The sequence below is a fragment of the Micromonospora sp. WMMC250 genome, assembly GCF_027460215.1.
Taxonomy (GTDB): Bacteria; Actinomycetota; Actinomycetes; order Mycobacteriales; family Micromonosporaceae; genus Micromonospora; species Micromonospora taraxaci.
Genome location: NZ_JAPZBJ010000002.1, coordinates 4806937 through 5035925, shown reverse-complemented (window position 1 = coordinate 5035925; position 228989 = coordinate 4806937). Strand labels below are relative to the sequence as shown.

The 228989-nt window shown below is 70.9% G+C and carries 209 protein-coding genes, 4 tRNA genes, 2 pseudogenes and 1 riboswitch (2 of these 216 only partly in view); of the genes and pseudogenes, 124 read left to right on the top strand and 91 right to left on the bottom strand.

The features are described 5' to 3' along the window. Positions 1–298: the 5' portion of a DUF5318 domain-containing protein gene (locus tag O3438_RS22665; RefSeq protein ID WP_269681799.1), read on the bottom strand. Its footprint begins 149 nt before the window's first position; 298 of the gene's 447 nt are visible here — the first part of the coding sequence; it begins with the start codon at positions 296–298; its stop codon lies off the left edge, out of view. Positions 299–473: 175 nt separating this feature from the next. On the opposite strand from O3438_RS22665, the gene O3438_RS22660 reads away from it, so the two are divergent. Both O3438_RS22660 and O3438_RS22655 read left to right on the top strand, forming a co-directional pair. Further along, on the top strand, positions 474–1112 hold the full coding sequence (locus tag O3438_RS22660; protein ID WP_030331823.1) for a PadR family transcriptional regulator: 639 nt from the start codon (positions 474–476) through the stop codon (positions 1110–1112). Between the two features lie 23 nt (positions 1113–1135). Further along, positions 1136–2215 (top strand): inositol-3-phosphate synthase, encoded by a 1080-nt coding sequence (locus O3438_RS22655; protein WP_269681798.1) that lies wholly within the window; start codon positions 1136–1138, stop codon positions 2213–2215. A 93-nt stretch (positions 2216–2308) separates the two neighbouring features. Here the strand turns inward: O3438_RS22655 and O3438_RS22650 are convergent, their stop codons facing one another. Further along, positions 2309–3259: a hypothetical protein gene (locus O3438_RS22650; protein WP_269681797.1), complete on the bottom strand. Its 951-nt coding sequence runs from the start codon at positions 3257–3259 to the stop codon at positions 2309–2311. 141 nt (positions 3260–3400) lie between these two features. Beyond that, positions 3401–3499 (bottom strand): annotated as a pseudogene (locus O3438_RS22645) (MGMT family protein); the annotation flags it as partial. 60 nt (positions 3500–3559) lie between these two features. Between O3438_RS22645 and O3438_RS22640 the strand changes: the two are divergent. After that, the gene (locus O3438_RS22640) at positions 3560–4189 is read left to right on the top strand and encodes a hypothetical protein (protein WP_269681796.1); all 630 of its coding nucleotides are present in this window, start codon (positions 3560–3562) and stop codon (positions 4187–4189) included. Here O3438_RS22640 and O3438_RS22635 read toward each other — a convergent pair. Continuing rightward, positions 4172–4651 carry a methylated-DNA--[protein]-cysteine S-methyltransferase gene (locus O3438_RS22635; RefSeq protein ID WP_269681795.1) on the bottom strand — a complete coding sequence of 160 codons (480 nt, stop codon included), beginning with the start codon at positions 4649–4651 and terminating at the stop codon, positions 4172–4174. The genes O3438_RS22640 and O3438_RS22635 overlap by 18 nt on opposite strands. A gap of 88 nt (positions 4652–4739) precedes the next feature. Between O3438_RS22635 and O3438_RS22630 the strand changes: the two genes are divergently transcribed. Both O3438_RS22630 and O3438_RS22625 read left to right on the top strand, forming a co-directional pair. Further along, the gene (locus tag O3438_RS22630) at positions 4740–5252 is read left to right on the top strand and encodes a hypothetical protein (RefSeq protein ID WP_423469208.1); all 513 of its coding nucleotides are present in this window, start codon (positions 4740–4742) and stop codon (positions 5250–5252) included. A gap of 28 nt (positions 5253–5280) precedes the next feature. Continuing rightward, entirely contained in the window at positions 5281–6813 is a 1533-nt protein-coding gene (locus O3438_RS22625; RefSeq protein WP_269681793.1) for a flotillin family protein, read from the top strand. 148 nt (positions 6814–6961) lie between these two features. On the opposite strand, the gene O3438_RS22620 is transcribed toward O3438_RS22625, so the two are convergent. Further along, the gene (locus tag O3438_RS22620) at positions 6962–8422 is read right to left on the bottom strand and encodes a CCA tRNA nucleotidyltransferase (protein ID WP_269681792.1); all 1461 of its coding nucleotides are present in this window, start codon (positions 8420–8422) and stop codon (positions 6962–6964) included. 126 nt (positions 8423–8548) lie between these two features. Between O3438_RS22620 and murJ the strand changes: the two genes are divergently transcribed. The 7 genes from murJ to O3438_RS22585 all read left to right on the top strand — a co-directional run bounded on the left by murJ (position 8549) and on the right by O3438_RS22585 (position 16881). Further along, positions 8549–10303, top strand: coding sequence for a murein biosynthesis integral membrane protein MurJ (murJ, locus tag O3438_RS22615; protein WP_269681791.1), 1755 nt, complete (start codon positions 8549–8551; stop codon positions 10301–10303). Between the two features lie 445 nt (positions 10304–10748). Beyond that, entirely contained in the window at positions 10749–12359 is a 1611-nt protein-coding gene (locus O3438_RS22610) for a protein kinase family protein (RefSeq protein ID WP_269681790.1), read from the top strand. A gap of 43 nt (positions 12360–12402) precedes the next feature. Continuing rightward, entirely contained in the window at positions 12403–13119 is a 717-nt protein-coding gene (gene sigM, locus O3438_RS22605; protein WP_269681789.1) for an RNA polymerase sigma factor SigM, read from the top strand. Then, a complete protein-coding gene (locus tag O3438_RS22600; RefSeq protein WP_269681788.1) occupies positions 13116–14072 on the top strand; it encodes a hypothetical protein in 957 nt (318 codons plus the stop codon). Before sigM ends, O3438_RS22600 begins: the two co-directional genes overlap by 4 nt. A 183-nt stretch (positions 14073–14255) precedes the next feature. Next, the gene (trxB, locus tag O3438_RS22595; protein ID WP_269681787.1) at positions 14256–15206 is read left to right on the top strand and encodes a thioredoxin-disulfide reductase; all 951 of its coding nucleotides are present in this window, start codon (positions 14256–14258) and stop codon (positions 15204–15206) included. 30 nt (positions 15207–15236) lie between these two features. Next, positions 15237–15560, top strand: a complete 324-nt coding sequence (gene trxA / locus O3438_RS22590) for a thioredoxin (RefSeq protein WP_088987049.1) — start codon at positions 15237–15239, stop codon at positions 15558–15560. Between the two features lie 157 nt (positions 15561–15717). Beyond that, positions 15718–16881 carry an N-acetylmuramoyl-L-alanine amidase gene (locus tag O3438_RS22585; RefSeq protein WP_269681786.1) on the top strand — a complete coding sequence of 388 codons (1164 nt, stop codon included), beginning with the start codon at positions 15718–15720 and terminating at the stop codon, positions 16879–16881. 26 nt (positions 16882–16907) lie between these two features. On the opposite strand, the gene O3438_RS22580 is transcribed toward O3438_RS22585, so the two are convergent. Next, positions 16908–17573 (bottom strand): GNAT family N-acetyltransferase, encoded by a 666-nt coding sequence (locus O3438_RS22580; RefSeq protein WP_088987047.1) that lies wholly within the window; start codon positions 17571–17573, stop codon positions 16908–16910. A 296-nt stretch (positions 17574–17869) separates the two neighbouring features. Between O3438_RS22580 and O3438_RS22575 the strand changes: the two genes are divergently transcribed. Together O3438_RS22575 and O3438_RS22570 are read left to right on the top strand one after the other, a co-directional pair. Beyond that, a complete protein-coding gene (locus O3438_RS22575; protein ID WP_269681785.1) occupies positions 17870–19183 on the top strand; it encodes an aminotransferase-like domain-containing protein in 1314 nt (437 codons plus the stop codon). A gap of 7 nt (positions 19184–19190) precedes the next feature. Next, the gene (locus O3438_RS22570; protein WP_269681784.1) at positions 19191–20195 is read left to right on the top strand and encodes a D-alanine--D-alanine ligase family protein; all 1005 of its coding nucleotides are present in this window, start codon (positions 19191–19193) and stop codon (positions 20193–20195) included. A gap of 309 nt (positions 20196–20504) precedes the next feature. On the opposite strand, the gene O3438_RS22565 is transcribed toward O3438_RS22570, so the two are convergent. The 9 genes from O3438_RS22565 to rpmH all read right to left on the bottom strand — a co-directional run bounded on the left by O3438_RS22565 (position 20505) and on the right by rpmH (position 29202). Then, positions 20505–21488, bottom strand: a complete 984-nt coding sequence (locus O3438_RS22565; protein ID WP_332367498.1) for a hypothetical protein — start codon at positions 21486–21488, stop codon at positions 20505–20507. 1550 nt (positions 21489–23038) lie between these two features. Next, positions 23039–24055 carry a ParB/RepB/Spo0J family partition protein gene (locus O3438_RS22560; protein WP_269681783.1) on the bottom strand — a complete coding sequence of 339 codons (1017 nt, stop codon included), beginning with the start codon at positions 24053–24055 and terminating at the stop codon, positions 23039–23041. 27 nt (positions 24056–24082) lie between these two features. Beyond that, on the bottom strand, positions 24083–25396 hold the full coding sequence (locus O3438_RS22555) for a ParA family protein (protein WP_269681782.1): 1314 nt from the start codon (positions 25394–25396) through the stop codon (positions 24083–24085). A gap of 255 nt (positions 25397–25651) precedes the next feature. After that, entirely contained in the window at positions 25652–26386 is a 735-nt protein-coding gene (gene rsmG / locus O3438_RS22550; RefSeq protein WP_269683722.1) for a 16S rRNA (guanine(527)-N(7))-methyltransferase RsmG, read from the bottom strand. 115 nt (positions 26387–26501) lie between these two features. Further along, positions 26502–27122: a Jag family protein gene (locus tag O3438_RS22545; RefSeq protein ID WP_269681781.1), complete on the bottom strand. Its 621-nt coding sequence runs from the start codon at positions 27120–27122 to the stop codon at positions 26502–26504. Positions 27123–27334: 212 nt separating this feature from the next. Further along, positions 27335–28324, bottom strand: coding sequence for a membrane protein insertase YidC (gene yidC / locus O3438_RS22540; RefSeq protein WP_269681780.1), 990 nt, complete (start codon positions 28322–28324; stop codon positions 27335–27337). Then, the gene (gene yidD / locus O3438_RS22535) at positions 28321–28617 is read right to left on the bottom strand and encodes a membrane protein insertion efficiency factor YidD (protein ID WP_269681779.1); all 297 of its coding nucleotides are present in this window, start codon (positions 28615–28617) and stop codon (positions 28321–28323) included. The genes yidC and yidD overlap by 4 nt, the downstream gene beginning before the upstream one ends. After that, the gene (gene rnpA / locus O3438_RS22530) at positions 28614–29030 is read right to left on the bottom strand and encodes a ribonuclease P protein component (protein WP_269681778.1); all 417 of its coding nucleotides are present in this window, start codon (positions 29028–29030) and stop codon (positions 28614–28616) included. Before rnpA ends, yidD begins: the two co-directional genes overlap by 4 nt. A gap of 34 nt (positions 29031–29064) precedes the next feature. After that, on the bottom strand, positions 29065–29202 hold the full coding sequence (gene rpmH / locus O3438_RS22525; protein ID WP_007453904.1) for a 50S ribosomal protein L34: 138 nt from the start codon (positions 29200–29202) through the stop codon (positions 29065–29067). A 624-nt stretch (positions 29203–29826) separates the two neighbouring features. Here rpmH and dnaA point away from each other — a divergent pair. The 5 genes from dnaA to O3438_RS22500 all read left to right on the top strand — a co-directional run bounded on the left by dnaA (position 29827) and on the right by O3438_RS22500 (position 36219). Continuing rightward, on the top strand, positions 29827–31653 hold the full coding sequence (gene dnaA, locus O3438_RS22520; RefSeq protein ID WP_269681777.1) for a chromosomal replication initiator protein DnaA: 1827 nt from the start codon (positions 29827–29829) through the stop codon (positions 31651–31653). Positions 31654–32429: 776 nt separating this feature from the next. Further along, the gene (gene dnaN, locus O3438_RS22515) at positions 32430–33563 is read left to right on the top strand and encodes a DNA polymerase III subunit beta (protein WP_088987037.1); all 1134 of its coding nucleotides are present in this window, start codon (positions 32430–32432) and stop codon (positions 33561–33563) included. A 38-nt stretch (positions 33564–33601) separates the two neighbouring features. Beyond that, positions 33602–34474, top strand: a complete 873-nt coding sequence (gene gnd, locus O3438_RS22510; protein WP_269681776.1) for a phosphogluconate dehydrogenase (NAD(+)-dependent, decarboxylating) — start codon at positions 33602–33604, stop codon at positions 34472–34474. 16 nt (positions 34475–34490) lie between these two features. Beyond that, a complete protein-coding gene (recF, locus tag O3438_RS22505) occupies positions 34491–35624 on the top strand; it encodes a DNA replication/repair protein RecF (protein WP_269681775.1) in 1134 nt (377 codons plus the stop codon). Continuing rightward, a complete protein-coding gene (locus O3438_RS22500; RefSeq protein ID WP_269681774.1) occupies positions 35614–36219 on the top strand; it encodes a DUF721 domain-containing protein in 606 nt (201 codons plus the stop codon). The genes recF and O3438_RS22500 overlap by 11 nt, the downstream gene beginning before the upstream one ends. A gap of 7 nt (positions 36220–36226) precedes the next feature. Here the strand turns inward: O3438_RS22500 and O3438_RS22495 are convergent, their stop codons facing one another. After that, entirely contained in the window at positions 36227–36454 is a 228-nt protein-coding gene (locus O3438_RS22495) for a hypothetical protein (RefSeq protein WP_269681773.1), read from the bottom strand. Positions 36455–36555: 101 nt separating this feature from the next. On the opposite strand from O3438_RS22495, the gene O3438_RS22490 reads away from it, so the two are divergent. Next, positions 36556–37053, top strand: coding sequence for a MarR family winged helix-turn-helix transcriptional regulator (locus tag O3438_RS22490; RefSeq protein ID WP_269681772.1), 498 nt, complete (start codon positions 36556–36558; stop codon positions 37051–37053). Here O3438_RS22490 and O3438_RS22485 read toward each other — a convergent pair. Continuing rightward, positions 37038–37592 (bottom strand): hypothetical protein, encoded by a 555-nt coding sequence (locus O3438_RS22485; RefSeq protein WP_269681771.1) that lies wholly within the window; start codon positions 37590–37592, stop codon positions 37038–37040. The genes O3438_RS22490 and O3438_RS22485 overlap by 16 nt on opposite strands. A gap of 516 nt (positions 37593–38108) precedes the next feature. Between O3438_RS22485 and gyrB the strand changes: the two genes are divergently transcribed. From gyrB to O3438_RS22455, 6 genes are all read left to right on the top strand, one after another. Then, positions 38109–40055 carry a DNA topoisomerase (ATP-hydrolyzing) subunit B gene (gene gyrB / locus O3438_RS22480; RefSeq protein WP_088987030.1) on the top strand — a complete coding sequence of 649 codons (1947 nt, stop codon included), beginning with the start codon at positions 38109–38111 and terminating at the stop codon, positions 40053–40055. Positions 40056–40185: 130 nt separating this feature from the next. Beyond that, entirely contained in the window at positions 40186–42708 is a 2523-nt protein-coding gene (gyrA, locus tag O3438_RS22475) for a DNA gyrase subunit A (RefSeq protein WP_269681770.1), read from the top strand. A 4-nt stretch (positions 42709–42712) separates the two neighbouring features. After that, positions 42713–43618, top strand: coding sequence for a DUF3566 domain-containing protein (locus O3438_RS22470; protein WP_269681769.1), 906 nt, complete (start codon positions 42713–42715; stop codon positions 43616–43618). A 151-nt stretch (positions 43619–43769) separates the two neighbouring features. Then, positions 43770–43843, top strand: a tRNA-Ile gene (locus tag O3438_RS22465). A gap of 44 nt (positions 43844–43887) precedes the next feature. Beyond that, on the top strand, positions 43888–44016 hold the full coding sequence (locus tag O3438_RS22460; RefSeq protein ID WP_231924476.1) for a DLW-39 family protein: 129 nt from the start codon (positions 43888–43890) through the stop codon (positions 44014–44016). A gap of 37 nt (positions 44017–44053) precedes the next feature. Beyond that, positions 44054–44129, top strand: a tRNA-Ala gene (locus O3438_RS22455). 559 nt (positions 44130–44688) lie between these two features. Here the strand turns inward: O3438_RS22455 and O3438_RS22450 are convergent. Genes O3438_RS22450 through O3438_RS22440 form a run of 3 tightly spaced genes read right to left on the bottom strand, consistent with a single transcriptional unit; the run spans position 44689 to position 47388 of the window. Then, positions 44689–45405, bottom strand: a complete 717-nt coding sequence (locus O3438_RS22450; protein ID WP_269681768.1) for an LPXTG cell wall anchor domain-containing protein — start codon at positions 45403–45405, stop codon at positions 44689–44691. Between the two features lie 24 nt (positions 45406–45429). Beyond that, a complete protein-coding gene (locus O3438_RS22445) occupies positions 45430–46635 on the bottom strand; it encodes an MFS transporter (protein ID WP_269681767.1) in 1206 nt (401 codons plus the stop codon). A gap of 24 nt (positions 46636–46659) precedes the next feature. Beyond that, positions 46660–47388: a VOC family protein gene (locus O3438_RS22440; RefSeq protein WP_269681766.1), complete on the bottom strand. Its 729-nt coding sequence runs from the start codon at positions 47386–47388 to the stop codon at positions 46660–46662. A 202-nt stretch (positions 47389–47590) separates the two neighbouring features. On the opposite strand from O3438_RS22440, the gene O3438_RS22435 reads away from it, so the two are divergent. Beyond that, the gene (locus tag O3438_RS22435) at positions 47591–47899 is read left to right on the top strand and encodes a hypothetical protein (protein WP_269681765.1); all 309 of its coding nucleotides are present in this window, start codon (positions 47591–47593) and stop codon (positions 47897–47899) included. Positions 47900–47920: 21 nt separating this feature from the next. On the opposite strand, the gene O3438_RS22430 is transcribed toward O3438_RS22435, so the two are convergent. From O3438_RS22430 to O3438_RS22420, 3 genes are all read right to left on the bottom strand, one after another. Next, positions 47921–48379 (bottom strand): hypothetical protein, encoded by a 459-nt coding sequence (locus O3438_RS22430; RefSeq protein ID WP_269681764.1) that lies wholly within the window; start codon positions 48377–48379, stop codon positions 47921–47923. A 35-nt stretch (positions 48380–48414) separates the two neighbouring features. Then, positions 48415–49212 (bottom strand): MBL fold metallo-hydrolase, encoded by a 798-nt coding sequence (locus O3438_RS22425; protein ID WP_269681763.1) that lies wholly within the window; start codon positions 49210–49212, stop codon positions 48415–48417. A 61-nt stretch (positions 49213–49273) separates the two neighbouring features. Beyond that, positions 49274–53698 (bottom strand): cation-translocating P-type ATPase, encoded by a 4425-nt coding sequence (locus tag O3438_RS22420; protein WP_269681762.1) that lies wholly within the window; start codon positions 53696–53698, stop codon positions 49274–49276. A 152-nt stretch (positions 53699–53850) separates the two neighbouring features. On the opposite strand from O3438_RS22420, the gene O3438_RS22415 reads away from it, so the two are divergent. The 6 genes from O3438_RS22415 to O3438_RS22390 all read left to right on the top strand — a co-directional run bounded on the left by O3438_RS22415 (position 53851) and on the right by O3438_RS22390 (position 58038). After that, entirely contained in the window at positions 53851–54111 is a 261-nt protein-coding gene (locus tag O3438_RS22415; RefSeq protein ID WP_269681761.1) for a hypothetical protein, read from the top strand. A 58-nt stretch (positions 54112–54169) separates the two neighbouring features. Next, complete coding sequence (locus tag O3438_RS22410) at positions 54170–55561, top strand: MFS transporter (protein WP_269681760.1); 1392 nt, start codon at positions 54170–54172, stop codon at positions 55559–55561. Between the two features lie 51 nt (positions 55562–55612). Further along, a complete protein-coding gene (locus O3438_RS22405; protein WP_269681759.1) occupies positions 55613–56266 on the top strand; it encodes a GAP family protein in 654 nt (217 codons plus the stop codon). A 113-nt stretch (positions 56267–56379) separates the two neighbouring features. Beyond that, positions 56380–57162 carry an SDR family oxidoreductase gene (locus tag O3438_RS22400; protein ID WP_269681758.1) on the top strand — a complete coding sequence of 261 codons (783 nt, stop codon included), beginning with the start codon at positions 56380–56382 and terminating at the stop codon, positions 57160–57162. 37 nt (positions 57163–57199) lie between these two features. Further along, positions 57200–57394, top strand: a complete 195-nt coding sequence (locus tag O3438_RS22395; protein ID WP_088987020.1) for a hypothetical protein — start codon at positions 57200–57202, stop codon at positions 57392–57394. Between the two features lie 95 nt (positions 57395–57489). Next, positions 57490–58038: a YbaK/EbsC family protein gene (locus O3438_RS22390; protein WP_269681757.1), complete on the top strand. Its 549-nt coding sequence runs from the start codon at positions 57490–57492 to the stop codon at positions 58036–58038. A 68-nt stretch (positions 58039–58106) separates the two neighbouring features. Here O3438_RS22390 and O3438_RS22385 read toward each other — a convergent pair whose 3' ends face one another. From O3438_RS22385 to O3438_RS22370, 4 genes are all read right to left on the bottom strand, one after another. Continuing rightward, the gene (locus tag O3438_RS22385; RefSeq protein WP_269681756.1) at positions 58107–58742 is read right to left on the bottom strand and encodes a DsbA family oxidoreductase; all 636 of its coding nucleotides are present in this window, start codon (positions 58740–58742) and stop codon (positions 58107–58109) included. Positions 58743–58762: 20 nt separating this feature from the next. Continuing rightward, positions 58763–59191 (bottom strand): SufE family protein, encoded by a 429-nt coding sequence (locus O3438_RS22380; protein ID WP_269681755.1) that lies wholly within the window; start codon positions 59189–59191, stop codon positions 58763–58765. Positions 59192–59257: 66 nt separating this feature from the next. Beyond that, positions 59258–59683 (bottom strand): CBS domain-containing protein, encoded by a 426-nt coding sequence (locus tag O3438_RS22375; RefSeq protein ID WP_197699410.1) that lies wholly within the window; start codon positions 59681–59683, stop codon positions 59258–59260. A 56-nt stretch (positions 59684–59739) separates the two neighbouring features. Beyond that, the gene (locus tag O3438_RS22370; RefSeq protein ID WP_269681754.1) at positions 59740–61509 is read right to left on the bottom strand and encodes a proline--tRNA ligase; all 1770 of its coding nucleotides are present in this window, start codon (positions 61507–61509) and stop codon (positions 59740–59742) included. 230 nt (positions 61510–61739) lie between these two features. Between O3438_RS22370 and O3438_RS22365 the strand changes: the two genes are divergently transcribed. The 3 genes from O3438_RS22365 to O3438_RS22355 all read left to right on the top strand — a co-directional run bounded on the left by O3438_RS22365 (position 61740) and on the right by O3438_RS22355 (position 65265). Continuing rightward, complete coding sequence (locus O3438_RS22365) at positions 61740–62507, top strand: SGNH/GDSL hydrolase family protein (protein WP_269683721.1); 768 nt, start codon at positions 61740–61742, stop codon at positions 62505–62507. A gap of 165 nt (positions 62508–62672) precedes the next feature. Beyond that, positions 62673–64211: a hypothetical protein gene (locus tag O3438_RS22360; RefSeq protein ID WP_269681753.1), complete on the top strand. Its 1539-nt coding sequence runs from the start codon at positions 62673–62675 to the stop codon at positions 64209–64211. Between the two features lie 151 nt (positions 64212–64362). Next, positions 64363–65265 carry a sulfurtransferase gene (locus tag O3438_RS22355; protein ID WP_269681752.1) on the top strand — a complete coding sequence of 301 codons (903 nt, stop codon included), beginning with the start codon at positions 64363–64365 and terminating at the stop codon, positions 65263–65265. Positions 65266–65419: 154 nt separating this feature from the next. On the opposite strand, the gene O3438_RS22350 is transcribed toward O3438_RS22355, so the two are convergent. The 3 genes from O3438_RS22350 to O3438_RS22340 all read right to left on the bottom strand — a co-directional run bounded on the left by O3438_RS22350 (position 65420) and on the right by O3438_RS22340 (position 67796). Then, complete coding sequence (locus O3438_RS22350; RefSeq protein ID WP_269681751.1) at positions 65420–66601, bottom strand: hypothetical protein; 1182 nt, start codon at positions 66599–66601, stop codon at positions 65420–65422. Then, entirely contained in the window at positions 66598–67146 is a 549-nt protein-coding gene (locus O3438_RS22345) for a SigE family RNA polymerase sigma factor (RefSeq protein WP_269681750.1), read from the bottom strand. Before O3438_RS22345 ends, O3438_RS22350 begins: the two co-directional genes overlap by 4 nt. 68 nt (positions 67147–67214) lie before the next feature. Beyond that, positions 67215–67796 carry a TetR/AcrR family transcriptional regulator gene (locus O3438_RS22340; protein WP_269681749.1) on the bottom strand — a complete coding sequence of 194 codons (582 nt, stop codon included), beginning with the start codon at positions 67794–67796 and terminating at the stop codon, positions 67215–67217. A 107-nt stretch (positions 67797–67903) separates the two neighbouring features. Between O3438_RS22340 and O3438_RS22335 the strand changes: the two genes are divergently transcribed. Together O3438_RS22335 and O3438_RS22330 are read left to right on the top strand one after the other, a co-directional pair. Continuing rightward, positions 67904–69061: an FAD-dependent oxidoreductase gene (locus tag O3438_RS22335; protein ID WP_269681748.1), complete on the top strand. Its 1158-nt coding sequence runs from the start codon at positions 67904–67906 to the stop codon at positions 69059–69061. 85 nt (positions 69062–69146) lie between these two features. After that, a protein-coding gene (locus tag O3438_RS22330) for an IS5 family transposase (RefSeq protein WP_442929568.1) occupies positions 69147–70039 on the top strand; the annotation gives its coding sequence in 2 pieces (ribosomal slippage) (positions 69147–69491 and positions 69494–70039; 891 coding nt in all). Here the strand turns inward: O3438_RS22330 and O3438_RS22325 are convergent. After that, a complete protein-coding gene (locus O3438_RS22325; RefSeq protein ID WP_269681747.1) occupies positions 70036–71247 on the bottom strand; it encodes an MFS transporter in 1212 nt (403 codons plus the stop codon). The two genes, O3438_RS22330 and O3438_RS22325, sit on opposite strands and share 4 nt — an antisense overlap. A gap of 121 nt (positions 71248–71368) precedes the next feature. Here O3438_RS22325 and O3438_RS22320 point away from each other — a divergent pair, with 121 nt between their 5' ends. The 5 genes from O3438_RS22320 to O3438_RS22300 all read left to right on the top strand — a co-directional run bounded on the left by O3438_RS22320 (position 71369) and on the right by O3438_RS22300 (position 79376). Next, positions 71369–73162: an HSP90 family protein gene (locus tag O3438_RS22320; RefSeq protein WP_269681746.1), complete on the top strand. Its 1794-nt coding sequence runs from the start codon at positions 71369–71371 to the stop codon at positions 73160–73162. Next, a complete protein-coding gene (locus O3438_RS22315; protein ID WP_269681745.1) occupies positions 73159–76047 on the top strand; it encodes a hypothetical protein in 2889 nt (962 codons plus the stop codon). The genes O3438_RS22320 and O3438_RS22315 overlap by 4 nt, the downstream gene beginning before the upstream one ends. Before the next feature lie 83 nt (positions 76048–76130). Next, positions 76131–76730: a TetR/AcrR family transcriptional regulator gene (locus tag O3438_RS22310; protein ID WP_269681744.1), complete on the top strand. Its 600-nt coding sequence runs from the start codon at positions 76131–76133 to the stop codon at positions 76728–76730. 73 nt (positions 76731–76803) lie between these two features. Continuing rightward, positions 76804–78171, top strand: a complete 1368-nt coding sequence (locus O3438_RS22305) for an acetyl-CoA carboxylase biotin carboxylase subunit (RefSeq protein WP_269681743.1) — start codon at positions 76804–76806, stop codon at positions 78169–78171. Positions 78172–78464: 293 nt separating this feature from the next. Beyond that, on the top strand, positions 78465–79376 hold the full coding sequence (locus O3438_RS22300) for a hydroxymethylglutaryl-CoA lyase (protein ID WP_269683720.1): 912 nt from the start codon (positions 78465–78467) through the stop codon (positions 79374–79376). A 55-nt stretch (positions 79377–79431) separates the two neighbouring features. Here the strand turns inward: O3438_RS22300 and O3438_RS22295 are convergent, their stop codons facing one another. Further along, the gene (locus tag O3438_RS22295; protein WP_269681742.1) at positions 79432–80007 is read right to left on the bottom strand and encodes a snapalysin family zinc-dependent metalloprotease; all 576 of its coding nucleotides are present in this window, start codon (positions 80005–80007) and stop codon (positions 79432–79434) included. Between the two features lie 168 nt (positions 80008–80175). Between O3438_RS22295 and O3438_RS22290 the strand changes: the two genes are divergently transcribed. From O3438_RS22290 to O3438_RS22280, 3 genes are all read left to right on the top strand, one after another. Continuing rightward, the gene (locus O3438_RS22290) at positions 80176–81708 is read left to right on the top strand and encodes an acyl-CoA carboxylase subunit beta (protein ID WP_269681741.1); all 1533 of its coding nucleotides are present in this window, start codon (positions 80176–80178) and stop codon (positions 81706–81708) included. A gap of 72 nt (positions 81709–81780) precedes the next feature. Then, positions 81781–82929 carry an acyl-CoA dehydrogenase family protein gene (locus O3438_RS22285; RefSeq protein ID WP_269681740.1) on the top strand — a complete coding sequence of 383 codons (1149 nt, stop codon included), beginning with the start codon at positions 81781–81783 and terminating at the stop codon, positions 82927–82929. Positions 82930–83053: 124 nt separating this feature from the next. Then, positions 83054–85702 (top strand): ATP-binding protein, encoded by a 2649-nt coding sequence (locus tag O3438_RS22280; protein WP_269681739.1) that lies wholly within the window; start codon positions 83054–83056, stop codon positions 85700–85702. Positions 85703–85949: 247 nt separating this feature from the next. On the opposite strand, the gene O3438_RS22275 is transcribed toward O3438_RS22280, so the two are convergent. Continuing rightward, on the bottom strand, positions 85950–86456 hold the full coding sequence (locus tag O3438_RS22275; protein WP_269681738.1) for a MarR family winged helix-turn-helix transcriptional regulator: 507 nt from the start codon (positions 86454–86456) through the stop codon (positions 85950–85952). Between the two features lie 99 nt (positions 86457–86555). On the opposite strand from O3438_RS22275, the gene O3438_RS22270 reads away from it, so the two are divergent. After that, on the top strand, positions 86556–87137 hold the full coding sequence (locus tag O3438_RS22270) for a YceI family protein (protein WP_269681737.1): 582 nt from the start codon (positions 86556–86558) through the stop codon (positions 87135–87137). A gap of 294 nt (positions 87138–87431) precedes the next feature. Then, entirely contained in the window at positions 87432–88910 is a 1479-nt protein-coding gene (locus tag O3438_RS22265) for a glutamate--cysteine ligase (RefSeq protein WP_269681736.1), read from the top strand. A 26-nt stretch (positions 88911–88936) separates the two neighbouring features. Here O3438_RS22265 and O3438_RS22260 read toward each other — a convergent pair whose 3' ends face one another. Next, entirely contained in the window at positions 88937–90274 is a 1338-nt protein-coding gene (locus tag O3438_RS22260) for a hypothetical protein (protein WP_269681735.1), read from the bottom strand. Positions 90275–90396: 122 nt separating this feature from the next. Between O3438_RS22260 and O3438_RS22255 the strand changes: the two genes are divergently transcribed. Beyond that, entirely contained in the window at positions 90397–91095 is a 699-nt protein-coding gene (locus O3438_RS22255; RefSeq protein ID WP_269681734.1) for a PASTA domain-containing protein, read from the top strand. 133 nt (positions 91096–91228) lie between these two features. Next, positions 91229–92077: a PASTA domain-containing protein gene (locus O3438_RS22250; protein ID WP_269681733.1), complete on the top strand. Its 849-nt coding sequence runs from the start codon at positions 91229–91231 to the stop codon at positions 92075–92077. A 7-nt stretch (positions 92078–92084) separates the two neighbouring features. Here the strand turns inward: O3438_RS22250 and O3438_RS22245 are convergent, their stop codons facing one another. Both O3438_RS22245 and O3438_RS22240 read right to left on the bottom strand, forming a co-directional pair. After that, positions 92085–92537, bottom strand: a complete 453-nt coding sequence (locus tag O3438_RS22245; RefSeq protein WP_269681732.1) for a hypothetical protein — start codon at positions 92535–92537, stop codon at positions 92085–92087. A gap of 98 nt (positions 92538–92635) precedes the next feature. After that, positions 92636–92920, bottom strand: coding sequence for a hypothetical protein (locus O3438_RS22240; RefSeq protein ID WP_088986988.1), 285 nt, complete (start codon positions 92918–92920; stop codon positions 92636–92638). A gap of 626 nt (positions 92921–93546) precedes the next feature. Here O3438_RS22240 and O3438_RS22235 point away from each other — a divergent pair. The 3 genes from O3438_RS22235 (at position 93547) to O3438_RS22225 (ending at position 95218) form a co-directional block, all read left to right on the top strand. Further along, the gene (locus O3438_RS22235; protein ID WP_088986987.1) at positions 93547–94428 is read left to right on the top strand and encodes a helix-turn-helix domain-containing protein; all 882 of its coding nucleotides are present in this window, start codon (positions 93547–93549) and stop codon (positions 94426–94428) included. Then, positions 94398–94619 (top strand): DUF397 domain-containing protein, encoded by a 222-nt coding sequence (locus O3438_RS22230; protein ID WP_088986986.1) that lies wholly within the window; start codon positions 94398–94400, stop codon positions 94617–94619. The genes O3438_RS22235 and O3438_RS22230 overlap by 31 nt, the downstream gene beginning before the upstream one ends. Positions 94620–94819: 200 nt before the next feature. Next, on the top strand, positions 94820–95218 hold the full coding sequence (locus tag O3438_RS22225; RefSeq protein ID WP_269681731.1) for a hypothetical protein: 399 nt from the start codon (positions 94820–94822) through the stop codon (positions 95216–95218). Here O3438_RS22225 and O3438_RS22220 read toward each other — a convergent pair. Further along, entirely contained in the window at positions 95186–95785 is a 600-nt protein-coding gene (locus tag O3438_RS22220; protein ID WP_269681730.1) for a hypothetical protein, read from the bottom strand. The two genes, O3438_RS22225 and O3438_RS22220, sit on opposite strands and share 33 nt — an antisense overlap. 215 nt (positions 95786–96000) lie before the next feature. Here O3438_RS22220 and O3438_RS22215 point away from each other — a divergent pair, with 215 nt between their 5' ends. Beyond that, positions 96001–97557 carry a S8 family peptidase gene (locus O3438_RS22215; protein ID WP_269681729.1) on the top strand — a complete coding sequence of 519 codons (1557 nt, stop codon included), beginning with the start codon at positions 96001–96003 and terminating at the stop codon, positions 97555–97557. 61 nt (positions 97558–97618) lie between these two features. On the opposite strand, the gene O3438_RS22210 is transcribed toward O3438_RS22215, so the two are convergent. From O3438_RS22210 to O3438_RS22200, 3 genes are all read right to left on the bottom strand, one after another. Further along, positions 97619–98428 carry a WecB/TagA/CpsF family glycosyltransferase gene (locus O3438_RS22210; RefSeq protein WP_269681728.1) on the bottom strand — a complete coding sequence of 270 codons (810 nt, stop codon included), beginning with the start codon at positions 98426–98428 and terminating at the stop codon, positions 97619–97621. After that, positions 98425–99540: an NAD-dependent epimerase/dehydratase family protein gene (locus O3438_RS22205; protein WP_269681727.1), complete on the bottom strand. Its 1116-nt coding sequence runs from the start codon at positions 99538–99540 to the stop codon at positions 98425–98427. Before O3438_RS22205 ends, O3438_RS22210 begins: the two co-directional genes overlap by 4 nt. A 64-nt stretch (positions 99541–99604) precedes the next feature. Then, positions 99605–99690, bottom strand: a tRNA-Leu gene (locus tag O3438_RS22200). Positions 99691–99897: 207 nt separating this feature from the next. On the opposite strand from O3438_RS22200, the gene O3438_RS22195 reads away from it, so the two are divergent. The 8 genes from O3438_RS22195 to O3438_RS22160 are packed head-to-tail and all read left to right on the top strand — an operon-like array spanning position 99898 to position 109606. Then, the gene (locus O3438_RS22195) at positions 99898–100686 is read left to right on the top strand and encodes an FhaA domain-containing protein (protein ID WP_269681726.1); all 789 of its coding nucleotides are present in this window, start codon (positions 99898–99900) and stop codon (positions 100684–100686) included. A gap of 6 nt (positions 100687–100692) precedes the next feature. Further along, on the top strand, positions 100693–101178 hold the full coding sequence (locus O3438_RS22190; protein ID WP_269681725.1) for an FHA domain-containing protein FhaB/FipA: 486 nt from the start codon (positions 100693–100695) through the stop codon (positions 101176–101178). Beyond that, positions 101175–102644: a PP2C family protein-serine/threonine phosphatase gene (locus O3438_RS22185; RefSeq protein WP_269681724.1), complete on the top strand. Its 1470-nt coding sequence runs from the start codon at positions 101175–101177 to the stop codon at positions 102642–102644. Before O3438_RS22190 ends, O3438_RS22185 begins: the two co-directional genes overlap by 4 nt. 30 nt (positions 102645–102674) lie before the next feature. Continuing rightward, a complete protein-coding gene (locus O3438_RS22180; protein ID WP_269681723.1) occupies positions 102675–104165 on the top strand; it encodes an FtsW/RodA/SpoVE family cell cycle protein in 1491 nt (496 codons plus the stop codon). Next, entirely contained in the window at positions 104162–105667 is a 1506-nt protein-coding gene (locus tag O3438_RS22175; protein WP_269681722.1) for a peptidoglycan D,D-transpeptidase FtsI family protein, read from the top strand. Before O3438_RS22180 ends, O3438_RS22175 begins: the two co-directional genes overlap by 4 nt. Then, positions 105667–107076 (top strand): serine/threonine-protein kinase, encoded by a 1410-nt coding sequence (locus tag O3438_RS22170; protein WP_269681721.1) that lies wholly within the window; start codon positions 105667–105669, stop codon positions 107074–107076. The genes O3438_RS22175 and O3438_RS22170 overlap by 1 nt, the downstream gene beginning before the upstream one ends. Continuing rightward, positions 107073–108890 carry a Stk1 family PASTA domain-containing Ser/Thr kinase gene (gene pknB / locus O3438_RS22165; RefSeq protein ID WP_269681720.1) on the top strand — a complete coding sequence of 606 codons (1818 nt, stop codon included), beginning with the start codon at positions 107073–107075 and terminating at the stop codon, positions 108888–108890. The genes O3438_RS22170 and pknB overlap by 4 nt, the downstream gene beginning before the upstream one ends. A 23-nt stretch (positions 108891–108913) precedes the next feature. Continuing rightward, positions 108914–109606, top strand: a complete 693-nt coding sequence (locus tag O3438_RS22160) for a SanA/YdcF family protein (protein ID WP_269681719.1) — start codon at positions 108914–108916, stop codon at positions 109604–109606. A gap of 393 nt (positions 109607–109999) precedes the next feature. Here O3438_RS22160 and O3438_RS22155 read toward each other — a convergent pair whose 3' ends face one another. The 4 genes from O3438_RS22155 to O3438_RS22140 form a co-directional block, all read right to left on the bottom strand. After that, positions 110000–110650, bottom strand: a complete 651-nt coding sequence (locus O3438_RS22155) for an aminodeoxychorismate/anthranilate synthase component II (protein ID WP_269681718.1) — start codon at positions 110648–110650, stop codon at positions 110000–110002. Between the two features lie 2 nt (positions 110651–110652). Then, the gene (locus O3438_RS22150) at positions 110653–110934 is read right to left on the bottom strand and encodes a hypothetical protein (RefSeq protein WP_269681717.1); all 282 of its coding nucleotides are present in this window, start codon (positions 110932–110934) and stop codon (positions 110653–110655) included. A 3-nt stretch (positions 110935–110937) separates the two neighbouring features. Next, positions 110938–112182 (bottom strand): class E sortase, encoded by a 1245-nt coding sequence (locus tag O3438_RS22145; RefSeq protein ID WP_442929637.1) that lies wholly within the window; start codon positions 112180–112182, stop codon positions 110938–110940. A gap of 575 nt (positions 112183–112757) precedes the next feature. Next, positions 112758–113558: a DUF881 domain-containing protein gene (locus tag O3438_RS22140; protein WP_269681715.1), complete on the bottom strand. Its 801-nt coding sequence runs from the start codon at positions 113556–113558 to the stop codon at positions 112758–112760. A 223-nt stretch (positions 113559–113781) separates the two neighbouring features. Here O3438_RS22140 and O3438_RS22135 point away from each other — a divergent pair, with 223 nt between their 5' ends. From O3438_RS22135 to O3438_RS22115, 5 genes are all read left to right on the top strand, one after another. Beyond that, positions 113782–114045 carry a cell division protein CrgA gene (locus tag O3438_RS22135; protein ID WP_184180220.1) on the top strand — a complete coding sequence of 88 codons (264 nt, stop codon included), beginning with the start codon at positions 113782–113784 and terminating at the stop codon, positions 114043–114045. 213 nt (positions 114046–114258) lie between these two features. Continuing rightward, entirely contained in the window at positions 114259–116457 is a 2199-nt protein-coding gene (locus O3438_RS22130) for a (Fe-S)-binding protein (protein WP_269683719.1), read from the top strand. A 114-nt stretch (positions 116458–116571) separates the two neighbouring features. Beyond that, positions 116572–117891, top strand: coding sequence for a hemolysin family protein (locus O3438_RS22125; protein WP_269681714.1), 1320 nt, complete (start codon positions 116572–116574; stop codon positions 117889–117891). Further along, on the top strand, positions 117884–118885 hold the full coding sequence (locus O3438_RS22120; protein ID WP_269681713.1) for a hemolysin family protein: 1002 nt from the start codon (positions 117884–117886) through the stop codon (positions 118883–118885). Before O3438_RS22125 ends, O3438_RS22120 begins: the two co-directional genes overlap by 8 nt. A gap of 167 nt (positions 118886–119052) precedes the next feature. Further along, positions 119053–120066 (top strand): C40 family peptidase, encoded by a 1014-nt coding sequence (locus O3438_RS22115; RefSeq protein ID WP_269681712.1) that lies wholly within the window; start codon positions 119053–119055, stop codon positions 120064–120066. A gap of 55 nt (positions 120067–120121) precedes the next feature. Here O3438_RS22115 and O3438_RS22110 read toward each other — a convergent pair whose 3' ends face one another. Then, a complete protein-coding gene (locus O3438_RS22110) occupies positions 120122–122101 on the bottom strand; it encodes an N-acetylmuramoyl-L-alanine amidase (RefSeq protein ID WP_269681711.1) in 1980 nt (659 codons plus the stop codon). Positions 122102–122337: 236 nt separating this feature from the next. Then, positions 122338–122473, top strand: a riboswitch (cyclic di-AMP (ydaO/yuaA leader). 13 nt (positions 122474–122486) lie between these two features. Here O3438_RS22110 and O3438_RS22105 point away from each other — a divergent pair. Then, positions 122487–123527 carry a C40 family peptidase gene (locus tag O3438_RS22105; RefSeq protein ID WP_269681710.1) on the top strand — a complete coding sequence of 347 codons (1041 nt, stop codon included), beginning with the start codon at positions 122487–122489 and terminating at the stop codon, positions 123525–123527. A 59-nt stretch (positions 123528–123586) separates the two neighbouring features. Here the strand turns inward: O3438_RS22105 and dcd are convergent, their stop codons facing one another. Continuing rightward, complete coding sequence (dcd, locus tag O3438_RS22100) at positions 123587–124165, bottom strand: dCTP deaminase (protein WP_030332009.1); 579 nt, start codon at positions 124163–124165, stop codon at positions 123587–123589. Positions 124166–124264: 99 nt separating this feature from the next. On the opposite strand from dcd, the gene O3438_RS22095 reads away from it, so the two are divergent. Continuing rightward, entirely contained in the window at positions 124265–124822 is a 558-nt protein-coding gene (locus O3438_RS22095; protein WP_269681709.1) for a pyridoxamine 5'-phosphate oxidase family protein, read from the top strand. 69 nt (positions 124823–124891) lie between these two features. Here O3438_RS22095 and O3438_RS22090 read toward each other — a convergent pair whose 3' ends face one another. Continuing rightward, positions 124892–125872 (bottom strand): zinc metalloprotease, encoded by a 981-nt coding sequence (locus tag O3438_RS22090; RefSeq protein ID WP_269681708.1) that lies wholly within the window; start codon positions 125870–125872, stop codon positions 124892–124894. 204 nt (positions 125873–126076) lie between these two features. On the opposite strand from O3438_RS22090, the gene O3438_RS22085 reads away from it, so the two are divergent. Then, a tRNA-Gly gene (locus O3438_RS22085) sits at positions 126077–126150 on the top strand. A 197-nt stretch (positions 126151–126347) separates the two neighbouring features. On the opposite strand, the gene O3438_RS22080 is transcribed toward O3438_RS22085, so the two are convergent. Further along, complete coding sequence (locus O3438_RS22080; protein WP_269681707.1) at positions 126348–127016, bottom strand: hypothetical protein; 669 nt, start codon at positions 127014–127016, stop codon at positions 126348–126350. Further along, positions 127013–127633, bottom strand: a complete 621-nt coding sequence (locus O3438_RS22075) for a hypothetical protein (protein ID WP_269681706.1) — start codon at positions 127631–127633, stop codon at positions 127013–127015. The genes O3438_RS22080 and O3438_RS22075 overlap by 4 nt, the downstream gene beginning before the upstream one ends. A 234-nt stretch (positions 127634–127867) precedes the next feature. On the opposite strand from O3438_RS22075, the gene O3438_RS22070 reads away from it, so the two are divergent. Then, positions 127868–131002, top strand: coding sequence for a BTAD domain-containing putative transcriptional regulator (locus O3438_RS22070; RefSeq protein WP_269683718.1), 3135 nt, complete (start codon positions 127868–127870; stop codon positions 131000–131002). Here O3438_RS22070 and O3438_RS22065 read toward each other — a convergent pair. Next, entirely contained in the window at positions 130986–131735 is a 750-nt protein-coding gene (locus O3438_RS22065) for an ABC transporter permease (protein ID WP_269681705.1), read from the bottom strand. The two genes, O3438_RS22070 and O3438_RS22065, sit on opposite strands and share 17 nt — an antisense overlap. Next, positions 131732–132676, bottom strand: coding sequence for an ATP-binding cassette domain-containing protein (locus O3438_RS22060; RefSeq protein WP_269681704.1), 945 nt, complete (start codon positions 132674–132676; stop codon positions 131732–131734). Before O3438_RS22060 ends, O3438_RS22065 begins: the two co-directional genes overlap by 4 nt. A gap of 156 nt (positions 132677–132832) precedes the next feature. Here O3438_RS22060 and O3438_RS22055 point away from each other — a divergent pair, with 156 nt between their 5' ends. Then, on the top strand, positions 132833–133201 hold the full coding sequence (locus O3438_RS22055) for a VOC family protein (RefSeq protein WP_269681703.1): 369 nt from the start codon (positions 132833–132835) through the stop codon (positions 133199–133201). A 76-nt stretch (positions 133202–133277) separates the two neighbouring features. Here O3438_RS22055 and O3438_RS22050 read toward each other — a convergent pair whose 3' ends face one another. The 3 genes from O3438_RS22050 to O3438_RS22040 form a co-directional block, all read right to left on the bottom strand. Then, on the bottom strand, positions 133278–133952 hold the full coding sequence (locus O3438_RS22050; RefSeq protein ID WP_269681702.1) for a dihydrofolate reductase family protein: 675 nt from the start codon (positions 133950–133952) through the stop codon (positions 133278–133280). Continuing rightward, on the bottom strand, positions 133949–134650 hold the full coding sequence (locus O3438_RS22045) for a dihydrofolate reductase family protein (protein WP_269681701.1): 702 nt from the start codon (positions 134648–134650) through the stop codon (positions 133949–133951). Before O3438_RS22045 ends, O3438_RS22050 begins: the two co-directional genes overlap by 4 nt. 76 nt (positions 134651–134726) lie before the next feature. Further along, positions 134727–135146, bottom strand: coding sequence for a hypothetical protein (locus tag O3438_RS22040; RefSeq protein WP_269681700.1), 420 nt, complete (start codon positions 135144–135146; stop codon positions 134727–134729). 94 nt (positions 135147–135240) lie between these two features. On the opposite strand from O3438_RS22040, the gene O3438_RS22035 reads away from it, so the two are divergent. Further along, positions 135241–136122 (top strand): LLM class flavin-dependent oxidoreductase, encoded by an 882-nt coding sequence (locus O3438_RS22035; RefSeq protein WP_269681699.1) that lies wholly within the window; start codon positions 135241–135243, stop codon positions 136120–136122. Positions 136123–136130: 8 nt separating this feature from the next. On the opposite strand, the gene O3438_RS22030 is transcribed toward O3438_RS22035, so the two are convergent. The 3 genes from O3438_RS22030 to O3438_RS22020 form a co-directional block, all read right to left on the bottom strand. Continuing rightward, on the bottom strand, positions 136131–136562 hold the full coding sequence (locus tag O3438_RS22030; RefSeq protein WP_269681698.1) for an ASCH domain-containing protein: 432 nt from the start codon (positions 136560–136562) through the stop codon (positions 136131–136133). A gap of 66 nt (positions 136563–136628) precedes the next feature. Then, on the bottom strand, positions 136629–137669 hold the full coding sequence (locus tag O3438_RS22025; RefSeq protein ID WP_269681697.1) for a questin oxidase family protein: 1041 nt from the start codon (positions 137667–137669) through the stop codon (positions 136629–136631). A gap of 33 nt (positions 137670–137702) precedes the next feature. Further along, a complete protein-coding gene (locus O3438_RS22020; RefSeq protein ID WP_269681696.1) occupies positions 137703–138254 on the bottom strand; it encodes a phosphoribosyltransferase family protein in 552 nt (183 codons plus the stop codon). Between the two features lie 187 nt (positions 138255–138441). On the opposite strand from O3438_RS22020, the gene O3438_RS22015 reads away from it, so the two are divergent. From O3438_RS22015 to O3438_RS22000, 4 genes are all read left to right on the top strand, one after another. After that, positions 138442–139074, top strand: coding sequence for a septal ring lytic transglycosylase RlpA family protein (locus O3438_RS22015; RefSeq protein ID WP_269681695.1), 633 nt, complete (start codon positions 138442–138444; stop codon positions 139072–139074). Positions 139075–139178: 104 nt separating this feature from the next. Next, a complete protein-coding gene (locus tag O3438_RS22010; protein ID WP_269683717.1) occupies positions 139179–140303 on the top strand; it encodes a PP2C family protein-serine/threonine phosphatase in 1125 nt (374 codons plus the stop codon). A 129-nt stretch (positions 140304–140432) separates the two neighbouring features. Further along, positions 140433–142289, top strand: a complete 1857-nt coding sequence (locus tag O3438_RS22005) for an acyl-CoA dehydrogenase (RefSeq protein ID WP_269681694.1) — start codon at positions 140433–140435, stop codon at positions 142287–142289. Positions 142290–142564: 275 nt separating this feature from the next. Then, on the top strand, positions 142565–142834 hold the full coding sequence (locus O3438_RS22000) for a DUF6458 family protein (protein WP_030332052.1): 270 nt from the start codon (positions 142565–142567) through the stop codon (positions 142832–142834). A gap of 52 nt (positions 142835–142886) precedes the next feature. Here O3438_RS22000 and O3438_RS21995 read toward each other — a convergent pair whose 3' ends face one another. Next, positions 142887–143426, bottom strand: coding sequence for a SixA phosphatase family protein (locus tag O3438_RS21995; RefSeq protein ID WP_269681693.1), 540 nt, complete (start codon positions 143424–143426; stop codon positions 142887–142889). Between the two features lie 112 nt (positions 143427–143538). Here O3438_RS21995 and O3438_RS21990 point away from each other — a divergent pair, with 112 nt between their 5' ends. Next, entirely contained in the window at positions 143539–143826 is a 288-nt protein-coding gene (locus tag O3438_RS21990; RefSeq protein ID WP_088986955.1) for a DUF6458 family protein, read from the top strand. 244 nt (positions 143827–144070) lie between these two features. Here O3438_RS21990 and trhA read toward each other — a convergent pair whose 3' ends face one another. Next, a complete protein-coding gene (gene trhA / locus O3438_RS21985; RefSeq protein WP_269681692.1) occupies positions 144071–144748 on the bottom strand; it encodes a PAQR family membrane homeostasis protein TrhA in 678 nt (225 codons plus the stop codon). 107 nt (positions 144749–144855) lie between these two features. Between trhA and O3438_RS21980 the strand changes: the two genes are divergently transcribed. From O3438_RS21980 to O3438_RS21970, 3 genes are read left to right on the top strand one after another with little or no spacing between them, the layout of a single operon-like run. Continuing rightward, complete coding sequence (locus O3438_RS21980; protein ID WP_269681691.1) at positions 144856–145530, top strand: 5-oxoprolinase subunit B family protein; 675 nt, start codon at positions 144856–144858, stop codon at positions 145528–145530. Beyond that, positions 145527–146390 (top strand): biotin-dependent carboxyltransferase family protein, encoded by an 864-nt coding sequence (locus O3438_RS21975; protein WP_269681690.1) that lies wholly within the window; start codon positions 145527–145529, stop codon positions 146388–146390. Before O3438_RS21980 ends, O3438_RS21975 begins: the two co-directional genes overlap by 4 nt. Further along, positions 146374–147123: a LamB/YcsF family protein gene (locus O3438_RS21970; RefSeq protein WP_269681689.1), complete on the top strand. Its 750-nt coding sequence runs from the start codon at positions 146374–146376 to the stop codon at positions 147121–147123. Before O3438_RS21975 ends, O3438_RS21970 begins: the two co-directional genes overlap by 17 nt. A gap of 33 nt (positions 147124–147156) precedes the next feature. Here O3438_RS21970 and O3438_RS21965 read toward each other — a convergent pair whose 3' ends face one another. The 6 genes from O3438_RS21965 to pdhA form a co-directional block, all read right to left on the bottom strand. After that, on the bottom strand, positions 147157–148995 hold the full coding sequence (locus O3438_RS21965) for an NHL domain-containing thioredoxin family protein (protein WP_269681688.1): 1839 nt from the start codon (positions 148993–148995) through the stop codon (positions 147157–147159). Positions 148996–149203: 208 nt separating this feature from the next. Next, positions 149204–151981 (bottom strand): LppU/SCO3897 family protein, encoded by a 2778-nt coding sequence (locus tag O3438_RS21960; protein WP_269681687.1) that lies wholly within the window; start codon positions 151979–151981, stop codon positions 149204–149206. A 343-nt stretch (positions 151982–152324) separates the two neighbouring features. Then, complete coding sequence (locus O3438_RS21955; RefSeq protein WP_167393602.1) at positions 152325–152462, bottom strand: hypothetical protein; 138 nt, start codon at positions 152460–152462, stop codon at positions 152325–152327. Between the two features lie 218 nt (positions 152463–152680). Beyond that, positions 152681–154177: a dihydrolipoamide acetyltransferase family protein gene (locus O3438_RS21950; RefSeq protein WP_269683716.1), complete on the bottom strand. Its 1497-nt coding sequence runs from the start codon at positions 154175–154177 to the stop codon at positions 152681–152683. A 5-nt stretch (positions 154178–154182) separates the two neighbouring features. Next, positions 154183–155172, bottom strand: coding sequence for an alpha-ketoacid dehydrogenase subunit beta (locus O3438_RS21945; protein WP_269681686.1), 990 nt, complete (start codon positions 155170–155172; stop codon positions 154183–154185). Further along, positions 155172–156347 carry a pyruvate dehydrogenase (acetyl-transferring) E1 component subunit alpha gene (pdhA, locus tag O3438_RS21940; RefSeq protein WP_269681685.1) on the bottom strand — a complete coding sequence of 392 codons (1176 nt, stop codon included), beginning with the start codon at positions 156345–156347 and terminating at the stop codon, positions 155172–155174. Before pdhA ends, O3438_RS21945 begins: the two co-directional genes overlap by 1 nt. Positions 156348–156864: 517 nt before the next feature. Here pdhA and O3438_RS21935 point away from each other — a divergent pair. Beyond that, positions 156865–157788 carry a hypothetical protein gene (locus O3438_RS21935; protein WP_269681684.1) on the top strand — a complete coding sequence of 308 codons (924 nt, stop codon included), beginning with the start codon at positions 156865–156867 and terminating at the stop codon, positions 157786–157788. A 148-nt stretch (positions 157789–157936) separates the two neighbouring features. Further along, the gene (locus O3438_RS21930) at positions 157937–158560 is read left to right on the top strand and encodes a phosphatase PAP2 family protein (protein ID WP_269681683.1); all 624 of its coding nucleotides are present in this window, start codon (positions 157937–157939) and stop codon (positions 158558–158560) included. Between the two features lie 103 nt (positions 158561–158663). On the opposite strand, the gene O3438_RS21925 is transcribed toward O3438_RS21930, so the two are convergent. Genes O3438_RS21925 through O3438_RS21915 form a run of 3 tightly spaced genes read right to left on the bottom strand, consistent with a single transcriptional unit; the run spans position 158664 to position 163468 of the window. Next, the gene (locus O3438_RS21925) at positions 158664–159887 is read right to left on the bottom strand and encodes a hypothetical protein (RefSeq protein WP_269681682.1); all 1224 of its coding nucleotides are present in this window, start codon (positions 159885–159887) and stop codon (positions 158664–158666) included. A 57-nt stretch (positions 159888–159944) separates the two neighbouring features. Further along, on the bottom strand, positions 159945–161630 hold the full coding sequence (locus O3438_RS21920) for a GTPase (RefSeq protein ID WP_269681681.1): 1686 nt from the start codon (positions 161628–161630) through the stop codon (positions 159945–159947). Further along, positions 161627–163468 (bottom strand): ABC transporter, encoded by a 1842-nt coding sequence (locus tag O3438_RS21915; RefSeq protein WP_269681680.1) that lies wholly within the window; start codon positions 163466–163468, stop codon positions 161627–161629. Before O3438_RS21915 ends, O3438_RS21920 begins: the two co-directional genes overlap by 4 nt. 221 nt (positions 163469–163689) lie before the next feature. Between O3438_RS21915 and dnaK the strand changes: the two genes are divergently transcribed. The 5 genes from dnaK (at position 163690) to O3438_RS21890 (ending at position 168423) form a co-directional block, all read left to right on the top strand. After that, complete coding sequence (gene dnaK, locus O3438_RS21910) at positions 163690–165558, top strand: molecular chaperone DnaK (protein ID WP_088986941.1); 1869 nt, start codon at positions 163690–163692, stop codon at positions 165556–165558. A 48-nt stretch (positions 165559–165606) separates the two neighbouring features. Continuing rightward, complete coding sequence (gene grpE, locus O3438_RS21905; RefSeq protein WP_269681679.1) at positions 165607–166365, top strand: nucleotide exchange factor GrpE; 759 nt, start codon at positions 165607–165609, stop codon at positions 166363–166365. 85 nt (positions 166366–166450) lie between these two features. Then, a complete protein-coding gene (gene dnaJ / locus O3438_RS21900) occupies positions 166451–167632 on the top strand; it encodes a molecular chaperone DnaJ (RefSeq protein ID WP_269681678.1) in 1182 nt (393 codons plus the stop codon). 30 nt (positions 167633–167662) lie between these two features. Then, a complete protein-coding gene (locus tag O3438_RS21895; protein ID WP_088991285.1) occupies positions 167663–168103 on the top strand; it encodes a heat shock protein transcriptional repressor HspR in 441 nt (146 codons plus the stop codon). 137 nt (positions 168104–168240) lie between these two features. Beyond that, on the top strand, positions 168241–168423 hold the full coding sequence (locus tag O3438_RS21890) for a hypothetical protein (RefSeq protein ID WP_269681677.1): 183 nt from the start codon (positions 168241–168243) through the stop codon (positions 168421–168423). A 111-nt stretch (positions 168424–168534) separates the two neighbouring features. Here O3438_RS21890 and O3438_RS21885 read toward each other — a convergent pair whose 3' ends face one another. Then, a complete protein-coding gene (locus O3438_RS21885; protein ID WP_269681676.1) occupies positions 168535–168966 on the bottom strand; it encodes a hypothetical protein in 432 nt (143 codons plus the stop codon). 265 nt (positions 168967–169231) lie between these two features. Between O3438_RS21885 and O3438_RS21880 the strand changes: the two genes are divergently transcribed. Then, entirely contained in the window at positions 169232–169603 is a 372-nt protein-coding gene (locus O3438_RS21880) for a GNAT family N-acetyltransferase (protein WP_269681675.1), read from the top strand. A gap of 9 nt (positions 169604–169612) precedes the next feature. Here O3438_RS21880 and O3438_RS21875 read toward each other — a convergent pair whose 3' ends face one another. The 3 genes from O3438_RS21875 to O3438_RS21865 form a co-directional block, all read right to left on the bottom strand. After that, a complete protein-coding gene (locus O3438_RS21875) occupies positions 169613–170818 on the bottom strand; it encodes a cation:proton antiporter (protein ID WP_269681674.1) in 1206 nt (401 codons plus the stop codon). A 5-nt stretch (positions 170819–170823) separates the two neighbouring features. Next, positions 170824–171324 carry a cation:proton antiporter regulatory subunit gene (locus tag O3438_RS21870; RefSeq protein WP_088986935.1) on the bottom strand — a complete coding sequence of 167 codons (501 nt, stop codon included), beginning with the start codon at positions 171322–171324 and terminating at the stop codon, positions 170824–170826. Between the two features lie 163 nt (positions 171325–171487). Beyond that, a complete protein-coding gene (locus tag O3438_RS21865) occupies positions 171488–172624 on the bottom strand; it encodes an epoxide hydrolase family protein (protein ID WP_269681673.1) in 1137 nt (378 codons plus the stop codon). An 85-nt stretch (positions 172625–172709) separates the two neighbouring features. Between O3438_RS21865 and O3438_RS21860 the strand changes: the two genes are divergently transcribed. The 10 genes from O3438_RS21860 to O3438_RS21815 all read left to right on the top strand — a co-directional run bounded on the left by O3438_RS21860 (position 172710) and on the right by O3438_RS21815 (position 181754). Next, a complete protein-coding gene (locus O3438_RS21860; RefSeq protein WP_269681672.1) occupies positions 172710–173354 on the top strand; it encodes a TetR/AcrR family transcriptional regulator in 645 nt (214 codons plus the stop codon). Between the two features lie 86 nt (positions 173355–173440). Continuing rightward, positions 173441–176032 carry an ATP-dependent chaperone ClpB gene (gene clpB / locus O3438_RS21855; protein WP_269681671.1) on the top strand — a complete coding sequence of 864 codons (2592 nt, stop codon included), beginning with the start codon at positions 173441–173443 and terminating at the stop codon, positions 176030–176032. Between the two features lie 111 nt (positions 176033–176143). Beyond that, entirely contained in the window at positions 176144–176524 is a 381-nt protein-coding gene (locus O3438_RS21850; RefSeq protein ID WP_269681670.1) for a hypothetical protein, read from the top strand. A 69-nt stretch (positions 176525–176593) separates the two neighbouring features. Next, positions 176594–177445 (top strand): hypothetical protein, encoded by an 852-nt coding sequence (locus O3438_RS21845; RefSeq protein ID WP_269681669.1) that lies wholly within the window; start codon positions 176594–176596, stop codon positions 177443–177445. Between the two features lie 170 nt (positions 177446–177615). After that, positions 177616–178200 (top strand): DUF4178 domain-containing protein, encoded by a 585-nt coding sequence (locus O3438_RS21840; RefSeq protein ID WP_269681668.1) that lies wholly within the window; start codon positions 177616–177618, stop codon positions 178198–178200. 90 nt (positions 178201–178290) lie between these two features. Continuing rightward, complete coding sequence (locus tag O3438_RS21835) at positions 178291–179055, top strand: hypothetical protein (protein WP_269681667.1); 765 nt, start codon at positions 178291–178293, stop codon at positions 179053–179055. A 72-nt stretch (positions 179056–179127) separates the two neighbouring features. After that, positions 179128–179793 (top strand): hypothetical protein, encoded by a 666-nt coding sequence (locus tag O3438_RS21830; RefSeq protein WP_269681666.1) that lies wholly within the window; start codon positions 179128–179130, stop codon positions 179791–179793. A 10-nt stretch (positions 179794–179803) separates the two neighbouring features. Continuing rightward, the gene (locus tag O3438_RS21825; protein ID WP_269681665.1) at positions 179804–180613 is read left to right on the top strand and encodes an SDR family NAD(P)-dependent oxidoreductase; all 810 of its coding nucleotides are present in this window, start codon (positions 179804–179806) and stop codon (positions 180611–180613) included. Positions 180614–180782: 169 nt separating this feature from the next. After that, positions 180783–181319, top strand: coding sequence for an orotate phosphoribosyltransferase (pyrE, locus tag O3438_RS21820; protein WP_269681664.1), 537 nt, complete (start codon positions 180783–180785; stop codon positions 181317–181319). Positions 181320–181376: 57 nt separating this feature from the next. Continuing rightward, entirely contained in the window at positions 181377–181754 is a 378-nt protein-coding gene (locus tag O3438_RS21815; RefSeq protein ID WP_030332125.1) for an ArsR/SmtB family transcription factor, read from the top strand. Positions 181755–181924: 170 nt separating this feature from the next. On the opposite strand, the gene O3438_RS21810 is transcribed toward O3438_RS21815, so the two are convergent. Beyond that, on the bottom strand, positions 181925–182749 hold the full coding sequence (locus O3438_RS21810) for a DedA family protein (RefSeq protein ID WP_269681663.1): 825 nt from the start codon (positions 182747–182749) through the stop codon (positions 181925–181927). A gap of 143 nt (positions 182750–182892) precedes the next feature. Between O3438_RS21810 and O3438_RS21805 the strand changes: the two genes are divergently transcribed. Continuing rightward, positions 182893–183372 carry a SigE family RNA polymerase sigma factor gene (locus O3438_RS21805; RefSeq protein ID WP_269681662.1) on the top strand — a complete coding sequence of 160 codons (480 nt, stop codon included), beginning with the start codon at positions 182893–182895 and terminating at the stop codon, positions 183370–183372. A 2-nt stretch (positions 183373–183374) separates the two neighbouring features. Further along, positions 183375–184439, top strand: coding sequence for an LCP family protein (locus tag O3438_RS21800; RefSeq protein ID WP_269681661.1), 1065 nt, complete (start codon positions 183375–183377; stop codon positions 184437–184439). 4 nt (positions 184440–184443) lie between these two features. On the opposite strand, the gene O3438_RS21795 is transcribed toward O3438_RS21800, so the two are convergent. Further along, positions 184444–184656: a hypothetical protein gene (locus O3438_RS21795; protein WP_269681660.1), complete on the bottom strand. Its 213-nt coding sequence runs from the start codon at positions 184654–184656 to the stop codon at positions 184444–184446. A 122-nt stretch (positions 184657–184778) separates the two neighbouring features. Between O3438_RS21795 and O3438_RS21790 the strand changes: the two genes are divergently transcribed. Both O3438_RS21790 and fbaA read left to right on the top strand, forming a co-directional pair. After that, the gene (locus O3438_RS21790) at positions 184779–185162 is read left to right on the top strand and encodes a phage holin family protein (RefSeq protein WP_269681659.1); all 384 of its coding nucleotides are present in this window, start codon (positions 184779–184781) and stop codon (positions 185160–185162) included. Between the two features lie 137 nt (positions 185163–185299). Further along, positions 185300–186325, top strand: a complete 1026-nt coding sequence (fbaA, locus tag O3438_RS21785; RefSeq protein WP_145778202.1) for a class II fructose-bisphosphate aldolase — start codon at positions 185300–185302, stop codon at positions 186323–186325. A 51-nt stretch (positions 186326–186376) separates the two neighbouring features. Here fbaA and O3438_RS21780 read toward each other — a convergent pair whose 3' ends face one another. Further along, positions 186377–187570, bottom strand: coding sequence for an LOG family protein (locus O3438_RS21780; protein ID WP_269681658.1), 1194 nt, complete (start codon positions 187568–187570; stop codon positions 186377–186379). A 249-nt stretch (positions 187571–187819) separates the two neighbouring features. Between O3438_RS21780 and O3438_RS21775 the strand changes: the two genes are divergently transcribed. Then, complete coding sequence (locus tag O3438_RS21775; protein ID WP_088986916.1) at positions 187820–188248, top strand: DUF3151 domain-containing protein; 429 nt, start codon at positions 187820–187822, stop codon at positions 188246–188248. A gap of 45 nt (positions 188249–188293) precedes the next feature. Here the strand turns inward: O3438_RS21775 and O3438_RS21770 are convergent, their stop codons facing one another. Then, entirely contained in the window at positions 188294–189919 is a 1626-nt protein-coding gene (locus O3438_RS21770) for a chromosome partitioning protein (protein WP_442929733.1), read from the bottom strand. A gap of 637 nt (positions 189920–190556) precedes the next feature. Then, on the bottom strand, positions 190557–191624 hold the full coding sequence (locus tag O3438_RS21765) for a hypothetical protein (protein WP_269681656.1): 1068 nt from the start codon (positions 191622–191624) through the stop codon (positions 190557–190559). Positions 191625–191748: 124 nt separating this feature from the next. Between O3438_RS21765 and O3438_RS21760 the strand changes: the two genes are divergently transcribed. The 4 genes and pseudogenes from O3438_RS21760 to purD all read left to right on the top strand — a co-directional run bounded on the left by O3438_RS21760 (position 191749) and on the right by purD (position 195514). After that, a complete protein-coding gene (locus O3438_RS21760) occupies positions 191749–193038 on the top strand; it encodes an adenylosuccinate synthase (protein ID WP_269681655.1) in 1290 nt (429 codons plus the stop codon). 220 nt (positions 193039–193258) lie between these two features. Then, positions 193259–193303, top strand: a pseudogene (locus O3438_RS34200) (hypothetical protein); the annotation flags it as partial. Positions 193304–193852: 549 nt separating this feature from the next. Beyond that, positions 193853–194140 (top strand): DUF559 domain-containing protein, encoded by a 288-nt coding sequence (locus O3438_RS21750; RefSeq protein ID WP_269681653.1) that lies wholly within the window; start codon positions 193853–193855, stop codon positions 194138–194140. A gap of 108 nt (positions 194141–194248) precedes the next feature. Further along, positions 194249–195514 carry a phosphoribosylamine--glycine ligase gene (gene purD, locus O3438_RS21745; protein WP_269681652.1) on the top strand — a complete coding sequence of 422 codons (1266 nt, stop codon included), beginning with the start codon at positions 194249–194251 and terminating at the stop codon, positions 195512–195514. On the opposite strand, the gene O3438_RS21740 is transcribed toward purD, so the two are convergent. From O3438_RS21740 to O3438_RS21730, 3 genes are all read right to left on the bottom strand, one after another. Continuing rightward, a complete protein-coding gene (locus tag O3438_RS21740; protein ID WP_269681651.1) occupies positions 195505–197067 on the bottom strand; it encodes an AMP-binding protein in 1563 nt (520 codons plus the stop codon). The two genes, purD and O3438_RS21740, sit on opposite strands and share 10 nt — an antisense overlap. A gap of 158 nt (positions 197068–197225) precedes the next feature. After that, positions 197226–198440 carry an acyl-CoA dehydrogenase family protein gene (locus O3438_RS21735; protein ID WP_269681650.1) on the bottom strand — a complete coding sequence of 405 codons (1215 nt, stop codon included), beginning with the start codon at positions 198438–198440 and terminating at the stop codon, positions 197226–197228. Between the two features lies 1 nt (position 198441). Next, complete coding sequence (locus tag O3438_RS21730) at positions 198442–198894, bottom strand: SCP2 sterol-binding domain-containing protein (RefSeq protein ID WP_269681649.1); 453 nt, start codon at positions 198892–198894, stop codon at positions 198442–198444. A 68-nt stretch (positions 198895–198962) separates the two neighbouring features. Here O3438_RS21730 and O3438_RS21725 point away from each other — a divergent pair, with 68 nt between their 5' ends. Continuing rightward, on the top strand, positions 198963–199601 hold the full coding sequence (locus tag O3438_RS21725; protein ID WP_269681648.1) for a TetR/AcrR family transcriptional regulator: 639 nt from the start codon (positions 198963–198965) through the stop codon (positions 199599–199601). Between the two features lie 10 nt (positions 199602–199611). On the opposite strand, the gene O3438_RS21720 is transcribed toward O3438_RS21725, so the two are convergent. Continuing rightward, positions 199612–200259 carry a DedA family protein gene (locus O3438_RS21720; RefSeq protein WP_269683715.1) on the bottom strand — a complete coding sequence of 216 codons (648 nt, stop codon included), beginning with the start codon at positions 200257–200259 and terminating at the stop codon, positions 199612–199614. A 167-nt stretch (positions 200260–200426) separates the two neighbouring features. Here O3438_RS21720 and O3438_RS21715 point away from each other — a divergent pair, with 167 nt between their 5' ends. After that, on the top strand, positions 200427–201578 hold the full coding sequence (locus O3438_RS21715; protein WP_269681647.1) for a sensor histidine kinase: 1152 nt from the start codon (positions 200427–200429) through the stop codon (positions 201576–201578). Continuing rightward, positions 201575–202216: a response regulator gene (locus tag O3438_RS21710; RefSeq protein WP_269681646.1), complete on the top strand. Its 642-nt coding sequence runs from the start codon at positions 201575–201577 to the stop codon at positions 202214–202216. Before O3438_RS21715 ends, O3438_RS21710 begins: the two co-directional genes overlap by 4 nt. 46 nt (positions 202217–202262) lie before the next feature. Here O3438_RS21710 and O3438_RS21705 read toward each other — a convergent pair whose 3' ends face one another. From O3438_RS21705 to O3438_RS21675, 7 genes are all read right to left on the bottom strand, one after another. Continuing rightward, positions 202263–202883, bottom strand: a complete 621-nt coding sequence (locus tag O3438_RS21705) for a DedA family protein (protein WP_269681645.1) — start codon at positions 202881–202883, stop codon at positions 202263–202265. A 55-nt stretch (positions 202884–202938) separates the two neighbouring features. Next, the gene (locus O3438_RS21700) at positions 202939–204201 is read right to left on the bottom strand and encodes an adenylosuccinate synthetase (RefSeq protein WP_269681644.1); all 1263 of its coding nucleotides are present in this window, start codon (positions 204199–204201) and stop codon (positions 202939–202941) included. After that, complete coding sequence (locus tag O3438_RS21695; protein WP_269681643.1) at positions 204198–205157, bottom strand: hypothetical protein; 960 nt, start codon at positions 205155–205157, stop codon at positions 204198–204200. Before O3438_RS21695 ends, O3438_RS21700 begins: the two co-directional genes overlap by 4 nt. Before the next feature lie 9 nt (positions 205158–205166). After that, entirely contained in the window at positions 205167–206138 is a 972-nt protein-coding gene (locus O3438_RS21690) for a serine/threonine protein kinase (RefSeq protein WP_269681642.1), read from the bottom strand. Next, positions 206135–206887: an NUDIX hydrolase gene (locus O3438_RS21685; RefSeq protein WP_269681641.1), complete on the bottom strand. Its 753-nt coding sequence runs from the start codon at positions 206885–206887 to the stop codon at positions 206135–206137. The genes O3438_RS21690 and O3438_RS21685 overlap by 4 nt, the downstream gene beginning before the upstream one ends. A 101-nt stretch (positions 206888–206988) precedes the next feature. Beyond that, positions 206989–207891 (bottom strand): MaoC/PaaZ C-terminal domain-containing protein, encoded by a 903-nt coding sequence (locus O3438_RS21680; RefSeq protein ID WP_269683714.1) that lies wholly within the window; start codon positions 207889–207891, stop codon positions 206989–206991. Positions 207892–208031: 140 nt separating this feature from the next. Then, positions 208032–209387, bottom strand: coding sequence for a 3-oxoacyl-ACP reductase (locus O3438_RS21675; RefSeq protein ID WP_269681640.1), 1356 nt, complete (start codon positions 209385–209387; stop codon positions 208032–208034). Positions 209388–209442: 55 nt separating this feature from the next. Between O3438_RS21675 and O3438_RS21670 the strand changes: the two genes are divergently transcribed. The 4 genes from O3438_RS21670 to purB all read left to right on the top strand — a co-directional run bounded on the left by O3438_RS21670 (position 209443) and on the right by purB (position 215780). Next, positions 209443–210735, top strand: coding sequence for an acetyl-CoA C-acetyltransferase (locus O3438_RS21670; protein ID WP_269681639.1), 1293 nt, complete (start codon positions 209443–209445; stop codon positions 210733–210735). A 155-nt stretch (positions 210736–210890) separates the two neighbouring features. Beyond that, the gene (locus O3438_RS21665) at positions 210891–211904 is read left to right on the top strand and encodes a glycosyltransferase family 2 protein (protein ID WP_269681638.1); all 1014 of its coding nucleotides are present in this window, start codon (positions 210891–210893) and stop codon (positions 211902–211904) included. Further along, positions 211876–214293 carry a hypothetical protein gene (locus tag O3438_RS21660; RefSeq protein WP_269681637.1) on the top strand — a complete coding sequence of 806 codons (2418 nt, stop codon included), beginning with the start codon at positions 211876–211878 and terminating at the stop codon, positions 214291–214293. Before O3438_RS21665 ends, O3438_RS21660 begins: the two co-directional genes overlap by 29 nt. A gap of 62 nt (positions 214294–214355) precedes the next feature. Then, a complete protein-coding gene (purB, locus tag O3438_RS21655; RefSeq protein WP_145778179.1) occupies positions 214356–215780 on the top strand; it encodes an adenylosuccinate lyase in 1425 nt (474 codons plus the stop codon). A 91-nt stretch (positions 215781–215871) separates the two neighbouring features. On the opposite strand, the gene O3438_RS21650 is transcribed toward purB, so the two are convergent. Then, positions 215872–216435 (bottom strand): YbjQ family protein, encoded by a 564-nt coding sequence (locus O3438_RS21650; RefSeq protein ID WP_269681636.1) that lies wholly within the window; start codon positions 216433–216435, stop codon positions 215872–215874. Positions 216436–216459: 24 nt separating this feature from the next. Then, positions 216460–217143, bottom strand: coding sequence for a S1 family peptidase (locus tag O3438_RS21645; protein WP_269681635.1), 684 nt, complete (start codon positions 217141–217143; stop codon positions 216460–216462). Positions 217144–217499: 356 nt separating this feature from the next. Here O3438_RS21645 and purS point away from each other — a divergent pair, with 356 nt between their 5' ends. From purS to O3438_RS21625, 4 genes are all read left to right on the top strand, one after another. Beyond that, a complete protein-coding gene (gene purS, locus O3438_RS21640) occupies positions 217500–217763 on the top strand; it encodes a phosphoribosylformylglycinamidine synthase subunit PurS (RefSeq protein WP_030491392.1) in 264 nt (87 codons plus the stop codon). After that, on the top strand, positions 217760–218443 hold the full coding sequence (gene purQ / locus O3438_RS21635) for a phosphoribosylformylglycinamidine synthase subunit PurQ (protein ID WP_269681634.1): 684 nt from the start codon (positions 217760–217762) through the stop codon (positions 218441–218443). Before purS ends, purQ begins: the two co-directional genes overlap by 4 nt. Positions 218444–218531: 88 nt before the next feature. Further along, positions 218532–221210 (top strand): phosphoribosylformylglycinamidine synthase subunit PurL, encoded by a 2679-nt coding sequence (gene purL / locus O3438_RS21630; RefSeq protein WP_269681633.1) that lies wholly within the window; start codon positions 218532–218534, stop codon positions 221208–221210. Between the two features lie 4 nt (positions 221211–221214). Next, positions 221215–221970 carry a 2-phosphosulfolactate phosphatase gene (locus O3438_RS21625; RefSeq protein ID WP_269683713.1) on the top strand — a complete coding sequence of 252 codons (756 nt, stop codon included), beginning with the start codon at positions 221215–221217 and terminating at the stop codon, positions 221968–221970. Between the two features lie 258 nt (positions 221971–222228). Here the strand turns inward: O3438_RS21625 and O3438_RS21620 are convergent, their stop codons facing one another. Beyond that, the gene (locus O3438_RS21620; RefSeq protein WP_269681632.1) at positions 222229–224250 is read right to left on the bottom strand and encodes a carboxypeptidase regulatory-like domain-containing protein; all 2022 of its coding nucleotides are present in this window, start codon (positions 224248–224250) and stop codon (positions 222229–222231) included. 161 nt (positions 224251–224411) lie between these two features. On the opposite strand from O3438_RS21620, the gene O3438_RS21615 reads away from it, so the two are divergent. From O3438_RS21615 to amcA, 5 genes are all read left to right on the top strand, one after another. Continuing rightward, on the top strand, positions 224412–224774 hold the full coding sequence (locus tag O3438_RS21615) for a sterol carrier family protein (RefSeq protein WP_269681631.1): 363 nt from the start codon (positions 224412–224414) through the stop codon (positions 224772–224774). A gap of 158 nt (positions 224775–224932) precedes the next feature. Beyond that, complete coding sequence (purF, locus tag O3438_RS21610) at positions 224933–226471, top strand: amidophosphoribosyltransferase (RefSeq protein WP_269681630.1); 1539 nt, start codon at positions 224933–224935, stop codon at positions 226469–226471. 57 nt (positions 226472–226528) lie between these two features. Beyond that, on the top strand, positions 226529–227683 hold the full coding sequence (purM, locus tag O3438_RS21605) for a phosphoribosylformylglycinamidine cyclo-ligase (RefSeq protein ID WP_088986889.1): 1155 nt from the start codon (positions 226529–226531) through the stop codon (positions 227681–227683). A gap of 131 nt (positions 227684–227814) precedes the next feature. Beyond that, positions 227815–228906 carry a cyclophane-forming radical SAM peptide maturase AmcB gene (amcB, locus tag O3438_RS21600; RefSeq protein WP_332367497.1) on the top strand — a complete coding sequence of 364 codons (1092 nt, stop codon included), beginning with the start codon at positions 227815–227817 and terminating at the stop codon, positions 228904–228906. Next, a protein-coding gene (amcA, locus tag O3438_RS21595) for a multiple cyclophane-containing RiPP AmcA (protein WP_269681628.1) crosses the window boundary here: on the top strand, positions 228887–228989 show its 5' portion. Its footprint extends 125 nt past the window's final position; only the first 103 of its 228 coding nucleotides appear in the window; the start codon lies at positions 228887–228889; the stop codon falls past the right edge of the window. Before amcB ends, amcA begins: the two co-directional genes overlap by 20 nt.

Sequence of the window (228989 nt, the reverse complement as noted above, 5' to 3'; positions counted from 1 at the left end):
CCACGAAGACCTGGAACTCACGCAGCGTCATCGCCAGCACGGGCAACTCCGTGAGTGTCCGGGCCTGCCCGGCGGACTGCTTGAGTTCGTCGCCGTAAATGTAGTGGACGAGAGTCAGATTCTCGCTCCGGCAGATCGGGCAGCGCCGGTCGGTCGGCTCACCGTGGAAGCGGGCGGCGTTCTTCAGGTACGGCGATGCGTCGCAGACGTCGTACGTGCCGACCCGGCCGGCCAGGAGCTCACGCAGCACTGCTCGCTTCTGGAGCGAGTAGTCGACGACCTGGCGCTGCGTACGCATGCGGAGAAGGGTACGCGGTCCGGCCCGACCAGGCGACCATGCTCACAATCCGTGACGACGACACCTCGGAGAGGGGGTTTGCCCTGGCCGGTGCGACCCGCTAACGTGCGATGTATCGGTCCGATACATCGCGGCGGTTACCACTTCCCGCCGGAGGGTAAAGAGAGGGTGGCCAGTGCTTGAGTTCGCCATCCTCGGCCTCCTGCAGGAGTCTCCGATGCACGGCTACGAGCTGCGCAAGGAGTTGACCGCCAAACTCGGCGCGATCCGGGCGGCGATCAGCTACGGCTCGCTCTATCCCACGCTACGCAGGTTGCAGGCGGCGGGATGGATCACCGAAGCTGCCGAGACGCCCGCCACTGCCGAGGAGGTTCCCGCGCTGACCAGCCGACGAGGTCGGGTGGTCTACAAAATCACCGCGGAGGGCAAGGAACGCTTCGCCCAGCTGATCGCACAGGCCGGGCCCGAGACGTACGACGACACGGGCTTCGGGGTGCACTTCGCGTTCTTCGCCCGGACCGACCAGGCGACCCGCCTGCGCATTCTGGAGGGTCGCCGCCGCAAGATCGAGGAGCGTCGCGAAGGGCTTCGCGACGTGCTGGGCCGGGCGGCCGAGCGCCTCGACGCTTACACCTTGGAACTGCAGCGCCACGGTCTTGATGCCTGTGAGCGCGAGGTCCGCTGGCTGGAGGAGCTCATCGCCAACGAGCGCTCCGGCCGAGCCCCGACGGTCCCGAACATCGGGACAGCCGGCGGCCGACGAGAAGACAACAGCCCGCCTCCGCCTGGAGAGACCAGGAATGAGCGGCCGTGACAGAAAAGAAGGAGGCAGACGCTATGGGCTCCGTCCGCGTCGCCATCGTCGGTGTGGGTAACTGCGCCTCGTCCCTGGTTCAGGGCGTCGAGTACTACCGGAACGCCAACCCGAACGACCGCGTCCCGGGTCTCATGCACGTCGCCTTCGGCGACTACCACGTCAACGCCGTGGAGTTCGTCGCGGCGTTCGACGTGGACGCCAAGAAGGTGGGCATGGACCTCGCGGAGGCGATCGTCGCCAGCGAGAACAACACCATCAAGCTCTGTGACGTGCCGCCGACCGGCGTCAGCGTGCAGCGCGGCCCGACCTTCGACGGTCTAGGCCAGTACTACCGCGAGATCGTCGAGGAGTCCGACGCCACCCCCGTCGACGTGGCGCAGGCGCTGCGCGACGCGCAGGTCGACGTCGTCGTCTGCTACCTCCCGGTCGGCTCCGAGCAGGCCGCGAAGTTCTACGCCCAGGCCGCGATCGACGCCGGTTGCGCGTTCGTCAACGCCCTGCCGGTCTTCATCGCCTCCGACCCCGAGTGGGCCAAGAAGTTCGAGGACGCGGGTCTGCCGATCGTCGGCGACGACATCAAGAGCCAGGTCGGCGCGACCATCGTGCACCGCGCTCTCGCGAAGCTCTTCGAGGACCGGGGCGTCGAGCTGCTGCGCACGTACCAGCTCAACTTCGGCGGCAACATGGACTTCATGAACATGCTGGAGCGCAAGCGACTGGTCTCGAAGAAGATCTCGAAGACCCAGTCGGTCACCTCGCAGATCCCGCACGAGATGAGCAAGAGCGACGTGCACATCGGCCCGTCGGACCACGTGCCGTGGCTGGACGACCGCAAGTGGGCGTACATCCGCCTCGAGGGTCGCTCGTTCGGTGACACCCCGCTGAACGCCGAGCTCAAGCTCGAGGTGTGGGACTCCCCGAACTCGGCCGGCGTCATCATCGACGCGGTCCGCGCCGCCAAGATCGCGCTGGACCGGAAGATCGGCGGCCCGATCCTGTCGGCCTCGTCGTACTTCATGAAGTCCCCGCCGGTGCAGTACGCCGACCACGACGCCCACCAGGCTGTCGAGGAGTTCATCGCCGGTGAGGTCGCGCGCTGACGCGCTGAAACAGCAAGCACCGGTGAGGGCCGGGTCCGTTCGGACCCGGCCCTCACCACGTTCACAAACCTCGCCGTTGGTACGGCGACCGCCCTACTTCCAGCTCGGCGTACCCGCCTGGGCCTTCGCGGCACGCTTCGCCCTGCGCTCCTCGGCCGACTCGGCGCCTCGCGCCGTCGCGCTCGCGGCGAAGGGCAGGATGCCCGGGTTGACTGCACCGACACCGACCACGAACGCCACCACGTCGATGATGATGTGGGTGGTCCGCGCGGCGTAGATGGAGATGACGTCGGTCGCCTCGTCGTTGAGGTAGCCGACACCCGACATGAACGAGTTCGCCACCACCTGGTTGGTCAGGTAGTTGATGTTCGAGAAGTTCGCCGGACGCGGGGTGCCGTACGGGAAGATCTGCACGAAGCCCGAGGCGACCGCCGTGGTGACGGTGAGGTTGCCGAAGAGGGCGTCCCCGAAGTAGACGAAGTCGCTCAGGTCGACGTGGATCGTCTGACCGTCCCGCAGGCGACCCGAACTGTCCAGGGTCGTCGACGACTTGTTCAGGATCCGGGCGCGCGAAGCGGCCGAACGAGTGTCGATGACCCGCTGCGGCGAGACCGGCACGATCTGATTCGAGTTGCCGCTGGTGTGCACGTACTCCAGGTACTTGCCGCCGCCGTACGCCGCGACCACCTGAAGGTTGCCGTACGTGTCCATGCCGACCGAGCCGCCGGGCGAGTCGGGGTGCAGCAGATCGCCGCTCGGCGTCAGCTGCAGCGCCGGCCGGGCCAGCACCGTACCGTCGGAGTCGGTGGTCTCGTTCGTGCTCGTCAGCTGCAGAGTGGCACCAGTCCCGTTGCCGACCAACGCCGTGGTGTTGGGGCCGGCAAGGTTGCCGGTACCAAGGATCAGCGGGTCACCGGGCGCGGCCTGGGCCGGCGCGGCGGCGGTGGCGCCGACCACGGCGGTGCCGGCCACACCGGCGGCTACGGTGCCCGCCCGGCGCAGCAGCCGGCGACGGTTGACGGTCTTGTCTTCGTTTTCGCTCATCGGTCCCCCATGAGTCGGCAAAATGACGCCCGATCATGACGGTCGGGGCGGAGTGTCCACATCGCCCGATCGGTCAATACCCATGCCCCACTTCGATCTGACGCGTCCGGCCGGGTCGGTCAGGACCATGCCGTTGCAGGGTCACCCGGCTTCCAAATCCAGCAGGTACACCGTGCGCGGCAGACCGCCCCCGAAGCCGACGAGCCGCCCACCGGCACCGACGATGCGGTGACACGGCACGTGATCCTCACCACCGCCTACGGGACCGCGGGCGGCAGCGAGGCTCCTGATAATCCAGTCATGGCCTCCCGGACCGGCACCTCGGCGACGATCGCGCACCTCGGCCGGCCTCCTCGGCCCCGCATCGTCGCGCTGGCCTGCCTGCTGTTGGCACTGGCCGCCGTCGCACAACTCGCCGCGCTGCCACTCATCTACTGGCACCAGAGCTTCTTCCACGAGGCTGCCAGGTCCTTCGAGCCGGCGAGCGGGGTCGCCTTCGCCGGCTTGGGCAGCACCGCAGACCTGGCGGCCGACCTGTTGACCGCACTGCTGTCACTGGCACTCCTCGCGCTGGCCGCCGCCAACGTGGTGGGGGTGAACGGCGCACGGATCGCCTCCTGGGCCACGGCGCCCTTTCTCGCCTGCTGCGCCACCATCGGTGTGGTCCGGTCTCCCCGGCCGCTCTACTCCGTGTATTCCACCGAGGACATCGACCGGATCACCGTGCTGGCGCGGGACGCCATGCCGGGCTGGCTGGAGCCCCTGCTGCTCACCCTGGGTGTGGGCGCGCCGGTGGCCATCGTCGTCGCGCTGGTCCTGCTGGCCCTGCCTCCGGCCAACGCCTTCTTCCGGCGGCGGCCCCCGGCCGACCCGCCGTGGCTGGCCCACTCGGGTGGTGACGTGCCGAGGAACTCAGTGCCAGGCGCGTAGCAGGGCGACTCCGGCCTCCAGCTCCAGCAGCTTGACCTTGCGGGGCAGACCCCCGCCGAAGCCGACAAGCTTGCCGCCCGCGCCGACGATCCGGTGACACGGCACGATCACCGGCACCGGGTTTCGGTTGCAGGCCACGCCCACCGCCCGGGCCGCCCCGGGATCGCCGACCAGGCGCGCCACCTCGCCGTAGGTGAGCGTCTCCCCGTACGGAATCCGCGTCATCTCCTGCCACACGGCCCGCTCGAAGTCGGAGCCGCGCGGCATCGAGACCGGGATGGTGAACGCGGTCAACGCACCGGCGAAGTACGCCCGCAGTTCGGCCACCGCCCGCTGGGACAGCGGGTCGCCGGGCTCGTCGACCGCCGCGTCGACCCGGCCGAAGGCGGCGCCGCAGACGTTCGTGCCGTCCGTGGCGACGGAGAACTCCCCGATCGGTGAGTCGAGCACGGTCCAGCGCATCAACCCATTCTCCCCGACGCGGCTGCCAGTGTCGGGCCGAGCGCCACTCGGCCGTTCGGCGTTGCGTGGCGTCGATACCGTCAAGGTCGTGGCAACGGGGACGCTCATCTTTCTGATCATCGGTGGGGCGGGCATCGGGGTGCTCGCGCTCGCCCTGCTCGGCACCGAGCTGCTCCAGTTCGGGCACGCCGACGTGGACGGCCCGATCTCGGTCGAGACGGTCGCCGGCTTCGCCGGAGCATTCGGTTTCGGCGCGGCCATCGTCAACGAACTGCTCGGTGCGCGTACACCGGGAATGGTCGTCGGCGCGGTGGTCGGCGGCGTCCTCGCGGCCGTCCCCACCGGTTGGTTGGCCTCCCGACTGAGCCGGGCGGCGCGCAACATGCGCACGGACCCCACCCCCACCCGTGACGACCTGGTCGGCGCGCTCGGCCTGGTCGTCACCCCGGTGCCGATCGACGGGTACGGCGAGGTCCGGATCCGCCTCGCCGGCCAACCGGTCAAGCTCAGTGCCCGTGCGGACCAGCCGATACCGATCGGCGCCCAGGTGTTCGTCGTTCAGGCGCTGAGCGAGACAAGCGTGCAGGTCGAGACCTACTGATTTCCCCCTCGTAGACGGGACTCCTTATATGGCCCTGTTAATCGCCATCGGTGGCGCGGTCCTCCTCGTGCTCATCCTGGTGCTCTTCGTGCTCTCCCGAATCAAGGTGGCCGGGCCGAACGAGGCGTTCATCGTCACCGGTCGCAAGGGCCGCACCACGCAGACCGCCGACGGCGGGCGGTCGACCGACACCTCCGGGCAGAAGGTCGTGCTGGGCGCGTCGGTGTTCGTGCTGCCGGTGGTGCAGAAGCTCCAGTCGCTGGATCTGTCCAGCCGACGGATCGACGTCGGCATCCGGGGTGCGGTGAGCAAGCAGGGCATCCGCGCCGACCTGCACGGCGTGGCGATCGTCAAGGTCGGCGGGACCGAGGACGCGATCCGGGCTGCCGCCCAGCGGTTCCTGCACCAACAGGACGAGATCGACAACTTCACCCGCGAGGTGCTCGCCGGCGCACTGCGCTCGATCGTCGGTCGGCTCACCGTCGAGGAGGTCATCCGGGACCGGGCGGCGTTCGCCAGCGCCGTGGCCGAGGAGGCCGAGCACTCGATGACCAACCAGGGCCTCGTGCTGGACACCTTCCAACTCCAGGACATCCTCGCCGAGGGCTCCTACCTGCAGGACCTGGGTCGGCCGGAGGCCGCCCGGGTGCTCAAGGACGCGGCGATCGCCGAGGCGCGGGCCCGGCAGCAGGCCGAGCAGGAGCGCCTGCTCGCCGAGGAGGCCATCGCCGAGGCGAACCGGAACCTGGCCCTCAAACAGGCCGGCATCCAGGCCGAGATCGACGCGGCGAAGGCGAAGTCCGCCGCCGCCGGCCCGCTCGCGCAGGCGGAACGGGACCAGGCGATCCTCTCCGAGCAGCAGAAGGTCGCCGAGCGCAACGCCGAACTCAAGCAGCGCCAACTGGACACCGAGGTGCGCAAGCCGGCCGACGCGGCCCGGTACAAGGTGGAGCAGGAGGCGGAGGCGTCGCGCAACGCGGCGGTGCTGCACGCGGACGCCCAGCGACAGTCGGTCATCGCCGCCGCGCAGGCCTCCGCCGAACAGGCACGGCTCACCGGTGAGGGTGAGCGGGCCCGGCGTGCCGCGCTCGCCGAGGCGAACGCGATCGAGGGCGCCAAGGAGGGTGAGGCCGAGCAGCGTCGGCGTTCCGCCATCGCCGAGGCGGTCGAGCGGGAGGGCCAGGCCGAGGCGGCGGCCATCCTGGCCAGGGGTGAGGCCGAGGCGGACGCGATGGCGCGCAAGGCCGAGGCGTTCGCCGCGTACGGGGAGGCGGCGGTTCTGGACCTGCTGGTCAAGGTGCTACCGCAGGTGGTGGAGGCGGCCAGCGCCCCGATCGGTGCGATCGACAAGATGACTGTCATCTCCACCGACGGTGCGTCGTCGCTGACGAAGTCGGTGGCCGGCAACGTGGCCCAGGGGCTCCAGCTCGGCAGTGACCTGACCGGAATCGATTTGGCCGGTCTGCTGGCCCGTCTCGGCTCGGCGTCGACGCCAGCCGGCAACGGCGCCTCGACCGGCAAGGGCGTGGCCGTGGACGGGACCGCCGTCGAGACCCGCTGACGCCGCACGACGACGGGCGCCGCTCCCGGGTGGGGGGCGGCGCCCATCAGATCCACTCGGGTTACTGGAAACCGGGGTGTCCTGCGATCGGGACACCCCGGTTTCCGTCAACCCGAGTCGATCAAAGCCAGACGGCGGCCTGATGGGGCTAGTCGACCAGGCCCTCGGCGCGGGCCCAGCGCAGCAACTCCACCTCGGCGGCGTCGCGGTCCAACGGGCCGTGTTCGAGGCGCAGTTCCTTGAGGTGCTTCCAGGCCCGGCCCACCACTGGCCCCGGCGGTACGCCGAGCAACTCCATGATCGCGTTGCCGTCCAGGTCGGGGCGGACGCGGGCCAGGTCCTCCTCGGCCGCGATCCGGGCGATCCGGTCCTCCAGCGCGTCGTAGTCCGCGGCGAGCTGCGCTGCTTTGCGCCGGTTACGGGTCGTGCAGTCCGAGCGGGTCAGCTTGTGCAGGCGGGGCAGCAGGTCACCGGCGTCGGCCACGTAGCGGCGCACCGCCGAGTCGGTCCACTCACCCCGCCCGTACCCGTAGAAGCGCAGGTGCAGCGCGACCAGCGCGGTCACCTTCGCGGTGATCTCCTTCGGGTACCGCATGGCCTTCATCCGCGCCTTGGTCAGTCGTGCGCCGACGACCTCGTGGTGGTGGAAGCTGACCCGACCGTCGGGAGCCGCGGCCTTCGTCGCCGGCTTGCCCACGTCGTGCATGAGGGCGGCCATCCGCAGGACGAAGTCGCACCCCTCGTCCTCGTGGGAGACGGCGTTCGAGACGACCGTCAGGGTGTGCTCGTAGACGTCCTTGTGCTGCGCGTGCTCGTCGATCTCCAGCTTCAACCCGGTCAGCTCCGGCAGGAACCGCTCGGCCAGCCCGGTGTCGACGAGCAGCCGCAGACCGGTGATCGGGTCGGCGCCGCAGAGCAGCTTGGTGAACTCGTCACGGATCCGCTCGGCGGTGATCCGGTCCAGGTCGGCAGCCATCTCGGTCATCGCCCGGTGCACGTCCGGGTGCACGGCGAAGCGCAGTTGGGCGGCGAACCGGGCGGCCCGCAGCATCCGCAACGGGTCGTCGCCGAACGACTCACCGGGGGTGCTCGGGGTACGGATCACCTTGGCCGAGAGATCGTCCAGGCCACCGTGCGGATCGGTGAACCGGTGTTCCGGCAGGCTGACGGCCATCGCGTTGATGGTGAAGTCGCGCCGCTTCAGGTCCTCGTCGAGGCTGGTGCCGTAGACCACCACCGGGTTGCGGCTGACCTGGTCGTACGACTCCGCGCGGAAGGTGGTGACCTCCAGCCGGAGACCGTCGCGCTGCGCGCCGATGGTGCCGAACTCCCGACCGGTCTCCCAGATCGACTCGGCCCAGCCCTTGAGGATGCGCAGCGTCTCGTCCGGGTGCGCGTCGGTGCAGAAGTCGAGGTCGTCCCCGAGGCGGCCGAGCAGCGCGTCACGTACCGAACCACCCACCAGGTGCAACTCGTGACCGGCGCGGACGAAGCGGCGGCCCAACTCGTCGGCGACCGGGGAAACCCGGAGCAGTTCGGCGACGGCGTTGCGCTGCGCGGCGGTGAGTTCGCGGCGGTCGGCGGCGTGTGGAGCGGAGGCTTCGGACATGGGATCGCCAGCTTATCGGGCCGGGGTGTGATCCGATCCGCCGGGCGCGGGTAACGGGTGGGGGTTGACTATGGTCTGTGGCGTGCGGGTTGGTGTCCGACCCGACGTACCCCTGGGAGGCTGGAGATGAGCGGCGGGCTCTACCGCAGCGCCAACGCCGCGGAGGATGGCGGGCCCGGCGCTGGCGTACGTCCGGGAGACGGCGCAACGTTCATCTCCGCCGAGCCGCTGAACCAGCCGGCCCTGGAGTCGACCGCGCCGCCGCAGGAGCAGGTGGCCGAGGCGAGCGCCGCGGCCAACAGCGCGGTGATGGCGATCGGCAGCCTGGTCAGCCGGGGTACGGGCTTCCTGCGGACCCTGGTGCTGACCGCCGCGCTCGGTGGCGCGCTGGTCGGTGACGCGTACACCACCGCGCAGATCCTGCCCGGAATGGTCTACGAGTTCCTGCTCGGCGGAATCCTCACCAGCGTGCTGATCCCGGTGCTGGTCCGTCGGCGCAAGGTCGACACCGACGGCGGCCAGGCGTACGCCCAGCGGCTGTTGACCCTGGCGGTGCTGACCCTGGCGGGAGCAGCCCTGCTGGCCGTGCTGGCGGCGGGCTGGCTGACCAAGCTCTACACCAGCGACAACCGCGGATCGGACTACCAGGACCTGGTCACCAGCCTGTCGTACCTGATGTTGCCGATGATCTTCTTCACCGGCCTCAGCGCGCTGATCAGCGCGGTACTCAACACCCGGGGTCACTTCGCCGCCCCGATGTGGGCGCCGATCCTCAACAACATCGTGGTGATCGCCACCGCCGGCCTCTACATCGCGATCTTCGGTGCGGAGATCGTGAAGCCGAACGAGATGACCACCGGCCGGATCCTCCTGATCAGCGGTGGCACCCTGCTCGGTGTCGCGATCCAGGCCGCCGGCCTGCTGCCGGCGCTGCGCAAGGTCGGCTTCCGGTGGAAGCTCCGCTTCGACTTCCGCGCGCTCGGCCTGCGTGAGCTGGGCCGGCTCGGCGGCTGGATGTTCTGCTACGTGGCGGTCAGCCAGGTCGGCCTGATCGTGCTGTTCAACCTGCTCAACCGGGCGGGCGACGGGGACGCCGGCGCCCTGATCTACAACAACGTCTTCCTGCTGCTGATGATGGCGCACGGCATTATCGCCGTCTCGATCATCACCGCGTTGATGCCCCGGATGAGCGCCGCCGCCGCGGACGGCCGCTACGCCGACGTCGCCGCCGACCTGTCCCGGGGCACCCGGACGGTCTCCGCGGTGCTCGCTCCGATCGCCGTCTGCTACGCCGTGCTCGCCACCCCGCTGGCGGTGGTGCTGTTCCGCTACGGTGCCTTCAGCGACGAGAACGCCGCCGACACCTCGCTGGTGCTGCTGCTGGCCGCGCTCGCCCTGGTGCCGTTCGCGATCAGCCAGCTCTTCACCTTCGCCTTCTACGCCCTGCCGGACACCCGCACCCCGGCCCTGATCAACATTCCGGTCGTGGCGCTGCGGATCGGCGTGCAGATCGTGCTGTTCGCCGCGTTCGCTGCCCACTTCGCAGCGGCCGGAATGATGATCGGTAACGCCGTCTCGTATCTGGCGGCGGCGATCGGCTCCGCCTGGCTGCTCCGTCCGCGGGTCGGCCGGATCGGGCTGGGCCACATCATGCGCACCCTGGGCCGGGTCCTCGTCGCCGCGCTCGGCGCCGCGCTGGTCGGCCTTCTCGTGATCAACCTGCTGCCCGGTGGTGAAACGCCGAGCTGGGGCCAGGCCGTCATCCAACTGGTGATCGGCGGCGCGGTGATCGGTGGGACCTACCTGGGTCTGGCGATGGTGCTGCGGATCAGTGAGATCACCGAGGTGGTCGGGATGGTTCGCCGTCGCCTCGGTCGCTGATCGTCAGCAACAGATCACAACAAGTTGGCACAGATACAGATCGTCACTGCGGATCACCAGGCTGGGGATGCACCTGTGGATAACTCCGCGTTTCGCCGGTCAACCACCGTATCGGGCTGTGGATAACCAACCGTACGGCTGAGCGTGACCGGCCGATCGGTGGGAACATCTCGGTTGTTGGGAGCATCGCACCAGGCCAGCCCCGCCGTCGGTCACTTGCGGTGAAGCCGTAGATTAGCTAGTACATGTGCCAGCAACGTGGCTGACAACGGTCGTAACCGGACGACTTCTCCGACTGCCGGGAACCCGCCAGGTACGGCGGGAAGATGACATGTCGGGGAGACGGGCAACCCGGGTAAGGTCGCTCTCGACGGGTACGGCAGGGGCCGACGCTGCGCGTCGAAACCGGTCGGCCGGTTCCTTCAACGGCAGAGCGGGAAGCCACATGCCCAGCAGTGCGGGTCCATCGATCGACACGATCACCGAGGGAGGACGGGTGACCCAGGTCGGCGAGGGTCAGGAGGCGGACGAAAGCGCTCCTCCGGTCATGACCTTCGGTGCTCCCACGGCCGGTGAAGTCCTCGCCGAGCGGTACGAACTGGTTGAGCACATCAACAACGACAGCGCGGGTCGGCTGGTCTGGCGCGGGGTCGACGTCATCCTGCGTCGTCCTGTCGCGGTGGTGCTGCGCTACCCGGGCGGCGACTCCGCCACCGAGATGCTTCAGGCCGCCGTCGCGGCCAGCCGGGTCATCCACCCCAACCTGGTCGGCGTCTACGACGCGATCGACGAGGCCGACCGGGCTTACGTGGTCCGCGAGTGGGTGGACGGGCAGTCCCTGCGGGACCTGACGGCCGACGGCCCGCTGGATCCGGCCCGCGCCACCGCGATCGGCAACGCCGTCGCGAGCGCGCTCGCCGCGGTGCACGCCACCGGCATGGTGCACGGCAACGTCCACCCCGGCACCGTCATGATCAGTGACGAGGGCCGCGTCGTCCTGGCGGACGCCCGCACCGACGGCGACGACAGCCAGGAGAACGACATCCGGGCGGTCGGCGGCGTCCTCTACTTCGCCCTGACCGGCTACTGGCCGCACACGGAGGCACCGTTGCGCGGTGCCACCGCCGGCCACGGCCGTGCCGCCATCCCCGACGCCGTTCGAGACGCCGCGGGTGTCCTCGCCGCACCCCGCCAGGTCCGGGCCGGTGTGCCCGCGTACCTGGACGACCTGACCATGGATCTGCTCGACGCCCAGATCGCCCCGCCGTCCTCCGACGTGCTCGCCGCCGAGCTGGCTCGTCTGGACGTGCCGGCCGAGGAGGAGCACTACCTCGACAACAGCGGGCCGTTGCGGTTCGCCGCCGAGACCGGGGAGGAGCCGTCGCCTCTGGCTGCGGCCGGGGGGCGCAAGGTGGCCCTGGGCATCGCCGGTCTGCTGGTGGTCGCCCTGGTCGGCCTCCTGATCGGGATCAGCACCCTGGGCGACGACGGCGACAAGGGCTCGCAGGCCAACCAGCCTCCCGCCCCCACGTCCAGCGCACCGGCCGGCGACGCCACCCCGGCCGCCAACGAGGTGCGCAAGCTGGCGGTGAAGAACGTTCGGATCATCGACCCGGACAGCAAGAACCGCAGCGAGGTCGGCGGGGCCGAGAAGGTCATCGACGGTGACGAGGACAAGGGCTGGGAGACCGAGACGTACCAGGGCCGGCCCAACTTCGGCAACCTGAAGAAGGGCATGGGGGTCTGGCTCGACCTCGGCGAGCCGCACAGCGTCAAGTCGGTGCAGGCGGTGCTCTCGGCGCCTGGCGCGTCCGCCCAGCTCATGTCCGGCACGACCAACCCGCCGTCGAACTCGAACGGCGACAAGCAGCTGGTCGCCAACTACACGGACCTCATCGGGCAGCCCTTCGAGGACCACGACGGCGCCACCATGGCGTTCAACGGGTTCGACGCCGACAAGAAATACCAGTACCTGCTGTTCTGGATCACCGAACTGCCCCCGTCCGAGGGCGGCTTCAAGCTGGGCGTGCAGGAGATCACGGTCCAGGGGTCGTGAGCCGGACGGCTTCCTCCTGGCGCTGCTTCCACAGGACGTGGTGATGGACGGGCACGCCGCAGCTACCGATCTGGAGCTGCTGCGTGCCCACGTCGATGGTGATCCGCACGCCTTCGCCGAGCTGTTCCGGCGGCACCGCGACCGGCTGTGGGCCGTCGCCCTACGTACCCTCGGGGACCGCGAGGAGGCAGCCGACGCTCTCCAGGACGCGCTGCTGTCCGCGCACCGGGCCGCGGCGCGGTTCCGGGGCGACTCCGCGGTCACGACCTGGCTGCACCGCATCGTGGTGAACGCCTGCCTGGACCGGATCCGTCGCCGGCAGGCGCACCCGACAGTGCCGCTGCCCGACGGCAACCGCGCCGAGGACGGGTCGGGCGTCGGCGGGCCCGAGCCGGCCGCCCCGGCACCGGACCACGACACCGCGCTGGTGGTCCGTGAGGCGCTCGCCGCGCTGCCCCTCGAACAACGCGCCGCACTGGTGCTGGTGGACGTCCAGGGTTACCCGGTCGCCGAGGTCGCCCGCATCCTCGACGTCGCCGAGGGGACGGTGAAGAGCCGCTGTGCCCGGGGGCGGGCCCGTCTGGCGGTGCTGCTCGGGCATCTCCGCCCGGCCGTGGCCGCCGCGCCCTCGCCCCGACCGGACCCCACGGGCCTGACCGGTGGCGTGCCGGCCGTCACTCCGGGGAACCCTGGCCCGGCGGAGGGCGTCGGATCGAGGTCGAGCCGGTACCGGCCGGACGCCAAGCAGGAGGACACGTGACGACCGAGGGGTTCCGGGAGGTCGACGGCGACCTTCTCGCTGACTACCTCGGCGGGGCGTTGGACGGCACCCCGCAGCAGGAGGAGGTCGCCCGGCTGGTGTCCACGGACCCGGCCTGGGTCGAGGCGTACGCACAGCTGGCGCCCGCGTTGACGGAGGTCCACGCGAGCCTGGCCCGCTGGGCCGAGCCGTCACCGGAGATGCCGCAGGCGATCGTCGACCGCATCTCCGCCGCGCTGGCAGCCGCGGAGCCGACGTCCGGGCACCGGGTCGACACCGCCACGCCACCTGTACCGGCCCAGGGCGGGGCTGGTCGCCGGCCCGCCATCCGCACCACCCGGGCGTCCGCCGGCCCCGGTCGACGCTGGAGAGAGGCGGTCCGCCACGGCAGGCCGGTGGCCGCCGTCCTGGTCGCCATCGCGGCGGTCACGCTGGGCCTCAACCAACTGGCAAGGAGCAGCTCGCAGGACACGAGTGGCACCGCCCTCGACCGGCCGGCCAGCGCGCCCGAGGGCGTCGCGGGGGCCGACCCGGCCCGCACCACCGGGCCGCCACTACGCAGCGGTACGGACTACTCCCCGCAGATCCTCGGCAACGAGCAGGGCACCATGCAGGGCGCGCCGAGCCCCAGCCGGGCGACCGGGAACACGCCCGGCACCCAGCCGGAGGTGGACGCCGGTGGAAGTCGGCGTCCCATGGGTGACGGGCTGGACCAACTGGCCCGCCTTACCGGCGAAGCAGCGCTGAAGACCTGCCTGACCACCGTGACGACGGAGCACGGGAACGGCCCGCTGGTGGTCGACGTGCTGGACTACGCCCGGTTCCAGGGCGAGCCGGCACTGGTCATCCGTTTCACCGACGCGACCGGGGCCCGCTGGGCCTGGGTGAGTGGCCCGGAGTGCGGGGTGCCCGGGTCCGGCTCGGACAGCCGGTATTCGTCGCGGGTAGGGTGAATCCACGGTCGATGGCGCGATGACCGCCCACGTGACCTGACCCACCGGATGCCCGGCTCGGGAATCCCCGGTTCGTACGATGACGTTCTGGAAGTCAGCTGTCGGCCCCACCCAGGCGTCGGCAACTCGGATCGGCATCGGTGCTCACGCCGACGCCGAACACACACAACTCGGGAGACGGCAGTGGACGAGGTCCGCAACCTGATCATCATCGGCTCCGGGCCGGCTGGCTACACGGCGGCGGTCTACGCCTCGCGCGCCAACCTGAAGCCGCTGATCATTGAGGGCGTGCAGTCCGGTGGTGCGCTGATGACCACGACCGAGGTCGAAAACTTCCCCGGCTTCGCCGACGGCATCCTCGGCCCCGAGCTGATGGACAACATGCGCAAGCAGGCCGAGCGGTTCGGCGCCGAGTTCCTCACCGACGACGTGACCCGGGTCGAGCTGGTGGACACCGGCGACGTCGGCTCCGGCGCGGTGAGCACCGTCTGGGTCGGCGAGACCGCCTACCGGGCCAAGTCCATCATCCTCTCCACCGGTTCGGCCTGGCGTCCGCTGGGCGTGCCCGGTGAGCAGGAATACCTGGGTCACGGTGTCTCCGCATGCGCCACCTGTGACGGCTTCTTCTTCCGCAACCAGCACATCGTGGTCGTCGGTGGCGGTGACTCGGCGATGGAGGAGGCCACGTTCCTCACCCGCTTCGCCGAGTCGGTCACCATCATCCACCGCCGCGACTCGTTCCGGGCCAGCAAGATCATGGCCGATCGGGCGCTGAGCAACGAGAAGATCAAGGTCGAGTGGAACAGCACCGTCGAGGAGATCCTCGGCGACGACGGCAAGGTCACCGGCGTACGGGTCCGCAACGTGCACACCGGCGACACCAAGGTGATGGACGTGACCGGCGTCTTCGTTGCCATCGGTCACGACCCGCGCAGTGAGCTGTTCCGCGACCAGGTCGAGCTGGACGACGAGGGTTACGTCAAGGTCCACGCCCCCAGCACCCGCACCAACGTGCCCGGCGTCTTCGCCGCCGGCGACGTGGTCGACCACACCTACCGTCAGGCGATCACCGCGGCCGGCACCGGCTGTGCCGCCGCGCTCGACGCCGAACGGTTCATCGCGACGCTCGGCTGAACAAGGAACACATCCCGGAGGAGGGGCATAGTGGGAAATACCAAGGCGGTCACGGACAAGAGTTTCGTCGCCGACGTGCTGCAGGCCGACAAGCCGGTTCTGGTGGACTTCTGGGCCGAGTGGTGCGGCCCCTGCCGCAAGGTGTCGCCGCTGCTCGAGGAGATCGCGGGCGAGATGGGTGACCAGGTCACCATCGTCAAGCTCAACATCGACGAGAACCCGGAGACCGCACGGGCCTACCGCGTGATGTCGGTTCCGACGCTCACCGTCTTCAAGAACGGTCAGCCGGTGCAGTCGATCGCCGGCGCCAAGCCGAAGGGCGAGCTGGTCCGGCTCATCCAGTCGGCTCTCTGACCAGCAGGACACCGACCGAACCCCGTACCCGCTCGCCGGGTGCGGGGTTCGTCGTTCCCCCGGCTGTTTTCCCTGGCCCGCCACCTCGCCGCCCCGGAGCGCATAGCCTCAAGCCGAGGCCGCCCGGCCAGCCAGCGTCGTGCAGAGGGGGTCGTGCGTGCGTCCGATCCGACCCGGTGACCGAGGACCCGCGGTCACGGAGATCCGTACCATCCTTCTCAGCCTCGAACTCCTCCCCGCCGCCGGGACGCACGCTGACGAGTTCGACCTCGACACCGAGCGGGCGGTCCGCGCGTTCCAGCAGTCCCGCGGGCTCAGCGTGGACGGTCGGGTCGGTGCGGAGACCTGGCGTGCCCTGGACGCCGCCCGCTGGCGGCTCGGTGCCCGCACCCTCTACCACGCCGTCCCCGAGCCGCTCACCGGCGAGGACGTCCGGTCGCTCCAGGAGCGGCTTCTGGAAATGGGGTACGACGTGGGCCGGGCCGACTCCATCTACGGCATCCGGACGGCCCGCGCGGTAGCGCAGTTCCAGCGCGAGGTCGGGCTCACCCCCGACGGATCCTGCGGCCCGCACACGATGAACGCGCTGCGCCGGATCGGCCGCAAGGTCGTCGGTGGTCGCCCGCAGTGGCTCCGCGAGTCCGACGCCATCCGGCAGTCCGGGCCGGCGCTGGTCGGCAAGACGGTGGTGATCGACCCCGGGCACGGCGGCACCGACCCCGGGATGGTGGTACCCGACGGGTCGCTGCGCTGGACGGAGGCGGACCTCGTGCACGACCTGGCCAGCCGGCTGGAGGGGCGCCTCGCCGCGTCCGGGGTACGGGTACAGCTCACGAGAGGGCCGTCGCCCGACAGGTGCCTGCCGGACACGGACCGGGCCCTGCTGGCCAACTCGCTCGGCGCCGACGTGTTCATCTCGCTGCACCTGGACGGCCACGCCAACCCGGACGCGGAGGGTGTCGCCACCTACCACTACGGCACCGACAACGGGGTGACCTCGGCGACCGGTGAACGCCTCGCCGGGCTCGTGCAGCGGGAGATCGTCGCGCGTACCGGGCTGCGGGACTGCCGTACCCACGCCAAGACCTGGGAACTGCTGCGACTGACCCGGATGCCCGCCGTGCGGGTCGAGGTCGGGTACCTCACCTCACCCACGGACCGCGCCCAACTGGTCGACCCCCGGTTCCGGGACCGTGTGGTGGAGGCGATCGTGGCCGCGGTGCAGCGGATGTACTACCCGATCGAACGGGACGTCCCGACCGGTTCGCTCGACGTCAGCGAACTGCGGGCCGTCGTGGCCGCCGGCACTGTGGTCGACTGATCGTCGGTCACCCGTGGCGTCGACCGTCAGCCGTTGGTGGAACGGGTCGCCGGGGCGGGACGAACCGGCCGGAGCAGAGTTTCGGGGCTCATCGACCCGAGCAGCTTCTCCAACGCGTACTCGACATCCGACTTCCAGCTCAGCGCGGTGCGCAACTCGAGACGCAGCCGGGGGAAACGCGGATGCGGACGGACGGTCTTGAACCCCACCGAGAGGAAGAAGTCGACAGGCGCCACGCAGCCACCCGACGGATCGTCGGCGTCGCCGAACTTCGCGTCACCGAACGCCTCGATGGCCTTGATCCCCCGCTTGGTGAGATCCCGGGCGACGCCCTGCACCAGCATCCGACCAAGGCCGCCACCGGCGAACGCGGCGACCACGTTGGCGGTCATCAGCAGTGCCGCGTCAGCCGAGACCGGTGAGGTGGGGAACGCCATCGAGCGGGGCACGTAGGCGGGCGGGGCGTACATGACGAAGCCCGCCGGCATGCCGTCGACGTACGCGAGCTTGCCGCAGGAACCCCACTCCAACAGCGTCTGGGAGACCCACGCCTCCTTCTCCAGGCCCGGATCACCCGCAGCGCAGGCCCGGTCCGCGGAGACCGGATCGAGCTCCCAGTAGACGCACTGCCGGCACGGACTGGGAAGGTCCTCAAGCGTGTCGAGGGTCAGGCTGACCAGACGTCGCGACATATGGCGCATCCCCACAATAGGCTCGGTGGTAAGACCGGCATGGAACGACAGCGCCGCCTTCCTGCCCCCGACGAGCGATCGTACGCCGCCGATCGGCGATGCGGGAGGGGACGCGCAGATGCCCACCGCACCGGGGGACGTCGAGCGGACGGTCCGCCATGTGGTCGATCCGTCTCGGCACCCAGGCAGCGGGGCTCTGGCGGACTAGGATCGACAATCGGCGCCCCGCCGCCATGGTCAGCGGCGTGTGGGGTACCCGGGGCGGCAGCCACCCGAGCAGCGATCGAGGTGAGGTCATGACCGGCACGACACTCGACGACTACACCGACCGGTACGCCCGGCGGGTACGCGGAATGACCGCCTCGGAGATCCGAGCACTGTTCGCGGTCGCCAGCCGCCCGGAGGTCGTCTCGCTCGCCGGTGGTGCCCCGTACATCGCCGCTCTGCCGCTGGACGCGGTCGGTGAGATGCTCGGCCGGCTCGGCTCCGAACACGGTGTGAGCACCCTCCAGTACGGCATCGGTCAGGGCACCCTCGAGCTGCGCGAACGGATCTGCGAGGTGATGTCGCTCTCCGGGATCGACGCGGCGTGCGGTGCCTCCCCGGAGGACGTCGTGGTCACCGTGGGCGGGCAGCAGGCCCTGGACCTGGTCGCCCGGCTCTTCCTCGACCCGGGTGACGTGGTGCTCGCCGAAGGTCCGACGTACGTCGGTGCGCTCGGAGTGTTCCAGGCCGCCCAGGCGCAGGTCGTGCACGTACCGATGGACGAGGACGGTCTCGTCCCCGAGGCGCTGGAGGCGGCCATCGCCGACCTCGCGCGCGCCGGCCGCCGGGTGAAGTTCCTCTACACCATCCCCACCTACCAGAACCCGGCCGGCGTGACCCTCAGCGAGGAGCGCCGCGAACGGGTGCTCGACATCTGCGAACGCGCCGGTCTGCTCGTCGTCGAGGACGACCCGTACGGTCAGCTGGGTTTCGAGGGTGAGGCCCCGGCGCCGTTGCGGGCCCGCCGCCGGGACGGCGTGTTCTACCTCAGCACCTTCTCCAAGACCTTCGCCCCCGGGCTGCGGGTCGGTTGGATCCTCGCGCCGCACGCGGTCCGCGACAAGCTGGTCATCGCCAGCGAGGCGCAGATCCTCTGCCCGAGCGGTTACGCCCAGGCCGCTGTGGCCACCTACCTCGGCACCATGCCGTGGCGGCAACAACTCAAGGTCTACCGCGAGGTCTACCGGGAACGCCGGGACGCCCTGCTCGACGCGATGACCGACCTGATGCCCGAGGGCACCAGCTGGACCACCCCGGCCGGTGGTCTCTTCGTCTGGGCCACCCTGCCCGACGGGCTCGACTCCAAGGCCATGATGCCGCGCGCGATCGCCGCCCGGGTCGCCTACGTGCCCGGCACCGGTTTCTACGCCGACGGCACCGGCACCGGCGCGATGCGCCTCAACTTCAGCTTCCCGCCGCCGGAGCGGATCCGCGAGGGTGTCCGCCGGCTGGCCGGGGTCATGGAGCAGGAGATCGCGATGCGCCGGGTCTTCGGTGCCGTGGGTGGTGCCGCCGGCCGACGCGGCCGGGCCGGCTCCGACGTGCCAGGGCCCGACTTGGCATGATGCCGGCATGGGTACGACCGCCGTTGAGCGCATCCTCGTGACCGATTCCGCAACCTCGCCCGACCTGCGCGTGGTGGTGCTCGCGGGAGGGCTCTCCTATGAGCGGGACGTGTCACTACGCTCCGGCCGCCGGGTGCTCGACGCGCTACGCGCCGTCGGGGTGGAAGCCGAGATGCGGGACGCCGACGTCGCGCTGCTGCCAGCGCTCGCCGCGGACCCCCCGGACGCCGTGGTGATCGCACTGCACGGTGCCACCGGCGAGGACGGCTCGCTGCGGGGAGTCCTGGACCTCTGCGACATCCCGTACGTCGGCTGTGACGCCCGAGCCTCCCGACTCGCCTGGGACAAGCCCTCCGCCAAGGCGGTGCTCCGCGAAGCCGGCATCCCCACCCCGGACTGGGTGGCACTCCCACACGATCGCTTCTCCGAACTCGGCGCGGTCGCCGTACTGGACCGGATCGTCGACCGGCTGGGCCTCCCTCTCATGGTGAAGCCGGCGCAGGGCGGGTCCGGGCTCGGAGGCGCGGTGGTCAGGGACGCCGCGGCGCTACCCGCCGCGATGGTCGGCTGCTTCGCGTACGACTCCACAGCCCTGGTGGAGCGGTACGTAGCCGGCATGGACGTCGCGGTCTCCGTGGTCGACCTCGGTGACGGTCCGCAGGCGCTGCCGCCGGTGGAGATCGTGCCGCGCAACGGTGTCTACGACTACGCGGCCCGCTACACGGCCGGCCGCACCACCTGGCACGCTCCAGCACGTCTCGACCCGGAGGTGGCCGCCACGGTCTCCGACGTGGCTCTCGCCGCACACACCGCACTCGGCCTGCGGGACCTCTCCCGCGTCGACGTGATCGTCGACGCGTCCGGCCAGCCACACGTGCTGGAGGTCAACGTCTCTCCGGGCATGACCGAGACCTCACTGCTGCCGCTCGCCGTGCAGGCGGCAGGGCTGGACTTCGGGCGCCTCCTCGGCACGCTGGTGAGTCGCGCAGCGGCACGCCTCGCCGCGTCCTGATCTGCTCAGCAACGTCCTACGGTCCTGATCTGCCGACAAAGCGCCGTGTCCTGATCTGCTCGGCGGGTGTCGCGCCCGGATCTGCTTGGGACGCGCCGCGTCCACAACGCGTGTGCCGACCTGATGGTCGGCGCACGCGAATGCCGTCACCGGCCCTGTGGTCACTCGTGCCCGGCGGGGGCGGGTTCATCGTTCGGTTCGTCGAGACGTCGCGGTGCCGGCCCTCGCGGCGTCCTTGATGCTGCGGTGTTCGCTGTCCGGGGTGGCCGTTGGGCGAGGACTCGTCCTCTGCGTGCGGGGATGGCCGAGTTACTGGCGGCCGTTGGTGGCATCGTCGCTGGCGTCGTCATCCGGGTCGTTGAGCACAGACCGTGCGTTGACGGGTGCCGTCACAGTGCCGGCGATCCCGGGCGTCGGCGTGCCTGAGGCCTGGTTGCTCGACGTTGCGGGGCCGGGCGTCGGCGTGCCGGCGGGGGTTCCACCTGACGCCTCGTCGGCTGATGCCGGCTCATCATCGGATCCACCCGTCGAATCGCTGGGGGGTGCAGTGGAGCCGGCCTCGGCATCCTCGTCGAGCGATACCTCGTCAAATGCGGACGCGGTGTCGCCCTGGGCCACGTCGGCGTCGGTTGCCGGCTCGGGAATCTCCTCTGCTGCCTCGATCACAGAGACAGCAGCTGCCTCGGCGGCAGCGGCATCCGCAGCGGCCGACTGTGCCAGAAGGCTGGACGGCGCCTGCCACTGGATGCGGGGCGGCTCGGCGAGCGGGCGGCCGCCGAATTCGGCGAGCCAGGCGGCGACGAGCGCCAGGTTCTCCCGCCACTGGGCCTCGGAGATCGGCGGCAGGATCGAATCCCAGAGGGACAGGAAGGTGCCCCGCAGTTGAAGGCGACCGTACGGGCGGGCGAGGAACCACATGTGCAGGTGGGCCGAGCCGTCTCCCCACCGGTTGACGTGCACCCGGGCCACGCCGTCGAGGGACCGGATGGCCCGCTCCAGACGTACGGTCATCACGCCCAGCTCGGCAGCCAACAGGTTCGGCAGGTCACCGAGGTCGAGGTGAGTCCGCGATTCCAGGATGAGAACCATGGGCAGTCCGGTCGGCCGGTCCATGGCGCGTACCCGCCACCGCTCCCCGACCCAGATGTAAGCATCGTCGGGCGCGTTGCAGGCGGTGCATTCCCGGAGACCCTCGCCCTTCCGGGGCGGCTCGACCGGGACCGGATCATCGAGTTGCTTCACGTGGAGGTCGCCCTCGAAGGGGAACGACGGCCACTGGGTGAAGTCCGGCACTGAGGGAGGGGTGTCGTGCACGACGCTGACCCTAACCGAGTCTGGCACCGCTGTCCCTACCTGAATGATCGATCTCGACACAGCGAATCGGTACCCGTTGTCGACCCGCCACACCGGGTCACGGACCTCTGGTCGAGCGGTATCCACAGCCTGCCGAGATCCTGAACACGGGCCGTCATCCACAGGCATGCACCCGCTCCCACGCGCTGTTTCACGTGAAACCGAGGGTGCCTGTGGAAAACCGGTGTGGATAACTTTTCCGCCCGTCGGTCGTTGTCCGCAGACCGCCGGAGAGGGCCGCTGCGACTGTTCGCCGACACCCCCTTTTCGGTGCTGTGCTGGGCGTCCCTCGACTTCGCGGTGATCCCAGCGCGCGTACGGCCACCCTTCAATCGATCATCGGCCGAACGCCCGCCTCAGGTCCGTGGAGGTCTCGCGGGCGCAGTCCGCAGGCACGTTATCCACAGGCTTGGGATAGCTGTGCGCACGCCCGACTCACCGACGCGCTCGGTGCCGGCGGCCACTGGTCTACACACCTCCGCTCAGGGCGGCTCGTGCACGGCGACACGCGTCCCATCGGCGTTCCGGTCAGAAGCCGGCGAGGCCCCGCCTTCGGTGGCCCGGCTCGCCGATTCGGCCGTGATCGACTCGGGTTCGGCGAAGTCGCGGTATCCCACTGCCTCCGATACCCCGACTTCGGTGATCTCGAGTCGATCACGGCAGCTCCGCGACCGATAGCTACCTGCCACCGCACGATCCAAGGCAGGCGCCGACGGCGCCCCGGGCGCGGACCCAGCGGGCGCGGACCCAGCGGGCGCGGACCCAGCGGACGCGGACCCAGCGGACGCGGACCCAGCGGACGCGGACCCAGCGGGGCTTGAATCGCGGCCGAAGCGGGCGCGCAAAGCCGCAGTCGACCGACATGGCACGCGGCCGGGTCGCTCAGCAGCGCTGAGAGGCTCACCGAACAGCCCAGTCGGCCGCAACCACCCCCACGGGCATCCGGAACCGCAGCGGGCCGCTCAGCGGTGCGCAGGACGCCCCAAGAGCATCCGCCGGGATCGCACCGCTTGGCAGCCCTCGACAGCCGGAGCCAGCCGCCGATGCCCAGGCTGAGGCGGCGTCCGGGGTCGAAGTCCCCGCACCATCGCCGTTTCACGTGAAACAGCTCATTCGTCGGACCTGACCTGACCGCGTCGACGCTCCGGACTGCTCACGATCGACTCGTCCGTCGAGCACCCCATCAGTGGGGAGCAAGCACAGCCGGCAAACAGCGAGCCACAACCAACGCGCAGCGCTCTCCACCCGAGCGGTGGTGGCTGATCCGGCTCAGCCCTGCTCGCTGTCGGCTTCGGCTCATCCGACAACCCGCGCCCTCCCGACCGAGCACTCACGAGCGCTCGTCAGGGGCCCAGAGGAGATTGAGCAGGGGCACACCCTCCGCCAGCCGCCAGCCCAAAACCACCGGGCCCGTTTCACGTGAAACGGCGAGGGGATACAGAACGGCCGCGCACCCCGGTGGGTAGCGCGGCCGTTGGCGGGAGGAGAGGTCAGCCCTCGCCCTCCTCCTGCTGCACTCCGATGATTCCGACGATCCGCTCCAGGTCGTCCACCGTCGCGAACTCGATCGTGATCTTGCCCTTGCTCCTACCGATGTCCACCTTCACCCGGGTGTCGAAGCGGTCGGAGAGCCGATCGGCGAGATCGTTCAAGGCCGGCGCGTGTGCCTTCGGTCGGCGCTTCGCGGCCTGATTCTTGGCAGACCCGTCGTTGAGCGTCAGCGCCACGATCTCCTCGGTCGCCCGGACCGACAGGCCCTCGGCCACGATGCGCAACGCCAACTGTTCCTGCGCCTCGGCCTCGTCCAGGCTCAGCAGTGCACGGGCGTGCCCGGCCGACAGAATCCCCGCTGCCACTCGGCGCTGCACCTGAGCCGGCAGGTTCAGCAGCCGAATCGTGTTCGAGATCTGCGGACGACTCCGGCCGATCCGGCGGGCCAGCTCCTCGTGGGTGGCTCCGAATTCCTCCAGCAGTTGCTGGTAGGCAGCGGCCTCTTCGAGGGGGTTGAGGTTGGCCCGGTGGATGTTCTCGAGCAATGCGTCGCGGAGCATGGCGTCGTCACGGGTGTCCCGGACGATCGCCGGGATGTTCTCCCGCCCCACCGCCTGGGCGGCACGCCATCGCCGCTCACCCATGACGAGTTCGTACTTCTCGTCGTCGAGCTGGCGGACGACGATGGGCTGGAGGAAGCCAACCTCCTGGATCGAGGTCTTGAGCTCTTCCAGTGCCTCCTCGTCGAAGACCTGACGGGGCTGCTTCGGGTTGGGCAGGATCGCGTCGACCGGAATCTCGGCGAAGCGTGCTCCCGGCACCGGGCTGAGAGCGGGCTCCGGTTCGTGGACCGGTGCCCTGACGGACACCGCAGGAGCGGCGGCTGTGGCAGCTACCGCCTCCTGGTCGTTGTCCGGTTCAACAGCCGTCGCGGTGCCGGCGGCATCCGGCGCCGGTCCGGTCGGGATCAGCGCCCCAAGGCCCCTACCCAGACCGCCCCGAGGACGGTTCTTCATGCCACGCCTCCCAGCGACTCGTCCGCACTACGCATTCCGGCCCACCGGCTCCTTGACGCCCCGCTCGGCGATCTCCTGGGCGGCCTCGAAGTAGCTCGTTGCTCCCCGCGAACCGGGATCGTAGGTCATCACCGACTGGCCGTAGCTCGGCGCCTCGGAGACCCGGACGTTGCGGGGGATGACCGCCTGGAGGACCTTGTCACCAAAGTGGTTCCGGACATCCTGCTCGACGGCGTCGGCCAACCGCGTACGGCGGTCGTACATGGTCAGCAGGATCGTGGAGACGTCCAGCTTCGGGTTGAGGTGCTGGCGCACCAGGTTGATGTTGTTGATCAACTGGTTGAGCCCTTCCAGTGCGTAGTACTCGCACTGGATCGGAATCAGCACCTCCTGCGCGGCCACCAGGGCGTTGACCGTGAGCAGGCCAAGCGAGGGCGGGCAGTCGATGAAGACGTAGTCGAACTGGCCGGGGTAGGCGGCGATGGCGCGGTCCAGCCGCGACTCACGCGCCACGACCGAGACCAGCTCGATCTCCGCACCGGCCAGGTCGATGGTCGCGGGTACGCACCACAGGTTCGGGATGCCCTCCACCGCCTGCGCCACCTCCACCAGGGGCACGCTGTTGATCAGGCAGTCGTAGACGTCCGGGATGCCGGTGTGGTGAGGGACGTTGAGCCCGGTCGAGGCGTTGCCCTGCGGATCAAGGTCCACCACGAGCACCCGGTTGCCGTGCAGGGCGAGCGCCACCGCAAGGTTGACGGTGGTGGTGGTCTTACCCACGCCGCCCTTCTGGTTGGCGACGCACATGACCCGGGTCCGGTCCGGTCGAGGCATGGTCACCTCGCCACTGGGATTCAGGATCTGCACGGCGCGCATCGCCTCCATAGCCAACGGTGGGTCATCCTCTTCGCGCGTCGGGGTTTCACGTGAAACGTACGTGGGGTCGGCGGCCACGGCGGCCAACGACTCGGTCGAAGCGACCGGCGCTTCGGTGACCATCGACGTGGTGTCCGGAGCAGCCGCTGCGGTGGGCTGGTGCGGAACCGCCGACTCGAACCGAACCGCCGCCGCGGTGTTGCGACGCCCCGAACTCGACCGGACCTCGGCGGCGTTGACCGGTCGACTCAGACCCTCAGAGGTCCGGCGAACGCTCGCGGGATCCGGCGTGGTCGAGCTTTCCGGCCGTTCCGGCCCCGGACGGTGGTCACGTGAAGCCGGCGAACCGTCTTCTCCTGGCCCGGTCACGCCGGGCGACCAGTTCGGGTAGTCGGTTTCACGTGAAACGGGATCGTTGGTAGCCCCGGTCACGTGTGGATCGTCGTACCTGCCGTCGTCATGCACCTGTCATCCCTGCCCGCTTCGGATGGTCGGTCCGCGCCCCGGTCAACTTGGCCACACCACGCCCGCAACCCGGAGCGTGCGGCCCTCGGGAGCGGTCGGAAACCCACGACGTCCACCGACCGCTCCACACTATCGACGCGCGGTCAGCCTACGGCGGACGGGCGCGGCCGGTCCACGTCGGGTTCTCATCTCCTCGTCCATCCGTACCGGTACAACGAGGCAACCCACCGGCCGGAAGCCCGATGGCGCGAAGTGTCAGCGTCGGCGGGAGCGACTGCCCCTGTCACGTTTGCTCGCCACCGGACGAGGACCGACCATCCGCTCGCGCACGATCTCCACGACGGTGGTGGGTGGGTCGATCACGTCGACGCCGCAGAGGTGCACGGTCGGCTCGCCACCACCCAGCCGCGTCACCACCTCGGCGTGCTGTTCGATCTCCGCGGTGGCGGACGACCCCTTCAGTGCCAGCAGACGGCCGCCCCGCACGGCGAGGGGAAGACTCCAGGTCGCCAGCCGATCGAGGGGGGCGACGGCGCGGGCGGTCACCACGTCCCCGCTGATCGGGTCCCGGCCGCTCGACCCGGTGGCCGCTTCGTCGGCCCGACCCCGGAACACGCGCACCGACTTCGCCAGGCCGAGTTGCTCGACGACCTCGATCAGGAAGGACGTGCGTCGGGCGAGCGGCTCGATCAGGGTGACGGTGAGGTCGGGCCGTGCGATGGCGAGCACCAGCCCCGGCAGACCCGCGCCCGACCCGACGTCGAGCACTGTCGCGCCGGACGGGATGCGCTCGGCGACCGCGGCGCAGTTAAGCAGGTGACGATCCCAGATGCGGGGCGCCTCTCGAGGGCCGATCAGACCACGGACGACCCCGTCGGTGGCCAGCAGTTCGGCGTACGCGGCAGCCAGGTCGAGACGGTCACCGAAGAGGGTCAGCGCGGCCGGTGCCAACTGGGGCGGCAGGGCCGCGTCGTCCGGTGAAGGCGCAATGCCGGATCCAGCAGAGCCGGCGTCCGGAGTGGACGGTCGGACAGGCGACGGCCCGGGCGGCGTACCGCCCGGGCCGGACACGGCGTCGGCCGTGTTGTCGTCGTGGGTCACTCGGTCAGTCCGCCGGCCGTACGACGATGCGCCGGTTCGGCTCCACACCCTCGGACTCGCTGGCCACACCGGACATGGCGTTGACCACGTCGTGTACGCACTTACGCTCGAACGCGGACATCGCCTCCAGGCGCACCGGCTCGCCGTACTCCTTGACCTTCTCGACGGCGTTCTTGGCGACGGCGGCGAGTTCCTTGCGGCGGTTCGCCCGGTAACCGCCGACGTCGAGCAGCAGACGGCTCGGGGTGCCGGTCTGCCGGAAGACGGCAAGGCGGGTCAACTCCTGGAGGGCCTCAAGGGTGGCCCCGCGCTGACCGACCAGGTTCTGCAGACGCTCGCCGACCACCTCGACCATGGGCCGGCCCGCGGCGACCAGCTCGTCGATGTCGCCGTCGTAGTCGAGGATGTCGAGCAACCCTTCGACGTAGTCGGCCGCGATCTCGCTCTGCCGGAACAGGTCGCCCTCGCCGACGGCCTTCTTCGACCGGGCGCCGGACGCGGCGGTGTCGGTGTCGTCGTCCGCCTCGGTGTCGTCGTCCTCGGTGTCGTCGCCGTCCACCGCGAGCGTCGCGGTCTCCTCCTCGTCCACTGGCTGCTCGGTGCGGGGGATGCTGGTCTCGGTCACGGTCTCATCTCCGTACTCGCTCGGCCGGACCGTCGGGTCCGACTGGTTTCCCGGGGCCGGCGGGAGGTCGCCGGTGCCCGCGGGCACGTCTGTACGGGCAGTGTCGCCCGTGGCCGCGCGGCGCGCGGTCGGTTCCGTCCGGCGCCGGCCATGCGGCGGCTGCACGGTGCGGAACGGGCCGCCGTCGGATCACCGGCGGCGGCCCTCGCAGGTCAGCCCTGCCGCTTGGCGGGGCGACCCTTCTTCGGGTTGTTCATCGGCTTGGCACCCGGCTTCGGCCCGGCAACCTTGGGAGCGGCGGCCTTGACCGGCGCGGGCGGGGCCGTCTTGCCCCGACCGAACAGGCCACCGGACTTGGCGGGCTGCACCGGGTTGCGGCTGGCGGCGGGGGCGGTGGCCTTCTTGGCGGTCACCGGCGGCGGGAACTTCCGCAGCACCCACTGCTGCTGGCCGAGAGTGAAGAGGTTGTTGGTGACCCAGTAGATGATCACACCGATCGGGAAGATCGCGCCGGAGATCAGCAGCGAGGCGGGGATGCCGTAGAGCATCAGTCGCTGGATCATCCGCTGCTGCGGGTCCTCGGCCCAGCCGGTCTTGAGGATCATCTGACGGCTGGTCAGGTAGGTGGTCGCGATCATGACCAGGACCAGGACACCGGCGATGATCTTGACGGTGGTGCCGTTGGCGCCGAGGCTGGCCAGCTCGTCGGCCGTGGAGCCGAACTTGCCGGCGATGGGGGCGGTGAAGAGCTTCGCCTGCGAGGCGCTCTGGAACTGGTCGGCGGTCCAGCCGTACAGCGTCTTGTTCTGCTTGTCCGGGTCGAGGCGGCGCAGCACGTGGAAGAGGCCGAGGAAGACCGGGATCTGAAGGAACATCGGAAGGCAACCCATCAGCGGGTTGGCCTTCTCCTTCTTGTACAGCTCCATCATTTCTTTCTGGAGCGTCTCCCGGTCACCCTTGTGCTTCTCCTGAAGCTCCTTGACCTTGGGCTGGAGCGCCTGCATGGCCCGCTGCGACTTGATCTGCTTGACGAAGACGGGGAACAGGATCACCCGGACGGTGACCACCAGGAAGATGATCGCCAGGATCCAGGCGAAGTTGGTGCCGATCACCGCGCCGACGGGCACCCCGATGGCGTCCCAGGCAGAGTGCCAGGTCAGCAGGATCCACGAAATCGCGTAGTAGATCCAGTCGAGACTCAATTCGGGGCTCCAGTCACATCAGCACGGCGGCGGCCGCCCGGCTCCGGTACCGGGTCATGTCCACCAGGGTGAAAGGGGTGGCAGCGCAACAGCCGCCGGACCGCCAGCAGGGTTCCCCGGAGCGCGCCGTGCCGCACGACCGCCTCCTGGGCGTACGCACTGCACGACGGGTAGAACCGACAGCGGGCCGGCAGAGCCGGACTTATCCACCGACGGTACGCGATGATGGGCGCGATCAGCACCTTGGCACCGGTTGTCGACGGGCGTGCGCCGGTCTGCCCGGTGTCGCTCATCGAGGCCGCCGCTCGCGGGGTGACCTGGCGACCGCGAGGGCGGCGTCCAGGTCGGTGGCGAGCCGAGGGTACGAAGCCTGCGCCGCCGCGGGGAGCGCCCGGACGACCAGGGTGCTGCCGGACGGCAGGTCGACCAGCCGTTCCCGGACCAGCGCGCGCAGTCGACGCCGGACCCGGTTACGGGTCACCGCGTTGCCGACGGCCTTGGACACGACGAAGCCGGCACGGGACGGCACGGAGAACTGCTCCGCACTGTTGTCCCGCACCGGCTCCGACGAGGTAGGTGTGCTGGGGTCGGCGATCACCGGCACGGTCAGGTGGACCACGACGGCACCACGCCCGGCGCGCCGGCCACCACGAACCGCTGCGGCGAAGTCAGTGCTGCGCCGCAGTCGCTGTGCGGCGGCCAGCACGACTGCCCACGTCCCCCGGACCGGCCCGGTCGGCTCAGGCCGACAGGGTGGTGCGACCCTTGGCGCGACGGCTCGAGAGGATGGCACGGCCGGCACGGGTGCGCATGCGCAGCCGGAAGCCGTGGGTCTTCGCGCGCCGGCGGTTGTTCGGCTGGTAGGTGCGCTTGCTCACGTCAGGCTCTCCGTTTTCGTACGCGCCCCGTACGACGGAATCGCCGGGGTCGTGTGGTGGTCCAGGCCACCTCGACGGTGGCCCACGATCGGTGCTGTCCGGCGGAGCGGGACCTCGGCGATGCGGGGATGCGACCGTGGACAGCAAGCACCCATCACCCTAGCAGAGGGCGAGAAAGCAGCCGTTCCAGCCTACGCAGGGGGGCAATGACCGTCAAACACCTCGGGCGGGGGTCAACGGGACGCGCCCGAGGCCGAAGGGTGGTTTTCGCTGATGCCGAGAAGGCCCCCGCCGCGTCGCCGGTTGATGGCGCAGGGACAACGCTGTTACCGTGCCCGATTGCGGTGAGCGTCGGAAGCTCCGGTCGTCGCACAGGCAAGACCGGACCAGGTAGTGAATCGTTCGGCACGGTGAACCCGCTTCAGCGCCCGTTCAGGCAGGGGCAGGTCCCACCCGCGTCCGGCGGAGGCCACAATCGGTCGGTACACAGGCTGTGGATAACTTGTGGATGACCACCGGTCGACCGTCAGGTGGGTGTTGTTCCACCCGCGAACGCGGCGGGCCCGGGACGGCCGGCTGGCAGACAGCGGCGGCCGGGAGCAGAGGCGAGGGGGTGGCACGACGGTGGCCGGTACAACCGACCTTGCCGCAGTGTGGTTAGCGGCGACCGACGAGCTCGCCGACGAGATCATCTCCGCTCAGCAGCGTGCCTACCTCCGACTGACCCGGCTGCGGGCGATAGTCGAGGACACCGCTCTGCTCTCCGTCCCGGACGCCTTCACCCGCGACGTGATCGAGTCTCGGCTCCGTCCGGCGATCACCGAGGCACTCACCCGCCGGCTGGGTCGGCCGATCCAGGTGGCGGTCACCGTCCGGGTTGCCGAGGACGCCACCGGCCGACCTGCCGGCACCGTCTACCGCAGTGCTCCGGAGACCGGGCCGTTCGACTCCGAGGGTCCGGCTGCCGACCCCTTCGACGACCAGGGCGCTCGGCCGTCCGCCGACCCGCTGATCCCCGAGCAGGCCCACGCGAATCGCGCGCCCGAGCCGACCGCGCCACCCGCACCTGCGGGTCCGCCCCTCGCGCCGGCCGTCGACGCGCACCGCCCGGGGCTGATCCCCGCCAGCAGGGACGGGCAGGAGGCGTTGTTCAGCACCGCCTTCGCGGAGCCGATGCGTACTCCCCGGCCCGGGCCCGACCGGCGTGGCTACGACGAGCAGGCCGCCCGGCTGGACCCCCCGGGTCCGGACACCCGGCCCTACGAGCCCCGCTACCGGGAAGAGTCGGCGTCTCCGCGCGACCAGCACGTGATCCGCGCGCTTCCCCGGGACACCGGCACGGACAGCGGCCCGGGCCGTAGCGGGGTCGACCACCGCACGGGTGGTCGCGACGACCGCCGGCTGCCCGGTGCCGACACCGGTGGTAACCGGCTCAACCCGAAGTACATGTTCGAGACGTTCGTCATCGGATCGTCCAACCGCTTCGCGCACGCGGCGAGCGTGGCGGTGGCGGAGTCACCGGCGAAGGCGTACAACCCGCTCTTCATCTACGGGCACTCCGGTCTGGGCAAGACGCACCTGCTGCACGCCATCGGGCACTACGCCACGACCCTCGGCAACGCCCGCTCGGTCCGGTACGTCTCGACCGAGGAATTCACCAACGACTTCATCAACTCGCTCCGGGACGACAAGACCAGCGCGTTCCAGCGGCGCTACCGCGACGTCGACATCCTGCTGATCGACGACATCCAGTTCCTGGAGAACCGCGAGCGCACCCAGGAGGAGTTCTTCCACACCTTCAACACCCTGCACAACGCCAACAAGCAGATCGTGATCACCTCCGACCGGTCACCGCGCCAGCTCGCCACCCTGGAGGACCGGATGCGAACCCGGTTCGAGTGGGGGCTGCTGGCCGACATCCAGCCGCCGGACCTGGAGACCCGGATCGCGATCCTGCAGAAGAAGGCGGCGCAGGAGCGGATGTACGCCCCGCCGGACGTGTTGGAGTTCATCGCCTCCCGGGTGTCGAACTCGATCCGCGAACTGGAGGGGGCGCTGATCCGGGTGACGGCGTTCGCCAGCCTGACCCGGTCGACCGTCGAGCTGTCCCTGGCCGAGGAGGTGCTCCGGGACTTCATGCCCGACGGCGCCGGGCCGGAGATCAACGCCGATCAGATCATGGCGTCGACGGCTGACTACTTCGGTGTGAGCCTGGAGGACCTCCGGGGCCAGTCCAGGTCCCGCGTGCTCGTCAACGCGCGGCAGGTGGCCATGTACCTGTGTCGGGAGTTGACCGAGCTGTCGCTGCCCCGGATCGGTCAGGCATTCGGCGGTCGGGACCACACCACTGTGATGCACGCCGACCGGAAGATCCGTCAGCAGATGGCGGAGCGCCGCTCTCTCTACAACCAGATCGCCGAGCTGACCAACCGGATCAAGCAGAACAGCTGAGGCGTACGCCAGCCGTCGTGACGGCGCACAGCCCGGGACACGCCCGGCCGGAGACCCGGCCGGGCGTACTTTTTTCGGTTCCCGGGTGGACTCTCGACATGGTGTAGGCCACAGGATCGAGGCCGTGACCGCCTCGCCTTCCAGTCGTTGTCCACAGCTCGTTGTCCACCGCCGGTGGATAACTACGGTCCGTCCGTCAACGGTTACCCACAGGCTGTGGAGAAACCCTGTGTACGAGGCTGTGGACGCCTGGGGACAACCGGCACGTTATCCACCGATGGCCGTCGACCTGTGTACGAGCTGTTGAAGGTTCTGGGGATGACGGCAATGGTGATCTTCATCGTCGTCCACAGGCTTGGGGAGAAAGTCGGTGGATTACCGGTGGACAACCGGTGGACGACGGTGGACAACCGGTGGACGAGAGCGGGCTGTGGACAGGCAAGCACGTTGTACCCCCGGTTCTCCACAGCTAAATCACCGGTGGATAACCTGTCTGAGCTGCGCAGACCTGGCTTTTCCACAGTTTGCACAGGTGCGATGAAGACGATGAGTTATCTCTTCTAAGAGAACAAAAACCAATCATCACCGTTGGGCTTTCTGTGGATCGGGCCGAACGCTGCCGGATCAACCGGTCAGCATCGACACGATCCGTGGGGTCGGGCGCACAGCCGATACCCCCGCGCCCTAAGGTGCGATGGGTACCCGCACGGTCGGGCGGGACGGTAGGCAGCGGTCGGCATGAGAGAGTTGTCGCTGACGTCGACGCGGAGGCATTGATGAAGTTCCGAGTGGAGCGCGACGCGCTCGCCGAGGCCGTGGCGTGGACCGCGAAGAGCCTGCCCAACCGGCCGTCCGTACCGGTGCTCGCCGGGGTGATGCTCCGGGTCACCGACGGCAACCTGCGGGTTTCCGGCTTCGACTACGAGGTCTCCAGCCAGGTGACCGTCGAGGTGCAGGGGGACGCCGACGGCGCCGCCCTCGTCTCCGGCCGCCTGCTCGCCGAGATCACCAAGGCGTTGCCGGCCAAGCCGGTGGACATCGCCGCGGTCGGCGCGCACCTCGAGTTGGTCTGCGGCAGCGCCCGGTTCACCCTTCCCACCATGCCGGTGGAGGACTACCCGGCACTGCCCGAGATGCCGCAGAGCGCCGGCACTGTCGACGCCGCCGCGTTCGCCACGGCGGTCTCCCAGGTGGCCATCGCGGCCGGCCGGGACGAGACCCTTCCGATGATGACCGGCGTGCGCGTCGAGCTCTCCGGCAGCACGCTCTCGATGCTCGCCACCGACCGCTACCGGTTGGCCCTGCGTGAGATCCAGTGGCGGCCGGACGACCCCGACGTGAGCATCAACGCCCTGGTGCCGGCCCGCACCCTGAACGACACCGCCAAGGCCCTCGGCCCGCTGGGTGGCGAGGTCACTCTCGCCCTGGCCCAGGGCGCTGCGGGCGAGGGCATGGTCGGCCTGGCCGGTGGCACCCGACGCACCACCAGCCGCCTGCTCGACGGCGCCAACTACCCGCCGGTCCGGTCGCTCTTCCCGGCCACCCACAACGCCGAGGCCCGGGTGCCGGTCAGCACCCTGATCGAGGTCGTCAAGCGGGTCGCGCTGGTTGCCGAGCGCACCACCCCGGTGCTGCTGAGCTTCAGCGCCGACGGCCTGGTGGTGGAGGCCGGTGGTTCCGAGGAGGCCCGCGCCAGCGAGGCGATGGAGGCCACCTTCACCGGTGACGCGCTGACCATCGGGTTCAACCCGCAGTACCTCATCGACGGCCTGGCAAACCTGGGCTCCCAGACGGCCGTCCTGTCGTTCGTCGACGCCTTCAAGCCCGCCGTGATCTCCCCCGCCGGCGAGGATGGCGACGTCATTCCCGGGTACCGGTACCTCATCATGCCGATCCGCGTCTCTCGCTGATCGCGCCCAGCACCAAAGATCCACGGAGGTACACACACATGCAGCTCGGCCTTGTAGGTCTCGGCCGTATGGGCGGCAACATGCGGGAGAGGTTGCGCGCCGCTGGTCACGAAGTCGTCGGCTTCGACCATAACGCGCAGATCAGTGACGTCGCATCCCTCGCGGGCCTGGCAGAGAAGCTCGAGTCGCCGCGCGCGGTCTGGGTCATGGTGCCCGCCGGCGTTACCGACGCGACCATCGACGAGCTGGCCGCTGTGCTCGGCGAGGGCGACATCATCATCGACGGCGGCAACTCGCGGTTCAGCGACGACGCGCCCCGGGCCGAACGGCTCAACGAGCGCGGCATCGGCTACATCGACGTCGGCGTGTCCGGTGGCGTCTGGGGTCGGCAGAACGGCTACGGGCTGATGGTCGGCGGCTCCCAGGAGCACGTGGACCGGCTGATGCCGATCTTCGACGCTCTCAAGCCGGAGGGCGAGTTCGGCTTCGTGCACGCCGGGCCGGTCGGCGCCGGGCACTACTCGAAGATGGTGCACAACGGCATCGAGTACGGCCTGATGCACGCCTACGCCGAGGGCTACGAGCTGATGGCGGCCTCCGAGTTGGTGACCAACGTGCCGGGCGTCATCAAGTCCTGGCGAGAGGGCACCGTCGTCCGCTCCTGGCTGCTCGACCTGCTGGACCGGGCGCTCGACGAGGACCCGGAGCTGGCCGACCTGAGCGGCTACACCGAGGACACCGGCGAGGGTCGGTGGACCGTCGACGAGGCGGTCCGGCTGGCCGTACCGCTGAATGTGATCACCGCTTCGCTGTTCGCCCGGTTCGCCTCGCGACAGGACGACTCGCCCGCCATGAAGGCCGTCTCCGCGCTGCGTCAGCAGTTCGGCGGCCACGCCGTCCACAAGCGCTGAGCGGTATCGACACCCGGTGTACGTCCAACGGTTGGAACTGGTCGACTTCCGCTCGTACGAGCGGGTGGCCGTCGATCTCCAACCGGGGGCGAACGTCCTGATCGGCGCCAACGGCGTCGGCAAGACGAATCTCGTCGAGGCGTTGGGCTACGTGGCGACCCTGGACTCGCACCGGGTCGCCACCGACGCCCCACTCGTGCGGATGGGTGCCACGTCGGCGGTGATCCGTTGCGCGGTGGCGCACGACGGGCGGGAACTCCTGGTCGAGTTGGAGATCGTGCCCGGCAAGGCCAACCGTGCCAGGCTCGGCCGGTCACCGGCGCGGCGGGCCCGGGACGTGCTCGGCGCCCTGCGACTCGTGCTCTTCGCCCCGGAGGACCTTGAGCTGGTCCGGGGCGACCCGGCCGAGCGCCGCCGCTACCTGGACGACCTGCTGGTCAGCCGCCAACCCCGGTACGCGGGCGTACGGGCCGACTACGAGCGGGTGGTCAAGCAGCGCAACGCCTTGCTGCGTACCGCGTACCTGGCGCGCAAGACCGGCGGGTCGCGAGGCGGCGACCTGGGGACTCTCGCCGTCTGGGACGCCCACCTGGCCCAGCACGGCGCGGAGTTGCTCGCTGGCCGCCTGGAGCTCGTCGCCGCGCTCACCCCGCACGTCGCGAAGGCGTACGACGCGGTGGCCGCCGGCCGGGGCGCCGCCGGCATCACCTACCGCCCCTCGATCGACCTGGCCGAGCCGACCACCGACCGGGCGGTGTTGGCGGAGGCACTCGCCGCGGCCCTGGTCGCGTCCCGCTCCGCCGAGATCGAACGGGGCACCACCCTGGTCGGCCCGCACCGCGACGAGCTGGCGCTGGCCCTCGGGCCACTACCCGCCAAGGGGTACGCCAGCCACGGCGAGTCGTGGTCGTTCGCGCTCGCCTTGCGGCTGGCCGGCTACGACCTCCTGCGGGCCGACGGCATCGAGCCAGTGCTGGTGCTCGACGACGTCTTCGCCGAGTTGGACACTGGCCGCCGGGAACGGCTGGCGGAGCTGGTCGGCGGGGCGAGTCAGCTGCTCGTCACCTGCGCGGTGGACGACGACGTGCCGGCGGCCCTGCGGGGCAGCCGCTACCGGGTCGGCGAAGGGACGGTACGCCGTGTCGAATGAGTCAGACGCCAAGCGGCCCGAGGCGGGCACGGGTGCGCGTACCCCCGGGGCGGAGTCGACCGGCGGTGAGCCGGCGGCGGCCGCCAGTGGGCCGGAGTTGGCTCGGGCGGTGCTCGACGCGGCGTTGTCCAAGCGGCAGGCGGCGGCCCGCGCGCGGCGTACCCCTGGGGGTGCGGGCGGCGACGCTGCCGGCGGCTCGGGGCGGCGGTTGCGGGGCTACTCCGGCCCGGGCCCCGACCCCCGCGACCCGCAGCCGCTCGGCGCGGTGCTGAACCGGTTGGTGAAGGCGCGTGGCTGGCAGCAGCCGGCGGCCGAGGCGACCGTGTTCGGTGCCTGGGAGCGGGTTGTCGGTGCGGAGGTCGCGCAGAACAGCCGCCCGGTCAAGCTGGAGAACGGTGAGCTGACAGTGGAGGCGCGGTCGACGGCGTGGGCCACCCAACTGCGGCTGCTGGCCGGTTCGCTGCTCAAGCAGATCGCCAGCGAGGTCGGTCACAACGTGGTGCGCAAGCTGCACATCCACGGACCGGCCGCGCCGTCGTGGTCGAAGGGGCCGCGTCGGGTACGCGGGCGAGGCCCCCGCGACACGTACGGCTGACCGGGCATCAGCCCCGTCGGTTGGCCTCGCGCGCGGCCCGCTTGAGTTCGCGTTGCTCCCGGGTGTAGCGCTTGCGTTCGGCCAGGTCCCGTTTCCACGCCTCGCGGGCCTCGGCGGAGCCGCCCTGCACCGCGCCCTTCACACCGTCAGCAGGGCCAGCGAGATGGCGGAAGGCCCAGCTCAGGAGTCGGCCGCCCTCGCCCGGAGCCCTGGTGACCGCGCCGTCGTCGCTCATCTGCCGCCCTCTCCCACGCTGGCCCCGTTGATGATTGGCGCACCAACAGTTGGTGTACCAATGATTGGTACGATAGCCATCATGCGTGGGGAGGGCAACCGATGAGCGAGAGACCGCAGGGCGTCGACCCGTTGGCGCTGGAACAGCAGGTCTGCTTCGCCGTCTCGGTGGCCGCGCGGAGTGTGGTGGCGGTTTACCGGCCGCTGCTGGAACCGATGGGGCTGACCCATCCGCAGTACCTGGTCATGTTGGCGCTCTGGCAGCACGCGCCGTTGTCCGGCCGCGACCTCAGCCGCCTGTTGCAGCTCGATCCGGGCACCCTGTCACCCCTGCTCAAGCGGCTCGAAGCGGCCGGTTACCTGCGCCGGGAACGCGACCCCAGTGACGAGCGCAGCCTCGCCGTCACCCTGACCGCCAGCGGTGCCGCGCTCCGCAGTCAGGCCGAGCTGATCCCGGCCGCGATCGTGCAGCGCCTCGGGCTGCCCGTCGAGGACCTGCAACACCTGCACGGGGTGCTCACCCAGCTGATCGCGGCGGCCAATCGACCGGCCGGCGGCGTAGCGGCTGAGCAGACCGGCGCGGGTCAGGCGTCGGCGTAGACGGCGAAGCCGCGTTCCGCGCAGCGCCGGTAGAACGCCGCCAGCACGCCCAGCTCGGCACAGGTGAAGTTCCACTGCGGCGGGTCGCCGCGCTCGTCGCGCAGCGCGTCCAGCCGGCTCTCCAGCCATCGCAACTGCTGCTCCGCCAGCCTGCCGTCGCCGAGCAGGGAACGCAGCACGGTGCTCACCGACTCGAAGGTCACCGCCTCGCCGTACGCGCGGTGCCCCGCGACGAACCTCTCGATCCCGCTGGCGATCCAGGAACAACCGTCCGGGTCGATCACCGGGTCCTCGTCCTCGGCGGCGGCGTCTGTGGCGTACAACACACCTTCCAGGCCGAGGAGCAGATCCACCAACTCGGTGTACGCGGTCGCCCGGATGGTGCCGGTCTTCGCGATCAGCTCGGCCAGGGCAGCCGTCGGCGCGGAGATTCGCGGCAGGTCGACGATCTCGCCGAAGTCGACGAACTCGGCCGGCGCCACCGGATCGTAGAAGCGGCCGGTCCGCGGCCAGTGCACCGCGACGTTGTCCAGCCCCATCTGTCACCTCTTAAAGAGCACGTGTCGGGTCGATCGGGTCGATCGTCCCGGTTCCAGGCCGTAAAGATCAAGGCTGGTTCCGGGGCGCCGCAAACGTACGGCACGGACGCCCCGGCCGCGACCCCCGACCCGCCCGGGCGCGGGTCAACCCGTTCGGCGGCGGCGCGTGCGATCCAAGCCTGGCGTGTGGGGGGAGTCGTGGGCGATGGGGTTCTGCCGGCTATGGACTTCTCAGCCGCCTCTCTGAGGGTGCCGAGTGGTGGTTCTGTCCCCCGGGCACAGTAGGATTGACAGCGAGACGAAGACTCGGTGCGGGGGACGGGGCCGGTGGCCCAGGTTCATTCTCCACGTCGGGTCGAGCCGATCGCGATCCGCGGGCAACCGCGGCGACCGGCGCGTTCGACCCGCTGTCCGGAGGTCTCCGGCACCGGTCCGCGCGCCGACGTCGCGTCCTGTCCGCCGAACCCGCGCCCGCTGCGCCCCACCGGCGCAGCTGACGCGAGAAAGTGGCCGAGGGTGGCAGCGCAGGAAAAGCAGGAGTACGGCGCAGAGTCGATCACCGTTCTCGAAGGGCTGGAGGCGGTCCGCAAGCGGCCCGGTATGTACATCGGGTCCACCGGCGAGCGCGGTCTGCACCACCTCGTCTGGGAGGTTGTGGACAACGCTGTCGACGAGGCGCTCGCCGGATACTGCGACACCATCGACGTGGTGCTGCTCGCCGACGGCGGTGTCCGGGTCACCGACAACGGCCGTGGTTTCCCGGTCGACCTCCACCCGAAGCTCAAGAAGCCGGGTGTCGAGGTCGCGCTCACCGTGCTGCACGCGGGTGGCAAGTTCGACGGCAAGGCGTACGCGGTCTCCGGCGGTCTGCACGGTGTCGGCGTCTCCGTGGTGAACGCACTCTCCACCCGAATGGCTGTGGAGATCCACAAGTCCGGGTTCGTCTGGCGGCAGCAGTACACCAACTCCAAGCCCAGCCCGCTGGAGAAGGGCGAGACCACCGACCGCAGCGGCTCGGCGGTGTCCTTCTGGCCCGACCCCGACGTGTTCGAGACCGTCGACTTCGACTTCCAGACCATCTACCGGCGACTCCAGGAGATGGCCTTCCTCAACCGCGCCCTGCGCATCCACCTGCTCGACGAGCGGGTCGCCGAGGAGGAGGACGGCCGGCAGCGCGAGGTCACCTTCTACTACGAGGGCGGCATCTCCGACTTCGTGCGGCACCTCAACGCCTCGAAGAACCCGATCCACAAGACAGTGGTCGAGTTCGGCGCCGAGGAAGAGGGCATGTCCGTCGAGATCGCCATGCAGTGGAACGAGTCGTACGGCGAGTCGGTCTACACGTTCGCCAACACGATCAACACGCATGAGGGCGGCACCCACGAGGAGGGCTTCCGGTCCGCGCTGACCAGCGTGGTCAACCGGTACGGCACCGACAAGAAGCTGCTCAAGGGCGACGAGAAGCTCTCCGGCGAGGACATCCGTGAAGGGCTCGCGGCGATCATCTCGGTCAAGTTGGCCAACCCGCAGTTCGAGGGCCAGACGAAGACCAAGCTCGGCAACACCCCGGTGAAGAGCTTCGTGCAGCGGGTCTGCAACGAGTGGTTGGTCGACTGGTTCGACCGCAACCCGGCCGAAGCCAAGATGATCATTACGAAGGCCTCGCAGGCGGCCCGTGCCCGGATCGCCGCACAGCAGGCGCGCAAGCTGGCCCGACGCAAGTCGCTGCTGGAGTCCGGCTCGATGCCGGGCAAGCTGGCCGACTGCCAGTCGACCGACCCCCGCGAGTCCGAGGTGTTCATCGTCGAGGGCGACTCGGCCGGTGGCTCGGCCAAGCAGGGCCGCGACCCGCGGACCCAGGCGATCCTGCCGATCCGCGGCAAGATCCTCAACGTGGAGAAGGCCCGGATCGACCGGGTGCTGAAGAACAACGAGGTCCAGGCGCTGATCACCGCGTTGGGCACCGGCATCCACGACGACTTCGACATCGAGAAGCTGCGGTACCACAAGATCGTGCTGATGGCCGACGCGGACGTCGACGGCCAGCACATCCAGACCCTGCTGCTCACCCTGCTGTTCCGCTTCATGCGTCCGCTTGTCGAGCTGGGGCACGTCTACCTGGCCGCACCGCCGCTCTACAAGATCAAGTGGAACAAGAAGGGCGACGACGCGCAGTACGCGTACTCCGACCGTGAGCGGGACGGGCTGATCGCGCTGCGCCAGCAGAAGAAGGCCAACGCCAAGCCGGACGACATCCAGCGCTTCAAGGGCCTCGGCGAGATGAACTATCCCGAGCTGTGGGAAACCACGATGAACCCGGCGACGCGTACCCTGCGTCAGGTCACTCTCGACGACGCGGCGACCGCCGACGAGTTGTTCAGTGTGCTGATGGGTGAGGACGTCGAGGCGCGCCGGTCGTTCATCCAGCGCAACGCCAAGGACGTTCGGTTCCTGGACATCTGACGGGCCACGCCGGATCGGCCGGGCGTTGCCCGGCCGATCCGGCGGTCCACAGAGTTATCCACAGCTTGGCCGGTATCCACAGCGGTTATCCACAGCACAAAAACGACTCTGAGTCTGATAAGGGTATACAGTGACCGATTCTCCCGAGTCCACACCGAACGAGCCTGAGGTCCCCGCCGAGGCCACCGCCGCGGTGGTCGCGCACGACCGGATCGAACCGGTCGGGCTCGAGGTGGAGATGCAGCGCTCCTACCTCGACTACGCGATGAGCGTCATCGTCGGGCGCGCGCTGCCGGACGTCCGGGACGGCCTCAAGCCGGTCCACCGCAAGATCCTCTACGCCATGTTCGACTCCGGCTACCGCCCGGACCGCGGCTACGTGAAGTGCTCCCGCGTCGTCGGCGACGTAATGGGCCAGTTCCACCCACACGGCGACTCGGCGATCTACGACGCGCTGGTCCGGATGGCGCAGACCTGGTCGCTGCGCTACCCGCTGGTTGACGGCAACGGCAACTTCGGCTCGCCGGGTAACGACCCGGCCGCGGCCATGCGATACACCGAGTGCAAGCTCGACCCGCTCGCCATGGAGATGCTGCGGGACATCGACGAGGACACCGTCGACCTCCAGGACAACTACGACGGCCGGGCCAAGGAGCCCACGATCCTGCCGTCGCGGATCCCCAACCTGCTGGTGAACGGTTCCGAGGGCATCGCGGTCGGCATGGCCACCAAGATCCCGCCGCACAACCTCCGCGAGATCGGCGCGGCCGTGCAGTGGTGCCTGGAGCACCCGGAGGAGGACGAGGAGACCACCCTCGAGGCGCTGCTCGGCATCGTCAAGGGCCCGGACTTCCCCACCCACGGTCTGATCGTCGGCACCACCGCCATCCAGGACGCCTACCGCACGGGTCGTGGCTCGATCCGGATGCGCGCCGTGGTGGAGGTCGAGGAGGACAAGCGGGGTCGGCCCTGCCTGGTCGTCAGCGAGCTGCCCTACCAGGTCAACCCGGACAACCTCGCCGAGCGGATCGCCGAGCTGATCAAGGAGGGCAAGCTCGCCGGCATCGCCGACATCCGCGACGAGTCCTCCGGTCGTACCGGTATGCGCATCGTGCTGGTGCTCAAGCGCGACGCGGTCGCGAAGGTCGTGCTGAACAACCTCTACAAGCACACCCAGCTTCAGGAGACGTTCGGCGCCAACATGCTGGCGCTGGTCGACGGGGTGCCGCGCACGCTCAACCTGGCCCAGTTCATCCGCTACTACGTCGAGCACCAGATCGACGTGATCCGCCGGCGGACTGCGTTCCGGCTCCGCAAGGCCGAGGAGCGGGCACACATCCTGCGGGGTCTGTCCAAGGCGCTGGACGCCCTGGACGAGGTGATCGCGCTCATCCGGCGATCGCCGACGGTCGAGGACGCGCGGCAGGGCCTGATCCGGCTGCTGGACATCGACGAGATCCAGGCGACGGCGATCCTGGACATGCAGCTGCGTCGTCTCGCGGCGTTGGAGCGGCAGCGGATCCTCGACGACCTCGCCAAGCTCGAGATCGAGATCGCCGACCTGAAGGACATCCTCGCCAAGCCGGAGCGGCAGCGGAAGATCGTCTCGGAGGAGCTGGGCGAGATCGTCGCCAAGTGGGGCGACGATCGGCGTACGCAGATCATCCCGTTCGACGGCGAGGTCTCGATGGAGGACCTCATCGCCCGCGAGGACGTGGTGGTGACGATCACCCGCACGGGGTACGCCAAGCGGACCAAGGTCGATCTCTACCGCTCCCAGCGGCGCGGCGGCAAGGGCGTCAGTGGCGCTACGCTGCGGCAGGACGACATCGTCAGCCACTTCTTCGTATGCTCGACCCACGACTGGATCCTGTTCTTCACGAACAAGGGGCGTGTGTACCGGGCCAAGGCGTACGAGTTGCCGGAGGCCAGTAGGGTAGCCAAGGGCCAACACGTGGCCAACCTGCTCGCCTTCCAACCAGACGAGCAGATAGCGCAGATCATTGAGATCCCGAACTACCAGGTAGCCCCCTATCTGGTACTGGCCACGAAGAACGGCCTGGTGAAGAAGACGCGGCTCGAGGAGTTCGACTCCAACCGTTCCGGCGGCATCATCGCGATCAACCTGCGCGATGAGGACGAGCTGGTCGGTGCTGCGTTGGTTGCGCCGGAGAACGACCTGTTGCTGGTCTCCAAGAAGGCACAGGCGATCCGGTTCAACGCGTCGGACGAGGCGTTGCGGCCGATGGGCCGGGCCACCTCGGGCGTGATCGGCATGCGCTTCACGGACGACGACGTCCTGCTCGCCATGGAGGTCGTCCGGGAGGGCCTGGACGTTCTGGTGGCCACGAACGGGGGATATGCGAAGCGCACCCCGATCGAGGAATACCCGGTGCAGGGCCGGGGAGGTAAGGGCGTGTTGACTGCGAAGATCACCGAACGGCGCGGTGGTCTGGTCGGCGCGGTGGTGATCGATCCGGACGACGAGCTGTTCGCGATCACCAGCAATGGTGGTGTCATTCGGACTCCGGTGAAGCCTGTACGCCGTACGCGTGACCGGAACACAATGGGGGTCAAGCTGATGGACCTCCCGGACGGCGTGACTATCGTGGCGATTGCTCGCAATGCCGACGAGCCTGACGAACAGGACTAGTTGAATGACGGAGACACAGGCGAAGTCGGGGAACACGGGGACCTCGGCCAACCCGGTCGACGAGGAGGCCGCCAAGGGCGGCACACCAGCGACCGGCCGCGCGGCCGTGGGCCGGGCGACGGTCCCTGCCGACGCGCCTGCCCCGAAATTCACCAGGGCTCCGGGCATGACACCCCCGCCGGAGCCGCCCGCTGAGGACGCTGGGTCGGCCGACAAGACCGAGGCCTCCGGCACCGACGCGCCGAAGTCGTCCACCGCCGCTACCCCCTCGGGTTCGGCGACGGCGTCTTCGGCCCGTCCGGCGACCACCCAGCCGATCAACGTGCGGCCCGGTCCGACGGCGTCGACCGGGTCGACCGGCACCCAGCCGCGGATCACACCGGGCATGACGCAGCCCGAGACCGCTCGTACCGCCGCCGGCCGTCCGGCCAGCGGTGGCGGTCTGCCGCCGGGCATCGGCAACGCGTCCGCCGTCGGGGCGGCCCGTGTCGGTGACGCGGTACGCGCTGCGCGTACCTCGGTCAGCTCGGCCGCCTCCCGCGGACCGCGCCGGGCCCGACTGAACCTGAAGCGGATCGACCCCTGGTCCGTGATGAAGTTCGCGTTCGCCGTCTCGGTGGTGCTCTTCATCGTCGTGGTGGTCGCCACGTCGGTGCTCTACCTGGCGTTGGACGCGATGGGCGTGTTCCAGAGCGTCAACGAGAGCCTGAGCGACCTGGTGAACGCCGGTGGTGGGCAGAGCACCAGCGGCTTCCAGATCACCGCCAAGGGCGTGATCCTCAGCTCGGCGCTGATCGGCCTGGTCAACGTGGTGTTGTTCACCGCGCTGGCCACGCTGGGAGCGTTCGTCTACAACGTCTGCGCCGACCTGGTCGGCGGGATCGAGCTGACCCTCGCCGAGCGGGACTGAGCGACCGGGACGCCGGGGCACCGCGTAATGCGGTCGCTCCGGCGTCTCGTACTCAGGTAGGTTTTGGCAGGCGACGACGGCCCGGCTCGCAGGTTCGGACCCCGATTTGGGGCCGGCAGAGCGGATGGGTTAATCTTGCTCGTCGCAACGCGGGGCTATAGCTCAGTCGGTTAGAGCGCAGAGCTGATAACTCTGAGGTCGATGGTTCGATTCCATCTAGCCCCACCGCATTGTCGTCCGACGGTAGTCGAGCACGAGGGGTCGCCCCAATGTTCAAGAAGCTGCTGATTGTGGCTGGCGTCGTCGGCGTGGCCGCCGTCGTGTTCAACAAGATCAAGGCCTCGAACGACGAGCGTGCTCTGTGGCACGAGGCGACCACCGCGCCCGACCTGCGCTGACGTCCGGCCGGGCGACGAACATTCGACGCCCACGCACGGGGCCCTAGCTCAACTGGCAGAGCACTGCCTTTGCAAGGCAGGGGTTAGGGGTTCGAGTCCCCTGGGCTCCACCAGCACTTTCTCTGGTTGATCTCGGTCCAGCCTGACGCGCTCGCGTCGGTGGGTACGTGGCCGTAGGTGATCGGCCCGGCCGACGACGGTCGTTACCCGACGCACCTTGAGTTGTGGCTTCACGATCCCGCCATGCAGCTCTGCTACGCGGGCGACTCCGCGTCGATCGAGATTCCCTACCGATACACGGCGACTGCAGCCAGCGCGCGCATGCGGCCGTCGCCACCGCGTACGCCCTCGCCCGCATCGTGGAGGCCGAGACAGGAATGCGCGGCCTCCACGATGCGGTGAGCCAAGCATCCAGGAGTTCGACCTGCCGAAGGCGGTGGCCCGGCACCGGGGCGTCGGGCAACACGTTCGCGATCTGGTGGCGGGGCGGGGTTCAGGCAGCAGGTCAGCGGGCCGTCATGGGCCGGCCACGGGCTAATAGTTGGGGTATGCAGCTGGTCACGAGAGGCATCCGAGCTGCGGCCTGTCTGGCTGTCACCAGTTGCCGTCGGATGGGACACGCAAAGACGCGCCCGGCTCGATGAAGCATCGAGCCGGGCGCGTCGAGTGGAGCTATGCGACGAAACGGGACCGGCGCCGGCGTCCGATCAGGAAGCCGATGCCGCCGAGGAGCACAAGCGCACCGCCAACGCTGATCACGGTCGCCGTGTTGGCACCGGTCAGGGGCAGTCCACCACCCTCGCCGCCGCCGGCGGCCAGGCTCGTGGAGGGAGCAGGCGTCGGTGCGTCGGTCGTCGTGGGGCTCGGCGTGGCGCTCGGCGTGGCGCTCGGCGTCGGGGTGGGCTGCGACGCGCAGTCCAGCTCACGCGCGGTGTACACGCCGTCGTTCAGGTAAGCCAGGAGCACATCGAGGGAACCGTCGTCGAGCGTCACCTGGGCGGCCTGCTTGACGTTGACGCCGGCGCCCGTCATCGACTGGTTCACCTTGATGCGCAGATCCACCATCCAGACGTTCGGCACGTCCTTCTTGAGGAAAGCCCGGAGTTCCTCCGGGGTGCCCTTCAGCTTCTTGTCGATGGCACCCTGCAGAACGGTCAACTTGTCGACGTTGGCCGCGTGCAGGAGTTGGGCGGTCAACACCCGGATCTCCCGATCGGTCGGGGTGTCCAGGTCTACTGCGACGAGCTTGCGGACGTCCTGGTACACCTTGCGCTCGACCGTCTGGCAGGCCGCGTCCAACCCGGGCGATTCGAACTGGGCGGCCGCCGGTGCCGCCGGAACCAGAAAGGCCAGCGCTATCAGGGCGCCAGCCGGGATCTTCCAACGCATGTAGATGTTCCTCCCCGTTATGGATCAAAGCATGGGGATGTTACCCGGAGGTGGGATCAAGAGTGGGCCCCGTCGTCCCAGCGCCCACACCGCCAGCGCCACACAGCAGAGCCCTGCCCCCGCGATCGTGACCGCTGTCCAACCCCCGGCCGACCAGAGGATGCTCGCGGCTGCGGATCCGACGGCGGCGCCCATGAAGTTGCCGACGGCCAGCGTCGTGTTGAGCCGACTGCGAGCCACCTGGGAGAGGGTGAACAGCCGTGCTCGGTTGAGAAGGGCCTGCGTCTGGAGAGCGACGTCGAGCATGACGATCGCGACGACGACGAGTACGGCGGATCGACCGGCGAACGCCGCGAGGACGAAGGCGCCGAGGGCCACAACCCAGGCCACCCCGGTGGCTGGGAGCGACAGACCACTGTCGTGCAGACGGCCGCCGTGCAGGCCGGACAGGACTCCAGCGAGGCCGGCCAGCCCGAAGAGCCCGATGACCGCCACCGGGTAGCGAAACGGCGGGCCGCTGAGCAGGAACGTCAGCGCCGTCCAGAACAGCGAGAACGTGGCGAATCCGGTTGCGGCCAGGGCCAGCGTCCACCGGGCGGCCCGTTCGCCCAGGACCACCGCGCCGACCGAGGCGATGAGTTGGGGGTACGGCAGGCGCGTCCGCGGTGCCAGCGGTGGGATAGCGCGGTGCAGCAGGACCGCGAAGAGGAGGGCGACGACGGCGGCGAGGGCGTACACCACACGCCACCCGGCGGTGTCGGCGACCAGGCCGCTGATCGTGCGGGAGGCCAGGATGCCGGTGAGGGTGCCGGACCCGACGACGCCGACGATCCGGCCGCGGTGAGCTTCCCCAGCCAGGTCCCCGGCGAGCGGTGTGAGGATCTGTCCGGAGATCGTCGTCACGCCGAGCACGCCGAGTGCGAGGAGGAGGACCTCGATCGTCGGTGCCAACGCGCACACCAGCAGTGCGGCTGCCGAGGCCAGCAGCATCACCGGGACGAATCGGCGGCGGTCGAGGACATCGCCGAGCGGCACGAGGAGCAGCACGCCGGCGGCGTACCCGACCTGTGTCACGGTGACGAGCCAGCCTGCGGTCGCGGTCGCGGCGTGCAGGTCGGCGGCGATGAAGCCGAGGAGCGGCTGCGCCCAGTACAGGTTGCCGACGGATGCTCCCGCCGCTGCCGCGAGCAGGAAGGTCAACCGACGGCTCATCTTCGTCGGCGGCGCCATCCGAGGTGCGGACGAGGGCTCAGGTCAGGCGGGGGTGAGAAGGCAGAACTCGTTGCCTTCCGGGTCGGCGAGGACCGTCCACGGAACGTCCAGGTCGATCACGGTGGCGCCGAGAGCGGTCAGCCTGGCGGTCGAGGCGTCCAGGTCGTCCCCGGGGTACGGCCGGACGTCGAGGTGGACCCGGTTCCATCCGGTCTTCACATCAGGTGTCCGGATGAATTCCAGGTACGGCCCGACGCCCTTGGCGGAGCGCAGCACCGCCTTGCTGTCGGTCGCCTCGTGCAGGACCCAGTCCGTGGCCTGTCCCCAGAACCGGGCCATGGCACGCGGATCCGTGCAGTCGACCACGACAGCGGCGATCGGCCCGGTGTCCCGGTAGATCGGTCGGGGTTCCAACACGCAGAACTCGTTGCCCTCCGGGTCGGCCAGGACCGTCCACGGGACGTCGCCCTGGCCCACGTCGGCAGGTGTTGCGCCGAGGTCCGTCAGGCGCGCGATCACCTGCGCCTGGTGGGCTGCCGAGGTGGTGGCGAGGTCGACGTGCACCCGGTTCTTCACGGTCTTGGGTTCCGTGGAGACGACGAGGTCGATGACGACGGCGACGGCATCCGGGTAGACGAAGCCCTCGGGTTCGAGGTTGGTCACGCCGGGCTCCTCGCTGGAGACTCCCCAACCGAGTGCCTTCGCCCAGAAGTCGCCCAGCGCGGAGTCGTCCCGCGCCTTCATGTTGATCTGCACCAGCCTCGTTGCCATGCCGACGATGCTAGAGCCTGTTTCGCATCCACCGTACCGACTGACGCCCTGCTGGGGTGCTTACGTTTACGTGGACCGGAGGCGGGGATCCGGCCGAGCGCGCCGACCTGGCCGAGAGGGCGATGAGAGGGGAAGTGCCCCTCCCCAGGCCGCTGCGGTAAAGACCTGTCGGATCGTGCGCCGCGCTTGTCATGATCCGCGGATGGATGAGCAGCGAACCGCCGTCACCATGCACATCTACTGCCGGGTCGAGGTGCTCGTCACCGACCCCGCGGCGGTCACCGGTCAGGCGGTCGCCGACCTGCGGGCGGCCGACATCGACTGGTCCGCGGAGGAGGACGATCTCGAGACGGCCGTCGAGGATCTGCGGTCTGACGTCGTCACAGCGTTGGCGGGTGTGGTGGACATCAGCCGGCTGAGTGACGGTGTCCCGGGGGTGGAGTTCCGTGGTGGTCTGTGCTGGGCCGAGCAGGGTCCGGCCCGCGATCCCTTCCCTGTCGAAGGGCGGTGACGGCACCAGGGCTCGTCGCGGTCAGGAGCGGGAGCGCCACCAGCGGGTCAACCGTTGGAGGCGGGCACCGGCCCAGAGCCAGAAGAGCGAGGCTGTCAGTCCGGTGGCGCCCATCGAGACGATCACGCCGCGGGGCATCTCCGTGTTGACCGGCTCCGGCATGCATCTGTCCGGGGCGTAGTCGACTGTCAGTTGCTGGTGCAGGTTCGGGAGGCGACCGTTGGGAAACGAGCGCGCATAGATGCCGCAGGTGGTCGGCCCGTCGACCGTGTCGACACGTACCAGCACGTAGGGGCCGTGGGCGTTCTGCGCCGGTTCCGCCGCGACCACTGTCGCCGGCATCAGTACGCCTGCCGGTGAGGGCGGCCTGCGGTCATCGGTGATGCCTATCAGGATCAGCAGGCTGCACGGCAGCAGCAGTGCCAGCGGGAGGGACGGCCAAACGCTCGGACGAGTTCCGTTGGCGAGGAACGACGGCATGGCGTCAGGTTAGCCAGCGAGATCGACAGCGCTCGTCATGGTGGGGTGAGCGGGGCGGTCTCACCGCGGGCGACGACGCGTACCTGCTTGACCCAGCCACGGCGGCGGGCCTCCTCGACGAAGTGCGCCAGCGGTGAGCGGAACACCGGGTAGTCGTCGTAGTGGATCGGCACGGTCAGCGTCGGTCGGATCAGTTCCACCAGGTCGGCGCCCTGCTGGGCATCCATGGTGAGCAGGATCCCGGCGACCTTCGTGCCGCCGAGGTGGATCAGCATGGCGTCGATGTCCGGGTACCGTTCCGGGATGCTGGTGAGCAGCGGCCGGTTGAGCGTGTCTCCGGTGACGTAGAGCCGGAACTCGCGCCTCCCGGAACGCTCCACGTCGATCATCGTGCCCATCACGTCGGGCATCAGCCGGTCCAGGGCCCCCGGGCCGTGCTTGCCGGGCATCGAGGTCAGGCGCAGTGTCGTACCGTCACGGTGCAGTTCGCGGGACGACCAGGTCGGCAGACCCTGGGCGGCCTCGAAGCCCCAGCGGCGCAATTTTCGTTCCGCTGCCGGGGTGGTGACGATGGGCAGCTCGCGGTCGAGTTCCCGGCGGGCCACCCGGTCGAAGTGGTCCCCGTGCAGGTGCGAGAGCACCACCGCGTCCAGTTGCGGAAGCTGGGCGATCCGCAGCGCCGGGTCGGTGCGTCGGCGTGACCACAGACCCTTACCCAGGTATGCCCGCTGCCCCCGGTGGAGGAAGTTCGGGTCCGTCAACACTGTGAACCCGCCGATCCGCAGCACCGTCGTCGCCGTACCGATGAACGTCACCTGCGGTTGTTCCAGCACCGTGACCACCTCCCTGCGCTGCGGTACCCCCGCTGGAGCCGGTCAAGCGGAACATCTGTGGTCAGTCCGCGTGCTCGGTCTCGGGCGAGGACGCGGCGGCGCGGGGTCGTGCTTCCGGCAGGTGTTCCATCAGCCTGGTGAGCGCGCCGTTGGCGAAGGTGGCGCCGAGCGCCGAGCCGGCCCCGATGGTCCAACCGACCGGCCCGAGCGGGGTGCAACCGAAGAACTGGCTCACCCCCGGCGTCTGCACCACCACGGCCAGCACCCCCAGCGACGCCGCCGTCGACGCCAGCACGGTCGGGCTGGTGCCGCCGGCCAGGACGGTCTGGCCGAGCTGGGTGCCGACCAGCGACACCAGGGCGACGGTTCCGGCCCGCTGACGACGTCCGGTGTACCGGGCCAACGTCCAACCCGTTGTGGCGCCCAGCGTGGTGGCTGCCGCCCGCAACCCGATCTCCCTGGTGAGGCTCTCCCCGAGCGCCAGGTCCGGGCCCTCCCGCAGCAGCCTGTCGGTGCGGTCCGACGCGGGTGGCCGGACCGCGATGGCCAACGCAGGTGCCAGGTCGGTGAGCAGGTTGACCAGCAGCAGCTGCCGTCCGGTGAGCGCGGAACGACCGGTCGCCGCGGCGGTGAGCACGCTGAACGCGATCTCGCCCAGGTTGCCGCCGACCAGAATGCTGAGCGCGTGGCGCACCGACGACCACATCGCCCGACCCTCCACCAGGGTCGCGATGATGGTCTCCAACCGGTCGTCGGTGACCACCAGGTCGGCGGCGGCACGCGCCGCCGGGGTGCCCCGTTGACCGAGGGCGATACCGACGTCGGCCAGCCGGATCGCCGGAGCGTCGTTGGCCCCGTCGCCGGTCATCGCGACGGTTCGCCCGCACTTCTGCAACGCCTGGATGATCCGCACCTTGTGCGCCGGGGTGCAGCGGGCCACCACGTCGGTGTTGGCCAGCCGGTCGGCGAGCGCTTCGTCGTCCAGTCGGTCGAGTTCACCGGCGGTGACCACGCGCTGCTCGTCGTGCTCGCTGATGGTGGCGGCGATCGCCTCGGCGGTGGCCGGATGATCACCAGTGATCATGATGGTGTGCACGCCGGCCTGCCGGATCCGACGCACCGCCGGGGCGGCGCTCTCCCGAACCCCGTCCGCGAGGGCCAGGAAACCCACGAAGGTCAGCCCTCGCACGTCGGAGTCGGTCACCTTCGGGTTGTCCACGGGACATTCCGCGACGGCCAGGATCCGGTTGCCCGCCCCGGCCCGGTCGGCGAGCATCCGCTCCAACTCCGCGCGCCCGGCGTCGTCCAACGGTTGCTGACTGCCGTCCATGCGGCGGGCCGAACACCGCGGCAGCACCGTCTCCGGAGCACCCTTGACGCTCAACAGCAGCCGACCGTCGGTCTCGCCGACGCTCGCGTGGTAGCCGCGGGACGGCTCGAACGGCAGCCCTCCGTTCGCCCGCCAACCGGGAGCCCCCGTCTGCTCCACCACCCCGGCGTCCCCGGCACCCCGTCGGACCGCCCGGTCCGTCTGCAACGCCAACTCCTCCGGGTTCGCCGCGGCGGGGGTGGCCCGCAACGCCGCAGCCAGCGTCAACTGGAGTCGGTCGTCCAACCGGTCCACCGGGGCGTACCGGTCACCGGCGCTGTCACCGACCCCGGCCAGCAGCAGCTGCCCCTCGGTGAGCGTGCCGGTCTTGTCGAAGCAGAGCACGTCCACCCGACCCAACGCCTCGATCGTTCGCGGGTTGCGAACCAACGCGCCGTGCTCGGCGAGACGCCGGGCGGCCGCCAGCTGCGCCGCACTCACCAGGAACGGCAGCCCCTCCGGCACCGACGCAACGGCGAGGTTCGCGGCGGTCGCCGCCGTTTCGGCCAGGGGTACGCCCCGAAGCAGACCCGCGCCCGCCACCGCCACCGCCGAGCCTGCGGCCAACGGGATGGCGGCGCTGGTCAACGAGCCGAGCCGGGCTTCCACCCCGCTCGTCGGCGGAGCCTGCCGGACCAGCGCGAGACTGCGGCCGGATTCGGTGTCCGACCCGGTCGCCACGACCACGGCGGTGCCATGTCCGGCGGCGACCGTGGTTCCCTCGTACAGCATCGAGTGGCGGTCGGCGATCGCGGCGGCCACCACCGGCCGGTTGGACTTGGCGACCGGCAACGACTCACCGGTCAGGGAGGACTCGTCCGCCTCCAGACCCACTGATTCGAGCACCCGGCAGTCGGCGGGCACCGAGTCGCCCGGTTCGAGGGCGATGACGTCCCCGAGGACCAGGTCTCCGGCGGCGACCACCTGCTCGGCGCCGTCCCGACGGACCCGCGCCGTCACCGCCGAACGGGACAGCAACTCCGCCAGCGACCGTTCCGTGTTCCGTTCGTGTACCGCGCCGATCAGGGCGGAACCACCGACGACGCTGCCCACCAGCGCGGCGTCGACGAGCGATCCGAAGGACGCGGAGAGCACCGCACCGGCGGCCAGCACCGGAGTCAACGGGTTGGACAACTCCTCCACGAAAGCGCGCAGCAGACCCCCGGATCCGGGCGCGGCCTCGCCGTTCCCCGCCGACCCGTGGTGGCGGCGCTGGGCCTCCGCGCCGGTCAGGCCGTCAGGGGTGCTGCGCAGGTGGTCGAGCACGGTACTGACGGGCATCAGATGCCAGGCGGTCGTGACCGGCGCCGGGGTGTCCGACTGGTCGTGCAGCCGGCGGGCCTGCCAGACCCCGTTCGCGAAGGCCAACCCGGCAGCACCGTTGACGGCGACCAGCGCCTTGTGCGGCAGCTGGGTCGGTGGGGCGGTGAACGCGCCGAGCGCCCCGAGACCGCTGCCGGCCATGGACAGCCGGATGTTCTGCTTGGCCGTGCGCCGGGCGACGCCGGTCGCCTCGATCACCAGGGCCACCACCCGCAGATCGCCGCCGACCAGCAGGTGCGCACCCCACGGCGGCAAATCCTCCGGGGAGGTGGTGAACCCGAGGCCACAGTCGGACGCGCCGAGCGCCTTCCGGTCCGCGGAAACCACCATCACCACCGCGCCGTCGCGCTGCAGCGCGCGTACCGACTCGGTCAACCGGTCGCCGCCGGGCAGCAGCGCGTCGGCGAAGGCGTACCGCTGCTCGTCCCCACCCGCGACGACCAGCCGCAGACCGGCCCTGCGGGCGGCGGCCGGCAGACCGTCGACGCCGGGCGCGGGCTCCGGTTCCACCCGCAACAGCGCGGCCAGCCGGTCCCCGTGCGCCAGACCGAGGAGCTGCCCCCCGGCGGATCGCAGACGGTCCCCGTCCGGGATGCCCCCATCGTCGTGCGCGGGCATCTGGTCGAGCGGTCCGAGCCGCCAGTCGTCGGCCATGCGGGAAGCGGCCGGATGGTCCGGGTCGAACAGGCCGAAGGCCCGCTCCGCCACCTCGTTGACGTCCGCTCCGGTCGCCGGTGCCAGATCGGCCAGTACACCCCGGTCCGAGCCGAGCACTGCCGCGTCCAACACGAGCGTGTCGATCCGGTCCAGTTCCCGCAGCACGCTGCGGTCCATCGCGATCACGCCACGCCGAGCCAGCATCCAGCCGAGCTGGGCGGCGTACCCCTCGCGTCCACTGCCGGGGGCCTTGGGTAGGGCGGCGAGGCCCAGCGCGGTGGCCCGTTTGGGCCCGGCGAACGGCATGGCCGCCGCTCCGGCCGCCGCGCCCGCGGCGAGCATCTTGTTGATGTACCGCTCGACGGGGCCGTCCGGCTTCGGCCGGGGGCGGTCGATTACCGGCCATTGGGCCGTCGCACGGTCCGCGTCGCCGGTCAGCCGTGGCTCGGCGCGCTCCCAGGCGGAGAGTTGGGCCCGCGCCTCGCCCCACTGCACCACCCGCTGGGCGCCGTCCAGGACGATCCCGGTCCAGCGACCGGTCAAACCCTGTACCACCGCCTCGGCCAGGGGGAACAGGATGTCGGCGCGTGGGTCGGAGCGCAGCCGCTTGCCGACGAACTCGTGCAGCTTCGGCTGTAGATCCACGGCGGCCAGCAGGCCGGAGACCTCCCCGGGCAGCGGCGCGAACGGCAGGATCCGGGTGGCCGCCGAGATGGTGAGGCCCAGCGCGTCCGAGGCGAGCCCGCCGAGGGTACGCGGAGTTCGGGGCCCCTCCTCCGGTGGGTGCGGCGGCGGGATCTCCGGGTCGGGCTCGTGGTCGCAGGTCTGCTCGACCCGGCTGATGGTCTCGATCAGGTCGCGCATCGCCGGCTCGGGGTTCTGGACGGCGACCACCACCCGGCCGGACGGGGCGTTGACCCGGGCCCAGGCCACCCCCGGCATCCGCTCCAGCGCGTCCTCCACCTGGCGCGCCAGCCGGTTGCCGCCGTCCTGGCACACGCCGTGGACCTCGATGTGGTGCCGGCCCGGTCGCGACCAGACCCGACGACGGCTCAGGCCGACGGTCCGGGCCAGCCGGGTCGCGGCCGAGTTGACGGTACGCGCCGCCTCGCCGAACAGGTGCGGCACGCCGGCCATCTCGTCCTCCCACCGCCTCGCGTCCGGCGGCCTGGCTTCCCGACCTGGCGTCCGTTATGCCCCTCCAGCGGCGGAACTTTCCGCCGAGGCCGGCGCATGGACGGGGTGGGGTGTGGAATCCGACGACAATCACCGGACACGGGGAGGCCGGAATGAGCACGCTGACACGACACCTCAACGGGTCGCGCGAGAACGTGCGGATGTACCAGCGACGGGTCGACCTGCCGATGCTGGGTGAGGTGGCGGTGCCACCACCGGACAAGGTCGTCTACTACGCGGGGCTCGGGGTGCTGGCCGCGCTCCAGGTCATCGAGTGGCCGATCGCCCTGGTGATCACCGCCGGTCACCTTCTGGCCGACCAGCATTTTTCCGGCCTGGTGCGCGGGGTTGGGGAGGCGTTGCAGGACGCCTGACGAGAGCCGGATCACCAGGGTTTGACATGAATCAGGGTTGAGGTCGCATTCTCGGTGGATGTCGACCACACCAACGGCCACAGTCGTACCCGCAGCATCGGGGCTGTTCGCGCCTCGACTGCGGGCGATGACAGTGGGCAGCGTCGCGTTGATCTCGTTGCTCGCGTTCGAGGCGTTGGCTGTCGGTACGGCGATGCCCACCGTCGCCCGAAGCCTGGACGGGCTGGCGCTGTACGGGATCGCGTTCGGAGGATCGTTCGCCACCGGTGTGCTGGCCATGGTGGTGTCCGGCATCTGGTGCGACGCACGGGGACCGCGGGGGCCGATGTGGCACGGCGTCGCCTGGTTCGTGGTCGGGTTGCTGATCGCCGGGACCGCCCCCGTCATGAGCGCGCTGGTCGTCGGGCGGGCCGTGCAGGGCTTCGGCTCCGGGCTGCTCTCGGTGGCGCTCTACGTGATCGTCGGGCAGGCGTACCCGCAGGACCTGCACCGGAAGATCTTCGCGGCGTTCGCGGCGGCGTGGGTCGTACCGTCGCTGGTGGGGCCCGCAGTCGCCGGTCTGATCGTGCAGTACCTGGGCTGGCGGTGGGTCTTCCTGGCGGTCCCGGCGGTGGCCGTGCCGGCGGTCCTGCTGATCCATCCGGGCCTTCGGTCGCTGGGCCGGAGCACGACGACCGGTCCGCCGGCCGGCGCGGCGGCGCGGATCGCCTGGGCGTTCGGTGCCGCGGTGAGTGCCGCACTGCTGCACATCGGGGGTCAGCAGCGCGGCGTCTCCGCCCTGGTGCTGATCGTGGTCGCAGTGGTCGGTCTGCTGGTCTGTGCCCCGCGTCTGTTGCCGGCCGGGTTCCTCCGGGCGGCTCGGGGTCTGCCGACCGTCGTCGGGTTGCGTGGTCTGGCATCGGCGGCGTTCGTGGGCGCCGAGGTCGTCATTCCGTTGATGCTCTCCCGGGAGCGGGGCCTCTCGCCGACCGCGGCCGGGCTGGTCCTCACCGTTGGCGCGTTGGCCTGGTCGGTGGGCTCCTGGTTGCAGGGTCGGATTCCGGTGCCGGCTTCCCGGGCCAGCCTGCCGCGCGCCGGGCTGACCTGCATCACCGTCGGCACCGCCACGGTGGCGCTGGCCGTCCGGCCGGAGCTGCCGGTGAGCGTCGCCGTGCTGGGCTGGGCGGTCGCCGGTCTCGGCATGGGTCTGCTCTACCCGTCGTTGTCGGTGCTCACCCTGGAGTTGTCCGCCCTGGGTGAGCAGGGGCGAAACAGTTCGTCGCTGCAACTGGGCGACTCGCTCTTCGCGGCGACGGTGCTGGCGCTGACCGGGGCCGTGCTGGCGGCGGGTAGCGCGCCCGGCCCGGCGAGTTACACGCTGACCCTGGTGGTGGCGGCGGGCCTCGCGCTGCTCGGGGCGCTGCTGGCCGGCCGGGTCGTGGTGGGCGGGACCACCCGACGGCTCGGGTGATCCGGGGAAACGGCCGCATCCGACCCGGTCGGGCCGGGAGGATGACGGGCGATGAACCTCCTGACCATCCTGCCGCTCGCCGTGGTGATGGTCGCCGGATCCCAACTGGTCGTGGCGGTCTTCCTCGCTTCGTCGAACCGGCCCCGGGCGGCGTCGCTGGGCTTCCTCGGCGGTGCCGGGCTGGTGGTCACGGCCGGAGTGACGGTGAGCTGGCTGCTGACCCGTTGGGTGGGCGGCCTGGCCGCCGACGCCAGCGCGGTCGCCGGCAAGGTCGACCGTGGTCCCGCCATCGACCTCGTGGTCCTCGTGCTGCTGGTCTGCCTGGCCGTGGTGGTGTGGGTACGGCGTAACCGCTCCGGGCCGCCGAGATGGCTGGGCAGCATCGAGCGTGCCGAACCCCGTCAGGCGATGCGGCTGGGCGCGTTGCTCTTCGTGGTGACACCCACCGACGACCTGACCATGGCCGCCGTCGGCGCGAGCGTGGCCCGGCACAACCTGCCGTGGTGGCACCTGGTGCCGTTCGTGCTGCTCACAGTTTTCCTACTCGCCGTGCCCCTGCTGGCGTTGCTGCTGCTCGGGGACAGGGCGGCGCGGACCCTGGCTCGGATGCGGGAATGGGCCGAGGGGCACGCCTGGATCGTCAACGAGATCGTGATCGCGTTCTTCGCGTTGCTGACCGTGCTGGACCTGATCCGTTCCGGGTGAGCCGCCGCACTCCCGGTCACGGGAGCGCCCCCTGTGCCGTCGACACCGCGTGGGCCGACGGCTCATCGATCGGACAGGCGTGCCGCGGTACGCGGCCGGAACAGGAGGACGAGATGAGGGTTCTGGTCACCGGGGCGGGCGGCCGCCTGGGGCGCGCGGCGCTCGCGCGGCTGCACGACGACGGTGTGACGGTCCGGGCCACCAGCCGACAGTGGCGTAGCGACTCCGAGGTCGAGTGGGTGGTGGCGGACCTCGCGACGGGCGACGGGCTGGACGAGGCGGTGTCCGGGGTGGACGCTGTGCTGCACCTGGCGTCCGCCCCGAAGGGCGGGCAGACCTACCAGGTGGACGTGTTGGGTACGCGCCGGCTCGTGATGGCCGCCCGCGCCGCCGGTGTGGGGCACCTCGTCTACATCTCGATCGTCGGGGTGGACCGGGTGCCGATCCCGTACTACCGGCACAAGCTCTCCGCCGAACAGGTGGTCACGGCCGGACCGGTGCCGTGGTCGGTGCTTCGGGCCACCCAGTTCCCGCAGTTCCTCGACGACCTGCTCACCTCCAGCTCGCGGTTGGGACCGGTGATCGGGGACAGGGCGGTGCTGGCCCAACCGGTCGATCCGGGCGAGGTGGCGGCGCGGTTGGCGGCTCGGCTGGTCGCCGGGCCGCTGGGCGGCATCGAGGAGTACGGCGGGCCGCAGGTGCTCCGCTTCGACGAGGCGGTCCGGGCGTGGCGGGAGGCCCGGGGCTCACGCCGACCGCTGCTGCCGGTGCGGATTCCCGGCCGGCTCGGTCGAGAGTTGCGCGCGGGTGGTCTCGTCACCGAGGCGCTGCCCCGGGGCGTCCGTACCTGGGCCGATCACCTCGCCGACACGTACGGGGGAACCGGCCGGAAATGAGAGCAACAACGGTTCACGTTCGTCTTACGGTGGCGCCATGTTCGTTGTCGTCACCACGGTGATCCTCTACGTCTTCGGCTTCGTCTTCCTCTACGGCGTGATCCGGCTCGGTGTCCGCCACGGGTTGGAGGACCTGGAGTTGCAACGGGCCAGGGCCCGGCGCGAGGAGGAGTTGGCGGCCGCCCGCGACCGCTCCTTCATGCGCGACAACGCGTTCCTCGCCGGCAGTTGAGCACCGGAGCGGTTCGGCCGGGCCCGGTGGTGTCACGGGACGGCCCGGGAGCCGCAGGGCGGTTCGGCAGCGCGGATGCGAGGATCGCACCCGTGATGGGAACGCTGAAGACCGAACCGGCCCGCGCTCGCCTCGACCTGCTCGCCCCGCCGGTGGCGGAGGCCGTCGCGCAGTGGCCCGCCGACGCGCCGGTGGACGTCAACGACGTGCTGGTGGCGCCGATCGACGCCGACCTCGCCGACACGGCCGCGTTCTGTGCGGCGTACGAGGTGGGGTTGGACGTGTCGGCCAACTGCGTCGTGGTGGCGGGCAAGCGCGACGGAGTGGTGCGTTACGCGGCGTGCATCGTGCTGGCCACCACCCGGGCCGACGTGAACGGGGTGGCCCGGCGCACGCTTGACGTGCGTAAGGCGAGCTTCGCGCCGATGGCCGACGCTGTCGAGTTGACCGGTATGGAGTACGGCGGCATCACCCCGATCGGACTGCCGGCGCAGTGGCCGATCCTGGTCGACTCGCGGGTCATCGCCACTCCGCACGTGATCATCGGCTCCGGCGTACGGCACAGCAAGATCGCACTGCCGGGGCCGGCGTTGGGCGCGCTGCCCGGTGCTCAGGTGGTGGAAGGCCTGGCCAGGCCGGCCTGACCAGCAATCAGCATCGATGTTGTTGCACGTGAAACATCATGATCATCGATGGCGGGTGTCGTGCTGGGTCAGTGGGCTGCGGCCTCGCGCTGCTCGACCTCGGCGATCGCGGCGAGCAGCGTCTGCACCTCCTGCGCACCGGAGACCGCGTACTTCCCGGCCAGGACGAACATCGGCACGCCGGTGATGCCGAGGTCCCGGGCGGTGGCCAGCTGGGCCTCGACGTCGGCGACGCGCTCGTCGGAGTCGAGGAATCGTCGTGCGTCGGCCGCGTCCAGCCCGATGTCACCGGCCAGCGCGGCGAGCGCCTCCCGGGAGCCGACGTCGATGCCGTTGTTGAAGTGCGCCTGGTAGAGCGCCTCCACCATCTCGGCCGCCCGACCGTGATCGGTGGCGTAGGAGACCAGCCGGTGCGCGTCGAAGGTGTTCGCGACCACCGCGCGGTCGTAGTCCAGTCGGAGGCCGTCACCCGCCGCGACCTGGGTCACGTGGTCGACCATCTGCCGGGCGCGCTCCGGGCCACCGAACTTGCCGGCCAGCGCCTGCACCAACGGAAGAGGCTCGGGCACCGGCGACGGGTCGAGCTGGAACGGCCGGTAGCGGACAGTGACCTCACCCTCGTAACTGGCGAGAGCCTCGTCCAGGCGGCGCTTGCCGATGTAGCACCACGGGCAGATCACGTCCGCGTAGATCTCGATCTCCATGATCGTTGGCAACCCCGAGGTCAGCCGAGTTGTTCCCGGATCTGCCGCTTGAGGCGACCCAGGATCGCCGTGCCACCACGAACCCGCAGAGGGCTGATCGCCTGCGCCAGGCCCATCCGCTGGTAGAGGTCGTCCGGCACCGCCAGCACCTGTTCCGCGCTGGCGCCCGCCAGCCCTTCGGCGAGGATCCCGGCGAACGCCCGCGTGGTGGGCGCCTCCGGCGGGCAGTCGAAGAGCGTCTCCACGGTGCCGTCCGGGGTCACCGTCGCGCGCAGGAAGAACGCCGTCTGACACTCGGGCACCTGTTCCATGCCCTCGCGTTCGGCAGTGCCCTCCGGCAGCACCGGGATGACGTCCGCGTACTCCAGGAGCATCTCCAGCACCAGGTCGCGCGGCGCCGCGGCGAACTCGTCGACGATCTCGGCCAGTCGGGCCGGCATGTCAGCCATGCGTCGAGGCTACCGCCGTCGTGCGGGGCCCTCGTGACCAAGCCGACCGGGCCGACGCGCACGTCGTCAGACGGTCGGTGACTGCTCGCTGATCTCGCTCAGCGCGCTGGTGGGGTCGAGCTGCATGGCCAGGTCGCCGAGCGAGACGATCCCGACCAGCTTGCGATCGCTGTCACAGACCAGCACCCGCCGGATTCCCCGGTCCCGCATGAGCGCCGCCGCCTCACCCGCGGTGCAGTGCTGCTCGATCATGACTACCTCGCGGGTGACGATCGAGCCGATGGTGGTGGCCGCAGGGGAGCTGTTCTCCGCCACGGCCCGCACCACGATGTCCCGGTCGGTGAGCATGCCAGCCAGGCTGGCGCCGTCGGTGACGACCACATCACCGATGTCGGCCTCCTTCATCACCCTGGCCGCCTCGTCCAGTGTGGTTTCGGCCGGCAGGTACACGACCTGCTTGGTCATCACGTCACTGACCCGGTATTCGGTCACGAGAGCCTCCGAAGACGTTTCCACCGATCCGACAGCACTACCCCGTGACGCGGCAGCTACACCAGGTTTCCACGTTCCTGGCGTACCTCGTGGACGAGTCGCTCCACCAACCCCTCCAGCGGTAGCTCGGAGCGCCCGTCGCCGGCCCGCTCGCGCAGCTCGACGTACCCGTCGGCGAGTCGGCGGCCGACCACGACGGCCCGGGGGATGCCGATCAGCTCGGCGTCGGTGAACTTGACCCCGGCCGAGACGTGCGTGCGGTCGTCGACGAGCACCCGCAGGCCGGCGGCGGCGAGACGCCCGCCGAGCTCCAGCGCCGCGTCGAGCTGCGGGCCCTTGCCCGCGACCACCAGGTGTACGTCGCACGGCGCGATCGCCGCAGGCCAGACCAACCCACGGTCGTCGTGGTGCTGCTCGGCGACCGCCGCCACCGCCCGGGAGACCCCGATGCCGTAGCAACCCATCGTCGGCCGGACCGGCTTGCCGGCCGGTCCGAGCACGTCGACGGCGAAGGCGTCGGTGAACCGGCGGCCGAGCTGGAAGATGTGCCCGATCTCGATGCCCCGCCGGATGGTCAGCTCACCGTCGTCGCAGGTCGGGCAGGGATCACCGGCCCGTACCTCGGCCGCCTCGATAGTGCCGTCCGGCGTGAAGTCCCGCCCGCAGACCACGTCGGTCGCGTGTCGGCCCGGCTCGTTCGCCCCGGTCAGCCACGCCGAGCCGGCCACCACCCGAGGATCGACCAGGTAACGGACACCCAGCTTGTCGAGCAGTTGCGGCCCGAGGTAGCCGCGGACCAACTCGGGATGCTCGGCCCACTCCTCGAAGACGGCCACCTGGGCCGGGTGCAGGGCGGCTTCGACCCGCTTGAGGTCGACCTCCCGGTCACCGGGCAACCCGATCACCAAGGGCTCGGCCCGGTTCGCGCCCGGCTGACAGACGGACAGCACGACGTTCTTCAGGGTGTCGGCGGCGGTCCAACCGTCCCGGTCACCCAACCGGCGGGCGTTCGCCAACTCCACCAGACTGGCGATGGTCGGCGTCTCCGGCGTGTCATGCACCTCGACGGGAGGCTGCGCGGTCGGATCGCCGGCGGCGGGCACCCGGGTGACCACCGCCTCGGTGTTGGCCGCGTAGTCGCAGGCGGTGCAGCCGACGTAGGTGTCCTCGCCGACCGGTGTCGTCGCCAGGAACTCCTCCGACGCGGAGCCGCCCATCGCGCCGGACATCGCGTGCACCACCGTGTAGTCCAGACCCAACCGGTCGAAGATCCGCCGGTACGCGGCGCGATGCCGGGCGTACGCGTCGCGCAGCCCCGCCTCGTCCAGGTCGAAGGAGTACGCGTCCTTCATCAGGAACTCCCGGCCGCGCAGCACACCGGCCCGGGGCCGGGCCTCGTCCCGGAACTTCGTCTGCACCTGGAACAGCGTCACCGGGAAGTCCCGGTACGACGTGAACACGTCCTTGACCAGCAGCGCCGCCATCTCCTCGTGGGTGGGCGCCAACAGGTGCTCGGCGCCGCGCCGGTCGACGAGGGTGAAGATGTCGTCGCCGTACTCCGTCCACCGGCCGCTGGTCCGGTAGGGCTCGGCGGGCAGCAGCGCCGGGAAGTGCACCTCCTGGTCACCGATCGCGACCAGTTCGTCGCGGACCACAGCGGTGATCCGGTCCAGCACCAGCTTGCCCAGCGGCAGCCAGGTGTAGCCGCCCGGTGCGGCACGACGGACGTAGCCGGCACGCAGCAGCAGCCGATGGCTCGGCACCTCCGCGTCGGCCGGATCCTCGCGCAGGGTCCGCAGCAACAGGGTCGACATGCGTAGCAGCATGGGCGCAGCCTAGGGCCGTGCCGGCCGGCCGGGCGACCCAATTCGGACCTGCCGGGGCGAATCCGGTGGTGTTGGGATGGCCGGTCCCTCCTGTCGATCCGGTTGCCGGACCGGCGGTGTCGCGCGGCTGGCCCATGACCTCCGCCACGTCCGTCGATCGGGGCGGTGCCGGTGACGCCTCCGGTGACAGACTTGTCGCCGCAGGCAACGAGTGGCGTAAGGGGGCGCGGGTGCGCTGGCGCAGTTTTGTCGCGGTCGGGGACAGCTTCACCGAGGGAATGGACGACGCGTACCCGGACGGCACCTTCCGGGGTTGGGCGGACCTGGTGGCCACCCGGCTTGCCGCCGAGGCGGGCCCCGACTTCCGGTACGCGAACCTGGCCATCCGGGGCCGGCTCTTCCCCGGAGTGGTCGCCGAGCAGGTGCCGGCGGCGGTGGCGATGAAGCCCGACCTGATCAGCTTCGCGGCCGGCGGCAACGACGTTCTGCGCCGTACCTTCGACCCGGACACGCTGGTGGCCCGCTTCGACGAGGTGGTCCGGCAACTGCGTTCCGGTGGCGCGGACGTGCTGCTGTTCCGGTTCGCCGACGTGATGGCCCGGCTGCCCGGCCAGCGGCTCGTCGCTCCCCGGGTGCAGTTGCTCAACCAGGCTGTCGGCGAGACCGCCGAACGGCACGGCGCGATCATGGTCGACCTGTACGCCGACGACACCTTCCTCAACCCGATGCTCTGGAGCACCGACCGGCTGCACCTCTCCGCGGCCGGCCACCGGCGGGTGGCGGGGCAGGTGTTGAACGCGTTGGGAGTGGGTTGCGACGAGGAGTGGCTGATGGTCCCGCCGCACCCGGCGCCGTCACCGTGGCTGGCCGCCCGCGCCGCCGACCTGCGATGGGCCGGTCAGCACCTCGCGCCGTGGGTGAAGCGTCGGCTCACCGGCCGGTCGTCCGGCGACACTGTGACGGCCAAGCGCCCGCTGCTCGGGCCCATCGTCGACTGATCCTCGGGACAGGACGACCGGCTCCCGGCTCGGGCCGGATATCGGATCGTCGAACGTTGCTCCCGCTGGATACTCTCCCGGTGCCCCCGTCGATCAAGTACGGGGACAACGGGGAAAGGTGGATGAGGGATGACCCTCATGCCTGGTACGACAACGTCCAGATCATTGAAGCGAACCCTGTCGGCCGCCACACTGTCCATGCTGGTGGCCACCGGGCTGGCGGTCGTCTCGACGGCCACGCCGGCCGCCGCGTACGACGTGCGCTTCGCGAACAACACCTCCTGGGCCTGGACGGATTCTGGGCACCCGAAGAACATCGACATCGATCAGGCCGGCGACGTGTCGGTCGGCACCTGGCTCGACAGCAAGCGGCGTCCGCACACCTCGCGGGCGTACTTCACCTTCGACATCACCACGTACCGCGGCGCGGTCATCGAGTCCGCCATCTTCAACGCCAAGGAGACCGGGGCGGGCGACTGCGCCAAGCGCCCCGAGGTGGAGTTGTGGCGTACCGAGGGGTACACCTCGCGCTCCAGTTGGGCGAAGCCGCCGGTCGACCTCGGGCGGATCGACACCACAGTGCTGCCCGCGCAATCGGGGTGCCCGGCTTCCTACGTCGATTTCGACGCCACGGAGGGGTTGCGTCAGGCCCTCGCCGAGGGCAAGTCGACGCTCACCCTCTCGCTGCGGCTCCCGGTGGCAGTTGAGAAGGACCCGACGCTGGCCCGGAAGTACGCGAGCCAGGTAGGCCTCTCCATCGACCACAACTACCCGCCGGGTGTTCCGACCGATCTTCAGACCGTGAACAGCACGAACTGCACGGTCGCGGAGCCGTACCAGGTGGTGCCGCGGCGTGATCTGAACCTGTCGGCGGTCCTGCACGACAAGGACCTCAGCGACACCGGTGGGACGGACCAGCTCACCGCGACGTTCGCGCTCTGGCCGGTCGACGAGCCGGCCGCCCGGGTGGAACGGATCGACTACGGCCGCAACGGTGATCGGGCCCTGGGCCGGTTCCGGACCGACGACATTCAGAACGGCCGGGTGTACGCCTGGCAGGTGCGCGCGGCGGACAGCCGAGCCACCAGTGAGTGGAGCGGGATCTGCTACTTCCGTACCGACTTCGACGGCCCGGCCACGGCACCGACGGTCTCCTCGATCGACTTTCCCGTCGACGGTCCGCAGGCACCGGCGATACCGGGTGAGTTCACCTTCGACGCCGCGGGCGATGCGGACACGGTCGGGTTCGTCTACCAGCTCAACGGCGGTGCGCCCGGCACCGTGACCGCCAATCACCCCGGCGGCTCGGCCACGGTGACCCTGACCCCCTGGGTCGCTTCCAACCGGCTCGAAGTGTGGAGCGTGGATGCCGTCGGCAACCGGTCTCCGGTCACCACCTACGAGTTCTTTGCCGCGAGCAACGCGCCGACCATCTCCGCGACCGTGTACGAGGAAGGGACCTACAGCGGTGGGCCGGGCGTGCCCGGGGTGTTCACCTTCAGCTCGCGCGTGCCCGGCGTGGTCAGCTACCGCTACTCCTTCTTCAATGGGGAGGCCGGCACCGTGCAGGCCAACGCCGATGGCAGCGCGTCGGTCACCTGGGTGCCGGCGGATGCCGGCTGGACGATGCTGGAGGTCGTCGGCGTCAGCGGGAACGGCACCGAGTCCGACTCGGCCATCTGGCTGTTCGGCGTGGCCGACTAGGTCGCGTGCGGTCCTGAGCGCGGTGTGACGACTCCGGCCGGCCCATCACCCTCTCCGGGTGGTGGGCCGGTTCCGTTCCCTGCGCCACATGTGTGGTCCCCGATGCTCGATGGCGGGCCGTCCGGTCGGGTCGCGGCGTAGGTTGGGGTTCATGTCTGTGCCGAGCGATCCCGATCCCCGCCTCCAGTCGTACGCGGACCCGCAACGGTTGGTCACCACCGAGTGGCTGGCCGAGCACCTGGGCGACGAGGGCCTCGTCGTCGTCGAGTCCGACGAGGACGTGCTGCTCTACGAATCCGGTCACATTCCCGGTGCCGTGAAGGTCGACTGGCACCTGGAGTTGAACGACCAGGTGACCCGGGACTACCTGGACGCCGAGAGCTTCGCCGAGCTGTGCGCCGCGAAGGGCATCGGCCGGGGCGACACCGTCGTGTTCTACGGCGACAACTTCAACTGGTGGGCTGCGTACGCCCTCTGGGTCTTCTCGCTCTTCGGCCACGCCGACGTGCGGCTGCTCGACGGCGGTCGGCAGAAGTGGATCGCCGAGGGCCGCGAGGTGACCCGCGACAAGACGACTCGACCGCGCGCCGACTACCCGGTGCCGTTGCGCGACGACGCGCCGCTGCGGGCGTACCGCGAGCAGGTCATGGCGCACATCGCCGCCGGCCGGCCGCTGGTCGACGTCCGTTCGCCGGGCGAGTACACGGGCGAGACGCTGCACATGCCGGACTACCCGCAGGAGGGCGCGCTGCGTGGCGGGCACATTCCCGGTGCGGTGAGCAAGCCGTGGAAGTCCGCCGCCAACGACGACGGCACCTTCAAGTCCGCCGACGAGCTGCGCGCGATCTACGCCGACCAGCTCGGGCTCAGCCCGGCCGACGACGTGATCGCGTACTGCCGGATCGGTGAGCGGTCCAGCCACACCTGGTTCGTGCTGCGGCACCTGCTGGGTTACCCGCAGGTGCGCAACTACGACGGGTCGTGGACCGAGTGGGGCAACCTGGTCCGGGCACCTGTGGTCAAGGGCGACCAGCCCGGCGGCCTCGCCTCCTGACCAGGCTGAGCGGCCTCGCCTCCTGACCAGGCTGAGCGGCCTCGCCTCCTGAGCAGGCTGAGCGGCCTCGCCTCCTGAGCAGGCTGAGCGGCTCCGCCGCGTGAAGCCGTACGGCCGTCCCCACGCGATTGCCCCGGTCGCGTGGGGACGGCCGTCAGCTGGCGAGTGCCATCGCCCCGCGCAGGTCGCGGACGATGCCGGTGATCTCGCCGGTCTCCGGGTTCCAACGGGCCAGGGCAGCCGGCTCCAGCCGGAGGAGCACCGAGCCCTTGTTGTCCCAGCCCAGCACCTCGCAGCAGCCCTTGGCCCGATCCCGGCCCAGGTCGAGCAGATGGGACACGGCGCCGGTCCGTGCGTCCAGCACGGCCACCCCTTCAGCGCCGTCGATCTCACCGCTGGTGATCCACGCCGCGCTGGCCAGCCGCTCGCCGTGCAGCCAGCCTCGGCCGTAGAACTCGTTGATCGCGTACGGCGAGGGCAGCGCGCGCCCGGTGATGGGCTGTTCGGAACGGATCTGCGCCTCACGGGCGGTCCTGGTGCGCAGCTTCAGGGCGTCCCGTTCACCGATCATCTCGACCAGTGGGGCGTCACGGCCGGCCTCCGGGTCGGGTGCGGCCACGACCCAGGTCGACACGTCGATCATGGTGGCGACCCCGGTGACCCGGTCCACCGCGTACGTCCGGTCGTCACCCCCGACCAGCACCCGGTCATGCGCCCACACGACCAACTCCAGGTATCCCTCAATCGGTATCCGGCGGACGTCCGCCGTGGTGAGGTCGACCAGGACCAGCTCGTCGTTCTGGGCGAACGCGGCGGACCGGCCGTCCGGCGACAGCACTCCCGGCTTCAGGGCGACCGCCTCGTTGCCGCTCGCGTCGCGGGTGGGCGCCAACGTCACCACGTCGAGACTTCGCACCACGCCGTCGTCGCCGAGAACCCGGACCGGCCCGTCCGCGCGGTTCTCCTCGTCGACCGGTTGGAACAGCGCCCGCGCACGCTGGACCGGTCGCTCGGAGAGCGGCACCGTCGCCGGGCTGCCGAGCCGGTTCAACGGGTCGGGTAGGTAGGTCAGGTTGTCGGGCGGTCGCTGGACCGGGCCATTGTGGGTGGGTTCGACGGTCGGGGCCACCGGAATGACCGGCGGCGGATCGGCGGACGAGCGCAGGGCGGCCACCATGCCACCGGCGACGAGCGCCACGGCCAGCGCCGCCGCCGCGACGGCCTTTCGGGTACGCCGGGTGCGGCGGGCCCGCTCCCATCCGGCGGTGGCCGGTCGGCTGGGCAGCACGTCCTCGACGCTGACGGTCATCAGTCGGCGTAGGTCCTGCTCGTTCACGGGTTCACCTCCAGACCGCTGGCCAGGTCGGCCGAGCCCTGGCTCGGTCGGGTGTCCCGGGCGAGGTCCGGTGCGACCTCGCGGAGTCGACGGAGCGCCGCGTGACACTGGCTCTTGACGGTGCCGACGGTCACCCCGAGCGCCTCGGCGGTGGCGACCTCGGTCAGGTCCTCGTAGTAGCGCAGCACCAGCACGGCCCGTTGCCGTGGTGGCAGCAGACCCAGCGCGTCGTGCAGTGTCAGCCGTAGCGCGCCGTCCCGGTCGTGGGCCACCTGGTCCGGCGGCGCGGCACTGAGCCACTCCCGACGACGACGACGCCACCACGACACGGAGTCGCGGTAGAGGATGGCCCGCACGTACGCGGAGGGGTCGGCGTTGCGGACCGAGCCCCATCGCAGGGCGAGCTTCAAAAGCGCGTCCTGGAGCAGGTCTTCGGCCTGGTGTTGGTTGCCGCAGATCAGGTACGCCGCGCGGAGCAGCCGGTGTTGGTGGCTCTCCACGAAGGCGAGGTAGCCGTCGCGCCCGTCGTCACCCTTTGGTGCCATCCGCCCTCCTCCCGGCCGTCCCGATGCGCGTCACCTGCCAGACGCACGGGGGGAGGGAAAAGGTTGGGTCAGCTTCCCGGTGTTCCGGTCAGGTAGCGCTGGAGGGTCGGTGCGATCCAGGAGACCAGGTCCTCCGGTGTCGTGTCCACCATGGGCGGCAGGCGGACGACGTACCTGGTGAAGGCGAGGCCGAGGACCTGACTGGCCACCAGACCCGCACGGCGGGCGGTTGTCGTCGGGTCGGTGCCGAAGGCGGCCACCGCAGTGGTGAGCTGGTTGGCGAAGATGTCGCGCATGCGTTCGGCGGCGCCGGGGTTGGTGCTGGCGGCCCGCAGCAGCGCCACGAGTGTCTCGTCGCCGTCCCACCGGCTGAGGAAGTGCCGGACGAGCGTCTCGCCGAGTTGCTCGGGCGGGATGGGCGTCAGGTCGGGCAGGCGTAGGTCGAACTCGGCTGCCGCCGCGAAGAGACCCTCCTTGCTGCCGTAGTAGCGCATGACCATCGACGGGTCGATCTGGGCGTCGGCGGCGATGGCCCTGATCGTGGCGCGCTCGTACCCGTCTGCGGCGAATCGTTCGCGGGCCGCTCGCAGGATCGCCGCCCGGGTCGCGTCCGAGCGGCGGGGTTGGGTCGGCGGAGCGGGCACTGTCACGTCAACGACCGTATGCCAACAGGTGTTGACACGCAATCAGGAGGGTTCTAACGTCGCCAACAAGTGTTTGCCAACATGTGTTGGCAGCGATCGTCTGGAGGTGGCCCATGAGCACCGACGTTCTGGTGGTGGGCGCCGGCCCCACCGGTCTCGCCACCGCCCTGACGCTGGCGCGACGCGGAGTCGACGTGACACTGCTGGACAAGCTGGCCGAGCCGCCCACGACGTCCCGCGCGGCGGTCGTGCACGCGTACACCCTGGAGGTGCTGGACCGGATCGGCGCGGCGGCGCCGTTGATCGCCCAGGCGGTGCGGACACCGCGCTTCACAGTGCGCGACCGGGACCGGGTGCTGCTGACGGTGCCGTTCCACGAGCTGCCGTCCCGCTACCCCTATGCGCTGCTGGTCTCCCAGGCGGTGACCGAGGCGGTGCTCGTCGGGCAGCTCGCCGACCTCGGTGTCCAGGTACGACGACAGCGCCGACTCACCGGGCTCACCGACACCGGCGACGGGGTGCTCGCGCAGGTCGACGGGGAGCCGTTGCGCGCCCGGTACGTCGTCGGCGCGGACGGCCTGCACAGCACCGTGCGGCAGTTGGCCGGCATCGGCTTCACCGGCCCGAGCGACGAGGAGTCCTTCGTGCTCGCCGACGTACGGGTGCGAAGCGTTCTGCCGCGCGACGAGGCGGCCCTCTTCCTCGCCCGCCCCGGCCCGTTGATCTGGGCGCCGCTGCCGGACGGGGTGGTCCGCCTGGTCGCCGCCGTGGCGGACGCCCCACCCGCACCGGACCGGGCGTACCTCCAGGCGCTGCTCGACGAACGCGGCCCGGCACGGAGACCCGACCGCGTCACCGAGGTGCTCTGGGGTTCCCGGTTCCGGGTCCACCACCGGATCGCCGACACCTTCCGAGCCGGGTCGGTGCTGCTGGCCGGGGACGCCGGGCACGTGCACAGCCCGGCCGGCGGGCAGGGTATGAACCTCGGAATCTGCGACGCGGTCGCCCTCGGCACCGCGCTGGCGGACGTGTTCGACGGTGGCCCGGACACGCTGCTCGACGACTACAACACCCGGCAGCGGCCGATGGCCGAGGACGTGATGAGCTTCGCCGCCGGGCTGACCCGGCTGGCCACCGTCCCCCCGGCCCGCCGGCCGGCCCGGGACGTGCTGCTCCGGTTGATCGGTGCGGTGCCGCCGGTCCGTCGGCGGATCGCGCTGCGCCTGTCCGGGCTGTCCCACCGGGAGGCAGACGCCGAGCTGAGCCGGTGAGACGGGCCGCCGAGCTGACCGGTGAGACGGGCCGTCCGGCTAGGTTCTGTCTCGCGGATCATGAATCTCGCTCGTTAGGCCCTTTGTGGCACGAGGAGATCTGACGAACCACGAGTGGGCTGTGTTGGCGCCGTTGCTGCCGACACAGCCCGTTCGAGGTAACCAGTGGCGTGATCATCGGCAGGTCATCAACGCGATCTGCTGGGTCAAACGGACCGGTTCGCCATGGCGTGACCTGCCCGAACGGTATGGGCCATGGAAGACCGCGTACCAACGGTTCCGCCGCTGGGCAGCCGACGGCACCTGGGCCAGCCTCAAGGCGCACGTCATCGCGTTGGCCGAACTCGACGACGACATTGACTGGGACGCCCAGGTCGACGCCACCATCGTGCGGACCCACCAACACGCGGCGGGTGCCCGAAAAGGGGGCTGAGTAGCACCGACGCGCGGGCAGCGCAAGGCATCGGCCGGTCCCGCGGCGGACTGACCACGAAGATCCACACCCTGGCCGACGGACGTGGCCGCTCTCTGGCTACCCGCATCACCCCAGGTCAGGCCGCCGACACCCAGCAATTGATCCCACTGCTCGACCAGGTCCGAGTGCCGCGTCCCGGCCAGGTCGGCAGACCACGCAAGCGACCTGACTCCGTCACCGGCGACAAGGCGTACTCCTCGCGAGCCAACCGCAAGGCCCTGCGAGACAAACGCATCACCACCGTCATCCCCGAGCCCAACGATCAGATCGCCAACCGGAAGCGGCGAGGACAACGTGGCGGCCGACCACCGACCTTCGATCCCACCGCCTACAAGCGCCGCAACCAGGTCGAACGCGGCTTCAACCGACGCAAACACTGGCGCGGCCTCGCCACCCGCTACGACAAACTCGGCTCCCACTTCCAGGCCACCCTCGACCTGGTCGAAACCCTCGACTGGCTACGCGCCGTCCCCGACCACCAAGATCTACGAGACAGAACCTAGGCCGGCGACACCGGCCGCAGTGCCCGCCACGCCGCGACGGTGACCAGCGCGAAAACGCCCGCGGCGGCACCCACCACCGGCACCGTCCCGAACGCGGCGGCGGCGAGCCCGGCGAGTGCCGCCCCGACCGGCGCGGTGAGCAGACCGACCATCCGCTGGGCCGCCCCGACCCGGCCGAGCAGCCCGGCCGGCACGCTCCGCTGCCCGTACGACGCCCACAGGCTGTTCCACACCACGGTGCCGGCGGCGAACACAGCCAACGCGAGACCGCCCGGCACCGGATGCCGGGCCAGCGCGAACCCGGTCAACGCCACGGTCTCCGCGGCGAGCACCACGCCCAGCGCCGGGACCGTGCCGAGTCGGGCGGCGAGCCGACCGGCCCCGAGCGCCCCGACCACGCCACCGACGATGGCGGAGGCGGCGAACAGCCCGTACCCGGCCGGCGGCACCCGCAGCACGTCCAGCGCGTAGAGCACCAGCACCGCCATGATCCCGCTGATCGCCAGATTGCTCGCGGAGGTCAGCACCGTGACCCTCCACAGTGTTCGGTGCGCGTACAGCCAGCGCAGCCCATCGACGATCTCACGCCACACCGATCCGCGCCGTACCCCGGACCGTGGTCGCGTAGCCGCGACGGGTGCCGGGGTCAGGGCCAGCACGAGCAGCGCGGCCACCGCGAAGGTGACGGCGTCAAGGGCGAACGGGAGGGCCGGTGCGACGGCGAAGAGGACACCGGCGGCCGGCGCCCCGAGGAAACCCCCGGCAACCGCGGCACCCGCCTGGAGTCGGCCATTCGCCCTTGGCAACGCGTCCGGTGGCACCAGCGCGGGCAGCAGGGCGAACGAGGCGGAGTCGAACAGAGTGCCCAACGCGGCGAGGAGGAACGCCGCCACCAGCAACACCGGGACGCTGGCCCGATGCAGGGCGACCGCCACCGCCAGTGCCGCCACCACGGCGGCGCGTACCCCGTCGACCACCGCCATCGTCCGACGACGGTCCCAGCGGTCCGCGTACACACCGCCGAGCAGGCCGAAGAGCAACGGTGGCAACTGACCCGCCACGGTGACCGCCGCGATGATCCGCGGATCGCGGGTCACCGTCGCGGCCAGCAGGGCCAGTGCGGGGGTACGCAGCGCGTCCCCGAACCGCGACGAGACGGCGGCGGACCAGAGCAACCGGAAGTCCCGGCCCAGAGCTGTGGAGGTCATCCGGCGACAGTGCTGGTTCGACCTGGTCGAGGGTCAAGCCGCCGGGCGAAAGGGGGACGCGCGTGTCGGTGATCATCGGTACGGTGGGCGCCGGCATTTCGGGACCGGGGGAGAAACGCACGTGGACCACACCTTCCAGGTCGACCTCCGTGGCGTGGTCGACCTGCTCAGCCACCACCTCTACGGCAGTCCGAGGGTCTACGTGCGCGAGCTGCTGCAGAACGCGGTGGACGCGATCACCGCGCGGCGCTCGACCGAGCCGGACGCGCCGGCCCTGGTCCGCATCGAGACACCCGAGGCGACCGGTGACGGCACGCTGCGGGTGCACGACACCGGCATCGGACTGACCGAGGCGCAGGTGCACGAGTTGCTGGCCACCATCGGTCGCAGCTCCAAGAGGGACGAACTCGGCTTCTCCCGGCACGAGTTCCTCGGCCAGTTCGGCATCGGCTTGCTCTCCTGCTTCCTGGTCGCCGACGAGATCCAGGTGTTCACCCGCAACGGCGACCACCCCACGGTGCGCTGGACCGGGTACGCCGACGGCCGGTACGCGGTGAGCCTGGCGCCGCCGGAAGCCTCCCGCGCCGAACCGGGCACCACCGTCACGCTGGTGCCGCGCCGCGACGCCGACCAGTGGTTCGCCACCCCTACCGTCACCGACCTGGCCCGGCTCTTCGGGTCACTGCTGCCGGTCACCGTCCGGGTCGGTGACATGGTGACCACCACCGGCGAGCCGCCCTGGCCGACCGCCCCCGGCGCTCCCGTCGACCGGGCGGCACTTGTCGCGTACGCCCGGGAGACGCTCGGTATCGACCCGTTCGACGTGCTGCCCCTGAGCGTGCCGGAGGCCGGGCTCACCGGTGTCGCCTTCATCCTGCCCACCCCGGTGAACCCGGCGGCCCGGGCCGGGCACCGGGTCTACCTCAAGCGGATGCTGCTCACCGAACACGCCGACGGGTTGCTGCCGGACTGGGCCTTCTTCGCGCACTGCGTGGTAGACGCCACCGAGCTACGCCCCACCGCCAGCCGGGAAGCCCTCTACGAGGACACCCTGCTGACCACGACCCGGGAGGCGCTCGGCGACCAGGTACGCGGCTGGCTGGTCCGGCTGGCCCGGCACGACCCGCACCGGCTGGCCGAGTTCCTCCAGGTGCACCACCTGGGGGTGAAGGCACTGGCGCTGCACGACGACGAGATGCTCCAGCTGGTCGACAGGTGGTGGCCGATGGACACCAACGTCGGCACGCTCACCCTCGCCGAGTTCCGGGAGCGCTACGGCGTGCTCCGGTACGCGGCGAGCCTGGACGAGTTCCGGCAGCTCGCCGCGGTGGCCGCCGCGCAGGACCTGGCGGTGGTCAACGGCGGCTACACGTACGACACCGAGCTGATCGAGCGGCTACCGGCGGTGGACCGCTCCGTGCTGATCGAACGGCTGGAGCCGAGCGACCTGACCACCCGGTTCGACGCGCTCGACCCGCAGGTGGAGATGGCGCTGCGGCCCTTCCTCGCCGCCGCGCAGCGGGCCGTCGAACGGTCCGGCTGCGAGGTGGTGATCCGGGCGTACGAACCGGTGTCGCTGCCCGCGCTCTACCTGGTCAGCAGGTCGGCGGCGTTCAACGACCAGTTGGCGGCCAGCCGGGACCGGGCCGACGAACTGTGGGGCGGCGTCCTCGACGCTCTCGCCGCCACCGCGCCGCCGGACCGCCCGCAGCTGGTGCTCAACCACCGCAACCCGTTGGTCCGCCGGGTCACCGCGCTGGCCGACCCGGAGTTGGTGGGGCTCGCCGTCGAGGCGCTGTACGGCCAGGCGCTGCTGCTCGGCCACCATCCGATCCGCGCTGCCGACGCGGCGTTGCTGAACGATTCCTTCCTCGGCCTGCTCGGCCGGGCCGTACCAGGACAGGGGCGAGCATGAGCGACGAGGATCTCTGGCGGGTGCTGCGCGGCATCTCCGACATGCCGTACGGGGCGGGGCAGATCGCCGCGTTCGAGCAGTTGCTGCGCCGGGTGGACGCCGCCGACGACCGACACCTGGCCTTCGTCACCCGGATGCAGGCCACCACCGGTTACATCTACGGCGGCGAGCCCGCGAAGTCCTTCGTGACGTTCTCCTGGTGTCTGTCCGAGTTCGACAGAGACCCGCAGCCCTATCACCAACGCCACGCGCACAACCTGCTGTGGCACTTCAAGTACATGGTCACCGGGTTGCTGAACTTCCCGGAGGTGCCCCTCGACCGCACGTACGCGGTGCTGGACGACATGGAACGCCGCTACCGGGCGGGTGGGCACAGCCTGCAGACCGTCCACAAGCACCGGTTCCGGGTAGCCGACCACGTGGGCGACGCCGAGGCTGCCGCGCACTGGTACCGGCTCTGGCAGACCACACCGCGCGACGACCTCTCCGACTGCGCCGGCTGTGACCCCACCAGCCAGGTGAACTACCTCGCCGACACCGGGCGGGACGCGGAGGCGGTGGCGCTGTCCGAGCCGGTGCTCGCCGGCCGGCTCACCTGCAACGAGCAGCCGCAGGCGATCCTCACCGCGCTGCTCCTGCCATACCTGCGGACCGGGCGGGCCGAGTCGGCGCGGGACGCGCACCGGGAGGCGTACCGCCGGTTGCGCGGCAACCTCGCCGACCTGTGGGACATCGGCGACCACGTCGAGTTCTGCACGGTGACCGGCAACGAGGCGCGGGCGGTGGAGTTGGTCGAACGGCATCTGGACTGGCTGGACCGGGCACCGTCGCCGGCCGCCGCGATGCACTTCGCGGCGACGGCTGCCGCCGCGCTGCGCCAGGCCGGTCAGGGCGGTGTGGCGACCGTGTACCGCCGCGCCGCCGAGGGTCGACCGGCCGGCGAGGTGTCGGCGTCGGTGCTCGCCGACGAGCTGACGCGGACCGCCACCGAGTTGGCGGAGCGTTTCGACGCCCGCAACGGCACCACCCACCAGTCGGAGTGGGTCGCCCGCCGGCTCGCCGTGCGACCGAGCGGTGAGCACCTGCCGCTGTCCGCGAGCGTCCGCCGTCGCCCGCCACTGAGGGGCGGGGACGAGCCGACCACATCCCACCGCGGCGACTCCCCGGCCCTGGCCGACAGGGCGACGCGCGCCCGCAAGCCCGAGACACCCGCACCGACGGTGCCTGCCGACGCCGGGCCGGACGAGCTGCTGGACCTCGCCGAGCAGAGCTGGGGTCGGCACGACCCGATCACGTTCCGGGCGGCGTTGGCCGCCTACGACGACCGGTTCGGCACGGCCGACCTGCCGCCGCGTACTGTCGCGCAGCGGATGGCGCTGCGGGCGGCCGAGCGCGGCGACGAGGACGACCTGCCGGGCGCGATCGAGTCGAACCGAGCGGCTCTGGACCTTTACCTGACGCAGGGCGACGAGTTGTCCGCGCAGGTGGTCGCGGGGCGGCTCGGCGTGCTGCTGGCCCGCTCCGACGACGCCGACGAGGGGTTGGCGTTGGTCCGGAAGGCAGCGGAGGTGCTGGACCGGGACGGCGACGCCCGGCAGCGGGCCGCCGCCCACCACCGGGTGGCGTTGGCGCTGCTTCAGCGGGAACGCTGGGCCGAGGCGCTCGCGGCGCTGGACCGGGTGCCCGCCGACGCGGGTGGTGACCCGTACCTGGCGGCCCGGGTCGCGCTGCACCGGGCGCACGTGTTGGAGCAGTCGGAACGTCTCGACGAGGCGCGAGCCGCCGCCGCCGAGGCCCGCCGCATCGGCCGGGACGTGGGCGTCGACGAGCTGGTAACGGCGGCCTCCCTGGCGTACGCCCGGACGGTGGACGACCCGGCCGAAGCGGTGGCCGCCTGCGACGAGGCGCTCGCGTCGGCCCCGACGGAAGCGGAGTTGGCGGTTCGCGTCGCCCGTGCCCGCGCGTTGCTCGCGGCCGGCCGGGCCGCCGACGCGGTGGACGACTTCGTCGAGGCGGTAACGCTCTGCGTGGAGCGGGGCGAGGAGGGGGACGCGTTCCTGCGGTGGGAGTTGGCGAACGCGTACCGGATGGTGGGTCGGCTCGGAGAGGCGGCCGAGGTCGCCGAGGAGGCGGTCCTGGGTCTCGACCGGCTCGGCGCCCAGGCCGAGGCGGACCGGTGCCGGCACCTGCTGGCCGGCGTGTACGCCGGGCTCGGCGAGATCAAACCGGCCCTCACCCTGCTGGAGCAGTTGGCCGACAACCTCGACGGTCCGGACAACCTCCCGTACCGGGCGCAGGTGCTGGAGGAGGCCGGGGACATTCTCTACGACGCGGACCGGGACGCGGCCGGCGCGGAGCGGTTCGCCGCAGCCGCCGAGGCGTACCGGCTCGGCGACCTGCCGCTGGACGAGTTGCGGGCGCGCCGGCGGGAGGCGTACGCCTGGTTCTGGGCGGACGACCGGCCGGCGGCGACTCGGGCCGTCGAGCAGGCGGACGCGCTGGCGGTGACCCTGGCCGGGCAGCCGGAGCCACCGGTGACGTATGAGCTGGCGATGGTCGCCGAGGTCGGGGCGCGGGTGCTGACGACCGGGAACCGGCCGGACGAGGCGTTGGCGCGGCTGGACGGGGTGTCTGACCGGCTACGGTCGATCGAGGCTTTCGGTGAGGCTGCCCAGGTGGAGATCCTCGTCGGTGAGCTGCTGCTTCGTCTGGACCGTCCGGGGGAGGCGGAGCCGCTCCTGCGACGGGTTCTCGGTGGGCTGCCGGCCGACTCGCGACCGGTCCGCCAGACGGCCTGGCTGCTGGCCCGTGCCCTGGATCTGCTGGACCGGCCCGCCGAGGCCGCCGCGCTGAGAACGGAGCACGACCTCGACCCTGACGACTGAGCGCGGCGGTCCGCGCCGAGGTGTGCTCAACCGCTCGCCAACCATCGGCCCACCGGGGCCAGATCGCGGTCTAGGCTTGCCCGGTGACGGTGGAGCAGCAGGCACGGGGTGCCACGGGCGCGGGCCGGCGCAGGTCCCGCAAGGACGAGATCCTGGAGATCGCGGTCGGTCTGTTCGCCGCGCGTGGCTACCACGGTGTGTCGATGGACGACATCGGCGCGGCGGCGGGGGTCACCGGTCCGGCGCTCTACCACCACTTCGCCGGCAAGGAGGCGATGCTGGCCGCCGCGCTGATCCCGGTCAGTGAGGGGTTGCTGGCCGGCGGGCGGGAACGCGCCGCCGGGCACCCGGACGACCCGCGCGGCGTGCTGGAGTCGCTGATCGACTTCCACGTCGAGTTCGCGCTGGCCAACCCGGCGGTGATCGCGTTGCACCTGCACGAGTTGGACCGCCTGCCGGAGGAGCCGAGACGACGGATCCGTCGTCTGCAACGGCTCTACGTCGAGGAGTGGGTCACAGTGCTCACCGCCCTGCACCCGGGCATGCCCGACGGTGAGGCGCGGGTGCTCGCGCACGCCGCGTTCGGGTTGATGAACTCGACTCCGTTCCTAGGCGGTGAGGTGGACCGGCGTCGCCGGGCCGAGCTGCTGCGCGGCGCGACACTTGCCGCGTTGCTCGCCTGAGCCCGACTCGTCAGAGGTTCGTCGGTCATGATTCCCTAACCACCGTCCCACCATCCGGACGCCGGGAGGAAACATGATCGAGTCACTGCTGGTAGCCAATCGGGGTGAGATCGCCCGCCGGATCATCCGGACCGCCAAGCGGCTCGGCATCCGCGCCATCGCGGTTCACTCGGAGGCCGATGCCGACCTGCCGTTCGTGGCAGAGGCGGACGAGGCGGTCCTCATCGGCCCGGCGAACCCGGCCCTGAGCTACCGCAACACCGAGGCGATCCTCGCCGCCGCGAAGGCGACAGGTGCGCAGGCCATCCACCCCGGCTACGGCTTCCTGTCGGAGAACGCCGAGTTCGCCCGTACCGTCGAGGCCGGTGGTCTGATCTGGGTCGGCCCCGACGCGGACGCGATCACCGCGATGGGCGACAAGATCAACGCCCGTAACCTGATGGCGGCGGCCGGTGTTCCGGTCGCGCCGGGCACCACCGACCCGGCCGCCGACCTGGACGCGGCGGTGACGGCCGCCGCCGAGATCGGCTACCCGGTGATGGTCAAGGCCGCGGCCGGTGGCGGCGGCATGGGCATGGGCGTCGCCGTCGACGAGGCCGCGTTGCGCACCGAGTACGACAAGGTGCGCGCGTTCGCGGAGCGGATGTTCGGCGACGGGTCGGTGTTGATCGAGCGGTACTTCCCCCGGGTGCGCCACGTCGAGGTGCAGATCCTCGGTCTGGCCGACGGTCGGGTGGTGGCGCTCGGTGAGCGGGAGTGCTCGGTGCAGCGACGGAACCAGAAGCTGGTCGAGGAGTCCCCGTCCCCGGCGGTCTCGCCGGAGCTGCGGGTCCGCCTTCTGGCGGCGGCGGTCCGGGCCGGCGAGGCGGTCGGTTACCGCAACGCGGGCACTGTGGAGTGCCTGCTGGTCCCGCGTCAGCGGGACTCCGAGGGCGACGTCCCCGGCTCCGAAGACTTTTTCTTCCTGGAGATGAACACACGGCTCCAGGTGGAGCACCCGGTGACCGAGTACGTCTACGGGATCGACCTGGTCGAGGAGCAGTTGCGGGTGGCGTCCGGGCTGGCGCCGACGTTCGACCCGGACGCCCTGACGCCGGCCGGGCACGCGATCGAGATGCGGATCAACGCGGAGGACCCGAAGCGTTTCCTGCCCGGCCCCGGTGTGGTGAAGACCTGGGTGGAGCCCGCCGGCGTGGGTGTCCGGGTGGATTCCGGCTACACCGAGGGCAACACGGTCACCCCGTTCTACGACAGCCTGATGGCGAAGCTGATCATCAGCGGGGCGACCCGCGACGAGGTGCTCGAACGCGCGAAGGAAGCGGTCGCCGGGTTCCAGGTCGTCGGCCCGAAGAACAACCTGCCCTTCTTCGCCGAGCTGCTGGACAACGAGGAGTTCCGCTCCGGCGCCTACGACACGGGCATCGTCTCCCGGATGCGCTGAACGGTCAGGTCCCCCGGGCGGCCCGTCGCCCGGCGGTGCGGCCCGGCGCTGTTGCCTGGCGGCCCCGGCGGCGCGGCAGGGCGGTGCGGCCCGGCGGCGCGGCCGGGCGGTGCGGCCGGGCGGTGCGGCCCGGCGGCCGGGCGAGACTGGTTGATGGGCCCTTTGCTCTGCTTACCTATATGCGACAGCGGCGTCCGAATGACGGACAGTAGCCGTCGCAGATAGGGCAGCAGAGCAAAGCGGCCGACATGCTGTCCCGATCCGACGTCACAGCGAGGTGACCGATGAGCCAGTTGCCAGATTCCGTCTCGATCCGCGAGGTCGGGCCACGGGACGGGTTGCAGAACGAGGACCCGATCCCGACCGACGCGAAGGTCCGTCTGCTCGACGCACTCTCCGGCACCGGGGTGCGCCGGATCGAGGCGGTGTCGTTCGTACATCCGAAGGCGATCCCGCAGATGGCCGACGCCGACGAGGTGTGGCAGCGGGCGGTGAAGGTCGACGGGGTGCGGTACTCGGCGCTGGTGCCGAACACCCGGGGCGCCCAGCGGGCCCTCGCCGCCGGGTTCACCGAGATCGAGGTGGTGGTCTCCGCCAGCGACACGCACAACCACCGCAACGTCAACCGGTCGACCGACGAGTCGCTGGACGACATCGCCGAACTGATCGACCTGCTGCACGGCGCGTCCGCTCGGGTGGAGGTGATCGTGGCGACCAGCTTCGGCTGCCCGTACGAGGGTGACGTCGACCCGGCGCGGGTGGCCGGCATCGTCGACCGGGTGGTCCGGGACGGCGCGGACCGGGTCGCGTTCGGCGACACCACCGGCATGGGCACGCCGCGCCGGGTCCGTGAGCTGTTGACCGCGGTACGCGACCGCAACGCGAACGTGCCGGTGCTGCTGCACTTCCACAACACCCGGGGGACGGCGCTGGCCAACCTGTTGACCGCGTTGGAGCTGGGGGTGACCGAGTTCGACGCCAGCGTCGGTGGCCTGGGCGGCTGCCCGTACGCGCCGGGGGCGAGCGGCAACCTGGCGACCGAGGAGGCAGTGCACATGCTGCACGACATGGGCATCGACACCGGCATCGACCTGGCGGCCCTCGTCGAGGCGGCGGAGCTGGCCGAGGAGTTGCTCGGCAAGAAGTTGCCGTCGGGTGTGCTGCGGGCTGGTCCACGGACCCGACTGACCCCGATGCTGAGCTGAGTGAGACGCGGGGAGGGGCCGGCACGAGGCCGGCCCCTCCGACGTACCAGGTCGATCAGCCCACCGGGGTGAGCATGCTCGGCCAGCTGTCGCGGAAGATGTCCGCCTCGGCGCGGTCGGTGCTGCGCTCGGTGGCGATGCGGGTGCCGGCGAAGAGGTTGCTCACCCGGTTCGCCTCGGCGCTGCTCGGGTACGGGTTGGTGCAGCTGGTGCCGGCGCTGCCACCGGACATCAGCAGCGAGCAGTTGCCGTTGTAGTTGTCCGGCAGGCCGAGGATGTGCCCGATCTCGTGGGTCATGATGCGAAGCGGGCTGTACTGCGCGGCCTGCTGGGTGTCGATGTAGACCCGGCCGTTGCCGAGGCTGGTCCGGACGGCGTACGAGCCGCCGCCGGTGATCTGGTAGATCCGCAGGTTCGAGCCGCAGTTGGCGGAGAGCGTCAGGTTGACGGTGGCGTTGTTCCAGATCGAGGCGGCCTGGTTGGCGGTGCCGGCGTAGCTGCCTGCCTGGCTGGTGTTGTAGCAGATGGTCATCGCGGCGGACGCGGGCGACGGGTTGGCGACCGTGACGCCGAGGGTGGCGAGTGTCGTCGCGAGCACCGCGACGGCGAGCCGATTGAGTCGTGAGGTCATCGCTGACTCCAATCCGGGAGGAGGGGTGCCAGGAGCCTAGCGATATGTATTCACGTTTTTCAATGTCTTGTTCTCGGCCCAACTGTCTGGTTCGCTCGTAGGTCGCCGACAACCACGCCGATGCGCTAGCCTAACGATCGTTCAGGTCAGTACGGCGAGGGAGTCGGCGTGACGCTCGACGGTGAGGCGCTGGAGCAGCTGCGCAAGCGGGCCCGGTCCGGCGGCGCGGACAAGTACCACGCGGCCAACGCGGCCAAGGGCAAGCTCTTCGCCCGTGAGCGGGTCGCACTCCTGGTCGACGAGGGTTCGTTCGTCGAGGACGGCCTCTACGCCAACTCGACGGCCGAAGGGTTGCCCGCCGACGGGGTGGTCACCGGCACCGCCACGATCGACGGCCGACAGGTCTGCCTGATGGCCAACGACTCCACGGTCAAGGCCGGCAGCTGGGGCGCCCGCACCGTCGAGAAAATCATCCGGATCATCGAGCGGGCGTACGGCGCCGGCGTGCCGATGGTCTACCTGGTCGACTCGGCCGGCGCGCGGATCACCGACCAGGTCGACCTCTTCCCCGGCCGCCGTGGCGCCGGCAAGATCTTCTGGAACCAGGTGCGCGCCTCGGGTTCGATCCCGCAGGTGTGTGCGCTGTTCGGTCCGAGCGCCGCCGGTGGGGCGTACATCCCGGCGTTCTGCGACGTGGTGGCCCTGGTCGACGGCAACGCGAGCATGTACCTCGGCTCCGACCGGATGGTCGAGATGGTCACCGGCGAGAAGACCACCCTGGAGGCGATGGGTGGGGCCAGGGTGCACACCGCCGAATCGGGTGTCGGGCACTTCCTCTGCAAGACCGAGGCCGACGCGCTCGACGTGGTGAAGACCTACCTGTCGTACCTCCCGGCGAACTGGACCCAGGCGCCGCCGGCCGCGCCGGCGGTCGCCGCGCCCGCGAAGGCCGACCTGGCCGCGCTGGTGCCGGCCAGCGAGCGGCAGGCGTTCGACATGCGGCGGTACGTCAAGGGCCTGCTCGACGAGGGCTCCTTCTTCGAGATCCAGGCCCTCTGGGCCAAGGAGCTGACCATCGGCTTCGGTCGCCTCGACGGGCAGGTCGTCGGCGTCGTCGGCAACAACTCGATGTTCAAGGGCGGCGTGCTCTTCGTCGACTCGGCCGACAAGGCCACCCGGTTCGTGCAGCTCTGCGACGCCTTCAACGTCCCGCTGCTGTTCCTCAGCGACGTACCAGGCTTCATGGTCGGCAGCGCCGTGGAGAAGCAGGGCATCATCCGGCACGGCGCAAAGATGATCACCGCGATCTCCGAGGCGACGGTCCCGAAGATCTGCGTGGTGGTCCGCAAGGCGTACGGCGCCGGCCTCTACGCGATGGCCGGCCCAGGGTTCGAGCCGGACGCCACGATCGCCCTGCCGACCGCGAAGATCGCGGTGATGGGGGCCGAGGCCGCCGTGAACGCCGTCTACGCCAACAAGATCGCCGCCATCGAGGACGAGGCCGAGCGGGCCGCCTTCGTGGCCGCCAAGCGAGCCGAGTACGAGCAGGACATCGACGTGGTCCGGCTCGCCAGCGAGCTGGTGGTGGACGCCATCGTCGAGCCGCACGACCTGCGTACCGAGCTGGTCCGTCGCTTCGCGGCGGCGCGTACGAAGGACCGGCACTTCTCCCGACGCCGGCACGGCGTGACCCCGGTCTGATCCTCGACCGCCCGCACAGCGACCCGTCCCGGCGTCACGAGCGCCGGCGGACCGTCCCTACTGGAGGATGAGATGGACTTCCGGCTCACCGACGAACAAGCGGCGCTGCGGGAGAGCGTGCGGGACTTCGCACGCGAGGTGGTCGCCCCGGTCATCGCCGAGCACTACGAGCAGCACACCTTCCCGTACGAGGTGGTCCGGCAGATGGGCAAGATGGGCCTGTTCGGCCTGCCTTTCGCCGAGGAGCACGGTGGGATGGGCGGCGACTACTTCGCGCTTTGCCTGGCCCTCGAGGAGTTGGCGCGGGTCGACTCCAGCGTGGCCATCACGCTGGAGGCGGCGGTCTCGTTGGGTGCGATGCCGATCTACCGCTTCGGCACCGAGGAGCAGAAGGCGACCTGGCTGCCCAGGCTGCTCAGCGGCGAGGCGTTGGCCGGTTTCGGGCTCACCGAGCCGGGCACCGGCTCGGACGCCGCCGGCACCCAGACCCGCGCGGTGCTGGACGGCGACGAGTGGGTGATCAACGGGTCGAAGGCGTTCATCACCAACTCGGGCACCGACATCACGGCGATGGTGACCGTCACGGCGGTGACCGGCACGAACCCGGACGGCTCCAAGGAGCTGTCGACCATCATCGTGCCGACCGGCACGCCCGGGTTCACCGTCGCGGCGGGCTACTCCAAGGTGGGGTGGACCGCCTCGGACACCCACGAGCTGACCTTCGACGACTGCCGCGTACCGGCGGCCAACCTGCTCGGCGCGCGGGGTCGGGGTTTCGCGCAGTTCCTGCGGATCCTCGACGAGGGTCGGATCGCCATCGCCGCGTTGGCCGTCGGCCTCGCCCAGGGCTGTGTCGACGAGTCGATCAAGTACGCGAAGGAGCGGCACGCCTTCGGTCAGCCGATCGGCGCCAACCAGGCGATCCAGTTCAAGATCGCGGACATGGAGCTGAAGGCGCACACCGCCCGGCTGGCCTACTACGACGCCGCCGCCCGGATGCTGGCCGGCGAGCCGTTCAAGCGGCAGGCCGCCATCGCCAAGCTGCACGCCAGCACGATCGCCGTCGACAACGCTCGGGAGGCGACCCAGATCCACGGCGGGTACGGCTTCATGAACGAGTACCCGGTGGCCCGTTTCTGGCGGGACTCCAAGATCCTGGAGATCGGCGAGGGCACCAGCGAGGTGCAGCGGATGATCATCGCTCGGGACCTGGGCCTCTGAACCGTTCCACCCGCCGTCCGTACCGGACGGGCTGGCCGTACGGCTGTCGGATTTCGGCGGGTGGGCGTCAATAGCCCGACGTTCGCCTGCCAACCGTCGGAGTCGATCCGTACTCTTCGTGCCCATGACTCCGGATCATGATGGGTCGCGGAGCCCGGCTGGCCGTACCCCGCTGCCGGAGCTGCTCCGCGAGCATCGACGCGCCGCCGGCCTGACCCAGGCCGAGCTGGCGTCCCGGGCCGGGGTGGGTGTGCGGACGGTGCGTGATCTGGAGCGTGGCCGGGCGGTCCGGCCGCAGCGCACCACTGTGGACCTGCTTGCCGCGGCGTTGGCGTTGGCCGGCGCCGATCGGGCGGCGTTCCTGGCCGCGGCCCGCGGCTCCGGCACCGAGCCAACCCGACCGGACACCACCTCGACGGCGACCGCTGTCCCGACCTTCGACCGGCCGGTCAGCCTCCCGCCTCCGGTCGCGCTGATCGGTCGGGGCCGCGACATCACCGAGTTGACCGCCATGCTGACCGAGGAGCGTGGCCCTCGGCTGGTGAGCCTGGTCGGGCTGGCGGGGGTCGGCAAGACCGCCCTGGCGACGTCGGTGGCGCACGCGGTGGCCCCCGCCCATCCGGCCGGAGTGGCCGGGGTGCTGATCGGCGAGGGTTCGGACGGGCCGGACGTACTCGCCGCCTCGATGGCCGTACTCGGGGCGGCGCGGCCGACGGAACTCGTGGCACAGCTCGCCGGCCGACCGGTCCTGCTGGTGATGGACGCCGTGGAACGCGCCCCGGGTCCGGTCGCCGCGACGGTGCACCGGCTGATCGCAGCCCTGCCGTCGCTACGGGTGCTGGTCACCGGGCGACACCCGGTCGGTCTACCCGGCGAGCGGGTCTGGCCGGTCGCGCCGCTCGACGTGCCTCCCCCGGACGTCGCGTACACCGGACTGGCCACGCTCGAAACGTGGCCGGCGGTGGCCCTGTTCACCGCCCGGCTCGCCCAGGTCCGCCGGGAGACACCCACCCCCGACGAATTGCCGGCGCTTGCCGCGCTGGTTCGCCGCCTGGGCGGGCTGCCGCTCGCCATCGAGCTGATGGCCGCCCGGGGTCGGCTCCTCGACCTCACCGAACTGCTGGACCGGTACGGCGATCGGGTGCTCGACCTGGCCGCTCCCGCCGACGCCACGGTCCACCCCGGTTGGGACGCGCCGGACGCGCTCACCCGACGGCCGACCACCCCTTCCGCGGTTGCCACTGTCACCTTGCGCGAGGCGGTCGCGACCAGCTACCGGCTGCTGGCACCGGACGAGCGGGCGGCGCTGCGGCAGCTCGCCGTTTTCGGCAACCGCTGGTCGGTGGAGTTGGCCGAGGAGATGCTCGCCGACAAGGCCGACCAGGACGGCACCGTGGCGATCGACCCCGTCCCCCGGCTGGACCGGTTCGTCGAGCTGGGGCTGCTGAGCGTACGCGGCACCGGTTCGTTCCGGTTCCGGCTTCTCGACGCGGTCCGTGAGTACGCCGTCGAGCAGGCGGCCGGCGAGGGGGAGTTGACCTGCATCCGGCGGCGACACGCGGAGGTGATCTCACGGTTGGTGGCGCGGACCGCCGTCGACCTCGTCGGTCCGCGTTCGTCCGAGGCGGTGCACCGGCTGGACGAGATGACGAGTGACATCAGCTCGTCGCTGGCCCACGCGGCGACCGACGACCCGTTGACGGCGCTGCGGCTGGCGGCCTGCCTGACCCGTTGGTGGCGGTTCCGTGGGCGCGATGTCGTCGGGCGGCAGTGGTTGCACCGCCTGCTGGCGGACCCGCGTACCGCCGACGCCGACCCGATCCTGCGGGGCTGGGCCGCGATCGGTGTCGCCCGCCTCGCGGCCGAGCACGGTGCGGGTGCCGAGGAGTTGCCGACGGCGCGTGCGGCGTTGGAAACCTTCCGGCAGGCCGGCGATGTCACAGGTGAGCTGGAGGCGCGGATCGTGCTCGGCACACTGTTGATCGCCGTCGGCCGACAGGACGAGGCGCGCGAGCAGGCCGAGGTGGTGCTGCGGCTGGCGGCCCGCGACGGGCGGACCCGGGACCTGGCGGTGGCTCAGAACAGCCTCGCCTGGCACGAGATGCGGATCGGTGACCTGGCTGCGGCACGACGCCGGCTCGCTGCGGCGGACCGACTCGCCGCCGAGAGTGGGGAACAGCGGCTGCGGGTGCTGGTCTGGGCCAGTCGAGCCGAGGTCGCCCGCCTGGAGGGTTGGTACGCCGACGCCGTGGACCGCGGTCGGCGGGCGATGGCGGCGTTGTCCGAGCTGGGTGACCAGGGGCGCCGCCGCCGAACGCTCGGGACCGTCGGGCTGGCGCTGGCCCAGGACGGGCGTGCCGTGGAGGCGACCGAGGTGCTCGCCGAGTTGCGAGCGGGAACGGCCGAGGCCGCGGCGGCGGGTTCGGTGCGAGCACCGTCTGGGCGGGGTGTGCCACGCCAACGCTCCGGTGACATGGCGCTGTCCGGGGACGGGCCGGACGTCGGCCTCTGCGCGCTCATCGAGGGCAACCTCGCGTTGCACAGGGGTGACCGGGAATTGGCCGCCGAATGGTTCGCGGCCGCTGCCGAGGCGGGCCAGGATCGGCGGGACGTGGTGGAGGCGCTGGTGGGGCTGGCCGCGAGCACAGCTGACCCGGCGGTCCTCGATCGGCTCGACCAGGTGTGTCGGGAGAGCGGCATCGCGCTGCTGCCCCACGAGTCGGGACTGCTCTACGCGTTGACGGCCGACCGGGACGGGCCGGCGGCCCCGTAGCGCGCTGGGGCGGATGCTCCCTGCGGATCGACGACGGCAGGGCGACGGGAGAGTGGCGCGGACGAAGAGCCCCCTTGGTGCTACCCCTCGCTGATCGCCCGCGCCGTCACCCCCCGGTTGATCCCCGGTGTGGGAAGCCTGCCACCGCCGGAACGGCAGAAAGTCGACTTGGCCCGAATGATCCAGCTTGGTGTGGGCAGTTCTGCCGGTCTTTCTGCCGGTGCGCGCACCCGCCGCCCGGGTGCTCTCACTGTTGATCGGTCGCGGTCTCCTGCGCGAAGGTGGTGTCGTCGCTGCCGGCGGTAGCGCACGGATGTGCGGCGTCGCGAACCCGCCGCAACCCGTCGAGGAGGGCGGTCAACGCCTCGGGGTCGAGTTGACCGGTGAACCACTGTTCGATCATCTGTAGGTGACCGGGCAGCGTCTCGTTCAGGCGCTGCATCCCCGCGGCGGTCACCACCGCGTACGAGCTGCGCCGGTCGTTCGGGCAGGCCCGACGAGTGAGGAGGCCGTCACGTTCCATCCGGTCCACCACGCGGGTCACCCCACTGGTCGACAGTGAGGTCTGCGCGGCGAGGTCGGTCATGCGTAGCTGGTTGCCCGGCGAGCGGGCCAGTCGGGTGATGACCTCGAACTCGACCGCGGACAGGCCGTGCTCCTCGAGTTGGGCGTTGAACCGGGCGGACAGCCCGGCGTGTGCCTCGAAGAGCAGGCCGACGGCGGTGATCCGGGGATCGTCGAAGACGTTGGTCACGCGTTCATCCTAGCAGTACTTGACACAGGGAATGTTGTTGCGGCTATAGTTGCTTAAGCAGTCGTTGGGCTACTAAACAATCTTCTGGAGGACAGCAGCATGACCAGCAGCATCGATGCGGTTACCCGCGACTGGGACGGCCTCACCATCCCGACGGCCGGCACCTACGCGCTCGACGTGGCGCACAAGCGGGTCGGCTTCGTTGCCCGGCACATGATGGTGAGCAAGGTTCGCGGTGAGTTCAACGAGGCGACCGCCACCATCACCGTCGCGGAGGACCCGCTGCAGTCGTCGGTCGTCGCGACCATCCAGGCCGCCAGCATCGACACCACCCAGGCCGACCGGGACGCCCACCTGCGCAGCCCCGAGTTCCTGGACTCCGACAAGTTCCCGACCCTCGAATTCCGCAGCACGGGGGTCAAGTCCCGTAGCGGCAACGAGTTCGTGCTCGCCGGCGAGCTGACCATCAAGGACGTCACGCGCCCGGTCGAGCTGGAGGTGGAGTTCGAGGGTGTCGGCCGTAGCCCGTTCGGCCAGGACATCTTCGGCTTCTCCGCGAGCACCGAGATCGACCGCGAGGAGTTCGGCCTGACCTGGAACGTCGCCCTGGAGACCGGGGGCGTGCTGGTCAGCCGCAAGATCAAGATCGAGATCGAGGGTGAGGCCGTCCGTCAGGCCTGATCCCTCCCGGATCACCGGTACGCAGGGCCCGCGCCGCACGTCGGCGCGGGCCCTGCGTCGTCTACCACCCCGGTGGCGCCGTGGTAATTGTCACGACTTGTTCGCACCGCCATCGGGTCGTGTCGGCCGGCCACGGGGTACAGATGGCGCCACGAGAGCCGCCCGCTCGGGTCGAAGTCGGAACACCGCCGTCGGCCTCTGGCCCCGGTCAGGTGGGCGCTCTTACCGTTGATGGTTCACAATGCGCTTTCCGGGACGGCAGGATCCCGACCGCGCCGGCTGTCGGGAGGACACATGGGCAGGGACGTCTCACAGGGCGCCTTCACCCGGGATGATCGCGTCCGATACCGGCAGAAGGTGCGGCGGTGCCTTGACGTCTTCGCCCTCATGCTCGACGACTTCGGGTTCGACGCCGACCGCCCGATGACCGGCCTGGAGATCGAACTCAACCTGGTCGACTCGACGGCCGAACCGGCGATGCGCAACGAGGAGATCCTCGCCGACATCGCCGATCCGCTCTTTCAGACCGAGCTGGGGCAGTTCAACCTCGAACTCAACGCCGAGCCCCGGCTGATCGAGGGCGCCGGCTTCGCCGACTACGAACGTGACCTGCGCGGCAGCCTCTCCCGGGCCGACGAGCGCGCGGCCCGGTCCGACGCGAACATCGTCCTGGTCGGCATCCTGCCCACCCTCACCGAGGGGCACCTGGTCGAGGACAATCTCTCCACCAACGAGCGCTACCGGGTGCTCAACGACCAGATCGTCGGCGCCCGCGGCGAGGACATCGAGCTGGACATCCGTGGCGTCGAGCAACTACGGACGCACACCGACTCGATCGCCCCCGAGGCCGCCTGCACCAGCCTCCAGTTCCACCTCCAGGTGGCGGCCGACAGCTTCGCCGACTACTGGAACGCCTCCCAGGCCATCGCCGGTGTGCAGGTGGCGGTCGGAGCGAACAGCCCCTACCTGTACGGCCGTCAACTCTGGGCGGAGACCCGGATCGCCCTGTTCCAGCAGGCCACCGACACTCGTCCCGACGAACTCAAGGCCCAGGGGGTACGCCCCCGGGTGTGGTTCGGCGAGCGATGGATCACCTCGATCTTCGACCTCTTCGAGGAGAACGTGCGGTATTTTCCGCCGTTGCTGCCGATCTGCGAGGACGAGGACCCGGTGGAGGTGCTGCACGCCGGCGGCGTACCGAAGCTCGGGGAGTTGAGGCTGCACAACGGCACCGTTTACCGGTGGAACCGCCCGGTCTACGACATCATGAACGGCCGCCCGCACCTGCGAGTCGAGAACCGGGTGTTGCCGGCCGGCCCGACGGTGGTGGACATGCTCGCCAACGCGGCCTTCTACTTCGGGTTGGCTCGTGGTCTGGCCGAGGCGGACCGTCCGATCTGGAGCCAACTGACCTTCAGCTCCGCCGAGGAGAACTTCCACGCCGCCGCCCGACGTGGCCTCGACGCCGTTCTTCACTGGCCCGGGCTCGGTGACGTGCCGGTCACCAAGCTGGTGCTGGACCAGTTGCTGCCCACCGCTGCGGCCGGCCTGGACGGGTTCGGCGTCGCGGCGGCCCAACGGGACAGGTTGCTCGGCATCATCGAGCAGCGTTGCCGGACCGGCCGCAACGGCGCCGTCTGGCAGACCGAGACGGTCTGGGCGGCGGAGCGGCAGCACGGCATGGACCGGAAGGCCGCGCTGCACCACATGGTCCAGCGTTACGCGGAACTCCAGCGCTCCAACGAACCCGTGCACACCTGGCCAGTGAACTGACCCCGGACGGGTCAACAGAAGGGCGGTCAGCCGGTGGTGGGGCGGCGGGCTGCGCGGGTGCGCCGGGGGGTCGGTGTCGGACCCTCGTCCGGCGGCCCGGACAGGTCCGGGTCCGTCCGTGGCGTAGGCACCCTGGGGAGCGCATCCTCGTCCGGTCGGGAATCCGGCCCGGCCGGCTCCGGCGCGGCAGCCCTGCGACGACGGCCTGCGGTGCCGGTAGACCGATCGGAGGCCGCCGGCTCAGGGTCGGTGCCCGCGATCGGTGAGGTCGGGATCGGCCCGTCAGTGGTGACAGGCGTCAACTCGGTCGCGACGGCCGCGGTCGAGTCGGCAGCCGTCGCCGGCGCGGTCGACCCGAGCTGGGTGGTGCGGTTCCGGTCAGCTCGCTCCGCGAAAGCGGCGGCCAGCACCGAGCCGCCGACACCGGCGATCACCGCGTACGGGGCGACCAGTTGGGTGGACAGCTGCGCGGGGCCGAGCGTCGACCAGTGCGGCAGTGTGGTCAGGTAGGCGAGCGCGACGAGCACCGGCCCGGCAGCGCCGGAGGCCGCAGCGCCGACCCGGTGTCCGGTCGAACGCGCCGCCCGCCGGGCGGCCAGCACGCCGATCAGCAGCGCGGGTACGAGTGCCAGCAGCGCACCCGGCCAGTAGAGCTGGCCACCGATCCAGTAGTGCGAGTGGTCCGGGTCGAGGTGCCAGGTGCCCAGTTGTGCACCGGTCAGCCCGCGTCCGACGCGTACCCCGTCGATCACCGAGACCACCGCGAGCAGCCAGAGCCAGGCGGCCGTCGCGGTCACGTTGACAGCCGCCGCCCGGGAGCGCAGCGCCCAGATCGCGACGACCACGCCCAGCAGGATGCCCAGCGTCGCCTGGACGGCGGCGGTACGTTGCGGTGTGCCGGTGTCCGCGCCGGTGGCCACCCGCGCGGGTACGGCGATCAGCAACACCGTCACCAGGCCGCCGATGCCGGCGCCGAGCGCGAGTGCCACCCGGCGCAGCAGACCGTCACGCTCGGCCGTCGGCTCCGGGCCGGTGGTGTCGCCGGTGGTGTCGAGTGCGGACTCGCGAGTGCCCGCCTGGGTGTCCGGCGTGGTCGCCGAGTCGGGAGAGTCCACCTCTGCCGGCTTCGGTGCGCTGCGGTGGTGCAGTCGCTGCGCGCAGACCGCGCCGAGGACCGTCGAGCTGGCAGCGAGCCAGGTGGCCCAGGCGAGGCCGTCGGCCCAGGCTGTGTCGGTGGCCCCGGCCTCGGTGGGCGTCCAGGCGATGACGCCGAGCCCGTAGCCGAAGCCCAGTTGTGCGGCGCCCGCGCCGGCAGCGACCCCGATCGCCGTGGCGATCGATACTCCCCAGCCCTGTCTGGCCATGCCGGGCAGCGTAACGTCCCGTCGTCGGCGCGGCGAGTCGCAACGACCCGCCGGTGCGGACGGCCGGCGCAACAGGTTGGGCGACGGACGGTACGGTCGCCGGTGATGAGGCGGTGGGCGGTATGACGGACACGAACACGGGCCGGCAGGATGCCGTCGGTGGCCAGGGTGGTGCCGGCGCGGGCCGGGCCAGCGTGTTGCTGGGTGGCGGGTTGGCCGCTGTGCTGCTCGCCGCGGTCGGCGCGACAGGTGGTTGGCTGCTGGCCGGCGACGGAGGCACGTCCTCGGAGGATCCCCTCGCCGTCGCGAGCCTGAGCGGTTCGCCGACCGGTCGAGCCACCGCGCCCCGGCCGAGCACCGGGCGGGCCACACCGTCGACCGTCCGGACCTCCGCCGGCGCGACCAAGGGGACCGGCCTGACCGTGCCGCCGGTGATCGGTACCGACTTCGTCGAGGCCCGGGACCTGTTGCGTAAGCAGCGGCTGGGCTGGCGGTTGGTCTTCGGTGGCGGCACCGGCCGTACCGTCGAGAACACGTCGCCGGCGGTGGGCACCGAGGTCACCCGGGGTACGACAGTGCAACTCCAGGTCGCGGGCCCGGCGCCGGCAGCCGAGGTTCCGGACGTGGTCGGGGACAACTGCGACAAGGCCGCCAACGAGTTGATCGACGAGGGCCTCTATCCGCGTTACGTCAGTGGGCGAAGTGGAAAGGTCACCCGCCAGGAGCCGGCCGAGGACGGCGCTGCCCGATGGAACGACGAGGTCAGCATCTGGTGTGGGACGGACGGCGTCGAACAGCCGACCACCAAACCCACCCCCTGAGCTGTTTCCCGCACCGGTCGACGCGCCGCCTCCCGCGCGGCTCGGCACGCTGATCCCCGCCGATGGCGCCGTGGACGACTAGGTTGACGGTCGAGGGCCATGACGCCCGTCCGGTTCGGGGAAGGGACGTGCGATGAGCAACGACCGCCAGGAGCCTCCCGCCGACGAGAACGACGACGACCGGACCCGGGCCCTGCCCCCGGCCGCCGACCGGCCGGAGTCATCGCCGCCGACCCGACCCACCGCAGGTGCGGACGAGACAGCACCGATCGACCGCCGTCCTGCTTCGGTGCCCGACGAGACGGCACCGATCGACCGGACCGTCCCTGCGCGTCCCGATCTGTCGCCCGACGAGACCATGCCGATCGATCGGTCCACCGGCACGCCCGCCGACCGCACGGCGCGGATACCGCCGTCGTGGTCCGGGCGGGCCGAGGTCCGGCCGTCCCGACCGACCGACGCCGCTGAGTGGTACGTCGAGGAGCAGGGCGGCCGACGCTGGTGGCTGCCGATCCTCTGGGGTGTGCTCGGGCTGCTGCTCGCCGGTCTGCTCGGCGGAGCGCTCTGGTTGGTGCTCGCCAACCAGGACGACGACCGTGACGACCCCGGGCCCACCCCCTCGCTCCCGCCGGCCAGTGCGACGAGTGCCGCGCCGACCACCGAGTCCCCGACCTCGGCGGCACCGACCAGCGAGTCGCCGAGCGGTTCGCCGACCACAACGGCACCGGACGAGGTGCCGGTGCCGCCGCTCACCGGCCTCCCACAGGCCACCGCCGAGGGTTTGTTGAACCGGCTCGGTCTCCCCTACCGCGTGGTGTACCGCCCGTCGGAACTGCCGCCGGGCACGGTGGTGGGCACCGAACCGGAGGCGGGCACACCGGTGCCGACCGACGAGGAGGTGCTGCTGGTGGTGTCCCAGGCCCGGCCCTCCACCGGGGGGAGCCCGACCACGCCGACCCCCACGGTGACGAGCACGTCGTGATGGCTGGTCACCACATCCGGCGGCGGGTACCGACCATGCCGAGGCCGGCCAGCGAGATGGTGAGACCGAAGATCCCGGACCAGAAGAGGGACCGACGGACGTCGGTGGCGGTGTGCCCGGTCGGAGCCGCCTCGGTCAGCTCCTGACGGCCGTCGGACTGGCCGCCGGCGCCGTGGCCGGCCACCGGCCCCGTCGGGTCGGCGGCCTGGGCGGGAGCGTCGCCGCCGATCCAAGCGGGTTCGTCGTACACCGATGGATCGTCGTTTGACGGAGGGTCGGCGTCGGCCACGGTGATCTCCGGTGCGGGCACCGGCGCGGTCAGCGGGGTGGACGACATCGCCGGGTCTCGGAGGAGGACCAGCGCTGTGGCCATCGCCCCGAGGAGGGCCAGTAGTCCGAATGCGTAGGCGATACGGGAGCGGTGGTGCCGCCGAAGGGCGGGCTGATTGACCATGACCATCCCAGGGTCAGGGTCCTGGACGTGCGGGTGGAGCTGTGCCGGGGTGGGCGTACCAATTCTATGGCGGCGGCACGCCCACCGGCGGCGGATCGGGCCGGTCAGCCAACCCGGACTGGGGTACGGGCAACCGGTCGCCGGGCCCGCACGGTGTGCGGACGGGGCTCGGGGGCGGCCTGCAGTTGCTGCAGCCCTTCCCGCTGAACGAAGATCGAACGTCGGTTGACCGCGTCGCCCGCGGCATTCAACTCGTAGCCGTCGAGCCAGAGCCAGCCGTCATAGGTGGGCCAGTCGAGCACCCGGATCACCCGGAACTTGATCGGCCTGAGGAACTGGACACTCGCCGCGCGAGTCACGTGCAGTACGTCACCGGTGCGGGGAAGCACATGGGCTCCTGGGGAGGGTTGGCCGGCGGGCTGCCGGCGGTGCCTGAACGGGGGACGTCTCGGCCGGCGACGGGGTCGTGCCTCGTGAACCGGTGGTGCGGATGGCGGTGGTCGGGCCGTACTCCGTTGGTGACGTGCCGCCACCCGACCACCACCCGACTGCTTCCGGGAACCGCGCCCGCCGCCGCAGCTTGCCGGCTTGCAGCGGCGGGGTCTTTACCCCGGAGCAGGTCTCGGTGTCGTCGGCCGGGCCCGCGTCGTGCCCAGCTTCCCCGGGTCGGTGGGGTCACCACTCCGAGGGAGCGAACGGAGACGCTGAGTGATCCGTGCCATACGGACAGAGTGCATCAGGGACGTGCTTCATGCAAGTTGCACGTCGACTTTTGCCGATACGTGAGCGTGTCGCGCGAAAGGCCTATTGAAGCCATCCGCGTCCGGACGGCACACTGGGGGCCGGTTTCGCCCGTCGCGGCCGGCCGAGGACCGGCACCACTCCCCTTCGTCGCGAACGCTCGCCGGTCGACGGTCGCGCCCCCGGCGGGTGTCACCCAGTGGCGCGTTACCGGAGGTAGCCCGAGTGGGGTCGAGCAGCCAGCGGCGGGGACCACTGACTCGTGGGTTGCGCCATGAGTGAGCGGCGCAGTCCGACCATCAGACGGCGGCGGCTCGGTGCCGAGCTGCGCCGCCAGCGGGAGTCCGCCGGAATCACCATCGAGGTGGTCGCCGAGCAGTTGGAGTGCTCGGCGTCGAAGGTCTCCCGGATCGAGACCGGCCACACCACGGCCACCCCTCGCGACGTACGGGACATGCTGCGGATCTACGGCGTGGTCGGCGCCGAGAGCGACGAGCTCGTGCAGATCGCACGGGAGGCCCGCCAGAAGGGCTGGTGGCATCCGTACAGCACGGTGCTCGTCGGCGCGTACGTCGGGCTGGAGGCGGCGGCGAGCTCGATAAGGGCGTACGAACAGCAGGTCGTGCCGGGCCTCCTGGAGACCGAGGAGTACGCCGGAGCCATGATCCGCGCCGCTCGGCCGGACTTCACCGCCGATCAGGTACACCAAAGGGTGCGTGTCCGTCTGGGCCGTCAGTCGTTATTGACCCAGGACGATCCGGTCGATCTGTGGGTGGTGCTCGATGAGGCGGTGGTAAGTCGGCCGGTGGGCGGGGACGAGGTGATGCGCGGCCAACTCAGACGGTTGGTCGAGGTGGCCGAGTTGCCGAACGTGACGCTGCAGATCCTGCCCTTCGAGGTGGGTGCGCACGCCGGCATGGACGGCACGTTCACGATCCTCAGCTTCCCTGAGCCCGGTGATCCGGATGTTGTGTACGCGGAGAACGCCACGGGTGGGCTTTTCCTCGAGAAGAGCGACGAACTACAGAAGTACAGCTTCATCTTCGATCACATCCGCGCTGCGGCCATACGTCCGGAGGAGTCCGTCGCACACATCGCAAAACTGGCAGAGGAGCCGTTGTGGAAATGGCGACCAAGGGGTTCCCCGTGGACCTGACGCAGGCAGCATGGTTCAAGAGTTCGAAGAGCGGACCGAACTGTGACAACTGCGTGGAGGTGGCGTACGTGACGGGGGCGGTCGGAGTGCGGGACTCGAAGGACAAGGCGGGCCCAGCCCTGGTCTTCGCACCCGGTGACTGGCACGCCTTCGTCGCGGGCACCCGAGGTGGTGTGTTCGGCGCGGTCTGAGTGAATGGCCCCAGCGAGTCCCCGTCCGGCCCTGCCGGCCGGGGACTCCGCCGTCTTCGGCCGGCCGGTGAACGGCGGTGCCGGTGAGGTTCCGGGGGGAATCCCGTCGCCACATCGCGCCCGTCTCGTTGAACCGGTCGGTACGGCACTGGTCGACGACCCGCCGCACCGACCCGCAACCGAGCGAGTAGGCGAGACGGATGACGACGATCGGTTCAGACAACCTCACCAACAGTCCGGCCAAGGCGGAACGATTCGGTGGCAAGTATCGCGGGGCCCGTCGGGACACCGTACTGACCGAGGTGGTCTCGACCGACCAGGAGTTGAGCGGGCGGGAGGCGACCTCCGAGTCGGCGGATCCTCCGCTCTCGTTGCCCTCGTTGGACCCGAATCCGCTGATCGAGCCGTCGTTCCCGCCGAGCGGGTGGCCGATGGAGTCCACCGAGTCCTTCGCGGACCACCCACTGCTGCGTGGCCTGCTGATGGAGCTGCCGCCGAAGGGCAGCCTGCCCTCGCAGGACTGGCTGGACCGCTGGTTCGAGGCGACCAGGGCGATCCTGGAGTTGCTATACGTGCAGGGGGCCAGCCGCCCGCGTTGACCGGGCGGCGTCCGGTTGGGCCCGCTCGGCCAGGCGGCTGTGGCGAAGTGCGTGCCGGACCGCGATGACGGCGACCGCGAGCGCGCCCACCGTGATCGCGGGCCCGGTGACGCTGGGGTCGGCCCCGAGGTCGGTGCCGATCGCCGCGATCACCGCCGGCATCGTGGCCAGGGCGGCAACCTGGAGGGGCAGCCCCACGAGCGGGTGGGCGGCGGCGGCGCGCAGCCCGTGCGGCGCGGGTGTGGCGGGAGCGTTGGCGAAGGCACCCGCCCCGGCCCACAGCCGGCGGATCCGCCGTACCGAGCAGACCGCCGCCACGAGCGCCGGGCCGGCGGCCAGGGTGAGCCCGGCGGCGGCCCGGTCGACCGGGGCGGAGCCTGCGCTGAGCAGACCGCCGCCGAGCACGGCCGCGGTGAGTGTCAGCCCGGTGAGGGTCAGGACCAGCAACCATCCGGTACGCCGACGAAGCGCGCGGGTGTTGCGCAGGCGGGGAAGGCCGTCGGCGACGACGCCGGCGGCCAACCAGGCGGCGGCTACCGGGAACAGGATGGTGAGCTGACTCTCCATGTTCGAGAGTCTTTCCCGGATCGGCGCCTGGCGAATCCGGGCCGGCCCCCTGTTCGTCCCGGACGTCGGGCCCGTAGGGGGTCATCACCCGAAGGTATGGCCGTTTCGACATGTTCAAGTGCCCGACGGCTGATCTACCCTCAGCTGGATCGGCATGCGTCGATTGATTTTGGGACCGGCGTCACGTTCCGCCGCCGGTCAGAGGGAGGTAGGAGATGGGTCTTCCACGAAGGTCCGTACTGATCGGGGTGGCCACGGCGACCGTGCTGGCCGTCGGCACCCCGGCCCTGGCCGCCGAACCCGTCGGTGTGGTGCGGGCCGCGGGCGGCGCCACCGCCGTGCCGGACAGCTACATCGTCGTACTCAAGGACAGCGCGGTGGCCCGGGACCGGGTCGGCGACGCCGCGAAGCGGCTCTCCGGTCGCCACGGCGGCGCGGTGGCCCGCACCTACGCAGCGGCGCTGCGTGGCTTCGAGGTCAAGGTCAGCGCGAGCGCGGCGGCGCGGATCGCGGCCGACCCGGCGGTGGCGTACGTCGAGCAGAACCACACCGTCTCGATCTCCGGAACGCAGACCAACCCGCCCTCCTGGGGCCTGGACCGGATCGACCAGCGCAACCGGCCGTTGGACAGCTCCTACACCTACCCGAACACGGCGAGCAACGTGCACGCCTACATCATCGACACCGGTATCCGGTTCTCCCACAACGACTTCGGCGGCCGAGCCACCTCCGGCTACGACGCCGTGGACGGCGGGTCGGCCGACGACTGCAACGGCCACGGCACGCACGTCGCCGGCACCGTCGGCGGGTCGTCGTACGGCGTGGCCAAGGGCGTCCAGCTCGTCGGCGTACGGGTGCTGAACTGCTCCGGCAGCGGCACCAACGCCGGTGTGATCGCCGGCGTCGACTGGGTCACCGCGAACGCGATCAAGCCGGCCGTGGCGAACATGAGCCTCGGTGGCGGCGCGAACAGTTCGCTGGACAACGCCGTGCGCAACTCGATCGCCTCCGGCGTGACGTACGGCCTGGCGGCCGGCAACGACAGCGGCGCGAACGCGTGCAACACCTCGCCGGCCCGTACCACGGAGGCCATCACGGTCGGCTCCACGACCAGCGCGGACGCCCGTTCGTCGTTCTCCAACATCGGCACCTGTCTGGACATCTTCGCGCCCGGCTCGTCGATCACCTCGGCCTGGTACAACAGCAACACCGCCACCAACACGATCAGCGGCACCTCGATGGCCACGCCGCACGTGGTCGGGGCGGCGGCCCTGGTGGCCAGTGCCAACCCGGGCTGGACGCCGGCGCAGGTGCGCAACGAGCTCGTGTCCACCGCCACCCCCAACGTGATCAGCAACGTCGGCTCGGGCTCGCCGAACCTGCTGCTCTACGTAGGCGGCGGCACCACCCCGCCGCCGCCCACCGGCTGCACCGGCACCAACGGCACCGATGTGTCGATCCCGGACGCCGGCTCGGCGGTGACCAGCTCGATCACCATCTCCGGCTGTGGCCGCAACGCGTCCTCGGCGTCCACGGTGGCGGTGAACATCGTGCACACCTACCGAGGTGACCTGGTCATCGACCTGCTCGCCCCGGACGGCAGCTCCTACCGGCTGAAGAACAGCAGCACCTCGGACAGCGCCGACAACGTGATCGCCACGTACTCGGTCAACGTCTCCGGTGAGGCTGCCGACGGCACCTGGCGGCTTCAGGTGCGCGACACCTACTCGGCCGACACCGGCTACATCAACACCTGGACCCTGACCGTCTGAGCGGTCTCCCACGACCGAGGCCCCACCCGGAACAGCGGGTGGGGCCTCGTGCCGTACGGGGTCAGACCGAGAAGGTGGCCGGCCGTTCGTGGGAGGGCGCCGGCGGGCGGGCCTTCCAGAGGCCGATCTTTTGCGCGGCCAGCCGGCTCAGGTACGCCGGGTTGAGGATGACGTACCGACGCCAGAGCCGCTTGGGCTCCAGCCCGAGACGCCAGAACCACTCCAGGCCGGCACGCTGCATCCACGGCGGCGGCTTGCGGAGCAGACCGGCGTGGTAGTCGAAGGCCGCGCCGACCGCCATCAGCGGCATGTCGAGCAGCGGACGCATGGCGTACGCGAAGACCTCCTGGCGGGGGCAGCCGAGCCCGACCAGGACGAGCCGGGCACCGCTGGACCGGATCCGGTCGGCGATCTCGGCGTCCTCACCGGGTTCGACGGCGCGGAACTTGGACGGCTCCACCCCGGCGATTTTCAGGGCGGGGAACATCCGCTCCAGGGCCGGGATCAACCGGGCGAGGGTCTCCTCGGTCGAGCCGTACAGGTAGACCGGCAGACCCTCGTCGGCGAAACGCGACAGCACGTGCAGGGTCAGCGTCGGCCCGTAGACCCGGTCGGTGAGGCCGGCGTTGTGCAGCAGGTTGAGCGCCCACCGCACCGGTTGCCCGTCCGGCGTGACCACGTCGAAGGAGTTGAGCCGTGCGTTGTGCGCCGGGTCCAGCACCCCGGTCATCACGCCGTGCACGGCCAACGCGGTCAGCGCGAGCGGACGACGCTCGTGCGCCGCGGTCACCACCGCGTCGGTCGCCGTGGCGTAGTCGGTGGCGTCCACCAGGACACCCAGCACGTTGCGTTTGGTCCGCGCCGTGGTCATGGCTGGGGGACCCACTTGTCCACGTTGGCCTCGTAGATCTCCCGCAGGATCATCGGCACGTCGTATGTGATCTTCCAGTCCGGGTACTGGGCCTCGAACCGGGCCATGCTGCTGACGTACCACTGGTGGTCGCCGGTGCGGTTCTGCTCGACGTAGTTGATCTGCGCCTCGCGGCCGGTGATCTCCTCGGCGATCCGGAAGGCCTCGATGTGCGAGGTGTTCGAGTGCCGCCCGCCGCCGAGGTTGTAGACCTCCGCGGATCGCGGTGCCCGGAAGAACGCCTCGAACGCGCTCAGCACGTCGCGGGAGTGGATCGCGTCGCGGACCATCTTTCCCTTGTAGCCGAACAGGTTGTATGTCCGGCCCTCCATGACGCAGCGCATCAGGTAGGCCAGGAACCCGTGCAGCTCGGCTGCGGAGTGGGCCGGGCCGGTCAACGTGCCGCCGCGGAAGCAGGCCGTCTTCATGTCGAAGTAGCGCCCGTACTCCTGGACCATCACGTCGGCGGCGACCTTGGAGGCACCGAAGACCGAGTGCAGCGAGTGGTCGATCGACATCTCTTCGGTGATGCCCTGGTACCAGCGGTGGTCCTCGGGCAGTTCGTACCGGGTCTCCAGCTCGACCAGCGGCAGGCTGTTCGGCCGGTCGCCGTAGACCTTGTTTGTCGAGCAGTGGATGAACGGTGCGTCGATCGCGTGCAGGCGGGTGTTCTCCAGCATGTTGAGCGTGCCGCCGGCGTTCACGTCGAAGTCCGTGTACGGCTCCTTGGCCGCCCAGTCGTGACTCGGCTGGGCAGCGCTGTGGATCACCACGGCGATGTCCGATCCGTACTTCTTGAACACCTGCTCCAGGCCGTCCCGGTCCCGGATGTCCACCGCGAAGTGTGTGTACGCGTTACCCAGGTCACGGCCGAGCCGTTCCAGGCTCCACGAGGTGGAGCCGTCCTCGCCGAAGAAGTACCGGCGCATGTCGTTGTCGATGCCGACCACGTCCAGGCCGAGGCCGGCGAAGTGCCGGACCGCCTCGGAGCCGATCAGGCCACCCGACCCTGTCACCAACGCGACACTCACACGCCACTCCCGGTCCATCGGAGGCAGAATCCATCGCAGCATAGCGTGACGTCCGGCACGTCCCGATATGACGGAAGGGCCCCGCATCAAGCGGAGCCCTCGTCATTGGTGGGGATGGGGGGAGTTGAACCCCCACGCCCTTTCGGGCACACGGACCTGAACCGTGCGCGTCTGCCATTCCGCCACATCCCCGTGGCACGACCCGGAACACTGTAGCCGCCCCGGCCCCGCTGTCTCCAACGGGCCTCGGGAATACTACGCTGTCCCTGGCGCTCGCCACGAGCGGTTACCGTTCGTGGCGGACGAAAGATTAGCACGACAGTCCCGGCCCTTCCGAACGGGCCGGGAGCAGCCGGCCGAGCGGCGTGTGAGCTGCGCGCGCGCCGGCCGGATACCATCATGTCCTCGGGACCCGAGGAGGAGCCGGTGAGCGTGCTGCAACGCTTCGAGAAGCGTCTGGAAGGCCTGGTCGAAGGGGCCTTCGCCAAGGTCTTCAAAGGGGTGGTCCACCCCGTGGAGATCCTCAACGCCATGCAGCGGGAGGCCGAGGCGCACAAGGCGATCCTGGCCGGTGGGCGCACGTTGGTGCCCAACCGCTACGTGATCGATCTCTCGCCGTTCGACCACAGTCGGCTGGCGCCGTACGCCGCCGCGCTGGCCCAGGAGTTGGCCCAGTCGCAGGCGGAGTTCATCGGCGAGCAGGCGTGGACGGTCTACGGCGACGTGATCGTCGAGATCGAGCGAGGTGAGGGCCTGGACACGGGCATGTTCCGTGTCACGGCCGAGGTCTACACCGGCGGCGAGGTCGCCCCGGTGTCGGCACCCGGCTACGACGCCGGCCCGCCCGCCTACCCCACGTACGACCAGGGCGGTGGCTACGGCCCGCCGCCGGGGCACGGTGGCGGTCGCAATGTGCGGCTGGTCTCCGGAGACGGCCGCACCTACCCCCTTCAGATGGGGTCCACGGTGATCGGTCGCGGCGACCAGGCCAACCTGCGCCTGCCCGACGTCGGCATCTCCCGGCGACACGCCCGGCTGGATTTCGACGGGGGCCAGGTCGTGCTGACCGACCTGGGGTCGACCAACGGCACCATGGTCAACGGGCAGCGGGTCTCCGCCGTCGCGTTGAACCCCGGTGACATGGTCCAGCTCGGTACGACGACGCTGACCTTCCGCGTGGACGGCTGACCCGCCTTGCCGGAACTGGTCATCACCGTTGCCCGGTTCGGTTTCCTGATCCTGCTGTGGATCTTCGTGTTCACGGTGGTCGGTGTGATCCGCCGGGATCTCTTCGCCGGCGCGCGGTCCGGTCGCCTGGTGGCCGCACCACGCGCGGTGGGGGCCTCGACCGGGCAGGCGGCGAAGCCGGCGAAGGTGAAACGGGGCAGGGCGGCACACCAGCTGGTGGTGACCGCCGGTCAACTGGCCGGCACCAGGATCACTCTTGGTGAAGCGCAGATCACCATCGGTCGAGCTGAGGACTCCACCCTGGTCATCACCGACGACTACGCCTCCGCGCGACACGCCCGGCTCGTGCCGCGTGAAGGGCAGTGGTACGTCGAGGACCTCGGCTCGACTAACGGCACGTACCTCGATCGCGCTAAGGTCACCGGACCAACCCCCGTCCCCCTCGGCGTGCCGATCCGGATCGGCCGCACTTCCCTCGAATTACGGCCATGACTCTGACCCTGCGCTATGCGGCCCACAGCGACCGCGGTCTGATCCGTGACGGCAATCAAGACTCCGTCTACGCCGGGCCGCGGCTACTTGCCGTTGCCGACGGTATGGGCGGTATGGCCGCCGGTGACGTCGCCAGCAACATCGTCATCGGTGCCATGGCGCCGCTCGACGAGGACGTCCCGGGGGACGCTCTCGTCGACGCGTTGCGTTCGGCAGTGGGCACCGCCAACCAACAACTCCGCGACACAGTGGACGCCAACCCGCAGCTGGAGGGGATGGGCACCACGCTCACGGCGACCCTCTTCACCGGCAGCAAGCTGGGCATGGTCCACATCGGTGACTCGCGGGCCTACCTGCTGCGTAACGGCGAGTTCGCGCAGATCACCAAGGACGACACGTACGTCCAGATGCTCGTCGACGAAGGCCGGATCAGCGCCGAGGAGGCGAGCAGTCACCCGCAGCGGTCGCTGCTCACCCGCGCTTTGGACGGCCGGGACATCGACCCGGAGTACTCGGTGCGTCAGGTCCTTCCCGGCGACCGGTACCTGATCTGCAGCGACGGCCTCTCGGGTGTGGTCAGCGCCGAGACCATCGGCGAGACCCTGCGGGAGTACGCCGACCCGCAGCAGTGCGTCGAGCGGCTGGTGCAGCTCGCGCTGCGCGGCGGCGGACCGGACAACATCACGGTGATCATCGCGGACGCGACGGATCAGGACATCGTCGAGGCGACCCCGATCGTCGGTGGTGCCGCCGCCCGCGACCGGGGCATGGCGACCTCCGCCGACGACTCGACGCCGGCCGCCCGGGCCTCGGCGCTCTCCGCGCCCCGCCCACCCGCCCCCGAGGAGCCGGTCGCCTCCGACGACGAATCGGACCGGCCGAAGCGCCGCCCGGTGCGGACCGCCGCCATGGCGTTGGCCCTGCTGGTCATCGTCGGCGGGGCAGGCTTCGGCGGGTGGACGTACACCCAGCGGCAGTACTACGTGGGTGCCACCGAGGAGGGGCAGGTCGCCGTCTTCCGTGGCGTCCAGGGTCAGATCGCCGGGATGGACCTCTCCACCGTGCACCGGCGCAGCGGCACCCGACTCGACGACCTCACGGTTGCCGCTCAGGACACTGTCAAGGTCGGCATCCGGGCCAAGAACGAGCCGGACGCCGAGCGGCAGCTCGCCGAGCTGACCAGTGACACCCCGAGCAACCCCAACCTCAAGCCGCTCTGTCCGCTCGACCCGACGAGCACTGTCGGCGGCACTCCGCCGCCGCCGCAGGCCGTCACGACGCCGACCCCGAACGGCAGCCCGAGTGCCGACGCGTCGGCGACCCCCAACGGGGTCGTCAGCGCAAGCCCGACCGTCGGTGCCACCGACGCCGTCGGTGCGAACGGCACGACCACCACACCCGACGTCACGCCCTCCGACTCGGCCACGCCGGCGCTCGACCCGGCCGGTTGCCGGTCTCCTGAGTGAGCGTCGGCTGAGATACCGAGGACTCCACCCGTGACCGTAGCGGCCACACCGGCACCCTCGCCCGCGACCGCGGGCGAGCAGTCCGGCGTACGCCTGGCGCGGTCGCGCCGCAACGCCGAGTTGTCCCTGCTGCTGCTCGCGATGGTGCTGGTGGCCGCGTACGGGGCGACCGTCGAGGCGAACCTGCTGGACACTGTCACACCGGATTTCTGGATGCCCGCCGCCGCTCTCGGCGCGGTCTTCCTCGGGCTGCACCTGGTCATCCGGTTCCTCGCCCCGTTCGCCGACCCGGCCCTGCTGCCGGCGGTGGCCCTGCTCAACGGGCTCGGCGTGGGCTTCCTGCGCCGCATCGACCTGGGCGAGGCACCGGTCGCCGACCGGGAGGAGCTGGCGATCTTCGCGGGGATCGGTGGGCGGCAGTTGGCGTGGACGCTCGGTGCGGTGATCCTCGCCGCCGGCCTGCTCGCCATCATGCGCGACCACCGGTCGATCTCCCGGTACGCGTACACCCTGGGGTTGGTCGGCATCGTGCTGGTGATGCTCCCGGCGGTACTGCCGGCGAGCATCTCCGAGAGGAACGGCGCGAAGCTGTGGATCGATCTCGGCTTCGTCTCCATTCAGCCGGGTGAGTTCGCCAAGCTGGCGCTGCTGGTCTTCTTCGCCTACTACCTGGTCCGCAAGCGCGAGGTGCTGTCCCTGGCCAGTCGACGCTTCCTCGGCATCGACTTCCCACGCGGACGGGACCTCGGCCCGGTGATCGGCGTCTGGCTGGTCAGCCTCCTGGTGCTCGTGTTCGAGAAGGACCTGGGCACCTCGCTGCTCTACTTCGGCATGTTCGTGGTGACCCTCTACATCGCCACCGAACGGGTCAGTTGGCTGTTGATCGGTCTGGTCCTCTTCTTCGGCGGCGCCTACCTCGCCTACGTGCTCGGCTCGACTGTCGGCGGGCCGTTCGCCAACTTCTACCTCCGGGCGGAGATCTGGCTGGACCCGTTCGCCGATCCGACCAACAAGGGCTACCAACTCGTCCAAGGACTGCTCGCCCTGGGCACCGGCGGGCTCTTCGGTGCGGGGCCGGGCGGCGGCCAACCGGACATCCTCCCCGAGGTGCAGAACGACTTCATCTTCGCCGGCATCGGTGAGGAGTTGGGCCTCTTCGGCCTCTCCGCGCTGCTGGTCGTCTACCTGCTGATCGTGGAGCGCGGGCTGCGGGCCGCGCTCGCGGTACGGGACTCGTTCGGCAAGCTCCTCGCGGGTGGTCTCGCGTTCACCCTCGGCCTCCAGGTCTTCGTGATCGTCGGCGGTATCAGCAAGCTGATTCCGCTGACCGGTCAGACCACCCCGTTCCTGTCCGCCGGTGGCTCGTCGCTGATGGCGAACTGGCTGCTCATCGGGGTGCTGCTGCGGGTATCCGACGGTGCCCGTCGGCCGCTGACAGGGGGCGCCGCCAAGGCTGCCCGGCCTGCCGGCGGTCCGCCGGAGCAGATTCACGGTGCTCCCACGGAGGTGATCAAGCCGTGAACGCACCACTGCGCCGGGTCGGCGTCGTCGTCATGGTCCTGTTCGGCCTGCTCTTCGCCAACCTCAACTGGGTCCAGTTCCAAAAGGCCGACGAATACCGCACCAGCGACTACAACGGTCGGGTCCAGGTCGCCGACTACAAGCGCAAGCGGGGCAACATCGAGGCTGGCGGCACCGCGCTGGCCACCAGCAAGGAGACCACCGGCAACCTCAAGTTCCTGCGCACCTACCCGGGCGGTGCCAAGTACGCTCACGTGCTCGGCTACAAGCCGGTCAACCTGGCCGACCAGGGCATCGAAAAGGTGGAGAACGACTTCCTGGCCGGCACCAGCGACCAGTTGCTCGGCGACCGGTTGAAGGACATGTTCACCGGGGACGACAGCGGTGGCGGCAACGTGTTGCTCACGCTCTCCAAGCGGGCCCAGGACGCGGCGTACGACCAGCTGCGCAACAACCAGGTCGGGGCGAAGAAGGGCGCGGCCATCGCCATCGACCCGCGTACCGGGGCGGTGCAGGCGTTGGTGTCCATGCCCAGCTTCGATCCGAACCCGCTGGCCAGCCACGACAGCAAGGAAGCGGCTGCCGCGTACTCTAAGCTGGAACAGGATCCCGACCGCCCGCTGAACAACCGCGCGCTCTCCGAGACGCTGCCGCCGGGCTCCACCTTCAAGGTCGTGGTGGCAGCGGCGGCGCTGGAGAACGGCGTCACCAAGACGACCCAGATCCCGGCCGGTTCCAGTTACACCCCGCCCACCTCGGGCACCCCGATTCGTAACGCCGCCCCGTCGATCTGCCCCGAGGCGAAGGTCACCCTGATGGAGGCGGTCACCGAGTCGTGCAACACCGGCTTCGCCCAGCTCGGTGTGCAACTCGGTGCCGATGCCCTCAAGGAGAAGGCGCGGCAGTTCGGTTTCGAGCAGGACGACCTCACCGTCGGCCAGCTCGGCGAGGACGGTCTGCCGACGGCGGCCAGCCGGACCGGGGACATGCAGAACCCGGACGGCACCACCGACCCGGCTGCGCTGGCCCAGTCCTCGATCGGGCAGAACAACGTCCGGATGACCCCGCTCGAGGGCGCCATGATCGCCGGCGCGATCGCGAACAGTGGCAGTCAGATGCGGCCGTACCTGGTCCGGCAGCTGCTCGCCCCGGACCGGACCACCAGCTACTACACCGCCAGCGCCCGGGAGCTGCGCCAGCCGGTCAGCTCGCAGGTCGCCACCGACCTGCGGGACATGATGGTCAGCGTGGTCCAGAAGGGCACCGGCCGGAAGGCCGCGATCAGCGGTTACACGGTCGGTGGCAAGACCGGCACCGCGCAGTCCGCCCCGGACCGGCCCGACCACGGCTGGTTCATCGGCTTTGCGATGGACAAGAACGGCAACCCCGTTTCCGCGGTCTGCGTGATGCTCGAACAGGCCGGCCCCGGTGGCAGCGCCGAGGCGGCCCGGATCGCTGGTCAGATCATGCGCGCCGCCATCGCTGACCCCGGGGGTCGCTGATGCTCAGCCCCGGCGTCCAGCTCGGCAACCGCTACCGTCTCGACGAGCGGATCGCCAGCGGCGGCATGGGCGACGTCTGGCGCGGCACCGACCAGGTGCTCGGCCGTACGGTCGCGGTGAAGAGCCTGCTCCCCGCGCTGCTCGACGACCCGGACTTCGGCGAGCGGTTCCGCGGCGAGGCCCGCACCATGGCCACCATCAACCACCCCGGCGTGGTGGACGTCTACGACTTCGGTAACGACCAGCAGATCGCGTTCCTGGTCATGGAATACGTCGAAGGCGACGCCCTGTCGTCCACGCTGAGCCGCGTCGGGAGACTCACGCCGGCCCGGACGATGGCGCTCGTCGCTCAGGCGGCGGACGCGCTGCACGCCGCGCACGAGAAGGGCATCGTGCACCGCGACGTGAAGCCGGGCAACCTGCTCGTCCGGCCGAACGGCACGCTGGTGCTCACCGACTTCGGCATCGCCCGCTCCGACATGGTCGGCCAGCTCACCGCCGCCGGCTCGGTTCTCGGCACCGCCTCGTACATTTCGCCCGAGCAGGCGACCGGCGGCGTCGCCACCCCGGCGTCCGACGTGTACGCGCTCGGCGTGGTCGCGTACCAGTGCCTCGCCGGTCGGCGGCCGTTCGAGGGCGACAATCCGCTCGACATCGCGATGAAGCACGTACGCGAGAAGCCCCGGCCGTTGCCGGCGGACATCCCGCCGCAGGTGCGGGCAGTGGTGGAACGGACCCTGGCGAAGGACCCGGCCGCCCGCTGGCCCAGCGCGGCCGCCCTCGCCGGCGTCGCTCGACAGCTCAAGGCCACGCTCTCCCAGCAGGCCAGGGCGGGTGCCAACTCCGCGCCGATCTCCGCGGCGCCGGCCTCGCCCGCCGCACCAGGCCGGGCCCAGGTGCCGCAGGCGCACCACATGCGTCCGCCGGGTGCCCACCCGCAGGTCGCGGGGCCGAGGCCGACCGCCGTCGCGCCGGCCCAGCAGCCGCGACCCACTGCCATCGCGCCGGCCGTCCAACCCGGCCGCCCACCGGTCGCACCGAACGGCTACCCGCGCGGCGCCGCAGCGGTGCCGTCGGCACCGCCCCGCCAGGAACACCCGCCGGCGTACGTTCGGCAGGCCGGACCGTCGGTGCCATCACCCGAACCCCGCCGGTCCCGTCCCGGAATGGTGCTGCTCGCCATCCTGCTGGCGGTACTGGTCCTTGTCTGTTCCGGCATGATTTCCTACACCCTGCGGAAGCAGTCGCAGGCCGGTGAACCCGCCGGGCTGACTCCGCGCGCCGTGACGTCCGGCGCGCTACGACTCGACGGACGCGACGATCCGACAGTGACGTCGTACCGTCGGGAGGTACGACTCCAGCCGGACAGCGGCGGGACGACGACGAGCGAAGGACGACAGACGCGATGACAGCGCAGGCCCGCCTGCTCGGTGGCAGGTACCAGGTCGGCGAGCTGCTCGGCTATGGCGGCATGGCCGAGGTGCACCGCGGTCGCGACCTCCGGCTCGGTCGGGACGTCGCGATCAAGATGCTCCGCACCGACCTCGCCCGGGACGCGACGTTCCAGATGCGGTTCCGCCGGGAGGCGCAGAACGCCGCGTCGCTCAACCACCCGGCGATCGTGGCGGTCTACGACACCGGCGAGGAGACCGCGCCGACCGGCGAGACACTGCCGTTCATCGTCATGGAGTTCGTCAACGGGCGGACCCTGAAGGAGGTCCTCGGCGCCGAGGGCCGGTTGCAGCCGCGCCGGGCGTTGGAGATCTGCGCCGACATGTGCGCCGCGCTGGAGTTCAGCCACCGGCACGGCATCATCCACCGCGACATCAAGCCGGGCAACGTGATGCTCACCCAGACCGGCCAGGTCAAGGTGATGGACTTCGGCATCGCCCGCGCACTCGCCAGCGGTGCGACCACCATGACGCAGACCAGCGCGGTGATCGGCACGGCCCAGTACCTGTCCCCGGAGCAGGCGCGCGGCGAGGCCGTCGACGCTCGCTCCGACGTGTACGCGGCCGGCTGCGTTCTCTTCGAGCTGGTCTGCGGCCACCCACCGTTCGTCGGTGACAGCCCGGTGAGTGTCGCCTACCAGCACGTACGGGAGACGCCGCCGACGCCGAGCGACATCAACCCGGACGTCACCCCGGCCATCGACGCGATCGTCCTCAAGGCGCTGTCGAAGAACCCGCTGAACCGCTACCAGAGCGCCGGCGAGATGCGGGCCGATCTGCTCCGCGCCGCCGCCGGCCGGCCCGTGCTTGCCACGCCGGTGATGCGTGAGGCGGGGACGGTGGCGATGGCCCCGGCCGGCGCTGGGGGCGGCTACCCGGCTCCTACCCGTGGTCCGCAGACCGGGCAGATGGCGCGGGTCGGTGACCCGCGCCAGCGCAAGGCGTCCTCCTGGCTGATCGCGACGTTCAGTGCGGTGGGTGTGCTGGCGGTGATCGCCCTGGTCGCCGCCCTGCTCTGGAGCCAGCAGCAGGACAAGGCCAACAAGTCGGTGCCGAACCTGGTCGGCAAGAGCCAGGCCGCCGCAGTCGCCGAGATCCGTGGCGCCGATCTCCAACCGCAGGTGGGCGAATCCGTCCTGGACAACGACTGCACCAAGGGCACCGTCGCGAAGCAGAATCCCGAGCCGGCCACCCGGCTGAAGCAGGCCAGCACGGTGACCATCCAGCTCTGCGGCGGCAAGCCGGACGTGAAGATCCCACCTGGCCTGATCAACTCTCAGCTCGAGAACGTCAAACCTCAACTCGAGGACCTCGGGTTGGTGGTCGAGGAGAAGAAGGTCGACAACCCCGCGCAGGAGGGCATCGTCCTCAAGCTGACCCCGCCCTCGGGCACCACCGTCCCGCAGGACAGCAAGGTGGTCGTCGAGGTCTCCAGGGGCAACGTCAACAAGGTGCCCAACGTGATCAACTCGACGCGGGACGACGCCACCCAGGAACTCCGCGAGGCGGGTTACAAGGTCGAGGTCCGCGATGGCGACGAGGTGCCGGCCAACCTGGCCGGCCGGGTGCAGAAGCAGAGTCCGAATCCGGGCACCTCGCTGGCCAAGGACAAGACCGTGACCATCGAGATCGGCATCCCGGAGAAGGTCGAGGAGCCGCCGCCCCCCACGACGCCGACCGGCACGCCGACGGCCACGCCGACCACTCCCGGCAACGGGGGCGGCGTCGGACTGCCGTTCCCGCCCCCGCCGGGCCGGCTTCCCGAGAACTGAACAACGGGTTCGGGCGACCCGGGATGACCGACGAGGAGGCCTCCGGCGCGCCGAGGCGCGGACGGATGCGCCGACCCCGACGCGTGGCCGTCCTGGGTGTCGCCCTGCTGGCTCTCGCCAGCCTCCCGTGGCTGTGGACGACGTTCACCGCCCGTGGGCACGTGCACGCCGAAGCCGATGCGCCCTCCGCCGACGTGGTGATCGTCCTCGGCACCGCCGTGGCGGCGGACCGGCAGCGGCCAGGGGAGCGCCTCGCCGGCCGCCTGGAGACCGCCGCCGCTCTGGTGACCAGCGGACGAGCCACCGTGGTCCTCGTGTCGGGCGACGGTGGCGGCACATCAGGTGACGAGCCGGCCGTGATGACCTCGTACCTCACCGAGCGTGGCGTCGACCCGCGTCGCGTCGTGGCCGACCCGTTCGGCCTGGACACCTACGACAGTTGCGCCCGAGCCCGCCAGGTGTACGGCGTCGAGCGGGCCCTGATCGTGACCCAGTCCTACCACCTTTCCCGGGCGGTGACGCTGTGCCGACACCTCGGCCTCGACGCCGATGGGGTGGTCGCCAGGTGCGACGGTTGCGGTGCGGCCCTGCTTGCCGAGAAGTCCGTGCGGGACTACTTCGCCAGTGGCAAGGCGGCGTGGGACGCGGCCCGGGGCCGTGCGCCAGCGGTCCACTCACCCGCTGACCCGGCGGTTCAGAACGCGCTGCGTAGCTGAAACAGCCGCCTGGGCCCTGCTGATCGGCCTGAACAACCGCTATGGTCCGTGTTGGCCACGGAGGTCCTGCTGGCCGCCACGGTCCGTGTTGGCTGCGGCAGTCCGCGCCGGCCACGGCGGTTGTGTCGGCCGCGGCGCCGCGGCCGTCGCGGCGCCGCGCCGCGACGGCCGCCACAGGGTCAACCACCGCCTTTGCTCTGCACCCACCCACGCGACACTCACGCTCCGTAGTCGGTGCATGGGCGGGTGCAGAGCAAAGGGGAAGGTGAACGGTCATCGGCTCGGGGCCGCCGTCCTGTTCGGGGGCGTGCTGTTGGGGCTGCGACCGCGCACGCGGTCATCGCCGACCGCTGCGGCGTCAGCGTGGGCGACGCGGCTGACGGGCTGCCGACCTCAGTTGCTGGCGAAGGCGGCGAGTCGGCGGGCGTCGACCTCGGCGGCGAGCGCGGGCGCGCGCTCCAACGCCTCCTGGTGACCGCAACTGGCGAGCCAGTTCGCCAACATCAGGTGCCCGCCCTCGGTGAGTACCGACTCCGGGTGGAACTGGACGCCCTCGATGGGAAGCGTCCGGTGCCGCATCGCCATCACCACGCCGGAGCCGGTCCAGCCGGTCACCTCCAGCTCGTCGGGCAGCGTCTCGGGGAGTACGGCGAGCGAGTGGTACCGGGTGGCGGTGAACGGGTCCGGCAGACCGGCGAGGACGCCCACCGAATGGTGCCGCACCTCGGAGGTCTTGCCGTGCAGCAGCTCCGGGGCCCGCGTCACGGTCGCACCGAAGGCCTCACCGATCGCCTCGTGACCCAGGCAGACACCAAAGATCGGCAGCTCGCCCGCGTACTCCCGGATGACGTCCAGGCAGATGCCGGCGCGGTCGGGGCTGCCCGGCCCGGGCGAGAGCAGGATGCCGTCCGCCCCCACCCTGCCCACCTCGGCGACGTCGATCTCGTCGTTGCGGCGGACCTCGCAGTCCACGCCGAGCTGGCCCAGGTACTGCACGATGTTGAAGACGAACGAGTCGTAGTTGTCGATCACCAGGACGCGCACGGTCACCTGCTCGGCGAGGAGGACGGGACCGGGTTGTTGCGGTCGGTGTCGTACGGCAGGTCGTGCTCGTCGCCGGCCGGGGTCTCCCCGGTCACCGGTGCGTCGTTGCCCGACTCCGCGGGAACCCCGGACTCGACCTGCACGTCGTCGAACGGCAGCAGGGGCTCGGCCCACGGGAAGGCGACATACCAGAGCAGGGCGACAGTGGCGGCTACCAGGAGCACCGAGCCGGCCAGCTTTCCGGCCAGGCCGAACGGCAGCTTGCGCCAGATGAACGCGTACATCGGTCAGCCTCCCAGCTCGGTCGGCCGGCCCGCCGACTTGGGCTGGGTGCGGTCCAGTTCGGCGTGGATGATCAGGCGCTGGTAGTTGTCGAACTTCGGGTTGCACGTGGTCAGGGTGAGCATGCGCTTGGTGGCCTTCTTGTTCGGCTCGCCGGGCACCGGCGCGACCACTTCGACCTGCGTCGGTCGGACGATCCGCGACTGCGACACCCGGTAGACGTACCAGTCGGTCTTGCTCTCGACCACGATCGGGTCGCCGTCGTGGAGCTCGTCCAGCCGCCAGAAGGTCGCCCGGTTGCGGTGGCCGGCAACGGAGAAGTTGCCGACCTGGCCGGGCAACGCGCTGGCCGGGTAGTGACCCGGGGCGTAGCGGATGTCCTCCTGGGTGACGCCCTCGACCACTACCCAGTTCTTGTCGAGCTTCGGGATGTAGAGGCCCGCGATCGGCTTGCCGCGTACCGGCGGCGACGGTTTGACACTCGGGCCGGCCGAGGGAACCACCGTCGGGTCGTCCGTCGGGCCCCACTCCTGCGCGAGCTGGTTGTTGAGGTCGTTCTGGTGGGCGTCGACGATGGCCGACTTGCCCCAGACCTCGTAGCCGGCGAAGAGCAGCACCACGAGGCCGAAGGTGATCAGAACCTCGCCGGTGACGCGGATGCCGGTGCGTATCCGGGAGCCGAGCGACGGCCGGGTGAGCTCCGAGTAGACGCTCTTGTAGCCCTCGCCGGTCTGGTGCGGCCGGAGTTGGACGACCCGTTCGCCCCGCCGGGGTCGGGGCGGCTCGCCCGGGTTGTCGTCGTCGGCGGGTTCCCCGGGGACGGACGAGCGGGGGACCGCGCCCATCAGCGCCGTCGAGTCCATCGCCGGCGGCCGGGCGGCGGGCGCGGTGGGAAGGGTCGGGATCACCGCGGTGGCGGCCGGGTCGAAGTCCCGATCGGAGCCGGCCGGAGGGACCTGGCCCGACGCGGCGGACGGGACGCGGCCGGGACCGCCCGGGGGGACACGACCGGAGGAAGCCTCCTGGCCGGCTGCCGGGACGCGGTCGGGCGCGGCCGGTGAGACAGGCGCCGCCGGAGAGCCGGTGGGACGCCCAGGCCGGGCGGCGACCTGCGGAATGAACGCGGTCGGCGAGTCGGCCACCGACGGCGTCGACGGGGCGGACGGGACGGCCCGACTCGGTGTGCCGGAGGGTGGGTTGGCGGGTACCCCGCTGGGCGCAGCGGAGCCGGTCGAGGTCGGACCTGGCATCCCGCTGGTTGCTGCGGGTCGGGTCGTGGCGGCCCCGGGTGACGCCGGCCGGGTGGACGGTGAGGTCGGCCCGTTGACGGCTGGTCCGGGTGACGCCGGCCGGGCGGGGCCTGCTCCGGGTGACGCCGGTCCGCCGGCGGCTGGCGACACGCCTGGACTCGCGGCGGGCGACACCGGTCGACTCGCGGCGGAGGGGCGACCGGGCCCTACGTTCGGGCCGGCCCCGTGTGGGCCGGCCCCGTGTGGGGTGTTACCCGGCCAGGGCGGTGGGGCGTCGGCATCCGGACGGCCCGAGGCACGAGGCGACTCAAAAGCGCGGGGAAGCTCGGATGCGCGGGGAGGCTCGGATGCGCGGGGAGGCTCAAAGGCGCGGGGCGGCTCGGACGCGCGGGGCGGCTCGGAGGTGACCGGCGGGCGCGACGCACCGGGCCGTGCGGGGAGCACCGGCTCCGGCCAGTTGCCAGCCGGAGTCGCCCGGCCAGGTGTCGGCTCGGGCCGGTCGACCTTCGGCAGGATGTCGGTCGGCTCGTCGGTCTGGTCGCGGTGTCGCCCGTCGCGGCGCTCCTCCGGCCCGCTCACTTGGGCACCGTCGCCGAGCGCAGGGAGGTCGAGTCCTCGAATGCCGGCACTCGCACCGTGGAAACCGTCTCCTTGTAACCGAGTTGGTAGTCGTCGACCGCGTCCTTGAACAACCGGACTCCCTCAGAGCTGGCGAGGGCCTGCTGGAGGGCAGCGGGATCGCCGATTGCTACGATCTTGAACGGTGGGGAGTACACCCGGCCATGAAGCAGCAGGGTGTTACCGACGCAGCGTACCGCGCTGGTGGTGAGCACGCGGACGTTCATGATTGACATGGCCTCGGCTCCGCCGGCCCAGAGTGCGTTGACCACCGCCTGGACGTCCCCCTGGTGCACCACCAGGTCGTCGTTGCTCGCGTCCGACTGGGTCTGGTCGAGTTGCGGGGCGTCGTTCAGCTCCACTGTGACGCCGGGGCCGCCGAGGGCGGTGAATCCGGCGGCCTGGAGGCTGCCCTGGGCGCGATTTTGCTGGTTCTTGATCGGCGCATCGGAGCCGGCCAGGGTGTTGGTCCGTTGCTCGACCTCACCGCGCAGCGTGGCGGCCCGTCGTTCGCTCGCCGCGACCTGCTCCCGCCGGTCCTCGATGAGCTGGTTGAGCTGAGGGCGCCGGTCCTCGCGCAGGGCGGTGCCGTCGGCGGTGGTCGCGCTGGTGGTGAAGAGCAGCCCCGCCGCGGCGGCGATCAGAGGCACCCCGATAGACCAGCCGGGTCGGCGTTGACGCGGTCGCCGGGGCAGCAGCCCGGCGACGGCCCGTCGGAGGACCTTCTGCCAGGAGGTTGCGCCGGATGTGTACTCCACCGAGCGTTTCCTTCCGCGTGTCGGGGATCGGGCCGCTCCCGGCTACGCCGGTGATGCGAACAGTCCCGCCTCTTTCGGTCACTCCGTGCACCGGCCTGACCCCATTCATGGTCCGGACGGGCAATCGGGACTACGCTAGCTGTCGAACATTATTGGCCATGGACCGTCGCCCCCGCGCCCGGTTGTCAGGCCGGACGAGGTCGTCACCCCTCTGGAGAGCGCCGTGCCCAAGTCTCAGGTCCGTAAGAAGAAGGTGTACACCCCGCCGACGGACGTTCGTCCGACCACGGCGGCGTCGTCGCGCAAGCCTAGCCCGGTGTGGTTGCCGATCACCGCGGTCGCCTTGATCGTCGTCGGCATCGGCTGGCTGGTGCTCTACTACCTGTCCGAGCAGGAGTACCCGGTGATGGCGTGGGGTTACTGGAACCTCGCCGTCGGCTTCGGTGCGATGGTCGCCTCGCTGGCGCTGCTCTCCCGCTGGCGCTAAGCCGGGGCGGCGGCGCCGCACTGGCGGTCCCGCCGCATTTCACCTCACCGAGCCCCTGCCCGGCAGGATCGGGCGAGGCCACCTATGGTGTGCGCAGGCAGCGCGGCCTACTGCGAGATGACTCACGTTACTGCTGGGTAACCTTCGCGTAGGCTGCATTGCATGACCGAGCGCAGCGAGGTCATCAGGCAGCAGACCGGGGAGGCCAACTCGATGGGCAGCGTCCAGATCGTCACCACGATCCTCGCGGCCGCCATCACCGCCGTGGCGGTGTGGCTTGCGGTGCGTGCGGTCGTGAAGATGACGGCAGTCATCCGGCTCGGGCAACCCGCCCCGGAGCGGTTCTCTGACAAGGGCGCCCGGACGAAGACCATGCTGGTGGAGACCGCCGGTCACACCCGGATGCTCAAGTGGGGCGTCGTGGGCGCCGCGCACTGGTTCGTGATGGTCGGCTTCATCGTGCTGTCGCTGCTGGTGCTCGAGGCGTACTTCGAGGTGGTGACCCCGACCGGCGGCCTGCCGATCATCGGGCACTGGACGATCTTCGGGTTGGCCACCGAGATCATCACCGTGCTGGGCCTGATCGGCATCGTGGTGCTGATGGTGATCCGACTGCGCAACCGGCCGAACCGGCCCGGCGGGCGGTCCCGGTTCACCGGCTCGACCATGTGGCAGGGCTACTTCGTCGAGTGGATCGTGCTGCTGGTCCTGATCTTCGGCTTGGTGATCCGCGGCTTCAAGGTCGCCACCGATCACTTCGAGTACCCGCTCTGGGCCACCCCGGTCAGCCATGTGGTCGGCGCGGTGCTGCCCGACTGGTCGGACGGCGCCAGCATCGCCGCGCTCATCAAGATCGCCATCTCGATGACCTGGCTGATCGTCATCTCCCTGAACGTCACCATGGGCGTCGCCTGGCACCGTTTCCTGGCGTTCCCCAACATCTTCTTCAAGCGCGAGCCGGCCAAGCCGGCCGGCTCCGGCCTCGGTGCGTTGCGCCCGATGACCAGCCAGGGCAAGCCCCTCGACTTCGAGGAGGCCGACCCGGAGAAGGACCAGTTCGGCGTCGCCCACGTCGAGCAGTTCAGCTGGAAGGGCCTCCTGGACTTCAGCACCTGCACCGAGTGCGGTCGCTGTCAGTCGCAGTGCCCGGCCTGGAACACCGGCAAGCCGCTGTCGCCCAAGCTGCTCGTGCTGAGCCTGCGTGACCACGCGTACGCAAAGGCGCCCTACCTTCTGGCCGGCGGTGGCAAGGACCTGACCGGCGAGGAGAAGGCCACCCAGGCCCAGCTCGCCCACCTGGACGTGCTGTCGCTCGCCGAGGGCGACAAGCCGCTGATCGGCGACGCCGAGTCCGGTGGGGTCATCGATCCGGACGTGCTCTGGTCCTGCACCACCTGCGGGGCCTGCGTCGAGCAGTGCCCGGTGGACATCGAGCACGTGGACCACATCGTCGACATGCGCCGCTACCAGGTGCTGATCGAGTCGAGCTTCCCGTCCGAGGCCGGCGTGATGCTCCGCAACCTGGAGAACAAGGGCAACCCATGGGGTGCCCCGCAGAACACCCGCGAGGACTGGACCAAGGGCCTGGACTTCGAGGTGCCCCGGGTCGGCGAGGTGGACGACTTCGAGTACCTGTTCTGGGTCGGCTGCGCCGGCGCGTTCGAGGACCGGGCCAAGAAGACCACCCGCGCGGTGGCCACGCTGCTCAACGAGGCCGGGGTGAAGTTCGCGATCCTGGGCGAGGGTGAGACCTGCTCCGGCGACCCGGCGCGGCGCATCGGCAACGAGTTCGTCTTCCAGATGCTCGCCCAGCAGAACGTGGAGACGCTCAACGAGGCGTTCGAGGGCCGGGAGAAGGCCAAGCGCAAGATCGTGGCGACCTGCCCGCACTGCTTCAACACCCTCGGCAACGAGTACGGCCAGCTCGGTGGCGAGTTCGAGGTGGTCCACCACACCCAGCTGCTGGCGCACCTGGTCGCCACCGGCAAGCTCACCCCGGTGCAGCCGGTCGACGGCGGTGTCACCTACCACGATCCCTGCTACCTGGGCCGACACAACCGGATCTTCGCGGCCCCTCGCGAGGTCCTCGGGGACGCCATCGCGGGCGACCTCACCGAGATGCCGCGTAACAGCGAGCGTTCCTTCTGCTGCGGCGCGGGCGGTGCCCGGATGTGGATGGAAGAGAAGATCGGCAAGCGGATCAACGTGGACCGGGTCGAGGAGGCCATGGCCACCGGGGCGAAGACGGTCGCCGTCGGCTGCCCGTTCTGCTCGACCATGCTCAACGACGGGGTCAACGGCAAGGGCGCCGGCGAGCAGGTCGAGGTCATCGACGTGGCGAGCGTGCTGCTCCGTTCGGTCAAGCCGGAGCAGCCGCAGGGCGGCCGGGAGACCGCGTCGATCGGCGGCTGAGACGCGTACACCTGGGATGTGAACATCGACGACGACGGCGGCCCCCTGCGGGCCGCCGTCGTCGTGCAAGAATCCTCGCCGAGGTGAGGCGACATCGACGGCCTACTCTGGACGATGCTGTTGCCCCTGGTCGGCTTCGTCGCGCTGACCGCGGGCAACGCGTTCTTCGTCGCGGCCGAGTTCGCCCTGGTCACGGTCGACCGCGCGGAGATCGACAGGCGGGCCGCCGCGGGCGACCAGGCCGCTCTGACGGTACGCACGGCGCTGCGTGAACTCTCCTTCCAGCTCTCCGGCGCGCAGCTCGGCATCACCATCACGGCGCTGCTCACCGGTTACCTGGCCGAACCTGCCCTGGCCCGGATCTTCACCCCGTTGCTGCGCCCGCTGGTCGGGGAGGACACCGAGCGGTTCACCCCGTTCCTCGCGTTGGCCCTGGCCACGCTGATCTCCATGCTCTTCGGCGAGTTGGTGCCGAAGAACGCGGCGCTGGCCCGGCCCATGCCGGCGGCGCTGGCCACCGCCGGTCCGATGCACGCCTTCTCCCGGGCGTTCGGCTGGTTGATCCGGGGGTTGAACGGATCGGCGAACCGGCTGGTCCGGGCGTTCGGGGTCGAGCCGCAGGAGGAGTTGGCCAGCGCCCGTTCTCCCGAGGAGTTGGGGCTGCTGGCGGCCATCTCGGCCCGGGCGGGCGCACTGCCGACGGACACCGCGATGTTGCTGCGCCGCACGATCCGGTTCGGCGACAAGCGGGCCGCCGAGGCGATGACCCCCCGGGTGGACGTGGTCGCGCTGCGTGTCACGGCCACCGTGGCCGAGCTGCTGGAGGCGTCGCGGCGCACCGGGCGGACCCGCTTCCCGGTGTACGAGGAGACCCTTGATCTGGTCACCGGGGTGGCCGGTGTGCCCGACGCTCTGGGCGTGCCGCTGGCCGCCCGGACGTCGACGATGGTGGGCGCGGTGGCCCGCGAACCGGTGTACGTGCCGGAGAGCCTCGATCTGGACGGTGTGCTCGCCGCGTTGAAGGCGGCCGGCGCCGACCTGGCCATCGTGGTGGACGAGTACGGCGGCACGGACGGCGTGGTCACGATCGAGGACCTGGTCGAGGAGTTGGTGGGAGAGATCGCCGACGAGTTCGACCCGGCGAGCGTGGACGAACCCGGTGCGGGCGAGCTGACCGTCCCCGGTGGCGAGCGCACCGTGCTGGTCGACGGGATGCTCCGCTCCGACGAGGTGGCCGAGCAGACCGGTTTCCGGCTGCCCGACGGGCCGTACGAGACCCTGGCGGGGTTCCTGATGGCCCAGCTCGGCCACATTCCGCTGGCCGGTGAGACGGTCGAGACGGGCGGCTGGGAGTTCACCGTGGTGGAGGTGGAGCGGCACCGGATCGAGCAGGTCCGGGTGTTGCGCCCGGCGGAGCCGGACGACGATGACTGAACTGCTGGTGACCGCGCTGCTGCTGCTCGGCAACGGGTTCTTCGTGGGCAGCGAGTTCGCGCTGATCGCCTCCCGAAGGACGGTGATCGAGCCCCTGGCCGCACTGTCGAAGCGGGCGCGGTGGGCACTGTCGGCGATGAACCAGATTCCGCTGATGATCGCCGGCGCGCAGCTCGGCATCACGGTCTGCTCGCTGGGGCTGGGCGCGATCGCCGAGCCGGCCCTGGCGCACCTGCTGGAGCCGCCGTTCCACGCGGCCGGGCTGCCCGACCGTGCGGTGCACCCGGTGGCGTTCGTGCTGGCCCTGGGCGTGGTGGTCTTCCTGCACACGGTCGTCGGCGAGATGGTGCCGAAGAACATCACGCTGGCCGGTCCGGAGGTTTCCGCGCTCTGGCTCGGCCCGGCGATGCTGGCGTTCTGTGTGGCGACCAAGCCGCTGCTGCTGGCGATGAAGTGGGCGGCCCGCCGGGTGCTCGCGTTCTGGCGCATCGAGGCGTCCGAGGCGGTGAAGACGGTGTTCACCGCCGAGGAGTTGGCCGGGCTCGTCTCCCAGGCGCGTACGGAGGGTCTGCTCGACGAGGAGCAGCACGTCCGGATCACCGGCGCGCTGGCCCTGCACAGCCGAACGGCGGCGGACGCGCTGCAACCGTGGTCGACGGTGGTCACGGTGGCCGACGACGTGTCGCCGGCGTCACTGGAGGTGCTGGCGACGCGGACCGGCCGGTCGCGGTTCCCGGTGGTGCAGCGGTCGACCCGCCGGGTGCTCGGGTTCGTGCACGTCAAGGACGTCCTGGGGTACGCCGGGCGAGGCCGCCGGTCACCAGTGCCGGCCCACGTCTACCGGCCGCTGGCGGTGGTGCCGCCGGAGCGTACGCTGGCCGACCTGCTGCTGGCCATGCGCCGCGAGCGGCGGCACATGGTGCTGGTCAGCGACGGCCGGCGCCCTCTGGGTGTGGTCACTCTCGACGATGTATTGACCGCAATCGTTGGTTGAATGACGAATACCCTTGGTGTGCAAGCAGTTGCACGACAGTGATGGTTCCTATGCTCGCCTTGATTACCGCTCCGAGCTTCCCTAATGTGGGGCACCGACCGCTGTGGGTCGTCTGCCTCGGCCCTTCCCTCACGCGAGGCGCCCGGCGGTCGGTTGCAAAGGAGTCGGTGCCGGTGGCAACCATGCCCCCTCATCGTCACGACCTGAAGACGTCTGCTCGACCAGGGCGCCTCCGCCGCGGCGCCCATCGCCTGCTTGTCCTGGTCGCCGCCGCCGCAGTCGGCGCCGGTCTGCTCGCCGCACCGGCTCACGCCGATCCCACGGTCGACGAGATCGAGGCGCAGATCGACAAGAAGTGGGAGCAGTTGGAGCCCACGATCGAGCAGTACAACAAGGTTCGGGCGCAGCTGAAGGTCAACCGGCAGAAGTCGGCGACCCTGCAGAAGAAGATCGAGCCGCTCGCGTTGCAGAGCGAGTTGGCGCTCAACCGGGTCGGCGACCTCGCCTCCCGCTACTACATCTCCGGCCCGTCGCACGACATCGGTTCGCTGCTGGTCAGCGTCAAGCCGGACACGCTCACCGAGCAGCTCACCGTGCTCGACCGGCTTGCCGCGCAGGAGCGCAAAGAGGTCGAGGGTGTGCTGGCCGTGCGGGCCAAGTACGACGGTGAGAAGCAGAAGCTGGACGCGCTGATCACCACCCAGACCACGCAGCAGAACGAGCTGGCGGCCAAGAAGAAGCAGATCGACGCCGAGATCAAGCAGCTTGAGGCGTCGATGCCCAAGACCACTGTCAAGACCGCGGGCTGCCCGACGATCAACGGTGTGACCAGCTCGGCCGCCCAGAAGGCGATCAGGACTGCCTGCCAGCAGGTCGGTGATCCGTACGTCTGGGGCGCCACCGGCCCGAACTCGTTCGACTGCTCGGGGCTGACCCAGTACGCCTACAAGTCGGCCGGGATCTACCTCACTCACCACACCGGTGACCAGTGGAACGAGGGCAAGGCTGTCGCGCGAGCTGATGCCCGGCCCGGTGACCTGGTCTTCTTCTTCTCCGGCCTGACGCATGTCGGCCTGTATCTGGGTAACAACCAGATGGTGCACGCGCCACGTGCCGGTAAACCGGTGCAGGTGTCCAGCATCAACACGATGCCGGTCGCCGGGTTCCGCAGACCTGGCTGATCCAGATCACGTACGACGACGGCCCCCGGTCACCGACCGGGGGCCGTCGTGGTTCTCAGCGGGGCGCGCCGACCGGGGAGGGCATCAGCTGCACGTCGGCGAGATCGACGTACATGATCCGGTGGCCGAACTGGATCTGCGCGTAGCGGTTCTTGCCGCGGATGACCGTCCAGTCGCCCGGCGACGAGCCGTCGAACGTGCTGGCCCGGTAGTACTCGCCGGCCAGCACCGCGCCGACGGCGTACCGCTGTCCGGCGGCCAGGGTGTACTGCAGCGGCGAGATCGTCTGGTAGGGCACCCCTTCCGGGTACGCCGCCTGCTCCGGGTACGCCCGTCCGTACACGGGGACAGTCGTCCGTCCGGGTTTCGGCGTGGCCACGACGCCGACGGTCCAGCTGGCGGTCGGCGCGGACGCCGGGTTGTGGAACCAGGCCCGCTGCCCGAGGTACCAGATCGCGGTCCAGTCGCCCTGCCGTCCGGCGAGCGCGTACGTCTGCCCGGCGGACGCCCGGGCCCCGTGGTCTGACACGGCCATCGTGTTCGGGGTGCCGTCCGGCCGGAGCGCGATGTCGTTGACCAGCGGCGCGTCCGCGAACGGTGCGCTCCGCAGCACCACCGACGATGAGCCGCGCGGCGCGCACGGAACACCGGCGGTGACGCATCCGGTGAACGCCGGTTGGTTGGTGGCGTAGTCCGGGTCGATCCGGACCAGCCCGGTGGCCGGGGTGCCGGTGTCCAGTCGAGGCGCGTGCAGCAGGTCGAAGTAGTGCGTCCAGTCCCAGTACGGGCCTGGATCCCAGTGCATCCCCCGCACGGTCGAGGCGACGGTGCCGGGCACGTTGTCGTGGCCGATGATGTGCTGGCGGTCCAGCGGGATGCCCAGCCGCAGCGCCAGGTGCCGGACCAGCTTCGCCGAGGTCCGGTACATCGCCTCCGTGTACCAGGTGCCCTGCGCGGCGAACCCCTCGTGTTCGAGACCGATCGACTTGGCGTTGACGTACCAGTTGCCCGCGTGCCAGCCGACATCCTTGGTCTTCACGTGCTGGGCGATGTGCCCGTCGACCGAGCGCAGCGAGTAGTGCCAGCTCACGTACGTCGGGTCCTGGACGAGTTGCAGGGTCGTCGCCCAGCTCGCCTCGGTGTCGTGGATGACGATGTACTCGATCTTCTGCCGGGCGGGCCGGTCGGAGAGATCGTGGTTGCCGTAGTCCCCGTCGCCGAACGCCTCGTAGGGTGCGGGAATCCACTCGCAGGAGATGGTGCGCGGGCACTCCACCCCGTCCGGGCGGGCCAGCCGGCGTAGGCCCAGCCGGTCCAACCAGGAGCGCTGGGGCTGTACCGCGATCGCCGGCAGTGTGATTCGCTGCCCGTCGTCGGTCACCCGGGACTCGCCTGCGGCGATGGTGGTGAAAACCTCGTCGGCGAAGGCCGCCGCGGCGTCGGCGCTGTCCGCACCGGCGTAGCGGGCCACCGCGCCGTACCAGGCCGCCGGGTCGGTGTCCGCGCCGACCGGCGCACCCAACTCCCGCTGGTACGCGCTGAGCAGCGCGGCCCCGCCCCGGATGTTGACCTCCGCATCGGTGCGCAGCGCCTCGGGGGTGGAGCCGGTCAGCGCGGCTGCGGCGTCCACGGTCTGCAACGCGGCGGCGGCCGGCCCGGGGGCCTCGGCGGGCCGGGGCGCGGGCGCCAGGGCCCTCCGGGACTCGTCGCCGCGGGGATCCTCGGCACCGGCGTCGTGGTGGCCGCGCCCGGGTAGGGCGGCGACGTGGCGGGCGTCGGTCAGGTGCATCGGGCCGTAGCCACCGCTCGTGCTCGGTGTGCCGGCGTTGCTGTCCCAGCGGGACTCCAGGTAGGAGACGCCGAGCAGCACGCCGGTCGGTACGCCGTACTCGCTCGCCGCGGCGGCGTACTGCTGCTGGCGGTCGGTGGTGGGTGCGGCGGCGGCCGCCGCCGAAAGTGGCACCGCGCTCGCGGCGGCGATGACGGTGGTGGCGAGCAGTGCGCGCCAGCCGGTCGACAGGGTTGGATGGTGCATCGAACCCCCTAGATTCTCGCGGGTAGAGGTCAGGTCACCATCGCGCCGCTGGAGAGTCCGCGTCAATACCTTTCCATGTTTCGACTTCCTCGGAAAGAAATCTTCACACCGGGCCGGTGACCCCCGCTCGATCGGTACGGAGTGTCACGGCCGCACGGGTTGCGGATTGGTAACAGGCGTCTCTACTCTGGTCATTCGTCGGCCCGATAGCAGCTCCGCCCAGCCCGGGCGGTAACGGACCGACACCGCCGAGTCGTTTCCGAGCGAACCGGGGACCCAGGTCCCTCGGGGTGAATCCGCAGCCACTGCGGTAGGGCGCCGACTTCCCGCCCGAACCCGTCAGCTAACCCGGTAGGCGGTCAGGAAGAAGGAGTACGGAACCCCGGTGGCACTCCATGCCCCGCGGCCGTCGTCCGAGCGGTCGGCAACAGCCGGCCCGACGCCGATCGTGCCGCGCCCACGCTGGTCCCGCTTCACCACCGCTCTCGCCGCACTGGTCGGCGTCGCCGTCGTCCTGACGGGCAGCGCCACGGCGTCCCACGCCGACCCGTCCGTCGCGGAGATCGAGCGTCAGATCGACGAGGACTGGAACAAACTCGAACCGATCATCGAACGGCACAACGCCACCCGGACCGACCTCGCCGTCAAGCGCAAGCAGGCGGACGCTCTGGCCACCCGCATCGCCCCGCTCGAACAGCAGGTCGACGCCGCGATGGACAAGGTCAGCGCCCTCGCCGTGCGGGCGTACAAGGGTGAGACCGTCTCGACAGTCAACGCGATGCTGGGCAGCCGGTCACCGAGCGAGGTGGTCAGTCAGCTCGAGATGCTCGACCGGTTCGCGCACAACCAGCAGCAGGACGTCCGCGAGGTGGCCGACCTGCGGGACGAGTTGGCCGCGCAGAAGGCGCCGCTGGACGAGATGGTGGCCCAACTGACCCGTACCGAGGCGCAGTTGGCGGCGAAGAAGAAGCAGATCAACGAAGAGATCGACCGGCTGCAGAAGCTCCGCCTCAAGGTGTACGGCAACGGTGGCGGTGGCTCGTTGCGCCCCGCGCCCTGCCCCGGCAGTTATCCCGGCGGGGCCGCGGGTGTCGCGGTGAAGTTCGCCTGCGCACAGATCGGCAAGCCCTACGTGTGGGGCGCCGAGGGACCCAACTCCTATGACTGCTCCGGGCTGATGCTGGCCGCCTGGGCGAAGGCCGGTGTGTCGTTGCCGCACAACGCCGCCCAGCAGAGCCGCGTCACCAAGGACGTCAGCAAGGGCGACCTGCGCCCCGGCGACCTGGTCTTCTACTACAGCGACATCCACCACGTCGGCATGTACGTCGGCGGTGGCTGGGTGGTGCACGCCTCGCAGGCCGGCCAACCGGTCAAGATGAAGAAGGTCGACGACGGCCCGATCCACAGCTACGGCCGTCCCGGCTGACCGGGAGTGACCGAAGGGCCCGTCGCGATCCGTCGCGGCGGGCCCTCGTCGTCACGGGTTCAGCGGGTGGGCCAGGTGCGCCAGTGCTGCCAGGCACGGCTCGGCGTCGGGCCTCGCTGGCCCTGGTAGCGGGATCCGTAGACCACCGAGCCGTACGGGTGCTCGGCCGGCGAGGAGAGCCGGAAGATGCAGAGCTGCCCGATCTTCATGCCCGGCCAGAGGGTGATCGGCAGGTTCGCCACGTTGGAGAGTTCCAGCGTCACGTGTCCGGAGAAGCCGGGGTCGATGAAGCCGGCCGTGGAGTGCGTGAGCAACCCGAGCCGGCCCAGTGAGCTCTTGCCTTCGAGTCGGCCGGCGAGCTGGTCGCCCAGGGAGATGACCTCCAGCGTCGAGGCGAGCACGAACTCCCCCGGGTGCAGCACGAACGGCTCGCCGTCGGGCACCTCGACCGCCGAGGTCAGGTCGTCCTGCTGCATCGCCGGATCGATGTGGGTGTAGAGGTGGTTGTTGAAGACCCGGAACAGCCGGTCGAGTCGGACGTCGATGCTGGAGGGTTGGACCAGGGTGGGCTCGAACGGCTCCAGGCCCAGCGTGCCGGCCTTGATCTCGGAGACCAGGTCGCGGTCGGAGAGCAGCATCGGACCACCATAGCCGCGTTGCCGAAACCGGCCGGATTCGGTGCCGGTGACCAGCGCGTCGAGGTCGCTCGTCGTACATTTGTTCGATAGAATGCTCGCATGGCTTCCTGGTCCGATTTCGCCGCCGACGAGCCCCGACTCGCCGACGGGATCCGCGTTCTCCTTCAGCAGTACGGGCCGGGCTTCGGCTACCTGGCCACGGTCCGCGCCGACGGCGGGCCCCGGGTTCACCCGGTCTCCCCGGTCATCACGGACGAGGGTCTCTTCTGCTTCATCATCGACTCCCCGAAGCGCCGTGACCTCGAACGCGACGGCCGTTACGCGTTGCACTCGTTCCCCCCGGAGGAGAGCGACGACGAGGCCTACCTGGCGGGGCATGCTCGTCCGGTGACCGATCCGGTCCGGGTCGCGCGGCTGGCGCAGAGTGCCCGGGCCGAGCAGCAGGTCGACTGGCGGTTGTTCGAGTTCACCGTCGACGTGGCCATGCTGACCCGCCGCGAGCAGCACACCGTCGGTGTCCCGGGTGTCGCGCCGAGCCGTCCGGCCGTCCGGGTCTGGCTGGACCCGCGCGCCCCGTCGGCGACGGCCGAGCCGCTCGCCGTGCCACAGGCGCGCCCGACCCGCCTCAGCCGCGACGTGCATTGCACGGCCGCCTGACCGGGGCTCCAACACGACGGTGTCGGCTCCGTCGCGACGGAGCCGACACCGGTTTTGTACGCGGAGCAGCTAGGCCGCGCGGTAGGCGTTCCACGCGGTGATCATGCGGCTGGCCTGACCAGCGGTGAACTGGTACATGCACGAGTCGTAGGTGTAGTCCATGAAGTTGGTGATCGGGTCCAGGCCTGTCGCCGAGCAGGTGTTACGCCCGGTCGGGCACTGGTACGCCGGCGACGCCTCGGCCGGGGTGTCGCTGACGCTGTCACCCGAGCCGCCGCAACCACCCTGGAAGGTGTGGTAGAGGTTCAGCCAGTGACCAACCTCGTGGGTGCCGGTGTCGCCCTGGTTGTAGTTGGTGGCGGTGCCGCCCGGCAGCGACTCGTTCAGCGCGACCACGCCGTCCATGCTGCTCAGGTTCCGCTGCGGGAAGGTCGCCCAGCCCAGCAGGTCGTTGCTCAGCTCGCCGAGGTAGATGTTGAGGGTGTTCTTGCCCCCCACTCGCAGCGAGGACTTCATCGACCGTTCCGCCGACGAGCCTTGCACGATCGGGTACCAGGACGGGTTCGTCACCCGGTTGATCTTGTCGAGTCGGAACGCGAACGCGGTGACCGCTCCGCCCGTCGCACCGGCGTAGGCCTGGTTGAGCACTGTGATCTGTGAAGTGATCATCGAGTCGGGGATGTTGCCGCCGACCCGGGTGCTGTTCTCCTGGATCACGTGCACCACCACCGGGACGGTGACGGTGGCCAGGGCCGTCGCGCCGGCGCCGGTGCGGAAGTTGGCGCGCTCGCGCTGCGCCGCCGCCAGGTCGGCCTCCCGGTCACGGACCTGCTGCGCGGTCAACTCGTTCGGGTCGTGCTTGGCCGCCGCACCGGGCTTGATCCGGGCGTTGGCGTGGCCGTCGGCCGGCTCCGCGCAGGCGTCGGGCGATGCGGAGAATGCTGAAGCGGCAGGAACGACACCCACCGCGGCGGTGCTGAGCAGCAGCGCGAGGGTCGTCGATGCAACACCGGCGGCACGCCGGGTCAGCAATTTGGGACGAGGTCCCATGGGCCCACCTCTTTCTGGCGGCGCGGCAGGGGGTGTGTCACGCCGTGGCTGGCAAGGTGTGGCAGACGCTACATCCCATCGACGTATTTGAGAACGAGCATATGTTGCCGTCCGGAAACTTTTCCCTGGGTGCATGGGGGTGGCGAGCTCGCCGGGGGTACCTGAGTGCATCGGCTCGACCACTCGGGTACAGTGGTGCCGCTTGCGGGTGTAGTTCAATGGCAGAACATCAGCTTCCCAAGCTGACAGTGCGGGTTCGATTCCCGTCACCCGCTCCACTGCGAAGGCCCTGGCCAGGACGTGAGTCCCGGTCAGGGCCTTCGATGTTCCGCCGGCAACGAACACCTGACGGGCGCCACGGGCCACCAGCCAGAGGGTCGAGCGGACGCCGTGCCGATGGGCCCACGACGAGATCCGGGCGGCCCGGCCGCGGAGGCCGGACCACCCGGGTGCGCCGCAACGGCGCCGAGGAGTATCAGCAGGACTGGATCCAGCGTGACCTGACGCCCGCGTCCAGCGTCACCTCATCACCCGTAGCTACGGTGACCCAGTCGGTGTGGCCGTAGTTGGCGCCACCGGTCTCGTTCCAGTAGTAGATCAGGTCCGAGTCGACCGAGTCGATGAAGTCGTGCGGGTCGTACACGTGAAACTGCACCCGGTAGGTGCCCGGGCGGACGTAGGCGGTGAAGGTTCCGTCGGGGTTGATGGTGGTCAGCCCGCCGGAGCCGGACCCGCCGGGTTGCGTCGCCACGTCGATGCGGGAGATCCCTTCGGAGCCGACCGGGGCACCCACCTCGCACGTGTCCCATACGCGGTTGTTGTTGCCGTCCACCCAGACGGTGCCGCGGACGATCGCCCCCTGCTCGACCGTGACGGTGTGCCGAGCCGTGTTGTTCTCCAGGGTCGTCTCCGGCGACGTCGTCGCCGCGGTCGCCTCCATCGTCACGACGTCGCCGACGGTGGTGGAGGTGAGGATCCCGCCGTAGTACAGCTGCTCGCTCGTCTCGCCCGGCCGTAGCGGGCTGTGGATGCAGCGCCAGCCAGTCCGGCCGTCGGCGACGCTGTCGCCGAACGCGCAGTCCCACCCCTCGCTCCACGTCTCCGAGCCCTGCATTCCGGCGGGCACCGGGACGGTGACGGTCACCTCGCCCGAGGGGAGTTCCCGGAGTTCCGGAGGGACGTGGAAACATTTACATACTCGTTCGGGAGGAGCTGCTGGCTGGTTGCGGCGGGCACGAACTCGAGGTCCATCGTGCTGGGGATGTAGCGCACGCTCGCCTGGCCGATGTTGTTGGCGGTCGACGACTCCGTACCGGTCTTTGCCGTGGCGGTGACGGTCACTGCGTCTCCGGCGGTGCCGGGCGGGAGCCCGAACGGCAGGTTCAGCGTGTCGGCGATCTCCCCGGCGGCCAGGGGGGCGTGTGCACAGGTCGCGGTGCCCTGCAGGTCACAGCTCCAGCTCGGCGGGATCACGAACCCGTCGGAGGAGAACCAGGCGCCCGCCGGCAGCGTGAACGCCACGGTCACGTCCTGGCTGGCCTTCGTGCCGGAGTTGCGTACGTCGAGGGTCAGGGTCGACCAGCCACCGCTGGCCGGCACCTCGACGGTGTCGACGGAGGCGGCGACCACGAGGTCCGCCCGAGAGGGGGCGGCACCCGCCGGGCTGGTGGGCAGCAGGCCGGTGGCGAGCCCGGCCAGTGCGCCGACCAGGAGACTGCTACGGAGCAGGTGCTGGCGGGTCGAGCGGAATTGAACGGACATCAGGTCCTAACGTCGAAGGGCATCGATGCGCCGACGGCCCCGTCCTCGGGATCGTCGGCGTCTGTCCGATAGAGCGCCAAGATCGTGACCATCGTTACGGCAGCGCCGCGATCGCGTGCCTCGGAAGAGCAATCACGGTGAATCCGTACACCTTCGGGGGTGGGCCGCCGGATTGGTCGACCGCCGGACCTCGGCAACGCGGGCGACTCTCACGTCCATGGCAAGATCTGCCAGGTGCAGGTCGGGTTACTTGGTCCATTCGAGGTTCGCACTGACGGCATCGTCACCGACGTGCCCGGTGCGCGGCTACGCGGACTGTTGGCCGCTCTCGCGCTCAGCCCGGGTCACGTGGTTCCGAAAGCGACCCTCGTGGACTGGATCTGGGCTGAGAAGCCACCCGCCGATGCGGCGAACGCCCTGCACCGCCTGGTGTCCCGGCTGCGGAAACTGCTGCCGGACGGTGCGATCGAGGGGCAGACCGACGGCTACCAGTTGACGGTGGCACCCGATTCCGTCGACGCCGTACGGTTCGAGCGCCTCGTCGGTCAGGCGCGCGATGACGAGGGTCCGCAGCGGGTCCGGAGGCTCCGCGAGGCCCTCTCCCTGTGGCGGGGTGCGGCCATGCAGGACGTCGGCGTGACCGACAGCGCGGCGTTCGAGGCGGTGGTCACCCGGCTGGAGAGGCTGCGCCTGACCGCCGTGGAGGATCGCTTCGACGTGGAGATCAGCCTCGGTCACGGTCCGGAGCTGGTCGAGGAGTTGACCGACCTGGTGGCTGCGCACCCGGTGCGGGAACGACTCGTCATGTTGTTGATGCGCGCGCTCGCCGCGAGCGGTCGGGACAACGAGGCGCTGCTGGTTCACCAGCGTACGAGCGAGGCCCTGGCCGACACGTTGGGCGTCGATCCCTCGCCGGAGCTTTCGGCGTTGCACGTCGCGTTGCTGCGGGGCGAGTTGGGGCGCCGGGAGGAGGACCGCAAGACCAACCTCCGGGCCGAGTTGAGCAGTTTCGTCGGCAAGGACGACGCCGTCGCCGAGGTGGGTGCGCTCGTCGCCGAACACCGGCTCACGACACTGATCGGACCGGGCGGCTCGGGGAAGACCCGGCTGGCCACGGAGACCGCGCGACTGATGCTCGGCGACCTGCCGGACGGGGTCTGGCTGGTCGAGCTCGCCCCGATCGGCGCGGACGGTGACGTGGTGCAGGCGACGCTCGGCGGGCTCGGGCTCCGGGATGCTCTGCTCGGCGAGGCGCCGAGCATGGAGCTGATCGATCGACTCGTCGCCGCGATCCGTGAGCGGGAGGCGCTGCTGATCCTGGACAACTGCGAGCACGTGATCGAGTCGGCGGCTAGTGTCGCCCATCGGCTTCTCGGAGAGTGTCGGCGGCTGCGGATCCTGGCGACGAGCAGGGAGCCGCTGGGCATCACCGGTGAGGCGTTGTGGCCGGTCGCGCCGCTGGCCCTGCCGCCCCTCGACGCCGACCCCGCTGAGATCGAATCCTCCCCCGCGGTCCGGTTGCTGCGAGACCGGGCGGGCGCGGTGCGTAGGGATCTGGCGGTCGACGCCCACACGTCGTCGACGATGGCGCGGGTGTGTCGGGCGCTGGACGGGATGCCCCTGGCGATCGAACTGGCCGCGGCCCGGTTGCGCACCATGTCCGTCGACCAGCTCGCCAGGCGGCTGGACGACCGCTTCCGCCTGTTGACCGGCGGCAGCCGTACCGCGTTGCCCCGGCATCGAACCCTGCGCGCCGTCGTCGACTGGAGCTGGGAGCTGCTGACCGACGCCGAACGGACGGTCCTGCGTCGGCTCTCGGTGTTCTCCGGCGGGGTCAGTCTGGAAGCTGCCGAACGGGTCTGCGCCGACGACGTGGTCGAGCGGGAGGAGATGCTCGAACTGCTCACCGCGCTCGCCGAGAAGTCACTGCTGATCGCCGAGGGCGACGACGCACCGCGCTACCGGATGCTCGGCACGATCAAGGAGTACGCCGCGCAGCGGCTCGCCGAGGCGGGCGAATCGGATCTCGCGCGCCGCGCGCACCTGGCCTACTTCACCGATCTCACCGAGACGGCGGAGCCGCACCTTCGCCGCGCCGACCAGGTGAGGTGGCTCGCCACCCTCGAACTCGAACACGACAACATCGGTTCCGCGATGCGCGGCGCGCTCGCCGCCGGCGAGGCGGACGCCGCGATGCGGTTGGCTGCTGGCGCTGGCTGGTACTGGTGGCTCGGCGGTCACCGGACCGAGGGCATGGAGCTGATCACGGCGGCCACCGAGGCGCCCGGCGAGGTGAACGACGAGATCCGGGCCACCGTGTACGCACTCGTCGTGCTCTTCCTCAACTCCGGGCCGGGCGACGAGCGCCAGGCGGCGGAGTGGATCCACAAGGCGTACGAGGTCAGCCGGCGCAGTCACGGCAGCCACCCGGGTGTGGCGCTCGTCGTACCGCTGGAACGCATGCTGCGGGATCCGGCCGCGATCCTGGCCGCGTGGGAGCCGCTACTCGACGACCAGGACCCCTGGGTACGCGCGCTGGCGCGGCTGCAACTCGGCAAGATGCGGATCCTTCTCGGCCAGCACGGGCCGGAGGTGGACGCGTACCTCGAGACGGCGCTCGCCGAGTTCCGGGCCCTCGGTGAGCGGTTCGGGATCTCGTTCGCCCTGACCGAGTTGTCGGAGTCGATCGCCGTACGCGGCGAGTTCGCCCGTGCCTGCGCGTACTACGACGAGGCGATCGCGGTGGTGACGGAGGTCGGCACCGTCGAGGACATCATCCGGATGCTCTCGCGGCAGGCTCAGCTGTACTGGTTGTTGGGTGACGGGGAGTCCAGCGCTTCCGCGCTGGCCGAGGCGCGGCGGTACGCGAGTCGGGTCACGTGGCCGGGTGCGTTGGCCATCCTGGCGCTGTCACAGGCGGAACTCGCCCGCTGGCGTGGCGACGCCGAGGAGGTGGCCCGACAGATCGGTGTCGCGGCCGGCCTGTTGCGCGACGAGGCCGAAGAGGCGCACATCGGCGCGGTGACCCACGACCTGCTCGGGTACCTCGCCGATGATCTCGACGAGGTCCGTCACCACCGCTCCTCGGCCTGCGCGGCGGCGGCCGAGACGGGGCACGCGCCGACGATCGCGCAGGTGCTCGTCGGAGTCGCGGACCTCGCCCTACGGCGTGAGCAGTTCGACCAGGCCGCGCGGCTGCTCGCGGCGAGCAGCGCCGTACGCGGACGGCCGGACCGTTCCCACCCGGATGCGGTCCGCATCGAGCAGACAGTGCGGCGCCGCCTCGGCGATGGGGGTTTCGCGGAGGCGGCGCTGGAGGGCACTCGGTCGCACTGGAGGGAGTTGGTCGCGGTCACGCTCGCTTCGTGAACGTGGACCGCGCCCACAGGTAGCCGACGAGCGCGATGGCGACGCACCAGACGAGGGCGGGGATCACGTCGCCGGCGGACGGCGTGCCGTTCAGGAAACCGCGCAGGGTCTCGATGATCGGTGTGAAGGGCTGGTATTCGGCGAACTCCCGGAGACCTGGCCCCATCTTGTCGGCGGGCACGATCGCGCTGCTGAAGAACGGCAGCATGACCAGCGGTACGGAGGCCAGCCCGGCGGTCTCCGGCGACTTCGCCGACAGACCCAGCGCGACGGTGAGCCAGCCTGCGGCGAAGCCGAGCAGCACGATGATGCCGATCGCGCCGAGCCAGCCGAGGAGGGTCGCCGACGGGCTGAATCCGAGCAGGAACGCCACCCCGACGAGGGCTGCGATGGCGACCAGGTTGGTGAGCACGCTGGCGACGACGTGACCGGTCAGCACCGCGCCCCGGGAGACGTGCATGACCTTGAACCGGTTGATGATGCCCTTCGTCATGTCGGAGTTCACAGCGGTCGCGGTGGCTCCCAGCCCGTAACAGACCGCCAGCAGCATCAGGCCGGGAGTGGCGTAGTCGATGTAGTCGACGCCGACGCTGAAGGCGTCGCCGAACATGTACACGAACATCAACATGATCACGATCGGCATCAGCACCGCGTTGAACACCGAGGTCGGGTTGCGGGCGATGTGCTTGAAGTTGCGGCGCAACATGACGATCGAGTGGGACTTGGCGCTCATTTCGCTGCTACCTCCTGGTTGCGGGTGCCCGTCAGGGCGAGGAAGACGTCATCGAGGTCCGGCGTCTGCACGGAGAACTCATCGGCACTGATCGCGTACTCGTCGAGCCGGTCCAGCAGGGCGCGCAGCGAGGCGGTCCCGCCGTCGCTGGGCACCCGCAGGGCGAGTGCCTCGTCGTCCCGGATGGAGTCGCCGAGCACCCGGGCGGCCGCGTCGAGTTCCGCGACGGTCGCGAACCGGAGCCGGACGTGGGTGCCGGGAATCAGGCGCTTGAGCTCGTCGGGTGTGCCCTGGGCGACCAGGCGACCCTGGTCGAGTACGGCGATCCGGTCGGCGAGTTGGTCGGCCTCTTCGAGGTACTGCGTGGTGAGGAAGATCGTCACCCCGTCGGCCACCAGATCACGGATGATCGACCACATCGTGCGCCGGCTGCGCGGGTCCAGGCCCGTCGTCGGCTCGTCGAGGAAGATGATCCGCGGGTCGCCGACGAGGGTCATCGCCAGATCCAGCTTGCGGCGCATCCCCCCGGAGTAGGTCGACACCGGCTTCTGCGCCGACTCCGCCAGGTCGAACCGTTCCAGCAGCTCGGCGACGATCCGCTTGCCGTCCTTGGCCGGCACCGGGCTGAGATCCACCATCAGCTGGAGGTTCTCCCGACCAGTCAGCAACTCGTCCACCGCCGCGAACTGGCCGGTGACTCCGATCGCCGCCCGGACGGCCTTGGCCTGGGTGGCGGCGTCGTGTCCGGCGACGCGTACCGATCCACCGTCGGCTTTCACCAACGTGGTCAGGACGTTCACCGTGGTCGTCTTGCCGGCCCCGTTCGGGCCGAGTAGGGAGAAGATGGTGCCCGTCGGGACGTCCAGGTCGATGCCGTCGAGCACGACCTTGTCCTTGTAGGCCTTCCGCAGTCCGGAGACCGCAATCGCTGAACTCGTCATGCGGTCTACCATTGGCGGCCGGTCTGTCACCTCCCTGACGCGGCTCTGACACGACCACTGACACGGAGATCCGACCAGGTGACGACACCGTCCGGATCGACAGTGGTAGTTCCACCCGGGCCCCGACGCGGCTACTGTCCGGCGTGGAGGTGGTCCGTGTTCACCGAGGCCTTTCCGATCGTGACGACACCTGACCTGCCACGACTGATCGGGTTCTACCGCGACGTGGTCGGCTTCGAGCTGACCTACCGGTTTCCCGAGGACGGCGAGCCGGAGTTCGTCGCGCTGCGGTTGGGCAACAGCGAGCTGGGCCTGGCCGCTGACCCGGACGCCGGCGACCCGGCGCACTCGCACCGGTGGGAGCTGTGCGTCTACGCCGACGACTGCGACGCCGCCGTGACCGCCCTGCGATCCGCTGGGGCGACGGTCGTCGAGGAGCCTGTCGACCAGCCGTGGGGTGAACGGTCCGCCCGGGTTCTGGACCCTGACGGCAATCGCATGCTGGTGCTGTCGCGCCTGCCCTGAGCAGATCGTGGACAGTTTCCGTCACGCTGGAACGGAAACTGTCCAAGATCTGCGGCGGCTCATCCCGCGACGCCGGTCATCGTCGCCAGAACAGCAGATGGGTGATGCCGCTGGTGCTGGGCACCGACTCCAGGTGGAAGCGGTCGAGAAGATCGTCGGGGCTGTCCCACAACCGCTCGCCCCGCTCGAGGTCGACGGGCGCGACCGCGATGTGCATCGTGTCCACCAGGTCAGCCTCGAGGAACTCCCGGATCGTGGCGACTCCACCACCGAGGCGTACGTCCCGGCCGTCGGCCGCCTGCTTCGCCTGGGCCAGTGCCTCGGCCGGGCTGGCATCGAGGAAGTGGAACGTGGTGTCGGCCAGGGTGAACGACGGGCGTACGTGGTGGGTGAGCACGAAGACCGGCGTGTGGAACGGTGGGTTGTCCCCCCACCAGCCCTGCCAGTCGTGGTTCTCCCACGGGCCACGCTGGGGGCCGAACTTGTTGCGGCCCATGATCTCCGCGCCGATGTTGCACTCGGCGTCGCGGGTCAGGTAGTCGTCCAGACCTCGGCTGCCGCCGGGCTCGGTGCGGTAGACGAAGCTGGCGGTGGCGGCCCGCCAGGAGAACAGCGGAGTGGGGTCGGCGTGGCCGAAGGGCCGTTCCAGGCTCTGCCCCTCCCCGGTGCCGAACCCGTCGCGCGAAACGTTGAAGCACTGCACCCGCAACAGTTGCGGCATCGTCGTCTCCTCCCGGATCGGCTGTGTCACCTGGTCACCGTCGGGCCGCCACCGCTGCCCCGATCGTCGAGCACCAGCGGGGCTCGACCGTTCACCGCGTACCGGATGTGGGTGACCTCCGGTGTGTGGATGACGCGGGTCGGCGTCAGCTCGATCGCTTCCTTCTCGGCCAGGTCGAGGTCCGCGTCGAAGAGCCGCAGGCCGGTGCCGAGCACCACCGGTACGACGTGCAGCTCCAACTCGTCGAGCAGGCCCGCCTTGAGGACCTGCCGCACCAGGCTGCCGCCCCCGGCCACCGCGACGTTCTTACCGTCGGCCACGGCACGTGCCTGCTCGACGGCGCTGGCCACCCCTTCGGTGACGAAGGTGAAGCTGGTGCCTCCCTGCCGCAGCAGACGCTCGCGGGGGCGGTGGGTGACGACGAAGACCGGTGCGCGAAACGGTGGCTCGTCACCCCAGGGCACCTCGCCGCCGTCGGCCATCCGGCGTCCCATCACGTACGCGCCGGCCGCCTCGAACGTCTCGGCGATCACAGCGGAGTTGGTGTCCTGTTCGCCACCGGCGAAGCCCTGTCGTTCACGCCACGCCGACACCTCGGTCACCCAGCGGGTGACCCGGAAGAACCCGGCGCTCTCGGCCGAGTCCATCCAGTTGCCGTCGCCGTCGAACCGCGGGCCGGCGTAGAACCCGTCCGCCGACACCGACAGCTGTGCGGTCACCTTGGTCATCGCGTGTGGTCCTCTCGTCTGGCGGACACCTGCCCAGGTGCCGCTCGCCGAGGGGTCGGAGTCGAGCGGATCGACCCTACCGGATTGGTGTGTGATCCACGTCACTCGACGACGTGGCCAGGTACCACGTTCCCGCGCGCTCCGGGTCCCGCGACCAGCGCACCCGGTGCAACTCCTCCGGGCGGGGCCTCCAGTCGCGGTAGGGCGACAGTGCCAGCCGCCAGGCGATCACCGAGAAGACGTAGACACCCGGGCCGACCAACCACAGCAGGGCGTCGCGCCGCCGATAGGAGGCGTACGGCGCGAGCCAGGCGGTGGCCGCCATCGGTATGGCGATCGCGCTGAGGTCGGCCGCCGGCCCGCTACCGGACCGGGACTCGATCAGCTCGCGGAGCACGATCGACGGGATGAGCACCCCGAGGACCATTGCCCCGGTGAAGACGGCGCGTCGTCGTCGACCCCGAGGGGCGTGGGCGGAGGTGGGCTCAGGGGACACCCGCGCAGGTTAACGGCCTGTGCAAAACGGAGGTCCAGGACCGGACGGTAGCGGCGGCCCGGCGCCGGTGGTGCCCCGGTCTAGGCTGGCGATCATGCGGATTGGCATCGTGATCCTGCCGGACCAGCGGTGGGCGGAGGCGCAGCGTCGGTGGCGGCAGGTCGAGGAGTGGGGGTTCGACCACGCCTGGACGTACGACCACCTGGGTTGGCGGGACCTGGTCGACGGCCCGTGGTTCGACTCGATGGCCACGTTGACCGCCGCTGCGACGGTCACCTCCCGGATCCGGCTGGGCACCCTTGTGGCGTCGCCGAACTTCCGGCACCCGGCCGCGTTCGCCCGGCAGATCACCACTGTGGACGACGTCTCCGACGGTCGGTTGCTGCTCGGCCTCGGCGCGGGTGGCATCGGTTTCGACTCGGCCGTGCTGGGCGGTGAGACTCTGCCGCCGCGTCAGCGCGTCGACCGGTTCGCCGAGTTCGCCGAGCTGCTGGACCTGATCCTGCGCGAGGACGGCACCACCTGGCGGGGTGAGTGGTTCGCCGCGGTGGACGCCCGCAACAATCCCGGCTGCGTGCAGCAGCCGCGGGTGCCGTTCGTGGTGGCCGCCAACGGGCCCCGGTCGATGCGGCTGGTGACCCGGTTCGGCCAGGGTTGGGTGACCACCGGCACCGGTGACGACAACGACCTGGAGAGCTGGTGGGGCAGCGTTTCGACGTTGTCCACGCGGATGGACCGGGCGCTGGACGAGGCCGGCCGTGATCCGGCGACCCTGGACCGGTATCTCTCGCTGGACTCCGCGCCGGTGTTCTCGCTCAGCAGTGCCCAGTTCTTCGCCGACCAGGTCGGCCGCGCCGCCGACCTGGGCTTCACCGACGTGGTGACGCACTGGCCACGGGAGAGCAGTTGGTACGCCGGCGACGAGAACGTGCTGGCGGACGTGGCGACCCGACTGCTGCCGGAGCTGCGCGGCTGAGGCGACGGTCAGGTGCCGAGGTCGCCGCTGGCCACCCCACCCTCGCCGCCGGAGACCAGCCGCAGGCGTAGGCAGACGATCTGGGTGTCGTCGTCGACAGGTGTGCCGAGCCGCGCCCAGTAGGTCGCGTGCCCGGCCCGCCACTCCTCGATCGACCGGTCCCCCTCGCCCTCCGCCCGGGCGAACTCCCACGGCACCTCGGCGAAACGGACGATCTCGACGCCGGTGATCTCCACGACGCCGGCCAGCGCGTCGTCGTCGTCGACCAGGGCCAACCGTTCGCCGACGTGCTCCAGCTCCTCGCCCTCCTCCGCGTACTCGGCGAGCCGGCCGGCCGTCGCGGTCTTCACGCCGGCCAGCACGAGGGTGTTGAGGGTCGTCCGCAGCTCGCCGGGGGTGCCGAGGGCGAGGGTGCGCAGTTCACCGATCCGAGGCCACATCCTGCCGAGGCTAGGCCAGTGCGCCTCGTGCCGCCGCCGCATCGCGCACCGCCCGGCTCGGATCAGTCAGATCATCTGCCCGGCGTAGCCGGGGGCGGCGAGGATGCGGTCGTCGCCACTGACCGCGTGCGCGTCGAGCACCGCGTCGGCCAGCTTGACCACGTGTTCGTCGCCGTGCCGAGCCGCCCGGGCGAAGACCTCCGCCGGGGTCGCGGCGGTCACGGTCGGCGGCGCGATGCCGTCGGCTGGGGCGTACACCGAGGTCATGGCCGCCGTCGCGGCCCAGGCCGCGGCGAGGCTCGGCGCCCACAGCGCCCGGTCCAGAGCCGGCAGGGTACGCAGCACGGCGGTCGGCGCGGTGACCGCGTGCACCAGCATGACCGGCTCGGTGTGCCCGAAGCGCAGATAGTCCAGGCCGGCGCGGTGCACCAACGCTCTGAGGCCCTGCGCCGCCTCGGCCGGGCTCCGCGCGGGGCGCAGCGCCGCGAGCGCCGGCTCCCATCCGGGTACGCCAGGCAGCCGCTTCAACCGATCACGGACGCCCCCGCTCTGGTCGTCGATCCGGGGTAGCCCGGCCAGCGCGGCATCCACGTCCACCTGCTGCGGCCCTGCGGACAGGTCGGTGGGCATCCGGTCGGCGCCCGGGACCGGCTGCCAGCGCGCGGCCCAGTAGCCGAGGGCCTGGCCCAGTTCGGTGAGCCGCTGCGGGATCTTGTCGTCCGTTTCGAGCGCGCGTACCGCGTGCCCGACGCGGATCACGCCGTGGGTGGCGCCGGCGGCGATGCCCGGCAGCAGTCGGGGCCACCAGGTGCCGAGCACGTCGCGCCACGGGTGTTCGCGTAGTTGTCTGTCGAAGTACGTGAGCCAGTCCCCGGCCCGCTTCGCGTCGCCCAGCGCACTCCGCCAGTCGGTGATCGGGTGCAGCCCTCGGGGCAACTCGTCGAGTCGGCCGAGGTAGTCGTCGAGCCAGCGGTGCACCTGCTGCTGGTGCCCGTGTCGGGTCAGCGCCTCGACGGCCATCGGCCCGTGGTTGGAGAGCCACCCCTCGAATTCGGGGCCGGTGCGGTGCAGTCGTTCGTACGCCTCGTCGAGGATTCCGTCACTCATGTGTCGATCGTCGAAGCTGAACCGCGCTTCAGGTCAAGCCGTCAGATCCGCGGCGTCGATCAGGCCGGTGATCCGGAGGTCGGCCGCGACCTCTGCCGTGCAGTCGACGGCCACCACGGCCGCGCCCAGCACCTCGGCGCCCCGCGCGGCGCAGATGTCGTAGAGGGCGTGGATCTGCGCGCCCGTGCGGACCCAGTCGTCCACCACCAGCACCCGGTCGCCAGGGCCGAGGTGCCGGTCCCGTACGGCCAGGTCGACCTGTCGACCCCGGTAGTCCGGTGGGCTCTGCGCCCAGGTGAGCGGCCCGGCCGGGAGGCGCCCGTCGCCGGGTTTGTGAGCGGCCACGAAGCCGACGCCGAGCGCGGTGGCGGCCAGTGGCCCGAGCAGCAGCCCGGTGACCGCCGGAGCGAGCACCACTGTCGGCCGGGCGGCCCGGTACGGCGTCACCAGGGCCGGACCCAGTTCGGCCAGTACCGACGGGTCCCGCCACCAACCGGAGATGTCGCTGACCAGGTGACTCGTGCCCGGGCCGGGGTCGATCCACCGGAACAGGGCGGCCAGGCGGTCGGTCAGCTCAGCGGGCACCCGCCCATCTTCCGGCACTGCCTGTCGACGTGTCGGCACCCGGCCCGGCCGGCCCACCCGGGGTCGGATGATCGGCTACACGTACCGGTGCAAATACGGGCATACCACTATGATCACGTTGACTTCGGAAGTACTTCTCTCGTTACGGTCCGACCCGGTTTGTTCAGTCGACGAAAGGACCGGGCCGGTGGCAGGCAGGCACTCCCGTACCCGCATCTTCTCCTCTCCGGCGGGCATCGTGGCCACCGCGGCGGTCGGCGTCGCCCTCGCCGTCGGGGGCACGTTCGGTGCCGTGCAGTTGACCTCCGGTTCCGCCCAGTCGGGGCAGACGACAGTGGACCTCACCCCGACCACCGCCGCCAGCAGCCTCGCCCCCAGCTCGCCGGCCGCCTCTCCGAGCGCCAGCGCCTCCCCGAGCGCGTCCGCCAGCCCGTCGGCCACTCGCTCGCAGCAGGCCGCCTCCCGAAGCAAGGCCCGCACCGCGTCGCCGAAGCCGAGCCCGACCGCCAAGAAGACCACGGCGGCGGCGAAGGTCCTGGACAGCGGCTCGTGTGGTGCCTCGTTCTACTCCGACGGGCAGCTCACCGCCAACGGTGAGTCGTTCAACCCGAACGCTCTGACCGCCGCGCACAAGACGCTGCCGTTCAACACCAAGGTCCGGGTGACCAACCCGGCCAACGGCAAGTCGGTGGTGGTGCGGATCAACGACCGGGGCCCGTTCATCGACGGCCGCTGCCTGGACCTCTCCCGGGCCGCGTTCGCCACCATCGCCTCCGTCGACGTCGGCGCGCTCACCGTCCGCTACGAGGTCCTCGGCTGAGCGGGGCGGGTGACGCCGATTTGGTCGCCCGATTGGCCCGGCCGGTCAGAACCTCCTCGGACGACGGGTCAGGTTCATTCACCGATTCACGAGGATCAGGCAAACTGTCCCTCGTATCCACGCGATTCCTTCAGCCGGGCGGACGCCCGCTGAGCCCCGGATCCCGCGCCGGCCTCGGCGCGGCCCTCGTTCTGCTCGCGATCGTGTCGGCGGTGGAGGCGGCGGACGGCCGGTGGGCGCACTACGTCGGGCTGTTGGCGGCCGCACCCTTCCTGGCCGCCGCGCTGGCCTCCTGGCCGGTGGTGCTCGGGGTGGGCGTCGGCGCGACGGTGGTCGGGGCCGCCTTCGCCCTGGCCGAGCCGAAGATGTCGCTGGACACCTCGGTCGACGTGGTCGGGGTCGCCCTCGCCACCGGGTTGGCAGTGGCGGTGACGTCGGTACGCCAGCGGCAGGCGGAGCAGATCGTCGAGTTGACCAGGCTCGCCTCGGTCGCCCAGCAGGCGGTGCTACGCCCGCTCGGGCCGCAGGTCGGCACGCTCTCGGTCGCCGGTCGCTACATCTCCTCCACCGCGACGGCCGAGATCGGCGGTGACCTGTACGAGGCGATCGACACGCCCTACGGCGTCCGCATGATCATCGGTGACGTCCGCGGCAAGGGCCTGGACGCCGTCCGACTGGCGAGCATCGTCCTCGGGTCGTACCGGCACGTGGCGTACGAGCGGGCCGATCTGCGGGCCGTCGTCGCCGACCTGGACCGCGCGGTGGCCCGCAACGTCGGTGACGAGGATTTCGTCACCGCGGCGCTGGTCGAGGAACGCGGCGGCACACTCACGATCGTCAACTGTGGACACCCGCCACCCCTGCTGTTGCGTCGAGGCGCGGTGATCCCTTTGGAGCCGCCGGCCCCGGCGCCTCCGCTCGGGTTCATGCCGGTGGTCCGCCCTCGGGTCGAACGCCTGGAGCCCGGGGACCGGCTGCTGCTCTTCACCGACGGGCTCGGCGAGGCGCGGCGGGACGGTGAGTTCTTCCCCACCGCCGACCGGGCTTGGCGGCTGCTCGGCCACGGCACGGTCGCCAACGGGTTGGCCTCGCTGGAGACGGCCCTGATCGAGTGGGTCCACGGACGCCTGGACGACGACATCGCGCTGGTCCTGATGGAGTACGTGGGCGCCCGCACCGGCGCTGCCGCGGCCGTTCCGAGCTGGGAGGTCGGTGCCGCCGAGAGCTGATCTCGCCCGCGCGCCGCGAAGCTGTGTAATCGCCGTCACTTGTGTGATCCGCTTGTCGCTGCCTACCCGCGAGTAATACAGTTGGGGTTACTGATCGGTAACACCTGTCCGGAAGCGGGGCCAGCGAGCATGACCCACTACAAGAGCAACCTGCGGGACCTTGAGTTCAACCTGTTCGAGGTCTTCGGGGCGGACCGGGCGTTCGGCCAGGAGCCGTACTCGGACCTCGACGCCGACACCGCCCGCAGCTTCCTCGCCGAGCTCGACCGTCTCGCTCGCGAGGACCTCGCCGCCAGCTACACGGACAGCGACCGCAACCCGCCGGTGTTCGACCCGGCCACGCACACCGCACCCCTGCCGGCGTCGTTCAAAAAGTCCTACCAGGCGTTCATGGATTCCGAGTTCTGGCGCCTGGACCTGCCGCCCGAGCTGGGCGGCACCAACGCTCCCCGGGCCCTCTGGTGGGCGCTCGCCGAGCTGGTGCTCGGCTCCAACGCCCCCATCTGGATGTACGCCTCCGGCCCGTCCTTCGCGCACGTGCTGCACGTCGAGGGCACCGACCGGCAGAAGCAGTGGGCCAAGCTCTTCATCGACAAGCAGTGGGGCTCCACCATGGTCCTCACCGAGCCGGACGCCGGCTCGGACGTCGGCGCCGGCCGCGCCCGCGCGACGCAGCAGCCCGACGGCTCCTGGCACATCGAGGGCGTGAAGCGCTTCATCACCTCGGGCGAGCACGACCTCAGCGACAACATCGTGCACTACGTGCTGGCCCGCCCGGTCGGCGTGGAGGGCGTCGGTGGCCCCGGCACCAAGGGCCTGTCGCTCTTCGTGGTGCCGAAGTTCCACTTCGACGAGACCACCGGCGAGCTGGGTGAGCGCAACGGCGTCTACACCACGAACGTCGAGCACAAGATGGGCCTGAAGGTCTCCAACACCTGCGAACTGACCTTCGGCGAGCACGGCGTACCGGCCAAGGGCTGGCTGCTCGGTGACAAGCACGACGGCATCCGGCAGATGTTCATGATCATCGAGTACGCCCGGATGCTGGTCGGCACCAAGGCGATCGCCACCCTCTCCACCGGCTACCTCAACGCCCTTGAATACGCGAAGAGCCGGGTGCAGGGCGCCGACCTGATCCAGCAGGCGGACAAGGCCGCGCCCCGGGTCACCATCACCCACCACCCGGACGTGCGTCGCTCGCTGCTGCTGCAGAAGTCGTACGCCGAGGGTCTTCGTGCTCTGGTCCTCTACACCGCCTCCTGGCAGGACAAGGTCGCGATCGCCGAGGCTGCCGGCGACGAGAAGGCCACCAAGCTGGCCAAGCGGGTCAACGACCTGCTGCTGCCGCTGGTCAAGGGCGTCGGCTCGGAGCGCGCCTACGAGATGCTCGGGCACGAGTCGCTGCAGACCTTCGGTGGTTCCGGGTTCCTCCAGGACTACCCGCTGGAGCAGTACGTCCGCGACGCCAAGATCGACACTCTCTACGAGGGCACCACCGCCATCCAGAGCCTGGACCTGATCTTCCGCAAGATCGTCCGGGACAACGGCAAGGCGCTGATGGCGGTAGCCGGCGAGATCCAGGAGTTCATCTCCTCCGAGGCCGGCAACGGCCAGCTCAAGGAGGAGCGGCAGGCGCTCGGCAAGGCCCTGGCCGAGGTCCAGAACATCCTGGGCGTGATGACCGGCTGGCTGGGCGAGGCACAGGGTGGTGACACCCGGGCGCTGTACAAGGTCGGGCTCAGCAGCCGGCGCTTCCTACTGGCGATCGGTGACCTGGTCGTCGGCTGGCTGCTCCAGCGGCAGGCCGACGTGGCGCTGAAGGCCCTCGCCAGCGAGGTCTCCACCAGCGACAAGGCGTTCTACACCGGCAAGGTGGCCGCTGCCCGTTTCTTCGCCCGCGAGGTACTGCCCCGCATCGGCGCCGACCGGCGGATCATCGAGGGTGCCGACCTCGACATCATGGACCTCCCGGAGGAGGCCTTCTGACCGTGCCACGGCACGGCTGACGGTTCCGGGTCGCACCACCCGGGCCGACACCGGCGGCCGGCGAGGGCCAACTGCCCCCGCCGGCCGCCGCCGTTTCCGGACGGACGCCCCTGGCGGCGGCGTTCATCGCGGTGTCGCGCCGGCGGCTGACGCCGCGGGCACCGTGAGTACGCATTGGGCCAGCCCGGCCGGGTATGCCGGCGTCGTGACGGGTAACCGTCGCGTGACCTCGAAAGGGAACGCCCAGAGCCACCGCACGGGGGAGTGCAGCGCATATGGGTGTAGGAAGCGGCATCTTTCTCATCGCGATCGGCGCGATCCTGACCTTCGCGCTGAGAGCCAACGTCTGGTGGATCGACGTACGGGCGGTCGGCTGGGTCTTCATCCTGGCCGGGCTGGCCGTACTGCTGACCACGCTCTGGTTCTGGCAGGACCGGCGTAAGCGGGCCCGGACCCTCATCGTGGAGGAGAACCGGCTCTCTCATCCGACCGCGATGATGCCGCCGCCGCCAGACCCTCCGCCACCGACCGCCCCGCCGTCCTGAGCACGGCCTGGGCGCGTACTCCTGAGCCACCCGCCGGTGACCGGCGGGTGGCTCAGTCGCGTGCGGTGTGCCCCGCAGTGATCGGGGCTCCTGCCCGGCTCAGCCCCGCCCAGTCGAATTGGCCACGATGCACCGCCAGTTCGGCGGTACGCAGACCCTCCTCGGCTGCCCCGTCCGGATCGAGGAGCGCCGAGAGTAGGGAAACGCCCGGGTTGTGGGCAATCAGGAGTGCGGTCCGGGCCGCCGGGTCGACAGTGCGGACCAGCGCCAACAACTCCTCCGGGTGGGCGTCGTACGCACCGGGCTCGTAACGGACGGTCGGTCGAGGACCGGTCGGACCACCCTCCGGCGGTGAACCGGTCATCCCCATCGCCACCCCGTGCCAGGTCTGCCGGGTGCGTCTGGCGGTCGAACAGATCACCACGTCGGGCAGCAGGCCGTTCCGCGCCAGCCAGGCACCCGCCGCAGCCGCGTCGGACTCCCCACGTGCGCTGAGCGGTCGTTCGGCGTCGTCCGCCGCGTCGCTACCCTGCTCGGCCTTGGCGTGCCGCAGCAGGACCAGTGTCCGTGTGTCGGGGTCGGCGTCCGTCATGCCCCCAGCTTGCCCGATTGGCGATCTCCGTGCCTGGGTAAGTCAATGCCTGCCGCACCCCTACCGACGGCCGCGGCGCGTCGTACGCCAGGTTAGAGCCGAGGAGCGAGACATGGGCATTGGTGGCAGCATCTTCTTGATCGCGCTCGGCGCGATCTTCGCATTCGCCGTGGAGGCCGACCTGGGCTGGTTGAACCTGTCCGTGGTCGGCTGGGTGCTGATGCTGGCCGGTGTCGCCGGCCTGCTCGCCACCCTCTACTTCTGGAACAGCCGCCGCCGCACGGTGGTCGCCGCCCCGGTGCGCGAGGAGCGCGTCGTGGCCGACCGGGTCGTGCCGGTCCAGGACGACCAGGTCATGCGGGAGTACCGCGAGGTTCGCCGCCCGGGCCACCCGGTCTGATCCTCGCTCGCGCACTCCGGGGTCCCGCAGCGTCGCGGGGCCCCGGCTCGCGTTTGATCCCAGTTCCCGTGCGCTCCGCCGCCCTGCCGTGCCGTGCCCCGCCGTGCCGTGCCCCGCCGTGCCGTGCCCCGCCGCGCCGCGCCGCGCCGCGTCGGCCAAGATCGGCTGCGGCCGTGGTGTTGCTCGCCGAACGGCGTCGCTGGTGTGTGTTCGCCTGGCTGCGCCTGCGCCCCGGCCGTCTGAGTCAGGCGAACAGTGCGAAGTAGATCGCGATGTGGTGGCAGAGCGCCGCCAGCAGTGTGCAGGCGTGGAAGAACTCGTGGTGACCGAAGACGGTCGGCCACGGATTGGGCCGCCGCAACGCGTAGAAGACCGCGCCGACGCTGTAGATCGCGCCGCCGACGATCAGCAGCACCAGCGCCGCGACTCCGCCGCCGTGCAGGATCTCCGGCAGCATGGCCACCGACACCCAGCCCAGCGCGAGGTAGAGCGGTGCGGACACCCAGCGCGGCGCGTGCGGCCAGACCGCCTTGAGGGCCACGCCGGCCAGCGCCCCACCCCAGACCAGGGCCAGCATCACGGTGGCCGGCCGGGGCGCGAGCAGCATCACGCAGAACGGTGTGTACGTGCCGGCGATGAAAACGAAGATCATCGAGTGATCCATCCGCCGCATCACCTGGTAGCCGCGCTCCGACCACACGCGACGGTGGTACAGCGCGCTCGTGCCGAAGAGCCCGCAGACCGTCAGGCTGTAGATGAGGCAGCTCACCAGGGGTGCCCACCCCGGTCGGGTGGCGGCGATCGAGCAGAGCACGATGCCGCAGACCAGGGCGACGAAGAAGGCGTACGTGTGCAGCCAGCCGCGCATCCGGGGCTTACCGATGTCGACCGGCTTCAGGCGAAGCGGGGCGGAGGTGGTCACGACATCAGGTTACGGCACCGTAGGTTACTTTCAAGTAGTCGCGTCGGTGACGCCCGGCACCGTCATCGTGAACACCGCGAGCCCGGGCCATCGGCGAAGATGAGCCGATGCGGATCCGGCCCGTCGGGGCGCACGCCCTGCTGCTCGACTGCACCACCACCGACGAAGACGTGCCCGAGGTCGACGTGGTCGAAGCATGGCGGGCCGAGCTGTGGCGGCGTCGGGAGCAGGGCGACCTGGTCGCCGTCGAGATCGTGCCGGCGGCCAGCACCGTCCTGCTCGACGGTCTGCCCGACCCGACCGCCACTGCCGAGCAGCTCACCCGATGGGCGGGCGACGTCGTCGCCGCGACAAACCGCCCCGTGGCAGCAGACTCCGTTGCCAGGACAACCGACAGTGCCGCCACGGAGGTCGTCGTCCCGGTCTGCTTCGACGGGCCGGACCTGCCGACAGTGGCCGAGTACTGGAACGTGGACGTGCCCGCCGTGCTGCGCCGGCTGACCGAAACTCGGTTCCGGGTCGCGTTCTGCGGATTCGCCCCCGGTTTCCCCTACCTGACCGGGCTGCCCGCCGAGCTGGCGCTGCCCCGGCTGGCCACACCCCGCCCCCGGGTGCCGGCCGGCTCGGTCGCCCTCGCCGGCCCGTACGCCGGCATCTACCCGGGTGCGTCACCCGGTGGCTGGCAGTTGGTCGGCCGCACCGACCTGGTCCTCTTCGACGTCCACGCCGACCCGCCGGCCCGGCTCGGCCCGGGCACGTCGGTCCGGATGGTGGCGACGTGACCCACCCGGCCAGCATCGAGGTGCTCCGCGCCGGGGCGCTCACCACAGTGCAGGACCTGGGTCGGCCCGGCTGGGCGCACCTGGGCGTACCCCGTTCCGGTGCCCTCGACCCGTCGGCGCTGCGGCTGGCCAACCGGCTGGTCGGCAACCCCGAGCACAGCGCCGGGCTGGAGATCACCCTGACCGGCTGCACGCTGCGGCTGACCCGGGCCACCACTGTCGCGCTCACCGGTGCCGAGGTGGCGGTCCAGGCGGGTGCTCGACCCGCCGACCCCGGACGCCCGCTCACAGTGCCGGCCGGAACGGTGCTGCGGATCGGCCCCGCCCGACAGGGCGTACGGAGCTGGCTGGCGGTAGCGGGGGGTATCGACGTGTCGCCTGTGCTCGGCAGTCGAGCCACCGACACCCTCTCCGGGCTCGGCCCGCCCCCGCTACGCGACGGCGACCGGCTGCCGCTCGGCCAGCCGCTCGGCGCACCGGCCCCGGTGGACCTGACCGTGTGCCCGACACCGCCGCCCGAGCTGCGGTTGACACTGCGCCTCGGCCCGCGCGACGACTGGTTCACGTCGACCGCGCTCGACCGGCTGTTCGGCACCGCGTACACCCTCAGCCCGGTGAGCAACCGGGTCGGCGCGCGACTCGCCGGCGCGCCCCTGCCCCGCGCGGTCGCTGGCGAACTACCCAGCGAGGGCATCGTGCTCGGCGCGGTGCAGGTGCCGGCTGACGGACAACCGCTGATCTTCCTGGCGGACCACCCGACCACCGGCGGATACCCAGTCGTCGGGGTGGTCACCGACGTGACCCCGCTCGCGCAGGCCCGGCCAGGGACTACCGTCAGATTCCATGGACCTCAACGCTGACCTCGGCGAGGGATTCGGCATCTGGCGACTCGGCGACGACGAGGCGCTGCTCAGCCTCGTCACCTCCGCCAACGTCGCCTGCGGCTTCCACGGCGGCGACCCGTCCACGATGCGGCGGGTCTGCGAGGGCGCCGCGCGGCGTGGGGTCGCGGTGGGCGCACAGGTCGGCTACCGGGACCTGGCCGGCTTCGGTCGGCGACACATCGCGTACGACTTCGCGGAGCTACGCGACGAGGTGACCTACCAGCTCGGTGCGCTCAACGCGTTCTGCCGGTTGTTCGGCACCCGGGTCCGCTACCTCAAGCCGCACGGTGCGCTCTACCACGCGACCAGCACCGATGAATCCCAGGCGGCGGCGGTCGTCGCCGCGGTCACCGGCTACGACCCCGAGTTGCCCGTCCTCTGCCTACCCGGCTCGACGCTGGCCCAGCTCGCCGTCGGCGCGGGCCTGCCGGTCGTCGCCGAGGCCTTCGCCGACCGCGCGTACCTGCCCAACGGGGCGTTGGTGCCCCGAGGCACCCCCGGCGCTGTGATCAGCGACCCGGAGCAGGTGGCCGAACGGGCGGTACGGATGGCCGTCGAACGGGTCGTGGTGGCGGTGGACGGCACCGTCATCCCCTGCTCGGTCGACTCGATCTGCGTACACGGCGACACCCCGGGCGCCGTCTCCGCCGCCGAACTGGTCCGCGCCACCCTGATCGACGCCGGCGTGTCCCTGGCGCCGTTCGCGTGAACGGAGGGGCCCGACCGGGCCCCTCCACACGCGTCAGGCGTCCAGGCCGCGCAGCACCAACGGAAGCCGGGTCACCGCGCCGTCGACCACCCGGACCGGTACGCCCCAGTCCTGCCGGGTCAGGTGGCACGCCGCGTGTTCGACGTCCGCATCACAGGTGGCCGCCTGGGCGGTCACCTGCAACACCCCGGCGGTGACCTCGCCGTTCAGCACCAGTCGACGGGACAGCTCGGTGCCCGTGCCGGCACCCTCCACCAGCAGTTCCGGCGGCGACGCGGACACCACCAACCGGGTCGACGGCCCGTACGTTTCGTCCAGCTTCTGCCCCGGCGCCGGGGTGAAGACGATGTCCAGGGTGACCTCACCGGCCGAGACGTCGGTCGGCTTGCGCTCGGTGCGGTGCCGGGGCCCGTCCACCGTGCTGGCGCCCGCCGCCGACAGGGCACCCGGAGCGAGCCGCGTCAACCGGTGCGCGGCGGACTCCACCACCAGCACCTCACCGGCCGGGGTGAGCACCAGATCGCTGGGTTCCGCCAACCCGTCGGCGACAGTGGAGACCTGGTTGCTGTCCGGGTCGAAGCGGCGCACCGCCCCGTTGTACGTGTCAGCGATCAGCACCGAACCGTCCGGCAACGCGCACACACCCAACGGGTGCTGGAGCAGCGCCGACTCCGCCGGCCCGTCCACGTGTCCGAAGTCGAACAGACCCTGCCCGACGGCAGTGCCCAGCACCCCGTTCTCGATGTAACGGACCGCGCTGGTCTCACTGTCGGCGATCCAGAGCCGGGTGCCGTCGGCGGAGGCGGAGAGCCCGGACGGCTGCGCCATCCACGCCTCGGCCAGCGGGCCGTCGCGCAGCGCCTCGACGGTGGTACCCGCGTACATGCCGGCGGTCCGCTTGATCGGGTCGAACCACCAGAGCTGGTGGATGCCGGCCATCGCGATGATCAGCTTGTCGTCGTACCAGGCCAGATCCCACGGAGACGAGAGATCCACGGCGAGCGCGTCGTGGGCGTGGTCGTCGACCTCGGCACGCCACTGCCGGCCGCTGCCGGCCACTGTCACGACCTCGCCGGACTCCAGCCGTACGCCGCGCAGCAGGTGGTTGACGGTGTCGGCCACCACCAGGTCGTAGCCGGCGACCTCGGCGACATGAGTGGGCAGCAGGCACACCCCCTGCGGCTCGGAGAACGTCGCCGCCGCAGCCGGCCCGTCGGCGCGGCCCCGCTCACCCGAGCCGATCCGACGCACCGGCGTCTCGCCGTCCGGTGCCACCTCGACCAGGGAGTGCCGGGCCGAGTCGGACACCAGCAGATTGCCGTTCGGCAACTGCACGGCCTTGCCCGGGAAGCGCAGCGCGGTCTCCGGTGCCGGCGGGGGAACGTACGGCCCGTCGCCCCGGTGCAGGGTGCCCTTGGTCTCGTGGGTGGCGATCAGCTCGTCGATCAACCGGGCGAGCCCTTCGGCGTGCCCCTCGCCCGCCATGGTGGCCACGACGTACCCCTCGGGGTCGATCACCGACAGCGTCGGCCAGGCCCGGGCGGCGTACTGCTGCCACATGTCCATCTCGGGATCGTCGAGCACGGGGTGGTGCACCCCGTACCGCTCGACGGCGGCGGCGAGCGCGTCCGGGTCCTTCTCGTGCTCGAACTTCGGCGAGTGCACGCCGATCACGACGAGCACGTCACCGTACTTCTCCTCCAGCGGGCGCAACTCGTCGAGGACGTGCAGGCAGTTGATGCAGCAGAACGTCCAGAAGTCCGCGATCACGATCTTGCCGCGAAGGTCCTGCAAGGTCAGATTCCGGCCGCCGGTGTTGAGCCACTGCCGGCCCCGCAGTTCGGGCGCCCGTACACGCGCTGTCGTTGCCATGCCCTCAGCCTGCCACGGCCCGCAGGCCCGATCGCCGTGACCCGGACGACAGCAGGCGTCGAGACGCCTGACAGCGGCGATCGGTGGCAGCTCGGCAGTGCGGCGCTCAGCGTGTCGAGTGGCCCGGCTGCCAACGATCAAGGGCTGGTCTCCACCGGGTACGACGACGGCGGGGGTACGGTCGCCCGTGCCCCCGCCGTCGGTGGAGTTACTTCGCGGCCGGCTTGAGGCAGAGCACCCGGTTGGTGCCGTCGCCCGGCAGCACCACGTGCGGCTGCGTCGTGTCGGTGCACTTCTCCTTCGCGTCCACCTTCGACACGATCGTGAAAGCGTCCGCCTCGCCGCAGTCGGCCGCCGAAGCGCCACCCTGACCAGACTGCTTGACACAGGTGCCGACCGCCGGGTCGAAGGCCGGGGTGTCGTCACCCCCGAACTTGCCGAGCAGCATCAGCAGGCCGAGCGGCACCGCCAGGATCAGGACCGCGGCGATCAGGACCGCGGCCAGCACCCGACCGTTGCGTACCTTCGGCGCCGGCGGTTCCACCTTCGGCGCGTCGGCGTCCGGCTTGAACGCGTCGAACCGGCCCTGGTCCGCCTGACCGGCGTCCTGACCCCAGGACGACGGGGGCTGCTGCGCGGGCGGGAACGACGGCGGGAAGTTACCGCCCGGCACCGGCTCGGTTGCCGGGCCGGCACCGATGCCCTGCCCACCGAAGCCACCGGAGCCCGGCCCACCGAAGTCCGGCCCACCGGAGCCCGGTCCACCGAAGTCCGGCCCGGCGAAGGCGGCGGTGCCGTTGACCGCGGCGGTGCCGGCGGCCGGCGACCCGGGGCCGCCGAACTGGTCGGCCGGCCGTTCCGCACCGGCGTGCGGCCGGTTGCCGTTCACCGGCCTGTTGTTGCCGGGCGTGTCGACGAAGGACGGCACGCCCGGCGGGAACGCCGGCGGTGCCTCACCGAACGCGTTGGGTGCGGGCTGCCGGTCGTCGAAGCGCGGGTCGGCTGCGGGCTCGCCACCCCAGCCGGGGACGCCCTGCCGCTGCGAGTCGTCCTGCCACTCGGGCACGACCGGGCGTTGCGATTCGTTCTGCTGCCACTCCGGCACGACCGGCCGTTGCGATTCGTTCTGCTGCCACTCGGGCGCTACCGGCCGTTGCGAATCGTGCTGCCAATCGGGTGCGGCCTGGCGCTCGGCTCCCGGGTCGGCCTGGAACGACTCCGGCTCCGGCTCGTTCTCCGGCTCGGGTCGAGCCGGGCGCCCGTACACCCGAGGTTGCGGCGAGGCCGTGCTGGCCGGTCGGGCGGCCTGGTCGGTCGGGGGCATCACCCGGCTGGCCAGCGGCACCGAGGCGCTCGCCGTGGCCCGGGCGACGCCGGCGGCCGACTCGGCCTCCGAGGCTGGTACGACAGCACGACCCGCGCCGGACTCCGGAGAGGTACGCGGGGCGGGCACCACCGCGCCGCTCGCGGGAGCGTCCTCGGCGCGACCCCAACCGGCCGGCTCCGCCTCGTACTGTGCGGCGGCGTCCGACGCCTCCCGCTCGGCGTACGCGGGCTGCTCGGGGATCGGGGCGAACTGGGCCTGCGGTGGCGCGTAGTCGGCCGGCGGGATCGCGGCCAGGCTGGCGCCCGGCACCCGCTGCTCCTGTGGGGGCAGCGGCACCGCGTTCGCCGGCGAGATGCCCGGTGCGGGCCCGGGCTGGTAGGCGGGCGCCTCGTCGGCGCGGTCGGCTTCCCAGCCACCACGGGACTGGGCGGAAGCTTCCGCCTCGGCGCGACCCCACACCTCACCGGGTGCCCACGGTTCGGCCTGCGGCACGGCGGGAGTGTTCGGTGCCGCGTTGTTCGGGTTGGCAGGCCAGCCGGGCGCGCCGTCGTTGCCGGGCACGCTGGCGCTGGCCCGAGCGGGCAGACCGCTCTGCTCCGGCGGGGACCACCCCGACGGCTCCGGACGCTCGGTCGGCTGGTCCTGGGGTGCCAGCACCCAGTCGGGCTGCTGCGGACGGCCCTCGGCGCCCTGCCAGGCGGCGGGTTGCGCGGGCTGGTTCTGGCCTGCGTCACCGCCGTCGTTCCAGGCTGCTGGTTGCGCCTGCTGTTGTGCGGCCCACCCGCCGGACTGCGCCGGGTCGTCCTGGCCGGGCCGGCTCGGTGCCGGCACCTGAGCTGCTCCACGGGCGGCGTTCGCCGGGGCTGCCTGCCCCCAGGCGGGGGCGGACTGTTCCTGCGGCTCGGCGGGCTGGCCCCAGGTCGGCGGTGACTGCTCGGCCGGCGTCCACACCGGCTGGTCGTCACGCGCAGCGGTGCCGGCGGACCAGCCGCCGTTGCCGGGCGCGTCGTCCTGCTGGCCGCCGCCGGACCAACCGCCGGCCTGCGGCGGCTCGGGCTGCTGCGACTCGGCACCGCGCCAGTCACCAGCGGGCGGGTTGGCCTGCGCGGCGTTGCCCCAGCCGCCGGACTGGGCCGGGTCTTCCTGGGCGGGCCAGGCGGCGGTGGCCGGAGGCACCTGCGCGGCACCCCTCGCGGCCGGCTGGGCCTGCACCCACTCGGGCTGCTCGGCGGCGCCCGGGGTCCAGTTGGGTGCTGGCGACGTCTGCTCGGCCGGCGTCCAACCCTGCTGCTGCGCGGCCCCCCACGTGCCGGGCTGGGCCGGGGCCGGTGCGCCGTCGCTGCCGGGCCAGCCGGCGGGCTGCTGCTGCGGCGGCTCGCTCGTGCCACCGCCTGCGGCCCAGGCGGGCTGCGCCGGGTCGTTGGGCTGCGGGGCAGCACCCCAGGCGGGGGCGGGCGGCTGCTCAGCCTGGGTCGCCCAGGCCGGCGTCGACGGGTTGGGCCGCGCCGGCGGCGGGGGCGCCCAGCCCAGGTCGGGGCCGGCGGCGTTCTGGCCGTTGTCCGGCTGCGCCGGGCGGTCGCCGTACGGCGCCGGTCCGCCGGCGCCCGGTGACACCTCGTCCGGCTCTTGGCCGGGACGGTGCGGGCCCTCGGACGTCATGGGTGCGCCTCCTCCATCACATGTCGGCTCGCCGGTGCCGATCGGTCTCCTCGGCATGGCTGCCGGCGTCACCGGCGTACCGCTGTGCCGGCTCCCCGCACGGTATCGGGTAGCGGCACGGCGCGTCCAAGGAGCACTGGTCGTCACTGCGCGTGGCCGGTCGGTGTCGAGCAGCTTCTGTCAGCTCGGCCTCTGCCGGGTCGGCGGGCGGCGACCGAAGCCCACCGTACCGGGCGCTGCGGCAGGGCGGAATCCCGGTGGTGCGTGCCGGGAAACGCCGATGGCCCACCCGGTGGGCCGGGTGGGCCATCGATCTGGAGGAGGTGCGGAATGTCGTGGAGCGTCAGCTCATGTGACGCTGGGCGATGACGAGGATCTCCTCGCGGACCGCCGGCGAGTTCGCCGAGCGCAGCGCGTGCTCGATGGCACGGGCGCGGCGGTTGGCGTCGCGGTGGTTGCGGATTCGCTCGATCATGCTCATTGGTGGGTCCCCCTAGCTATTCGGTTGTCAGCCCCTGATGCATCTATTCAACAGCAAGAGCCGGTAAAATTCCATCGATTATTAGGTGAGCTGGGACACCCGCCTAACAATCAAAGGTCAACAGGCACCTTGGCCGACGGTTCCGTCGCCCAAACGACACGGCCGGTGTGCCGGGCGTTAACCCGTGGCACACCGGCCGTGACTGGCCCTACGAACGATCAGGTCCAGGCGAGCAGCGCCGCCTCCGGATCGGCGAGGAAGTCGCCGACGTCGCGCAGGAACTTCGAGCCCAGCTCACCGTCGATGATCCGGTGGTCGAAGCTCAGCCCCAGCGTGGTCACCTGACGCACCTTGACCTTGCCCTTGTGCACCCAGGGCATCTCCCGCACCGCGCCGAAGGCCAGGATCGCGGACTCGCCCGGCGGCAGGATCGGCGTGCCGGTGTCCACCCCGAACACCCCGACGTTCGTGATGGTCAACGTGCCACCGGACATGTCCGCCGGCGAGGTGCGGCCGGACTTGGCCGTCTGCACCAGGTCGGTCAGCGAGTCCGCCAACTCCCGCAGCGAGAGTCGGCCGGCGTCCTTGACGTTCGGCACGATCAGGCCACGCTCGGTGGCCGCCGCGATGCCGAGGTTCACGTACTCCTTGACCACGATCTCGTCGCCGGCCCAGGTCGAGTTGACCATCGGGTGACGCTTCACCGCCAGCAGCACCGCCTTCGCCACCAGCAGCAGCGGCGAGACCCGTACGTCACGCCACTCCCGTCGGTTGCGCAACCGCTCCAGAGCCTTCATCGCCCGGGTCACGTCGACGGTCAGGAACTCCGTCACGTGCGGAGCGGTGAACGCCGAGCGCGACATGTTCTCGGCGGTGAGCTTGCGTACCCCCTTGACCGGGATGCGCTGCTCGCGGTCCGCGCCGAAGCTCGCGGCGCTCGTCGCCGTCGCCGTGATCGGCTCGGCCACCACCGTGGCGCCGTTCGCCGCCTGCTGCACGTCCTCCCGGGTGATCGAGCCCAGCGGACCCGAACCGGTCAACGTCGCGAGATCGACCCCGAGATCCTTGGCGAGCTTGCGCACCGGCGGCTTGGCAAGCACCAGACCACCCGTTGCCGCACTGGGTCGATCACGGACTACTGGTGCCGGATTTGTCGGGGTTGGAGTGGTCGTGTTACCCGCCACAACTCCATGATCGGCCGCAGCGGGCGGTGCGGGGGGCGGCACGGACGCGGCGGCCTGCGCCGGGACGCCGCCCTTGCGGGGGCGACGCTTCGCGCTCGTGGTACGCGGGCCGTAGCCGACCAGCACCGCGGTCCGCCCACCCGGGGCCGCACCGCCGATCAGGCCGGGCTCCACCATGCCCTCGGCCGGTGCCACCTCCACCGCCGCCAGCGAAGCCGCCGACGGGGTGGGCAGGTCACCGCTCGGGGTGGCCGTGGTCGACGGGGCGTCCAGCGGACCGGCACCCGGGTCGGTGTCGATCGCGATGATCGGCGCACCCACCTCCACGGTGGTGCCCTCCGGGTGGTGGATCGCCTGCACCTGCCCGGCCCACTTCGCCGGGATCTCCACGGCCGCCTTCGCCGTCTCCACCTCGACGATCGGCTGGTTCAGCTCGATGGTGTCGCCGACCTTGACCAGCCAGGTCAGGATCTCACCCTCGGTCAGCCCTTCGCCCAGGTCAGGCAGGTTGAACGTCTTGATCCGGGACATGCCGCTCACCAGCCGAAGGTGCGGTCGACGGCGTCGAGCACCCGGTCGAGGTCGGGCAGGTACTCCTCCTCCACCCGGGCGGCCGGGTAGGGGGTGTCGAAGCCGGTCACCCGCAGCACCGGCGACTCCAGGGAGTAGAAGCACTCCTCGGTGATCCGGGCGGCCAACTCGGCCCCGAGACCGATGTTCGACGGCGCCTCGTGCACCACGACCGCGCGGCCGGTGCGCTTCACCGACTCGTACGCGGCGCTCAGGTCCAGCGGGGAGAGCGAACGCAGGTCGATGACCTCCAACTCCCGACCGTCCTCGGCGGCGGCGGTCGCCGCCTCCAGGCAGGTCCGCACCATCGGCCCGTAGGCCAGCACCGTTACGTCGGTGCCGGGCCGCACGACCCGGGCCGAGTGCAGGGGGTACGCCTCGGACAGCGGCGCGTCCAGGTCGACCTGACCCTTCTCCCAGTAGCGCCGCTTGGGCTCCAGGAAGACGATCGGGTCGTCCGAGGCGATGGCCTGCTGGATCATCACGTACGCGTCCTGCGGGTTGGAGCAGGTCACGACCTTCAGACCGGCGGTGTGCGCGAAGTACGCCTCCGGCGACTCGGAGTGGTGTTCGACGGCGCCGATGCCACCGCCGAACGGAATCCGGATCACCATGGGGATGCTGAGCTTGCCGCCCGAGCGGTAGTGCATCTTCGCCACCTGCGACACGATCTGGTCGTACGCGGGGTAGACGAAACCGTCGAACTGGATCTCGCAGACCGGCCGGTAGCCGCGGATGGCCAAACCGACCGCCGTGCCGATGATGCCGGACTCGGCCAGCGGGGTGTCGATCACCCGCTGGTCGCCGAAGTCCTTCTGGAGCCCGTCGGTGATCCGGAAGACGCCGCCGAGCTTGCCGACGTCCTCGCCCATGATGATGACCTTGGGGTCGGTCTCCAGGGCGCGGCGCAGGCCGGTGTTGAGGGCCTTGCCGATGGTGAGCGTCTCCGTGGCCATCAGTGGGCGCTCCCCTCGAACGACTCCATGTAGCGGTTGAACGTCGCGCGCTGCTCGTCGAGCAGCGGAGAGCCGTTGGGGTAGACGTGGTCGAACATCGTCACCGGCTCCGGGTTGGGCATGTTGAGCACCCGCTCGCGCAGGTGCACCGACTCGCGGCGGGCCTGCTCGTCGACCTCGGCGAAGAAGGCCGCGTCGGCAATCTGCTGCTTCTCCAGGAAGGCCTTGACCCGGGTGATCGGGTCCTTGGCCTGCCACGACTCGACCTCGCTGGCGATCCGGTAGCGGGTCGGGTCGTCGGAGGTGGTGTGCGCGCCCATCCGGTAGGTGTACGCCTCGATCAGGCTCGGGCCCTGCCCGTGCCGGGCGTTGTCCAGCGCCGTGCGGGTCACCGCGTAGGAGGCCAGCACGTCGTTGCCGTCCACCCGTACGCCGGGAAAACCGAAGCCGGCGGCCCGCTGGTAGAGCGGGACCCGGGTCTGCCGTTCCAGCGGCTCGGAGATCGCGTACTGGTTGTTCTGGCAGAAGAAGACCAGCGGCGCGTTGAAGACGCTGGCCCAGACGAACGCCTCGTTCACGTCGCCCTGGCTGGTAGCCCCGTCGCCGAAGTAGGCGATCGCGGCCTCGCCGTCGTCGTTGCCGATCTTGCCGTCCATGGTGATGCCCATGGCGTAACCGGTGGCGTGCAGGGTCTGCGCACCGATGACGATCGTGTACATGTTGAACTTGAACTCGTTCGGGTCCCAGCCACCCTGGTCGACACCGCGGAACAGGCCGAGCGGCATGATCGGGTCGATGCCCCGGCAGTAGAGGACGCCGTGCTCCCGGTAGGTCGGGAAGGCCATGTCCTGCGATCGCAGCGCCCGCCCGGAGCCGACCTGGGCGGCCTCCTGGCCGAGCAGGCTGGCCCAGAGGCCCAGCTCGCCCTGGCGCTGGAGGGCGGTCGCCTCGGCGTCCAGCTTGCGGACCATCACCAGATCGCGGTAGAGCCCGCGGTATTCCTCGTCGGTGAAGTCCACGCGGTACTCGGTGCCGTCCGGGCCGGTGGCGCTGTCGATGCGCTCACCGTCCGGGGTGAGCAGCTGCACCAGCTCCGGATTGCCGGCCGCGCCCTTCTTGGAGCGGGGTGCAGGCCGCCTGCTGCGGGTGGTGCCCCCGGGGTCGCCCTTTGCCATCGGTCTCTCCCTGTCGTGTCTGCGTCGGCACCGGGGGATCACCCGGCCGCGCAACTCGTGCGCCTGCCCGGCTGCTGCCGGACCGGTTCCTGGCGGCCGCGCCTAGCCCCGGTGGGGGTTGCCGCACGGCGTGAACCGGGTTCTGGCCGAACCCGGATCGGGAGTGCCGGCGCTCAACCGCGCCTGCCGCGAGGGTGCGCGGAGGTCACGGCTGCGTTGCCGTCGTGCTCCATATTCGCAGAGCAGGTGAGCGCGCCCACAGTACGCCTGCCTCGCATCCCGACCGGCCACCCTTTGCCATCGTTTGTCGTCATCATGCCGGGCTGCGTTTCCAGGGCGATCCGGCGACGATTCGTCACCGTTCGGTCAGGTCCGCGTGTCGACACGCGGTGGAGGTTGGCTGACGCAGGGTAACTGCGGAAGGCTGATTCCCGCAGGATCGCGCCTATCAGGTTATTTGCCAGCTTTGACGGGGCGTCTCTCCATCTCGGCCGACGGCTACGACAAGGGGTGTGCGGTGCACGAGCCAGGTGACGGTCCCGGCACACCGGCGCTCGGCCGGCACCGGTCCACAGGCGGTTACCGCCGGGTGGTCGGCGCGCACCGTGCCCCCGGCAGCGGCGGCCCCACCCGGGGTTACCTGCTCACCGTCGCCCTGCTGGCCGGGACCGCGTCGATGCCGATCCTCGCCGCGATCAGCGCCGGCTCGGCCACCCCGGGCAGCACCGCGCTGCCGGACAGCAGCACCCCCTTCATCCCGACCCCGTCGGTCGGGCCGGTGCTGATCCCGCTGCCGATGACCAGCCAGCCGGGGCTCCCACCGCCCGGCACACCCAGCGTCGTTCCGCCCAGCGGTTGGCTGCCCGCCGCTCCCCGCCGTTCCCCGGAGGAACCGGCCACTGCCGAGCGGGGCCCCGCACTGCGTGAGACGACCCGGTCGCCGGCACCGAAGCCCACCCGGGGCACCTCGCCGGCCGCGCCACCGCCCGTCGTTCCGCCGCCACCGACCGCTTCACCGACCGACCCGGGCCCGACCGGTTCACCAGACCCGGATCCGACCGACCCGGGCACGACGGGGTCACCAGACCCGGATCCGACCGACCCGGACCCCACCGGTTCGTCGGATCCGGACCCGACGGATTCGCCGGACCCGGATCCGACCGGCTCCACCGGGCCTGATCCGACCCCGACCCTGACGGGGGATCCGACGCCCACGTCCGAGCCGACAACGACCCTCCACCCGAACCCCACGGCGGGTCCGACCTCCACGCCGACCGACCCCCCGACCGCCACCGCAGCACCAACCAGCACCCGGTCCGTGCCGTCCACGCCGCCGTCCACCACGCCCGCGCCGCCGTCCACCACGCCCGCGCCGCCGTCCACCACGCCCGCGACCACCGCCGCACCGGCCAGCCGGCCCGGCCCGGCAGTTCCGTCGTAGCCGACCGCTTCCGCTGCTCCCACGATCCGCCCGGTGCCGCTGGCCCGACCGACACACTCCGCGGTGCCCCCGGCGGTACGGTGACGAACAGCCGCGGCCCATCCGGTGCCGGGGCGTTCGACGGTAGGCGCGTACCGGAGGGGGTGGCGTGGGCGGCGGTGCGGAACTCCGCCCGGTGACCGCCCGACCCGGCCCGGGGCAGCGGGTCGCCCGGCTGGTCACCGAGGTGACCGCACCGGCAGTGCTCGTGTCGTTGCTCATCCTCACGGTGAGCTGGCACAGCGCGAGCCGCCCCGGTCAGGGTCTCGTCTGGGGGCTGCTCGCCACGTTCTTCGTCACCGGCATCCCGTTCGCCTACATCGTCGGCGGGGTACGCCGCGGCCGGCTCACTGACCATCACATCGGCCGGCGGGAGCAGCGCAGGGCTCCGTTGCTGGTGGGCCTCGGCTCAGTCGCGGGAGGGCTCGCCCTGCTCGCCGTGCTCGACGCACCCCGCCCGGTGCTGGCGCTGGCCCTGGCCGGGCTGGTCGGCCTGGTGATAGCCGTGTCGGTCAGCCACTGGTGGAAGATGTCGATCCACTCGGCGGTGGCCGCCGGCACCCTGGTCATCCTGACGCTGAGCTTCGGGACGCGCGTGGTCGTCGCCGCCCCGCTGTTGGCGTTGGTCGGCTGGTCCCGGGTGCGGTTGGGTGACCACACGGTGCCGCAGGTGCTCGCCGGCGGCGTACTCGGCGCACTGATCGCCGCAGCGGTCTTCGGCCCGCTGCGCTGAACGGGTCTGGCCGCCGGACCGGCCTGGGCCGAACGCCGGGCCGGGCGCGGAACGCCGGGCCTGGTCGAGGCGGGCGGCATCGCACCGCCCGCCTCGGATGCCGTCAGGCGCCGTCGTCGGCGAGGCGGTGTCGGTTCGCCTCGATCCACGCGTCCAGCGCGGCCGGGTCGTCCGGGTCCACCCCGTCGGCCATCAGTTGGGCCACGGCGGCGGTGGCGGCGCTGCGCCGCTCACCCGTCGAGTAGAGGCGCGCGAACTCCGGCACCATCTCCTCGATCGCCTCGTCGGTGCGGGTCGTCGCCGCCTCGGGCAGGCCGCGCTGGCGGGACGCGTACCGCGCCCACGCCCGCAGCACCCGGGGCAGCATCGCCGCGTCGTCCATGTCGAGCACGGCCCGACGGTGCACCCAGTCCAGCAGGAAGAGCCCGGACACCGCTGGGCTCCAACGCATCGGGTCGGCGTCCGGGAAGGTGGCCGAGTGGTCCAGCAGCAGGCTCAGGCAGAAGTGCAGCGAGGCCAACTCCGGGCCGTCGACGGAGTCCAGACCGAAACGGGTGGCCTCCGGCGCGGCGAGGAACCGCCGGACCAGGTCGGTGCGTTCGGCGGCGGAGAGTGGCTCGACCTCCGCCGGACCGGTCGGCTCGGTCGCGGTGGGCAGCATCGCCAGCCGGGCGCCGACGAGCGCCCGGTCGGTGGCGAGCGAACCCTCGCCGGGCAACTCGCTCAGCTCGTCGGTCACCGCGAGGTGGCGGGCCACCTCACCGCGGAGCCGGGCTGGGTTCTCGGTACGGAACCAGGTCAGCTCGTCGTCCGCGCACATTTGCCGGACCTGGTCCAGGATCCGCTCGGCCGGCCCGCCGACGAAGATGTCCTTGGTGATCCCGATGTTGTGGTCCACGAGGGCCACCAGCGCGTGCTCGGAGCCGCCGGACGCGTCGTCGTAGGCGAAGGTGGCGAGGTAGGAGGTCTGGTCGCCGTAGACGTCGCCGTACGCCCAGGAGCCGGTGAGGTGCACCCGGCCGAGCTGACCGGTCCAGCTGGGCGCCTGGCTGCCCGGGCGTACCCGCTCGGTGCCCTCGGCGTCCGGAACGAGCCTGGCGAAGATCTGGCGGATGGTGGTCGCCGACGCGACCCGGCGGCGGGCGGTGGCGGCGAGAAACCCGGTGACGAACTCCCGTACGGCGGTGTCGCGGTCGGTCTCCGCGATGGCGTAGACACTGCCCAGCAGCGCGCTGCCGAGCATCTCGGCGTCGAGGGCGGACTCCAGCTTGGTCACGTCGCGTGCGGCGTGCAGCACCGCGTCGTAGGGGGTCTGAGGCGTGGCCATGCTTCGACCCTACGCCGCCCAGGGCGTACGCAGAGCGGTAGCGAGTCGCGTCGGATGTCAGCGGCGGGCCGCGTCCCGCAGCGCGTCGCGTGCCTGCGCGTAGGAGGCGAGCACGATTCGCACCGGCGCGAGCACGTACTCCTCGCCCACCTCGGCGACCCGGACCGTCAGCCGTTGCCGGGCACGGGCCCGCGCGCGCCGGGCGGCCCAGCGGATCACCGGTCGGGTCAGCGCGGCCACCAGCAGCCCGGCCAGCAGCCCGCCGAGCAGCAGCAGCGTCGGCAGTGGCACCTGCCCGACCATCGGGTCGTCCAACGCGGGCAGACCGAGTATCCGTAGCGCGTAGCCGAGCACCAGCCAGCCCAGACCGACCGCGGCGGCCAGGGTCACCAACCACTGCACACCGCCGACGACCCGCCACCACACCGGCTGACGGTCCAGGCCGAGGTCGGTGCCGGCGATCGCCCGGTCCAACGCGTCCGGCATGTCGTCGAGGCGGGACCGGGCCGCGGCGGTCACCGCCGTCGGCCAGGCGGCGGGCAGGTCGCCGGCCGCCCGGTCGGCCACCGCGCGGATCGCGAGGCCCAGGGCGGAGCGCTGCGCGACCGTCGGGTCGGGCACCGAGGTCGCCGCCACCAGGCTCTCCGCCGGGTCGGCGTCCGCGCCGACCGGGCCGGGTAGGTGCAGCCGACGCAGCGGGTCGGGCCGCAACCGCCGCCAGCCCCGGACCACCGGCCAGCCTGTGGTGGCGCCGGCCCGATGCCGGTACGCCCGCTCGACCGCCTCGCTCACCGCCGGCACGCCGGCAGCGTCGGCCAACGCCCGGTTCAACCCGGCGACAGCCCCGTCGTCCGGGCCGCCGGCGGGCCGGGCCGAGCCGACCAGTGCGTCCAGACCGACGACGACGGTGTCGACGTCACCGGCCAGCCGCCGTAGCGAGGCCTGCCGCTCGGCGACGGTCCGCTCCAACGCGTCGCGCAGCCCGACCATTCCGGCCGGGTCGATGGCGGTGGTGGCCAGCAGGGGCACCCCGGTCAGCCCGTCCGTGTCGAGCAGTCGGCGCAGGTCGTCCATGACCCGGGGCAACTCGGCCGGGGGGAGCCGATCGGCCTGGTTGAGCACGACCAGCGTGACGTCGCGGTGCCGGTGGAACTCGCGCAGGTAGTTGTCGTGGATGACCCGGTCGGCGTACTTCTGCGGGTCGACCACCCAGACCACCTGGTCGACCAGGCCGAGGAGCCGGTCCACCTCCAGCCGATGGGACCGCTGCACCGAGTCGAAGTCGGGCAGGTCGAGCAGGATCAGCCCGTGCAACGCCGACTCGTCGTCCGCGTCCAGGGCGCTCTCCCGGACGAAGCGGTGTCGGGGCAGCACGCCGGTCCAGTCGAGCAGACGGTTCGCGCCCTCCAACGGCCCCCACACGCAGGCGTGGGTGACGCCGGTGGTGGGACGGCGGACCCCGACCGGCGACAGTTCCAACCGGGCCAACGCGTTGAACAGGCTGGACTTGCCGCTGCCGGTCGCGCCGGCCAGAGCGACCACCGTGTGGTCCCGGGACAGTGCGAGCCGGGTGCCGGCCCGCTCGACCACCGTGTGCGCCGGCACCAGCTCGGCGTCCGGCAGCAGGCCGTCCACCGCGGCCAGGAACCGGCGTACCGCGTCCAGCCGGGCGATCAGCGCGTCGGCGTCGACCCGTTGGTCTCCGCGGAACGCCTCGCGGATCCGGCCGGTGATGTTCGTCACCGGTCACCCTCCTCGTCGCCGTCCGGCCGGCTGTCGCCACCGGCGGACAGGCCGCTGCGGTGTCGGGCCAGTTCGACCCGCCCGGCGGCCCGGCGTAGGCCGTCGCCGACGTCCGCGGCGGGGCGGGCGTCCGCGGTGCGGCTCAGGAAGCGGTCGGCCTCCGCGTCGAGCAGCGTCCGCACCCGGCCCAGCAGGTCGGTGCGGGCCTTGGCGGCGAGGGTACGCACAGCCTGGTCGCCGAAGATCGCCTGGAGTACGGCCTGCGCGGCGACAGTGGTGCCGGCCCCGGTTGCCACCTCCAACCCGGTGGGGATGAACGCGGTGGAGGCGAAGACGGCGATCATCACGGCCAGCCCGGTGGCGTTGACCGCGTACGCGGCGGTGCGGGCCACGAACCGTTTGTCGCCGCCCTCGACCCGGACCAGCTCCAACACCCCGCGCTGCCAGTCCCGGACCATCCGTTCGGCGCGTTCCGGCAGGTCGTCGCTCGGGTGGGCCAGCGCGGGGTCGAGCAGCCCGGCACCGGCCGGGTGCGCCTTCCACCCGGTGTACGCGGACTCGGCCGCCTCCGAGGCCACCCCGCGCAGCAGTGTCACCAGCTGCGACTCGATGGCGTTGCGAAGTTCGGTGGCGGGGGCCGGCCGCCCGGTGACAGCGGCGACGACCCGGTCCCGTAGGCGGCCGATCCGTGCTTCGAGGGTGCGGAACAGCTCGCCGGTGCCGACGAACTCCTGCCAGCGGGCGAGCACCTCCCCCCGGAGCAGCCGACCGTCCTGGAGCCCCTGTTCGGCGGTGCGCTCGGCACCCCGGTACGCGGCCCGGACCCGTTCGTCCAGCGCGTCGGCGGCGGCGACCTGCTCGTCGGCGGCGTCGGCCAACTCCTCGACGGCGGGGTGCAGCGCGGCCAGTGCGCCGTCCAACGTCTGGCGGACCACCGCCGCCCGGGCGTCCGCGTCGGCGGCCAGCCGGGCGAACCAGTCGGCCAGTGACGCCGTCACCGCTTCGGGCAGCAGCCCCTGGCCGTCGACCCAGGTCTCCGGCAGCACGAACAGCGGCGCCTGGCCGAGGTCCTGTTCGGCGAGCATCTCGGCCAGGTGTGCGGCGATCTCGTCGGTGGCTTCCGCGGGCACCCGGTCCAGCACCATGGCGATCACCGCGCCTCGCGCCCGGGCGCTGCGCAGCAGCTCCCAGGGCACCGCGTCGGCGTACCGGGCGGCGGTGGTGACGAAGAGCCAGAGATCGGCGGCGGCCAGCAGTTGGGTGGCTAGGGCCCGGTTGGCGTCGACCACCGAGTCGATGTCGGGCGCGTCGAGGAAGGCCAGCCCGGCGGGCAGGGCGGGCGCGGTGACCAGGTGCAGGGCGCGCGGGTCTTCGCTCGGTTCGGTGGTGCGGGTCAGCCCGGGCAGCAGGTCACCCTGCCGGAACCAGGCCGCGTCGGACGGGTTGCAGACCAGCACCGGAGACCGGGTGGTCGGCCGGAGTACGCCAGCGGCGCTGACCCGGGCCTTCACCAGGCTGTTGACCAGTGTCGACTTGCCCGCTCCGGTGGAGCCGCCGACCACCACGAGCAGGGGGGCGTCCAGTCGGGCGAGCCGGGGTAGCAGGTAGTCGTCGAGTTGGTCGGTCAGGGCCGTGGCGGTGTGCCGGGAGGCGCTGGCCGAGGGCAGCGCGAGAGGGTACCGGGTAGCACCGATCGCCTCCCGGAGGCCCGACAGCGCGCTGGGGAGGCTGTCGTCCCCGGTGGTGGCGGACGGCTCCTCCGTGGCGTCCGGGGGGCCGGTGCGGGTGGCGACGGCAGGCGCGCCGGAACGGGTGGCGGGATCGCCGTGCGTCGTCACCGCTAAAGCGTGCCCGACCGATGCAAGGGAAGACAACCGGACGGTAATTGCGAGTGGGGTTGCGTCGGGTTGACTCAACTCGACTTGACGATTGGCCAACGCGTGGCAGTATTGAGTCAAGTTCACTCAACTTGTGGTGGGGCCCGCTGCGGGCGGTGCTCGCCAGGCAGCCGCGGGCAGAGCCCGTCACCTGCACAACCTTACGAAGCGAGGAAGCGAAGATGGCACGTGCGGTCGGTATCGACCTCGGCACGACGAACTCCTGCGTCAGCGTTCTCGAGGGCGGTGAGCCCACCGTCATCGCCAACGCTGAGGGCTCGCGGACGACCCCGTCGATCGTCGCGTTCGCCCGCAACGGCGAGGTGCTCGTCGGTGAGGTCGCCAAGCGTCAGGCAGTGACCAACCCGGACCGGACGATCCGGTCGGTCAAGCGCGAGGTCGGCACGAACTGGTCCGTCGACATCGACGGCAAGAAGTACACCCCGCAGGAGATCTCGGCCCGGACCCTGATGAAGCTCAAGCGGGACGCCGAGGCGTACCTGGGTGAGCAGATCACCGACGCGGTGATCACCGTTCCGGCCTACTTCAACGACAGCCAGCGGCAGGCCACCAAGGAGGCCGGTGAGATCGCCGGCTTCAACGTCCTGCGGATCGTCAACGAGCCGACCGCCGCCGCCCTGGCGTACGGGCTGGACAAGGGCTCCAAGGAGCAGACCGTCCTGGTCTTCGACCTCGGTGGCGGCACCTTCGACGTGTCGCTGCTGGAGCTGGCCGAGGGCGTCGTCGAGGTCAAGTCGACGAGCGGTGACAACCAGCTCGGTGGCGACGACTGGGACCAGCGGATCATCGATCACCTGGTCAAGACGTTCCGTGGTGAGCACGGCATCGACCTGTCCCAGGACAAGATGGCCCTCCAGCGGCTCCGCGAGGCGGCCGAGAAGGCCAAGATCGAGCTGTCCGCCGCCACCACCACCAACATCAACCTGCCGTACATCACCGCCGGCGCGGCCGGCCCGCTGCACCTCGACGTGACACTGAGCCGCGCCGAGTTCCAGCGGATGACGCAGGACCTGCTGGACCGTTGCAAGGGCCCGTTCGAGCAGGCCGTCAAGGACGCCGGGATCAAGATCTCCGACGTCGAGCACGTCATCCTGGTCGGCGGTTCGACCCGGATGCCCGCCGTGACCGACCTGGTCAAGCAGCTCACCGGCCGCGACCCCAACAAGGGCGTCAACCCGGACGAGGTCGTCGCCGTCGGCGCCGCCCTCCAGGCCGGTGTGCTCAAGGGTGAGGTCAAGGACGTCCTGCTGCTCGACGTGACCCCGCTGAGCTTGGGCATCGAGACCAAGGGCGGCATCTTCACCAAGCTGATCGAGCGCAACACCACCATCCCGACCAAGCGTTCCGAGGTCTTCACCACGGCCGACGACAACCAGCCGTCGGTGCTGATCCAGGTCTTCCAGGGTGAGCGGGAGATCGCCGCGTACAACAAGAAGCTCGGCACCTTCGAGCTGACCGGCCTCCCGCCGGCGCCGCGCGGCGTGCCGCAGATCGAGGTCGCCTTCGACATCGACGCCAACGGCATCGTCAACGTGCACGCCAAGGACCTGGGCACCGGCAAGGAACAGAAGATGACGATCACCGGCGGCTCCTCGCTGCCGAAGGACGACATCGAGCGGATGCGCCGGGACGCCGAGGAGCACGCGGAGGAGGACAAGCGCCGCCGCGACGACGCCGAGACCCGCAACGTGGCCGAGGCACTCCAGTGGCAGACCGAGAAGTTCCTCGCGGAGAGCGGCGACAAGCTGCCCACCGAGAACCGGGAGCAGCTCAACGAGGCGCTCGGCGAGCTCCGGGGCGCCCTCGGCGGTCAGGACATTGAGAAGATCAAGTCCGCGCACGAGAAGCTGGCGCAGGTCTCCCAGCAGGCCGGCTCGCTGCTCTACTCGCAGCAGGCCGAGCAGGGTCAGCAGCCGGGCGGCGAGCCCGGCCCGGGTGCCACCGGTGCGGCCGGCGCGACCGGCGCGCAGGCCGGCGGCGCCGACGACGTGGTCGACGCGGAGATCGTGGACGAGGACGGCAAGAAGTGACCGTCGGCCTCCGACACGTTTCCACCGCGAAGGGGATGAGGTAGCCGCATGACGCAGAAGCCACGAGCCGCCGACCCGGACGACACCGGGTCGACGCCGGGTGGCTCCGCGACCACGGAGCCGACCACCGGCGACGGGGAGGGGGTCGTCATCCGCAACAACCGCAAGCTCATCGACACCTCGGAGCCCGAGGGCACCGCGGCCGACGCGGAGACCGGCGTGCCGGCCGAGGGCCTCGTCGAGGACGCCGAGGTCGTGGTCGACGAGATCGAGGTCGAGGTCAACTCCACCGACGGGCCGGAGCCGTCCGGTCCGGCGGTGGTGGACGCCCCGGCGCAGCCCGTTGACGGCGGCGGCCCGGGCACCTCGCTCGGTGCCGAACTGGAGGCGCTCCGGGCCGACCTGGACGAGCGCACCAGGGACCTTCAGCGGGTGTCGGCGGAGTACGCCAACTACCGCAAGCGGGTCGACCGGGACCGCAGCCTGGTGCAGGAGCAGGCGACGGGTTCGGTGTTGGCGGCGCTGTTGCCGATCCTCGACGACCTGGACCGCGCTCGGGAACACGGCGACCTGGTCGGGCCGTTCGGCACGGTGGCGGAACAGCTCACCACCGCGCTGGGCAAGTTCGGCCTGAACGCCTTCGGCGAGCAGGGCGACCCGTTCGATCCGACCCGGCACGAGGCGGTCGCGCACCAGACCTCGGCCGACGTCAGCGAGCCGACCTGCGTGCAGGTCATGCGGCGCGGCTATCAGCTCGGTGAGCGGCTGCTGCGCCCCGCGCTGGTCGCGGTCGCGGATCCGGAATAGTGCGAGACAGTGACCGGGCCGTCCCGCCCACCACCCAACGGTGGGCGGGACGGCCGGGCCACGAGGGTCGAGAGGAGGTGGACCGGTGAGTTCCAAGGACTGGATCGAGAAGGACTTCTACGCCGTGCTCGGCGTGGACAAGGCCGCCTCCGCCGATGACATCAAGAAGGCGTACCGCAAGCTGGCCCGCGAGTCGCACCCGGACCACAACCCGGGCGACGCCAAGGCCGAGGAGCGGTTCAAGGCCGCGTCCGAGGCGTACAACGTGTTGTCCGACACGGGTCGCCGACGTGAGTACGACGAGATGCGCTCGCTGTTCGGCTCGGGTGCCTTCCGGCGGAATGCCCGGGGCGGGGGCCAGCCGGGCGGCATGCCGTTCGACGTCTCCGACATGTTCGGCGGTGCCGGCGGCGGCGACCGCCGGTTCGGCGGCGCCGGCTTCCAGGACCTGTTCAGCTCGATCTTCAGCGGTGGCCAGGCCGGTGGTCAGGCGGCACCCCGCGGTCCGGCCCGTGGCCGGGACGTGGAGACCGAGGTGGCGCTCGACTTCGGTGACGCGGTGCGCGGGGTGACGCTTCCCCTGACACTGCGCGCGCCGGGGGTCTGCGACACCTGCCACGGCAACGGGGCGAAGCCGGGCACCCAGCCGCGTACCTGCCCGGTCTGTCACGGCGCCGGGGTCACCACCCGGGACCAGGGGGCGTTCAGCTTCTCCGAGCCGTGCCGCAACTGTCAGGGCGTCGGCACTGTCGTCGAGGAGAAGTGCCCGGAGTGCCACGGCACCGGGGGCGTCACCAAGACCCGCACCATGAATGTGCGGTTCCCGGCCGGGGTGGCCGACGGTCAGCGCATCCGGTTGGCCGGGCGCGGTGAGCCGGGCGAGCGCGGTGGCCCGGCCGGCGATCTCTTCGTGCACGTCAAGGTTCGACCGGACGAGCTGTTCGGGCGTACCGGCGACGACCTGACGTTGTCCGTGCCGGTCACCTTCGCGGAGGCCGTGCTCGGCACGGACCTGCGGGTGCCGACGCTCGACGGCGCGGTGACCCTGCGGGTTCCGCCGGGTACGCCGAGCGGGCGCGTTTTGCGGGCCCGCGGCAAGGGTGTGGTTCGTCGCGACGGCCAGGCCGGTGATCTGCTGGTCACGTTGGACGTGGTCGTTCCGGCCCGGTTGTCGGACGAGGCGCGCGCCGCACTGGAGGCGTTCGCCGAGCAGAGCCCGCCGGCGGCCCGGGAACATCTCGACGCTCGGGTGCGTCGGGTCAGTTAGTGCGTTGGAATGGACGCGGAGGTGAGCGGGATGTCGGGCGAGTTCCTCGGTTCGGGTGACCCTGCCTACGAGGCCAAGGTGCTGATGATCTCGGTTGCGGCTCGCATGGCGGGGATGCACCCGCAGACCCTGCGCCAGTACGACCGACTCGGGCTGGTGCAGCCGGGCCGGGCCGCTGGCGGGGGCCGCCGGTACAGCGTCCGTGACGTGGTGCTGTTGCGCGAGGTGCAGCGACTCAGCCAGGACGACGGGATCAACCTGGCCGGTGTGAAGCGCATCATCGGGCTGGAGCGACTGCTGGAGCAGGCTCAGCAGCGGGTGGCTCGGCTGGAGGCGGAGCTCGACGCCGCGTACCGCCGGATTGCCGAACTGGAGTCGCTGGCCCGCTTCCCCGGCAGCGACCTGGTGCCGACCAACCGCACCTCCACGGCGCTGGTGGTGTGGCGGCCTCGCCGCACGCCCGGTCGCTGACCCGCCGCTCACCCGGATCTGCCTCCTCGGCCCGGGCCGTACCGGATTTCCCGGCGCGGCCCGGGCCGCTTCGGCTAACCTGTCGATACGGGTCCAATCGGATTAATCCGGACCTACCGGCATGGCGAGGGGGAGCGATGGCGGAGCCGGCGAAGAACGTGGCCCAGCAGACGGAAGACCGGTTGGAAGACCTGGCCGAGACCGTCCGCGAGAAGTTCGACAGGGTGACCAAGGGGACCTACCGGGACCGGGTCGTCGGCGGCAGGTTCGCCGAACCGGGCGACCGGGGTCGACCTGAGAAGGAACAGAAGCAGGACTGAACGGCAACCGACGTACGGGCCGGGACCCACGGGGGGTCCCGGCCCGTTCACGTGAATGAGTGCTCGACAGTGGCGCAGACACCACCATCGCCGCTGACGACCAGCCGAGCCTCAGCCGAGGCGGCGGTTCTCGCGGACCAGGCCGCCTTCGCACCAGTCGCGATAGACGAAGAGGTCCGGCCGGGCCAACAGCACGCGGCCGTTGTGCGCCCAGACCTTCATCAGTTCGTCGCCGTCCCGCTCGGCCTGTTCCACGAGTTTGCGGAAGCGGCGCTTGGGGTGGGCGCGGAAGTTCGTCCGGATGCCGTCGGCCGCGTAGATGTAGAGACAGTGCAACGCGAAACGGCGGGCCGGACAGGTCGGATCCATGGCTAACTCGAAGAGCGTCAGGACCAATCGGTCACCGGAGACCAGTAGGTCCCAGTCGGGTGGCATCGAGGCCAACGGCACCGAATCGGGCTTGTACGCCCAAGCTCGCAACTCCGCCGGGCTCGGATCGACGGGGTTCGCGAAGCCGTGGAACGTCGACTCCTGCACGCTCACCGGCCAACCTTCCGCTCTGGCCCGCGGGTGGCAACGCTGCCTGCGGAACCTGGCTGCTGGGGCGAAACGGTAACCCGCCGCCGGGTGCTGCGGTAGTCCCCGTGGGGAGCAATTCCGCAACCGTTGGCATGGGCGGGTCCCCCGCATCGACAGAGCGGTCGATGATGCTCCTATGGCAATCCACGTTCGACAGTTCCGGCGAGGCGCCGAGGCTCAGTTCGTCACGGGGCTGGAATGGCTTTTCGCCCCTCCCGGTGGCCGTCCCGTGGATTGGGACAACGACCGCGCCGTCGAGCGGACCGCGCAATTGCTCGACCACGAAGGCGTCGCTCTCTTCGGGGCGCGATCGGACGAGGACCAGTTGGTCGGAGTGGTCAGCGTCTACGTGGACATCCTGTCGGTGCGCTTCGGCCGTCGGGCTTCGATCGAGGATCTCGCCGTACACCCCGACTGGCGGTCCCGGGGTGTCGGCGCGAACCTCCTGGCCGCCGCCAGGACGTGGGCCCACGAACAGGGCGCCGACTACGTCTTCCTGGAGTCCGGTCTGGCCCGGACCGAGGCGCACCGCTTCTACCTTCGCGAGGGTGCGACCCACGCAGCCGCGGCGTTCCGGTGGACCGGAAGGCCCACCCGTTGACGCTCGCGGTCAGTCGCGGATCGGTACCGGCACCTGTCGTTGGGCCGCCGCCCGGTTACGCAGCCACCGCTTGAACCACGGGAAGTCCGGCAGCCGGGCCAGGATCGGCCCGGTCACCACCGTGATCAGGACGTACGTCGCGGCCAACGCCGCCAACCGCGGCTCGACGCTCCCGGCGGCCACCGCGAGACCGGCGATGACGATCGAGAACTCACCTCGGGGTACGAGTGCCAGACCGGTCCGCCATCGACCGGGTTCGGCGATGCCGACCCGACGGGCCGCGAGGTAGCCGGTGAGCGTCTTCGTCCCCATGGTGACGATGGCCAGCGCGAGTGCCGGCAGCAGCACCGGCGGGATGTCCTGCGGGTCGGTGGTCAGGCCGAAGAAGACGAAGAACACGGCGGCGAACAGGTCCCGCAATGGGGAGAGCAGCTCGGTGGCGTGGTGCGCCACCGGGCCGGAGAGCGCGATGCCGACGAGGAACGCGCCGACCGCCGCCGACACCTGGAGCGACGCGGCGATGCCCGCGATCAGCAACGTCAGACCGAGTACGCCGAGCAGCAGCGCCTCCGGGTCCTTGGCCGACAGGGCGGACGAGATCAGGTGGCCGTACCGGATGGCGACCACCAGCACGATCAGCACAGTGCCCACCGCGACGGTGAGCGCGATCCCGCCGCCGAGCAGGCCCGTGCCGGCCAGTACGGCGGTGACGAGCGGCAGGTAGAGGGCCATCGCCAGGTCCTCGATGACGAGCACCGAGAGGATCACCGGGGTCTCCCGGTTACCGAGTCGTCCCAGGTCGGCGAGGACCTTGGCGATCACTCCCGACGAGGAGACCCAGGTGATGCCGCCGAGCACCAGGGCGGCGACCCAGTCCCAGCCGAGCAGCAGGGCGAACCCCGCTCCGGGCAGCGCGTTGAGGACACCGTCGATCAGCCCTGCCGGTGCCGCCGAGCGGAGGTTGCCGACCAGTTCGTTGGCCGAGTATTCCAGGCCGAGCATCACCAGCAGCAGGATGACGCCGATCTCGGCGCCTACCGCGAAGAACTCCTCGCTGGCGGCGAGCGGCAGTAGCCCGCCGTGCCCGAACGCCAGCCCGGCGAGCAGGTAGAGGGGAATGGGCGAGAGGCCGAAGCGGCGGCTCAGCCGGCCGAGGAGGCCAAGCAACAACAGCAGCGCACCGACTTCGATGAGCAGCGTGGTGAAATCGTGCATCCGCCTCAGCCGTCCGGGTCACTGTCGGCGAGGATGGCGGACACGCCGTCGAGACCCCGTCGGGTCCCGACGACGACCACCACGTCGCCGGCTGCGAAGCGGAAGGTGGGGAGTGGCGAGACGATCACTTCGCCTTCGCGCAGGACCGCCACGATGGAGGCGCTGGTGCGGGTACGCGCCTTGGTGTCGGCAAGCTGGCGGTTGACGTACCGCGAACCGGCCGGGATGGCGATCTGCTCGGTGAGCAGCCCGGCCGCCTGCTCGCGGAGGCCGGAGAGCTGGCCGAGCATCAGCGACGCGCCGAGGATGTCGGCCAGAGCCTCGGCCTCGTCGTCGGTCAGCGGAATGTCCGCCTGGCAGGAGTCAGGGTCGTCGGGATCGTAGAGGACCAGATCACGGCGGCCATTGCGGTGGGAGACGACGCCCAGGCGGCGTCCGGACTCCGTCACCAGATCGTGGCGTACCCCGATCCCGGGTAAGGCGGTCTGCTCGACACGTACTCGCACCCGCCAAGGCTACCGCTTGGTGAACAAAGCGCAGATCTTGGAGTGACGGTGCTCAACCTGTCCCGGTCTTGCGTGATCGACTCGACGTCGGCGAAGTCGGGGTGTCCCAGCGTCGGGAGACCGCAACATCGGCGACGTCGAGTCGATCGAGCGCTCGCGTCGGTCAGGTGAGGCTGGCGAAGAACTCGCGGATGTCGGCTACCAGGACGTCGGTGGCCTGGTGGGCGGCGTAGTGGCCACCGACGTCGCCGCGACCGTCGACGTCGCTCTCGTACGCCGTCCACCGGACGATGTTCGCGTGGTCCCGGTCGGCGAAGCGGCGGATGGACTGGAAGTCGCCGGGGAACATGGCCACCGCGGTCGGGGCGGTGGTCGGTTCGGTCGGCTGCTGGTCGGCGTGGGCGTCCTCCCAGTAGAACCGGATCGACGACGCGGCCGTGCCGGTGAACCAGTAGGCGGCCACGTTGGCCAGGACGAAGTCGGCGTCCAGGCTCTCGTCGAAGAGTTGGGCGTTCCAGGCGAGCAGCCCGACCGGCGAGTCCGCCAGGCCGAACGCGAGGGTCTGCGGCTGCTGGCTGTGCACCTGGTTGAAGGAGAACTTGTTCTCGTAGAACCACTGGAGGTGCCCGAGCGCCGCCTGGTCCGCCTCGGTCAGCCCGGCGAACTCGGCCGGGTCGCCGGAGGGGAACGCGAAGAGTTGGGTGACGTGGACGCCGAGGACGTGCTCCCGGTCGATCCGGCCCAGCTTCGGAGCGATCATCGAGCCGGCGTCGTTGCCGACCGCGCCGTAGCTGTCGTACCCCAGTCGGTTCATCAGCTCGGCCCAGGCGCGGGCGGTGCGGTCGTGGTTCCACCCGGCGCTGCGGGTCGGGCCGGAGAAGCCGAAGCCGGGCAGCGACGGGATGACCAGGTGGAAGGCCGGAGAGCTCGGGTCGGTGGGCTCGGTGAGCGGCGTGATCACGTCGAGGTACTCCAGCACCGAGCCGGGCCAGCCGTGGGTGAGCACCAGCGCGGTGGCGTCCGGCCGGGACGACCGGACGTGCAGGAAGTGGATCTGCTCGCCGTCGATCTCGGTGACGAACTGCGGGTGGGCGTTCAGGCGGGCCTCGACCGCACGCCAGTCGAAGCCGTTGCGCCACCGCTCGGCGAGGGTGCGGACGCGGTCGGTGCTCATTCCGTAGGTGTCGCCGGCTCCGGGCAGGTCGGCGGGCCAGATCGTGCGGTCCAGACGGGCGGCCAGGTCGTCGAGTGCGGTCTGCGGGATCTCGACGCGGAACGGGCGGATCGCGGTGCCGGTCATCTCGGAACTCCTTCGGAACGGAATGTTTCGTTCTGCAATCACAGTAGCAGACCGGAACGATCCGTTCCACTGATAGTCTGAGGCCATGCCGACATCACCCGAGAAGACGCTGGGCGGCCGCCGCGCCCAGGCCGCCCGCAACGACGAGGTCATCCTCGAAGCCGCCCGCGCGGTCTTCCTGGACGACCCGAAGGCGCCGATCGCTGCCGTCGCCGAACGCGCGGGGGTCGGCATCAGCGCCCTCTATCGGAGGTACGCGAGCAAGGAGGACCTGCTGCGGCGGCTCTGTCACGACGGGTTGTGCCGGTACATCGCCGAGGCCGAGACGGCTCTCGCCGAGCCGGACGACTGGACGGCGTTCAGCACCTTCCTGGCCGGCGTGGTCGATGCCGACGTGCACTCGCTCACCGTCCACCTGGCCGGCACCTTCACGCCCACCGAGGAGATGGGGCGGGACGCGATGCGCGCCGGCGAGTTGGCCGCCGCCCTGTTCGAGCGGGCCCGCGCCAGTGGTCGGCTGCGCCCGGACGTCGTCGTACAGGACCTGGGTCTGCTGTTGGAGGCGTGCGCCGCGGTGCGCGTACCCGATTCGAAGCGGACCGCTGAGCTGCGCCGCCGGCAACTCGCGGTGCTGGTGGCGGGCTTGTCGGCTGCGCCGACCACGGACCCGTTGCCTGGTCCGGCGCCCGCCGCGGGCGAGTTCGACTGGCGGTGGCGTCGTCGGGAGTGACGGGCGTCACAGCGCTAAGGTTGAGCGGAATACGCTCAACTCTGGTTGTGTCCAACCCAATGGACATCGCCGATCCGGGGGAGCCCATGAACACCGAAAAACTCACCACCAAGAGCCGCGAGACCATCACGGGTGCCGTCGCGCTGGCCAATCAGCGTGGCCACGCCACCGTGGAGCCCTGGCACCTGCTGCTGTCGCTCCTGGACACCGACGGGTCGACCGCCACCGGCCTGCTGCGCGCCGTCGGGGCCGACCCGACCGAGCTGCGCCGGGCCGCCCAGCGCGCTGTCGATGCTCTCCCGGCAGCCCGGGGCTCGAGCATCGCCGAGCCGACACTGGCCCGGGAGTTCGTCAACGCCATCGGTGCCGGCGAGCAGATCGCCCGCCCGTTGGGCGACGAGTACACGTCCACCGAGCACCTGCTCGCCGGTCTGGCCCGGGTGGGCGGCGCGGTGTCCGGCGCGCTGAAGACGGCCGGCGCCACCGAGGAGGCCCTGGTCGCGGCCTTCCCGACCGTCCGGGGTGGCGACCGCCGGGTCACCACCGCCGACCCGGAGCAGACCTATCAGGCCCTGACGAAGTACGGCGTCGACCTCACCGCCAGCGCCCGGGACGGCAAGATCGACCCGGTCATCGGCCGGGACTCCGAGATCCGCCGTGTCATCCAGGTGCTCTCCCGGCGTACCAAGAACAACCCGGTGCTGATCGGTGAGCCCGGCGTGGGCAAGACCGCGATCGTCGAGGGCCTGGCCCAGCGGATCGTCACCGGTGACGTGCCCGAGTCCCTGCGCGACAAGAAGTTGATCTCGCTGGACCTCGGCGCGATGGTCGCCGGAGCGCAGTACCGGGGCCAGTTCGAGGAGCGGCTGAAGTCTGTCCTGGAGGAGATCAAGAACTCCAACGGGCAGGTCATCACCTTCCTCGACGAGCTGCACACCGTCGTCGGCGCCGGCAAGGGCGAAGGCTCGATGGACGCCGGCAACATGCTCAAGCCGATGCTGGCCCGTGGCGAGCTGCGGATGGTCGGTGCCACCACGCTCGACGAGTACCGCGAGCACATCGAGAAGGACCCGGCTCTGGAGCGCCGATTCCAGCCGGTGCTCGTCGGCGAGCCGACGATCGAGGACACCATCGGCATCCTGCGCGGGCTCAAGGAGCGCTACGAGGTGCACCACGGCGTACGGATCACCGACGCCGCGCTGGTCGCCGCCGCCACGCTCTCCGATCGGTACATCACCGACCGGTTCCTGCCGGACAAGGCGATCGACCTGGTCGACGAGTCCGCGTCCCGGCTCCGGATGGAGATCGACTCCCGGCCGGTCGAGGTGGACGAGATCGAGCGCGCGGTCCGCCGGTTGGAGATCGAGGAGATGGCACTGGCCAAGGAGCCGGACGCCGCCTCCGCCGAGCGGCTGGACCGGCTGCGTAAGGAACTGGCCGACAAGCGCGAACAGCTCACCGTGCTCTCCGAGCGGTGGCAGACCGAGAAGAGCCACATCACCAAGCTCTCCACCGCCAAGGAGGAGTTGGAGCGGCTCGGTGGCGAGGCCGAGCGGGCCGAGCGCGACGGCGAGCTGGAACGCGCCGCCGAGTTGCGCTACGGCCGGATCCCCGCGCTGAAGGTCGAGCTGACCCAGGCCGAGGAGGAGCTGGCCCAGCTCCAGGCCGACGGCGCGATGCTCAAGGAGGAGGTCGGCGCGGACGACATCGCCGCGGTCGTCGCCTCCTGGACCGGCATCCCCGCCGGTCGCCTCCTCGAAGGCGAGACGGCCAAGCTGCTCCGGATGGAGGAGTCGCTGGGCGGCCGGGTGGTCGGCCAGGCCGAGGCGGTGGGCGCGGTCTCCGACGCGGTACGCCGTGCCCGTGCCGGCATCGCCGACCCGGATCGCCCGACCGGCAGCTTCCTCTTCCTCGGCCCCACCGGCGTCGGCAAGACGGAGCTGGCCAAGGCCCTGGCCGAGTTCCTCTTCGACGACGAGCGGGCGATGGTCCGCATCGACATGAGCGAGTACGGCGAGAAGCATTCCGTCGCCCGTCTGGTGGGTGCCCCGCCCGGCTACGTCGGCTACGACGAAGGTGGCCAGCTCACCGAGGCGGTGCGCCGCCGGCCGTACTCGGTGGTGCTGCTGGACGAGGTGGAGAAGGCCCACCCGGACGTCTTCGACGTGCTGCTCCAGGTGCTCGACGACGGTCGGCTCACCGACGGCCAGGGCCGCACCGTGGACTTCCGCAACGCGATCCTGATCCTCACGTCCAACCTCGGGTCGTCGGTGATCGGTGACCTGACGCTCGCCGAGGAGCAGCGCCGGGAGGGTGTCCTCGCCGTGGTCCGGTCGCACTTCAAGCCGGAGTTCCTCAACCGGCTGGACGACATCGTGGTCTTCGCCTCGTTGCGGGGCGACGATCTGCGCTCCATCGTCGACATCCAGCTGGACCGGATGCGGCGTCGGTTGGCCGACCGCAGGTTGGGCCTGGAGATCACCGATTCGGCCCGGGACTGGCTCGCCGAGCACGGCTACGACCCGATCTACGGTGCTCGCCCGCTGCGTCGCCTGGTCCAGACCGCGATCGGTGACCAGTTGGCGAAGTCCCTCCTGGCCGGCCAGATCCGCGACGGCGACACGGTGAAGGTAGACCGCGGTCCCAACACCAACACCCTCGAGGTAACCGCCGCCTGACCGCGCCCGAACGCGGTGATCAAGAGGTTTGCGTCAGAAGAAGACAACTTCTTGACGCAAACCTCTTGATCAACAGGGTGGGGAGCGGGTGAGTGGGGAAAAGGTGGGGGCATGTTTGGTATCGGCAAGAAGTGGGAGCGCGAACTGGAGTCGGCCGCCGACACATTGGTCACGGCTGACACGCTCGCCTTTGGTGGGGTCGGTATCGCCGGCACGTTGTTGCCGGTGACCGAGGCGTACCACCAGGTTGCGGCCACCCTCGACGACCACCCCGAGGAGGTACGCCGACAGCTCGACCGGGTGCTCGCCGACGGCACACCCGCCGGCCGGGCGTACGCGGCGACGCTGCTGGAGCGGATCGACCCGGCGGCGGCCCGAGCGGCCTGGACCTCGTTACGGGACGACCCGAGCGAGTTCACCACCTTCGTCGGCTGTGTGATGGACCGCGAAACCATCGGCAACTACGCCAGCCAGCGGCTCGCCGCAGCATGATCCATTCGCCGATCGGTGCTGCCCGATCGGTCCTGCCAGTTGTCGACACCGCGCCGTACGTTGCGAGCCATGAGCCCGCCCGCCACCGTGCCGCGCCCGCCCCGCCCGGTCATCGTGACCGTCGCCTTCTGGTTGCAACTCGCCGTGGTGCTGGTGTTGCTCGCCCTGGCCGCGCTGGCGGTGGCGCAGGCGGTGCACTTCGACGGGCAAATCGACCGCGCGGTGCGACTGGTGCCGGACGCGGACCCGGACGAGGTGGCTGGCGAGCGGCGAGGCAACGTCGCGATGGCGCTGATCCTCGGCGTACCGGCGGTGCTGCTCGCGGTGTGGCTGGCGGTCACCGCGGTCCCGGTCCGGCGCGGCGGCAACGTCGCGCGGATCCTGGTCTTCGTCGCCAGCGGCGCGCAGCTGCTGGTCTGCTTCGCGCAGTGCTGCTCCGCCGGGTTCCTGGTGCCCGTGTTGACCACGCCCCAGTTCGAGGGGGAGCCGCCACCGGACTGGGACGAGTGGGAGACCTCGACGTTCTTCGACACGCTCTACTCCGGCACCGACCCCTGGGACCAGCTGCTCGTCCCTGTGGCAGGGCTGGGCGTGCTCACGGTCCTGGCACTGTCCGCGGGCGTAGTCCTGTTGCTGGCGCTGCCGCCGGCGCACCGGTGGTTCGTGCCCGGCAGCGCAAAGGAGACGCCACCCGCCCCGGCCTGGTCGATGCCCGGTCCCGGTTACGCCATGACCGGCTACGGGTATCCGCCAGTTCCGCTCGTGCCGGGTTTCCCGCCACCGAGCCAGCAGCTCCCACCCGGTTACCTGATCTGCCCCGACCCGGCCGCGCACCTGCCGCCGGACGCGTCCGGCGCGACGTCACTGCCGAGCGGGCCGTCGACGACGCCACCGGAGGACGCACCCGACGCCCTCCGCTAGGCAGGGGTCAGCGCCACTGGCCGGTCCTTGCCGCCGGGGCAGCGCCCAGGTTCCGCTCCGGCTCGCCCGAGGGCTCCACCCGACGTGGCTGAGCTGTCGGCCACAGCGCGGGCCGTCCAGGTGCCGAAGGTTGTTACCGTCTGCGCCGACGTACCTGGGGAGGTGGTCGGGTGGACGCGCTGACGACGTGCCTGGTGGCAGTGGTTGTCGTACTCGCGGTGGTCGCGATCCTCGTATGGGCCCGCCGGCGGGCGACGAGCCGCACCGACGCCCAGGCGACAGCGCCGCCGCGCCCCGGCCCGCTCCGCCTGGCGCTGCACGACCGCGTCCGCATTCGCGACCGGGAGTACGCGGTGAGCGGGACCATCCGCCTCGTCGAGGGCGACTGGAGCTGGGTGCAGCACCTGCTCGACGACGACTCTGGCACTCACCACCGGCTCTCCGTGGAGGACGGCCCCGAGGTGGAGTTGGTGCTCTGGACGGCCGAGCCGGGCGCGACAGTCGCCCCGGGCGCCCCGAGCATCGAACTCGGCGGGCGGCGCTACACCTGGACGGAGACCGGGCAGGCGCGCTACACCGCCACCGGTGAGACCGGGCTGGCGTCGGTCGGGACGGTGCGCTACCACGACTACCAGGGGGGTGGTGGGGCGCGGCTCTCCTTCGAGGCGTACGGCGAGGAGAGCTGGCGGGTGGCCCGCGGCGAGCTGCTCGACCCCGCCGACCTGACGATCCGCCCCACGACCGAGGACCGCTGAGCCGAACGGACAGGACTCGCGGAACACGACGGCATGCCGAAGTGGCCGGTTGTCGATACGGTGTGGGCCCGATCATAGGGAAGGAGAATCGTGGTCGATTCCCAGAACACGCCGGCCCGTCAGCGGCCGTCGATCGTGTCGATTTCCAGTTATCTGCTGTTCCTGTTCCTGGCGTGCCAGGTGATCACTCTGATCATCACGCTCAGCACCATCGGCAAGACGCGTGATGCTCTCCGCGACGCGTACGCGGGCAGCACCGTCGAGAATGCCGACCAGGTGGTCGACGTCTTCGTCGCCTTCGGCGTCGGAGCCGGCGTCGTGCTGTTGCTGCTCGCCATCGTGCTGGGCGTCCTGGCCCTGTTCAACAACCAGGGCCGCAACGGTGCCCGGATCACCACCTGGATCGTCGGCGGCATCATGGTCTGCTGCGTCGGTGGTGGCCTGGTCAGCAACGCGGCCGGCGGTTTCGCCGGTGGACAGGCCAGCGGCGACGGGCCGAGCCCCGACGAGATCCAGCGGCGCCTGGAAGAGGCGCTGCCCTCCTGGGTCACCCCGGTCAGCCTCCTGCTCAACGCGGTCAGCCTGATCGCGCTGATCGTGGCGCTGATCCTGCTGGCGTTGCCGAAGGCCAACGAGTTCTTCCGCAAGCCCACCGCGGGCTGGGAGCCGCCCACCCCGGGCGCCAGCTACCCGGGGCAGCCGCAGGCCCCCGGTCAGCCCGGCTACCCGCAGTCGACGGGTGAGCCCGGCTACCCGTCGAGCGGCGAACCGAGCTACCCGCCGCCGGCCACGGACCGGCCGGACGACACGCCGCCGACGGACCGTCCGGGGTCGACTCCGCCGTCGACGAGTTGACCGAGGGATAAGCACGACTCCGACGATCCCTCCGAGTAGGTTGCAACCCGACGCCTACCGGAGGGATTCGTCGTGTCGTACCCGGAATCGGCACCGGCCCGCCGGCCCGCCGTCGTCCTGCTGGCCGCGTGCGCGCTGCTGGTGATGGCGGTCGCCGCGCTCGCGTACGCCGTGGTCGACCTGGCGGTGCTGGGCGGCACTGTCGACGCGTTCCGCTCCGCGGCCCGGGACACCTCGGCCGGTCCGGAGCAGATCGCCGACGTGGTGACGCTGATCCGCGCGTCCGTTGTGCTGTCGGCGGTGGTGGCCGCGCTGTCCGCGCCGGTGCTCGCCGGCCTGGCCCTCGGGCTGTTGGCGGGTCGCAAGGGCGCACGGGTGGCTACCTGGGTGGTCAGCGGGCTCGGCCTGCTCGCCGGTTGTTGCAGTGTGGCGGTGCTGGTCGGTGAACGAGCCGCACCCCTGCAACTGGGCTCCGGTGAGCAGGCTGTCGCCGAGTTGCTGGGGCTGGTCGGCGACGCGTACCCGTCGTGGTGGATCCCAGTGAACGCCGGGCTTTCCGTCGCGCAGGGGCTCGGTTACCTTGTAGTAGCTACGCTGCTGGCGCTGCCGGCGGCCAACGCCTGGTTCGGTCGTCACCGCTCGACCGCGCCGACCACGCCGTCCGCACCACAGGCGTTCACGCCTGCCCCGTACCAGCCGCCGTCGGCGCCACCCGCGCCCCCGTACCCGCCCAGGTGAGGAATCCGCCGTGCCGCTCGATCCCACGACCGTTGAGCGCCGGGCCCTGATCACCGGGGCCACCGCGGGCATCGGCGCGGCGTTCGCCCGGCGGCTGGCCGCCGACGGCTGGCATCTGGTGCTGGTCGCCCGCGACGCGGCCCGGCTGACCGAGATGGCCACCGAGCTGGGCTCGACCCGCGACCGTGTCGTGGAGACGATCCCGGCGGATCTGTCCACGGACGACGGCTGTGCGGTGGTGGAGCAGCGGATCGCCGACGGCAGCCCGGTGCACCTGCTCGTCAACAACGCGGGCATCAGCCTGAACAAGCCGTTCCTGCGTTCCACGGCGGAGGACGAGGCCCGCCTGTTGCGGCTCAACGTGCACGCGGTCATGCGGCTGACGCTGGCGGCGCTGCGACCGATGACCGAACGGCGGGACGGGGCAGTGATAAATGTCTCTTCGGTCGCCGGTTTCGGCACGGCGATGCCCGGCTCGACGTACTCGGCCAGCAAGGCCTGGGTCACCAACTTCAGCGAGTCGGTGGGCCTTTCCGCGCGACCATTCGGTGTTCGCGTGATGGCTCTCTGCCCCGGCTACACCCGCACCGAATTCCACCAGCGGGCCGGCATCAACATGTCGAAGACGCCGGAATGGCTGTGGCTGCGGGCCGAGGATGTGGTCGACGAAGCCCTGCGTGACCTGCGCAAAGGCAAGATGGTCAGCGTCCCGGCGTGGAAATACAAGGTCGTCGTCGCGGGCATGCGGCACGCACCGCGCCGGTTGCTCCAGGCTGTTGCGAAGGACACTCGCGGTCGCATCGGTCGCGACGAACGCTGACCCTCGGCCCGCCCACCGGGGCCGGTGATCCGCCGAGGCGCTGCTGGCACGCCGCTGTCAGGCCAGTAGCTGAGCGTAGTCGAACATCGCCAACCATCGGTCCCCCACCGGGTTGGTCGGGGTGGACCCCACACACGGCGTTCAGACTTGAGCAGTAACCTCTATCGCCATGGGGGACCACGACGACCTGCGTAAATTCATTACCGACCTGGCTGTGGTCCACGGACGGGTCGTGCTCTCCTCGGGGCGTGAGGCCGACTGGTACGTGGATCTGCGGCGCGTCACGCTCCATCACCGGGCCGCTCCTCTGGTCGGCCGGGTGCTGCTGGACCTCACCGCCGACTGGGAGTACGACGCCGTCGGCGGCCTCACTCTGGGCGCGGACCCTGTCGCGCTCTCGATGCTGCACGCCGCTCCGACCGATCGAGCCCTGGACGCCTTCGTGGTGCGCAAGGCGGGCAAGGCGCACGGTCTACAACGGCGGATCGAAGGACCGGAGGTGGCCGGCCGTCGGGTGTTGGCGGTGGAGGATACGTCCACGACAGGCGGAAGTGTGTTGACCGCTGTCGAGGCACTTCGCGAGGCCGGGGCGGAAGTCGTGGGCGTGGCGGTTATTGTTGATCGAGGCGCCGGCGACGCGGTGCGAGCCGCCGGATTGCCGTACCGGGCGGCCTTTACGTTGGCTGACCTCGGCCTTGTGGCGTAAAAGTTTGCCGATTCGGATCTGCTGATATGCAGGCGGATCGATGCTGCTGGTGGAAGGATGGAATACGTGGGAACTGCGTTGGCCGAAATGACTATGCCTCAGATCTCGCCGCTTAACGGCGAGCCGATCGAACGTGCCGATGCCGAGCGTCTCGCCGGGGTCCTCAAGGCCCTTGCCGACCCTGCTCGGTTGCGGCTGCTCAGCCTGATCCAGTCGGCCCCCGAGGGCGAGGCGTGCGTCTGTGACCTGACCGCGCCGCTCGGCCTCTCTCAGCCGACGGTCAGTCACCACCTGCGTATCCTCACCGAGGCCGGTTTGCTGCAGCGGGAGAAGCGCGGTGTCTGGGCGTACTACAGCCTGGTCCCGAGTGCGATCGCGACGATCGCCGACCTGCTGACCCCGCCGCGTAAGCGGGCCACCAAGAAGGCCCGCTGACGTAGGCACAACACGCCGTCCCGCGTCGGGGACGGCGTCCGGTGACGAGCCAGGGGTGGCGTCACTGGTGGGTGACACCTGCTCGTCCCCGGTCGCACCACCGGAGGCCGGGTACGACATGCCGACGGCCGACCCCCTCGCCAGGGGGCCGGCCGTCGTCGTACGCCAGGTCAACGATCCTGACCGTGCTCCGGGCGCCGGCTGTCGTGCTGGTGGTGCCCGTCGTGGTCGAACGCCTCACGCGCCGCCTCCACGGCACCGGCGGCACTGGCCGCGGCGACCACCGCGACGGCCTCGCCGCGCTTACGAGCCCGCCGGTCGCGGAGGAACTCGAAGAAGATCGGCAGCACCGAGATCACGATGATCAGGGCCACCACCGGCAGGATGTAGTGGTCGATCTTGTCGCCGATGGCCTGGTAGATCTGCTCCGCCAGCAGGTAGCCGATCAGCAGGATGCCGTCGACCCAGAGCACCGCGCCGACGATGTTCCAGAGCAGGAACTTCCGGGCCGGCATGCCGAGCGCGCCGGCGACCGGGTTGAGGAACGTCCGAACGATCGGGATGAAGCGCGCCAGCACCACGGCCTTCGCCGGGCCGAACTTCTGGAAGTAGTACTCGGCCTTCTCCACGTACTCCTTCTTGAAGAGTCGGGAGTTCGGCCGCTCGAACATCGGCCGGCCGTACCGGGCGCCGAGCCAATGCCCCAGCTGGGCGCCGACGATCGCGCAGATCGGACCGCCGATCAGCAGGCCGGTCAGAGAGAGACGGGTGCCGTCGCCGAAGATCGCGTCCGCCACCGGCGACGAGGCCACCCCGGCGAGGAACAGCAGCGAGTCGCCGGGGAAGAAGAAGCCCACCAGCAGGCCGGTCTCGGCGAAGAGGATCACCCAGACGCCGATCAGCCCGAAGGTCTGCAAGAGCTCCTTGGGATCGAGCGGGTTCAGGGCGACGCTCTCCCCGAGAGCGCGGATGTTCTCAGCTGTGTCCACGGCCACAAAGGGTACCGAAGCCCCTGGCTCTGGCCGCGCCGGACCGGCCTCACCTGTTCGACAAGACGAACCGAAAGAGTGATCAACGCGCATCGCAATGTTTGGCGCGCCCGCTCCCGTCATCTGAGGCAGGAGCCCCGGGAGGTGCAGTGACGTACGAGGAGTTCGCGGACACGCGGCTGGCCCCGCTACTGCGGTACGCGGTGATGCTCACCGGCGATCCGCACCACGCGCAGGACCTGGTCCAGGAGACCATGGTCCGGGTCCAGCTCAACTGGCGACGGGTTTCCCGAGCGGACTCGCCCGAGCGTTACGTACGCCGGATGCTCACCAACCAGTACGTCGACTGGCGGCGCGGTTCCTGGGTTCGCCGGGTGCTGTTGCGCGAGGACCCCGACGCGTCGGTGCCGGCGTCCACCGACCACGCCCAGTCCGCCGTGGATCGGGACCAGGTCTGGTCCTGGCTGGCCCGGCTGCCGCGTCGGCAGCGCGCCGCCCTGGTGCTGCGCTACTACGAGGACCTGCCCGACGCGGAGATCGCCGACGTCCTCGGTTGCGCCGTCGGGACCGTCCGTTCGTCCATCTCCCGAGCCCTGGCCACGCTCCGGGCCGAGTACGTGGAGGCGTGAACATGATTGAGGACGATCTGCGTGCCGCGTTCAGCCGGCACGAGCCGCTGACCCCGCCGACCGGTCCCCTGCGGGCCGCGATCGACCGGCTGGCGACAGTCCGGCGGAGGCGTCGTCGCCGGTGGCAGGCGGGTGGCACGGCTCTGGCCGTGCTCGGCGTCCTGGGAATCGGGGTGCCGCTGCTCACCCCGGAGCGGGTCGGGCCGCCGTCGGCCGCCGAGTTGATCGGCGAGGCCGGTCGGCCCGTTCCGTCCGGCGCGGTGAACATCCTGGTGCTCGGCATCGACCGCCACGCGACCCAGCCGCCGCTGGCCGACTCGGTCCTGCTGCTGCACATCCCGGCCGACCGCAGCCGTCCGTACCTGATCTCGCTTCCTCGTGACCTGAAGGTACCCATCCCCGGGCACGGTGCCGACAAGCTGAACTCGGCGTTCGTGTTCGGTGCCAAGGGCGACGAGCCGGACCTCGCCAAGGGGTACGAGTTGACCCGGCGGACGGTGGCCGACCTGACCGGCGTCGACGTGGGGGCCGGCGTGGTGCTGACGTACTCCGCTCTGCGCTCGCTCACCGACCAGGTGGGCGGGGTGCCGGTGTGCCTGCCCCAGCAGGTGGGGTCGGCCCACACCCGGCGGGTCTTCCCGGCCGGATGCCAGCGCCTCGACGGTGCCGCCGCTGTCGACCTGCTGCGTCAGCGGCGTGGGCTGCCCGGGGGCAGCCAGGACCGCGACCGCAACGGCCGACTCTTCGCGGCCGGACTGGTCCGTGCGGCGTCCGACCAGGACGTGCTCACCGATCCGGTACGCCTCGCCAAGCTGCTCGCCGTCGTCGGCCCGGACATCGTGGTGTCGCCTGACCGGTCCGCCCTGCCGGACCTGCTGCGGCTCGTCCCCGCCCTGCGATCGGTCGACCCGGTCGGGCTCACCCTGCCGGTCAGTGAGCCGATCGGGCCGGGCTACTACCTGCACCCAGACCCGGATGCCGCCCCGGAGTTGCTGACCGCGCTGCGCGAGGACCGGCTCGGCGACTGGGCGGCCCGCAACCCCAAGCTGGTCGACCCCGCCCGCTGAGTCGTCAGCGGTAGTCGTCCTCGTCCCCGGTGACCACCCGGGCCTGCTCCATCGCGTCCCAGTCGCCGACCTCCAGGCCGCGGTGCGGTTCGCCGTCGACGTCGTCCGGGCCGACGCTGGTGGCCTGTTCGACCGCGTCGGCCGGCTCGGCCTCCGGGTCACGCTCGTCCGGGGCGAGGTGGTCGCCGGGCGTGAAGTCCTCGTCGGGCTGACCCATCGTCCCTCCCGGGGTCTCGGGGCACGGTCTCCACCCACCGTACGGGGTGGGACGGGCCCGCGCCGGGAAGCGAGTAGGCGGAATCAGCCCTCGACGACGCGACCCGGTGCCAGGATGGTGACGTGGGCTTCCTCATCCGACTGGCGATCACCGCGGTCGCGCTGTGGATAACCACTCTGATCGTGCCCGGGGTGGACGTGCACGGACGCTCGGGTGGCAACACCGTCCTCACCCTGATCGTGGTGGCGCTGATCTTCGGTGTGATCAACGCGGTGCTCAAGCCGGTGATCAAGGTCGTCGGCTGTGTGTTCTACCTGCTGACCCTGGGCCTGTTCGCGCTGGTGGTCAACGCCCTGCTGTTCCTGCTCACCGACCGGATCGCGCGCGGGCTCGACCTGCCGTTCCAGGTGGACGGTTTCTGGGCGGCGTTCTGGGGAGCCATCGTGATGACAGTGGTCACCTGGCTGATCAGCGTCATCGTGCCGGACAACCTGGACCGTCGGTGAAGGGCTGACACCCAGGGTCGGTTGTTCCGGCGCACGCCACCTGCGGGATACTGCCGGGCGGAGGACAGCGCGGTCCGGCGCACACGTGAACAACAGCGGCCAGCACGGCCGAGAGTGGTAAGTAAGGAGCGCATCACATGCCCATCGCTTCCCCCGAGGCCTACGCGGAGATGCTGGATCGCGCCAAGGCTGGCCGGTTCGCGTACCCCGCGATCAACGTGACCTCCTCGCAGACGCTGAACGCGGCGCTCAAGGGCTTCGCCGACGCGGAGAGCGACGGCATCATCCAGGTCTCCACCGGTGGCGCCGAGTACCTGTCCGGCCCGTCGATCAAGGACATGGTCACCGGCGCTGTGGCGTTCGCCGCGTACGCGCACGAGGTGGCCAAGAAGTACTCGGTCAACATCGCGCTGCACACCGACCACTGCCCGAAGGACAAGCTGGACAAGTTCGTCCGGCCGCTGATGGGCATCTCGCAGGAGCGGGTGAAGCGCGGCGAGGAGCCGCTGTACCAGTCGCACATGTGGGACGGCTCGGCCGTGCCGGTCGCGGAGAACCTCCAGATCGCCGCCCAGCTCCTCGACGAGGCTGCCAAGGCCAAGATCGTCCTTGAGATCGAGGTCGGCGTCGTCGGCGGCGAGGAGGACGGCGTCGAGAACGCCATCAACGACAAGCTCTACACCACCACCGAGGACGGCCTGGCCATGGTCGAGGCGCTCGGCCTCGGCGAGAAGGGCCGCTACATGGCGGCCCTGACCTTCGGCAACGTGCACGGCGTCTACAAGCCGGGCAACGTGAAGCTCCGCCCCGAGATCCTCAACCAGATCCAGGAGGCGGTGGGCGCGAAGTACGGCAAGGACAAGCCGCTCAGCCTGGTCTTCCACGGCGGCTCGGGCTCCCTGCTCAGCGAGATCCGCGAGGCGCTGGACTACGGCGTGGTGAAGATGAACATCGACACCGACACCCAGTACGCCTTCACCCGGCCCGTAGCGGACCACATGCTCCGCAACTACGACGGCGTGCTGAAGATCGACGGCGAGGTCGGCAACAAGAAGCAGTACGACCCGCGCGCCTGGGGCAAGGCCGCCGAGGCCGGCCTGGCCGCCCGGGTCGTCGAGGCGTGCGAGCACCTGCGCTCCACCGGCACCACGATGACCAAGTAACGACGTGCCACCGACGGCCGGCTCCCCGCGTGGGGGCCGGCCGTTTCGTCGTCAGACGGTCAACAGGCGGACGGCCTCGTGCACGTCGTCGGTGAGATGGATCGACGCCGACAGGTCGCCGAACGGGGACGCGGCCAGCAGCGGACGCAGCAACGACTCCACCGGCAGCTCCTGAGTCCAGTAGGCCCGGTCCAGGAAGATGTAGGCGCCACTGACACCGTCGGTGCCGTAGTAGGTCTTGGTGGCCGCCTGGAACACCTCCTGCACGGTGCCCGCCCGCCCCGGCGCGAAGACGATGCCTCCCCGGGCCAGTCGCAGGATGGTGTCCTCGCGGATCGCGTTCGAGAAGTACTTCGCGATCCGCCCGGCGAACAGGTTCGCCGGCTCGTGCCCGTACAGCCAGGTCGGGATGGCCAGCCCACCCGCACGCGCCCAGCCCAGGTCGTCACCCCGCTGCCGGGGCACGCCCGCGTACCGCTGTCGGACCGTCAGCGCCGTCGCCGTGTAGCGGTGGTGGTCGGTGAAGTCGGGCGCGGTGGCCAACAGGTCGATCGCCGCCGTCACGTCGGTCGCCGGCCGATCCGCCAGGTAGGCGCCGAGGTTCGCCGCCTCCATCACGCCGGGTCCGCCGCCGGTCACCACCAGGCGGTCGGCCCGTGCCAGCTCCCAACCCAGCACCGCCGCCATCCGGTACGCGGGACTGCCACGCCGTACCGCGTGGCCGCCCATGATGCCCACCACCGACTGCGGACCGTGGCCGGCCAGCCAGGCTCGGGTGGCGTCGGCCAGCGCGTTGTCGACACCGTGATCGTGCAGCCGCTGGCCCAGCGCCTCCTTGACGTCCGGCAACGCGCCGCCGTGCGCCCGGTAGTGGTCGTACACCCGGGTGTCGTACATCCCGGCGAACCCGCCCTCGACGAACCCGGCGGCCAGGTCCTCGGAGGTGTAAAGGTGCGTCGGCTGGGTCGGGTACGGCAGACCCGAGAACGGTGGCACCACGTTCGCGCCGCGCCGGACCAGGTCGGCGCCGACCTCCCGGGACGCGAAGCGGCAGCCCACGAAGAGGGTGCCCGCGACGTCGATGCCGGTCAGGTCGGGCACCGGTGCGAGGTCGAGACGCAGGCCCTGCACCGTCAACCCGGTCAGGCGACCGGTGGCCAGTTGCTGACGCAGCTCGTCCGGGGTCTGGATCTCGCTGGCGTGCAGGTGCGGCTCGATGACGTCGGCGGGAGGTGGGGTCGGCACCGGGCCATCCTGCCCCTTCAGCCGGGGCTGGCCAAACGTCGGGACCGGCGGGAGACGACAGAAGCCCGGTGACCGTGGCCACCGGGCTTCTGCGTTACCGGTTCCTGGGGAGGCTCCGGACCATTAGTTGTAGTGGAAAACACCTGGCGGCGGCATAGGCCGCAGGCGTGACCAACTCCTCAGCCGTTCAGCGGAACGTGTCGGCCGACCCGCTCGCGTGTCGCCCTGTCCAGCGGGTTGAATGGGGCGATGCAGAACCTTTTGCCAGAGCCACCAGCCACCCGGCTGCCCGCGAACGACGCGGCCGACGCCGCCCTGGCTGCCGCCGACGAGGCCGGCACCGACGAGGCGTTCGCCAGCGTGGCGGCCGGCTTCCCGACCTTCAGCGCGGCCTGGGCGGAGCTCGCGGCCCGGGCGTTCGCGCAGGACCAGGTGGTGACGGCGTACGCCTACGCGCGCACCGGCTACCACCGCGGCCTCGACCAGCTGCGTCGCAGCGGTTGGAAGGGGCATGGCCCGGTGCCGTGGTCACACGAGCCCAACCGGGGCTTCCTGCGCTGCCTCTACGTGCTGTCCCGGGCGGCGGACGAGATCGGCGAGGCCGACGAGGCGGCCCGCTGCGCCCAGTTCCTGCGCGACTGCGACCCGGAAGCAGCGGACGCGCTGGCGAGCAACTGACCCCGCTCCGACGGCCGGCCCGGTCCCGGGCCGGCCGTCGGTGGCTTACAACCCTTCGGCGACGGCGGCGGCGATCTTCAGCCAGGCGTCCCGGGTGGCCGAGGAGAGCCCGCCGTAACGGATCGGCTCGCCGGTGTCGATGAGCCGTTCGTAGGGGGCCAGCAGCACGGCCCGGGTGCGGGCCGCGAAGTGCTCCTGGATGGCCGGTAGGTCGATCTCCTTGCGGGACGGCGGCATCGACACCACCGTCACGGCCTGGCGGACCAGCCGTTGCCGGCCACTCTGCTCCAGGTGGTCGAGCATCCGGGCGGCAGTCTCCGCCGAGTCGTTACGGGCCGACATGGTGACCACCAACTGGTCGGTGGCGTCCATCGAGGCCTGCCAGTTCTGCGCCCGGACGTTGTTCCCGGTGTCGACGAAGATCAGCTTGTAGAACCGGCTGACCACCTCGCGGATCTCGGCGAACGCGGCAGCTGTCAACATCTCGCCACCGGTGGCCGACTCGTCCGAGGCAAGGACGTCGAACATGCCCTCGCCCTGCGAGCGCACGTACTGCGACAGGTCACCGACCCGCCCGTGTGCGCCCTGGAACTGCCCGAGGTCACGCAGCATGTCCCGGACCGTCCGGGAGTGGAAGTCCTGCTGGGCGCGCATCCCCAGGGTGCCCTGGGTCTCGTTGTTGTCCCACGCCAGCACGTAGCCGCCGCGCTTCTGACCGAACGTCATCGCGAGCAGCAGGATGGCCACCGTCTTACCGGCGCCGCCCTTCGGATTGACCACTGTCACCTGGCGCAGCCCGCCGAAGTTGCGGCGCACCATCTCGATGTCCCGCTTGAGTTCCTGCTCGTGCCGGCCCGGAGAGAGCCGGAGCAGACCCATCTTGTTGACCACCGCGCGTACACCCATGGTGGCGACCGGGTCGGCGGGCCGGACCTGTCGGCGTCGGCTGAAGTCCTCGGCGGTCGGCACCGGCGTGGACTCCGGAGTCCAGCTCGCGTCCGGATATCCGGTGGCGTCCGGGTAGCCGGTGGTCGGCACCCGGGCCGCCCCCTCGGCCTCCTGGAACGGCTGACCAGGCGGGACGCCGGGCGGCCCCTGCTGCCACGGCGGCGGGTACCAACCAGGCGACGGCGGGTACGGGCCGGGCGGTGCGGCCGGCTGAGCAGCCTGCTGCGGCGGACTGCTGAACTGCGTCAGGTCGGGTGGGGGCGGAATCGACGCCGGGCTGACCTGACCGGGGATCGCCGGGGCGACCGACTGCCCGGCCGGACCGGGGCCGGCCTGCGCCACGCCGGGGTGCGGCACCGGCGGGGCGGGGATCGGAGGCGTCCCGGTGCTCTCGTCCCTGACCGGTGCCCCCGCTGGACGTTGCGGAGGGTACGCCCACGGCGACTCGTTGGCCGGCCGTGCCGCCGCGCCCTCCGCGCTGCTGCCCTCAGCCGGCGGCGTCGGCGCGGAGTCCGTCGGCGGCGCGGCATCCGCGGCGGTGCTCCGGCCGGTGGGCGTGCCGGCCGTGGTGGGGTTGCCCGGGGCAGGGCTGCCAGCTGCGGTAGGGGTGCCGGCGGCGGTGGGGCGGTCCAGGGTGAAGGGCAGATCCAGGTCGACGCCGCCCGGGGTGCTCGTGCCCGGCGGGGCGGGAACGGCGGCCGTGCCGCGATCACCGGTCGGCACCTGAGCCGTACCGGCCGCGGTGCCCGTCGACTCGGGTCGGCTGGCCGGTGCGAAGGCCGTGGGCGGTGTGGCCGTGGGCGGTGTGGCCGTGCCCGCAGCAGGGCCGGGAACGCCCGGAACACCGTTGTGCGTGGGAGGGCTGTCCGCCTGCGGCGTGACGGTGGCCGGCGGACCGGGCGGCGTCGACGCGGCGGGCGGATCAGCAGGCGGTGGCCAGCTCGCCTGTGCAGGCGCCCATGCTGACCCTGCGCCTGAGCCCCACGCGCCGGGCGGTGGAACGGCGCCGCTGAGCGACGGATAGTCGGCCGGCGACGGCGGCGGCAGGGGCGCTGCCCCCGGCTGGCCGGGAACCGGCGGCCGGTTGATCGGCGGCGCGGCCACCGGTGGCGTCACCGGCCCGGACGCGACCGGCGGCGGCGTGCTCCGCTGCTCGGCGACCGCCGCCCACGGCGGAACGACAGCCCCCGCGCCCCGGTCGGTCGGATCCGGTGGCCAGAGTGGTTCGATGTCCCGTTCCGGCGCCGGCTGCTGGCCGTGCACCTGTGCCCGGTCGGCGTTCTCGTCCATTACGGCCCTCCCCAGTCCTCCTGCGAGGATAGGCGCAACCGCCCACGGAGGCCGGTCGGCGCAGCCGAGGTCAGCTCGACCAGACCGCCCAGGCCCCCGGCTCGACCCACCAGGAACGCTTCCGGGTCAGCTCGCCCTCGACACCATCGTCGAGGTACGGCACCTTCCCCTCCCGGGGCAGCACCGAAACCGCCCGGCCTCGGGCCCGCCGGACTTCGAGGCGTACCCGCTTACGACCCAACGGCGAGCGGACGACGACCGGCACGGCGACGGCTACCTCGACCTGGCCGTCGGCCGGGTCCGGCGCGGTCAGCAGCGTCACGTCGTCGAGCGTCGCGTACCCGCCGGCGTTGCCGACCGCACAGGCCAGCAGCGGTTCGTCACCGTCGGTGAGGATGGTGTCGTCCACCTCCACCCGGGCACGCCACTGCAACGGCCGGCCGGCGTCGTCGGCGGCACCGAGCAACGCGCCGTCCAGGGTCACCGAACCAGCATCGTTGCGCAGCAGATCCAGTCGGCGAGGCGTGCCGTCCACCACCGCGGCGGCCACCGCCGCCGGGTCACGGGGCAGCCCGAGCTGCGCGGCCAGGTCCCGCTGGGTGCCACCACGGGCCGGGTCGAGCGGGAGTACGGCCACCGGCGGCAGGTCGGGCAGGGTCCGGTCGCCCGGCAGATCCGCCGGACGCCGGCTCGGCGCCGGGGCGTACCGCCGCACCAGCCGGCGCAGCACGGCACGCAACTGCCCGTCGCTGGCCGACGCGACGACCAGTCGGGTCTTGCCGTCCGGATCCGGCCAGGTCAGCCCGTCGGGGCGGGCCGGACCGTCGAGCCGGGCCAACACCGCGTCGATCTCCGCGTCGGAGCGGGCGGTGACCGTCTCCACCCGGGCGCCCCGCATGGTCAGCGCATCGGCGCAGGCCAGCACCGGCACCCGTGGGCGCTCGGTGGCGCAGTGCTCGGCGTCACCGCCGGTCTGGCTGGTCTTGCCGCTGTCGGTCTGGCTGGTCGGGTCGGTGTCGGTCTGGCTGGCCTTGCCGGTGTCGGCCTCGGCCGCACCGCCGCAGCAGGCCCCTCCGCTGCCACAACCCCCGGGAGCATCCCGCTCCGAACCGAGGGTGAGCAGCACCACGTCGTACACGGAAGGAGCCTCCTGCCTCTCGACGCGACCCCTGCCGGCCGCGCCGTCACTACTTGTTAACCTGACACCCCGGGCTCGCCAACCGGTCGCCACCTGGCACCCGAGCCTTCTGGAGGCGGAAAAGATGCCAGCGATCGTGCTCCTTGGCGCTCAGTGGGGCGACGAGGGCAAGGGCAAGGTTACCGACCTGCTGGGTGAGCGGGTCGACTACGTCGTGCGCTACTCCGGCGGCAACAACGCCGGTCACACCGTGATCACCCCGGACGGCCAGAAGTACGCACTGCACCTGATGCCCTCCGGAGCGCTCTCACCGAACGCGATGATCGTCATCGGCAACGGTGTGGTGGTCGACCCGAAGGTGCTGCTCGCCGAGATCGACGGCCTGGCCGAGCGCGGCGTCGACGTGTCCCGGTTGCGGATCTCCGGCGACGCGCACCTGATCATGCCGCACCACCGGGCCCTGGACCGGGTGATCGAGCGGTACCTCGGTTCGTCCCGGATCGGCACCACCGGCCGGGGCATCGGCCCCGCGTACGGCGACAAGGTCGCCCGGATCGGCATCCGGCTGCAGGATCTGCTCGACCCGGGCATCCTGCGCAAGAAGCTGGAACTCGCCCTGCGCGAGAAGAACCAGATCCTGTTCAAGGTCTACAACCGCAAGGCGATCGACCTTGAGGCGACCGTCGAGGAGTACCTGGAGTACGCGGAGCGGCTCAAGCCGTACATCGCGGAGACCCGGGCAATGCTCTGGAACGCCCTGGACCAGGGCGAGACGGTGCTGCTGGAGGGCGCGCAGGCCACCATGCTCGACATGGACCACGGCACGTACCCCTTCGTGACCTCGTCCAACCCGACCGCCGGTGGTGCCTGCGTGGGCGCCGGCATCCCGCCCACCGCGATCAGCAAGGTCATCGCGGTGAGCAAGGCGTACACGACCCGGGTCGGCGCGGGGCCGTTCCCGACCGAGCTGTTCGACGCCAACGGTGACCACCTGCGCAAGGTCGGCGCCGAGTACGGCACGACCACCGGACGGGAACGTCGGTGTGGGTGGTTCGACGCGGTCGTCGCCCGGTACGCCTGCCGCCTCAACGGTGTGACCGACCTGGTCATCACCAAGCTGGACGTGCTCACCGGCATGCCCAAGGTGCCGATCTGCGTCGGCTACGAGATCAACGGCGTGCGGGTCGACGACATGCCAATGAGCCAGACGGACTTCCATCACGCCAAGCCGGTCTACGAGGAACTCGACGGCTGGTGGGAGGACATCACCAAGGCGAGAACCGCCGAGGACCTCCCGGAGAACGCCCGCCGCTACATCGCGCGGATCGAAGAACTCTGCAACGCCCGGGTGAGCGTCGTAGGAGTAGGCCCAGGCCGAGACGAAAACGTCCAATACCACCCCCTCCTCCCCTAACCCCCGGGCCGGCCCGGCTTTTCCCGGTTGATCAAGAGGTTTGCGTCAGAATCCGGCCTGGATCTGACGCAAAACTCTTGATCACCGGGGCGAAGGGCGGAGTTATCCACAGGGCTCCGTGGGTTGTCCACAGGGGCTTTGGTGGGATGGGGTGGGTCGGCAGGGTGTTGGTGTGGGAGCACACCAACTTCTTCGTGACGTCGCGGCCGGGCAGGACGGGATGGTCACCCTGGCTCAGGCGTTGCGCGCCGGCCTGACCCGGGATGAGGTCCGACAGCTCTGCCGGTCCGGCAGGTGGCAGCGGCTTCTGCGCGGATGCTTCGTGCCGGCCGCGGAGTTGGGTGATTCGACGCGACGACGGGCGCGGATTCGCGCTGCGGTCGTCAGCCTTGGTCCAGGCGCCTTCGTTGTTCTGGACACCGCGTTGGAGCTGCACGGCATCGCGGGCCTTCGGCGGACTGCGCAAGTCCACGTCTCGGTACCGGCGGATCGACCGAGGCATCAGCGCGTCCCGGTGCCGTGGCTGACCGTGCATCAGATGACTGTCGACCCCGGTGACATCACGGAGGTTGCGGGCATTCGTGTCACGGCTCCGCTCCGCACTGTCTCTGACGTCGTACTCCTGGTCGATCGCTACCCGGCGGTCTCGGTCCTTGACTCGGCGTTGAATCGACGCCGCATCACCCCATCTCAACTGAGTGTTATCCCGAGCCTCGTCCGAGGGCGGCGGGGCGCGGTCGCGGCACGGGCTTACCTCGCTGAGGCCGACGGTCGAGCGCAGTCCCCGCTGGAGACCCGAAGCCGGCTGCGGTGCGTGGACGGTCGGGTGCCACCGGACGCGCTGCAGTTGGAGGTACGCGACGACGACGGCTATCTGCTCGGGATTGGCGACCTGGGCTGGCGCGGCCCGAGGGTCATCGCGGAGGCGGACGGCCGAGACGCCCATGGCACCCCGGAGGCCGCCTTCGCCGACCGCCGCCGACAGAATCGCCTGGTCAACGCCGGCTGGACCATCCTGCGCTTCACTTGGCAGGACACCCTGCACCCGGATTACATCCCGGAAACGGTCCGTCAGGCCATCGCAGCCGCCCAGCGCAGGTAACCACCCCTCAGCGAAGGTGATCAAGACGTTTGCGTCAGGATCCCGCCCTGATTTGACGCAAACCTCTTGATCAACGGGGCTAGGTCGTGGGGGCAGTAGGATGCCGGCGTGCGCGTTCTTTTGGTGGGTGGTGGCGGGCGGGAGCATGCGCTTGCGCTCGGGCTGGTGGCGGATTCGGGCGTCTCGGCGCTGATTGCCGCGCCGGGTAATCCGGGTATCGCTTCTCTCGCTGAGCTGCGGGCGGTGACTCCGACAGATCCTGCGGCGGTGGCGGCGCTGGCCGTGGAGACCGCGGCCGACCTGGTGGTGATCGGGCCGGAGGCGCCGCTGGTCGCCGGGGTCGCCGACGCGGTACGTGCCAAGGGCATCCCGGTGTTCGGCCCGTCCGGCGCGGCCGCCCAACTGGAGGGCTCGAAGGCGTTCGCCAAGGACGTGATGACCGCCGCCGGCGTACCGACCGCCAGGGCGTACGTCTGCACTGACGACGAGAGCACCGCGCGGGCGCTGGACGAGTTCGGTGCCCCGTACGTGGTGAAGGACGACGGGCTCGCCGCCGGCAAGGGCGTGGTGGTGACCGACGACCGGGCGGCAGCGCTGGCGCACGCCCGCGAGTGCGGACGGGTCGTTGTCGAGGAGTTCCTCGACGGCCCGGAGGTCAGCCTCTTCGTGGTCACCGACGGTGAGGCGGCGTTGCCGCTGCTGCCGGCTCAGGACTTCAAGCGACTGGGCGACGGCGACACCGGGCCGAACACCGGCGGCATGGGGGCGTACGCGCCGCTGGCCTGGGCTCCGTCCGGCCTGGTCGACGACGTGATGCGCGACGTGGTCCACCCGACGCTCGCGGAGATGCGTCGCCGGGGCACGCCGTTCGCCGGCCTGCTCTACGTGGGGCTCGCGATCACGGCGGCGGGCCCTCGGGTCATCGAGTTCAACGCGCGCTTCGGCGACCCGGAGACCCAGGTGGTGCTGGCGCTGCTGGAGACCCCGCTGGCCGGGCTGCTGCACGCCGCTGCCACCGGCACGCTGGCCGAGCACCCGCCGCTGCGGTGGCGCGACGGCAGCGCCGTGACAGTGGTGCTCGCTTCCGAGGGCTACCCGGCGGCACCGCGTACCGGCGACGTGATCACCGGCGCGGAGGCGCCGGGCATCATCCACGCCGGCACCGCCCGCCGGACCGACGACGGTGCCCTGGTCTCCGCGGGCGGCCGGGTCCTCTGTGGTACGGCCACCGGCCCCGACCTGGCCGCCGCTCGGGATGCCGCGTACGCGCTGGTGGACGGGGTGGGCCTGCCCGGTTCGCAGCACCGCACGGACATCGCGGCCACCGCGATCGAGGGGCGGATCACCATCCCCGGCGGGACGGTTCAGCCGTAGTAGCGGCGTAGTTCGCGGGCGAGCACCTTGCCGGTGGCGTTGCGGGGCAGGTACTTGACGTAGATCACGTCCCGGGGCACCGAGAAGCGTGCCAGGTAGTGCCGGACGTACTCGCGTACGGCCTCGGGGTCGAGCGTCTCGCCGGGATGGAGGGCGAGGAACGCGGAGAGGCGCTGGCCGTACTCGGGGTCGGGCACGCCGATCACGGCCACCTCGCGGACCTGGGGCAGTTGGGCGAGCAGATCCTCCACCTCGGAGGGAAAGACGTTCTCCCCACCGGAGACGATCATGTCGTCGGCCCGGCCGTCGACGAAGAGCAGTCCGTCGGCGTTGAGTCGGCCGAGGTCGCCGGTGTCGAGCAGACCGTCGCGGGTTTCCCGGCTGGCACCGGAGGTGTACCCCTCGAAGAGCATCTCGTTGCCGACGAAGATCCGCCCGACCCGTCCGTCCGGCACGGGGCGGCCGTCGTCGTCGAGCAGCTCCAGCCGGGTGCCGTGTGGGGGACGCCCGGCGGTGGTGGGTGCCTGGCGCAGGTCCTGCGGGCCGGCGATGGACGCCCAGGAGACCTCGGTGGAGCCGTACAGGTTGTAGAGGACGTCGCCGTAGGCGTCCATGAACTTCGGAGCGAGCCCGCCGGGCAGGGCCGAGCCGCTGACCGCGACGACGGTGAGCGAGGGGCGTGGGTCGGGCGGGGGCACCTCCATCAGCCGTTGCAGCATCACGGGTACGGCGAACAACGCGTCGCACCGGTTCGCGGTCAGGGCGGCGAGCGTGGCGGCCGGGTCGAAGCGGCGGTGCAGCACGATGGTGGCCCGCAGGGCGAGGCACACCTGGAGGGCGGCGAATCCCCAGGTGTGGAAGATCGGTGCGGCGATCATCACCCGGTCCCGGGCGTGCAGGGGGATCCGGTCGATGATGGACACCAGCGGGCCGAAGCCGCTTGGTGTGGGCCGGCGGGCACCCTTGGGCGTGCCGGTGGTGCCGGAGGTGAGCACGATGATCCGGCCGTCGCGCTCCGGCGGGTGCAGGTCACCGGGCAGTGCCCCGGCGACCAGTTCCTCGCGGGCGCGTTCGTCGAGCCGGTGCAGTTCGGCGGGAAGTCCGAGGACCCGGTCGGCGAACTCGTCGTCGTGCACCAACAGCCGCAGTCGCTGCTCCTCGGCGACGGTGCCCAGTTGGGCTGCGGAGAGCCCGGTGTTGACCAGCACCGCGTCGACGCCGAGCAGGGTGGCGGCGACGATCGTCTCGATCAGTCCGTGGTGGTTGCGGCAGAGCACGCCGATCCGGTCGCCCGTCTGCACACCGAGACCGGCCCGCATGGACCGGGCCATCCGTTCGGCCCGGTCGAGCAGGTCGTGGTAGGTCAGCTCGACGCCGTCCTCGTCGATCAGCGCAGTTCGGCCGGGGTCCCGGGCAGCGGCCTGACGCAACTCGCCCGCCAGGCTCCATCCCCAGGTGCGCAGGGCGTTGAGCTGCGAGGCGACCCGGATCGGACTGCCCGGGGTGAGCAGTCCGCGACGGGTCAGCGTGGCGACGACGAACGGCAGGTCCATGCCGCAGACCTCCTAGGGGTGGTACGCGGACGGGCGGTGCGGCTCCCCGTCCATCAGGGCTTCTCTCCTTGATCATGCACCGGGCGTGGCTGAGGGCCCAGTCGGCGGCGGCACGGGGTGACGAAGACGGCACGGTTGGTGGGATGGCCGAGTCGGTCTCAGCGGATCTGCATCCCGGAGATCGCCCGGGAGATGACCAGTCGTTGGATCTCGGAGGTGCCCTCGAAGATGGTGTAGATCTTGGCGTCCCGGTACCAGCGTTCGACCGGGTGGTCGCGCAGGAAGCCGGCCCCGCCGAGCAACTGCACTGCTTTCTCGGTGACCGACACCGCCACCTCGCCGGCCTTGAGCTTGGACATCGAGCCCTCGCCCGCGGTGAACGGGCGGTTGTTGCGCCCCATCCACGAGGCCCGCCAGACCAGCAGCCGTGCCGCGTCGATCTCCATCCGCATGTCGGCCAGGGTGAACGCGACCGCCTGGTTCTCGATGATGGGCCGTCCGAACTGGACCCGGTCCTTCGCGTAGTCCAGGGAGTACTCGTAGGCGGCCCGCGCCACGCCGAGCGCCTGCGCGCCCACTGTGGGTCGGGACAGCTCGAAGGTCCGCATGGCCGCCTGACCGGTGGCGCGTTGACCGCTGCGGGCACGGTCGAGGCGTTCCAGCAGGGCGTCCCGTCCGCCGAGCAGGCAGCGACCGGGCACGCGTACCCCGTCGAGGAAGACGTCGGCGGTGTGCGACGCGCGGAGGCCGAGTTTGCGCAGCTTGCGGGTGGCGGCCAGGCCGGGGGTGCCGGGCGGTACGACGAACGCCGCCTGACCGCGGGAGCCGAGCGTGGGGTCGACCGAGGCGGTGACCACGTGCACGCCGGCGATCCCGCCGTTGGTGGCGTACGCCTTCTGGCCGGTCAACACCCACTCGTCGGTGGCCTCGTCGTAGACGGCGCGGGTGCGCATCGCGCCGACGTCGGAGCCGGCCTCCGGCTCGGTGGTGCAGAACGCCGCGACGGCCGGTGAGTCGGCGTCGCCGAAGCACTGCGGCACCCACTCGACCATCTGGTCCGGGGTGCCGGCGCCGTAGATGGCGGCGACGGCGAGCGAGGTGCCGAAGATGGAGAGGCCGATGCCGGCGTCACCCCAGAAGAGTTCCTCGCTGGCGATCGGCAGGGAGAGGCCGGTCGGGTCGGCCCAGCAGGTCGCGAGGAACTCGAAGCCGTAGAGGCCGACCTTGGCGGCTTCCTGGATCACCGGCCACGGGGTGTCCTCGCGTTCGTCCCACTCGGCCGCGGCCGGGCGCACGACCTCGGCGGCGAAGCCGTGCACCCAGTCGCGTAGATCCCGCTGTTCCTCGGTCAGGTCGAGCGAGAACTCAGCCATGTCAGGCCTTGGGGATGTCGAACAGGTTGGCGATGTTGGCGGCGAGGCCGAGGTCGCCCTTCGCCTTCAGCTTGCCGGTCATGAACATCATCACCGGGTTGGCGCCACCGGAGACGATCTTCAGGAACTCGACCGGGCCCATGGTCAGGCTCAGCTTCGGGTCGTGCTGCGGGGTCTCGTTCACCACGCACGTGCCGTCGGCGATGACCACCTCGTAGGTGTCGCTGCCGCCGTCCGGGCGGCCGGTGATGACCCAGTGGATGACCGCGTTGGTGGCGCCGGCCCGGTCCGCGCGGAACAGCGACGGCATCCGGTTGAACACCTCACCGAGGATCTTGCCGCGCAGGTCACCGGACATCACCTGGGCGATCTTGTCGTCCGGGGTGGACTTGACCAGCTGGGCGAACTCCTTGGGGCCGACGTTGGCGAAGGTGGCCGGGTCGAAGTCAGTCATCAGGTGCGCCTTCCGGAAGATTTGGCTACTCGCGCGTAACCCTACGCACGAGTAGGTATGCTCGCAAGGTGTCCACCCCTCCCGCCTTCAAGCGCCTGCCACGCGCCGTCCGCGAGCAGCAGATGCTCGACGCGGCCGTGAAGGTCTTCTCCCGGCGCGGCTTCCACGCCGCCAGCATGGACGAGATCGCGGAGGACGCCGGCATCTCCAAACCCATGGTGTACGCGTACCTCGGCACCAAGGAGGAACTCTTCGTCGCCTGCCTGCACCGGGAGGGCACCCGGATGATGCAGGCCATCGCCGGTGCGGCGGCTCCCGACCTGCCGGCCGACGAGCGACTCTGGCGTGGGCTGCGGGCCTTCTTCGGTTTCGTCGGCGCACACCGCGACGGCTGGGCGGTGCTCTACCGGCAGGCCCGGGGCGAGCAGCCGTTCGCCGGTGAGCTGGCCACCATGCGCGCCCGGTTGGTCGAGGTGGTCGCCGGGATGCTCGACCACGCGCTCCGCGCCGAGGGTCGCGAGATCGCGCCCACCGACCTGGAGGTCGTCGCGTACGCCCTGGTCGGCGCGACCGAGTCGCTGGCCGACTGGCTCGCGGACCACCCGGAGGCCGACCCGGAGAAGACGGCCACCCGGATGATGAACGTGGCCTGGCTGGGTGCGGCCCAACTCCTGCACGGGGTGACCTGGCGTCCGCCGACGCACTGACTTCCCGGCGTCAGCGCACCTTGGTCCGGCCCACCGGCTCGGGCGCGGGTGCCGGCCGTGCGGATCGGCGACGGTTGCCGAGCCAGCGGACCACCTCGACGACCACCGTCACCGTCAGGGCGAGGCCCAGACCGAGCAGCAGACCGCGGAGCGGGTCCTGCTCGAACGCCAGCCCGCCGATGTAGCCGACCAACGCCGAGTAGAGCCCCCACGAGCCGGCGGCCAGCGCGTCGAAGGCCAGGAACCGACGCCGGGGAAAGTGCACCGCACCCATGGTGAGGGTGACAGCGGTCCGACCGCCCGGCACGTAGCGGGCCACGGTGAGGATCAGGCCACCGCGCGTCTCGATCCCCCGGCGGGCCCAGTCGGTCGCCCTCCGGCGTCGGCCGTCGGGCGGCAGCCGATCGAGCAGTCGCGCGCCACCACTTCGACCGATGGCGTACGAGACGTGGTCGCCGACGAGTGCTCCGGCGGCGGCCACCACTATGACCGCGGGCAGGTAGGGCGCGCCCGAGGCGGCGAACACCCCGGCCGTGATCACCGCCGTCTCGCTCGGCACCACCGGAAAGAAGCCGTCGAGCACCGCGATGGTGAAGATCGCCAAATACACCCAGGGCGAGGACATCGTGTCGTGCAGCAGGTCCAACAGATCCATGATCCTGATGCTGGTGCGCGCGGCGGTGCCCGCCATCGGCCAGTGGTCAGGTGGGCGGCACTACTTAGGTAGTGACCGGCCCGGATGGCAGATAGGGGTCTTCCCCCACCACACCCCGGTCTGAGCGCGCGGGACGGCCGGGTTCGCCAGTGGAGCCCTACGCTCGCTGCGTGGCCTCCAGCAGCTCCGCTCCTCGGCGGTTCGTCCACCGCTACGGGGTGCTGCTGCTCGCTGTCGTGGTCGCCGCCGCCGTCTGGGCCAGCGCGACAGGTGACATCGGTGTCCGCTCGCCGCTGCCGGGTGCGGCAGTGCTGGTGCTCGCGGTGTTCTCGGGTTGGGCCGCCAGCACGATCCGGACCCGCCGCTGGCCCGTGTTCCTGGCTGCGGCGCTGGGCTGGCTGGTCCTCGCCGCCGCGGCGGCCGGGGTGGTCGCCTCGTACCAGGCGGGTCTGCGGCTGCGGGGCCGGCGACTCGCCATCTACCTCGTCGGGGCTGCCGTGGTGCTCGCCGGTGGGGTCGTGGTCGGGGTGCAGGTGGGCGGCGTACGCCGGATCACCACCGCCACCACCGGCAATGTGCTGCTGCTCGCCGCCTGCCTGGTCGGACTTCCGTTGGTCGTCGGCCTGTGGGTGCGGGCGCGCCGGGACACACTCGCCGCTCTGCGGGACCGGGCCGAACGGTTGGAACGCGAGCGGGAGGCGCACGCCGACCGGGTCCGCGCCGAGGAGCGGACCAGGATCGCCCGGGAGATGCACGACGTGGTGGCACACCGGGTCTCGTTGATGGTGGTGCACGCCGGTGCCCTGGAGGTGACCGCCGCCGACCCGGCAACCGTCGAGGCCGCCGCGCTGATCCGGACGACCGGCCGGCAGGCGCTCACCGACCTGCGCGAGGTGCTGGGTGTGCTGCGACAGGCCGAGGCGGCAGTGGTGCCGGAGCGAGGGCTCGACGCGTTGGACGAGCTGATCGGGGAGTCCCGCACCGCAGGTCTCCGGGTGTCCCGGCAGGACGAGGGCGAGCCGACGGCACTACCGGCGACGATGGGCCGGACCGCGTACCGGGTGGTTCGCGAGGCGTTGACGAACGTGCGCAAACACGCGGCCGACGCCGAGACGGTCGTTCGCCTGCGCTACCTGCCCGACGGGCTGGAGGTGCTGGTCCGCAACGGTCCGTCCGAGAGTGGGTCGGCACTGCCCGGCGCCGGGCAGGGGTTGCTCGGGCTGCGCGAGCGGGTGGAGCTGCTCGGCGGTCGGCTGGAGGCGATGCCGGCGGACGGCGGTTTCCTGGTCCGGGCCCTGATCCCGGTGGAGGGCGCGGCGTGATCCGGGTGCTGGTGGTCGACGACGAGCAGCTCGTCCGCGCCGGGCTGCGGCTGATCCTGGAGGCGTCCGAGGACGTCACAGTCGTCGGCGAGGCGGCGGACGGCGCCGGCGCGCTGGAGCAGACCCACCGGTTACGCCCCGACGTGGTGCTGCTCGACGTGCGGATGCCGGAAGTCGACGGGCTGACCGTCGCGCCGGAGGTGATCGCCGCCGGCGCGAAGGTGATCATGCTGACCACCTTCGACCTCGACGAGTACGTGCACCGGGCGCTACGTGCCGGCGCTGTCGGGTTCCTGCTCAAGGACACTCCGCCCCGTGAGTTGGCCGCCGCCGTCCGGACGGTGGCGGCCGGGCACGCGATGCTCGCCCCGACCGTGACCCGGCGGCTGATCAGCTCGTTCGCCGACCGTGGCCCGGCCCGGCGAGATGCGGCTCGCCAGCGGCTCGCACCGCTCACCACGCGAGAGTTGGAGATCGTGCGGGAGGTGGCGCGCGGGCACGGCAACGCGGAGATCGCCCGGCGGTTGACGATGAGCGAGGCCACCGTGAAGGCGCACGTCAGCCGGGCGCTGGCGAAGCTGCACGCGGGCAACCGGGTGCAGTTGGCGATCCTGGTGCACGACGCCGACCTGCTGTGACGCCCCCCGGCGATCGCAACCGGAAGGCCGGCAACTGAAGACCGCGTCAGCGGCGGGAGGCGGCGTGCCGGTGGGCCCGGCGGCGAAGCCAGCGGATCCCCTCCAGACCGAACGTGATGACCAGCGAGACGCCCACTCCGACCAGTACGCCCTTCACGGGATCGCGCTCGAAGGCCAACCCGCCGAAGTAACCGAGCAGCCCGCAGTACAGCGCCCAGGTGACCGCAGCGATGCTGTCGTACAGCAGGAATGCCCGGCGGGGATAGCGCACCGCGCCCATGGTGAGGGTGACCGCCGTTCGACCGCCCGGCACGTACCGGCTGGTGGTCAGGATGATTCCGCCGCGCCGGTCCACGGCCCGGCGGGCCCAGTCGGAGCCGGCCCGCCGCCGGCTGCCGTCCGGCAGGCGGGCCAGCCGGTGCGCGCCGCCGCCCCGACCGATCGAGTAGGAGATGTGGTCGCCGACCAGCGCGCCGACGGCGGCACTGACGATCACCAGGGTCAGGCTGGGGTGACCACTGCTGGCGGACAGGACCCCTGCGGTGATCACCGCGGCCTCGCCCGGCACCGCCGGGAAGAACGCGTCGATCGCGGTGAGTCCGAAGATCAACAGGTACACCCACGGCGATGTGACCGTCCCACGAAGGAGGTCGAGCAGGGCGTCCATGCCCCCATGCTTGCCGGGTGGGGGCCGCCCGGTGGTCGAGTCGGCAGAAGACGCCTCAGCCGGCGCCGATCAGCGCCGGTGGGGTGAGCAGCGGACCGAGCGCGTTCTTGTCGTCGGCGGTGGGACCGTGCGAGGTCAGCACCACCGGCGTGCCCAGCTCCGCTCCGACCGCCTCCGTCCAGTCCGTCGGCGGGTCGTCGTAGACCGGGCGGGAACGCAGCAGACGGGCGGTGAGCGCGGCCTGCCGGTCCAGGTCACCTGGCGGGCCGGGGGTGAGGTGGTCGGTGGTGTCGTAGCGCCGGCAGAACCGCAGGTCAGGGCCGGCCAGGTCGAGGTGGGTCAACGCCAGGCCGTCGACCCCGCCGGCCGCCGCGAGGGCGTACCGGTGGGCGACGGCGTCGAAGTGGCCGAAGCGGAACCGGCCCTGCCACGGGTTCGTCGGGTTGTGCGGATCGGCCAGTGGCAGAGTCGGGTCCTCGGTCACCAGCGGGCCGGCCCCGTGCCGGGTGGTGACCACCCGCAGCACCCCGACCCGGGTCACGTCGCCGGGCAGGCCGGCCTCGGCGAGCAGACTCTCGGCGTTGGCGAACGTGGTGGTGCTCCACGTCGTATACGGGTGGAAGCCGTGCCACTCGTCCAGCAGCACCCCCTGCGCGCCCTCGAAGACGCAGGTCCCGGAGCGCAGCGCACCGGCGAGCCAGTTCCGGTCGACGATCGCGACCCGCCCGGCGAACCCGGTGTACGCGGGCAGGCAGTCCTCGACCGGGGGCGCGTCCAGCGGGCCGAGTTCGGCGGTCAACCGGTCCCGCAGGGCGGTCAGCCGGCGGCGCAGCAGCGCTGGGCTGTGGCAGTCGGCGACCCGGGGCGCGTCGTCCGGGTGGGCGAGACCGTACGCGACGGCCTCGCCCACCCCCAGCCCGCAGGAGCCGTGCCGGTCGGCTCCCCGGGCGATCTCCCGGGCCCGGTTGGCGGCCCGGTGGTACGGGGTGGCGAGCAGCGCCTCCCCGTCGACTGTCAGTCGGTCGAGCGCGTCGTGCACCCCCACCGTGGCGAGATGGTCGGCCTCGGCGGCCAGGGCCAGCGGGTCCACCACCACGTGCCGCGACAGGTGCGTACCGACCCCGCTGTGGAACGTGCCGGCGCCGAACTGCGCGAACGTGTGGTGCCGCCCGTCGCGCAGCACGACGTTGTGTGCCGCCTGCGCGCCCCCGTTGAAGCGGACCACCGTGTGCACGGGGCGGGTGGCGCAGAGCCAGTCCACCACCGTGCCCTTGCCGGCGTCGCCGTAGCCGAGGTCGACCACCGCCACGTGCCTCACAGCCGGGTCACCCCGCCCGCGGTGTCGCGGAACGCCGGAAGCGTCGACACGTCGGCCCGCCGTCCCCGGCCGAGACGGGCCAGCGCCTTCGACACGGTGCCGGTTGCGCCGGAGCCGGCGCGGTCCAGGTCACGCAACCCTTCGTCCAGGTCGATGGCCTGTTCACCGAGGCCGATGGTGAGCGCGATGGTCTCGCACACCGCGTCCAGGTCGTCGAGCACGACGGCGTTCTGCCCGAGCAGGTCGCGCCAGAAGTCCAGCACCGTGGCGTTGCCGGCGTAGTGGCTGCCGGCGGGGAGCAGGTAGTAGGTGTCCCATCGGCCTGTCACCTCGTCCACGATCTGCCGCAGCGGCACGTCCTCGGCCACGTCGTCGCCGATCAGGCGGGCCACCTCCCGGGCCTTCACCTGCTTGTACGCCAGCTCGTCGCCGATGATGAACAGGTAACCGCGCCGGCCGCGCTTCTCCCAGCTGTCGGTCACGGTGTGCCGGGCCATGAAGTACATGGCCAGCTCGTACGACTCGCTCATCTGACCGCCGCCACCGCCTTCGAGGACGATCCGGCCGAGGTCGTCGTCCATCCGGTTGTCCGACTCGAACTGCCCAACCTGCAACGGCACCCGGTCGCAGGTGGCGTCGCCGATCGCGCCGAACATGATCTGCGGGTCGCTGGCGTAGCCCTGCCGTTGCAGCAGCCCGAGCAACTGCGGCAGCTTGGTCTGCAGGACGCGCGGCACGTTGCGCATCGAGCCGGTCACGTCGAAGAGCACCGCGACCGGCGTCGAGCGGGGGTGCTCGTCGGAGTCGCGGCTCTCGCGGGTCGCGTCGCGGGGGTCGAGCGCGGGGTGCACGGTGCGCGCCCCGCTGTCGCTGTAGGAGAAGGCGCTCTTACCGGTGGACCGGCGGTAGCGGTCGGCGGCGTCGTACACGTCGGTGGACCAGATCCCACTGCCCATGACAGCTCCTTAGGGGGTGAGGGTGAAGGGTCGGAAGGTGCGTGGCCCGTAGAGCCGGTCCAGCACCTGGTCGAGTTCGCGCAGCAGACGCCAGGCGTCGTCGGGTCGCTTGTCCAGCAACCGCTGCCGACAGCCCTCGGCGAAGGTGAGCAGCTCATGCGGCGCGTGGCGGTTCAGCAGCCAGGTCATGCAGCGGGTGGCCAACCAGATGTCGGTGCCCGGCCCGGACTGCCGCTTCTGGGCGACCTCGGGCGGGTACCAGTCCTCATGGCCGGGCACCAGCGCCGGGATCGTGCTGCCGACGGGTGCCGAGAAGCACCAGTCGACGAGCACCACGCCGTGGGCGTCCGGCTCGATCAGCACGTGTCGTGGCAGTACCGCGCCGTGCACCACGCCGGCCCGGTGGGCCAGGCCGAGCGCCACCAGCAGTCGCCGCCACATCCAGGCCACGTCCCGGGCGTCCAACCCGTCGGGGTACGCGCGCCGCACCTCGTCGAGGTCGTGCAGCCCCGGTGCGGTGGCCAGCACGTTGATCCGACGTTCCGCGCCGGTGGCGGTGTCGCGGTGCCGGAACTCGTCCACCAGTCGGGGCACGTACGGCAGGTAGCGGGGGTCGCCGCGCTCGGCGATGGTGCGCAGGGCGTGTGCCTCGCGGGTCATCAGGTCGTTGTCGGTGGGCCGCCGGGGCAGCTTGAGTAGTCGGTCGTCGCCCACGTCGTAGAGGTCGGCCAGGTCACCGGAGTGGGCCGGCGCGCCGAGCCGGTAGTCGCCGAGGACTGTCACCTGCCGGGCCCGCCACCTGGTGGTGACGTGGATGAACGCCTCGGTGGCTTCGGCGCGTACCGCCGGGTCGGCCGGCAGGTGGTCGGGGTGCAGGGCCGCGACCAGCTCGCGGTAACGCCGGGCCGGCTGGTCCGCGCCGAACAGGTCGGCGTCGGTGCGGGCCGCCGCGACCAGGCCGATGGCCTCCGCCGTCCTCATCGCACCGTCTCCTCGCGGGCCGGGCGCAGCAGCGCCGGGTGCAGCAGGCGGGCGTCGCCGGCCCGGTAGAGCCGGGCGCGGGGGCCGCCTCGACTGCCGCCGCGCTCGGTGTTGGTGCCGGTGCTCTCCACGAAGCCCGGCACGGACAGCACCTTGCGGTGGAAGTTGCCGGCGTGCAGCGGGTGACCCCAGACCGTTTCGTAGACGGCGCGCAGCTCGCTGATGGTGAACTCGGCGGGCAGGAAGCGGGTGGCGAGCGGGGTGTACTCCAGCTTGGACCGGGCCCGCTCCAGCGCGTCGTCGATGATCCGGCCGTGGTCGAAGGCGAGCTGCCGGCTGCTCAGCGCGGTCACCGGCAGCCAGATCGCCTCGTCGGCGTCGGTGCCGGGGGCCGGGTCGGGCAGGTCGGGGGCGAACGCGAGGTGGGCGATCGAGACGATGCGCATCCGCGGGTCGCGGTCAGGAGCGCCGTAGCTGCCCAACTGCTCCAGGTGTACGCGGCGCAGCCCTTCGCCGCCGAGCCCGGTCTCCTCGGCCAGCTCGCGTCGGGCGCCGGTGGTCAGGTCCTCGTCGGGGTGGACGAAGCCGCCGGGCAGCGCCCAGTGGCCCTCGAAGGGTGCCTGGCCGCGTCGGATCAGCAGCAGGTGCAGCGCGTCGTCGCGGATGGTGAATGCGACCACGTCGACGGTCACCGCGACCGCCGGATAGGCCCGGGGGTCGTACGCGTCCAGGAACTCCTGCTCGTTCACTGCGTCTCTCTCACTATGAGAACATCTCTATGTGAGAACAACCTAGCGCATGGGTGCGCCCCTGCCAAGCCCGACTGCTCAGCGGGGGGCGGGTCAGCGCATCAGACCGCCGGGTGCGGTCGCACGGTGCCGGCCGGGTGCGGTCGCACCAAGCCAGCCGGGTGCGGTCGCACCAAGCCAGCCGGGTGCGGTCGCACGGAGCCCGCCAGGTGCGGTCGGCCGCGCGAGTCGTGCAGGGCGAATCCGCCGTCCGGCAGCAGAGCGAAGCTCACGGTGCTCGGAAGCGGCACCGGCAGCTTGAAGGCGACCTCGACGGCGTAGGAGTCCGGCAGCCGGTTCTCCAACGCGGCCAGGCAGCGCGCCTTGCTCCACATCCCGTGCGCGATCGGCCGGTGGAAACCGAACAGCCGCGCACCGAGCCGGGAGGTGTGGATCGGGTTGTGGTCGCCGGACACCCGCGCGTACTCCGTGCCGATGCGAGGCTCCACCCGCCAGCGGGCCGTGCCGGCCGGCGCGTCGGGCCGTCCACCCCGGTCGCCGCCGCCGGGCTTGCGCTCCCGACCCAGGTACGTCGAGACACCCTCCCAGACCTTCTCGCCGTCGACGGAGCCGACCAGCACCACGTCCACCTGCCGTCCCCGGTCGTGCGGGCGCAGGTTCTCGGCGTACGCGACGAAGTCGACACTCTCGTCGGCGGTGATCGGACGGTGCACGGCGATCCGGTTGCCGACGTGCACCAGGCCGGTGAGGGGGATCGGGAACGCCGGCAGCGTCATCAGCCGAAGGGTCAGCGGGAAGCCCATGACGTGCGGGAAGGTCCCCGGCAGCCGATCGCTGAGCCGGAACCCGCAGACCCTGTCGTAGTCGGCCAAGCGTGCCCGGTCGACTGTCACCCCGCTGACGGCCAGCTCGACCGGCGGCAGGCCGCTCCCGCGCCGCCCGCCGCCGAGACCCGGCAGCGCGCCGAGCAACGCCCGCCGGTTCAACGCCCCGACCGCCGGCATCCGGGGCAGGTCGATCCGGGTGCGGCTGCCCGACGCCGGTTCGAGAGCCGCGGCCAGTGTCTCAGCGGTCAGCGCTTCGGTCGGGCCGTCGATCAGCTCGTGCAGGGAAAGGTCGTCGTCCGGCTCCCTCTTGCCCCGCATCACGCCCCCAGCAGGCTCTGGCCGCACACCCGGACCACGTTTCCGCTGACCGCGCCACTCGCCGGCCAGGCCAACCAACCGATCGTCTCGGCCACGTCCACCGGCAGGCCGCCCTGGGCCAGGCTGTTCATCCGCCGGCCCGCCTCACGGACCACCAGCGGGATGCGCGCGGTCAGCCGGGTCTCGATGAAGCCGGGGGCCACCGCGTTGACGCTGATGCCCCGCTCCCGCAGGGTCGGGGCGAGCGAGTCGACCAGCCCGATCACTCCGGCCTTGCTGGTGGCGTAGTTGGTCTGACCCCGGTTGCCGGCGATCCCGGCGATCGAGGAGACCGACACGATCCGCCCGCCGGTCGGGATCAGACCGCGCTCCAGCAGCACGTCGTTGATCCGTTCCTGGCTGGACAGGTTGACGTCGAGGACCTGGTCCCACCGGTCGGCGTCCATCCGGCCGAGCGTCTTGTCCCTGGTGATGCCGGCGTTGTGCACCACCACGTCGACCCGGCCGTGCCGGCTGGCCAGGTGCTCGGCGAGCCGGATCGGCGCGTCCGGTGCGGTCAGGTCGAGCTGCACGGCGGTGCCGCCGATGTCGTTCGCCACCGCCGCCAGCGCGTCTCCGGCGGAGGGGATGTCCAGGGCGACCACCTGTGCGCCGTCGCGGGCGAGCACCGTGGCCAGTGCCGCGCCGATGCCCCGGGCGGCGCCGGTGACCAGCACCACCTGCCCGTCCAGTGGGCGCTCCCAGTCGGCCGGGACGCTCGCCTCGCCGGCACCGACCCGGATCACCTGACCCGACACGTACGCGGACCGCCCGGAGAGAAGGAACCGGAGAGTCGATTCGAGGCTGGTGAGAACGCCGTCCCCGGCGGCCCGGGTCACGTAGACGAGCTGGGCGGTGGTGCCCCGACCGAACTCCTTGCCGACGCTGCGGACCAGCCCTTCCAGGGCGCGCTGGGCGGTCGCCTCGCGGGGCGTCGGGCACTCCTGCGGCGGAGTGCCCAGCACGATCACCCGGCCACTGGGCAGCACGGCCCGGGCGTGCGGGTGGAAGAAGTCGTAGAGCTGGCGGAGCTGGGTGGAGTCGCTGATGCCGCTGGCGTCGTACACCAGGGCTCCGAAGCGGTCCTGGGGTCCGGCGCCGGCGGCATCGCGCAGCTCGACCCCGGCGGCCGTCAGGATCGTGCCGATCGGCTCGGCGAGCCGACCGCCGGTGGCCGCGCCGAGCAGTGCCGGACCAGGCAGCAGCGGGTCGCCGAGGTGGTGCCGGCGCAGTCGAGGCGGATCGGGCAGCCCGAGGCGCTTGACCACCGTGCGGCCGGCGGCCGATTGGACGAAGCTCGCGTACCTGTCGGTCATGGGCGTAGCCTACTGGCGAGTAGGGTTCGAGCAACACTTTGCGAGGAGGCGGATCGTGCAGAGCATCCGGAGGGTCGCGGTCATCGGGGGCAACCGCATCCCCTTCGCCCGTTCCAACTCCCGCTACGCGGACGCGTCCAACGCCGACCTGCTCGGCGCGGCGCTGGACGGCCTGATCGCCCGGTACGGGCTGGCCGGGCAGCGGGTCGGCGAGGTGGTGGCAGGGGCGGTGCTCAAGCACTCCCGCGACTTCAACCTCACCCGCGAGGTGGTCCTCGGATCCCGGCTCGACCCGCACACCCCCGCGTACGACCTCCAGCAGGCCTGCGGCACCGGCCTGGAGGCGGCCATCCTCGTCGCCAACAAGATCGCCCTCGGGCAACTCGACGTGGGTATCGCCGGGGGTGTCGACACCACCTCCGACGCGCCGCTCGCTGTCAACGAGGAGATGCGCCGCACGCTGCTCAAGCTCAACAGCGCCCGCACCCTCGGCGAGCGGTTGAAGGTCGCCGCCCGGCTGCGCCCGCTCCAGCCGTTCAAGCCCGACCTCCCGCGCAACGCCGAACCGCGTACCGGCCTGTCCATGGGTGACCACGCCGCCCAAACCGCGCTGCGTTGGCACATCGACAGGCGATCCCAGGACGAGCTGGCGCTGCGCTCACACCAGCGGCTCGCCGCCGCGTACGACAGGGGCTTCTTCGACGACCTCATGACGCCGTACCTGGGGCTGACCCGCGACCAGAACCTGCGCCCGGACACCAGCGTGGAGAAGCTCGGCTCGCTCAAGCCGGTCTTCGGCACCCGCGGCCCGGACGCCGAGCAGGCCACCATGACCGCCGGCAACTCGTCACCGCTCACCGACGGGGCATCCGCCGTGCTGCTGGCCAGCGAGGAGTGGGCCGCCGCGCACAACCTGCCCGTGCTGGCCTGGTTCAGCTGGTCGGAGACGGCGGCGGTGGACTTCGTGCACGGCGACGAAGGACTGCTGATGGCTCCCGCGTACGCGGTGCCCCGGATGCTGGCCCGGGCCGGGCTGACGTTGCAGGATTTCGACTACTACGAGATCCACGAGGCGTTCGCCTCGCAGGTGCTCGCCACCCTGGCCGCCTGGGAGTCACCCGAGTTCTGCAAGGACCGGCTCGGCCTGGACGCGCCGCTCGGGTCGATCGACACCGACCGGCTCAACGTGAACGGCTCCTCGCTGGCCGCCGGGCACCCGTTCGCCGCCACCGGCGGGCGGATCGTGGCGACGCTGGCCAAGCTGCTGGCCGAGAAGGGCAGCGGACGCGGGCTCATCTCGATCTGCGCGGCCGGTGGCCAGGGCGTGACGGCGATCTTGGAGCGCTGAGCGGAACGTCGCTTACCGAGTCACCTGGCAGCGGGCGTTAACGAGCCGTTCAGCAGCCTGCCCGCTGGTGGAGGGTTTACCGCGCGATGGTGATCGTTGCCGCGCCCTCGGCGCGCAATTGATCACTCCTGCGTGCGGATCGGGGCCGTATCACCATGGAGTCTGTCGTTCCACGGACGGTCACCCTCTCGGTGGTCATCCCGATGTTCAACGAGACCGCTGTCATACCGGCTCTGGTCGCCCGGTTGCGGCCGGTCCTCGACGCACTCGGTGTCGAGTACGAGGTGGTCGCCGTCGACGACGGCAGTCGGGACGACACCGTGTCGGTGCTCTTCGACCATGGCCGGGAGTGGCCCCAACTCCGAGTGCTCCGACTGCGGCGCAACAGCGGTCACCAGGCGGCGTTGACGGCTGGCCTGCACCGGGCCGTCGGACACTGGGTGGTCAGCCTGGACGCCGATCTCCAGGATCCGCCGGAGACCATCGCCGAGATGCTTCGGGTGGCCCGCGAGGACGGGGTGGACGTCGTCTACGGCGTGCGCGCCGACCGCAGCACCGACACGGCCTTCAAGCGCAACACCGCCCGGGGTTACTACTGGGCGATGCGTCGGATCGTCGGTGCCGACCTGCCCGCGCAGGCCGGTGACTTCCGGTTGCTCAGCCGGGACGTGATCGAGGTTCTGCGCGGACTGCCCGAGCGCGCCCCGGTCTACCGGCTGCTGGTGCCGTCGCTCGGCTTCCCCAGCGCCGAGGTGCGCTACGACCGCGAGGCCCGTGCCGCCGGGGAGACGAAGTATCCGCTGCGCCGGATGGTCGCGCTGGCCTGGGAGAGCACCGCGAACTTCTCGGCCGCGCCCCTGCGCCTGGCCACCTGGATGGGGATGTCGAGCTTCCTGCTCTGCCTGGCCCTGATCGTGTTCGGCATGGTCGTGCACGTCTCCGGTGCCACCATCCCCGGCTGGACCTCGATGTTCGTCGCGGTGCTGCTGCTCAGCGGGGTGCAGTTGGTCTGTCTCGGCCTGCTGGGCGAGTACGTCGGCCGGATCTACGCCACGGTGCAGAACCGGCCCGCCTTCCACATCGGCTTCGACTCCCGGGACGGGGTTCCGGGTGCCGAGGCAGGTGCACATGGTCGTGTCGGTGACGACGTTGTCCGCCTCCGTGGCTGACGCCCTGCTGGCCGAGCGGGTCGACACTCCGGCCCCAACCTCGGCCCCGCGCCGGAATGCTCTCGTGCCGATTCTCAGCGCGCTCCCGTGGGTGCTCGTGATCGGCGCACTGCTCGTGGTGTGGTCACGGGGCAGCGTGCCGGTGCCGGACCTCGCGTGGTTCTCCGCGTACTGGGCGTTCGCGCTCGTACTCCCCGGGACCCTGGTGCACCGCGCGCTGCGCGGCAGTCGCGGCAACCTCCCCGAGGACCTCGGCTTCGGCGCGGCCACCGGCCTGCTGTTGGAGATCGTCGCCTGGGCGTCGGCGGCGGCGACCGGTCAACAGACCCTGCTGCGGTGGTGGCCGCTACCCGTACTCGTCGCGTTCGCCGCCGTGCCCCGGCTGCGCCGGCACTGGCGGGTCGGTGAGCGCCGTCCGCTGCCGGTCGGCTGGCACTGGGGCATGGGTGCGGCGCTGCTGGTGGTGCTGGCCTGGGGGTACGTCCAGTGGCGGATGGTTCCGCTGCCTCCGGTATTCGGCGGCTACTACCAGGACGTGCTCTACCACCTGGGTCTGGTGCAGGAGTTGACGCGGGCGATGCCATTCGAGTTGCCGCACGTCGCGGGGGAGGCGTTGCGCTACCACTACCTCTCCGACGCCCACATCGCCAGCGCCAGCATGATCACTGGTATCGCGCCGACGACGGTGCTGCTGCGACTCTGGCTGGTGCCGGTGGTCGGCGTGGCGGTGGTGCTCGCGGCCGGACTCGCCCGCGACCTGAGTGGAGCGGTCTGGGCCGGTCCGGTGGCCGCCCTCACCGCTTTCACCGGTGCGGCGGTCACGCTCGGCTCGCCCGCGGGTGTGTCCGGCGAGATGCCGCTCTCCTACGCCAGCCCCTCCCAGACGTACGTGCTGGTGCCGTTGTTGCTGCTGGCCGGGCTCGTTGTCGACGCGGCCCGGGGGCGTTCCCTCGGCCCGGCCTGGCCGCTGGTCCCGGCGCTCGGGCTGGTCTGTGCGGGGGCGAAGTCCAGCGCGTTGCCGCCGCTGATCGCCGGCCTGGGTCTCACCGCCGTGGTGTTCTGGTGGCGCAAGCGGCAGATCCCACTACCCGCCCTGGTGGCGTTGGCCTGTCTGGTGGCGGCGATGGCGCTCGGTTTCCGGCTGTTCGCCGGTGGCGGGGCCTCCACCCTGCGCGTGCAGGCGTTGGCGTTGCTGCACTTCGTCGCCCCGTACGCCGAGACGCTCGGGCCGGGTGACGGGATCTGGCCGAGCGCACCGCTGCCACCGGGCATCAACGACGGTGGTGTCCTCGGATGGCTGCTGGCGTTCGCGGTGGTCGGCTGGTGGGTGCTGGGTCAGTCGCCACGGTGGGTGGGCATGGGCCTGCTCGGCGAGCGTGGGCACCGGGCCGATCCGGCTGTCTGGCTGCTCGCCGGCACGGTCCTCGCCGGGGCCGCCACCACCTGGGTGTTCCAGCACCCGTCGATCAGTCAGATCTACTTCTGGATGGGCGTCATCCCGATCGGCGTCGTGCTGACCACCTGGTCTCTCGCTGCGGCTCGGGCGCCCTGGCCGGTGTTGGTGGTGCCCGCCGTGGCCGGCGCGTTGGCGGGGCTCGCCACCGCCGGCACGGTGGTGGGTTTCGCCGTGCCGAGGATCAGCCGGCCCGGCACCCCCACCACCTCGACGATCGAGGGGTGGCTGCGGGTCCTGGGTCTCTCGGCCGCACGGTACGTGCTGTTCGTGGCGGTTGCCGCCGCGCTCGCCGTCGCGGTGGCGGCCCTGTGGCGGCGTCGCGTCTCGGCACCGGCAGCGTCGGGAGCAGGTCGTCGGCGAACGGTGACGATCGCCCTGGCCGGGGTCACCGCGGCGCTGCTCGGTGCCAGCGCCGCCGTCGTGCTGGGCGGGACGGTGCGCTCGGTGCTGACCGAGCCGGGGCCGCCGGCCACCGGACCGCAGCCGTACGCGCTGACCGCCGCCGAGATGCGCGCGGCTCTGTGGCTTGACGACAACGCCGCCGACGACGACGTGGTCGCCACCAACGTGCACTGCCGGCCGGTGCGGACGACCCCACACTGCGACGCCCGGGCGTTCTGGGTGACCGGGCTGGGCGGACACCGCACGGTGGTGGAGAGCTGGGGCTACACCGACGCGGTGGTGGCCGCCCACGGCGTCGACAACCTGGGGTACGCCCGGCAGAACTTTCCCGATCAGGAGTTGCTCGCGCTCAACGACGGTGTGTTCACCTCACCGACAGTGGCCGACCTGGATCGGCTCCGGACGGAGTACGGGGTCCGTTGGCTCTTCGCCGACAGCCGGGCCGGTGCGGTGTCGCCGGAGCTGGCCCGGCTGGCCCAGGTCCGGTTGGTCGCCGGCTCGGTGACCGTCTACGAGCTCGCCCGCTCCTGACCGCCCCCCGGGGTTCCGGCCCGGTCCAGGCGCCGGTCAGCGGGTGCGGGACAATGAGGTACGTGACGACGATCCCGAACGTGCTCGCCAACCGGTACGCCTCGCCCGAACTGGTCGCCCTCTGGTCTCCGGAGGAGAAGGTCCGGATGGAGCGGCGGCTCTGGCTGGCCGTGCTTCGCGCCCAACGCGACCTGGGCGTCGCGGTGCCGGACGGCGTGGTCGAGGCGTACGAGCGGGTGCTCGACCAGGTGGACCTCGCCTCGATCGCGGAGCGGGAGCGGGTCACCCGGCACGACGTGAAGGCCCGGATCGAGGAGTTCAGCGCGCTCGCCGGGCACGAGCACGTGCACAAGGGGATGACCTCCCGGGATCTGACCGAGAACGTCGAGCAGCTTCAGGTGCGCGCCTCGCTGGAGCTGATCCGGGACCGCGTGGTGGCCACCCTGGCCCGCCTCGCCTTCCTGGCGTACGAGCACTCCGAGCTGGTCATGACCGGCCGTTCGCACAACGTGGCGGCGCAGGCCACCACGCTCGGCAAGCGCTTCGCGTCGGCGGCCGAGGAGCTGCTGATCGCGTACGAGCGGCTGGAGGAGTTGATCGCCCGGTACCCGTTGCGGGGGATCAAGGGCCCGGTCGGCACGGCCGCCGACCAGTTGGACCTCTTCGACGGGGACGCCGACAAGGTGGCCGAGCTGGAGCGGCGGGTCGCCGAGCACCTGGGCTTCTCTCGGGTGCTGGACAGCGTCGGGCAGGTGTACCCGCGCTCGCTCGACTTCGACGTGCTGGCCGCGCTGGCGCAGACCGCCGCGGCGCCGTCGTCGTTGGCCACCACGATCCGGTTGATGGTCGGCCAGGAGTTGGCGACCGAGGGCTTCAAGCCGGGCCAGGTGGGCTCCAGCGCGATGCCGCACAAGATGAACACGCGCTCGTCGGAGCGGGTGAACGGCTTCGCTGTGATCATCCGGGGTTACCTGTCGATGGTCGGCGAGCTGGCCGGCGACCAGTGGAACGAGGGGGACGTGTCCTGCTCGGTGGTCCGTCGGGTCGCCCTGCCGGACGCGTTCTTCGCCGCCGACGGGCTGTTCCAGACGTTCCTCACAGTGCTCGACGAGTTCGGCGCGTACCCGGCGGTGATCAACCGGGAGTTGGAGCGGTTCCTGCCGTTCCTGGCCACCACCAAGATCCTGGTGGCGGCGGTTCGGCGCGGCGTGGGCCGGGAGGTCGCCCACGAGGTGATCAAGGAGCACGCGGTCGCCGTGGCTCTGGCGATGCGCGAGAAGGGCTCCCCGGAGAACGACCTGTTCGACAGGTTGGCGGCCGACGGGCGGCTCGGCCTGTCCCGCGCCGACATCGACACCCTGGTCGCCGACCGGAGCGCCTTCGTGGGTGCCGCCCAGGCCCAGGTGGCAGCGGTAACCAAGCGGATCACCAAGGTGGTGGAAACCCACCCCGAAGCCGCCACGTACAGCCCACCCCCCATCCTCTGACCCCCTCTTTGCGGTGATCAAGAGGTTTGCGTCAACTTCGATCTCCCTGGTGACCGAAAGCTCTTGATCACCGCGGAAGGGGTGGAGGCTCTTACTCTCCGGTCGGGGTTTCTGCGGCTGTTCGCAGGTTGGGCGCGCTGGCCGGTTCGGCGATGCCCCCGAGGGACTCGGCGAAGGCCGGGTCGGTGGCGGTATCCGCGGCGACCGCCGGCTGGTCGGCCGGCATGACCTCGGGCATGACGGGTACGGCGATCACCGCCGTTCCGTACGCGCAGATCTCCATCCACATCTCACCGCAGTCCCGGCTGTCGAAGCGCATGCCGATCACGGCGTTCGCGCCGAGGCGCAGGGCCTCCTCGCCGAGCCGGGACACCGAGTCGGTGCGCCACCGGGTCAGGTTGTCCGGGGCCATCGGGTCGTACGCGCCACCGCGCAGGTTCTTGACCCCCTCGCGGTACGGGTTGCGCGTCCTGGCCATCGATGACACCACCTCACCGAGAATCTGGCGGATCTCGTAGCCGGGCAGTTGCTCCGTCGTCACGACCAGCACGTTTCCGATGCTGTCAGGAGGGGCCCGACCCGATCGGGCGCATTGTTCACCTGATCGGATGCTGCAAAACGGCGCGGCGCGGACGGCCGGCACGGGGCCCACCATCCGCGCCGCTCCGGGCGGTAACCGTCAGACACCGGCCACGGAGGTGATCCAGGCCCGGTTGTACGCAACACTGCCGTAGTTCTGGATGCTGTAGCCGTCGGCCGTGGAGGCGACGCCGACCTGCTGGCCGTTGTAGAACTGCGGGCCGCCCGAGTCGCCCCGCCAGGCGTTGCCGCTGATCTCGGTGCTGCGGATCGCCTGCCCGCCGTACGCGTCGGTGACGCTGTTGCTGGTCACCCGTACGGTGGCGGTCTTCAGCTGGGTCGACGCCGAGCAGCCGCTGTAGCAGGTCATGCCCCACCCGTAGATCGAGTTCGTCGAGTTGATCGGCGGGTTGCTGTTGGCCAGGGTCACCGTCGAGGTGGTGACGGCGCTGGAGAGCCGCATGAGCGCCAAGTCGCTGCGGGTGTAGGTGGCGCTGACCGTACGGGTGACCCCGCCGGAGGTGCGGTTCACGCTGCCGATCCGAACCGACATGGTGCCGTTGATGCAGTGCCGGGCGGTGAGCACCCACTGCGAGGCGATGACGCTGCCGGAGCAGGTGAACGAGCCGTTGCTGAGCACCGCGGCGGCCCAGGGCGCCGACGAGACGGTGGTGCCACCGATGATGGGTTGCGGGCCGGGCGGGGCGGCGGACGCGCCGGAGGTGGCACCGAGGGCGCCGACCAACGCGATGCTGACGGCGGCGAGCAGGGGGCGGATGCGCATCGGGTGAACTCCTTGGGCGGGGCGGACCCGGGGTCGCCGGGTGCGGATGGGTGCCGGTGGGAGGTCCCCGCCGACACCTCAATCGACTTACGTCGATGTACAGTAGGGCCCAGGTCGAGCGTTATCAAGGATTTGATCGAGGTTACTCAATGTAACGATTCGGCCTCCCGCTGCGCCGTATATGCCCTGCTGAGGCCACCTGCCCCGCCTGTCGGGCCGCCCTGAGCGCGGACAATGTCGATCACTGCTTGAACTGCACCCGGCCGGTGCGTCCGTGGCCGTATCTGCCAGGTACGCTGGCTGCGCTCGCCCCATGTGGGTCGGCACCCAACTGCGTACACAGTCAGGAGTGCCCAGTGCCTCGCGTCGTCGTCGACGTCATGCTCAAGCCCGAGATCCTCGATCCGCAGGGCCAGGCCGTCGCAAACGCGCTGCCCCGGCTCGGCGTCGGTGACGTCGCCTCGGTCCGGATCGGCAGGCGGATCGAGATCGAGTTCACCGGTGAACCGGACCTGGACCGCGCTCGGGAGATTGCCGACAAGTTGCTCGCCAACCCGGTCATCGAGGACTTCACCGTCCGCCTGGTCGAGGCCGACGAGACCGCGGACGCCCGCTCGTGACCGCCCGGGTCGGCGTGGTCACCTTCCCGGGCTCGCTCGACGACGGGGACGCGGCCCGGGCCGTCCGGATCGCCGGCGCGGAGCCGGTCCGGCTCTGGCACGGCGACGCGGACCTGCACGGGGTCGACGCTGTCGTGCTGCCCGGTGGCTTCTCCTACGGTGACTACCTGCGCTGCGGCGCCATTGCCAGGTTCGCCCCGGTGATGGAGACGATCGTGGACGCCGCCCAGGGTGGTCTGCCCGTGCTCGGCATCTGCAACGGCTTCCAGATCCTCTGCGAGGCGCACCTGCTGCCCGGCGCGCTCACGCGCAACCAGCACCTGCACTTCCGCAACCGGGACCAGGTCCTGCGTGTCGAGTCCGCCAGCACGGCGTGGACCAACGCGTTCCAGCCCGGCCAGGAGGTGCTCGTCCCGGTCAAGAACGGTGAGGGCTGCTACGTCGCGGACACCGCGACCCTGGACCAGCTCGAGGCCGAGGGCCGGGTGGTCGCCCGCTACGTCGGCGGCAACCCGAACGGTTCTCTGCGGGACATCGCCGCGATCACCAACGCCGCCGGCAACGTGGTCGGCATCATGCCGCACCCCGAGCACGCGGTGGAGGCGCTGACCGGCCCTTCGCTGGACGGCCTCGGCTTCTTCACGTCGGTCCTCAAGCACCTTGTCGGGGCGCCCGCGTGAGTGCGAGGAGCGCCGCGGTGACCAGCGTCACGATCATCGGTCTGCTCAACCGCCGTTCCGGCGGGCACGAGCGCAGCGAGGAGAGGTCATGACCACCCATCCGGACCCGGTACGGGACACCCCGGAGGCGTACTCCGCCCCGGCGCAGCCGGTTGAGCCGAGCCCGGCGCAGCCCGTCGCCCCGGCGGCCGCCCCCGCCCAGCCGGCCGCCGCCGTCTGGACCGAGGGCGTGGACACCGTGCCGCGCGCCGGTGGCACCCCGGGCGAGCTTCAGCCGTACACCGAGCTGGGCCTGCGTGACGACGAGTACGACCGGATCCGGCAGATCCTCGACCGCCGGCCGACGCAGTCCGAGCTCGCCATGTACTCGATCATGTGGAGCGAGCACTGCTCCTACAAGTCGAGCAAGGTGCACCTGCGTCAGTTCGGCGAGAAGGCCCCGCACAGCGACCGGTTGCTCGCCGGCATCGGCGAGAACGCCGGTGTCGTGCAGATCTCCGACGAGCTGGCGGTGACCTTCAAGGTCGAGTCGCACAACCACCCGAGCTTCGTCGAGCCGTACCAGGGTGCGGCGACCGGCGTCGGCGGCATCGTCCGGGACATCCTCGCCATGGGCGCCCGCCCGGTCGCGGTGATGGACCCGCTGCGTTTCGGTGCCGCGGACCACCCGGACACCGCCCGGGTTCTCACCGGCGTGGTCGCCGGCGTCGGCGGCTACGGCAACTGCCTCGGCCTGCCCAACATCGGTGGCGAGTTGGTCTTCGACCCCTCCTACCAGGGCAACCCGCTGCTCAACGCCCTCTGCCTGGGCGTGCTGCCGGTCGACCGGCTGCAGAACAAGGCCGCCGCCGGCCCGGGCAACGTTGTCGTGCTGATGGGCGCGAAGACCGGGCGCGACGGCATCGGCGGCGTGTCGGTGCTGGCCAGCGCCACCTTCGACGAGGGCAGCGAGGCGCGCCGCCCCGCCGTGCAGGTCGGCGACCCGTTCACCGAGAAGCTGCTGATCGAGGCGTGCCTCGAGCTGTACGACGGCCAGCTGGTCGTCGGCATCCAGGACCTCGGCGGCGCCGGTCTGACCTGCGCGCTCACCGAGACCGCCGCCGCGGCCGGCACCGGCATGCGGGTCTGGCTGGAGCGGGTGCCGCTGCGCGAGCCCTCGATGGAGCCGCACGAGATCCTGGCCAGCGAGTCGCAGGAGCGGATGCTGCTGGTCGTCGAGCCGGACAAGCTGGAGGCGGTGCTCAAGACCGCCGAGAAGTGGGGCGTGCTCGCCACCGCGATCGGTGAGGTCACCGCACCGGAGCCGGACGGACGTCCGGGTCGGCTGCTGATCACCTGGCAGGACCACCTGGTCGTCGACGTACCGCCGGGTTCGCTCGTCGACGACGGCCCGGTCTACGCCCGACCGATGCGGGAGCCGGCCGACCTGATCCTGCTCCAGGCCGACCGGGCCGAGACCCTGCCCCGGCCGTCCGACCCGGAGGCGCTGCGGGAGACCGTGCTGCGCATGATCGCGTCGCCGAACCTGGCCGACAAGACCTGGGTCACCGAGCAGTACGACCGTTACGTGCTGGGCAACACAGTGCTCGCCCAGCCGGAGGACGGCGGCGTCATCCGGATCGACGAGCGCACCGGGTTGGGTGTGGCGCTGTCGGTGGACGGCAACGGTCGGTACGCCCGACTGGACCCGTACAACGGCACCAAGCTGGCCCTGGCCGAGGCGTACCGGAACGTCGCGGTGACCGGCGCGAAGCCGATCGCCGTGACCAACTGCCTCAACTTCGGCTCCCCCGAGGACCCGGGTGTGATGTGGCAGTTCGCCGAGGCCGTGCGCGGCCTCGCGGACGGCTGCCTGGAGCTGGGCATCCCGGTGACCGGTGGCAACGTCAGCTTCTACAACCAGACCGGCGCGGCGGCCATCCACCCGACCCCGGTGGTCGGTGTGCTGGGTGTGTTGGACAACGTCGCCGACCGGGTGCCGATGGGCTTCGTGCCGCGCGCCGGTGGCGACCACGACCAGCTCTACCTGCTCGGCGAGACCAACGTGGAGCTGTCCGGCTCGGAGTGGGCCTGGGTGACGCACGAGCACCTCGGTGGCATCCCGCCGCAGGTCGACCTCGCCCGGGAGAAGGCGCTCGCCGACCTGCTGGCCGAGGCGGCCCGGGTCGGGCACCTCAGCTCGGCACACGACCTCTCCGACGGTGGTCTCGCCCAGAGCCTGGTCGAGTCCTGCCTTCGCCGTGGCGTCGGTGCCCGGATCGCGGTGCCGGAGCAGTTCACCGAGGGTTCGATGCCGTTCGTCTACCTGTTCAGCGAGACCGCCACGCGGGCGCTGGTGTCGGTGCCGCGTGGCCACGACAAGGCGTTCGCGGCGCTCTGCGCCGAACGGGGCGTGCCGTTCGAGCTGATCGGTGTCACCGACCCGTCCGGCGGGGCGCTCGAGGTGCACGGGCAGTTCCGGATCGGCCTGGACGAGCTGCGCGCCGCGCACACCGAGACGTTGCCGCGCCTCTTCGGGGGCTCGGCCGCTGTCGAGGTGCCCGCGCCGGCCGCCGGTGTGGCGGGTGCGGTCGAGGGCGTACCGCTGCCGGTCACCTCGGACGAGGAGGCCGCACCGGTGGATCCGGCCGAGGTGATTTCCGAGCCCATCGCTACGTCCGGCCCCTCCCCGGAGACCGGTGCTGTCGAACCGATCGGGTCGGAGTCTTCCGACGGGTCCACCGACTCGGAGACCGGTGCCACCGAGCCGTCGCCTGACGAGCGCTGAGGCGTTGACGGCCGCCGTCTACGGCCAACCCGGTTCGGGCGCCAGGTTCGACTGGGGCCCGACCGGCGCGGCCGAACTCGGGCGGGTCTGTGCGGCGCTGGTGGTGGTGGACGTCCTGTCGTTCACCACCTCGGTGGAGGTCGCGGTCGCCCGGGGCATGCGGGTGCACCCCTTCCCCTGGGGTGAGCAGGCCGCCGAGTACGCACTACGCGTCGGTGCGGTCGCCGCAGTGGGTCGGCGGCAGGTGACCGCGACGCATCCGTGGTCGCTCTCGCCCGCCGCGCTGGTCGCCGCGCCGGTGGTGGCGGATCTGGTCCTGCCCTCGCCGAACGGCTCCGCCATCAGCGCCGCCGCCAGTGCCACCGGCCTACCGGTGGTCGCGGCGTGCCTGCGCAACGCGGGCGCCGTCGGGCGTTGGCTGCACCGCCAGGGGTACGGCACTGTGGACGCCCCGATCGGTGTGATCGCTGCCGGGGAGCGCTGGCCGGACGGCTCGTTGCGCCCGTCGGTGGAGGATCAACTCGGTGCCGCCTCGGTGCTGGACGCCCTCTCCGGAGTGCCGGGTGGGCTGTCCGTGGAGGCGGCCATGGCGCTCGCCGCGCTGGCCAGCACTCCGGACGTGTCCGCCGCCGTACGGGGCAGCGTCTCCGGGCGCGAGCTGACCGAGGGCGGCTTCGCCGAGGACGTGGACGTCGCAGTCCGGATCGGCGTGTCGGACGTCGTGCCGGTGCTCCGCCAGGGCGTCTTTTCCGCAGCCTGACGAACGGCCGCCCGACCAGCGACCGCCGGGTCAACGGCCGCCGGGTCAACGGCCGCCTGCGCAAGGTGCGCCCGCGCTCCGCTCCGCCCGCCGCCACCCTCTGCCGGGCCGGTCCGCCCGCGTTGATCGACTCGGCTTTCGTGAAGTCGGGGTGTCCAGGTCCGCCGGATGCCCCGACATCTGGTCAGGCGAGTGGATCTTGCCATAGACGAAACGGCCACCCGGATCTCCGGGTGGCCGTTCGCGTGCTGTTCTCGGTCAGTCGTCCAGCCAGTCGAGGCGTCGACCGCCCCGCTCGGTGGGCGGCGGGGTGTCCGGTCGGCCGCGGCCAGCCTGTTGGCCGTAGCCGCCCTGGTCGTAGCCCCGGTCGTCGTAGCCGCCGCGCTGTTGCTGCGGGGGTTCCTGACCGTAGCCGCCGCCCTGGTCGTAGCCACCGGCCGGTTGGCCGTACCCGCCCTGCTGCGGGGGTTCCTGGCCGTAGCCGCCCTGGTCGTAGCCCCGGTCGTCGTAGCCGCCGCGCTGCTGCGGAGGCTCCTGGCCGTAGCCGCCGCCCTGCTGCGGGGGTTCCTGGCCGTAGCCGCCGCCCTGGTCGTAGCCACCAGCCGGCTGACCGTAGCCACCCTGGTCGTAGCCGCCGGCCGCCGGTCCGCCGTACCCACCGGTCGGCTCAGCCGCCCGTCCGCCGTACGGGGCCGTGTCCGGCTGACCGTAGCCCTGCCCCTGCTCGGGCTGGTAGACACCCGTCGCGTACGGGTCGGCCGGCGCCGGGTACTGGGTGTTGTCGCCGGTGTAACGGCCGGTCGGCTCGTCGTACCGCTCGCCGTAGGCACCTCCGCCGGCGGGAGCCGGCGGGTAGCCCGCCGCCCCGGCCTGGGCGGTGTAGTCCCGGCTGCCGTAACCGCCACCGGAGGTCGGCGCACCACCGTAGCCGGCCCCGGAACCGGGCGCGGCGCCATAGCCGTCACCGGCTGCGCCGGCACCGTAGCCACCACCGGAGGCCGGGTCGTTGCCGTAGCCGCCGGCACCGTAGCCACCGGGTGCGGGTTCGTCACCGTAACCGGCGCCGCCCCAGCCCTGCTGGCCCGCGCCGCCGTACGCCTGCGCCGGCGCGCCGTACGGGTCCGGCGGGACGTCGTCGACGACCGGGCGGTGCATCATCGTCGGCGCCTCGCTCAGCGCCGCGCCGCCGATCATTGTCGGGTCCGCGCCGGGTCGACCACCCACCACCCGGGTCTGGTCGTCGGGGCCGCGGAAGCCGCCACCGCGCGTGGGCGGGACCGGGCCACCACCGGTGGCCGGCACGGCGTCGTCGTCGCCGCCGTTCTCCTTGCGCTTCATCCAGAGCAGCACGATGGTGCCGACACCGGCGGCCACCAGGAGACCGCCGAGCAGGATGATCAGGTACGAACCCGCGCCGCCGCCGCTGTCCTCGTTGTTCGAGGCGTTCGCCGGCGCGCCAGGGCTGGCTTCCTCGCTCGCCTCGTCCTCGGCGCCCTCCTCGGTGACCTCCTCGGTGGGAGTCGCCTCGGCGCTGGCCGACGGGGTGGGGCTGGGCGTCACCTCGGTCTTGATCGCGAGGCTGATCCGTTGACCGGTGAGTGCCTGCCCGGCGGCGGCGTTGATGGTCTTGCGGGCCACCACGTTGTCGAAGCTGGCACCCAGGTCGAGTCGACCCGGCGCGATCGGGTTGCCCGTGGTGCCGGTGAAGCGGAAGTTGCCGCTGCCGTCGCTGGTGGTGTCGAAGCGCTTGCCGGTGCTGTCCAGCAGCATGACCACAGCGTTGGGCACTGCCTTGCCGTCGGCCTGCGCGACCACCTTGCCGGAGACCGACTGCACGGTCTGCGCCTGCGGCGGCGCGGCCTTGCCCTTGACGGTCACCGCCAGGGAAGCGGTATTCGGGCCGGAGTCGGCTTCGACGGCCACGGTGGCAGTGGCGTTCGCGTCGCCAGCGCTGTCGTTGGCCGCGATCCTGACCAGCACCGTCTTTGACGGGTTACCCAGGCCGCCGGGAAAGTCGAAATCGCCGCAGCCGCTGGCGCAGCTGACGCCGGATGGCAGGCCAGAAAGACTGATCTTTCCCTTTTTTTCCTTGTCCTCGTTGCCGCCCGTAACGCGCACGGTGACTGTGGCGTCGCTGCCGGCGTTCACGGTGACCGAGCCAGGGGAAACGGTGACCTCTGCGGCCATTGCCGGTGTGGCGGGGACGGCGAGCAGAGCGCCGGCAACCAGCGCTACGACCACACCGGCCCGCTGCTTCCAGGCACGTCGGTGTGTTGACACGTCCACCGCCTTCCGGGCTGACTTCCCTCTGACCGGCGGGGCGCCGGGCCGGGGATCATCACGGTTCGAATACGCCGTCGGCAACTATGCCTTGTCCGACTGGATCGGCGCGACCCAGGGCCAGCGTCGGGTAGTTGGCCTGCGGGTCGTATCGTCCCGTCGTGTCCTCTCCGCACAGTAAGTCCGCTGCCGTAACTGCCGCATTGTCGGCGCTCGACGAGGGCCGTACGCCCGAACGGACGGTGTTCCGAGAGGCGGTCCGGTCGTTGTTGGCCGTCCTCGCGGAGCGCGCCCCCGGCCGATCGGTGGAGGTGCGCGTCCCACCATACGGGGCGATCCAGTGCGTACCCGGACCTCGACACACCAGGGGAAATCCGCCGAACGTGGTCGAGATGGCGCCGGACACCTGGCTGAGGTTGGCGACCGGGAGGATCGCTTGGGCCGAGGCGGTCGCCGAGGGTCGGGTTCAGATGAGTGGTGTCCGGGCGGACCTCTCGGCGCATCTGCCCCTCGAATTGTCATGACGTCCTACTTAGCGTGACGCTCCGCGCAGAATTCGTGACTATCTGTGCTGACGGCGATTCGCGTACACTGTCAGGCGACGACAGTGGTCCCGGCAGAGAAGTGTGGATCCGCCCGTGATCCCGCCCGGCCGGTCCAGACCAGCATGAGGGAGCGGTAGGTGCCCCGAGGCGACGGCCGGCTGAGCCACGACCTTGACCCCCAACGACCTGGCCCCCAGGATGCCTGTGGCGTCTTCGGCGTCTGGGCCCCCGGCGAAGAGGTTGCCAATCTGACCTACTTCGGCCTCTACGCCCTGCAGCACCGGGGCCAGGAGGCGGCGGGCATCGCGGTGAGCGATGGCTCCGGCGTGGTGGTCTACAAGGACCTCGGCCTGGTGGCCCAGGTCTTCGACGAGCCCACCCTGGCGAGCCTGCGCGGCCACCTGGCGATCGGGCACGCCCGCTACTCCACCACCGGCGCGTCGAACTGGGAGAACGCCCAGCCGACGATCCGTTCCACCACCTCGGGCACGACCATCGCGTTGGCCCACAACGGCAACCTGGTCAACACGGCCGAGCTGGAGAAGGAGGTCGCCGAGCGCGGCCTCGTCGCGGACGGCTCGACCAACGACACCTCCCTGGTGACGATGCTGCTGGCCGGCCGACCGGACCTGTCGGTCGAGGCGGCGGCGCTGGAGGTGCTGCCGCAGCTGCGTGGCGCGTTCAGTTTCGTCTTCATGGACGAGTCGACCCTCTACGCGGCCCGCGATTCGCACGGTGTCCGCCCGCTCGTGCTCGGTCGCCTGGAGCGTGGCTGGGTGGTGGCCAGCGAAACCGCCGCCCTGGACATCGTCGGCGCCAGCGTGGTGCGTGAGGTCGAGCCGGGTGAGCTGATCGCGATCGACGAGAACGGCCTGCGCTCCACCCGGTTCGCCGCGCCGGAGCCGAAGGGCTGTCTCTTCGAGTACGTCTACATCGCCCGCCCGGACGCCACGATCGCCGGGCGCAACGTCCACGCGACGCGGGTGCAGATCGGTCGGCAGCTGGCCAAGGAGCACCCGGTCGAGGCGGACCTCGTCATCGGCGTGCCCGAGTCCGGCATTCCGGCCGCCATCGGCTACGCCGAGGCGTCCGGCATCACCTACGGCGCGGGCCTGATGAAGAACCCGTACGTGGGTCGTACCTTCATCCAGCCGTCGCAGACCCTGCGTCAGCTCGGCATCCGGCTCAAGCTCAACCCGCTGCGGGAGAACGTCCGGGGCAAGCGCCTGGTCGTCGTGGACGACTCGATCGTTCGCGGCAACACCCAGCGCGCGATCGTGCGGATGTTGCGTGAGGCGGGGGCGCTGGAGGTGCACGTCCGGATCTCCTCCCCACCGGTCAGCTGGCCGTGCTTCTACGGCATCGACTTCGCCACCCGGGCGGAGCTGCTGGCCAACGGGTTGGACAACGACGGCATCCGGCGCTCCATCGGCGCCGACACGCTGGGCTACGTTTCGCTTCCCGGCCTGATCGCCGCGACCGAGCAGCCGAAGACCCGGTTGTGTCGGGCGTGTTTCGATGGGGAGTACCCGATCGAGTTGCCGGCCGGCAACCTGATCGGCAAGCACGTGCTCGAAGGTGTGGGCCGACGCGTCGCCAACTCGGCGCTCGAAGGCTCGCACGTGAACGGCTCGTCCGTCGCCACTCCGGGTGGCGTTACCGCAAACCGCCCGTAGCACCAACCGGCGCGGCCCGGCTACCGCCGGCGGCACCGAGAACCAAAGGGGAGAACCGTGACGCACGTGTCCGAGCGCAGCGGCGCAGGAAGCAGCCCGACCGGCGCCGGCGGCGACCGTCAGCCGTGGACGGGCGGTGCTGGCCGCCAGGCCCGCAAACGCTCGGTCTCGTACGCCGATGCCGGGGTCTCCATCGACGCGGGTGACCGCGCGGTGGAGTTGCTCAAGTCGAAGGTGCGCCAGACCCGCCGGCCGGAGGTGCTGGGTGACCTCGGCGGCTTCGCCGGCCTGTTCCGCCTGGACACGAAGAAGTACAAGAACCCGATCCTGGCGTCCTCCACGGACGGGGTGGGCACCAAGCTGGTGATCGCTCAGCAGATGGACATCCACGACACGGTCGGCATCGACCTGGTGGCGATGGTCGTGGACGACCTGGTGGCGTGCGGTGCCGAGCCGCTGTTCCTGCTCGACTACATCGCCACCGGCGAGGTCGTTCCGGACAAGGTCGCCGAGATCGGGGCGGGCATCGCCGACGGCTGCCGCTACGCGGGCTGCGCGTTGCTGGGCGGGGAGACCGCCGAGCACCCGGGCGTGCTCCGCCCGGACGAGTACGACATCTCCGCGACCGGTGTCGGTGTGGTCGAGGAGGCCGACATCCTCAGCCCGGAGCGGGTCGAGGTGGGCGACGTCGTGATCGCGATGCGCTCCTCCGGCCTGCACTCCAACGGCTACTCGCTGGTCCGGCACGTGCTCCTCGGTGCGGCCCGGATGCGCCTGGACATCGTGATCGACGACTTCGGTCGGCAGCGGACCCTGGGCGAGGAGCTGCTCACCCCCACCAAGATCTACGCCAAGGACTGCCTGAAGCTGATCGCCGAGGCCGAGGTGCGGGCGCTGTCCCACATCACCGGCGGCGGCATCCCCGGCAACCTGGTCCGGGTGCTGCCGGAGCACGTCGACGCGGTGGTCAACCGGTCCACCTGGAAGCCGCAGCCGATCTTCGACCTGATCCAGACGAAGGGTCGCATCGACGACCAGGACATGGAGTCCACCTTCAACATGGGTGTCGGCATGTTCGCGATCGTGTCGGCCGAGGACGCCGACCGGGCGCTGGCCACGCTGACCGGCCGTGGTGTCGAGGCGTGGCAGGCCGGCGAGATCATCGAGGGCACCGGCAACGTGCAGATGGTCGGTCAGCACACCCGGGGATGATCACCCTCTGGTGATCGTACGGGCACCTGATCAGGGCTTCACCCGAGTGGCCAATGCCGCCTAGCCTGAAGGGCACCCTTCAGAGCCGGCGGAGGAGGGCGATGGCTGCTCGGGGACAGTCGTTCAGCGGGATGCGCGGTCTTGCCGCCGTCCCGTCGTACGTCGTCATGCAGCCGACGACCCTGTGCAACCTCGACTGCGCGTATTGTTACCTGCCGTTTCGGGCCACCGACCAGCGCATGCCGGTGGCGGTGGCCGAGGCGGTGGCGGCGGCGGTCAACCCCTGGGCGGTGGCGGGTCGGTTCTCCGTGGTCTGGCACGGCGGCGAACCGTTGGCTGCCGGCCCGGAGCACCTGGCCGACCTGATCGCGCCGTTCGGGCCCGAGGTCGAGCACCACGTGCAGACCAACGCCACCCTGATCGACGACGAGTGGTGCGACTTCTTCGCCCGGCACGAGATGCGGGTGAGTGTGAGCGTCGACGGTCCGCGGGCGCGTAACGGTGATCGGGTCAACCGGGGAGGCCAGCCGGCGTACGACCGGATCGTGCGCGGTGTCGCGGCGCTGCGCCGGCGCGGTCTGCCCTTCTCCGCACTGGCCGTGGTGTCCCGCCCGGAGCGAGGGCTGGCCACCGAGCTGTACGACTACTTCCTCGACCTCGGCTGCGACGTGTTGGGCATCAACATCGAGGAGACCGAGGGCGTCAACACCCGGGGCAACCGCCACGACGCGTCGGCGGTGACCGCGTTCTGGGCGGAGTTGGTGGCGGCCTGGCGGCGTGCGCCCCGGATCCACCTCCGCGAGGTGGAGTGGTCGTTGCGGTACGCCGCGGCGGTGCTCGACGGCTCGGCCGACGGTGTGCTGCCCCGCCACCTGGACCCGATCCCGACGATCGGTCACGACGGCTCGGTGACCGTGCTGTCCCCGGAGTTGGCTGGTTTCACCCACCCCCGCTACGGCGACTTCAGTAGCGGCAACGTCCTGAGAACCCCACTGGCGGAGATCCTCGGCGCGGCGGCGGCGACGCCGTGGGTCGGGGAGTTCCTCACCGGTGTGGAGGCGTGTCGGGCGTCCTGCCCCTACTTCGGCTTCTGCGGCGGTGGTCATGCCGCCAACCGTTACTTCGAGCTGGGGCGTTTTGACGGTACGGAGACCGAGCACTGCCGCAACAGCAAGATCCGCCTATTGGAGGGAGTGTTGGAGCATGCCCGAGAGCACCAGTGACCGGCGGCCCGAGCGCACAGCGGATGACGGGGTCAACGAGCGTGTGCGGGAGGCTGCTCCTGCCCTCGTCGCGCTGTTGCGGG

What these genes read in the sequence shown, in the direction of transcription:
- O3438_RS21705 (WP_269681645.1), bottom strand. Translation starts at nt 202,883, where the DNA reads ATGGACGCCCTGCTCGACCTCCTTCGTGGGACGGTCACATCGCCGTGG.
- O3438_RS22395 (WP_088987020.1), top strand. Translation starts at nt 57,200, where the DNA reads ATGTTCGTTGTCGTCACCACGGTGATCCTCTACGTCTTCGGCTTCGTC.
- O3438_RS21695 (WP_269681643.1), bottom strand. Translation starts at nt 205,157, where the DNA reads ATGGGCAGTGGGATCTGGTCCACCGACGTGTACGACGCCGCCGACCGC.
- O3438_RS22325 (WP_269681747.1), bottom strand. Translation starts at nt 71,247, where the DNA reads ATGACCTCCACAGCTCTGGGCCGGGACTTCCGGTTGCTCTGGTCCGCC.
- O3438_RS22095 (WP_269681709.1), top strand. Translation starts at nt 124,265, where the DNA reads ATGGCTTCCTGGTCCGATTTCGCCGCCGACGAGCCCCGACTCGCCGAC.
- O3438_RS22215 (WP_269681729.1), top strand. Translation starts at nt 96,001, where the DNA reads ATGGGTCTTCCACGAAGGTCCGTACTGATCGGGGTGGCCACGGCGACC.
- O3438_RS22635 (WP_269681795.1), bottom strand. Translation starts at nt 4,651, where the DNA reads ATGCGCTGGACCGTGCTCGACTCACCGATCGGGGAGTTCTCCGTCGCC.
- O3438_RS22160 (WP_269681719.1), top strand. Translation starts at nt 108,914, where the DNA reads ATGACCGACGAGGAGGCCTCCGGCGCGCCGAGGCGCGGACGGATGCGC.
- O3438_RS21895 (WP_088991285.1), top strand. Translation starts at nt 167,663, where the DNA reads ATGTCGGGCGAGTTCCTCGGTTCGGGTGACCCTGCCTACGAGGCCAAG.
- pknB (WP_269681720.1), top strand. Translation starts at nt 107,073, where the DNA reads ATGACAGCGCAGGCCCGCCTGCTCGGTGGCAGGTACCAGGTCGGCGAG.
- O3438_RS22225 (WP_269681731.1), top strand. Translation starts at nt 94,820, where the DNA reads ATGACGACGATCGGTTCAGACAACCTCACCAACAGTCCGGCCAAGGCG.
- dnaK (WP_088986941.1), top strand. Translation starts at nt 163,690, where the DNA reads ATGGCACGTGCGGTCGGTATCGACCTCGGCACGACGAACTCCTGCGTC.
- O3438_RS22335 (WP_269681748.1), top strand. Translation starts at nt 67,904, where the DNA reads ATGAGCACCGACGTTCTGGTGGTGGGCGCCGGCCCCACCGGTCTCGCC.
- O3438_RS22075 (WP_269681706.1), bottom strand. Translation starts at nt 127,633, where the DNA reads ATGTCCGTTCAATTCCGCTCGACCCGCCAGCACCTGCTCCGTAGCAGT.
- O3438_RS21675 (WP_269681640.1), bottom strand. Translation starts at nt 209,387, where the DNA reads ATGACCGACAGGTACGCGAGCTTCGTCCAATCGGCCGCCGGCCGCACG.
- O3438_RS22025 (WP_269681697.1), bottom strand. Translation starts at nt 137,669, where the DNA reads ATGAGTGACGGAATCCTCGACGAGGCGTACGAACGACTGCACCGCACC.
- O3438_RS22625 (WP_269681793.1), top strand. Translation starts at nt 5,281, where the DNA reads ATGGCCCTGTTAATCGCCATCGGTGGCGCGGTCCTCCTCGTGCTCATC.
- O3438_RS22145 (WP_442929637.1), bottom strand. Translation starts at nt 112,182, where the DNA reads ATGCCAGGTCCGACCTCGACCGGCTCCGCTGCGCCCAGCGGGGTACCC.
- O3438_RS22610 (WP_269681790.1), top strand. Translation starts at nt 10,749, where the DNA reads ATGCCCAGCAGTGCGGGTCCATCGATCGACACGATCACCGAGGGAGGA.
- O3438_RS21775 (WP_088986916.1), top strand. Translation starts at nt 187,820, where the DNA reads ATGCAGAACCTTTTGCCAGAGCCACCAGCCACCCGGCTGCCCGCGAAC.
- fbaA (WP_145778202.1), top strand. Translation starts at nt 185,300, where the DNA reads ATGCCCATCGCTTCCCCCGAGGCCTACGCGGAGATGCTGGATCGCGCC.
- O3438_RS22205 (WP_269681727.1), bottom strand. Translation starts at nt 99,540, where the DNA reads ATGCTGCGATGGATTCTGCCTCCGATGGACCGGGAGTGGCGTGTGAGT.
- O3438_RS22655 (WP_269681798.1), top strand. Translation starts at nt 1,136, where the DNA reads ATGGGCTCCGTCCGCGTCGCCATCGTCGGTGTGGGTAACTGCGCCTCG.
- O3438_RS21990 (WP_088986955.1), top strand. Translation starts at nt 143,539, where the DNA reads ATGGGCATTGGTGGCAGCATCTTCTTGATCGCGCTCGGCGCGATCTTC.
- clpB (WP_269681671.1), top strand. Translation starts at nt 173,441, where the DNA reads ATGAACACCGAAAAACTCACCACCAAGAGCCGCGAGACCATCACGGGT.
- O3438_RS22245 (WP_269681732.1), bottom strand. Translation starts at nt 92,537, where the DNA reads ATGGTCATGGTCAATCAGCCCGCCCTTCGGCGGCACCACCGCTCCCGT.
- O3438_RS22090 (WP_269681708.1), bottom strand. Translation starts at nt 125,872, where the DNA reads ATGGGACCTCGTCCCAAATTGCTGACCCGGCGTGCCGCCGGTGTTGCA.
- O3438_RS21690 (WP_269681642.1), bottom strand. Translation starts at nt 206,138, where the DNA reads ATGAGGACGGCGGAGGCCATCGGCCTGGTCGCGGCGGCCCGCACCGAC.
- O3438_RS22120 (WP_269681713.1), top strand. Translation starts at nt 117,884, where the DNA reads ATGACTGAACTGCTGGTGACCGCGCTGCTGCTGCTCGGCAACGGGTTC.
- O3438_RS22170 (WP_269681721.1), top strand. Translation starts at nt 105,667, where the DNA reads ATGCTCAGCCCCGGCGTCCAGCTCGGCAACCGCTACCGTCTCGACGAG.
- O3438_RS21925 (WP_269681682.1), bottom strand. Translation starts at nt 159,887, where the DNA reads ATGGCCACGCCTCAGACCCCCTACGACGCGGTGCTGCACGCCGCACGC.
- O3438_RS21735 (WP_269681650.1), bottom strand. Translation starts at nt 198,440, where the DNA reads ATGGCTGAGTTCTCGCTCGACCTGACCGAGGAACAGCGGGATCTACGC.
- O3438_RS21645 (WP_269681635.1), bottom strand. Translation starts at nt 217,143, where the DNA reads ATGCGCATCCGCCCCCTGCTCGCCGCCGTCAGCATCGCGTTGGTCGGC.
- O3438_RS22650 (WP_269681797.1), bottom strand. Translation starts at nt 3,259, where the DNA reads ATGAGCGAAAACGAAGACAAGACCGTCAACCGTCGCCGGCTGCTGCGC.
- yidD (WP_269681779.1), bottom strand. Translation starts at nt 28,617, where the DNA reads ATGAGCGACACCGGGCAGACCGGCGCACGCCCGTCGACAACCGGTGCC.
- O3438_RS21860 (WP_269681672.1), top strand. Translation starts at nt 172,710, where the DNA reads ATGCCGACATCACCCGAGAAGACGCTGGGCGGCCGCCGCGCCCAGGCC.
- O3438_RS22495 (WP_269681773.1), bottom strand. Translation starts at nt 36,454, where the DNA reads ATGAGCGACGACGGCGCGGTCACCAGGGCTCCGGGCGAGGGCGGCCGA.
- pyrE (WP_269681664.1), top strand. Translation starts at nt 180,783, where the DNA reads ATGGGGGACCACGACGACCTGCGTAAATTCATTACCGACCTGGCTGTG.
- O3438_RS22210 (WP_269681728.1), bottom strand. Translation starts at nt 98,428, where the DNA reads ATGACCACGGCGCGGACCAAACGCAACGTGCTGGGTGTCCTGGTGGAC.
- O3438_RS22430 (WP_269681764.1), bottom strand. Translation starts at nt 48,379, where the DNA reads ATGCCGTCGTTCCTCGCCAACGGAACTCGTCCGAGCGTTTGGCCGTCC.
- O3438_RS22445 (WP_269681767.1), bottom strand. Translation starts at nt 46,635, where the DNA reads ATGGCGCCGCCGACGAAGATGAGCCGTCGGTTGACCTTCCTGCTCGCG.
- O3438_RS21970 (WP_269681689.1), top strand. Translation starts at nt 146,374, where the DNA reads ATGGACCTCAACGCTGACCTCGGCGAGGGATTCGGCATCTGGCGACTC.
- O3438_RS22250 (WP_269681733.1), top strand. Translation starts at nt 91,229, where the DNA reads ATGAGCAACGACCGCCAGGAGCCTCCCGCCGACGAGAACGACGACGAC.
- O3438_RS22305 (WP_269681743.1), top strand. Translation starts at nt 76,804, where the DNA reads ATGATCGAGTCACTGCTGGTAGCCAATCGGGGTGAGATCGCCCGCCGG.
- O3438_RS22185 (WP_269681724.1), top strand. Translation starts at nt 101,175, where the DNA reads ATGACTCTGACCCTGCGCTATGCGGCCCACAGCGACCGCGGTCTGATC.
- O3438_RS21960 (WP_269681687.1), bottom strand. Translation starts at nt 151,981, where the DNA reads ATGACGTCCGAGGGCCCGCACCGTCCCGGCCAAGAGCCGGACGAGGTG.
- O3438_RS22485 (WP_269681771.1), bottom strand. Translation starts at nt 37,592, where the DNA reads ATGGGGCTGGACAACGTCGCGGTGCACTGGCCGCGGACCGGCCGCTTC.
- O3438_RS22580 (WP_088987047.1), bottom strand. Translation starts at nt 17,573, where the DNA reads ATGTCGCGACGTCTGGTCAGCCTGACCCTCGACACGCTTGAGGACCTT.
- O3438_RS21650 (WP_269681636.1), bottom strand. Translation starts at nt 216,435, where the DNA reads ATGGTGGGCCCCGTGCCGGCCGTCCGCGCCGCGCCGTTTTGCAGCATC.
- dnaN (WP_088987037.1), top strand. Translation starts at nt 32,430, where the DNA reads ATGAAGTTCCGAGTGGAGCGCGACGCGCTCGCCGAGGCCGTGGCGTGG.
- O3438_RS21680 (WP_269683714.1), bottom strand. Translation starts at nt 207,891, where the DNA reads ATGCCGGCGGTCGGGGCGTTGAACCGGCGGGCGTTGCTCGGCGCGCTG.
- O3438_RS21890 (WP_269681677.1), top strand. Translation starts at nt 168,241, where the DNA reads ATGGCGGAGCCGGCGAAGAACGTGGCCCAGCAGACGGAAGACCGGTTG.
- O3438_RS22150 (WP_269681717.1), bottom strand. Translation starts at nt 110,934, where the DNA reads ATGTACGCGTTCATCTGGCGCAAGCTGCCGTTCGGCCTGGCCGGAAAG.
- O3438_RS22355 (WP_269681752.1), top strand. Translation starts at nt 64,363, where the DNA reads ATGTCTGTGCCGAGCGATCCCGATCCCCGCCTCCAGTCGTACGCGGAC.
- O3438_RS22450 (WP_269681768.1), bottom strand. Translation starts at nt 45,405, where the DNA reads ATGCGTTGGAAGATCCCGGCTGGCGCCCTGATAGCGCTGGCCTTTCTG.
- O3438_RS22045 (WP_269681701.1), bottom strand. Translation starts at nt 134,650, where the DNA reads ATGACCAAGGTGACCGCACAGCTGTCGGTGTCGGCGGACGGGTTCTAC.
- O3438_RS22285 (WP_269681740.1), top strand. Translation starts at nt 81,781, where the DNA reads ATGGACTTCCGGCTCACCGACGAACAAGCGGCGCTGCGGGAGAGCGTG.
- O3438_RS22005 (WP_269681694.1), top strand. Translation starts at nt 140,433, where the DNA reads ATGACCCACTACAAGAGCAACCTGCGGGACCTTGAGTTCAACCTGTTC.
- O3438_RS22255 (WP_269681734.1), top strand. Translation starts at nt 90,397, where the DNA reads ATGACGGACACGAACACGGGCCGGCAGGATGCCGTCGGTGGCCAGGGT.
- O3438_RS22400 (WP_269681758.1), top strand. Translation starts at nt 56,380, where the DNA reads ATGAGGGTTCTGGTCACCGGGGCGGGCGGCCGCCTGGGGCGCGCGGCG.
- grpE (WP_269681679.1), top strand. Translation starts at nt 165,607, where the DNA reads ATGACGCAGAAGCCACGAGCCGCCGACCCGGACGACACCGGGTCGACG.
- dcd (WP_030332009.1), bottom strand. Translation starts at nt 124,165, where the DNA reads ATGCTGCTCTCCGACCGCGACCTGGTCTCCGAGATCAAGGCCGGCACG.
- O3438_RS22230 (WP_088986986.1), top strand. Translation starts at nt 94,398, where the DNA reads ATGGCGACCAAGGGGTTCCCCGTGGACCTGACGCAGGCAGCATGGTTC.
- O3438_RS21730 (WP_269681649.1), bottom strand. Translation starts at nt 198,894, where the DNA reads ATGACTGACTTCGACCCGGCCACCTTCGCCAACGTCGGCCCCAAGGAG.
- O3438_RS22065 (WP_269681705.1), bottom strand. Translation starts at nt 131,735, where the DNA reads ATGAGCGCCAAGTCCCACTCGATCGTCATGTTGCGCCGCAACTTCAAG.
- O3438_RS21950 (WP_269683716.1), bottom strand. Translation starts at nt 154,177, where the DNA reads ATGTCCCGGATCAAGACGTTCAACCTGCCTGACCTGGGCGAAGGGCTG.
- O3438_RS22370 (WP_269681754.1), bottom strand. Translation starts at nt 61,509, where the DNA reads ATGCTGCTACGCATGTCGACCCTGTTGCTGCGGACCCTGCGCGAGGAT.
- O3438_RS22235 (WP_088986987.1), top strand. Translation starts at nt 93,547, where the DNA reads ATGAGTGAGCGGCGCAGTCCGACCATCAGACGGCGGCGGCTCGGTGCC.
- amcB (WP_332367497.1), top strand. Translation starts at nt 227,815, where the DNA reads ATGCGCGGTCTTGCCGCCGTCCCGTCGTACGTCGTCATGCAGCCGACG.
- O3438_RS21800 (WP_269681661.1), top strand. Translation starts at nt 183,375, where the DNA reads ATGATTGAGGACGATCTGCGTGCCGCGTTCAGCCGGCACGAGCCGCTG.
- O3438_RS21945 (WP_269681686.1), bottom strand. Translation starts at nt 155,172, where the DNA reads ATGGCCACGGAGACGCTCACCATCGGCAAGGCCCTCAACACCGGCCTG.
- O3438_RS22415 (WP_269681761.1), top strand. Translation starts at nt 53,851, where the DNA reads ATGAGCACGCTGACACGACACCTCAACGGGTCGCGCGAGAACGTGCGG.
- O3438_RS22315 (WP_269681745.1), top strand. Translation starts at nt 73,159, where the DNA reads ATGAGCGACGAGGATCTCTGGCGGGTGCTGCGCGGCATCTCCGACATG.
- O3438_RS22405 (WP_269681759.1), top strand. Translation starts at nt 55,613, where the DNA reads ATGAACCTCCTGACCATCCTGCCGCTCGCCGTGGTGATGGTCGCCGGA.
- O3438_RS22060 (WP_269681704.1), bottom strand. Translation starts at nt 132,676, where the DNA reads ATGACGAGTTCAGCGATTGCGGTCTCCGGACTGCGGAAGGCCTACAAG.
- O3438_RS22470 (WP_269681769.1), top strand. Translation starts at nt 42,713, where the DNA reads ATGACGGAGACACAGGCGAAGTCGGGGAACACGGGGACCTCGGCCAAC.
- O3438_RS22410 (WP_269681760.1), top strand. Translation starts at nt 54,170, where the DNA reads ATGTCGACCACACCAACGGCCACAGTCGTACCCGCAGCATCGGGGCTG.
- O3438_RS22195 (WP_269681726.1), top strand. Translation starts at nt 99,898, where the DNA reads ATGTCCTCGGGACCCGAGGAGGAGCCGGTGAGCGTGCTGCAACGCTTC.
- O3438_RS22265 (WP_269681736.1), top strand. Translation starts at nt 87,432, where the DNA reads ATGGGCAGGGACGTCTCACAGGGCGCCTTCACCCGGGATGATCGCGTC.
- O3438_RS22640 (WP_269681796.1), top strand. Translation starts at nt 3,560, where the DNA reads ATGGCCTCCCGGACCGGCACCTCGGCGACGATCGCGCACCTCGGCCGG.
- O3438_RS22390 (WP_269681757.1), top strand. Translation starts at nt 57,490, where the DNA reads ATGGGAACGCTGAAGACCGAACCGGCCCGCGCTCGCCTCGACCTGCTC.
- O3438_RS22575 (WP_269681785.1), top strand. Translation starts at nt 17,870, where the DNA reads ATGACCGGCACGACACTCGACGACTACACCGACCGGTACGCCCGGCGG.
- O3438_RS22035 (WP_269681699.1), top strand. Translation starts at nt 135,241, where the DNA reads ATGCGGATTGGCATCGTGATCCTGCCGGACCAGCGGTGGGCGGAGGCG.
- O3438_RS22295 (WP_269681742.1), bottom strand. Translation starts at nt 80,007, where the DNA reads ATGACCTCACGACTCAATCGGCTCGCCGTCGCGGTGCTCGCGACGACA.
- O3438_RS21795 (WP_269681660.1), bottom strand. Translation starts at nt 184,656, where the DNA reads ATGGGTCAGCCCGACGAGGACTTCACGCCCGGCGACCACCTCGCCCCG.
- murJ (WP_269681791.1), top strand. Translation starts at nt 8,549, where the DNA reads ATGAGCGGCGGGCTCTACCGCAGCGCCAACGCCGCGGAGGATGGCGGG.
- O3438_RS22000 (WP_030332052.1), top strand. Translation starts at nt 142,565, where the DNA reads ATGGGTGTAGGAAGCGGCATCTTTCTCATCGCGATCGGCGCGATCCTG.
- sigM (WP_269681789.1), top strand. Translation starts at nt 12,403, where the DNA reads ATGGACGGGCACGCCGCAGCTACCGATCTGGAGCTGCTGCGTGCCCAC.
- O3438_RS22260 (WP_269681735.1), bottom strand. Translation starts at nt 90,274, where the DNA reads ATGGCCAGACAGGGCTGGGGAGTATCGATCGCCACGGCGATCGGGGTC.
- O3438_RS22570 (WP_269681784.1), top strand. Translation starts at nt 19,191, where the DNA reads ATGGGTACGACCGCCGTTGAGCGCATCCTCGTGACCGATTCCGCAACC.
- O3438_RS21760 (WP_269681655.1), top strand. Translation starts at nt 191,749, where the DNA reads ATGCCAGCGATCGTGCTCCTTGGCGCTCAGTGGGGCGACGAGGGCAAG.
- O3438_RS21980 (WP_269681691.1), top strand. Translation starts at nt 144,856, where the DNA reads ATGCGGATCCGGCCCGTCGGGGCGCACGCCCTGCTGCTCGACTGCACC.
- O3438_RS22130 (WP_269683719.1), top strand. Translation starts at nt 114,259, where the DNA reads ATGGGCAGCGTCCAGATCGTCACCACGATCCTCGCGGCCGCCATCACC.
- O3438_RS21995 (WP_269681693.1), bottom strand. Translation starts at nt 143,426, where the DNA reads ATGACGGACGCCGACCCCGACACACGGACACTGGTCCTGCTGCGGCAC.
- purL (WP_269681633.1), top strand. Translation starts at nt 218,532, where the DNA reads ATGACCACCCATCCGGACCCGGTACGGGACACCCCGGAGGCGTACTCC.
- O3438_RS22280 (WP_269681739.1), top strand. Translation starts at nt 83,054, where the DNA reads ATGACTCCGGATCATGATGGGTCGCGGAGCCCGGCTGGCCGTACCCCG.
- O3438_RS22380 (WP_269681755.1), bottom strand. Translation starts at nt 59,191, where the DNA reads ATGGCTGACATGCCGGCCCGACTGGCCGAGATCGTCGACGAGTTCGCC.
- O3438_RS21740 (WP_269681651.1), bottom strand. Translation starts at nt 197,067, where the DNA reads ATGGACCTGCCGTTCGTCGTCGCCACGCTGACCCGTCGCGGACTGCTC.
- O3438_RS21955 (WP_167393602.1), bottom strand. Translation starts at nt 152,462, where the DNA reads ATGAGCATGATCGAGCGAATCCGCAACCACCGCGACGCCAACCGCCGC.
- O3438_RS22270 (WP_269681737.1), top strand. Translation starts at nt 86,556, where the DNA reads ATGACCAGCAGCATCGATGCGGTTACCCGCGACTGGGACGGCCTCACC.
- O3438_RS22110 (WP_269681711.1), bottom strand. Translation starts at nt 122,101, where the DNA reads ATGCACCATCCAACCCTGTCGACCGGCTGGCGCGCACTGCTCGCCACC.
- O3438_RS22435 (WP_269681765.1), top strand. Translation starts at nt 47,591, where the DNA reads ATGGATGAGCAGCGAACCGCCGTCACCATGCACATCTACTGCCGGGTC.
- O3438_RS21965 (WP_269681688.1), bottom strand. Translation starts at nt 148,995, where the DNA reads ATGGCAACGACAGCGCGTGTACGGGCGCCCGAACTGCGGGGCCGGCAG.
- O3438_RS22440 (WP_269681766.1), bottom strand. Translation starts at nt 47,388, where the DNA reads ATGGCAACGAGGCTGGTGCAGATCAACATGAAGGCGCGGGACGACTCC.
- gnd (WP_269681776.1), top strand. Translation starts at nt 33,602, where the DNA reads ATGCAGCTCGGCCTTGTAGGTCTCGGCCGTATGGGCGGCAACATGCGG.
- O3438_RS21875 (WP_269681674.1), bottom strand. Translation starts at nt 170,818, where the DNA reads ATGCACGATTTCACCACGCTGCTCATCGAAGTCGGTGCGCTGCTGTTG.
- O3438_RS21665 (WP_269681638.1), top strand. Translation starts at nt 210,891, where the DNA reads ATGGAGTCTGTCGTTCCACGGACGGTCACCCTCTCGGTGGTCATCCCG.
- O3438_RS22385 (WP_269681756.1), bottom strand. Translation starts at nt 58,742, where the DNA reads ATGGAGATCGAGATCTACGCGGACGTGATCTGCCCGTGGTGCTACATC.
- O3438_RS22125 (WP_269681714.1), top strand. Translation starts at nt 116,572, where the DNA reads ATGCTGTTGCCCCTGGTCGGCTTCGTCGCGCTGACCGCGGGCAACGCG.
- pdhA (WP_269681685.1), bottom strand. Translation starts at nt 156,347, where the DNA reads ATGGCAAAGGGCGACCCCGGGGGCACCACCCGCAGCAGGCGGCCTGCA.
- O3438_RS22460 (WP_231924476.1), top strand. Translation starts at nt 43,888, where the DNA reads ATGTTCAAGAAGCTGCTGATTGTGGCTGGCGTCGTCGGCGTGGCCGCC.
- O3438_RS22420 (WP_269681762.1), bottom strand. Translation starts at nt 53,698, where the DNA reads ATGGCCGGCGTGCCGCACCTGTTCGGCGAGGCGGCGCGTACCGTCAAC.
- O3438_RS22560 (WP_269681783.1), bottom strand. Translation starts at nt 24,055, where the DNA reads ATGAAGAACCGTCCTCGGGGCGGTCTGGGTAGGGGCCTTGGGGCGCTG.
- O3438_RS21815 (WP_030332125.1), top strand. Translation starts at nt 181,377, where the DNA reads ATGGAATACGTGGGAACTGCGTTGGCCGAAATGACTATGCCTCAGATC.
- O3438_RS22030 (WP_269681698.1), bottom strand. Translation starts at nt 136,562, where the DNA reads ATGTGGCCTCGGATCGGTGAACTGCGCACCCTCGCCCTCGGCACCCCC.
- O3438_RS21850 (WP_269681670.1), top strand. Translation starts at nt 176,144, where the DNA reads ATGTTTGGTATCGGCAAGAAGTGGGAGCGCGAACTGGAGTCGGCCGCC.
- O3438_RS21865 (WP_269681673.1), bottom strand. Translation starts at nt 172,624, where the DNA reads ATGACCGGCACCGCGATCCGCCCGTTCCGCGTCGAGATCCCGCAGACC.
- O3438_RS22220 (WP_269681730.1), bottom strand. Translation starts at nt 95,785, where the DNA reads ATGGAGAGTCAGCTCACCATCCTGTTCCCGGTAGCCGCCGCCTGGTTG.
- O3438_RS22345 (WP_269681750.1), bottom strand. Translation starts at nt 67,146, where the DNA reads ATGGCACCAAAGGGTGACGACGGGCGCGACGGCTACCTCGCCTTCGTG.
- O3438_RS21845 (WP_269681669.1), top strand. Translation starts at nt 176,594, where the DNA reads ATGAGCCCGCCCGCCACCGTGCCGCGCCCGCCCCGCCCGGTCATCGTG.
- O3438_RS22620 (WP_269681792.1), bottom strand. Translation starts at nt 8,422, where the DNA reads ATGTCCGAAGCCTCCGCTCCACACGCCGCCGACCGCCGCGAACTCACC.
- O3438_RS22490 (WP_269681772.1), top strand. Translation starts at nt 36,556, where the DNA reads ATGAGCGAGAGACCGCAGGGCGTCGACCCGTTGGCGCTGGAACAGCAG.